170 protein-coding genes and 2 tRNA genes (1 of these 172 only partly in view) are annotated in these 172,962 nt (G+C 38.0%); 92 read left to right on the top strand and 80 right to left on the bottom strand.

The window, feature by feature from the left end:
* The 26 genes from LS67_RS02720 to LS67_RS02845 form a co-directional block, all read left to right on the top strand.
* A protein-coding gene (locus tag LS67_RS02720; RefSeq protein WP_034326045.1) for a carbonic anhydrase crosses the window boundary here: on the top strand, nt 1-331 show its 3' portion. Its footprint begins 314 nt before the window's first position; only the last 331 of its 645 coding nucleotides appear in the window; its start codon lies off the left edge, out of view; the stop codon is at nt 329-331.
* A gap of 11 nt (nt 332-342) precedes the next feature.
* Nucleotides 343-1,146 carry a 3-deoxy-8-phosphooctulonate synthase gene (kdsA, locus tag LS67_RS02725; RefSeq protein ID WP_034326043.1) on the top strand — a complete coding sequence of 268 codons (804 nt, stop codon included), beginning with the start codon at nt 343-345 and terminating at the stop codon, nt 1,144-1,146.
* Nucleotides 1,147-1,179: 33 nt separating this feature from the next.
* Nucleotides 1,180-1,650, top strand: coding sequence for a 6,7-dimethyl-8-ribityllumazine synthase (gene ribH / locus LS67_RS02730; protein WP_034326041.1), 471 nt, complete (start codon nt 1,180-1,182; stop codon nt 1,648-1,650).
* Nucleotide 1,651: 1 nt separating this feature from the next.
* On the top strand, nt 1,652-2,143 hold the full coding sequence (gene nusB, locus LS67_RS02735; RefSeq protein ID WP_034326039.1) for a transcription antitermination factor NusB: 492 nt from the start codon (nt 1,652-1,654) through the stop codon (nt 2,141-2,143).
* Between the two features lie 2 nt (nt 2,144-2,145).
* On the top strand, nt 2,146-2,844 hold the full coding sequence (gene pyrF, locus LS67_RS02740; RefSeq protein WP_034326037.1) for an orotidine-5'-phosphate decarboxylase: 699 nt from the start codon (nt 2,146-2,148) through the stop codon (nt 2,842-2,844).
* Between the two features lie 9 nt (nt 2,845-2,853).
* The gene (gene panC / locus LS67_RS02745) at nt 2,854-3,678 is read left to right on the top strand and encodes a pantoate--beta-alanine ligase (protein WP_034326035.1); all 825 of its coding nucleotides are present in this window, start codon (nt 2,854-2,856) and stop codon (nt 3,676-3,678) included.
* A 21-nt stretch (nt 3,679-3,699) separates the two neighbouring features.
* A complete protein-coding gene (locus LS67_RS02750; protein WP_034326033.1) occupies nt 3,700-4,941 on the top strand; it encodes an Opr family porin in 1,242 nt (413 codons plus the stop codon).
* 161 nt (nt 4,942-5,102) lie between these two features.
* Entirely contained in the window at nt 5,103-7,271 is a 2,169-nt protein-coding gene (feoB, locus tag LS67_RS02755; protein ID WP_034326032.1) for a ferrous iron transport protein B, read from the top strand.
* 610 nt (nt 7,272-7,881) lie between these two features.
* Nucleotides 7,882-9,405 (top strand): flagellin A, encoded by a 1,524-nt coding sequence (locus LS67_RS02760; protein ID WP_034326030.1) that lies wholly within the window; start codon nt 7,882-7,884, stop codon nt 9,403-9,405.
* Nucleotides 9,406-10,002: 597 nt separating this feature from the next.
* Nucleotides 10,003-10,080: transfer RNA gene (locus tag LS67_RS02765), tRNA-Pro, on the top strand.
* Nucleotides 10,081-10,304: 224 nt separating this feature from the next.
* Nucleotides 10,305-11,324: a flagellar basal body P-ring protein FlgI gene (locus LS67_RS02770; RefSeq protein WP_173644097.1), complete on the top strand. Its 1,020-nt coding sequence runs from the start codon at nt 10,305-10,307 to the stop codon at nt 11,322-11,324.
* A 135-nt stretch (nt 11,325-11,459) separates the two neighbouring features.
* Nucleotides 11,460-11,816, top strand: a complete 357-nt coding sequence (locus tag LS67_RS02775) for a rod-binding protein (RefSeq protein WP_034326028.1) — start codon at nt 11,460-11,462, stop codon at nt 11,814-11,816.
* Entirely contained in the window at nt 11,806-12,852 is a 1,047-nt protein-coding gene (locus tag LS67_RS02780) for a sensor histidine kinase (RefSeq protein WP_034326027.1), read from the top strand. Before LS67_RS02775 ends, LS67_RS02780 begins: the two co-directional genes overlap by 11 nt.
* Before the next feature lie 48 nt (nt 12,853-12,900).
* Complete coding sequence (aroA, locus tag LS67_RS02785) at nt 12,901-14,205, top strand: 3-phosphoshikimate 1-carboxyvinyltransferase (RefSeq protein WP_138109568.1); 1,305 nt, start codon at nt 12,901-12,903, stop codon at nt 14,203-14,205.
* Nucleotides 14,206-14,214: 9 nt separating this feature from the next.
* A complete protein-coding gene (locus LS67_RS02790) occupies nt 14,215-15,036 on the top strand; it encodes a 4-hydroxy-3-methylbut-2-enyl diphosphate reductase (RefSeq protein ID WP_034327692.1) in 822 nt (273 codons plus the stop codon).
* Nucleotides 15,037-15,130: 94 nt separating this feature from the next.
* Nucleotides 15,131-16,783 carry a 30S ribosomal protein S1 gene (locus LS67_RS02795; RefSeq protein ID WP_034327695.1) on the top strand — a complete coding sequence of 551 codons (1,653 nt, stop codon included), beginning with the start codon at nt 15,131-15,133 and terminating at the stop codon, nt 16,781-16,783.
* A gap of 13 nt (nt 16,784-16,796) precedes the next feature.
* Nucleotides 16,797-17,261 (top strand): hypothetical protein, encoded by a 465-nt coding sequence (locus LS67_RS02800; protein WP_034327698.1) that lies wholly within the window; start codon nt 16,797-16,799, stop codon nt 17,259-17,261.
* A 19-nt stretch (nt 17,262-17,280) separates the two neighbouring features.
* Nucleotides 17,281-18,861, top strand: coding sequence for a phosphoglycerate dehydrogenase (gene serA, locus LS67_RS02805; protein WP_034327700.1), 1,581 nt, complete (start codon nt 17,281-17,283; stop codon nt 18,859-18,861).
* Between the two features lie 28 nt (nt 18,862-18,889).
* Nucleotides 18,890-19,276 (top strand): putative Se/S carrier-like protein, encoded by a 387-nt coding sequence (locus tag LS67_RS02810; RefSeq protein WP_034342257.1) that lies wholly within the window; start codon nt 18,890-18,892, stop codon nt 19,274-19,276.
* A 19-nt stretch (nt 19,277-19,295) separates the two neighbouring features.
* Nucleotides 19,296-22,178 (top strand): excinuclease ABC subunit UvrA, encoded by a 2,883-nt coding sequence (uvrA, locus tag LS67_RS02815; protein WP_052099895.1) that lies wholly within the window; start codon nt 19,296-19,298, stop codon nt 22,176-22,178.
* Entirely contained in the window at nt 22,175-23,242 is a 1,068-nt protein-coding gene (locus LS67_RS02820; RefSeq protein ID WP_034327705.1) for a D-alanine--D-alanine ligase, read from the top strand. The genes uvrA and LS67_RS02820 overlap by 4 nt, the downstream gene beginning before the upstream one ends.
* A gap of 3 nt (nt 23,243-23,245) precedes the next feature.
* Nucleotides 23,246-24,037: an alpha/beta fold hydrolase gene (locus LS67_RS02825; RefSeq protein ID WP_034327707.1), complete on the top strand. Its 792-nt coding sequence runs from the start codon at nt 23,246-23,248 to the stop codon at nt 24,035-24,037.
* Complete coding sequence (locus LS67_RS02830; RefSeq protein ID WP_034327710.1) at nt 24,034-24,324, top strand: acylphosphatase; 291 nt, start codon at nt 24,034-24,036, stop codon at nt 24,322-24,324. The genes LS67_RS02825 and LS67_RS02830 overlap by 4 nt, the downstream gene beginning before the upstream one ends.
* A gap of 8 nt (nt 24,325-24,332) precedes the next feature.
* Nucleotides 24,333-25,811, top strand: coding sequence for a Mur ligase family protein (locus tag LS67_RS02835; RefSeq protein ID WP_034327712.1), 1,479 nt, complete (start codon nt 24,333-24,335; stop codon nt 25,809-25,811).
* Between the two features lie 24 nt (nt 25,812-25,835).
* The gene (locus tag LS67_RS02840) at nt 25,836-26,339 is read left to right on the top strand and encodes an HIT family protein (protein WP_034327714.1); all 504 of its coding nucleotides are present in this window, start codon (nt 25,836-25,838) and stop codon (nt 26,337-26,339) included.
* Nucleotides 26,336-27,208 (top strand): ankyrin repeat domain-containing protein, encoded by an 873-nt coding sequence (locus LS67_RS02845; RefSeq protein ID WP_034327715.1) that lies wholly within the window; start codon nt 26,336-26,338, stop codon nt 27,206-27,208. The genes LS67_RS02840 and LS67_RS02845 overlap by 4 nt, the downstream gene beginning before the upstream one ends.
* 57 nt (nt 27,209-27,265) lie before the next feature.
* Here the strand turns inward: LS67_RS02845 and LS67_RS02850 are convergent, their stop codons facing one another.
* Nucleotides 27,266-27,892, bottom strand: coding sequence for a LysE family translocator (locus LS67_RS02850; RefSeq protein WP_034327716.1), 627 nt, complete (start codon nt 27,890-27,892; stop codon nt 27,266-27,268).
* Between the two features lie 119 nt (nt 27,893-28,011).
* On the opposite strand from LS67_RS02850, the gene gyrA reads away from it, so the two are divergent.
* From gyrA to LS67_RS02865, 3 genes are all read left to right on the top strand, one after another.
* On the top strand, nt 28,012-30,480 hold the full coding sequence (gene gyrA, locus LS67_RS02855; RefSeq protein WP_034327718.1) for a DNA topoisomerase (ATP-hydrolyzing) subunit A: 2,469 nt from the start codon (nt 28,012-28,014) through the stop codon (nt 30,478-30,480).
* Between the two features lie 113 nt (nt 30,481-30,593).
* On the top strand, nt 30,594-31,070 hold the full coding sequence (locus tag LS67_RS02860) for a hypothetical protein (protein WP_034327719.1): 477 nt from the start codon (nt 30,594-30,596) through the stop codon (nt 31,068-31,070).
* Nucleotides 31,067-32,398, top strand: a complete 1,332-nt coding sequence (locus tag LS67_RS02865) for a sigma-54-dependent transcriptional regulator (protein WP_034327720.1) — start codon at nt 31,067-31,069, stop codon at nt 32,396-32,398. The genes LS67_RS02860 and LS67_RS02865 overlap by 4 nt, the downstream gene beginning before the upstream one ends.
* A gap of 106 nt (nt 32,399-32,504) precedes the next feature.
* On the opposite strand, the gene LS67_RS02870 is transcribed toward LS67_RS02865, so the two are convergent.
* Genes LS67_RS02870 through rpsT form a run of 3 tightly spaced genes read right to left on the bottom strand, consistent with a single transcriptional unit; the run spans nt 32,505 to nt 34,906 of the window.
* Complete coding sequence (locus LS67_RS02870; protein ID WP_138109570.1) at nt 32,505-33,530, bottom strand: glycosyltransferase family 10 domain-containing protein; 1,026 nt, start codon at nt 33,528-33,530, stop codon at nt 32,505-32,507.
* A complete protein-coding gene (gene prfA / locus LS67_RS02875; RefSeq protein WP_034328381.1) occupies nt 33,530-34,594 on the bottom strand; it encodes a peptide chain release factor 1 in 1,065 nt (354 codons plus the stop codon). The genes LS67_RS02870 and prfA overlap by 1 nt, the downstream gene beginning before the upstream one ends.
* Before the next feature lie 39 nt (nt 34,595-34,633).
* On the bottom strand, nt 34,634-34,906 hold the full coding sequence (rpsT, locus tag LS67_RS02880; RefSeq protein WP_034328380.1) for a 30S ribosomal protein S20: 273 nt from the start codon (nt 34,904-34,906) through the stop codon (nt 34,634-34,636).
* A gap of 86 nt (nt 34,907-34,992) precedes the next feature.
* Here rpsT and glmM point away from each other — a divergent pair, with 86 nt between their 5' ends.
* Together glmM and lspA are read left to right on the top strand one after the other, a co-directional pair.
* Complete coding sequence (glmM, locus tag LS67_RS02885) at nt 34,993-36,438, top strand: phosphoglucosamine mutase (protein ID WP_231944734.1); 1,446 nt, start codon at nt 34,993-34,995, stop codon at nt 36,436-36,438.
* A gap of 127 nt (nt 36,439-36,565) precedes the next feature.
* Nucleotides 36,566-37,045: a signal peptidase II gene (lspA, locus tag LS67_RS02890; protein WP_034328378.1), complete on the top strand. Its 480-nt coding sequence runs from the start codon at nt 36,566-36,568 to the stop codon at nt 37,043-37,045.
* A gap of 54 nt (nt 37,046-37,099) precedes the next feature.
* Here the strand turns inward: lspA and LS67_RS02895 are convergent.
* Nucleotides 37,100-37,175, bottom strand: a tRNA-Val gene (locus LS67_RS02895).
* A gap of 545 nt (nt 37,176-37,720) precedes the next feature.
* On the opposite strand from LS67_RS02895, the gene gltS reads away from it, so the two are divergent.
* Nucleotides 37,721-38,956, top strand: a complete 1,236-nt coding sequence (gene gltS / locus LS67_RS02900) for a sodium/glutamate symporter (protein WP_034343389.1) — start codon at nt 37,721-37,723, stop codon at nt 38,954-38,956.
* A gap of 12 nt (nt 38,957-38,968) precedes the next feature.
* Here the strand turns inward: gltS and LS67_RS09565 are convergent, their stop codons facing one another.
* Complete coding sequence (locus LS67_RS09565; RefSeq protein WP_161594470.1) at nt 38,969-39,118, bottom strand: hypothetical protein; 150 nt, start codon at nt 39,116-39,118, stop codon at nt 38,969-38,971.
* Between the two features lie 264 nt (nt 39,119-39,382).
* On the opposite strand from LS67_RS09565, the gene LS67_RS02905 reads away from it, so the two are divergent.
* Complete coding sequence (locus tag LS67_RS02905; protein ID WP_138109572.1) at nt 39,383-39,616, top strand: hypothetical protein; 234 nt, start codon at nt 39,383-39,385, stop codon at nt 39,614-39,616.
* A 9-nt stretch (nt 39,617-39,625) separates the two neighbouring features.
* On the opposite strand, the gene LS67_RS02910 is transcribed toward LS67_RS02905, so the two are convergent.
* The 6 genes from LS67_RS02910 to LS67_RS02935 all read right to left on the bottom strand — a co-directional run bounded on the left by LS67_RS02910 (nt 39,626) and on the right by LS67_RS02935 (nt 45,640).
* The gene (locus tag LS67_RS02910) at nt 39,626-41,563 is read right to left on the bottom strand and encodes a BbrUII/HgiDII family restriction enzyme (protein ID WP_052099889.1); all 1,938 of its coding nucleotides are present in this window, start codon (nt 41,561-41,563) and stop codon (nt 39,626-39,628) included.
* On the bottom strand, nt 41,541-42,620 hold the full coding sequence (locus tag LS67_RS02915) for a DNA cytosine methyltransferase (RefSeq protein ID WP_034327569.1): 1,080 nt from the start codon (nt 42,618-42,620) through the stop codon (nt 41,541-41,543). The genes LS67_RS02910 and LS67_RS02915 overlap by 23 nt, the downstream gene beginning before the upstream one ends.
* Before the next feature lie 149 nt (nt 42,621-42,769).
* On the bottom strand, nt 42,770-43,324 hold the full coding sequence (locus LS67_RS02920; RefSeq protein ID WP_034327567.1) for a hypothetical protein: 555 nt from the start codon (nt 43,322-43,324) through the stop codon (nt 42,770-42,772).
* A 56-nt stretch (nt 43,325-43,380) separates the two neighbouring features.
* Nucleotides 43,381-44,580, bottom strand: coding sequence for a DUF5710 domain-containing protein (locus LS67_RS02925; protein ID WP_034327566.1), 1,200 nt, complete (start codon nt 44,578-44,580; stop codon nt 43,381-43,383).
* A complete protein-coding gene (locus tag LS67_RS02930; RefSeq protein ID WP_034327564.1) occupies nt 44,580-45,431 on the bottom strand; it encodes a hypothetical protein in 852 nt (283 codons plus the stop codon). Before LS67_RS02930 ends, LS67_RS02925 begins: the two co-directional genes overlap by 1 nt.
* On the bottom strand, nt 45,428-45,640 hold the full coding sequence (locus LS67_RS02935; RefSeq protein ID WP_236096330.1) for a Ku70/Ku80 C-terminal arm domain-containing protein: 213 nt from the start codon (nt 45,638-45,640) through the stop codon (nt 45,428-45,430). Before LS67_RS02935 ends, LS67_RS02930 begins: the two co-directional genes overlap by 4 nt.
* A gap of 462 nt (nt 45,641-46,102) precedes the next feature.
* On the opposite strand from LS67_RS02935, the gene mobC reads away from it, so the two are divergent.
* Both mobC and mobP1 read left to right on the top strand, forming a co-directional pair.
* On the top strand, nt 46,103-46,642 hold the full coding sequence (gene mobC / locus LS67_RS02940; protein ID WP_034327561.1) for a plasmid mobilization relaxosome protein MobC: 540 nt from the start codon (nt 46,103-46,105) through the stop codon (nt 46,640-46,642).
* Nucleotides 46,639-48,240: a MobP1 family relaxase gene (gene mobP1, locus LS67_RS02945; protein ID WP_034327559.1), complete on the top strand. Its 1,602-nt coding sequence runs from the start codon at nt 46,639-46,641 to the stop codon at nt 48,238-48,240. The genes mobC and mobP1 overlap by 4 nt, the downstream gene beginning before the upstream one ends.
* Nucleotides 48,241-48,360: 120 nt before the next feature.
* Here the strand turns inward: mobP1 and LS67_RS02950 are convergent, their stop codons facing one another.
* The 25 genes from LS67_RS02950 to LS67_RS03060 all read right to left on the bottom strand — a co-directional run bounded on the left by LS67_RS02950 (nt 48,361) and on the right by LS67_RS03060 (nt 74,767).
* Complete coding sequence (locus LS67_RS02950; protein ID WP_034327557.1) at nt 48,361-48,960, bottom strand: ATPase; 600 nt, start codon at nt 48,958-48,960, stop codon at nt 48,361-48,363.
* On the bottom strand, nt 48,947-49,252 hold the full coding sequence (locus LS67_RS02955) for a hypothetical protein (protein ID WP_034327555.1): 306 nt from the start codon (nt 49,250-49,252) through the stop codon (nt 48,947-48,949). Before LS67_RS02955 ends, LS67_RS02950 begins: the two co-directional genes overlap by 14 nt.
* A 68-nt stretch (nt 49,253-49,320) precedes the next feature.
* Nucleotides 49,321-49,992, bottom strand: coding sequence for an AAA family ATPase (locus tag LS67_RS02960; RefSeq protein WP_034327553.1), 672 nt, complete (start codon nt 49,990-49,992; stop codon nt 49,321-49,323).
* Complete coding sequence (locus LS67_RS02965; RefSeq protein WP_023945957.1) at nt 49,989-50,315, bottom strand: hypothetical protein; 327 nt, start codon at nt 50,313-50,315, stop codon at nt 49,989-49,991. The genes LS67_RS02960 and LS67_RS02965 overlap by 4 nt, the downstream gene beginning before the upstream one ends.
* Before the next feature lie 157 nt (nt 50,316-50,472).
* Nucleotides 50,473-56,607, bottom strand: coding sequence for an SNF2-related protein (locus tag LS67_RS02970; protein WP_052057513.1), 6,135 nt, complete (start codon nt 56,605-56,607; stop codon nt 50,473-50,475).
* Between the two features lie 55 nt (nt 56,608-56,662).
* Nucleotides 56,663-58,666, bottom strand: a complete 2,004-nt coding sequence (locus LS67_RS02975; protein ID WP_034327551.1) for a DNA topoisomerase — start codon at nt 58,664-58,666, stop codon at nt 56,663-56,665.
* A gap of 60 nt (nt 58,667-58,726) precedes the next feature.
* Entirely contained in the window at nt 58,727-59,245 is a 519-nt protein-coding gene (locus tag LS67_RS02980) for a thermonuclease family protein (RefSeq protein WP_236096331.1), read from the bottom strand.
* Entirely contained in the window at nt 59,242-59,847 is a 606-nt protein-coding gene (locus LS67_RS02985) for a hypothetical protein (protein WP_034327752.1), read from the bottom strand. Before LS67_RS02985 ends, LS67_RS02980 begins: the two co-directional genes overlap by 4 nt.
* A 61-nt stretch (nt 59,848-59,908) precedes the next feature.
* Entirely contained in the window at nt 59,909-60,523 is a 615-nt protein-coding gene (locus LS67_RS09885; RefSeq protein ID WP_052057435.1) for a hypothetical protein, read from the bottom strand.
* 89 nt (nt 60,524-60,612) lie between these two features.
* Nucleotides 60,613-61,224, bottom strand: coding sequence for a hypothetical protein (locus LS67_RS02995; protein ID WP_034327750.1), 612 nt, complete (start codon nt 61,222-61,224; stop codon nt 60,613-60,615).
* An 81-nt stretch (nt 61,225-61,305) separates the two neighbouring features.
* Nucleotides 61,306-62,274: a hypothetical protein gene (locus LS67_RS03000; protein WP_034327749.1), complete on the bottom strand. Its 969-nt coding sequence runs from the start codon at nt 62,272-62,274 to the stop codon at nt 61,306-61,308.
* Nucleotides 62,264-62,791, bottom strand: a complete 528-nt coding sequence (locus LS67_RS03005) for a cag pathogenicity island Cag12 family protein (protein ID WP_161594471.1) — start codon at nt 62,789-62,791, stop codon at nt 62,264-62,266. The genes LS67_RS03000 and LS67_RS03005 overlap by 11 nt, the downstream gene beginning before the upstream one ends.
* Before the next feature lie 23 nt (nt 62,792-62,814).
* Nucleotides 62,815-63,102 carry a hypothetical protein gene (locus LS67_RS03010; RefSeq protein ID WP_034327747.1) on the bottom strand — a complete coding sequence of 96 codons (288 nt, stop codon included), beginning with the start codon at nt 63,100-63,102 and terminating at the stop codon, nt 62,815-62,817.
* On the bottom strand, nt 63,103-64,905 hold the full coding sequence (locus LS67_RS03015; RefSeq protein ID WP_034327746.1) for a type IV secretory system conjugative DNA transfer family protein: 1,803 nt from the start codon (nt 64,903-64,905) through the stop codon (nt 63,103-63,105).
* Entirely contained in the window at nt 64,895-65,056 is a 162-nt protein-coding gene (locus LS67_RS09570; RefSeq protein ID WP_156407289.1) for a hypothetical protein, read from the bottom strand. The genes LS67_RS03015 and LS67_RS09570 overlap by 11 nt, the downstream gene beginning before the upstream one ends.
* Before the next feature lie 34 nt (nt 65,057-65,090).
* Nucleotides 65,091-65,795: a hypothetical protein gene (locus LS67_RS03020; RefSeq protein ID WP_052099896.1), complete on the bottom strand. Its 705-nt coding sequence runs from the start codon at nt 65,793-65,795 to the stop codon at nt 65,091-65,093.
* Nucleotides 65,792-66,781, bottom strand: coding sequence for a P-type DNA transfer ATPase VirB11 (gene virB11 / locus LS67_RS03025; protein ID WP_034327743.1), 990 nt, complete (start codon nt 66,779-66,781; stop codon nt 65,792-65,794). Before virB11 ends, LS67_RS03020 begins: the two co-directional genes overlap by 4 nt.
* On the bottom strand, nt 66,778-68,118 hold the full coding sequence (locus LS67_RS03030; RefSeq protein ID WP_052057431.1) for a TrbI/VirB10 family protein: 1,341 nt from the start codon (nt 68,116-68,118) through the stop codon (nt 66,778-66,780). Before LS67_RS03030 ends, virB11 begins: the two co-directional genes overlap by 4 nt.
* Nucleotides 68,108-68,995 (bottom strand): TrbG/VirB9 family P-type conjugative transfer protein, encoded by an 888-nt coding sequence (locus tag LS67_RS03035; protein ID WP_034327741.1) that lies wholly within the window; start codon nt 68,993-68,995, stop codon nt 68,108-68,110. Before LS67_RS03035 ends, LS67_RS03030 begins: the two co-directional genes overlap by 11 nt.
* Nucleotides 68,992-69,756 carry a virB8 family protein gene (locus LS67_RS03040; RefSeq protein ID WP_138092073.1) on the bottom strand — a complete coding sequence of 255 codons (765 nt, stop codon included), beginning with the start codon at nt 69,754-69,756 and terminating at the stop codon, nt 68,992-68,994. The genes LS67_RS03035 and LS67_RS03040 overlap by 4 nt, the downstream gene beginning before the upstream one ends.
* Nucleotides 69,753-69,908 (bottom strand): hypothetical protein, encoded by a 156-nt coding sequence (locus LS67_RS09575; protein WP_156407288.1) that lies wholly within the window; start codon nt 69,906-69,908, stop codon nt 69,753-69,755. The genes LS67_RS03040 and LS67_RS09575 overlap by 4 nt, the downstream gene beginning before the upstream one ends.
* Nucleotides 69,909-69,910: 2 nt before the next feature.
* The gene (locus tag LS67_RS03045) at nt 69,911-70,981 is read right to left on the bottom strand and encodes a type IV secretion system protein (RefSeq protein ID WP_034327738.1); all 1,071 of its coding nucleotides are present in this window, start codon (nt 70,979-70,981) and stop codon (nt 69,911-69,913) included.
* Entirely contained in the window at nt 70,981-71,724 is a 744-nt protein-coding gene (locus tag LS67_RS03050; protein ID WP_034327736.1) for a type IV secretion system protein, read from the bottom strand. The genes LS67_RS03045 and LS67_RS03050 overlap by 1 nt, the downstream gene beginning before the upstream one ends.
* Nucleotides 71,717-74,479: a VirB4 family type IV secretion/conjugal transfer ATPase gene (locus LS67_RS03055; protein ID WP_034327735.1), complete on the bottom strand. Its 2,763-nt coding sequence runs from the start codon at nt 74,477-74,479 to the stop codon at nt 71,717-71,719. Before LS67_RS03055 ends, LS67_RS03050 begins: the two co-directional genes overlap by 8 nt.
* Nucleotides 74,480-74,494: 15 nt before the next feature.
* On the bottom strand, nt 74,495-74,767 hold the full coding sequence (locus tag LS67_RS03060) for a TrbC/VirB2 family protein (protein WP_034327733.1): 273 nt from the start codon (nt 74,765-74,767) through the stop codon (nt 74,495-74,497).
* Nucleotides 74,768-74,848: 81 nt separating this feature from the next.
* Between LS67_RS03060 and LS67_RS03065 the strand changes: the two genes are divergently transcribed.
* From LS67_RS03065 to LS67_RS03080, 4 genes are all read left to right on the top strand, one after another.
* Nucleotides 74,849-75,454, top strand: a complete 606-nt coding sequence (locus tag LS67_RS03065) for a recombinase family protein (protein WP_034327731.1) — start codon at nt 74,849-74,851, stop codon at nt 75,452-75,454.
* Nucleotides 75,455-75,548: 94 nt separating this feature from the next.
* Nucleotides 75,549-75,794, top strand: a complete 246-nt coding sequence (locus tag LS67_RS03070; protein ID WP_034327729.1) for a hypothetical protein — start codon at nt 75,549-75,551, stop codon at nt 75,792-75,794.
* Entirely contained in the window at nt 75,791-76,237 is a 447-nt protein-coding gene (locus LS67_RS03075) for an EexN family lipoprotein (protein ID WP_034327728.1), read from the top strand. The genes LS67_RS03070 and LS67_RS03075 overlap by 4 nt, the downstream gene beginning before the upstream one ends.
* 41 nt (nt 76,238-76,278) lie before the next feature.
* Nucleotides 76,279-76,755 (top strand): hypothetical protein, encoded by a 477-nt coding sequence (locus LS67_RS03080; protein ID WP_034327726.1) that lies wholly within the window; start codon nt 76,279-76,281, stop codon nt 76,753-76,755.
* Between the two features lie 93 nt (nt 76,756-76,848).
* Here LS67_RS03080 and LS67_RS03085 read toward each other — a convergent pair whose 3' ends face one another.
* The 5 genes from LS67_RS03085 to LS67_RS03105 form a co-directional block, all read right to left on the bottom strand.
* Nucleotides 76,849-77,298 carry a VapD gene (locus tag LS67_RS03085; RefSeq protein WP_052082129.1) on the bottom strand — a complete coding sequence of 150 codons (450 nt, stop codon included), beginning with the start codon at nt 77,296-77,298 and terminating at the stop codon, nt 76,849-76,851.
* On the bottom strand, nt 77,289-77,612 hold the full coding sequence (locus tag LS67_RS03090) for a hypothetical protein (RefSeq protein ID WP_138109574.1): 324 nt from the start codon (nt 77,610-77,612) through the stop codon (nt 77,289-77,291). Before LS67_RS03090 ends, LS67_RS03085 begins: the two co-directional genes overlap by 10 nt.
* 75 nt (nt 77,613-77,687) lie before the next feature.
* Nucleotides 77,688-78,038: a hypothetical protein gene (locus tag LS67_RS03095; protein WP_034367189.1), complete on the bottom strand. Its 351-nt coding sequence runs from the start codon at nt 78,036-78,038 to the stop codon at nt 77,688-77,690.
* Nucleotides 78,039-78,082: 44 nt separating this feature from the next.
* Nucleotides 78,083-79,399: an AAA family ATPase gene (locus LS67_RS03100; protein WP_052099861.1), complete on the bottom strand. Its 1,317-nt coding sequence runs from the start codon at nt 79,397-79,399 to the stop codon at nt 78,083-78,085.
* A 31-nt stretch (nt 79,400-79,430) separates the two neighbouring features.
* Complete coding sequence (locus LS67_RS03105; RefSeq protein ID WP_034327161.1) at nt 79,431-79,682, bottom strand: hypothetical protein; 252 nt, start codon at nt 79,680-79,682, stop codon at nt 79,431-79,433.
* A gap of 122 nt (nt 79,683-79,804) precedes the next feature.
* Here LS67_RS03105 and LS67_RS03110 point away from each other — a divergent pair, with 122 nt between their 5' ends.
* Nucleotides 79,805-80,485, top strand: a complete 681-nt coding sequence (locus LS67_RS03110) for a helix-turn-helix domain-containing protein (RefSeq protein ID WP_034327163.1) — start codon at nt 79,805-79,807, stop codon at nt 80,483-80,485.
* A 287-nt stretch (nt 80,486-80,772) separates the two neighbouring features.
* Here LS67_RS03110 and LS67_RS03115 read toward each other — a convergent pair whose 3' ends face one another.
* Together LS67_RS03115 and LS67_RS03120 are read right to left on the bottom strand one after the other, a co-directional pair.
* Complete coding sequence (locus LS67_RS03115; RefSeq protein WP_034327165.1) at nt 80,773-82,032, bottom strand: tyrosine-type recombinase/integrase; 1,260 nt, start codon at nt 82,030-82,032, stop codon at nt 80,773-80,775.
* A gap of 126 nt (nt 82,033-82,158) precedes the next feature.
* Complete coding sequence (locus LS67_RS03120) at nt 82,159-82,974, bottom strand: hypothetical protein (protein ID WP_034327167.1); 816 nt, start codon at nt 82,972-82,974, stop codon at nt 82,159-82,161.
* Nucleotides 82,975-83,350: 376 nt separating this feature from the next.
* Here LS67_RS03120 and LS67_RS09890 point away from each other — a divergent pair, with 376 nt between their 5' ends.
* Together LS67_RS09890 and LS67_RS09895 are read left to right on the top strand one after the other, a co-directional pair.
* Nucleotides 83,351-83,752, top strand: a complete 402-nt coding sequence (locus LS67_RS09890) for a class I SAM-dependent methyltransferase (protein WP_052099862.1) — start codon at nt 83,351-83,353, stop codon at nt 83,750-83,752.
* Nucleotides 83,753-83,824: 72 nt separating this feature from the next.
* Complete coding sequence (locus LS67_RS09895) at nt 83,825-84,097, top strand: hypothetical protein (protein ID WP_236096332.1); 273 nt, start codon at nt 83,825-83,827, stop codon at nt 84,095-84,097.
* A 65-nt stretch (nt 84,098-84,162) separates the two neighbouring features.
* Here LS67_RS09895 and LS67_RS03130 read toward each other — a convergent pair whose 3' ends face one another.
* Nucleotides 84,163-84,675, bottom strand: a complete 513-nt coding sequence (locus LS67_RS03130) for a DUF4149 domain-containing protein (RefSeq protein ID WP_034327171.1) — start codon at nt 84,673-84,675, stop codon at nt 84,163-84,165.
* 277 nt (nt 84,676-84,952) lie between these two features.
* Here LS67_RS03130 and LS67_RS03135 point away from each other — a divergent pair, with 277 nt between their 5' ends.
* The 12 genes from LS67_RS03135 (at nt 84,953) to hemC (ending at nt 96,664) form a co-directional block, all read left to right on the top strand.
* Nucleotides 84,953-86,137: an FtsW/RodA/SpoVE family cell cycle protein gene (locus LS67_RS03135; RefSeq protein ID WP_034327173.1), complete on the top strand. Its 1,185-nt coding sequence runs from the start codon at nt 84,953-84,955 to the stop codon at nt 86,135-86,137.
* 25 nt (nt 86,138-86,162) lie between these two features.
* Entirely contained in the window at nt 86,163-86,678 is a 516-nt protein-coding gene (locus tag LS67_RS03140) for an HdeD family acid-resistance protein (protein WP_034327175.1), read from the top strand.
* On the top strand, nt 86,671-87,372 hold the full coding sequence (locus LS67_RS03145; protein WP_034327176.1) for a uroporphyrinogen-III synthase: 702 nt from the start codon (nt 86,671-86,673) through the stop codon (nt 87,370-87,372). The genes LS67_RS03140 and LS67_RS03145 overlap by 8 nt, the downstream gene beginning before the upstream one ends.
* Before the next feature lie 65 nt (nt 87,373-87,437).
* Nucleotides 87,438-88,271 carry a peptidylprolyl isomerase gene (locus LS67_RS03150; RefSeq protein WP_034327178.1) on the top strand — a complete coding sequence of 278 codons (834 nt, stop codon included), beginning with the start codon at nt 87,438-87,440 and terminating at the stop codon, nt 88,269-88,271.
* 20 nt (nt 88,272-88,291) lie between these two features.
* Nucleotides 88,292-89,215, top strand: coding sequence for a class II fructose-bisphosphate aldolase (locus LS67_RS03155; RefSeq protein ID WP_034327180.1), 924 nt, complete (start codon nt 88,292-88,294; stop codon nt 89,213-89,215).
* A gap of 308 nt (nt 89,216-89,523) precedes the next feature.
* On the top strand, nt 89,524-90,837 hold the full coding sequence (gene hisD / locus LS67_RS03160) for a histidinol dehydrogenase (RefSeq protein WP_034327182.1): 1,314 nt from the start codon (nt 89,524-89,526) through the stop codon (nt 90,835-90,837).
* Nucleotides 90,838-90,847: 10 nt separating this feature from the next.
* Nucleotides 90,848-91,111 (top strand): DUF2018 family protein, encoded by a 264-nt coding sequence (locus LS67_RS03165; RefSeq protein WP_034327184.1) that lies wholly within the window; start codon nt 90,848-90,850, stop codon nt 91,109-91,111.
* A complete protein-coding gene (locus LS67_RS03170) occupies nt 91,104-91,592 on the top strand; it encodes a hypothetical protein (RefSeq protein WP_052082155.1) in 489 nt (162 codons plus the stop codon). Before LS67_RS03165 ends, LS67_RS03170 begins: the two co-directional genes overlap by 8 nt.
* Before the next feature lie 60 nt (nt 91,593-91,652).
* A complete protein-coding gene (locus LS67_RS03175; RefSeq protein ID WP_034327185.1) occupies nt 91,653-92,564 on the top strand; it encodes a polyprenyl synthetase family protein in 912 nt (303 codons plus the stop codon).
* Between the two features lie 9 nt (nt 92,565-92,573).
* Nucleotides 92,574-93,899 carry a glutamyl-tRNA reductase gene (gene hemA / locus LS67_RS03180; protein WP_052082156.1) on the top strand — a complete coding sequence of 442 codons (1,326 nt, stop codon included), beginning with the start codon at nt 92,574-92,576 and terminating at the stop codon, nt 93,897-93,899.
* 9 nt (nt 93,900-93,908) lie between these two features.
* The gene (locus LS67_RS03185; protein WP_034327186.1) at nt 93,909-95,675 is read left to right on the top strand and encodes a proline--tRNA ligase; all 1,767 of its coding nucleotides are present in this window, start codon (nt 93,909-93,911) and stop codon (nt 95,673-95,675) included.
* A 32-nt stretch (nt 95,676-95,707) separates the two neighbouring features.
* Nucleotides 95,708-96,664, top strand: a complete 957-nt coding sequence (gene hemC / locus LS67_RS03190) for a hydroxymethylbilane synthase (RefSeq protein WP_034327187.1) — start codon at nt 95,708-95,710, stop codon at nt 96,662-96,664.
* Nucleotides 96,665-96,766: 102 nt separating this feature from the next.
* Here the strand turns inward: hemC and LS67_RS03195 are convergent, their stop codons facing one another.
* Nucleotides 96,767-97,135, bottom strand: a complete 369-nt coding sequence (locus LS67_RS03195; RefSeq protein ID WP_034327188.1) for a c-type cytochrome — start codon at nt 97,133-97,135, stop codon at nt 96,767-96,769.
* 73 nt (nt 97,136-97,208) lie between these two features.
* On the opposite strand from LS67_RS03195, the gene folD reads away from it, so the two are divergent.
* The 13 genes from folD to LS67_RS03260 all read left to right on the top strand — a co-directional run bounded on the left by folD (nt 97,209) and on the right by LS67_RS03260 (nt 108,546).
* Nucleotides 97,209-98,063 carry a bifunctional methylenetetrahydrofolate dehydrogenase/methenyltetrahydrofolate cyclohydrolase FolD gene (gene folD, locus LS67_RS03200; RefSeq protein ID WP_034327189.1) on the top strand — a complete coding sequence of 285 codons (855 nt, stop codon included), beginning with the start codon at nt 97,209-97,211 and terminating at the stop codon, nt 98,061-98,063.
* Nucleotides 98,064-98,076: 13 nt separating this feature from the next.
* Complete coding sequence (lepB, locus tag LS67_RS03205; RefSeq protein ID WP_034327190.1) at nt 98,077-99,090, top strand: signal peptidase I; 1,014 nt, start codon at nt 98,077-98,079, stop codon at nt 99,088-99,090.
* Nucleotides 99,091-99,154: 64 nt separating this feature from the next.
* Nucleotides 99,155-99,595: a ribose 5-phosphate isomerase B gene (gene rpiB / locus LS67_RS03210; RefSeq protein WP_081951479.1), complete on the top strand. Its 441-nt coding sequence runs from the start codon at nt 99,155-99,157 to the stop codon at nt 99,593-99,595.
* A gap of 26 nt (nt 99,596-99,621) precedes the next feature.
* Entirely contained in the window at nt 99,622-99,972 is a 351-nt protein-coding gene (locus LS67_RS03215; RefSeq protein ID WP_034327191.1) for a membrane protein, read from the top strand.
* Between the two features lie 27 nt (nt 99,973-99,999).
* The gene (locus tag LS67_RS03220; protein WP_034327193.1) at nt 100,000-100,539 is read left to right on the top strand and encodes an adenine phosphoribosyltransferase; all 540 of its coding nucleotides are present in this window, start codon (nt 100,000-100,002) and stop codon (nt 100,537-100,539) included.
* On the top strand, nt 100,539-101,318 hold the full coding sequence (locus LS67_RS03225; RefSeq protein WP_052082157.1) for a DedA family protein: 780 nt from the start codon (nt 100,539-100,541) through the stop codon (nt 101,316-101,318). Before LS67_RS03220 ends, LS67_RS03225 begins: the two co-directional genes overlap by 1 nt.
* Before the next feature lie 12 nt (nt 101,319-101,330).
* On the top strand, nt 101,331-102,749 hold the full coding sequence (locus LS67_RS03230) for a leucyl aminopeptidase (protein ID WP_034327194.1): 1,419 nt from the start codon (nt 101,331-101,333) through the stop codon (nt 102,747-102,749).
* Nucleotides 102,750-103,850, top strand: coding sequence for a redox-regulated ATPase YchF (ychF, locus tag LS67_RS03235; protein WP_034327195.1), 1,101 nt, complete (start codon nt 102,750-102,752; stop codon nt 103,848-103,850).
* A 162-nt stretch (nt 103,851-104,012) separates the two neighbouring features.
* Complete coding sequence (locus LS67_RS03240) at nt 104,013-104,861, top strand: ankyrin repeat domain-containing protein (RefSeq protein WP_034325633.1); 849 nt, start codon at nt 104,013-104,015, stop codon at nt 104,859-104,861.
* The gene (locus LS67_RS03245; protein WP_034325635.1) at nt 104,861-105,310 is read left to right on the top strand and encodes a hypothetical protein; all 450 of its coding nucleotides are present in this window, start codon (nt 104,861-104,863) and stop codon (nt 105,308-105,310) included. Before LS67_RS03240 ends, LS67_RS03245 begins: the two co-directional genes overlap by 1 nt.
* Nucleotides 105,307-105,534: a hypothetical protein gene (locus LS67_RS03250; protein WP_034325637.1), complete on the top strand. Its 228-nt coding sequence runs from the start codon at nt 105,307-105,309 to the stop codon at nt 105,532-105,534. The genes LS67_RS03245 and LS67_RS03250 overlap by 4 nt, the downstream gene beginning before the upstream one ends.
* 277 nt (nt 105,535-105,811) lie before the next feature.
* Complete coding sequence (locus LS67_RS03255) at nt 105,812-107,383, top strand: PoNe immunity protein domain-containing protein (protein WP_034325639.1); 1,572 nt, start codon at nt 105,812-105,814, stop codon at nt 107,381-107,383.
* A 41-nt stretch (nt 107,384-107,424) separates the two neighbouring features.
* Complete coding sequence (locus tag LS67_RS03260; RefSeq protein WP_034325642.1) at nt 107,425-108,546, top strand: hypothetical protein; 1,122 nt, start codon at nt 107,425-107,427, stop codon at nt 108,544-108,546.
* A 369-nt stretch (nt 108,547-108,915) separates the two neighbouring features.
* Here LS67_RS03260 and LS67_RS03265 read toward each other — a convergent pair whose 3' ends face one another.
* The 3 genes from LS67_RS03265 to ccoG all read right to left on the bottom strand — a co-directional run bounded on the left by LS67_RS03265 (nt 108,916) and on the right by ccoG (nt 112,702).
* A complete protein-coding gene (locus LS67_RS03265; RefSeq protein ID WP_034325643.1) occupies nt 108,916-109,902 on the bottom strand; it encodes a hypothetical protein in 987 nt (328 codons plus the stop codon).
* A 45-nt stretch (nt 109,903-109,947) separates the two neighbouring features.
* Nucleotides 109,948-110,934 (bottom strand): glycosyltransferase, encoded by a 987-nt coding sequence (locus LS67_RS03270; protein ID WP_034325646.1) that lies wholly within the window; start codon nt 110,932-110,934, stop codon nt 109,948-109,950.
* 373 nt (nt 110,935-111,307) lie between these two features.
* Nucleotides 111,308-112,702 carry a cytochrome c oxidase accessory protein CcoG gene (ccoG, locus tag LS67_RS03275; RefSeq protein ID WP_034325649.1) on the bottom strand — a complete coding sequence of 465 codons (1,395 nt, stop codon included), beginning with the start codon at nt 112,700-112,702 and terminating at the stop codon, nt 111,308-111,310.
* A 204-nt stretch (nt 112,703-112,906) separates the two neighbouring features.
* Here ccoG and LS67_RS03280 point away from each other — a divergent pair, with 204 nt between their 5' ends.
* Both LS67_RS03280 and LS67_RS03285 read left to right on the top strand, forming a co-directional pair.
* Nucleotides 112,907-114,514: an ABC-F family ATP-binding cassette domain-containing protein gene (locus LS67_RS03280; protein ID WP_034325651.1), complete on the top strand. Its 1,608-nt coding sequence runs from the start codon at nt 112,907-112,909 to the stop codon at nt 114,512-114,514.
* Nucleotide 114,515: 1 nt separating this feature from the next.
* Nucleotides 114,516-115,628 carry a glycosyltransferase family 8 protein gene (locus LS67_RS03285; RefSeq protein ID WP_034325654.1) on the top strand — a complete coding sequence of 371 codons (1,113 nt, stop codon included), beginning with the start codon at nt 114,516-114,518 and terminating at the stop codon, nt 115,626-115,628.
* Nucleotides 115,629-115,634: 6 nt separating this feature from the next.
* Here LS67_RS03285 and LS67_RS03290 read toward each other — a convergent pair whose 3' ends face one another.
* Both LS67_RS03290 and LS67_RS03295 read right to left on the bottom strand, forming a co-directional pair.
* Nucleotides 115,635-116,990, bottom strand: a complete 1,356-nt coding sequence (locus tag LS67_RS03290; RefSeq protein WP_034325656.1) for an MATE family efflux transporter — start codon at nt 116,988-116,990, stop codon at nt 115,635-115,637.
* 83 nt (nt 116,991-117,073) lie between these two features.
* The gene (locus tag LS67_RS03295) at nt 117,074-117,415 is read right to left on the bottom strand and encodes a histidine triad nucleotide-binding protein (RefSeq protein WP_034325658.1); all 342 of its coding nucleotides are present in this window, start codon (nt 117,413-117,415) and stop codon (nt 117,074-117,076) included.
* A 193-nt stretch (nt 117,416-117,608) separates the two neighbouring features.
* On the opposite strand from LS67_RS03295, the gene pheS reads away from it, so the two are divergent.
* The 6 genes from pheS to LS67_RS03325 all read left to right on the top strand — a co-directional run bounded on the left by pheS (nt 117,609) and on the right by LS67_RS03325 (nt 126,514).
* The gene (gene pheS / locus LS67_RS03300) at nt 117,609-118,598 is read left to right on the top strand and encodes a phenylalanine--tRNA ligase subunit alpha (RefSeq protein ID WP_034325748.1); all 990 of its coding nucleotides are present in this window, start codon (nt 117,609-117,611) and stop codon (nt 118,596-118,598) included.
* Nucleotides 118,598-121,003: a phenylalanine--tRNA ligase subunit beta gene (gene pheT / locus LS67_RS03305; protein WP_034325660.1), complete on the top strand. Its 2,406-nt coding sequence runs from the start codon at nt 118,598-118,600 to the stop codon at nt 121,001-121,003. Before pheS ends, pheT begins: the two co-directional genes overlap by 1 nt.
* Nucleotides 121,004-121,027: 24 nt before the next feature.
* Complete coding sequence (gene tkt / locus LS67_RS03310; protein WP_034325662.1) at nt 121,028-122,971, top strand: transketolase; 1,944 nt, start codon at nt 121,028-121,030, stop codon at nt 122,969-122,971.
* 264 nt (nt 122,972-123,235) lie between these two features.
* Nucleotides 123,236-123,715 carry a hypothetical protein gene (locus LS67_RS03315; RefSeq protein WP_034325664.1) on the top strand — a complete coding sequence of 160 codons (480 nt, stop codon included), beginning with the start codon at nt 123,236-123,238 and terminating at the stop codon, nt 123,713-123,715.
* 36 nt (nt 123,716-123,751) lie between these two features.
* Nucleotides 123,752-124,192, top strand: coding sequence for a hypothetical protein (locus tag LS67_RS03320; RefSeq protein ID WP_034325666.1), 441 nt, complete (start codon nt 123,752-123,754; stop codon nt 124,190-124,192).
* Between the two features lie 42 nt (nt 124,193-124,234).
* A complete protein-coding gene (locus LS67_RS03325) occupies nt 124,235-126,514 on the top strand; it encodes a PD-(D/E)XK nuclease family protein (RefSeq protein ID WP_034325668.1) in 2,280 nt (759 codons plus the stop codon).
* A gap of 249 nt (nt 126,515-126,763) precedes the next feature.
* Here the strand turns inward: LS67_RS03325 and LS67_RS10105 are convergent, their stop codons facing one another.
* The 18 genes from LS67_RS10105 to LS67_RS03415 all read right to left on the bottom strand — a co-directional run bounded on the left by LS67_RS10105 (nt 126,764) and on the right by LS67_RS03415 (nt 141,669).
* A complete protein-coding gene (locus LS67_RS10105; RefSeq protein ID WP_268902981.1) occupies nt 126,764-126,886 on the bottom strand; it encodes a hypothetical protein in 123 nt (40 codons plus the stop codon).
* Nucleotides 126,887-127,162: 276 nt separating this feature from the next.
* A complete protein-coding gene (locus LS67_RS03330) occupies nt 127,163-127,909 on the bottom strand; it encodes a hypothetical protein (protein WP_236096333.1) in 747 nt (248 codons plus the stop codon).
* A gap of 95 nt (nt 127,910-128,004) precedes the next feature.
* Entirely contained in the window at nt 128,005-128,175 is a 171-nt protein-coding gene (locus LS67_RS03335; RefSeq protein ID WP_231944730.1) for a hypothetical protein, read from the bottom strand.
* A 26-nt stretch (nt 128,176-128,201) separates the two neighbouring features.
* Nucleotides 128,202-128,834, bottom strand: a complete 633-nt coding sequence (locus tag LS67_RS03340) for a hypothetical protein (protein WP_138109578.1) — start codon at nt 128,832-128,834, stop codon at nt 128,202-128,204.
* A 238-nt stretch (nt 128,835-129,072) separates the two neighbouring features.
* Complete coding sequence (locus LS67_RS03345) at nt 129,073-129,372, bottom strand: hypothetical protein (RefSeq protein ID WP_034325676.1); 300 nt, start codon at nt 129,370-129,372, stop codon at nt 129,073-129,075.
* Nucleotides 129,373-129,758: 386 nt separating this feature from the next.
* Nucleotides 129,759-130,133: a hypothetical protein gene (locus tag LS67_RS09780; protein WP_175576933.1), complete on the bottom strand. Its 375-nt coding sequence runs from the start codon at nt 130,131-130,133 to the stop codon at nt 129,759-129,761.
* Between the two features lie 25 nt (nt 130,134-130,158).
* Nucleotides 130,159-132,681 carry an RNA ligase gene (locus tag LS67_RS03360; protein ID WP_034325680.1) on the bottom strand — a complete coding sequence of 841 codons (2,523 nt, stop codon included), beginning with the start codon at nt 132,679-132,681 and terminating at the stop codon, nt 130,159-130,161.
* Nucleotides 132,682-132,706: 25 nt separating this feature from the next.
* Complete coding sequence (locus tag LS67_RS03365) at nt 132,707-132,901, bottom strand: DUF5408 family protein (protein ID WP_034325682.1); 195 nt, start codon at nt 132,899-132,901, stop codon at nt 132,707-132,709.
* Nucleotides 132,898-133,710: a metal ABC transporter permease gene (locus LS67_RS03370; protein ID WP_034325685.1), complete on the bottom strand. Its 813-nt coding sequence runs from the start codon at nt 133,708-133,710 to the stop codon at nt 132,898-132,900. Before LS67_RS03370 ends, LS67_RS03365 begins: the two co-directional genes overlap by 4 nt.
* Nucleotides 133,703-134,443 (bottom strand): metal ABC transporter ATP-binding protein, encoded by a 741-nt coding sequence (locus LS67_RS03375; RefSeq protein ID WP_052082206.1) that lies wholly within the window; start codon nt 134,441-134,443, stop codon nt 133,703-133,705. Before LS67_RS03375 ends, LS67_RS03370 begins: the two co-directional genes overlap by 8 nt.
* Nucleotides 134,440-135,336 carry a metal ABC transporter solute-binding protein, Zn/Mn family gene (locus LS67_RS03380; RefSeq protein ID WP_034325686.1) on the bottom strand — a complete coding sequence of 299 codons (897 nt, stop codon included), beginning with the start codon at nt 135,334-135,336 and terminating at the stop codon, nt 134,440-134,442. The genes LS67_RS03375 and LS67_RS03380 overlap by 4 nt, the downstream gene beginning before the upstream one ends.
* Nucleotides 135,333-136,697: an NlpC/P60 family N-terminal domain-containing protein gene (locus tag LS67_RS03385; RefSeq protein WP_034343716.1), complete on the bottom strand. Its 1,365-nt coding sequence runs from the start codon at nt 136,695-136,697 to the stop codon at nt 135,333-135,335. Before LS67_RS03385 ends, LS67_RS03380 begins: the two co-directional genes overlap by 4 nt.
* Complete coding sequence (locus LS67_RS03390; RefSeq protein WP_034325691.1) at nt 136,698-137,081, bottom strand: arsenate reductase family protein; 384 nt, start codon at nt 137,079-137,081, stop codon at nt 136,698-136,700.
* Between the two features lie 12 nt (nt 137,082-137,093).
* Complete coding sequence (locus tag LS67_RS03395) at nt 137,094-137,597, bottom strand: low molecular weight protein-tyrosine-phosphatase (RefSeq protein ID WP_034325693.1); 504 nt, start codon at nt 137,595-137,597, stop codon at nt 137,094-137,096.
* Nucleotides 137,594-138,871 (bottom strand): aminofutalosine deaminase family hydrolase, encoded by a 1,278-nt coding sequence (gene mqnF / locus LS67_RS03400; RefSeq protein ID WP_034325696.1) that lies wholly within the window; start codon nt 138,869-138,871, stop codon nt 137,594-137,596. The genes LS67_RS03395 and mqnF overlap by 4 nt, the downstream gene beginning before the upstream one ends.
* Entirely contained in the window at nt 138,871-139,695 is an 825-nt protein-coding gene (gene mscS / locus LS67_RS03405) for a small-conductance mechanosensitive channel MscS (protein WP_034325697.1), read from the bottom strand. The genes mqnF and mscS overlap by 1 nt, the downstream gene beginning before the upstream one ends.
* Nucleotides 139,695-140,939, bottom strand: a complete 1,245-nt coding sequence (locus LS67_RS03410; RefSeq protein ID WP_034325699.1) for a metal-dependent hydrolase — start codon at nt 140,937-140,939, stop codon at nt 139,695-139,697. The genes mscS and LS67_RS03410 overlap by 1 nt, the downstream gene beginning before the upstream one ends.
* A 19-nt stretch (nt 140,940-140,958) precedes the next feature.
* Nucleotides 140,959-141,669, bottom strand: coding sequence for a cytochrome c biogenesis CcdA family protein (locus LS67_RS03415; RefSeq protein ID WP_231944729.1), 711 nt, complete (start codon nt 141,667-141,669; stop codon nt 140,959-140,961).
* Nucleotides 141,670-141,826: 157 nt separating this feature from the next.
* Between LS67_RS03415 and LS67_RS03420 the strand changes: the two genes are divergently transcribed.
* The 3 genes from LS67_RS03420 to LS67_RS03430 all read left to right on the top strand — a co-directional run bounded on the left by LS67_RS03420 (nt 141,827) and on the right by LS67_RS03430 (nt 145,302).
* Nucleotides 141,827-143,383 carry a DEAD/DEAH box helicase gene (locus LS67_RS03420; protein WP_081953897.1) on the top strand — a complete coding sequence of 519 codons (1,557 nt, stop codon included), beginning with the start codon at nt 141,827-141,829 and terminating at the stop codon, nt 143,381-143,383.
* Complete coding sequence (locus LS67_RS03425; protein ID WP_231944728.1) at nt 143,313-143,981, top strand: hypothetical protein; 669 nt, start codon at nt 143,313-143,315, stop codon at nt 143,979-143,981. The genes LS67_RS03420 and LS67_RS03425 overlap by 71 nt, the downstream gene beginning before the upstream one ends.
* A 265-nt stretch (nt 143,982-144,246) precedes the next feature.
* The gene (locus tag LS67_RS03430) at nt 144,247-145,302 is read left to right on the top strand and encodes a radical SAM/SPASM domain-containing protein (protein WP_173644077.1); all 1,056 of its coding nucleotides are present in this window, start codon (nt 144,247-144,249) and stop codon (nt 145,300-145,302) included.
* Nucleotides 145,303-145,361: 59 nt separating this feature from the next.
* Here the strand turns inward: LS67_RS03430 and topA are convergent, their stop codons facing one another.
* Nucleotides 145,362-147,572, bottom strand: a complete 2,211-nt coding sequence (gene topA, locus LS67_RS03435; protein WP_034325702.1) for a type I DNA topoisomerase — start codon at nt 147,570-147,572, stop codon at nt 145,362-145,364.
* A 177-nt stretch (nt 147,573-147,749) separates the two neighbouring features.
* On the opposite strand from topA, the gene LS67_RS03440 reads away from it, so the two are divergent.
* Entirely contained in the window at nt 147,750-149,294 is a 1,545-nt protein-coding gene (locus tag LS67_RS03440) for a flagellin B (protein WP_034325704.1), read from the top strand.
* A 39-nt stretch (nt 149,295-149,333) separates the two neighbouring features.
* Nucleotides 149,334-151,235 carry a motility associated factor glycosyltransferase family protein gene (locus LS67_RS03445; RefSeq protein ID WP_034325706.1) on the top strand — a complete coding sequence of 634 codons (1,902 nt, stop codon included), beginning with the start codon at nt 149,334-149,336 and terminating at the stop codon, nt 151,233-151,235.
* 145 nt (nt 151,236-151,380) lie between these two features.
* Here the strand turns inward: LS67_RS03445 and LS67_RS03450 are convergent, their stop codons facing one another.
* The 4 genes from LS67_RS03450 to LS67_RS03465 are packed head-to-tail and all read right to left on the bottom strand — an operon-like array spanning nt 151,381 to nt 156,276.
* Nucleotides 151,381-152,598, bottom strand: a complete 1,218-nt coding sequence (locus LS67_RS03450; protein ID WP_034325708.1) for an ABC transporter permease — start codon at nt 152,596-152,598, stop codon at nt 151,381-151,383.
* The gene (locus LS67_RS03455) at nt 152,595-153,386 is read right to left on the bottom strand and encodes an ABC transporter ATP-binding protein (RefSeq protein WP_034325711.1); all 792 of its coding nucleotides are present in this window, start codon (nt 153,384-153,386) and stop codon (nt 152,595-152,597) included. The genes LS67_RS03450 and LS67_RS03455 overlap by 4 nt, the downstream gene beginning before the upstream one ends.
* An 8-nt stretch (nt 153,387-153,394) precedes the next feature.
* Complete coding sequence (locus tag LS67_RS03460) at nt 153,395-154,690, bottom strand: efflux RND transporter periplasmic adaptor subunit (protein WP_034325713.1); 1,296 nt, start codon at nt 154,688-154,690, stop codon at nt 153,395-153,397.
* On the bottom strand, nt 154,687-156,276 hold the full coding sequence (locus tag LS67_RS03465) for a TolC family protein (RefSeq protein ID WP_236096334.1): 1,590 nt from the start codon (nt 156,274-156,276) through the stop codon (nt 154,687-154,689). The genes LS67_RS03460 and LS67_RS03465 overlap by 4 nt, the downstream gene beginning before the upstream one ends.
* A gap of 167 nt (nt 156,277-156,443) precedes the next feature.
* Here LS67_RS03465 and LS67_RS03470 point away from each other — a divergent pair, with 167 nt between their 5' ends.
* The 4 genes from LS67_RS03470 to LS67_RS03485 are packed head-to-tail and all read left to right on the top strand — an operon-like array spanning nt 156,444 to nt 159,974.
* Nucleotides 156,444-157,877, top strand: coding sequence for a hypothetical protein (locus LS67_RS03470; RefSeq protein ID WP_236096335.1), 1,434 nt, complete (start codon nt 156,444-156,446; stop codon nt 157,875-157,877).
* Nucleotides 157,867-158,478, top strand: a complete 612-nt coding sequence (gene lpoB / locus LS67_RS03475; RefSeq protein WP_034325715.1) for a penicillin-binding protein activator LpoB — start codon at nt 157,867-157,869, stop codon at nt 158,476-158,478. Before LS67_RS03470 ends, lpoB begins: the two co-directional genes overlap by 11 nt.
* Nucleotides 158,479-158,500: 22 nt before the next feature.
* The gene (locus tag LS67_RS03480) at nt 158,501-159,076 is read left to right on the top strand and encodes an LPP20 family lipoprotein (RefSeq protein ID WP_034325717.1); all 576 of its coding nucleotides are present in this window, start codon (nt 158,501-158,503) and stop codon (nt 159,074-159,076) included.
* Nucleotides 159,077-159,089: 13 nt separating this feature from the next.
* On the top strand, nt 159,090-159,974 hold the full coding sequence (locus LS67_RS03485; RefSeq protein ID WP_052082207.1) for an LPP20 family lipoprotein: 885 nt from the start codon (nt 159,090-159,092) through the stop codon (nt 159,972-159,974).
* A 100-nt stretch (nt 159,975-160,074) separates the two neighbouring features.
* Here the strand turns inward: LS67_RS03485 and LS67_RS03490 are convergent, their stop codons facing one another.
* From LS67_RS03490 to mnmG, 3 genes are read right to left on the bottom strand one after another with little or no spacing between them, the layout of a single operon-like run.
* Nucleotides 160,075-161,250: a glutathionylspermidine synthase family protein gene (locus LS67_RS03490; RefSeq protein WP_034325720.1), complete on the bottom strand. Its 1,176-nt coding sequence runs from the start codon at nt 161,248-161,250 to the stop codon at nt 160,075-160,077.
* Between the two features lies 1 nt (nt 161,251).
* Nucleotides 161,252-161,857 (bottom strand): UPF0323 family lipoprotein, encoded by a 606-nt coding sequence (locus LS67_RS03495; RefSeq protein WP_034325722.1) that lies wholly within the window; start codon nt 161,855-161,857, stop codon nt 161,252-161,254.
* 27 nt (nt 161,858-161,884) lie between these two features.
* Nucleotides 161,885-163,783 (bottom strand): tRNA uridine-5-carboxymethylaminomethyl(34) synthesis enzyme MnmG, encoded by a 1,899-nt coding sequence (mnmG, locus tag LS67_RS03500; protein WP_034325724.1) that lies wholly within the window; start codon nt 163,781-163,783, stop codon nt 161,885-161,887.
* A gap of 126 nt (nt 163,784-163,909) precedes the next feature.
* Between mnmG and LS67_RS03505 the strand changes: the two genes are divergently transcribed.
* Nucleotides 163,910-164,572, top strand: a complete 663-nt coding sequence (locus LS67_RS03505; protein WP_034325726.1) for a Crp/Fnr family transcriptional regulator — start codon at nt 163,910-163,912, stop codon at nt 164,570-164,572.
* Between the two features lie 47 nt (nt 164,573-164,619).
* On the opposite strand, the gene LS67_RS03510 is transcribed toward LS67_RS03505, so the two are convergent.
* The 3 genes from LS67_RS03510 to LS67_RS03520 are packed head-to-tail and all read right to left on the bottom strand — an operon-like array spanning nt 164,620 to nt 166,539.
* On the bottom strand, nt 164,620-165,231 hold the full coding sequence (locus tag LS67_RS03510; protein WP_034325728.1) for an RDD family protein: 612 nt from the start codon (nt 165,229-165,231) through the stop codon (nt 164,620-164,622).
* A gap of 5 nt (nt 165,232-165,236) precedes the next feature.
* Nucleotides 165,237-165,851 carry an orotate phosphoribosyltransferase gene (pyrE, locus tag LS67_RS03515; RefSeq protein WP_034325729.1) on the bottom strand — a complete coding sequence of 205 codons (615 nt, stop codon included), beginning with the start codon at nt 165,849-165,851 and terminating at the stop codon, nt 165,237-165,239.
* Nucleotides 165,852-165,861: 10 nt separating this feature from the next.
* Nucleotides 165,862-166,539 (bottom strand): hypothetical protein, encoded by a 678-nt coding sequence (locus tag LS67_RS03520; RefSeq protein ID WP_034325732.1) that lies wholly within the window; start codon nt 166,537-166,539, stop codon nt 165,862-165,864.
* Between the two features lie 121 nt (nt 166,540-166,660).
* Here LS67_RS03520 and LS67_RS03525 point away from each other — a divergent pair, with 121 nt between their 5' ends.
* The 7 genes from LS67_RS03525 to LS67_RS03555 all read left to right on the top strand — a co-directional run bounded on the left by LS67_RS03525 (nt 166,661) and on the right by LS67_RS03555 (nt 172,651).
* Nucleotides 166,661-167,158, top strand: coding sequence for a DUF2147 domain-containing protein (locus LS67_RS03525; RefSeq protein WP_034325735.1), 498 nt, complete (start codon nt 166,661-166,663; stop codon nt 167,156-167,158).
* On the top strand, nt 167,159-169,264 hold the full coding sequence (locus tag LS67_RS03530) for an ATP-dependent helicase (protein ID WP_034325737.1): 2,106 nt from the start codon (nt 167,159-167,161) through the stop codon (nt 169,262-169,264). It begins immediately after the preceding gene.
* Between the two features lie 48 nt (nt 169,265-169,312).
* A complete protein-coding gene (gene flgA / locus LS67_RS03535; protein WP_138109580.1) occupies nt 169,313-170,242 on the top strand; it encodes a flagellar basal body P-ring formation chaperone FlgA in 930 nt (309 codons plus the stop codon).
* Nucleotides 170,243-170,265: 23 nt separating this feature from the next.
* Nucleotides 170,266-170,853, top strand: a complete 588-nt coding sequence (locus tag LS67_RS03540) for a UbiX family flavin prenyltransferase (RefSeq protein WP_034325740.1) — start codon at nt 170,266-170,268, stop codon at nt 170,851-170,853.
* Nucleotides 170,854-171,351: a pantetheine-phosphate adenylyltransferase gene (coaD, locus tag LS67_RS03545; protein ID WP_034325741.1), complete on the top strand. Its 498-nt coding sequence runs from the start codon at nt 170,854-170,856 to the stop codon at nt 171,349-171,351.
* Entirely contained in the window at nt 171,351-171,938 is a 588-nt protein-coding gene (gene tmk, locus LS67_RS03550) for a dTMP kinase (RefSeq protein WP_034325743.1), read from the top strand. Before coaD ends, tmk begins: the two co-directional genes overlap by 1 nt.
* A gap of 125 nt (nt 171,939-172,063) precedes the next feature.
* Nucleotides 172,064-172,651: a phosphoribosyltransferase gene (locus LS67_RS03555; RefSeq protein WP_034325745.1), complete on the top strand. Its 588-nt coding sequence runs from the start codon at nt 172,064-172,066 to the stop codon at nt 172,649-172,651.
* The last annotated feature ends 311 nt before the right edge of the window (nt 172,652-172,962 follow it).

Here is a 172,962-nt window from a genome sequence, read left to right on the forward strand (position 1 = left end):
TAGCGACTGCGGGGCGTGTTCGGCTATTTATGAAGATTCAACAAAGTTAGATAATGCGCCATATGTAAAAAAGTGGATAGAGCTTTTAGAGCCAGTAAAGCAAAAAGTCGATGCGTTAGCACCCAGCTCGAAAGCAAAGCGCACTTGGCTTATGGAGCAGATGAATGTCGAGCATCAGCTTGAAAATTTAATGACTTATCCATTTGTGGAGGAGCGATTTGATAGGGGGGAGCTTAATATTTATGGGTGGTATTATATTATTGAAACAGGAGAAATCTTTAACTATAATATGATAAAGCGTGAATTTAAATTGATTAATAAAATTAACTAAAAGGAGAAAAAATGATTTTAATGAGCGGACCTTGCGTGATTGAGGGATATGAGGCATTAAGTGCGGTAGCAGAGGCATTAAAGCCTTTGAATGAGAATCCAAATATTGATTTTTATTTCAAATCAAGTTTTGATAAGGCAAATCGCACGAGTTTAGAATCTTATCGCGGACCGGGCTTAGAAGAGGGTATGGAGATTCTAGGCGAGATTAAGAAAAAATTTGGCTACAAAATCATTACCGATATACACGAAAGCCACCAAGCCCAAGCTATCGCTAAAGTCGCTGATGTAGTGCAGATTCCGGCATTTTTATGCCGCCAAACAGACTTAATCGTAGCGGTGGCGAAGACTGATTGTATTGTGAATATCAAAAAAGGGCAGTTTATGAATCCCGCAGATATGCAACATAGCGTGTTAAAGGCGATTAAAACGCGTGGTGGTAGTGAAGCGAGTTATGAACAGGCGCAAAAATACCGCGTATGGCTCACAGAGCGTGGAAGCACTTTTGGCTATGGGAATCTTGTCGTAGATATGCGCTCACTTGTGATTATGCGTAAGTTTGCTCCTGTCGTCTTTGATGCGACTCATAGTGTGCAAATGCCCGGGGCAGCAGGGAGCAAAAGCGGAGGCGATAGCTCGTTTGTGCCTTATCTCGCTCGTGCAGCGGCGGCTGTGGGTGTAGATGGATTTTTTATGGAAACACATTTAAATCCTAAAGAAGCTCTAAGTGATGGACCAAATATGGTGCAGACTAATGCGCTTATCCCGCTTGTAGAACAGCTTTGCGCATTAGATTCATTCCTGCATACAAAATAGTGCGGGATTAAAAATAATATTTGGAGGGTTACAATGAATATCGTTGAGGGAAAATTACAGCTAGTGGGCGATGAGCGCATTGCGATTGTGAGTGCGCGTTTTAATCATTTGATTACCGATAGGTTGGTAGAGGGGGCGAAAGACTGCTTTTTGCGCCACGGCGGACGCGATGAGTTGCTTGATTTGGTGCTTGTGCCGGGCGCGTATGAGATTCCATTTGTATTACAAAAGATTCTCTCACAAGGCGAATATGATGGTGTGTGTTGCTTAGGTGCGGTGATTCGCGGGGCTACGCCACATTTTGATTATGTATCTGCGGAGGCGACTAAGGGTATTGCTAATGTTACGCTTAAATATGGTGCGCCGGTAACTTTTGGAGTGCTAACAACTGATAATATCGAACAAGCCATTGAGCGAGCCGGGACAAAGGCAGGAAATAAGGGCTTTGAATCTATGGCAGGGCTTATTGAGCTGATTAACCTTTATAGGAATATTGGGGCGTAATATGGCGACACGCACACAGGCGAGGGAAGCGGTTATTGGAATGCTTTACGCCTATGATGTAGGTAATGAAAATATCTTGCTTTTTGCGCGTGATATGTTTAGCGAAAAAAAAATTAAGAATAAGCAGCAGGATTTTGCTTACGCACTTTTGCAAGGGGTGCTAGATAATCTACAAAGCCTTGATGAAAGTATTACTTCGCATTTAAAAGAATGGGATTTTTCTCGTCTTGGTGGAATGGAGCGCGCTATGCTACGACTTGGTGCGTATGAGATACTCTATACCGATACTGATACGCCTGTGGTGATTAATGAAGCAGTGGAGCTATGCAAACTCTATGGTGGCGAAGACAATGCGCCGAGATTTATTAATGGTGTGCTAGATTCAATAGGCAAGGTAAGTAAAAAAAGTGCGAGAGAATCTATTACAAACAATCCTAAAGCGCAGGGCATTGGTTTAGAGACTTGTCTAGATTCTAAAAATGCGAAAGGATAATAATGAAGCTGTGTATTGCCCTTGATAATCCAAGCCTAGAGCAGAATCTTACCTTGCTTCATTCTCTGCAAACACTTAATCCCAAACATAAGCAAAATATATGGCTCAAAGTGGGCTTACGCAGCTTTATCCGCGATGGTATCGCCGGGCTAGAAATGATAAGAAAATATGGTAATTATAGAATCTTTTTAGATTTGAAGCTTTATGATATACCAAATACAATGCTTGATTCTATCAAAGAGTGCGCCCAATTAGATGTGGATATGCTCACTATCCATACAAGCTGTGGGGAAGGGGCAATGAGGGCTATTGCGGAGCTTAAAAATCAAGCCAAAATCCCTCTTATTGTTGGCGTTACCGCGCTTACAAGCTTTGAAGATTCTAGTTTTGCAGAGATTTATAATGCCTCGCTTTTCTCCCATACGCTTAAACTTGCGGATTTGGCGTATCGTTGTGGTATTGACGGCGTGGTATGCTCGGTGCAAGAGAGCCTCTATATCAAGCAACGCACTCAATCAAATTTTCTTACGATTACACCCGGTATCCGCCCATTTGGCGAGGGGGCAGACGACCAAAAACGCGTGGCAACACTTAAGGATGCAAAAGCAGCGCAAAGCGATTTTGCGGTCATTGGGCGTCCCATTTACAAAGCAGAGAATCCGCTGCAAGTGGTGGAAAATATCTTAAAGATTCTTCAATAAAGGGCATTGATGAAAGTGCTAAAAAGTAGGGCAGCTCTGCAAGAGTTTCGTGCTGGGCTTAATGGAAGTGTGGGCTTTGTGCCGACAATGGGGGCTTTGCATAAGGGGCATTTGAGCCTTATAGAATCTTCTATAAAAGAGAATAATTACACAATCGTTTCTATTTTTGTGAATCCTACGCAGTTTGGGGCAAATGAGGATTTTGGCAGCTATCCACGCACATTAGAGCAAGATATTGCTTTATGTGAAAAGGCGGGTGTGAGCGCGGTATTTGCCCCTCGTGTGGAGGAGATGTATTTTGATGATGAGGTGAGTCTTTCTCCGCCTAAAAATATGGGCTATATTTTAGAGGGATTTGACCGCCCTACGCATTTTGCTGGGGTGTTGCGAGTAGTTTTAAAGCTTTTTATGCTTACTCGCGCTCATTGTGCGTATTTTGGGCAAAAAGATGCACAACAAGTGTTGATTTTGCAAAAAATGGTGCGTGATTTATTTGTGCCTGTGGAGATTGTGCCTTGTCCTATAATGCGAGATAGCGATAGCTTGGCACTTAGCTCACGCAATATTTATCTAAGCCCAGAACAAAGGCAAAGCGCACTTTGTATCCCGCGCACGATTGAAGCTATAAAAAATGAGGTGGAAAAGGGGCAGACTGAAGCAAAGCATTTGCGCGCTTTGGCTTTGGAGGGTTTAAAGAGTGTGGATAGAATCTTTTATGCGGATTTTTTTGATAGGGAGTTAAAGCCTATTGAGAGGGTAGAAAAGGGTAAGAGTATTTTTCTTATTGCCGCTCAAGTTGGCACAACACGTCTCCTTGATAATCTATGGATATAAACGAGAATTTAAAGGGAGAAAATGAAAAAACTTGCTTTTATATTGTGTGCGTGTGCTATTGCTTGGGGCTATGATAGTATTGATGAAGCCTTAGAAAATGGCGTATCAAGCGGCGATGTAACGCTTTATGGCAACTATATCAATGGGCAAAAAAATCCTGCTAATGTGAAGAGCAAAAATGATTTGAGTGAGGCTGGTTATGTGGTAGGTTCTGTGGGATTAGCCTACCACTCGGCATTTTATAAATATTTGCGCTTGGCGGTGAGTTTTCGTGCTCTTGGTGTGTTGTATGAAGCTGATAGACATTCACAATGGAGCGCAGCACCGCTTTTGAACAATCCCAATCGCTATGGTGAGGGTGATGCTTCAAGGGATTTTTATATGAATGATCGCACAATGCTAGGACAGAGCTATTTGGAATATTTTGATGGCAATACGAGCATCAAGCTCGGGCGAGTATTTGTGGATTCAGAATGGGTGGATAGGCTCATAGATGGCGTGTGGCTACGTAATCGTTCCTTGCCAAATATGCTTATTGAGGCACTATGGGTAAAAAATAGCGGCTATGTGCAGTATAACAAAATGACAGGATTCTATGATGTAAATCCTCATAGTGCGTTGGGATTAACACAGCTTAGCCTCAAGTATCATATCGGTGAAAAATTTAGCATAAAAACCTATGGTATAGCAACCTCTGCGGTATTTTACGCCGCTGGTGTGAAAGCAAATGCCCGATATGAGAGCTCAAAATCTTATCTGGGGCTTAGCGGACATTTTGCGACAAGCTTCGAGCAGACTTATGGCAGACTCGGGGGAAATTCTGGCAATGGCTACAATACCGATGTAAAAATTTATGTGGGTGTCAAAGATATGGCAGAGGCGAGTGCGGGATATATTAGCACGGGAAGTAATATCGGCTGGGGTTCGCTCAACACGCTTGGCAATAGTATAAGCCCATTTTTTATGTGGGGTGGAAGGGCTTTGCTTGAAGGGGTAGATGCAAGTTTGTGGTATGGGAAAGTGATGTTTGCCATTGATAGAGTGAGTTTTGCAGTGGTGTATGGTAGCACGAAGTTTAGAGGGATTATCTACACGAGTATGCAAAATCCTTACGATAGAGTAAATGAAGTGAATCTTTTGGTGGATTTTGGCTTCACAGAGCATTTAAGCGGGATTCTTAATGTGCTTAATACGCACGGCGGGAAAGAGATTTACTATCCGCATAGCACAAATGTGAATCTTGGCGTGAAATTGGCGTTTTAGATAATAAAAATTGAGAGATTTCATAATCTGCAAGTTAAGGCTATTTTTTACTTGCGATAAAATCAATAGAGTTGTAGTATAAAATTAGAATCTAAGAATAAATATTAATTTTGTTGTTTTAAGATACCATAATAATTTATGGTGGGTATAGAGGTTATATAATGAAAACAATTACTATCGTATGTGTGGGGCAGCCAAATGTTGGCAAAACATCACTTATTAATAGAATCTGCGGTGTGCATTTAAAAGTGGGGAATTTTATCGGTGTAACGATTGAAAAGGCGGAGGCATCTATTACATACAAAGATTATATATTGCGTATTATCGACTTGCCCGGGACTTATTCTTTAAATGACTATTCTTTTGAAGAGCACGTAACGCGGCAGTTTTTGGAAAATGAAAAGTATGATGTGATTTTAAATGTAGTTGATTCTACACATTTAGAACGTTGCTTATTCCTTAGCACACAGCTTTTGGACTTACACACGCCTATGTGTCTAGCATTGAATATGAGTGATGAGGCAAAAAAAGAGGGAATCCACATTGACAGCGCACTTTTGGGCGAGATACTTGGCACGGAATGCGTGAGTGTGTCGGCATTTTATGGGGATAATATAGATGAGTTGTTAGATTCTATTATCAAAGTTGCAAATAGCGGTGAGAAGCGTAATAAGCGTGTGTATGCGGACTTTTTGGAGGAGGAAATAAACAATCTTGAAACTTTTTTGCAAGAGAAGCAATACAGCGAAGTAGCACAGATTCTACATTTAAATTATCGAGGGGTGCGCAGTATGCGTGATGTGGCTATAAGGCTTTTAAGGCAGGATAGCTTTATAAGTGAAATTCTCCACGACAAAGGATGCTGGAGTGAGCTGAGTGCATTTACTCAAAAATGTATTAATAGGCTATATCTGCAAAGTGATGAAAAAAATGTGCGGAGCGTGTTTCATAATGATATGTTGAGTTTTGCTAAGGGCGCGAGTATGGAAGCCACGCATTTAAATGCTCCCGCAAAGCCTTCACTTACGCAACGACTAGATAATATTTTACTCAATAAATATCTTGGAATCCCTATTTTTCTACTTTTGATGTGGCTTTTGTTTCAAATTACCTTTTATCTTGGAGAGTTTCCTAAAGTGTGGATTGAGGAGGGTATGGCGAGTTTTGGGGATTGGGTCGAGGAGACTTTGCCCTATGAGTTTTTAGCCTCCTTGCTTTCTGGTGGTATTATCGCCGGTGTGGGCGCGGTGCTAAGCTTTTTGCCACATATTTTAATCCTTTTTTTTGGTATCGTGCTTTTGGAGGGCAGCGGATATATGGCGCGTGTAGCATTTTTGCTCGATGGATTCTTTCATAAGTTTGGTTTGCACGGCAAAAGTTTTATTCCGCTTGTAACAGGCTTTGGCTGCTCTGTTCCGGCTTTTATGAGCACAAGAATGCTCAAAAATCATAATGATAGAATGCTTACACTCTTTATTATTAACTTTATGAGTTGTGGGGCGCGTTTGCCTGTCTATACGCTCTTTATCGGGGCATTTTTCGCGCCACAAATGGCGGGTAATGTCTTGTATGGAATCTATATCTTTGGCGCACTTGTTGGGCTATGTATGGCAAAGATTCTAAAACTTACCGCGTTTAAGGGCGATGATGAACCTTTTGTAATGGAAATGCCAAAGTATCGTCTGCCGAGCGCACAGCTCATTGCTTTTAGTATCTGGCATAAAGCGGTGGGTTATGTGAAAAAAGCGGGGACTTTTATACTGCTCGCTTCAGTGATTATTTGGGTGGGGACGCAATTCCCTAAAAATGCAGTTTTAGAGGAGCAAATGACGCAATCAGTGCAGTTTCTAAAACAGAGTGTGAATCCTACACAAGAAAATGATACATTGCAAGATGAAATTGATGAAATTTATCATAACTATCAAGCGGCTTTAGTGGAGCAGAGTTATCTGGGGCGCATAGGGCAGTTTATACAGCCTATATTTGCACCTATGGATTTTGATTGGAAACTTTCTGTTTCGCTTCTCAATGGGCTTTTGGCAAAGGAGACAATCATTTCAAGTATGGGTGTGCTCTACGCACTTGGTGATGATATAGATGAAAACAATGACTTAGCATTGCGTGATGTGCTTAACGAATATATCAGTTTGCCTAGCGCGATTGCATTTATTTTGTTTATTATGTTTTATAATCCTTGTTTTGCAGCAACTATCGTCTTTGGTAAAGAAGCAGGTGGAAAGCGATATATTATTTATCTGTTTCTTTTTACAAGTGCAGTTTCATATATTTTTGCTTTTGTGGGATATACACTAGCGCGTTTGTTGCTTTAAATATATCAGTTTAGAATCTACCTAAAGGCAAAGTGTGGTATTATTATTTTTATTACTTTCAATAGTTTTACTCTTATCTTTTTTTCATAAATCCACTTCAATAATGTCAATTTGTGCTCTTTTAAGCATAGTCTGCATTTTATTTATTGGCGAAAGAAGTATTATGCTTATCGTTTCTTGTGCCTTATTATTGTTTTGTCTTATAATCTTTATATTAATCAAAGAAGCAAGATATGATGTGCTTATATTTGCAGTTTTTTTATGTTTGTGGTTAGGGTTTATCTTTTTATTTTTTCATTTGTATATTAGGATAAATTTATTTGGGTAGATAAATGATAAGAATGTGAATCTATTCTAAATAATTTCATTATAAATCTCAAAAATCCCAACCCTACAAACGAGCCATACTCTAGCCCACATACCCTGTATTACCCCTATTTCCCCCCGCAAAATAGGCAAAAACTTCACAAAATCTCCGCAAAATCTCCCTGCACTCCCTTAAAAACTATCCAAAAAACTAAAAATTTATTAAAATTTCTATGTTCTTACCGATATGTATCTCAACCTAAAGGCAAGGACGCCTAAGGAAATTACAAATAAAGGAGTTGCTATGGCTTTCCAAGTCAATACAAACATTAACGCGCTCAATGCGCACGCACAATCTACCTTTACTCAATACAATCTCAAAAATTCAATGGAGAAATTGAGTTCAGGTCTCCGCATTAACAAGGCTGCAGACGATGCTTCAGGTATGACTATCGCCGATAGTTTGCGCTCTCAAGCAAGTGCGCTAGGACAAGCGATTAGAAATACAAACGATGGTATGGGGATTATCCAAATTGCGGATAAAGCGATGGACGAGCAAATCAAAATCCTTGATACAATCAAAACTAAAGCGGTTCAAGCAGCTCAAGATGGACAAAGCACACAATCTCGTTCGATGATTCAAATGGACATCAAGCGACTTATTGAAGGTCTTGATAATATTGGTAATACAACTACATACAATGGTATGGCGTTGCTCTCTGGTGCATTCTCTAATAAAGAATTCCAAGTGGGTGCGTATTCTAACCAATCTATTAAGGCATCTATTGGTGCGACTACATCTGACAAAATTGGACAAACTCGTATTGAGACAGGTGCTTTAGTTACTGCTTCTGGTGAAGTAACTGTAACCTTTAAAAATGTTGATGGTGTAAATGATGTTACTTTGGAGTCTGTGAAGATTTCGCATTCAGCAGGGACAGGACTTGGTGTTTTGACAGAAGTGATTAATAAAAACTCTGATAAAACAGGTATTCGCGCTCAAGCGAATGTTATTACAACTTCTGATACATCTATTGCAAGTGGAAGTATGGCGGGTATTATGCTTAATGGTGTCTCTATTGGGGATATTATTGGGATTCAAAAGAATGATAGCGATGGTCGTTTGGTGCAAGCTTTCAATGCAGCTACAATGCACACAGGTGTTGAAGCCTATACGGATAATCTTGGTCGTTTGAATCTAAGAAGTATGGATGGACGCGGTATTTCTTTGAAAATGAATGGTCCTGTCGGACAAGGACCTGTAGCGATTGCAAATGTAAATGGCGGACAAAGTCTTACTGGTAATGGTTCTAGTAACTATGGACGCCTCTCATTAGTGCGAACTGATGCAAGAGATGTTATTGTAAGTGGTGTGAATATTAGCTCAACAGGATATAATGATGAAACTAAAGTAGCTCAAACTACGGTAAACCTAAGAAACATAACAGGTGTGTTTAATACCGATGTGAAATCTGCTGCTGGTGCGAACTATAATGCAGTAATCGCAAGTGGTGGAGCTGACCTTGGTGCTGGTGTAACAACCCTACGCGGTGCAATGGTAACAATGGATATTGCTGAATCTGCTCAAAAAATGCTTGATAAGATTAGGGCAGACCTTGGTTCTGTTCAAGGACAAATGGTGAGCACAGTCAATAACATCACTATTACTCAAGTGAATGTTAAGGCAGCTGAATCTGGTATCCGCGAAGTGGATTTTGCCGCTGAAAGCTCTGAATTTAGTAAGCTCAATATCTTGGCTCAATCTGGTAGTTACGCGCTTTCTCAAGCAAATGCTATCCAACAAAACATCTTAAGATTGCTTAACTAAGGTTAGGCTTTCTTTTAAGGCTCGGTGCTTTCTCTTGAGCTCGGGCTTAGGGCTTTAAATCTTTTAAATAGCGCGATTAGGCTTCTAGCCTAGCGCGACACTTGGCTTTGGCTTTTAGTTCAAGGCTTGGTTTAACTCACCTCTTGGGAGCTTAGTTTTCCTTAGCTCTCTTTTTTTGGGGTGTGGTTAGGTTCTTTGTTTAGCTAGGTCATCTCAGGGACGAGGCATCTAGCGAATGCAGCAAGGAGTCGCGCTAACGTGCGTGTGAAGCTGCATTTTTTGACATTAAACGAGGTTTGCCATTCTTATAGCTCCTCCGCTCCTTCTCCTCCCTTATCTTGTGAGGGAGGCTGTTTCATCTATGTTAAAATTTCCTTAATAAAAATCTTTTGTAAAAATCAGCATAGAATCCAAATAAAGATAATTTATCTGTAATCAATGTATATCCTAGCATAATCTGCACTCTATCCCCACCTTTCTTTATTTATCTTTTTTAAAAGAGGGAAATAGAAGTAAATTTATAAAAAACAAAATATCTAAAATCTACAATTTTTTATTAACAAAATACGCTTATAATACAACCTTTACTTTTCAACGCGGAGTATAGCGCAGCCTGATTAGCGCGCACCCTTGGGGTGGGTGAGGTCGTGGGTTTGAATCCCGCTACTCCGACCATTGTATCTATTCTAAGACTTACAAAATCTTTTATTCTTTTTATATCATATGTAGCATTGTAGCTTGTAGTATTTTGAAAATGTGTAAATAGATGAGTTTATAAAGGAATGTGTTTTGCTTCCTTGCTTTAGAATCTAAAGCAAGGAAGCGATATGGGTCAAGTAAGTGCAGGTAGGAATGATGAAGCAATGTATAAGGGATTAGAATCCTTTGGTGCGCGACTAATGCTTGGTGTGTTGCTTAGCATAATATGCGCTCTATCTCTCTATGGGCAAAAAATCTCGCAAGTGGCACAAATTGTGGGGATTAGAGAAAATAGCTTAGTGGGCTATGGCTTAGTCATAGGTTTAAATGGAAGTGGTGATAAAAGTGGCTCAAAATTCACTATGCAAAGCGTAGCAAATATGCTAGAGAGTGTAAATGTCAAACTCTCCGCAAATGATATAAAATCAAAAAATGTCGCTGCGGTTATGGTAACTGCGAGCTTACCGCCTTTTGCAAGACAGGGCGATAAGCTTGATATTCTCGTCTCTTCTATTGGCGATGCGAAGTCTATCAGCGGTGGAACGCTCGTAATGACGCCTCTTACAGGGGTTGATGGTAATATTTATGCGTTAGCACAGGGCAATATCCTTATGGGCGAGAGCGGGAGCGCACTCTCTGGCACAATCATTGGCGGGGCGAGTGTGGAACGCGAAGTGGGCTACAATCTCTATAATCAGCAAAATGCGACTTTGAGCTTGAAAAAAACAGATTTACAAAATGCGATTAAGATTCAGCAAACGCTTAATGAGGTGTTTGGCGATGCGGTTGCGGTAGCGGTAGATGCGCGGACACTTAAGCTCAATAAGCCGGAAAATTTGAGTATGGTTGAATTTTTAGCATTAGTTGAGGAAGTCGAGGTAGATTACTCACATAAAGAACGTATAGTGATTGATGAAAAGTCTGGCACGATTGTAGCGGGTGTGGGCATCACAATCGACCCGGTGATTATCACGCACGGCGATATTACGATAAAAATCTCTAATGAAATGCCCGATGACCCCGAGGCAGTGAAGCTTGAGGACGGCACAATAATGAGCAAGGCACAAGGCACGATTAGTAGCACAGATGGCGCAAAACCCACGGTTTCAAGCGTAGTCAAGGCATTGCAGAGAATGGGTGCAACCCCGCGCAATGTGATTTCAATCCTCGAGAGTATGCGCAAATCGGGCGCATTGAGAGCGGAAATAGAAGTAATGTAAAAAAAGGAGTGCAAATGCGAGGGCTTAAAAAAATTACAGAATCTATCAAAGATGTAAAATTTGCAGTAGGCTTAATGCTTGATTCTATAATTATGCTAAAGATTCATAATCTTTATAGATTCTAAGGAGCGCAAAATGATGAATAGTATTAATAATGCAGCGGCAATCTCTGCGTATCAAAGGGCGCAAGATTCACAACTTTCACGCGTAGATGAGACAAAGGACGACAAGGCACTAAGGGAGCAAACCGACCAATTTGAATCTATCTTGCTTAAATTTATGCTTGAGAGCGCAATTAAAAATGACGATACACTTTATCCAAAACAGCCCGGGAGCGATATTTACCACTCTATGTATATTGATAACCTAAGCCAAGAGCTAAGCGGTAGTTTTGGGTATAGTGAGCTTTTGTTTAATTATCTAAAGGAGCAACAAAGCGCAGGTAGGGTGCATTTGGCACATAGAGGGACAAATAATCCTTATGGAAAATAATGTCATCAACCCAAGCCTTTTAGAGCATTTAAATAGTAGCGATAAAAGTGTTTTGCTCGAAACTCTCGCTACATTGATTCAAAGTACTTATGGCACAGAGCAGGAATTTAAAAAACTCCAAAGTGATTTTAATAGCCTAAAAGCCTTGTATGAATGGGTGCTTGAGCTTATCCCACAAGCAATTTGTGTAATGGAAACCAATGGAAATGTGTTTTATCGTAATGCAGAGGCGAGTAAAATCGCAGATATGTTTGAGAATGTGGCACATTTGGGCGAGGGCGAAAGTGAAGTAGCGTATAAGGAGCAGTTTTATCTCCTGCAAATTAGCGTGAAAAATGACAAAAAAGTGATGAGCGCGACAAATATTACAAACCAAAAGCGACAAGAAAGACTTGCGTCTATGGGACAAATCTCCGCGCATTTGGCACACGAGATTCGAAACCCCATAGGCTCGATTTCACTCCTTACTTCTACGCTTTTGAAACGCGCTGGAGTGCAGGTAAAACCGCTCGTGCTAGAGATAAAAAAGGCAATTTGGCGTGTGGAAAGGCTGATTAACACGACTTTGCTTTGGACAAAAGGTGTGAATGCAAATCGCACATTGCGTGATTTAGGTGAGTTTAAAAACGAGCTAATGCAGAGTGTGGGGCATTATACCTACTCTAAACCCATTGATTTTAACTTTAATCTTGAATCTAATGCACAAATTTTCGCTGATTTTGATTTGCTTAGTATCGTGCTGCAAAATTTCTTGTCAAATGCCATTGACGCGATTGAGGAGGGCGAGTGCAGTAATGGCGTGGTGAATGTGAGCTTTAGCGAGGACGAGGCATTTTGGTGCTTTGTCTTTAGCGATAATGGCGCGAGTATCACCGATAAGAATTTGCTTTTTGAGCCATTTAAGACGACAAAGCTAAAGGGCAATGGCTTGGGCTTGGCATTGTGTCAGCAAATCGTCAATGCGCACAATGGTAGTATTTCGCTCAATGAAAACACAGATGATAAAATCTTTTATATAAAAATTGCTAAAAGCTAAGAATCTTGCTGTTATAATGCGCGTTTAATTTGGCTTAAGGAAAGTAGAATGCGTATTACAAAGATTACAGCGACAAAGGGCTTTGAGCGCGAGTTTAGCGGGATTGCCACCGATAAATCTATTTCGCATCGTAGCGTGATTTTTGCGCTTTTGGCAAATGCCTCTTGTAGAGTGGAAAATTACCTTATGGGTGAGGATACTCTGCATACCCTGCATATTGCGCGTGAATTGGGGCTTGGCGTGGAGCAAAAAGAAAATGTTTTAATCCTCACGCCACCAAAGCAGATAAAAGAGCCTCACAAGGTGCTTGATTGTGGGAATGCGGGGACGGGAATGCGCCTTTTTTCAGGATTTTTGAGTGGGGTTAAGGGGCATTTTGTCCTAAGTGGCGATGAATACTTGAATGAACGCCCGATGAAACGCATTATTGAGCCATTAAATAGTATAGGAGCGCATATTATAGGGAGAGAGAACAATGCCTATGCGCCTTTAAGCATTACAGGCGGGGAGATAAAGAGCTTTAATTACACAAGCAAGATTGCCTCCGCACAAGTCAAAAGTGCAATGATATTAGCAGGGCTTCAGGCAGAGGGAACTTCGAGATTCTATGAGCCATTTTTAAGTCGCAATCATACAGAAAATATACTTCAGGGTATGGGCGTGGAAATGAGTACAAAAGAGCAAGAAAATGGTGCGTATGAAGTGGAATTTAAGGGGCAGGGGCGTAAAAAATTAGAATCCTTTGATTTGTGTGTGCCCGCAGACCCTTCGAGCGCATTTTATTTTGCGGTGGCAGCGTGTGTGCTACAATCAAAGGTTAAGCTTAAAAATGTGCTTTTAAATAAAACACGCATACAAGCTTTTAAGATTTTAGAAGCTATGGGTACGGAGGTAAAATACGAGCTTCACCACTCACTTTATGAGGAAGTAGGGGATATTGAGGTGTGTGGCAAGAGCCTTCGGGCTATCAATGTGGAGAGCGAGATAGCGTGGCTTATAGATGAGATTCCAGCCCTTAGTATTGCATTTGCAGTGGCGAGTGGCACTTCAAGGGTGGCTAATGCGAAAGAGTTGCGCGTAAAAGAAAGTGATAGAATCCACGCTACAATTACGAATCTACGCGCTATGGGGATAAAATGCGAGGAATTTGAAGACGGATTTAGTGTGTGTGGTGGCGAACTTAAGAGGGCGCGGGTAGATTCTTTTGGCGATCATCGTATTGCGATGAGCTTTGCCATAGCAATGCTTGTGTGCGGAGGTGAGATAAGCGATAGCGCGTGTATTGATGTGTCTTTTCCACAATTTCTTGATTATCTTTCCTCAATTACACATATAGAAAATATCAATGAGTAAGGATTTATGATGCAAGTAAAACTCGCTCAAAAATATGGCTTTTGCTTTGGCGTGAAGAGGGCAATTCAAATCGCCGAGGATAATCGTAATGCTATTACCTTTGGTCCGCTTATACATAATGCAAAAGAAATTGATAGATTAAAAAGGGATTTTGGTGTAACTTTGGGAGAGAATCTAGAGGAAGTGCAAGAGTGTGATAATGTAATCGTGCGCACACATGGCATTACTAAGGGGGATTTAGAGATTTTAAAAGAACGCGGTAATAATGTGATTGACGCGACTTGCCCCTTTGTAACAAAGCCCCAAAAAATTGTAAAGAAGATGTCCCAAGAGGGTTATCAAATCATTGTTTTTGGCGATAGGAATCACCCAGAAGTCAAAGGTGTGGCGAGTTATGGCGAGAATGTGGAGATTGTGGCAAGTGTTGATGAAATAGCGCAGTGCAAATTACAGAAAAAAGTAGCCCTTGTATCGCAAACAACCAAGCAGATAAAGCAGTTTGGTGAGATAGCAGCCTTTATTATCTCTCAAACAAATGAAGCGCGTGTGTTTAATACGATTTGTAATGCGACTTTTGAGAATCAAAGTGCGGTGCTTGAACTCAGCAAAGAAGTAGATATAATGATAATAGTGGGTGGCAAAAACTCTTCAAACACAAAGCAGTTGCTTAAAATTGCTCAAAATTATTGCGAAAATAGCTATTTGGTAGAGGATAAAAACGAGCTGCAAGAGCAGTGGTTTAAAGGTAAAAAGCTATGCGGCATTACCGCAGGGGCTTCTACACCGGATTGGATCATTGAGGGCGTGAGGGAGAAAATTGAGCAGTTTTAGGTGATTTTTTGAGCGTGCGGATATTCTTAAGGTATAGCAAGGTTTTGCTTTGGTAGAATCTGCAAGATTTTAATTTCCATAGCAAAGGGTTTTGATGTTAGTGAATTTGGACAACGATAATTCTTTTATCGATGAAGAGGATTTTGCTACTTTATATGCAGCGAGTGAAAAAGGGGCAGATGAAGGTGCGATACAGACGGGCGAGATTGTAGAGATAAATGATGAATACGCAATGGTAGCAATCCCACACGCAAAACGCGAGGCAAGGCTTAGAATTTCTGAAATTACTAAAAATGGTGAGTTGTTGTTTAAAAAAGGCGATAGGATTGAAGTATTTGTATCTCAATCAAGGCAGGGACCGAGTGCTTCATATATAAAAGCGCAGAAAATGAAGAGGATTGTTGAGAAAATAGCGGAACTCGCAGATGGTTATCAAGATAAGATCATCGAAGCAAAGATAATTGGTAAAAATAAGGGTGGTTTTGTGATGGAGTATGATGGCATAGATGTATTTATGCCACGCAGAGACTCTGCAATTCGCGAGGACGATAAGGCAAAAGGCAAAACATACAAGGTAGCCATTATTAAGGTTGATAAGGAGAGTAATTCAATCATTGTATCGCGCAAAAGATTTTTTGAGCTTGATGATGAAAAGCGCAAGGAATTATGTGAGAAGATTCTAAAGAATGATGAGGTGCAAAAGGGTGTGATTACTAAAATTGCACCCTTTGGAATCTTTGTCGATGTAGGTGGCGTGGAGGGGCTAGTGCATTACACGGAGCTTAGCCATAAAGGACCAATCAATCCCTCAAAGAATTTCAAAGAAGGTGATGAAGTAATGGTGAGGGTGCTTGGCTTTGATGATAAAAAAAGACGATTTACACTCTCTATGAAAGCACTCAATGGCGACCCGTGGGTAGAAATAGAAAAAGAGCTTGAAGTGGGATATGCTATTAAAGTAAGTGTAAGTAATATAGAGCCTTACGGGGTATTTGTGGATTTGGGGAATGATATTGAGGGCTTTTTGCATATTTCTGAAATCTCGTGGGATAAAAATATCAAGCATCCTTCAAGTTACTTGAGCGTAGGGCAGGAAATTGATGTAGAGATTATAGAGATTAATACAGAGACGAGAAAGTTGCGCGTATCGCTTAAAAAACTCCTTGATAAACCTTTTATTGCTTTTAGCAAAGCACATCAAGTTGGCGATGTGCTTAAGGGCAAGGTAGCGACTTTAACAGACTTTGGTGCGTTTATCAAGATTGGCGCAGTAGATGGGCTGTTACACAATGAGGACGCGTATTGGGATAAGAATCTAAAGTGTAAAGATGGATTGCAAGTGGGTGATGAAATAGAGGTGAAAATCATTAAGATTGATAAGGAGAATGAGCGAATTTCGCTTTCTCGTAAAGTCTTTTTAGAATCTCCAGCAAAAATATTTGGTAAAACACATAAAGCCGATGATGTGGTAAAAGGTGTGGTGATAGACATAAAAGACTTTGGTATCTTTGTGAAAATTGATGAAATGGAAGCACTCATTCGCAATGAAGAGATTTATCCGCTTAAAAAAGAGGAGATTAAGCTAGGAGATGAAATATCTTGCGCAATAGCTCACATTGATGAGGAAAATAACAAAGTGAGAGCTTCTATCAAAAGGCTAGAGAGACAAAAAGAAAAAGAAGCATTAAAGACTTTTAATTCTGATGAGAAAATGACTCTTGGCGATAAGCTGAAAAATCGCCTTTAGGAGAGTGTAGGGAGTGAAAAAGCTTGTATTCGTTGCGGTGCTTGTAGCTGTTATAGGTGCGGCTATTTATGGGGTTTTGTATCTTGATAAAATATCAGTAGCACCTGCTTTTGAAGCAAAGCCTATGGAGCTTCCTCAAGTGGGTGGCGAGATAGAGCACAAAGAGGAGAATTGGCTAGGCTTTGTCCCAGATAATGACGAGTTGCCTTATGCCTACCCGGCGACAGAACTTAGTATTCGTTTTGATTTTCTCGCACCTGATGCCAAGCGCACGATACCTTCGGCTATTAGCATTGATGACCTTGATGAGTATAAGTTTGCTTGTGTGAAGCAGGTTTTAGCGCAAAATAATATAGAATCTGCCTATTACAAATCAGGCAATGTGCTTAAACTTATGGTGTTTGTAAGTGATGAAGCAATGTATGAGAAGCTCTTAGCAGATTTGAAATACTATCGTCTGCAATTTAGCGTGCAATAAACTGCAAAAAGGAGTGAATATGAAATATAAAGTCATCGTATGCGACCATATCCATCAAAGAGGGCTTGATTTACTTAGCACACAGAGTGATGTTGAGATGGAGAATCTTGCCTCTATACCAAAAGATGAACTACTTAGCAAAATTTCAAGTGCTGATGTGGTAATTACGCGTAGCTCGACTGATGTGGGTGAGAAATTTTTAGAATCTTCGGGGCAAATACGTGCGGTGGTGCGTGCAGGTGTGGGCGTAGATAATGTCGATATTGAGGGTTGCTCTCGCAAGGGTATTGTAGTAATGAATGTGCCTACTGCAAATACTATCGCCGCAGTGGAGCTCACAATGGCTCATCTTATCAACGCCGTGCGTAATTTTCCCGGTGCAAATACACAGCTTAAAAATGAGCGCAAATGGAAACGTGAAGATTGGTATGGGATTGAGCTTAAAGGCAAGAAACTAGGCATTATTGGTTTTGGCAATATTGGCTCACGCGTGGGACTGCGTGCGAAAGCCTTTGAAATGGAGGTTTTGGCTTATGACCCTTATATTTTGCCTTCAAAAGCCACCGATGTGGGTATTACCTACACAACAAACTTTGATGATATTCTCTCCTGCGATATTATTACGATTCATACACCAAAAAATGCAGAAACAAAAGATATGATAAAGGCGGCTCAAATCGCAAAAATGAAAGACGGCGTGATACTCATTAACTGCGCGCGGGGTGGTTTGTATAACGAAAAAGACCTTTATGATGCGCTAAAGAGTGGCAAGATTAAATGGGCTGGGCTTGATGTATTTGGTAAAGAACCAGCTATTGATAATCCTTTGCTTGATTTGCCAAATGTTTATGTAACGCCACATATTGGAGCAAATACATTAGAATCTCAAGAGCAGATTGCTATTCAAGCTGCGGAGGCAGCTATTGAGGCGGCACGAGGCTCAAGCTATCCAAATGCACTCAATCTCCCCATAAAAGAATCCGAACTCCCAAGTATGGTAAAACCTTATCTTGAGCTTATGCAAAAGCTAGGATTCTTAGCAGCACAGGCAAATAAGGGTGTGATCACTTCGATTCACGTAGAAGCACAGGGTGAGATTAGCTCCTATGCGGATTCATTGCAGACTTTTGCGCTTGTTGGTGCGCTCAAGGCGAGTTTAGGCGACAAGATTAATTATGTCAATGCGCCTTTTATGGCAAAAGAGCGCGGTATTGATGTGAAAGTTCAAAAGAAGCAAGCAAGTGATACTTACAAAAATCACATTTCTATTAGCCTAAGCACACAAAATGAGAATCTTTCATTAAGTGGCACGGTGTTTGAAGATAAGCACTTGCGCTTGACTTCGATTAATAATTTTCAATTTGATATTGAGCCAAAGGGTAATATTATTTTCTTTAGAAATACCGATGTGCCCGGTGTGATTGGTTCCGTGGGAAGTATTTTAGGAGACAATCAAGTTAATATTGCCGATTTCCGCCTTGCTCGTCAAAATAAAGAGGCTATGGCAGTGATACTTGTAGATTCACAAGTTTCTAGCGAGGTGCTAAAGCAGCTTGAGCAAATCCCCGCAGCTATTAATGTCAAAATGCTTAATATTTAAATAGAATCTTAAGTAGAGTGAAAGCTCCGTGCTAGATTCTATGCCTTTTCAGACTTACATCATCTTTGAGAATTCTTCTAGTGCATTCGCCACACAGAGAATTCTAAGCTCCCCTCTATTTGCTGATTTTGATTTTAGCTTACAGCTTGTCCCCACACCAAAGGAATATAGCAATAACTGCACCTTGTCTATTTTGCTTGAGTGGGGCAGGGATTGTGAATCTTATCACAATGTAGATTCTAAAAATATGCAAAATGATAGCATTCAAAACGTCAAGATTCAAAATTGCGAAATTGATAAAAGCAACATTGCAGGGGATAATATCAAAAATAAAAATTTTCAAGGAGATTTTATAAAATCTATTAGCTCACTATTAGCACAAAAGCATATTAAGCACGATATAATACACCTTTAATTCACTTTAAGGATAGATATTGAAGGATTATAATCATATTCATATTAGCGGTGCGCGTGAGAATAATCTAAAAAACATCAATCTTAGTATTCCTAAAAATCAGCTCGTTGTTTTTACAGGTTTGTCGGGTTCGGGTAAATCCACTCTTGCCTTTGACACACTCTATGCAGAGGGGCAACGCCGATATATAGAATCTCTCTCAAGTTATGCTCGGCAGTTTTTAGATAAAGTCGGTAAGCCTGATGTGGATAAAATCGAGGGACTCACTCCCGCAATTGCTATTGACCAAAAGACAACAAGTAAGAATCCACGTTCAACGGTTGGCACGATTACAGAAATTTATGATTATTTGCGTCTGCTTTACGCGCGTGTGGGTATTCAGCATTGCCATATATGTGGCGAGAAAATTTCCCAAATGAGTGCGACAGATATTATCGAGCAGATTCTCAATCTCCCCGATGGCGCAAAGATGATATTCCTTGCGCCTATTGTCAAGGAAAAAAAGGGGAGTTTTAATGACAAAATAGAATCCTTGCGCCAAAAGGGCTATGTGCGAGCGATGATTGATGGCGTAATGGTGCGACTTGATGAAGAGATTGAACTTGCTAAAAATAAAAAGCATAGCATTAAAATTGTGATTGATAGGGTAGTGAATATAGCGGAAAACCACACGCGTATCGCGCAAGGAGTAGAAAAAGCACTTAAGGAATCTTATGGCGAAATTGAAGTAGAGATTATTCATAATGACGAAAAAAAGTTTTTGCATTATTCCGAACATTTCGCGTGTTTTAAGTGTAAGGTGAGTTTTGAGGAGCTAGAGCCGCTTGGATTCTCATTTAACTCACCAAAGGGTGCGTGTGAGGATTGTTTGGGGCTTGGGGCGAAGTATGCCATTGATTTGAAAAAAATCCTTGATAAATCCCAACCGCTAAATAAGGGCGGTATCAAAATTATCTTTGGATTTAATCGCAATTATTACGCGGAGCTTTTTTATGCGTTTTGTCGTAGCGCAAAGATTGACCCAAATCTTAGCTTTGAGGAGTTAAGTAAATCACAGCAGAGCAGTCTGCTCTATGGTAATGAGCAAGAAGTAGAGATTCAATGGAGGTCAAGTAAGCTAAAACGTCCTTGGAAAGGTATTTTGCAAATTGCTTATGATATGCTAAAAGATGATAAGGATTTGGGGGATTATACGACTGAAAAGGTATGTCCTACTTGTAATGGACACCGCTTGAAGCTAGAATCTTTAAGTGTTAAGGTTGCTGGGCTTGGCATAGGGGAAGTTATTGATATGCCCATACAGCAGGTTTATGAATTTTTTAATGATACGAGTGCGTTTTCCTATTTTAACGAGCAAAATCGCTTTATTGCCGAGCCAATTTTGAAAGAAATCCGCGAGAGATTATTTTTTCTCTATGATGTGGGGCTTGGCTATCTCACTTTGGGGCGTGATGCGAGGAGCATTAGCGGGGGAGAATCTCAACGCATACGCATTGCTAGTCAAATTGGTAGTGGGCTTACAGGGGTAATGTATGTGCTTGATGAGCCAAGCATAGGGCTTCACGAGCGTGATACTTTGCGCCTCATTAAGACATTGCGTAGTTTGCAGGAAAAGGGTAATAGCGTGATTATTGTTGAGCACGATAAGGAGACGATTCTAAACGCGGATTATATCGTGGATATTGGACCAGAGGCAGGATTGCGCGGCGGGGAAGTCGTGTTTAGCGGAAATATAGCGGAGCTTTTGGATACAAACACATTCACTGCGGAGTATGTGAAAGGTACGAAAATTATTTTCTATCCGCATAAGCGCAAAATATCGCAGTGGCTTAAAATTTCTAATGTAAATATTCATAATATTACTCATCTTAGTGTGTCTATCCCGCTTTCTCAATTTGTATGTGTAACGGGCGTGAGTGGTAGCGGTAAAAGCTCACTTATTTTGCAGACTTTGCTACCCGTAGCCCAAGAGCTTCTTAATAATGCACGAAAGGTGCAAAAATGCGATGGCGTGGAGATTGCAGGGCTAGAGCATTTGGATAAGGTAATTTATTTAGACCAAAGTCCTATCGGGCGCACTCCTCGTAGTAATCCCGCGACTTATACGGGAGTTATGGACGATATACGCACACTTTTTGCAGATTCTAAAGAATCTAAGGTGCGAGGCTATGGCGTGGGACGCTTTAGCTTTAATGTCAAGGGCGGACGATGTGAAAAATGTCAAGGCGAAGGAGAGATAAAGATTGAAATGCACTTTTTGCCTGACATAATGGTGAAATGCGATGCGTGTAAGGGCGCGAAATATAATCCCCAAACGCTTGAAATTACCTACAAGGGTAAGAATATAGCTGATGTGCTGGGTATGAGCGTGGATTATGCATTGGAGTTTTTTGCAAAAGTGCCAAAAATCGCTCAAAAACTGCGAACACTCCAAGATGTAGGGTTAGGCTATATCAATTTAGGGCAAAATGCCCTCACACTTAGCGGGGGCGAAGCACAGAGGATTAAGCTCGCTAAGGAATTAAGTCGCAAGGATACAGGTAAGACACTCTATGTGCTTGATGAGCCTACCACTGGGCTACATTTTGCTGATGTGGATAGACTGATAAAAGTGCTTCATCATTTGGTGGATTTAGGCAATTCTGTGATTGTTATTGAACATAATTTGGATATGATTAAGAATGCTGATTATATTATCGATATGGGACCCGAGGGTGGGGCTGGTGGCGGAAAAGTTGTTGATTGTGGCTCGGTGGCGCATATAAGTAGTAATTACACTAAGAGCGGAAGTTATACGGGCAAATATCTTGCAAAAGATTTAGAACGTGATGAAATGCTTAAAAACAAGCAAGATTTAGCCAAAAATCCTGCGCGAAATCATAAGACAAGGGAGAAAAAATGAAATATGATGTGCTATTTGGTGGCGTGAGTTTTGAACACGAGATTAGCATTGTGAGTGCGATTGCCATAAAAAAGATTCTAGGTGAGAAAATAGAATCCTTTATTTTTCTTGATAGTGAGCATAGATTCTATCTTATTCCTGCAGATTCTATGAAGTCAAAATTTTTTAGCTCTGGCGCGTATAAGAAATGTATAGAATTATTCGTAGGGCAGGGAGGATTCTATAAAAAGAGCTTTTTTGGATTAAATGCTATCACGCCTCATATTGTGCTCAATCTTATTCACGGCGCAGATGGTGAGGACGGAAGCATAAGCGCATTGCTTGATTTTTATAAAATTGCATTTATCGGTCCTCGCACAGAATCTAGCGTGATGAGTTTCAATAAGGCTCTCACAAAGCTTTTTGCGCGTGAAAGGGGTGTAAAGGTTTTAGAATACGCACTCTTAACGCGTGAAGATTCTAAAAATGTGGAGGATAAATTAAGCAATCTTAAGTATCCATTGATTCTAAAACCCGCACGACTTGGTAGCTCTATTGGCGTGAGTGTGGTAAATGAACCAAAGGAAATAGAATATGCTATGGATTTGGCTTTTGAATATGATGATATGATTTTGGCAGAGCATTTCACAAGTGGCATTAAAGAATATAATCTCGCAGGGTGCAAGGTGAAAAGTGGTGCAGGGAGCGAGTTTGCATACTCTATCATCGAGGAGCCAAGCAAAAAAGAATTGCTTGATTTTGAGCATAAATATTTGGATTTCTCGCGCACATCGCAGGTGCTAAAGGCAGATATTAGCCCAGAGCTTGAAGCTAAGATAAAAGAGAGTTTTACTGCATTGTATGAAAATGCTTTTGAGGGGGCATTAATACGATGTGATTTTTTTGTGATTGATAATGAGGTGTATTTGAATGAAATTAACCCCATTCCTGGTTCTATGGCGAATTATTTGTTTGAGGATTTTGTCTCTATGGTAGATAGTCTAGCATATAGTTTGCCAAAAAAGCATAATATCAATGTGAGTTATAAATACATTGAGCAGATTCATCACGCAAAAGGAAAATAAGTAATGGCACAAAGGCGCATAGAATATCAAGGGGAGTATTTTGAGATAAGCTACCAAAGGCGAGAAGTGCTAGATGTTGCATCTCGTGTAGAATCTACGCCCGATATGGAATTAAGCGCAGATTCTAAAAGCACCAATTCCGCTCCTATTATGCTTTTTTTGCACGGCTGGGGGAGCAATAAAGAAGTAATGAAAGTCGCCTTTGAAAATTATTTTAAAGATTTCTTGCATATTTATGTTGATATGCCCGGTTTTGGCAATAGCCCTAATACAAAGGTGCTTCATACGCAGGATTACGCGCAGATTATGCAAAAATTCCTTTATGATATAAGTGGCACGAAGACGCAAGATTCTATTATCGTAGGACATAGCTTTGGTGGGAAAGTCGCCATATTGTGTGAGCCGCGTGAGATTATTTTGCTTTCATCTGCTGGGATTTTAGTATCTAAATCTTTAGCTGTTCGTGCTAAGATTATGCTTGCAAAGATTATGGGTAAATGTGGGCTTTCGTCATTTGGTAAAATATTTCGCTCAAATGATGTGAAAAAGATGAGTGAGGTAATGTATCAAACTTTTAAGAATGTCGTTGATGAAGATTTTTCATCGCAGTTTGCAACTTACAAAGGAAAGGCGAGTATTTTTTGGGGTAAAGATGATAAGGCTACGCCACTTGTTTGTGGAGAAAGGATGACGAGATTGATTCAAAAAAGTCGTTTTTTTGCATTGGAAGGAGACCACTACTTTTTTTTAAAGCAGGGTAAAATGATAGAAAATTTATACAGGAGTGCGAAATGAAAGATTGTAAAGAATTTGTTATTTTAGGCAAGGTGCAAGGCGTGGGTTTTCGTAAATTTATCAAATCAAGGGTAAATAATATAAATGTGGAGGAAGAACGCATAGTGGGACATATACGCAATATGGAGGACGGCAGCGTGCGTGTAGTGGCACAGGGAGATTTGCAGGCTTTGGGTAAGCTCGAGGATATTTTGTGGGTAGGCACGATAAAAAGTGTTGTGAAAAATGTTAAGGTTACGTCTCTTGCAGAAGATGAAAACCTTATTGGCTTTGAGATTTTAAAGTAGGGATAAAAATGGATATGTTAGTTATTGATATGATAGCGCAGTGGGTGTTTGTAGTAACTCTAGCACTCTATCTAGCGACAAATTTGCAGTGGTACAATTACAGCTTTAAACGAGCGATTTTTAGACATCACAAGTTTATGTGGCATATTTATTACTGCCTTGTGCCTTTTACTTTATATTTTGGGACGTTTTTTCTTACTCGACCGCTTGGCGATTATTTACTTGTCGCATTGAGTATGGTATATGCCATAGCCATTATTGTGTGGTATTTGAGACTTGATAAAAAGCTTAATTTCACAAAAAGAATTGTTCGATATTTTGTTATTTTGTTTATCTTTATGACTTTTAATAAAAGTCTATGTTACTTTCTAGGCATAGAGAGTAGATTGCTTGATTTAATGCCGCTAGGCTTTGCAGTGATTATCTCTCGTATGTATGAAAAAGTCTTGCTTGATAGATTTGTAACTCTTGCCAATAGCAAATTAAAACTTATGTCTAATCTAAAAATTATTTGTGTAACAGGTAGCTATGGCAAAACAAGTATTAAGAACTTTATAGAGCAGATTCTAAAGGAGAAATATCGCGCGTATGCTACACCTCGCAGTGTGAATACATACACAGGTATAGTTGCGGATATTAATCACAATATTGACTATACGACCGAAATCTATATCGCTGAAGCCGGAGCGCGAGAGAAGGGAGATATATCGCAAATTGCGCATTTTTTGAATCCTCATTATGCGGTGATAGGAGAGATAGGTGAGCAACATATTGAGTATTTCAAGCATATTGATAATATCGTGGCGACAAAATTTGAGTTACTCGAGAGTGAGAGGCTAAAAAAGGCTTTTGTATTTAAGGATAATCCTAAGCCAAAAGAAATAGCACCGGGTGTGGCAAAGAAGATTCAGTATTTTCCTGAAGAAGTGCGTAATATCCAAGCAACGCTTGAAGGCACGAGTTTTGAGCTATTTATAAAAGGCGAGTGGTATAAATTTGAAACAATGGTTTTAGGATACTTTAATGTCACAAATCTTAGTGTTGCCATTTATATGGGCGCAGAATTTGGCGTGAGGATAGAGGATATACAAAGGGCTGTAAGGAGAATAGAGCCTGTGCCTCATCGTTTGAATAAAATTGAGACGAATCAGAAAATGATACTTGATGATAGTTTTAATGGGAATCTTAAAGGAATGAAAGAGGCTATTCGCCTCTCATCTCTCTATAATGGTAGGAAAATTATCGTAACACCGGGCATTGTAGAAAGCACAGAAGAGGCAAATATAGAGCTTGCAAAAGCTATTGATGAGGTGTTTGATATTGCGATTATTACCGGAGAGCTTAATGCAAAAATTCTACAAACTCATATTCACAAGGCTCAAAGAATCATTTTGAAGTCCAAAACACAGCTCGAAGATATGCTTAAATCTTGCTCAAAGCCCGGTGATTTGGTGCTTTTTAGTAATGACGCGCCGAATTATATCTAAACAGGATTCAGAAGGGATAAGATAGTGGATAGAATCTATGCACCTTGGCGGAGCAAATACTTTGGTTCGAGTGAGGAGGGCTGTATATTTTGCACTATTGCAGATAATCCGCAAGATGATGAAAAAAACCACGTGATTTACCGCGATGAATTGGTATTTGGCGTTATGAATCTTTATCCTTATACACCCGGACATTTTATGCTTTTGCCTCTTAAGCATTGTGATTCGCCCGAAAAGTTGCCTTTAGAGACTTGGCTACACTTGCATATGCTTTCACATAAGGCAGTTGCACTTTTGTATGAGTATGGCGCACAGGGTGTGAATGTGGGCTTAAATATCAAAAAAGCTGGTGGTGCGGGGATACCCGAGCATTTGCATATGCACTTTGTGCCTCGCTATATGGGTGATACGAACTTTATGACGAGCATAGCAGAGGCTCGCACTTTTGGTATGGATTTTGATAGTATTTATATAAAAATAAAATTGCTAAGCGAGAAATATTTTACACAACGAGGAGATATGAAATGAGCGCAAAAAACATATTTTTTTCACGACTATTTGTGATAATGTGTGCGTGTGGGGGATTATCTGTATTAAGCTATGGGGCGAATGATAGATACAATCATCTGCTTTTTAGCAATAACTACACTGAAGTGCGAAAGGGCATTAATCTTGGCGCTGATATTGAAGCACGTTTGCGCGGCTCTACACCGTTATATGATGCGGCACGCAAGGGGAATATGGAGATTTTATATCTCTTAATTGAGCGCGGGGCTGATGTGAATGCGATTTGCCACGGCGAAACCCCTTTGCTCAAGGTGGCTGCACTCAATAATTATAAATTTGCTAAAGCCCTCATTGCTAAGGGTGCGGAGGTCAATGTAGCTGACGAGCATTTGGGCAATACACCCTTGCATTATGCGGTAATGAAAAAAAATACAGAGATGATAAGGCTACTTTTGTCAAATGGTGCAGATATGTATGCGCAAAATCATCGAGGTGATACTCCAGCACGTTATATTCTCGCTTCACGCTCACTTCCTGCGGTGAGTATCAAAAATAGTGATGTTACATTAAATGCTTCATCATTCAATCTTGGCGAGGGCAGTGCGAATATTAGCGTATCTAATCAAAGCTCTAAGGTGATAAATGTGCGCTATGTGGCACTATATATCAATGGAGAATTAATAAATGAAGCAGAGGTCAATAAGAGAATCCCACCAAATAGTAGCGCAGTGGTAACGAGCCTTAGAATCCCAAGTAATACCTATGAGAATATAAGGCTTAAAAAATCTGGCACGACAAATATTAAATATGGTTTTGCACTTGAGTATGAAATGGAGGGCAAAAATAAGAATCTTTATAAAAAAACAGATACAGAATTGAAGTTGTGGTGAGGATTCTAAGAACATTCTGTTTTGTTAGAATCTAAGTCTTAAAAATAAGCTTTAGAATTAAAAAGCGGCTTTGGTAATTTCCACGCATAATTCGCCAAATTCAAAATATAAAAGCCACGCAAAGCATACAAAGAGCACACCGCAGATTCTATCAATAATAACAAAGGCGCGGGTGTTGATATGGCTCCGTGCTACACTAGCGCATATGATTATACACACAAAGGCGGCAAAGAGTGAGCACCATAGTGCAATAAATCCTAGCTCCATACCCTCATCAATAAAGGGTGTAACCAAAAATACAAAGAATAAAATAGCCTTGGGGTTTGAGAGATTAATGATAAGTCCCTGTATATAGCCCTCTTTGCGCTCCTCTTGCGATATGCTTAAATCATAGTTTTGTGCTTTCATTGTAAGTATTATGAATCCTAGGTAGAGCAAATAGCTTCCGCCTATAATACTAAGAATAAGCTGTGCAATAGGGGTATTGAGCCAATGACTAAGCCCCGCGTAAATGAGTGTAAGATATAGACACCAGCCACTTGCGATACCTAATAGCACTTTGAATCCTTGCCCCACACCAAAGCGCAAAGTAGTCTTTAATGTAAGGAGTATATCAGGTCCGGGAGTAATCGCGCCAAAAAATCCCATTAGGCATAAAAGTATGATTTTTTCATTAATGTCCATTTAAAATTCCCGCTTGTGTAATGTGGGTAAAATTATATACTATTTTACGCAAGAAGTAAGCCTATTTTTAAGCAATATAGGCTAGAATACGCGTTTTATAAAACAAAAGGGAGCTAAAAGTGGAGAGTCTATTGGAAGAGAAAAGTATAGATATACAACTTGATGAATCAATCAAAGGCAGTTATCTTGATTATTCTATGAGTGTGATTGTAGGTAGGGCGTTACCTGATGCAAAAGATGGGCTAAAGCCGGTGCATAGGAGGATTCTCTACGCGATGAACGAGCTAAGCCTTTCACCTAGACGCCCTTACAAAAAAAGTGCTAGAATCGTGGGCGATGTGATTGGTAAATACCACCCGCACGGTGATACAGCAGTATATGATGCGCTTGTGCGTATGGCGCAGGATTTTTCTATGCGACTTGAACTTGTCGATGGGCAGGGAAATTTTGGTAGCATTGATGGCGATGGCGCAGCGGCTATGCGTTATACCGAAGCGCGTATGACAAGTGCAAGTGAGGAAATGCTCCGTGATATTGAAAAAGACACCGTGGAATTTGTGCCAAATTATGACAACACGCTTGAGGAACCTGATGTTTTGCCGACACGATTTCCAAATTTGCTTGTAAATGGTTCAAGCGGGATTGCTGTGGGTATGGCGACTTCTATCCCACCACATCGTATTGATGAGATTATAGATGCGCTTATTTATGTGATTGATAACAATACAAGTGATGTGGAGGATATACTCCCACTCGTGCAGGGACCTGATTTTCCAACAGGTGGGATTATTTATGGCAAAGCCGGAATCTTAGAGGCGTATCGCACCGGACGGGGTAGAATCCGTGTGCGCGCTAAAGTGCATATTGAAAAAACAAAGACAAAAGACATTATTGTCATTGATGAAGTGCCTTATCAAGTCAATAAGGCAAAACTTGTAGAGCAAATTAGTGAGCTGGCAAAAGAGAAAATTATTGAAGGCATTTCAGAAGTGCGCGATGAAAGTGATAGAGAGGGGATTCGCGTGGTAGTGGAGCTTAAACGCGATGCGATGAGCGAGATTGTGCTTAATCATCTTTTTAAATCCACGACAATGGAAAGCACCTTTGGGATTATCCTCCTTGCTATTAATAATAAAGAGCCAAAGATTTTTAATCTCCTTGAACTTTTGCAGATTTTTATCGCTCATCGCAAGACGATTATTATCCGCCGTACGATTTTTGAGCTTGAGAAAGCAAAGGCGAGAGCACATATTTTAGAGGGTTTAATCATTGCACTTGATAATATTGATGAGGTGATTAAAACGATTCGTGCCTCCGCAGATTCTGAATCTGCAAAAAATGCGCTTGTTGCAAAATTTAAACTAAGCGAACTTCAAGCAAAAGCAATCCTTGAAATGCGTTTGCAACGACTAACAGGTTTAGAGCGAGATAAAATCAATGCTGAATATGCTGAATTACAAGAGCAAATCGCTTATTTAGAATCCATTCTCAAAAGTGAAGAAAAGCTTAAAAACATTGTAAAAGAAGAGCTTTTAGAAATCAAGGATAAGTTTAGCACCAAGAGGCGCACACAAATTGAAGAAAATTATGATGCCATTGATGTGGAGGATTTAATTTCTAATGAAAAGGTAGTCGTTACAATGAGCCATAGGGGCTATGTTAAGCGTGTATTACTTAAAACTTATGAAAAGCAAAATCGTGGCGGTAAGGGCAAGATTAGTGGAAATACGCACGATGATGATTTTATAGAATCTTTCTTTGTGGCAAATACGCACGATACGATTATGTTTGTAACAAACAAAGGGCAGCTCTATTGGCTCAAGGTGTATAAGATTCCAGAAGCGGGGCGCACAGCCATTGGTAAGGCAGTTGTGAATCTTATCAATCTCCAGCCTGATGAAAAGATTATGGCGACTATTACCACGACAGATTTTAATGATGATAAATCGCTTGTATTCTTTACAAAAAATGGTATTGTCAAGCGCACAAATCTAAAAGAGTATGGTAATATTCGTAGCGTGGGCGTAAGGGCGATTAATCTTGATGAGAAAGATGAGCTTGTAACAGCGCATATTGTGGATTTGAACGTCAAGGAATTGTTTATCGCAACTCATCAAGGTATGTGTATCCGTTTTAGCGTGAATGAATTACGCGAGATTGGGAGGGTTAGTCGTGGGGTAAGTGGCATTAAGTTTAAAGCAAATAAAGATTATGTCATTGCCGCTACGACCATCACAAGCGATACAGATAAGCTCTTAACCGTGAGTGAGCAGGGGATTGGCAAACAAACACTTGCCGGTGAGTATCGTCTGCAGTCTCGTGCTGGTAAGGGTGTAATCGTTCAAAAGCTTACTTCAAAGACAGGGAATCTTGTCAGCGTGGTAAATATTAACGATGAAAATATGGATTTAATGGTGCTTACAAGCTCGGGCAAGATGATACGCGTGGATACAGAGGCGATTCGCGAGGCAGGGCGCAATACAAGCGGTGTGAAAATCGTCAATGTAGGCAAGGATAAAGTCGCATATGCGAATGTCTGTCCTAAAGAGCCTAAAGAAGATGATTTGAACGAATCTAATCCTGAGTGAGGGCGGTATCTGTGGTAGATTCTAAAATCTTGAAAGCATAAAATGCGAAGTGGCAAAGTTATAGTGGGGCGGTTTGGGCTTAAAGTATAGATAAAGAGGTGGAGGCTAGGTTAATGTGTGCTCGGTTCTGTATCATTTTGCTTTTATGTTTTAGCACACTCAAGGGCGTGAGTAGCCTTGATGAATTGCCCTACGAAGAGCGATTTGAAAATGCAGAGGTAGAACTCCTCATCTCATATAAGGTTGTGAGTAAGGACAATCTAGCCCAGAGAGAATCTTATCGTGTATCACACGTGATGAACTATCAAGCACACAAGGGCTATATAGTTACACAAGAGTGTGAAATAGACGCGAGTAGGTATCCCATAATGGACGATATGGCTTACTTTATCACCTCTATTATCAAGCAGGAAAAGGAGCAGGTGCTTGAATGTTTGCTGCAACATAAAGTTTATGTGCGCGAGGATACGAGTGGGAGGGATAATGCCCTACAATCGCGTGTGAGGCTTGAAATCGCCCCAACGAGGGTAAAGGCAAAGCTTGTCAATAAAAGCATTATGATGTATATCCTAGCAAAGGAGCAGGTATGAAGATAGCCATTGTAGAAGATGATATTAATTATCGTAAGTCCCTAGAAACCGCATTTGAGGACTATGCAGAGTATGAAGTGGTAAGCTTTAAGAATCCAAAGGACGCGCTTAAAAAGCTCGATGAGAGTTTTGAGCTTATCATCACTGATATTAATATGCCTCAAATGGACGGCTTGAGCTTTTTGCAGGAGCTGAATGGACGATATGAAGCGATTGTCATCACAGGGAATGCTTCCGTGCAAAATGCGATAAAGTCCATTCGTTTGGGTGTGAAAGACTTTCTCATCAAAGGTTTTGAGATAGAAGAGCTCATAGAGGCAATAAAGCGCACACACAAGGCGGCACAAATCGTGCATAAGACACAAAAAACACCACCAAAAAGCACAGATGATAAGGAGTTTATCGCCTCATCGCCAAAGCTTGAAGAGGTTAAAGCCCTAGCTCTAAAGGTTGCTAAGACTGATGCGAATGTATTGCTTCTGGGACAAAGTGGTGTGGGTAAAGATGTGTTTGCTAACTTCATACATCGCAATTCTGCTCGTGCTAATGCGCCTTTTGTTGCGCTTAATATGGCGGCAATACCAGAGCATTTATTAGAATCCGAACTCTTTGGCTATGAAAAAGGAGCCTTTACAGACGCTACAAATCCAAAGCCCGGTATTTTAGAATCTGCAAGTGGTGGCAGCGTGTTTTTGGATGAGATTGGTGAAATGCCCCTTGCACTTCAGGCAAAGCTTTTGCGTGTATTGCAGGAAAAAACGCTTACACGGCTTGGTAGCTCAAAGCCCATTAAGATTGATGTGCGCTTTATCTCTGCAACAAATGCTGATATACAGGCAAAGATAGGCAAAAATGAATTTAGAGAGGATTTGTTTTTTAGGCTACAAACCATTCCTCTGCCTATCCCACCGCTTAAAGAGCGTAAGGAGGAGATTCTGCCTATTAGTGAGTGGAAGCTAGAATCTGTGTGTGCGCAATATAATTTTCCGCAAAAGTCTTTTTCTAAGGAGGCGAAAGAGGCACTTTTAAACTATGAATGGTATGGTAATGTGCGCGAACTTTTATCTGTCGTGGAGAGGGCGGGGATTTTGAGCGATAGCAATGAAATCAGCGTGAAGGACTTGTCTTTAGAATCTCGCACAAAAGCCTTTAGCGGCACAAATCTAAAGAGCGCAAACGCAGAGCAGGGCAGTATAGCTGCACTTGAAAAGGAGCTCATCACACAGATTCTTAAAGAATGTGCGAATGATTTACAAAGGGCAAGCGATATGCTGGGAATGAGCGTAGAGCTTTTGCGTCATAAGATTGCGAGATATGATATTAAGTAGTTTTGAAAATTTACCTTGCTTGTGGAACATATAAAATTGCAGTAGGCTAGTGGGATTTCTAAAAATGGTAAAGAATGAGAGGCTTTAAAAACTTTTAGAATCTAGCTTATTTGAATAATTTTTTTATCCTACGAATGGGATTTTTGATGATATTCACACAGGTGTTGGTGAGACTCCTTATTCTTTGATATTTCTTATATCGTTTTTCAATATTACATCGCCATTGTCCAAATCCTCTACGATAAGCCTTTTCAAGTGGCTGATTAAAAATATGAAGCAAAAAAGATTCTAATTTTTTATCAAATATTGCCTCGTGATTTGAATCTAAAAATGTTTCTTCTCGCAATATCGCTAGATACGCATCATTATGTGTATCTAAAAATTCAATATAGGCTATGGCTTCTTCAAAACTCGCAAAATCATTGAGCCGCACAAAAGATTTGGGATTTACCCCCCCCCCCCCGCTAGAATCTAAAGGCAAACTTACGCTTTCATCGCCCCAATAAAGAGGAATCGTTCCTGCGGCAAATGCTTCTATGAGCTTTTCTGTCGTGTAGCCATTGGCGCTTGAATTTTCAAAAGCAATATTAAATTTTCCTTCACTTAAAAATGCGAGTTTATCTGCCACAGGTGCGCCGATATTATTTTTATATTTGCCACCACTATCTATGTGCTTATATTGCATAAGCTTATCAAAAAACTGACTTCTTATAGAATCTGCTTTGCCATTACTGACAACAAAGGTGCAAAATCTTTTCTTATTTTCAAGGGTTTGGGGTGTAATATGAAGATGTTTATTTCGCGCTTTTTCCATCGCTTCTTTGTAATGGAGATAGAGCGGATAGCGCAAGTATCTGTCCTCAAATTGCATATAATCAAAACCAATAGCATAATCACAAAAATTAAAATCAGCCCTCACATTCTCGCCTGTGCTAAAAATACGAATACAATCATAATTGATATGCTCATTACCCATAACAGAATAAAACACATAATCCGGATTATGCGGTGTAATCTCAATATCATAATGCTTGGAAAGTATAGCGGGGATCTTACCTTTAACCGCTCCATCGCAAAAATAGATTCTTTTCTTTGTCTTAGAATCTTGTGGTGTTTGAAGGTTTTGCGCCATTATTCAATACTTCCCATAGCTTGACTTTGTGCGTGAGCGATGAGGGGATTAATACATTCATCAAGTAGCCCACCAAGCATAATCTCCTCAAGGCTATAAAGCGTTAAACCTATGCGGTGGTCTGTGAGGCGATTTTGCGGGTAATTATATGTGCGGATTCTCTCGCTTCTATCCCCGCTGCCTACTTGAGACTTTCTAGCTTCTTTATTTTGGGCGTTTTGCGCTTCAAGCTCGGCTTCATAAAGCCTTGCTTTGAGGATTTTCATTGCTTTATCTTTATTTTTATGCTGTGATTTTTCATCTTGCATTGACACACTAATGCCTGTGGGAATATGCGTGATACGCACCGCAGAATCTGTGGTATTCACACTCTGTCCGCCGTGTCCGCCACTGCGAAAAACATCAATCTTTAAATCACTCGGGTTGATATTGACTTCTACATCATCGACTTCTGGCATAATCGCCACGGTGATAGCTGAAGTGTGAATCCGCCCTTGAGATTCTGTCTTTGGTACTCTTTGCACTCTGTGAGTACCACCCTCGTATTTGAGCTTAGAATACGCGCCATTGCCTTTGACAAGGGCGATGACTTCCTTGTAGCCACCGACATTATTTTCGCTTGAGCTGATAATTTCAACTTTCCATTTTTGTAAATCTGCATAGCGACAATACGCTTTAAATAAATCCCCCACGAAGATTCCCGCTTCATCTCCGCCTGTGCCTGCGCGAATTTCAAGGTAGATATTTTTGCTATCATTTGGGTCTTTGGGGATAAGCAGGAGTTTAATCTCTTCTTCTAATGTGGCTTTAGCAGATTCTAAATCTTTAAGCTCCTCTTTTGCTAACTCACCAAGTTCTTTATCTTCTAGCAAAGCCTTGTTTTGCGTGATATTTTCAAGCGTAGCAAAATACAGCTTTGCTTTTTGTGTGATTGGCTCAATGTCATTTTGCTCTTTGCTTAGTTGAGTTAATTGTTTAATATTTGCAAGGGTAGATTCTAAAGTGAGAAGCTGTGAAATCTCACCATAACGCGCCACAATGGGCTTAAGCTTATCTACAAGCATACAAGTTACTTTTTAGAATCTATACGAAGAACGCGCTATTTACGCAGATTGAACGAGTTTTTTCACGCTTGCATTGAGGCGAGAGACTTTGCGTGAAGCAGTATTTTTCTTTAAGATTCCCTTACTTACATATTTGTGAAGCTCTTTATTGGCAACTTTAAGTGCTTCTTGCGCTTTAGCTACATCTTTGGCTGCTACTGCTTCTCTTAGGTTGCGTACGATATTTTTAATACGCGTCTTGTAGTAGCGATTGCGTTCCGTTCTTGTTTTGGTCTGTCGGATTCTCTTTTCTGCAGATTTGTGATTTGCCATAGTGTATTAGTCCTTTTTTTAAAAAATTAGGGCAAGATTCTGCCAAAAGTTTGATTAAATGCAGTTTAAAAGTTTAAGGAGTGATAATGAAAGGAGCGAATATGGCAAAAGTGCCTCAAAAAAACAAAGATGAGATAAGCAAAAAAACAGGTGTAAAAGCCGCAGATTCTCAAACAAGCTCTAAAAAAGAGGCAAAACTATTTGGCACTGATGGTGTCCGAGGACGTGCGGGGGAAGTGATTACTCCCTCAAGTGTGATAGCTTTAGGAACAAGTGCGGGGATACACTTTCGCCAACATTCATTGACAAATAAGATTCTCGTAGGCAAGGATACACGTCGTAGCGGTTATATGATAGAAAACGCTCTTGTTTCTGCTCTCACTTCTGTGGGCTATGATGTGATACAAATTGGTCCTATGCCTACTCCCGCCGTTGCTTTTTTGACAGAGGATATGCGATGCGATGCGGGAATTATGATAAGCGCAAGCCATAATCCCTATGATGATAATGGTATAAAATTCTTTAATCATTATGGTTATAAACTTGCTCAAGAAGAAGAAGAAAGTATAGAATCTTATTATTACAATCCCACCTCACTCCAAAGCGCACTCAAAAGTGGGCTAGAAATCGGTAGTTCAAAGCGTATTGATGATGTGGTGGGACGTTATATTGTGCATATTAAAAATTCTTTTCCAAAGAATCTAACTTTACGAGGATTGCGTATAGTGTGTGATTGTGCTAATGGTGCGGCATATCGTGTTGCTCCTATTGTGTTGAGTGAATTAGGAGCTGATGTGATAGCTATTAATGATGAGCCTAATGGATACAATATCAACAAGCAGTGCGGAGCTATGCACCCTGAAACCTTAGCGCAGGAGGTGCGCACATATCGCGCAGATGTGGGCTTTGCGCTTGATGGCGATGCGGATAGGCTTGTAGTGGTGGATAATGAGGGGCACATTATCAATGGCGATAAGCTCATTGGTGCGCTTGCACTCTATCAAAAACAAATTGGTGCGCTCAAAAATAACGCCATTGTTACCACATTGATGAGTAATCTCGCGCTTGAGGAGTTTCTAAAATCTCACAATATCACGCTTTATCGTTGCAATGTAGGCGATAAATATGTGTGGGATATGATGAAAGAGCGCGATTTAAATTTTGGTGGGGAGAGTAGCGGACATATTATTTTTAGTGATTATGCTAAAACAGGCGATGGCTTAGTGAGTGCGTTGCAAGTCTTGGCTTTACTGCTTCAAAGCAAAAAAAATTCGCACGAGGCACTTAATCCTTTTGAACTCTACCCAAGTGAGCTAGTCAATCTCAAAGTCGCGCACAAAAAGCCACTTGAAAGTATCGCAGGACTAAAAGAAAAGCTAGATTCTATTACGCAATCGGGTAATCGCCACCTTGTGCGCTACTCTGGCACAGAAAATAAGCTTAGAATTTTGGTAGAGGGCAAGGATTCTAAACTCGTGAGTGAGCAGGTAGAAATACTCACAGAGTTTTTTCAAAAGCAATTAAATGTATAGAATCTTATGTATTTAAAGCATACTTTGGGTGCAGAGTTTGATATGGATTTTAAATATTCAAGTGAAGTGTAGAATCTGCTTTGAATGCGCCACAAGTAGAAAATTATAAAAATTAAAAGTAGGATATATGAAATATTCGTCTCTAAAATACATTGACAAAAAGCAAATTGCGGTGTTCGTGGCGCTTTTTGTCTTAAGCATTGTGCTTGATCAGTGGGTAAAGCTTATTATGCTTGGGGGTTTTGAATGGGAGAGTGAGGCACTTACTATTGGCGGTAGGGCTCTTGTGTATAATAAAGGCGTGGCGTTTTCAATGTTTAGTTTTTTAGAGGAATATTTGAAATATATACAAATCGTGTTTTTATGCGCGGTGCTGATTTTTGCACTTATGAGTGATTTTTTTATCAAATATTATGCCGCGCTTGGAATCTTGCTAGGTTCGGGACTTTCAAATGTTTTTGATCGCTTTATCCACGGCGGCGTGGTGGATTATGTGTATTGGCATTATTGGTTTGATTTTGCAATTTTTAATCTCGCTGATGTGTTGATTGACTGCAGTGTGGTAATTATTATTTTACAAATGCTTAAGGGAGAAAAATCTAACTAAATCCTTATAGAATCTGTGCGTGAAGTGTTTAAAAACGGAGCATATTCTAAAAAATGGTGATCACGACTGGACTTGAACCAGCGACCACTACCATGTCAAGGTAGTGCTCTACCAACTGAGCTACGCGATCATTTTCAAGCAGATAAGGCACAAGCGACATAATAAAACCATCGCATTATTATTGGAATCTTGTGGAGATGTGGATTGTATCTTAAAAATATTTAATTTTTCTTAAAGTTTTTATAGCTTAATATACACTGCGAAATTGTGTAAGGAGAGAGTATGTTTAGGGTTTGTAAAATAGCGTGTATCTATGTTATGTTTGTTATGGTAACCCCCCCCCTTAACGCATATACAGAAATACCACAAAATCAAAGCGAGGTAGCCCAAGATTCTATCACACAAGAGGGTGGCAGGGGTCTGCTAAAAGCGATGCAAGAAACATTAGAGACACCCCAAGAGTGTGCTTGGCATAAGCCTGAAGATATGAAGCCTATTTCATCGTGGGCAAATAGCTATGTAACCAAAAATGAAACAAGCTTATATGCCACTACTTTAGAATCTTGTGCCACTAGCACATTGCCCTCTAGTAGCAAAATCACCGCTCTAGCAGGTAATGGCGAGTTTTTATACATAGAGGCAAAAGATTCAAATGGTGCGAGTGTATTGGGCTATATCAAGGCTGATAGTGCAACGCTTAGCACATTTTCTTTTGATTTTTATTTCACGCTTGTGTGTATGGTATTTGTGTTGCTCCTTGGGCGATACATCATTGCTAAAGTCAGGTTTTTGCGCGATTATAATATCCCTGAACCTGTTGTAGGAGGGATTGTTGTTGCCTTGTTTATTCTCGTTTTTTACCAAACATTTGCTATTGAGTTAAAATTTGACTCCTCACTCAAAGATCCATTAATGCTAGCATTTTTCTCTTCCATAGGGTTAAGTGCGGATTTTGCCTCGCTCAAAAAGGGCGGTAAAATGCTTGTGATTTTTCTCGTCCTTGTAACCGGGCTTTTGTTCTTGCAGAATCTCATCGGTATTGGTGTGAGCTATGGTATGGGTGTAGATCCATTGCTTGGAATGCTCGGCGGTAGCATTACAATGAGCGGTGGGCACGGCACAGGTGCAGCGTGGGCGGATATTTTCAAAGCCGAGCCTTATAATTTTGCGGCAGCTACCGAAGTGGCTATGGCGTGTGCGACCTTTGGGCTTGTTATGGGTGGGCTTATCGGCGGACCTACAGCACGATACTTGATAAATAAGCACAATATTAAGATTCCGGGTAAGGAGCATAATAATGATGACCCCCACGGCTTTGAGACGCCTCAAAAGGAGCGGCTCATCACGCCCATTAGTTTTATTGAATCTCTTGCGCTCATTGCGTTGTGTCTGCTTGTAGGGACTTTATCGAGCGAGTATAGCAAGAGTGTGTTTCCTATGTTTAATCTCCCAACATTTGTGCATTGTCTCTTTGTGGGCGTGATTTTACGCAATGCCTTAAGTGCGCTTAATATTCATCAAGTCTTTGACAGGGAAGTTTCTGTGCTTGGCAATGTCTCCCTCTCACTTTTCCTTGCCTTTGCGATGATGACGCTTAATCTTTGGCAACTCGTGGCACTTGCACTCCCTATGATTGTCATTCTAAGCGCACAAGCAGTGTGTATGGTGGCTTTTGCCGTGTTTGTTACCTTTAGATTCTGTGGCAAAGACTATGATGCGGCGGTGCTTGCTGCGGGGCATTGTGGATTTGGGCTTGGCGCGACCCCCACGGCTATGGTAAATATGCAAACGGTTACTTCACATTATGGACCAAGCCATATGGCATTTATTGTCGTGCCGCTTGTTGGGGCATTTTTTATTGATTTGATTAACGCAGTGGTGATACAAAGTATATTGCAGTTATTTATATAAAATAGCTAAAAGCTATTTTTCTTTAATCACCACAACCGCACCATTGAAAGATATGAATTTGTAGTCTTTGATATTATGTTGTTCTAGGGTGATGCGAGTATTTGCAAAATTTGTATCTTCTCTATCTGCGGTAAAATATATAAGGTCGCATTCTTGTTGCACGAGTGGTTTTTCTATTGCTTCAAATTGTGGAAGATAACGTTTGCAGGCTATCCAGCGCCAGGGAGGGATTCTGATAAAATCATCAAATAAGCCTATTTATAGTGTTTTATAAGACTTTAATTGTAAGAAGTTCCCTTAAAAGTTCCCAAATGACAAAAGTTTTTAATTCAGCAAGATAAAAGCTTAAAATTACATTAAATATATAATTTAAGATAAAATAACATTAGTTATTTTATCTTAAAAATCCTAATCGGTCAAGTAATTTTGCGTGAAGTCAAAATTACCAACATATTTTGTGTGGCAGATACCACACAAACAAGACACTGCTTTGATAAATGCCCCGCATTTCTAAAAGCAGGGGAAAAACTCCAAAATAAGAAGTTACTAGGGCAAAGCAGGGTGATTATCAATACCAAATTCTTTTTTGGTGTTTTATCACCATTTTTAAAAAAGCGTAGCTTTTATCAAATATGGCAGAGAGCTGGTCTTACAAAGTAAATGTACAAATCATTGTTCATCCATTTTATCAATTTCTTTAAGTATTTTTAAAATTCTCCCATTATCTTGGTCTCTATCCATATACTCCTTATATGCATTATATGACTGCTCAATAAGCTTGTCGTAGGTCAATACTCTAATATTCATTTCCTTTAAAGCTTTTTGTTCTCGTGTTTTATTAGTAGTATCATTCCAGCTGCTCGGTAATTTTCCACATATAAAAATACATTCAATTTCTTCGTGTTCCTCATTCAATTGTTTTAATTGATGTCTAAGCGCATTTTCATATTTTGATAATTGCTCTATTATTTGTGGTGTAGTTGTTATGACATCGGCTTTTTTGAGTTCAATAATAAGGTGTTTTTTGGCTGTTTGCCTATAATGAATATCTATTCTACCTTGTTTTATTTTATCTGATTCTTTTTCGGATACAAGCTGAATTACCTCTTCCATTTGGGCATTTTCTGTTCCTCTCTCCCAAGAAGGGTCAAGCAGCCATAAGTTATCAAATATATGTTCTTGCAGAACCCTTTCTTTTTCATTGTTTTTTGCTTTTTCTTTTAAAGATTGTATTATTTTTAATCTCTCACTAGTAATTGTGTAATAAGCACTTGCCTCAATATCCTTATAACCATTAAAAATCTCTAAAAATGCCTCCAGATTCTCGTCATTGACTTTATCTAGCGAATCTAAAGCGTGTCGCATTTTCATATTTTCAAACGCTAATACCCCGTGCTTTATGAGTGTTATTTTTTCTCCTTTATCACTTACAATTTGGTTGATTTTTCCAAATAATTTGTCTGCTCGTTTTTGTAAATCTTTATCCAAACTATCATACCATTTTTTAATAGGCTCGTATTTTCGTGCATCTTCTGTTCCTTCTTTTTCTTTAAACTTTTGCCTTTTATTGCTTATAGCTTGAAGTTGCTTTTTTAAAAAATCTTTTAAAGCAATATATCGTGGATCATCTTCTTTGAGTTTTTGTCTATTGGAAGTTGCTATATCCTCAAGACCATCTTCATCTAAAAAATCGGCATTGATTTCTCCTATTAAAAATTTTGTATATAATCCACCAATTCTAAATTCTGATAATATATCTTCTTGAGCAAGTTTTCCCCTCACAAGAATAGAAATTTTATTTAAATTTTCATTTTGGTCTTGCAACAATCCAGATTCTTTAGCATTGCCTATCCAACCACTAATTTGATAATTATTTACGTGTTCATCAAGTTTCTCAGATTCTATATTTTCATTACATAATTCTAAAAATTTCTTACTATCTTCTCCAAAATACCAAATATAGTCCAATTTTTTAAAGTAATTTCTTTCCTCTATTCCAATTTCTTTATCATCTACAATGACTTTAAAATCACATTCGCCGCCTATAATTGAAAAACGTCTTGCTAAATTCATTCTGATATTAGAGCGTTGAATACGTTCTCTCTTTAGTTCTTCTAAAATGATAATAGTTCCGTGATTATCTATTTGCTTTGGCAGTTTATTATTTTCTAATGGAATTGGCTCATAATCTTGCTCTTCATTAGCCGCCATTCTAATATCTTCAGCATTCATAACAAGAGCATTAATTGTCTCTTCACCCTCCTTCTTGCTGATAATAGTAATTTTGTTGGCAATTGAAAATAAGGACAGCTTTCCTATACCTTTTCTTCCCATTACTTTTCTACCTTTTGGCGTTTGAGTAAAACCATTATCCCTCTTCTTATAACCAACACAGAGGAATTTTTGATTAATATCTTCTTCATTCATACCAAAACCATTATCAATGATTTCCACCTTATTTGTTCCATCAATATTCATTCTCACTTCTGTTGCATCTGCATCCCAAGAATTTGCTACAATTTCTGATAAAACAGCGGATAAATTGCTGTATAGATTAATTCCCAAGTGTTCAATTACATTTAAACTAATTTTCATTTTGTATGGCATAAAAATCTCCTAGATGCTCTTTAATACTCAACCCTATCACTTCTCCAAGTTTTGGTGGAACAGCATTTCCAATGTGCCTTGATATTGTTCCCATTTTCGGAGGCTCGTTCTTGTTTTCAATGAAATCATAGTCTATCGGAAAAGTTTGTAGCAAGCTAGCCTCTCTTAAGCTAATAGCTCTGTCTTGTTCGGGGTGTCCGAATCTTCCATTACCAATCCCTGTGCAAAAAGTTGTCATTGTAGGAGCAGGTTCATCCCATTTCATTCTACCATATACACTGCCATAGCTTTTCCCTATTGGCTTTTTATGACACTTTAAAACTAAAGATTCGTCCCAATCTTTCCAGCTCCCACCATTCTTTGGTGTTGCTTTAATTCTTTGAATGTTTATAGATGTTAGTGCGCGCGAAATATGCAATTTATCAAGTTTGGATTGCTCTCCAGATTTAATTTTTGGTAGATTTCCTATGGTGTCCCTAACGCTTGCATAGTTATCCTTATTATGGGTTTTATCAATAATCTTAATTTCTTTTAACTTTGATGCAAGCAATACCAATCGCTTTCTATTTTGAGGAATCCCATAATCAGGACAAAACACTATGCTATAACTAATGTAGTAATTGTTTTTCTTTAGCTCCTCTATAAAATTATCAAAGATTGGGTATTTCATCAGATTGGGCACATTTTCCACACTAATGATTTCTGGTTGAACCTCCATTGCAATTCTTAAAAATTCGTTCAACAATGTCCATTTTTCATCATCTTTATTATTTATTTTTCGTTTAGATTGTTGTGTATATTGCGAAAATGTTTGGCAGGGAGCACATCCTACAAGTATCCTAATAGATGACTTTGAAGTATTAAAGTAGTTTGTGATTTCACTAGCAAAAGTATTTTTTATGTTTTTATTAATAAAATCTGCTTGAATATTGGTTTCATAAGCATATTTACAAGAAGAATCTACATCATATCCAGCAAGTATATTAAAGCCAGCTTTTTTAAGTCCAAAACTTAAACCACCAACACCGCAAAATAAATCAATGACATTTGCTTTCATAACTTTTAATCCCTAATTTCATAACTCTAATAGAAATCAAATTATACACAATTTTTAATTTTATCTAGCTATTATATAGTATAGATAGACCGCAAAATCCTTTCACAAGAGTAAGAATTAAGGGGGATACCCCTTAATCTATGCTTATTTTACTTCAAAATACTTTCAAGCTCCTTGATAAGTGTTAGAATTGCAGACATATCTTTCGGCTCTTTTACTTCCATTCCAACCTTAAGCTTTTTGCTATTAAGAATCTCTTTGTATCTTTCTTTTGCGATTAGATTAATAGCGTCAAGGATTTCTTTATCTAGAGTGCTGGTTTCTTTGAATACTTCTTTTAGATTCTGATTGTTTTCCTTAATCTCCTCTTGTAACGCTACATAGGCATTAATCGTATCTTTATTGACATCTTTGCCTGATAAAGCTTGTCTGTATGAGTCCATTAAGGCGTATTCCTCCTCTTTCTTGTTGGTTTTATCAAAGAATATTTCATCTATTAATGCCAACAGCAAAGGCATTTTTACCTTGTTTGGCTGGATTTCTCCTTGTTTATTTCTTATATCACATATACTAGCTATTTCCTCTCTCAATGTATCTTCTCTATTTATTTTGAGTATATCAAGTCCAGCTCTGTGATTATAAAGATTTTCAAGCTTTGATAGAAGCTCTTTTGCCTCCTGCTTTTGTTCTTGTGTTAAATTCATCTTAATTCTCCTTGATTGTGATTTTTTCTTATCGCATTCTGCATTACTGCTTTAAATTAGAATCTTACAGCTTCATTTCCCACCTCCTTATCTTGAGATTTGTATTGCATTTGCGTTACTGCTAGTTGTGATTTAACATCTGCTCTTGCCACTGCTACACCCTTAAGACGCATTAAGTCGTTAAAATCACTAATATTTTTATCCGCCATACTTGGCTTAATAACATTGATTTGAGGATACTTTTCTTTACACTTTAATGCGGCATTAAGTCCTGTATTGACTTCATTTTTTAAATCATTATCCGCGCAGATAGTAATTTGTTTATGGGGGTATTTTTCAAGTAGTGCCTCGCATACATTTATTAAATTTCCAGAATCTACTGCCATTATGCTTGGCTTATCAAGCAGAATTTCTATACTCTTAGCAGTTGCAAAGCCCTCGCAGATATAAAACTGCTCGTGCAAATCTAATGGTTCAGAGCTGTAAAAGCACCCTTTTTTCCTTGCTGAGTATTCCTCGCCATTTTCTCTTTCTTTTTGAGTTTTGATTACACCGATAATCTTATTGCCATTAGCAGCAATTCGTTGCACACTCCACATCTTACCATCACTATCACTCAAAGGAATAAGTAAATTACCAAATCTATCCACCCTTAAATTTTGAACTTCAATGCCCTTTGCCTTCAAGTAGGGGTGATTGACTTGCGCTATCTGTGCATTATCGTATTCATCTTTTAATCGTGCAGCTGTTTTTTCGTTAAGTCTTAACTGCTCTTCCTTTCTTTGAGCTGCTCTTAATTCATTTGTTTTTTTAATGGCTTCAATTTCTGCATTACTTAGAGATTTAACTTGAACTTCTTGTTCTAACTTAAATTTCCAATTAACTCTTTCTCCTGTTTTAAAATTCTCAATATATCCAGCAGGGTATCCATTAGTATAACCTACATATGCACCACTTTTTTCGCTTCCTCTATCGCCCTCTACTTTTGCTCGCTTGATTTTGCCATCCATTACAGGTAATCCGTCAATAAGGAATCCACACTCACGCAAGGCATTATTAAATTGCTCCAAAGCTTCGTTCATATCAATTTCATTTTTTTGTGGATATTGCCATTTGCTAAATTTTTCTAAATTCACACCATTTGGCACAAACCACTTTTTAGATTCGCTATCCCATTTTGCACCCAGCTTTTTAGCTTCTTCTCTATCTTTATATGGCACATAAATATAATATTTGTGTGTAGCAACTCGTGGCATTATAGATTCTTTCCCAAAGATGGATTTTGATTGCTTCGCTCCTTTGTCTTATCTTTACTTTTTTTTTGATTTTTTATTGCGATTTCGCTTTTCTTTTTGATTTCATTAATCTTTGTTTGTGAGACTTCATTTTTAGATTCATTATTGAGAGTATTTGGCTTATCTTTTGTCGCATTGCTGTTATTCATAATTTGTTTTGCTTCATCAAGTTGTATGTTGAGCTTTTGAGCCATAAGCTGCACAAATTTTTCATCACCCATTTCTTTGTTTTGTGAATGCTTACCTTGATTCTCTTTGATTGCTCCTTGAAATCCTGCTAAGAATCCAGCTAATTCAGGACTAGATAGCCCTTGTGCCAAAGACGCCATTTTGTCTATCGTGTCCCAACCTCTATCGTCTAGCTCATCTAAGCTTAGTGTCGGTGGCATTTTTAAAGCAGAGCAAAATTTATCTAGTCTAGTATCGGTATGCTCCTTTTCTTTTTGTGCTACTTTGGATTCTAAATCCACTCCAAAATTTTCGCGCAAATGGTTTATACCTTTTTCAAAATGTCCCATACCCAATGGCACAGACATATATTCTTCCACTCTCTTGCCATTTAATCCATAGGCAATGCTAAATTCTATATTCGGTATATCTATATTGCCATTACTTTTTATATTTTCTTTGCGTGCAACATCAAGTGCGACTAAATGAGAAAGCACACTATCAATTTCATCTTTATTATTGTTTTGTCCATAAGTATCTTTATGTTCATTCACTAAGCTAAGTGTTTTATTGGTCTCATTAGATTCAAAGCTGATTTCAAAAAAATCATCGTCTGTCTTTTTTAAATTATTGAAAATGCTCATTCTTTATCCTTTATATTAGATTTTGTATTTTTTGGTGTAGTTTCATTAAATATTGCTACCAACTTTTGAAAAGATTCGTTGATTTTTGGAGAAGACTTGATAATGTTATTAAGCTCTTCATTGTTTTGTGCCTCATCAAAAATGCTAAGTGAAAGATTTTTATACAAAGTATTGAGCTTTGCATTTTCTTTTGCAATTGCTTTTTTCATAGCAGCCGCATACTGTTCCCTCAAAGATTTAATATATGGCGTTTCCATTTTAAGTTACCTTTCCTTTAGTGTTATATAGAAATAATATCAATTTATAACATAAATTTAAAAATATATAGATATAAGATATCAAAAATACTTGACTATTTGATATTTATATGAAATAATGCGTTTTTAAGAATATGCAGGATAGGAAAAAAGGTGCAAAATGTAATACATTTCACAACCTTTTTTCCGCAAATTTAACAATTTGTCCTGCTCTGCGAGGCTCTTAAGTTTCAATTTCGCCTTGCGAGAATTGAAAAAAGTCCTAGCAAATTTATGCAAGGATTCTATTAGAAAGTCACCCAATCTCTTTTGGAGTAATCCAAGATGGGCGAGAAGTTTTGTTGCTGAACGCTTTTGGCGTTTATCAACAAAAAATTAGACACACCAAAGGAAAAAAATCAAAGGAAGTAAGCAATGGCAGATAAAAACACAATGATGTCCTTTAGGCTTTCAGCACAAAATGCAGATACGCTTACCAACCTTGCCAAAGAATTGCATATCTCCAAATCAAGTATAGTCAATGATTTACTTGATAATCATTTACAAAATACAAAACACCAAAAGAAGCTCAAGTTTATCTTAGATGATAATGTTAATTCATATAAAACAATTAAAGTTACACTTACCAAGAATCAGTATGATACACTCAAATCCACTGCGCGAAATTCTATTGCTAACTCCGTGCCAAAGTTTATAAAATTCCATACACTTAATATGATTTATAATTCCAAAATCCTTGACAATAAAGAGATTGAAGCACTTGCACTTACTCGAAGCGAACTTAATAAAATTGGTGTCAATATCAATCAAATTGCGCGAGTGTTAAACACACAAAGTGAAGCAAACATAGCTTCTAATCTGCTTACAACATTAGAGCACTTAGATGGCAAACTTACACAAATGTCTAGTGAGATTAAAGCACTATGTCATAATTCACAAGGAATTTTACAATGAGTGTTGCTCCAAAAAGATTTAGCGATGATGAACTGTGGAAAGCAAAGAAAATAAAAAATGTGCGAATTGAGCACGCCAAAATTAATCAAATCAATCTCGCAAGAAAAAAATCAAAACCACTTGTCTCTTTCAAGCAAATTGCCCAAAGCAATCCAGCAAAAGCTAAGCTTTTAAAGCGTGAAAAATTATCAAATAATGGCTATGAAGTGATATTTAAAATCACTTCAAGTGCAAAAAACACTAAGCAGTTATCCGCACATCTTAATTATATTTCAAGGCACGGAATTTTAGAATTATTAGATTCTGATTTAAACTTATATACTGACAATTCTCAATTGACAGACTGCCTTGAAAATTATCAAAATGGCTATGTTATCCCAAATGAAAATGAAAATAAAACAGAGCGGAGAGAAACTTACAATATGGTTTTTTCAATGCGTGATTATGATGACTGCGATGAGAGTTCGATTAGAAATGCTGCATTTGAAACGATAAAAAATCTCTATCCAAACACACATTTTACACTTGCCTTTCACAATGATACAGATAATCCTCACTGCCATATTTGTTTAAAGGCTACCAACAACGATGGTTCGCGCATTGATATTAAAAAGGCAGATTGCTTGAAAATTCGTAAGAGCTTTGCCGACAATCTTAACAAGCGTGGAATCTATGCTCTCGCCACAAGCAGAAGAGATAAGGTTCGCGGAAGACAAATCGCAAACAATAATCTAGAATATGTAGAACCAAAAACCTTGCACGAACATAATGCCAAACCACATTATTATAGAGTGCTAGATTTTGGTGAAGCACCATACAATAATGATATTCTCAATAAACCTAGCTATTTTATTAGCTATTACACACGCAAAGGCAATGCAACCATTTGGGGAGAGAATCTGCGGCAGATTGTAGAGGATTCTAAATTACAAAAAGGAGAATATGTGCGCATTGCAAAAATAGGCTATGAGTTGCGTCCTTATGAGTTTGAGAAAAAAATTAAAGGCAGACTTTATACTATTAGCACAGCAACAAAGGTTGCTAAGTGGGATATATCTGTAATGAATCGCGCAGAAAAAAGCTTCATAAAGCTCCCTAAGGTTAAAGTAGTAACGACTATGAAGCTAAAAGAAAGCAATATAAAAAGCACAGATTCTACAAACATCACAAAGAATGCACCAAAACGTTATACTAAGCAAGAGTGGGCAAATTATTACTCCAAAAAAGCAAATTTAACACAAAGGATAGAAAATGCAAAACCTAAATCAAGAAAATATACAAGAGAACAATGGGCAAAATACAATGCAGAACGAAAGCTTGGAGGAAAAGGAGGTATCATTAAACCAAATGCCACTTTATACAAGTCCAACGCTCCTTCTCTTAGAAATCCACCCAAATCCTATGCCGATATGTGCGGAATGTCCAAGGGCAATGTGGCATATAAGCAAAGTAGCAGACCAAACAATGATAAGGTGCTTTTGCCAAGCAATGCACAGCATAACCTACGAAGCAATACAAAGCAAGAATCCAAAGGGCGAAATGATAATAGAGAATTGCGATGGACAATTGGCGGCGATACAGGAATTGCTAGAGAGTGAATCTGATAATAGATAGGTTATAGCTTATGTAAAAAATAATTAAAATTTTTTACAAGTATTTTAAATTAAAATATTGTAAATATAAGATTAAACTTGAAGTCTGTTTTTATAAACAAACATTTATTGCTTAAAATTCTTGTCTTTGTTATCTTTTTCTGAATGTATTGAATCTAGCCACTTAGCTTGTTCAAACAAGCACACTCTGCCACAAATAATCTCTCCAATCTTTTTTAACTTGTGTGAATTATCATATAAAAATACTTCATCACAAAATGGTAGAATCTGCTTTAAATTATTAAGTGAAGCGGTATAACGCCTCTCAATGAGGGTTTCATCAATATTATGCCCGCCTTTTGCCACACGCATTTTTACTCGTTCTTTAGCAATCTCTATACTATCTACCCCAACATAATAAAGACAGATTTTAAAGTCTTGCTCCTTTAATCGCTCAAAAAGTCGCACTATTCCTTTACCACAAAGCGTAGTTTCTTGGTTGAAAGATTCATTGTTTTCAATATGGCTCTTTTGTAATTTTAGAGCTATTCTCGCAGCTCTATTTTGGTCTTTACTGCTGCGCCAATCCCCAAAGCTGCTCACAATTTCGTCCATATTAATTCTCTGCCCAAGTCGCACCCCTTTTTCAACCTCGTTCCAATAAAGTGTGCTTTTCCCAGCACCATTAACACCAGCAAAGATAAAGGCTGTTTTATTTTGATTCATCTTTATCCTCCTTGTTTTCAAACCCCTTACTATCCAGCCACGCATTGAGTGCTTGAGTGAAAATATATGTTTGTGTCTCTATTCTTTTGGCATTTTCACTATTTTGGTAGCGTTTTAGACGCTCTATGAGCTCTATGGGTAGCAAAACGCTAAAAACTTTATTGTCTTTATTTTTAGATTCTTTTGTTTTTACTGCACCCTTTATTTCAGCCCTACCGCCATTCTCAAATTCGTTTTCGCTCACACCTTTACTTTGTAGAGGCTGTGTTGTTTGTTTTTTAAATCCACCCATTTTTAATTCCTTAATCAAAATATTTAAAACATTTTACAATAATTTTATTTACAATATTTTATAAGTATTTATAATGTTTTTCCAAATGCCACGATTTCCTCGCATAAAGCTTGAAATTCGTTCTCTGCCTTATCATCGTTAAACTCATCTAGACTTTTACCATCTATTACAGCCTTCTTATATGCTCTGCGCTCATAAATCAATGATTTTAGAATGGCTACTTCCTCCAAGCTCTTATCTTTAATAGCAGATTCTACAAATTCCCTTAACTCATCTAACTCTTTATGCAAAAATGGATTTGGACTAATTTTGTTAAAGAGGATAAGACAATGAAGCTTTGGATTATTCTCTTTTGCCAAGTTAAACACTTCTAGCATTCTATCTAGCACCACTACATCATATTGTGATGGGATTGTGGGGATAATAAGCAAATTTGCCCTATTCATAGCTATTCGCATCTCTTTACTATCAGCTCCTCCCGTATCAATAATTACACAATCGTTTTTGCTTTCTTGCAAAGTGATTTCATCTTTTAGTGAGCTGCCCAATTTACTTATATTTGAAAATAACGGCTTTAATTCACTATCACTTCTATTATTGCTAAAAACTTCACTGCTCCGCTGTGGGTCTGCGTCAATAAGTGTTACTTTATCACCTTGTTTGGCTAGATAGCACGCTAGATTTACTGCCATTGTAGTTTTGCCACTACCACCCTTTTCATTTGCTATGGCAATGATCATTCCTGCTCCTTTGCTTTAATATTTTTTACACACTCTTTAATGAGCATTTCCATATCAATGTTTTCACAACCAGCATTGAGCCTACTGCCAATTTCTCTTAAAATATCTCTTTGCAACACTTCCTCAAATCTCTCACTTAATTTTTCTCTATCAAGCCCAGAGAATCCTTCCCACTCTTCATCATTTATATATACAGCTATGCTGTTTATCACACCATTGTCTGTATAAACTTCAAGGTTAATTCGCTTAATATGATATATACTAAACAAATCATTTGTATATTTGCTCTCCAACACGACAAAGTCATTTTTTTGCTTATTCATTTTTTATCCTTTATTTTACAAGTATTTATAATTTTATAAAATAAAAGTAAATGAAAATAAATTATTTAAATTTAAATATAAATAATTATAATTTAATATTTTTAAATATATATAAAGAATTTAAAAAAATTTAATATAAAATATATTACTTTTTAATTTATTTTTCTACTTGTATTTTTCTGGCAGTTTCATTTGCAGCTTTAATTTCAAATGATTTGGGCGCAAAAGTGCTTACATAGCCTTTCTGTTGGCTCATTTTTTGGATTTCTTTTATTATTTGGTTGTTATCTCTGCGTAAAGCGTCTAAATATGTGGCGTTTGGATATTCATTGTGCTTGATTTGCTTACTTAAATATTCTATAACTTCTGTATTTTTTAGCAATTTTACTTCTTGGCTTTGTATGTGTTCGTAGATATTGGAGAAAAAATTATTAATTCTCGCCCACAATCCATTAAACTTAATCACACTTCTAAAATCGTTCTCTAGTATGTTGCTTGTGTTGATTCTATATGATAGATTATCAGGCTCAATATAATTGTTTTTAGAATCCGCAATGTAAAAGCTAAAGCCTTTCATATCATTGCTAAACGAGCCACCAATGGTAAGTCCGCGATATTTAAAAAATATGCTCTCACCAGCCCCACTATTGAAAAGATTGTCAAAATTATCCCAAAAGGCTTTTTCTAAGGCGACTTGCTGCGGATTTTGCTTTGTTTGCGTATTGCTAGATTCTACTTTTTTAGAATCTGATATAATCTCATACGCTTTAAACTCGCCATTTTCAAAGCATTCACATTTAAAATGTTCTCCTTTGGGGTTTTCATTCAAAATATCTTTAATGTTTATTAGATTGCTTAACTCCTTTTTAAATAGTGGTCTAGCTTCTTTATTTTTGTGTAGTGTCTCTTCATTATCAAATAACTCTTTCTTAAATGCTGCTTCTTTGGCATTTTCTTTTCTTAACTCGTTTGCTATTTGAATCTGCAAAAGCATAAGTGGATTACCCACAGCCTCAGCTTTCATTTCACCAGCACTAGCACTACCCATAGAGATTTCATCTATTTCTCGCACACTTTTATCTGCATTTCTAAACTGCTCTATACCTTTAGCTTTAGATTCTATAGTTTGCCACATACGCGCGTCATAAGTCTTTTGAGTGGCATATCTTATCTCTTCAATGGCAAAATTATCACCATATTTTGTGTGTAGTAAATTGCCTTGTCTTATGAATCGTCCATTGCTTTGCTCTAAATCACTAGGTCGCCAAGGGCAGTCTAAGTGATGAATAGCTACACCTCTTTGTTGCACATTTGTCCCAGCTCCCATTTTAGAGCGAGAGCCTATAAGAACGCGAATTTCTCCACGATTTACTTTATCAAATAAGGCTTGTTTTTGTAGTGGTGTTTTAGCATCGTGAATAAAAGCAATCTCCCTTTGTGGTATCCCTTTTTTTACAAGCTTTTTAAGCACATCACTATATACATCAAACTTTGCGTTAGAGGCAATTATCTCATCATTACTTTTCTCACTTGATTCTATACCTTCACTAATTTCTGCCGAATCCATTATCTCATTAAGGTTTTTTGCTTCTTGCAATTCCGCTTTAGCAATAGATTCTATCTCACTTTGGCTCATCTCTCTATTGCAAGCAATTTTTTGGCTATGTATCTTTGGTGTGCTTAAGTCGCAAAAGACCAATTGTGTTCCCTTATCTTCCCTCCAATTTTCCCACCGTTTAAATACTTCCTCTGCTAATAGGTTACTTTTAGATTCTGCATAATCCTCGGCTTCTGGGTCAATAAGCCGATAATCCAGTCCCGCTTTTCTTGCATCTGTGGTGCAAGCCAAGACATTGTTGTTTCTAGGGTCGTCTCTAAAGTTTTCCATTCTCCATATGATAGAGCCCCTATTCCATTCACCATTATCACCCTGAATGCCAATGTATTGTGCTATCTCTTTGCTTCGTGGAGCGATAATGTTTGTAGGCTTACCATTTGCAAGAGGCGGCACAAAGTGAGGATTAAGCTTTAGAATATCAGCATTAGTAACAATGTGCGTATTTGCGCGATACATATCACTTAGCTCACTGATGTTATTAAATTTGCTAAAGCGTGTAACGAGTTTATAATTAATGCCGCTAGAATCTAGCTCAAAATCATTCACACTTTCGCCAAAGCAAGAAGCCCAAGAATCAAAAGATTCTATGCCTTTTTCTTGTAATAATTGCGGCTGCAAATATCGCTGCATAGTGTATAGTTCAGTTACAGAGTTACTAATAGGTGTGCCTGTTAGAAACATTACTCGTTTATCATTTGCGTGCAAGTATTTTGTTAGCACATAAAGGTTTTGTGCTTTTTGGCTAGGTTCTCTTGCTCCAAGCCCTAGCACATTTTTCATTTTAGTATTTACTCCTAGATTTTTAAACTCGTGCGCCTCATCAATGACTATGCTATCTACACCCAACTCACTAAAATCAATAGAGTTTGTTTTGGATTCTCTATTTTTATGTAGCTGATTTTCTAGCTTTGTGAGCATTTTATCTATGCGTTGAATATCCCGCCTATTTTCTTTTTCATCTAGCTCACCTCTAAAAGATTCTAATTCTGCTTTAGCTCCACTCACATATTCTTCATAAAAGTCATTGGGCATAGGGATTTTTTCTAATTGTGAATGTGCCATAATTACACAATCCCAATTATTAGAGGCAATTTTTGCATAAAATTCCTCTCGTTTATTCGGGCTTAAATCCTCCCTTGTCGCGACTAGAATGTTTGCATTAGGATATGCATCATAGAAGTCTTTATTCCATTGTTCTGTGATGTGATTTGGCACAATTACCAATGGTTTATTGATTAGTCCCATACGCTTTTGTTCCATAAGGGCGCAGATTGTGCTAAGTGTTTTCCCAGCTCCTACTTGATGATCTAGCAATATAGATTTATTTTGTATTGCTGCCCAAATAGCGTCTTTTTGGTGTGGATAGAGATTCTTGGCAGAGCTGAAGCCGGGCAAAGTCAAATGTGAGCCATCGTATTTTCTTGTGATATGTGTATTGAAAGTATCATTATATATGCGCTCTAAATGCTCACGCCTGTCTATATCTTTAAAAATCCACTCTTTAAACGCATATTTTAGATTGTCAATTTTTTCATTGACAATCGCGGTAGCTTCGTGGTCTGTTTCTCGTTCAGGCTCACCTTTATCATTGAATCTTGTTGTGCTTGGTTTTGTTAGAATTAAGGCAGTGTTAGCAAAAGCATATTCTAGTAATGTGCTAGGTTTTACGCTATGCCTATCGCTAGAATAGCCATATTTATGCTTTGCTTCTGTGCTTACCCTATAATCATCGCACCATACTTGCCAACCCAAGTGCTTTTTTGATTCAATGCTTATGTAGTCTTGTTCCAAGCCAAATTGCTCTGCTATGAACTCTTCATAATACTTTGCTGGTATCCAAGAAGTTCCTATATTTACAGCAATATCAGCAGCCTTTATATCTTTTGGTAAAATCTTCTGTAATGCCTCTAGGTTTACTCTTAAGCTCTCATCGCCATCATTGACTAGATTCTCTACTTCTTTGTGTTTTGCTTTGACATTACCACTTAGGTATAAATCTGCACTTAAAAATTGTGATTTGTTTAAATGATTTACAAAAATTAATTTTTGTTCTAATAGATCATTAAAAATTGCTTCTTTATCTATCTGGGGCAGGGCAGATTCTATCCATTCATTATTGATTTTGCCATAAATGCTAAGACTTGCCATAAGGGCTTCTTTTGGTGTTTCTACTTTGTGTTCTTTGGTAGGGCGTATTGTGCGTGTATTAAAAATATCTGCCTTGATGGCACTAGGCTTTCTTGCTTCCACTCCATTTTTCTTTGCTGCTTCTCTGCCTATGCCCTTATCGTATTGCTTTTCAAGGGCAGTAATTTTGTTTGATTCTATATCTATCCCACGATAAAGCGTTGCGTTGCGTGGATTACTCAAATAGCCAAAATCTTTGGCAAATTTATCATACACACGATTAAGCTCGGCTCTTTTAAGCACTAGCTCCCTATCATCGTCAGCTATATCGCTTTGTTCTAGCCTTACCAACTCATTAAAAGTATCTCTTATGGAGATAAAGCCTTTAATCTTTTCCGCCTCTTTGTCTGTATAGCTTCTATGCGGAGATTTAAGCCGACCTTTTGTATCTGCTACTTGATATACACTACCATCTACTACACATAAACTATCTTTCTTTAAACCGCCTATGTAATTTTTTAGCTCCTCATATTGTGGTGCATTTTGGTTGAGATAGCTACTTTTGTATTTAAATATTGGCTCGTGGTAGTGATAAATATCTCTTGGTAGAGTAGATATTATTTTTTCAATTTCTCTTGGCAAGTCTTTACCGCTATCTTTTACAGCTAATTTTTCGCCAAACTTTGTGCTAACAAATGATAATTCTCCCAAGATATGATTTTTGTGATTCCAAAAATACTCATTTATTTTAGAATTGCTATTATCCACAGCCTTACTATTTATCCACGCTTGATTAATAGACTTATCTACACCTTTCTTGAAGAATACAATATCACTTGTTACACTTGCATTTGTATCTTTGAACACATTATTTGGTAGGCGGATTGCCCCTATGAATGTCGCCTCTTTAGCGATTTTTGCGCGAATAGTTTCATTTGATTTGTCTAGGAAGCCATTGCTTACAACAAATGCGGCTATGCCATCGTCTTTTAGATTCTTTATGGCATTAAGCATAAAGAAATCACAGACCTTACCCTCACCATTTTCGTTACCTGTGTCTTTGTCTCCATAAGGTGGATTACCGATAAATGCATCAAAATTGCGGTTAAAATCCACCCTTTCAAATGCTTTATTTTCCAAATTCGCTTGTGGATAAAGTAGTTTTGCTATATTGAAAGTTATGCTGTCTAATTCTGTGCCGTGCATTTTATAATTTGCGTCTGGCATATAGCCTATAAATCTACCATTGCCACAGCTTGGTTCGTATATATGCTTTGTATTAGAATCGTTATTTAATCCAAAATGATTAAGGCTACTATAAATGCTATCAATGATAAATCTAGGTGTGTAGTATGCATCAGTGCAGCTTCGTTCTAGCCTATCTAATTCCTTTTTATCACTTACAACATTTGCAAGTATTTCATATTCTTTTGCATAATCACCATCTTTGCCATTTATAATCTTAGCCATACCGCCAAAACCGCTAAATTTACTTAGAATTTCCTTTTGTTCTTCATTTGGCATTTCACCTTTAAATTGCAATTCCCTAAGTGTAGATATGGCGGCAATATTGGCTTCAAATCTATCTCTAAAGCCCTTAATAGATACATCACTTGCTAATTTATAGTTTTCGCCTATTGGTATATATGTTTCATCACCTATTATGCTGGGTGTTTCACCGATTTTTCTAGCAGTTGCAAAATGTGGTATTATTTGCGCGGTGGATTTATCGCTGCTTGAAGTTTGATTTTCTAGTAAATCTCCTCCGCTAGATTCTGTTTGTGTTCGCCCACTAGAATGTCCCATATATTGTTGTGGTGTGGATTTAGCTTGAATTGCTGCTCCTGCCACGCTAGGCAATATTGATTGGGACTTATCCCCATTGTCTCCAACGCTTGATATGGAGTCAATTCCGCTATGTTTGGTAGCAAAGAGGCTTTCATAAACGCCTCTATTTCTACTTCCAGCTGTTTCTCCACTAAATAAGTCAATCTGTCGTAATCTGCTATTTGTATTGCTTTTGGATAGAGATGTTTTGCCCACCTCGTTAGAATAACCATTATCCACCGATGATGGTATCCTTTCTGTATGGCGGAGTCTAGATTTTCCTCCGCTAGTGGATTGAGGTATTGTCCCACTATTTGCCATTCGCTCTCTATTATCGTCCATATCTTGCGATTGAAATAAAACTCCATTGGCGGATTGGCTAGAATCTGTGGCAACTTCCTTTCTAGTTTGCTTACTTCTATCTCCCATATTTCCTCGTGTATGCTCATTTCGCCGTATCCATCGTATCCCTCCGCTTTCACTTTGGCTAGGAATGCTTCCTGTTGCGCTTGACTTGCTTGATAGTTCCCTCTGCGAATCCCTAAGAGTTCCGCTAATCGCTCCTTGTCTTTGAAATAACTCTCTATTTGCTCTTTGGTCTCTATATCTATTGTTTGGGTTGAGGACATCATTTTGAAGCTCTCCTTTCTCATCATAGTAGTCAAATACACTAAAAAGCGAAAGCTCGTATCCGCTATTTTGTGTTTTTGATTTTGCCATTATAACTCCTTTAAAGTAAATACAATAAAATAAAATTAAATATAAGTAAAAACTTTTATTTACTTATTACATTCAAGACTGGTTTTCCATTTTTCTCTATTGCTGTAAATTTACACCCATTATTGAACTCACTACACCCATAAAATGCACTCTTGACACTTTTGATTCTGCGCAAATGCCCCTTTTTACATTTTGGGCACATTATTACCCCAGCAATTTTTATATCTAAATTTGCTTTTTTGATATTCTCAATTTCAGCTTTTACGGAATCTAACACATCATTCAAAAAGCTCTCTTTACTCATCTCTCCTTTTTCAATGCTTTTTTGATATTCGAACCACAAGGCAGTCATATCAGGATTAGAGAGCATAGGACTAACACTCTTTATTAAATCACGTCCAAGTTGTGTGGCTTTAATGCTTTGCTTTTTGTCTTTACTGCAAGTGATGAATCCTTGTGTAATAAGCTTATCTATCATCTCGCTTCTTGTAGCTGGTGTGCCTATGCCGCCACTTTCACCTTTTTTGTCTTTATCTTTTTCAATGAGTAGCTTTTTAATATTTTCATTTTTTACATATTTTGCTACTTGATTTAAATCTTTAAGAAGCGTAGTCATTGTATATTGTGGTAAAGGTTTTGTTTGGAGTGTTTTAACCTCACTAGATTTTAAAGTGGCAGTGTTGCTTTTGATATTTTCTAAATCTAGTTCCTTTTCATTGTCATCATCATTTTCTTCATTAAATATGCTCCTAAATCCACTTTTGGTAGTTTTGGCTGCACTTGCACTAAATTTTATACCCTCACATTCTAGCTCTACGCTGTAAGCGATATATTCCCTTGCTTCATAAAACTGCATAGCAAAGCGTTTGGTGATAAGTGTATAGATATTTTTCTCTGTTTGGCTTAACTTATCAAACTCAAACCTGCTATTAAGTGGAATTATCCCATAGTGAGCAGAGAGATTTTTATCATTAAACGCTTTGCTTTTGATAGTTAGATTTGCCTTACTTAGAAAGTCTTGTTCGCCTATATTTGACTTCACTGCTTCTAAAATCCCTTTGCTTTGTTCATAAATCTTTTCTGGCAAATATTGGCAATCGCTTCTGTTATAGCTTATTGCTTTATATTTTTCTCTTAGTGTTTGTGTAAAGCTAAGTGTATCTTTAGGAGAGTAGCCATAAAGCTTTGCTGCTTCTGTTTGCAGAATTAAAAGATTATAGGGTAGGGGAGGATATTCTTTTTTTGGTGTTTTTGTAAGCTTTAAAGTAAATTGTTTAGATTCTATATGTGTTTTTATCTTTTCAACCTCTGCTTTATCTAAAATCTTTTGTTCTGTTTTTAGATTTGCTTTAATAAGCGTTGAATCTACTTCAAATTCTCCATTTAGACTATAATAATCTATACTCTTAAAGTTCTCATTTTGCAAGTCTCTATCTACAATAAGGCTAAGAATAGGCGTCATCACTCGTCCAACTCTTAGCGTATTGTCTCCACCCTTAGCACGATAAGCACAGGTATAAGCTCTTGTTAGATTTATTCCTACTATCCAATCTGCAATACTTCTTGCAAATCCTCTATCACTCATTGTTTTAAATTCGCTATTTGGTCGTGCTTTTCTTATCTCATCACGCACTGCTTCAGGTGTAATATCATTTATCAACACTCGTTTTACAGGCTTAGTGTTTTTGGCATAATCCAAAATCTCGTCTATGAGAATCTGTCCTTCATCATCACTATCCCCGCAGTGCATAATTTCATTTATTTCTTTTTTATGGATAAGCTTACTTATTTCCTTGAGTTGTTTTTCACTCTGTTCCAATGGCTTATACTCATACTTTGCAATATTAAATGGCAAATCGTTTATATCCCACTTTTTCCATTCTGCTTTATAATCCTCTGGTTTATAAAGTTCAAGCAAATGCCCAAAACTCCAAGTAATATAATCATTACCTTTTATATAGTATCCTACACCCTTATTAGAATAGTTTTTTAATTCGCCATTTAATGCTGCTGCTATTGCCTTTGCCAAATCAGGTTTTTCTGCTATAAAAAGTCTCATTTTATCTCCTTTTATGTGTTGTTTTAGTTTTTATTGCTCCGAATGTGCAGTGTAAATCTTCTACTGCTGCTTCCTAAACACACTCGGTTTTATAGGATTAGAATCTTTCCATAAGCCTTTATGAGCTAATTTTGCCTTTATTTCTAAATGAGTGTAAGCATTAGAATATTCTTTATAAGCCCAAGCAAAACCATTTTCTACTAAGTTTGCATTGACATCAATATCATTGCAAAAGACTATGGCTACAATTCTGTTGTATTTATCTTTATCTTTGATTTTAAGTGTGGCATTACTTCCTATGGGGCAAAGAGTTAAAAGATGAGATGTAGCCTCTTTGCCATAGCTTTGGTTAGATTCTGGTGCATCAATGCCATAAAGCCTTACTTTAAACTTCTCTCCATTATGAAGTATTGTTAGAGTATCGCCATCATAAACCTTAATAATACTTCCTTGCACTTCTTTACTTGGCATAAGATAGGCAAGATTAAAATTGCTAAATTGGCTAATAATTACGCCAAGAATAATCAAGCAAAATGTTAAAATGTGTTTTTTCTTAATTTTGCTCTTTATAAATTTCATCGTTCCACTCCTTTATCTTTATTATTATCTTTTTTAAAGCCTTTTTGTGCAACTGCATCTATTTTTTGCTGCATTCTTTTAAGTGCAGATTCTGAAACTTTTGTGAGATTGGTTTTGTTTTCTAAAGAAGTTGCACTTTGTGGTATAATGTCGGTAGCAGTCGATGAAATGTTGTTATCAACCAGTCGCTCGTCAAGACTTTGGGCTTGAGTGTAGGAAGTGGGCGTCCCTACCATCGGCTGTTTATACACCACCTCTTTTTTATCAAGTTGTTTTAGCTTTTTAACATTCTTTTCATTAGCGTGAAAAATCTTAACAATATTTTCATCTTGTCTTACGCCAACTTCACCCATTTTTTTATCATTAAGCTTTTTTCCTGCTATGTAGTCCTTTTCACTCATTGGAGAGGGATTTTTAATGATGATTTCAGGCTCACTTACTACTTTTTCTATCACTTCTTTTACTTCATCTTTGTTTTTAAACATTTCAGGGTGTCGTTTATAAAGAAGTGTTAAATCAGCAATGGCTTGTTCTTCTCCCAATAAATCTACGAGAGATTTACAAAGATGAAAAATCGCTAATTCTCTTTCTTTTTCACTCATCGCCTTGCTCCTTTATTTTTAATTTTTCTTATGAGTGGTGAAATGAGAATCTTTTCCCTCATTAACGCTCCATATCATTTTCTTTTTTACCTTCTTTCCTAAATCCTTTTTGTGCAAATGCTTCTATCTTTTGTTGCATCTTGGCAAGGGTAGAATCTGATACATTGAGTGTAGAGCTATTTATGTCTTTGTTGTTTTGATAGTATTGTGTTACTTTAGGATTCTTAAATTCCATTTGTTTGTTAAAGTTTCTATCAGAATAAAAAGATATAATTTGTTCATTAGATGGGTGGAAGGTGGTAGATGTGTGCCCCTGCCCATCTATCCTATCTACAATAGTCCTAAATCTTATACCCTCTTTATTCTCCCATTCATAAATCTTTGCTCCTTTTTCATCAATGAAAGGCTCACTAAAGTTTTTTAAATATTCTCTTAGGGAATGTCCTATGTCTAAAAGTTCTTGTAGTTTTATTTCGCCCTTGCTATTCTCTTTCAAATGTAACTTGATATGTTCCGCACCTCTGCCCTTATCTCTTCTTTCAAGATGAAATCCTTTCACATACATCGCAATATATTCAATCACAGCATCTTCAATAGCTTCAATATCTTTGAGAATAGGCGTAGCTTTTTTGTCATTAAAGGTTACATTGTAAATTCCACGATGTTCTTTATCCATTACCTGTCCATTGTATAGTCTTTTTTGTTTTCTTTCGCAAGTATTTTTATGTTTGGTGTAAGGAAGCAAATGCTTCCTTATGCATAGAGTTATCTCTCATTATCTTTGGTTGGCTGTGATTTGTCCTGCGTAGCAGCTTTAGCAGCATCTTGTTCTTGTTTTGTTGTTACATTAACACCATCTCTGCTTATCACAGCATATGCGCCTTCACCTTTTTCTATGAGAGCTTGTTTAAGATTCTCATCATTGACATTTATTCTTACGGCAAGATTTGTATGCTCAAAGCCATTTTTATCTTGCCAAGTATTTGTAGTTAATGAGTTTGCAAAATTTTTACCCATTTCACTTTGCTCATTTAACATATAAAAGCTTTTGCCATCTTTTTCTACCTTATTAAAGTAGATTAGGTCGCTACCATCTTTGACTTCGCTATTGAATGGCTTGAGACTTACATTGCCATTTTTTTGAATATTGACAAAATAACTTTGCCATTTCGGCTCTTCTCCATCCATACTTTGTTTAAAGCTGACACTAAGCTTTTCAACTCCTATATTTTTAGCTTCAACTGCTTCACTTAAAATATTTATCGCCGCGGTTTTAGCCGACATTATTTTCTTTTCATCAGCCTTATTTACATAATCCATTTGTGAATCACTATTAAGCACCACTTTTTGATTTGAATCTAATCTTGCTATTGCCATTTTTTACTCCTTATAATATGGATTTTTTTTGTATGCCGCCACTTGTTCCATTTCTATTTTGCTTTATTGGGTGCTATGTTTTCATTTTCCACCTCCTAAATTGATTATATGCTCCTTACCATTGCTATTTATCGTTGCACTTTTAGGGACTAAAAGCATAATGTTGTTATTGCTATTTTTAAGGATTTTTACGCTATTAAGTTTCTCGCTTAAGGTGTTAAATTTAGATTCAATCTCTTTGTATTCCTTATATTTGCCAAATGCTAAGAGAGTGAAAGCTCCACACAATATCCCTATAAATACCGCTACGCATATAAATGCCAAAACAAACTTCTTTACATTACCTATATGATTTAGGAGAGAATCTAACTGCTCTTTTTGCATATTTATTTGCTTTTTGAATTCCTCATCTTGAACATTTGCTTGTGATTGTAAGCTTTTGACTTGAGATTCTAAAAACTTATTCATATTTTCACTATGCTTTTGATAGAATCCCTCTTCAACCGCGTTAATTGCGCTTAAATTTGCAGATATTTGTTTTTTGGCATTTTCATCTACGCTTTTTATCAATGACTTTAGGTCTATAAAAAACTGCTTTAAATCAGCTCTTACATCAACACTTTGTCCCACACTATCACTAATGTCTTTTAATGTCTCATCTAGCTTTATAGAATTAAGTTTTTCTACAAAATATTCAAGAGAATCGTTGATAAGTTTTAACTTATTGATAAAATTTAATTCTTTTTGGCTAAGAGAGTTATCAAAGAAATTATCTATTCTTTCAAACTCATTGTTGAGCATATCGCTTTGTATTGCAAAGTCGCTTATAATGCCTAATACCTCGTTAGATTCCATAAATTCACTTTTACTTTTTAGCGAATCTATTTTGCTATTTAAGCCACTTAGCAGTGCTTTAGCATTAGCGATACCATCTATAAAGTGGTAAGCTCTGCCTCCAATCAAATCATTGAGTGCCTCTCTATGTGGATTTGTGGCAGCAGATTCTATAAAATCGCTAGATTCGCCGACTTCACTTGCTTCAGTATTCATTTATGGATTCTCTGCTGCTTTGTGAATTTATGGGATAGTTTGGCTCTTCTATGGGATTAATGATTAATGGATTTACTTCTTTATCATCATCAAGCATAGCCTTAGAGCTAAAAAACATTATTTTGACTCTGTCTCTTAAACCTCTAGCCAAATCAATAGGTTGCACATCTACATATGCAGTTACACCATTTGCTTTAAAATAATTGCGATATTGCAGGGCTAGATTCTTTTCACCCAAAATAATGATTTTATCAGCATTGTGTGCAAGTAAAAAGACTTTTACCATTTGATTATTTTCAAACAAATAATCACCCTTTGCTTGTGCTTCCACTTCATACGCCCAATTGCTTTCTTTCAGCTTTTTATCCTTTGGGACAAAGCTGTATCGTTCTTCTAAAAGCGCATTGTTAATGCTTTGAGATGTCGCTCCCCACTCTATCCTTACAGGCTTTTTGCTACAGCCACTAATTGCTACCATTGCCACTATTGCAGCACCGCAAATCAAACTCTTTTTCATTTTTGCTCCTTGACCAATATGTCTCATCGCTCTACTCCTTTATCTTTGCTTTGGTGTGTTGAATCATCTTGATGAAACCCTTTTTGTGCAAATGCTTCTATCTTTTGCTTCATCTTGGCAAGGGTAGAATTTATGGATGATTGCTCTAGCTCTGCCCCATATTTTTGCTCCGCAGGTATAAAACCTGTTGCTTCTAATTCTTTGATTTCTGTGTGTTCCTCTTTGATCTTCTCAAACAATGAATCTCGTTCTTTAGAATCCAATGATCTAAAAAATGTTAAAAATTCATCAACTTTTGCATTATTTTCCATTTATTGCTCCTTTTGAATTGGTATTTTAATGTTGCACTCTCCTTGTAGGATTGCATTCTCTAGTTCATCACGGCTAGGAATGCCCTTAATATCTTTTAGCGATTCACTCACCGCCTTAAACTTATCCATAAAGTAGCGATCGCTGTAATAAAACGCCTTGTTAGCTAGAATTGGCTTACCACTATCAATTGTAATTAGTTCCTTGCTAAAATCCATTTCCCTTAGTTCTTGTGGGAGCATTAAAGCCCTATGTGTTTCACTAATACTTCTGCTACCACCACCGCTTCCGCCGTGATTATGGCTTCTACTTGTTTGTTTAACTGTTTTATTGCCTAGAATCTTACTAATAGCTTCCGCGTCTTCTTGCTCTCTTGGTGCATAGAAAATTTGACACGCGTGATTTGTTAAGAGTGTTTTTGCTCCCTCCTTGCCATAACCATCTGGAACAGGTGTTTCTAGTTGGGATAGTGATTGATAAATGGTAAGTAGTCGTAAGTTGTATCCAGCAATAAAGCTAACACCTTTTTGTAACACAGGGATTCTGCCCGGTGCAGTAAATTCGTCCATAAGCAAAAGTGTTGCATATTTCAAATTTTTGTTTTGCTGTGGCAATTCTTTGGTGTTTAAGAGAATGAGCTGGGACCAAAAAATATTAAGTATAAATTGTGCATTTGCTAATTGGTCAGGTGTAATGCCTATATAAATAGTCATTTTTTTCTTACGCAATTCTCTTAAGTCAAAATCACTTGTAGCTGTTGATAGTCTTAATGTATCACTTTCAAATGAGCTAATTGGCGCATTAAAACTTGCCATTATGCTTGATTTTGTATTATCACTATCCACATTAAAATATGTGCTAAGGCGGCGATTTGTCGCTTCACTAATAATATCTAGCTCTTTTAAGAATCTATAAGTCTCCTCAAAACCCTTGACTTCATTATCACCCACTTTAAATTCAAAACCTTTGCTTAGTTGCAAAAGTCCATAGAAATTAAACTCTGCCTTTAGTCCATACAATGTTAAAAATGCTCTACCATCTTCACTTAATGCTAAATCTTTATAGAGATAACAAAGTCCTATAAAGAGATTCTGTGCTTGCTGACTCCAAAAGGCATCTTTACCATCACTTGGATAGATAATATTTGCTAAATCCATAAGCTGCGAATCACAATGCTCTGTATCTAGCATATCAATATAAGTAAAAGGATTGTAGCGATGAGTGCGAGATGAAAATGGATTAAACAAAAATACTTCATTATCCAGCTTTTCTGCACGATAACGACTCGTATAATCAAAGCACTCTTGCTTAATATCCTGCACCACAGCAGATTCTGCCCACTCTAAAAGATTAGGAATGACAATCCCTACACCTTTTCCGCTTCGTGTAGGCGCACCAAGCGCGACAAACTGCGCTCCGCCAAATTTCAAAAACTTATCACCATACTTACCAATAATAATGCCGCGCTTAACATTATTGTTTTTATCGCCAAAAAGCCCAGCTTTACGAATCTCATTGATATTAGCAAATCTTGCTTCACCGTGCAAACTCTCTTTTTGTTGTATAAAGACAATTGCCGACACTAACATAAGCACACTTAAAACAATTGCTATTATAAGTGATAGCCACGCATTTGGATAGCCTTTATCTATGGCTTCATAAATAAAATTTAAATGCCATACTTGAATCAGTTTTGCTATAGGAACTTTATTGATGATAAGCACTATAAAGCCACTAAAAATCCAACTTATAGCCAAAAGTGGAATGCTTAAAAAGGCAGCTTTTGCTAGATTATTATCTTTCATAATCTTTTGCCTTTGGCTTCTCTTGCTCCATTTTACGCAAAGAGTTCTTTAAAATGGTAATTCTTGCTTGCATTTGCTCTACAAACTCATCTAATTTATCTTCCATATCTAAGATTTGCTCTTTCAAATCTCTTGCTTGTTCTTCACTCATTTTGTCTCCTTTTGTATGATTAAGTTTGCACATTTCATCTATCTTTTCCTTTGTCGATAGATTGTTGCTTAGCTTTTGTGTTGCTGCTAAAGCCTTTTTGTGCAACTGCATCTATTTTTTGCTGCATTCTTTTAAGTGCAGATTCTGAAACTTTTGTGAGATTGGTTTTATTTTGTGCTATACTTTCATTGGCAGAGTTGTGAAAATTGAGGTCGTTAATCTGTCGGTGGGGCTGACCTCGCTCACCCCTCTCTGTCCTTGAATGAGCTGTTAATAATCTATGTCCTTTTCCATAATCTCTTTCTCCATAATTTATAATACTCTCATCATTGGCTTTAACCCTCCAATTGTAGCCCTGATATTCCGCATTAAACTCCGCTCCCACATTCCTAGCTACCTTAGGAAAAGAAAGCATTTCTTCTGTGGTTACCATTCCTCTTAGGGCTGGATTATCAAGATGTTTGTGTATTTCTTTTTCCATAAACTCCCTATCAACCACTACATCACCTACATTACCTTTAACAATTGTGCTAGACTTTTCATTCTCTAGCACTTTATACATCTTGCTACTTTCTTTTTTGGATTCTCTCTCCCAAGCAATTTCTTTTAATGTTTGTATAGCTTTTTCACATTGTTTAATATTTTCTTCAGTCTTTGCTATATTTTGCTTTGTTTCTTTGACATAATTTTCAAGCTCTAGTATTTTGTTTTGTAAATCTTGTTTTTCTTTATCACTCATCGCATAGCCTCTTTGAAATAAATTTCACTAATCCTACGCTTTCCATTGTGTGCATAAATATGGACAATTACATCTATGAGGTCTTGTAGCATTGCCATAATCTGTTCGTAAGGTATTTTTTGTCCTTGAGGATTTTGCAATATCATCATTGCAAGGCGTTTAAAGCAATCTGCGCTATTCCCAGCGTGGCAGCTTGTAAGACTTCCTCCGTGTCCAGAGCTTAAAACATTGATAAAATCATAGGTTTCAGCTCCACGAAGCTCTGCTAATAAAATGCGGTCAGGCTTCATACGCAAACAGCTTTTAAGAAGTGTTGCTGAATTTAAGAAATCATCACTCTTTGCTTCACTTGGATAAAAAAGTTGCACAAAGTTTTTATGTGTAAAAAATACAATTTCCTCCACATCTTCAATGGTTATGAGCCTTGAATCTAGCGGAATAAAATCTATGAGACTTTTCATAAAGGTGGTTTTACCGCTACCTGTTTCGCCACAGATAATTACATTTTTGCCATAGGCGACAGCACTGCTTATAAATCTCTCATACTCACCTTTTTCATATAAGCTTAGCAGCTCACTATCTTTTTGGCTTAAAGTATGGCTAATTGGCTTTATCTCACTAAAGAGTCCCTGTTTAGAAAAATCACTCATTACAAATCTTGTGCGGCTAGGTTTTCTAATAGTGATTGAAATATGGTCTTTTTTACTTGCGGGAGGCAATACGATTTGCACCCTTTCGCCACTTACCAATACACAGCTTAGAATAGGTCTTGCCTTGTCTATTTGGTCTTCTTTGTAGCTTGCAGCTGCTTGAGCAAATGCTTCGGCATTTTCATAGGTTATATGTGTAGATTCGCACTGCCATTCGCCACTTGTATTTTGAAACCAAATAAGATCATCTCCGTTGTAGCAAATCTCATTGATTGAATCTTCTTTTAAATACTTGCCAAATAAATTATCAGCATATTTTTGCAAACTTACACTCATTTTTTGCTCCTTAGGCGCAGCTGATACACCTTACTAAAATCTATATCTTTATTGACATACACTCCGACTAAGTCGCCGTGATTACGATAAATAGTAGGTTTTATGTTTATAGTTTGGCGCAGAGCTGTATTTGCCAATTGATTTGCTTGCATAGGGCTATACATTTGAGCATTTGGCGCAATTTGGGCATTCACATATTGCCCAAGTGATTTAATTGTGCCATCAATAACACTTAGTAGAATGGCAGCACCAAATCTTGTTGCATAATGGTTATCCCTATTACCCTCAATACCTGCTCCACCTAGAGCATCTACTCCACCGCTATCCACAGGAATAACAATATTATTTGGTGTTCTTATCTCACTCCATATCACATAAAGCCTTGAGCTACCATCTGTTACATCTGCATTTGTGTAACTGCCGCTTATTTGGCTGCCTTTTTCTATTAAAAGTGTTTGTCCATTTGCTGAATAAATATCACTTGCTACTATGCAGCCTATACTCCCTTTTAATTCACTTACAATTTTAGTTTGCAAACTACAAGGGATATAAGTGTTTTTAGGTAAGAGCAATGATTGATTAAATGGACTATAAAATGCACTTGTAGGTTGATAAACTTCACCTTTAAAGTCGGTATTTTGTCTATATGAAGTATCACTGCCAAAATCCATACCACTTAAACCAGCAGCAGCTTGTGCTTCAGCATTTGCACTCATTAGCGCGTTATAATCTATATTTTTGGTTTGGTCTAGCATATTATTTAATGCTTGAAGTGTCTTTTGCTCCATTTCTGCTGGGTTTAGCTTATCTTGTTTCTTTTGTTGTTCGTTAGATTCTTTTGCTGCTTCGCCACCGCGTGGGCTTATTACTCCAGCACTAGAACCTTTTATAATTCGTGGCTTCATAAAACCATCTTTTGTAAGCCACCAAGGTTGTTCTTCCTTTGGGGATTGATTGCCAAAATTTTCATTAAAAGTTAGCTGTGGCTCAAATGTTTGATTGTTTTTTACACTATCAACCAAGTCATTGCTATTTTGTTCTAAACCCAAATCATTTAATAACCCTTTACCACTAGATTCAACCTCCATAAAGCCATTGTCCTGCCCAAATTCAGCTTCGTTACCTAAGTCATTATTGTTTGCATTAAGCATATTGAGGGCATTTTTGTTGTTTTCATCTTTTTCTTTATCACCCGAATCACTACCAAAACTCAAGCTTAGTAATATCAACAACAAGATAAATAACGCACCGCCTACTATTGCTACTACGCCTATTATACGCTTACTTCCACCCTCACTTTCTAAGAGAACATTGCTATTTGCCTCTCTATTTTCCATTTAAAAGCTCCCTTTTTACTTCGGTTTCATTACTTGTCTCTGGTGCTTTTGGTAATGGATTTAACGCATAGCCTTTGTTTAAAATGCCGACTAATTTATCACCGCTTCTAAGCAGAATCTTTTTATGGATAGAATGAATAACAAGAACTGAAAATTTGCCCTCTTTTTTAATGTGCTGATTCACTATTTGCTCCTCTCTATCGTAAGCAAATGCACTTGGGAACACCTTTGTATTGTCAAATCCAAGATAAGTGAATACACCATCATCATATGCAAAGTCAGGGGCGATGTTATCAGCACCATTATTTACTCTCATATAATAATCCCAATTACGAGGCACTGCCGTGCGATTAAGGCTTTTTTGCAGTTTGTCAATTTCTATGGCTCTATCAAGCCTCTTTTGAGCATTTTGTATTGCTTTATCTTCCATTTGAGGATAGGTAAAAGTCATTTTATAAACTTTATTCTTGGCGTTTAAAACTAAATCAAACACATAAAAATTAGCATTTGTCGTTACAATTAAGTTGGTCTTCCAAGTCTGCGGTATAGGGTCTATCACCATTTCTTTTTCAGCTCCATTAAACATAGGGTCTGGATTATGCACAAATTTAGTTGTTACTGCTTTTGGCTTGATAAAGAGTAGATTTTCTCTATCCACAATCTCCCAACCCTCACTAAATCCAGCTGCAATATTGATTACTCGCTCATTTGGAGCAAACTCTATCACGCTTACATAGCCATTTGCTGCCGTGATAGTTAGCACATCTTGTGCGTTAAACACTGCATAGGCTATCTTTGAATCAAAGCTACTCTTAGTAGGCACACTTGCTCCAAAACCAACCGCAATAAATACGCAAATTAATACTATCTGTTTCATCGTTTTATGTCCTCATCTATTCTGTAAGTTAAAACTTTAAAGCCAAGTGGATTGATATGTCGCAAGTTTTCTCTAAATGCTAGGTTTTGATACTCATAGCTAAGAGTAATAATGCGATATTGATTGATGATGCTTCTATTACTTAGATTCTTAATTGCTAGATTTGTTCTAATCGTGGCAGTTTTTACCCCAGCAGATTCTGTAAGAACAATTGATAGGACATCAACGCTAATTTGTATGTTGTTTTTAAAAACTTTATCTCGCGCGTCTTCACCTTTATAAATATCTTTATAATCTGCTGCTACTCTATCACTGCTTAAAGTAAGAACAAGTTCATAATCTCTATTTAACATATCATAGAAATAACCCTCTCTTGCACGAACATAGCTATTTATAAAATGTTTATCTAGGGCTTCATTATTACTTATTTGCTGAACATCTAAAATGCTTATAATATCCACCGCTCCTGTAGTGTCATTCACGCGAACAAGATATGGCTCGGTAGTTTTTAATGGTGTTAGAAGCATTACTGCTATGATTGCTAATACAGATAAAACACCACAAAAAACAGCAAATAAATAAGCTCTCTTGTTACTTTGTTCTATCATATAGCGCAAACTAGATTCAAAATCTAAAGCTTCCTTATAGTTACCCTGAATATCATATTCATATGAATGATTAAATTCATTAGAATCTGCATTATCAAACTCTTTGTGTTTAGTATTCAATAGGGCTTTGAGTTTTTCTATGATTTGCTTCATTTAACTTCCTTTAGCTCTTTGGTATTAATAGGGACAAATTTATGTTTATCACTAAAGATTTCATCATAAGGATTTGCCTCTTTATTGCTACACGCCATAAATAAAAATGCTATGAAACTTGCTGCCAAGATTGATTTTAGATTTATATTCATTTTTAACCTCTCATTTTTGATAATAGAGCTTTACCTGCACTTGCAGCCATTTTTGCTCCAGTGGCTGCTACTCCAATCCCTCCAACCATACCACTAGTAGCAAGATTGCCTGCTACTCCTGCTAAACCACCCTTTTCCATAGCTGAACCTACACTTTTCCCAGTTAATCCACCTATTCCACCAATAGCTGCTTTATTTATACCTCTTGTTGCTCCACCTACTACTGCCCCAGCTACTTGTGAAGCCCCAACACCACTCATAGCAGAATCTAGACTGACTTGTGCGAGATTTTGCGCAAGAGATTTAATGACTTTAATGATTTGCACTAGCACAAAGCACATAAGCGTTACTTCCAATGTTTGCAAAAGAATATTTTTTAAATCAAATTCCTTTAACGCCTCAAGGCTAAAAACTTGTTCCAAAACCGATTGACAAAATGACATAAACATAAACAAGAATAAGAGTGTAAAAGTATTTGAAAGCAGGAGCTGACACCATTGTGTGAAAACTTGCTTTGTTTGATTCCACATTAGGCAAAAAAGTGCTAGGGGTAAAACTATAATAAGGAATGTATTGCTTACACTGCACGCGATAATAGAGAAAAATAACTCAAAACAAATCGCAACAAAACATATCCCTACGATGACTATCATAAATGCTGCCATAATAGTTTTTCCAGCACTCATTCCGCTTTCTTTCCACAGACTTGCCATATATTTTAATACAGCATCTACAAGCCCATCAAGTTGCTGATAAAAGCCTATGCCACCACCAGCCCATTCATAAATCCCTTTAACCGCTTCAATAGAATAGTTAAGCCAAACTCCAGCTCCCATAGCAAAGGATAAAATAAATGCTTTTCGTCCTAAATCCCATACAAGCTCTCTTATAGGGTCTTGACTTTTTCCTGCTAATACCATATAACCTTTATACATAATACTTAGCGTTATAATTGCACTAACTATAAGTTGAAGCTGTTGCATTTTGTTATTAAGGCTCATTTGTTGCAGGTTTGAGAGTAGGTTTTCAATGGTATAACCTATGCCTGTGAACATTTGTGAAGAATCTGCCATTATTTTAATCCTACATTTCTATACTTTTCTGCTACTGAATATGTTGTATTAAGACTCTTTAGAAAAAGTTCATCTTCTTGCTCTTGCACTATGCGCTCATTATTTCTATATTCAAGTGAATCTAACTCATTAAGTGCTTTTGCTTTTTCCATTTCTGCCTGTGTAGCACGAATAGCCAAAGCTGCATTTTCTCTATCTTTTTGGCTGCTTGCTCTATCAAATTCTTTGATTTGTTTATCTAATTGTTTTTGCAATCTGCGAATAATATTTCCATAGTCGCTATGCTGTTTTATCCCTGCAGCATAATTGATTCTATCTCTTAGGCAAATATTGAGTGCGCCGTCTTTAAGCCCACTACACTTATCGTAAAGATTATAGGTGTCTGTGTATTTTTTATATTTATCGTTAAAAAAACCCTGTGGGTCGCTTAGCACTTCTTTGTTGAATTGCTCCATATCCTCTTTGGCTTTATAAATATCATTTATATCTTTGCTGATATTATTTATATCCCCTAGTAAATCATCAAGCCCCAGCGTTTCATTAGTAAATTCAGTAGCGTGTTTATCAAACTCTTGAATCTGACGCACTGAATCACTCACTTGCTTTGCATAACTTGCTATTTGTTGTATTGCAGTTATGGTATTTTGCACCAAATTGGTTGGGTCAATTACAGGAATGGCATTTGCATTTATACTTAACCCTATCCACAGAGCCACTGCTCCCACTAACTTCTTGTTACGCATTTCTATATACCTCCTTTAATGCGATTATTTTTGCCTCAAGGCTTTTTTCTTTATCATCAAATATATTTTCAATCGTATCTATATAAGAAGCACCTGTGCTAAGAATCATTAGATTCTCCTTGCCCAGAGTGCTTAAATCAAGAGTAGCAATGACACTCTCATCTTGTCTCTTAATTAAAAATTGTCTTTTTACAGGCTGAAAATCTCTAATGATTTGATATTCATCTTCACTAAGATTTAGTCCATTTATATAATCATCTGCCTTTGCTAAAGGATTTGGCAAGAAAATCTTTGTGGCACTTTGTTCTATTAAAGTTTTTGCAATAGGAAGTTTTAAGAAGTCCTCTACACTTTGTGTAGCAAGGCGTAAGAAACCATTTTGTTTTCTTATAGTTTTAAACTTGTTTTTTACCTCCTCTGCAACCACTTCATTTTCTAGCCATTTCCACGCTTCGTCTATGTCAATAACAAGCCTACGCCCATCTGCTAAACTCATAACGCGCCACAAAATAAAATAGCTTAGAATCCCATTGATATCTTTATCATCTAAAAACTCTGTCCCATCAATGCCATAAATACTTATTTCATCACTAAACTCTAAAATGTCATTTTCATTATCAAACACCCAACCAAATTGCTTACCTTTTTTAAATGCCATTAACCTTGCTTTAAGAGAGTTATCATCATTAATATCTTCTGTTAGATTCTCCAATAAAAGCGAAATGGGGTATTTGCGCTCATCTTTTTTAAATTCCCTCATAATAAATTCCACTGCATCACTTAGCTTTTTCTCTTCTTTAGCATTCAAAAACTCTCCCTTGCGCGTAACTAGCATTGTTACTAAGCCTTTTAATGTTCTTAGATTTTCTTGTGTGGCTTCCACCTTAAAGGGATTAAATCCTGTAGGTTTCCCATTTTCTATTTTTATATATTTACCACCAGCACAAAGAATATTCCCCAAAGCTCCGTAGTCTTTGTCTAAATAAACACTTGTAAATTTACGCTTATCTAGTGGGGTAGATTCAGGAAAAGTGCTCGGGTCTTTGTATTTTTGCATTTGATTAAAAGTGAAGTTCATAAACACCGTCTTTCCACCACCGCTTTGCCCTAAAATCAATGAATTTGCCAAAAACAACTCTCCAAAATCATCTTTATTATTATTGCTTTGATGAAAATTAAGATAATAAGGACTTTTATTTGGTGTTTTAAGCATACATACTGCCTCGCCCCAGCAGTTCTTATCTCTTTTGCCACTGCTAAAATTATGTAAAGCAATAAGGCTTGAATAATTTGCAGTGCTGATTTTGTGGATTCTTGGGCGAAAAGCGAAATTACAAGGCATTTGAGAGAAGTAACTTGCTGGTAATGCAATTTCTGCAATGCTTGTTAAAATCCCTATTTCATTTAAGAGTGTAATAGTTTGGTTTGTGTTGTCTTTACATTCTTTTAAACTATCTCCAAAAACAATAATAACAAAATGATAATTGCCAAAACCAATTTCTCCACTTGCCAAATCATCTAAAGCTTGTTCTATTTGTGCGGTTTGGGATATAGAATCATCTTCTACACTTTTTAGTTGATTTGCCTGTGTTTTAAGAGCAGATTTTGCCTCTATTTGCGAAAGTGGAATATAACTTTGAGTTATAGTAAATTCACAATTTAAATACATTAATGCGTCTAAAATCCCTGCATAAGTAGTATTTGAATAATCTTTGACTTCAATAGCTCTACAAAATTTGTAAGTATCATCATTGTAATTTATTTGTGCGCTCTTATGTTCAAAATAAATATTATTTAATCCACCGCTTAGATATTCATATAATGGCATATCCAAAATGCGAGTGGGTGTAAATCTACCACCTATTAAATAGTTATAAAACTCAAGCTGCTTAGAAAACTTAATACCATTTTTCTCATATTCTCCTAAAAGAGCAACACCAAACTGCTTGATATTACTTTCAAATCTTGCTTTGTATTCTTTGAATATATAAAGAAAACTTGTAAGTTGCTTTTGTTTGTCTTTTACACTTGCTTTTTTAAATACCCCTTTATCCAAACGCCCAAGAGGTGAGTAGATAATAGTAATAAAAAGACTATTTTTTAAAAGTGTCTTATCTTTAAAAGACTGCTTATATTTCTCATCAACATCTTTTAAATAAGGATTGTCAAATGCAGAATCTAGGCTATCATTGATTCTATGGCGGACATTATGAAAATAAAAGCTAACAGGCTCATTACTGAATGCGCGAAAGCACATATTAAGAGATTCATTGATAAAAGAAAGATTTATATCACTTTCAGCCTCAAAACAAATACCATCAATTCGGTAAGTGCTTAAAAGCAAGTAATCCTTTGTCATTACCACACTTGGTGCAATAATGCTTGAATAAGGAATTAGCTTTTCAAAATTTGGCTCATTATTAAGGGCTATTATATTAAGTTTTGGCACTTCTGCTCTTGCCATTTGCTTTTTGGTGTAACTTGTTGCAGAGTATGTTTTAACGCTATGAAATTTTTTGCTAAATGGATTTGTTAGAAACATTGCCTTTAGCATAAAAAGTCGAAAAATATAAGGATCTTTCTTTGCCATTGCTTTTTCTATAAAAAATAAAGGAATAGCAAGAAATAATAAGGCAAAGCTCTGTGTCCAAAAAGTTATTAAAAGTAATAACCCAAATGTTGCCAAAAGAGGCAACATAGGAACGCCAAATAATAATGCAGGACGAGTTAATCCTTTAAATAGCGGTTGCACCATTCCTCACCCTTAAAATTAGCTAATTAAAAGTCCAGCAATACCACTTGCAGCACCGATTAGAATCCCACCAAGCAATGGTGGAGCTACTTCGCGTAAAGTCTGCCCTTGAAACATAATCTTAAATCCAGCCCACATAATTGCAATAGTTAAAACAACTACACCCACAGCATATAAAGCATTACTAATGCTAGTCATAAGAGTATTTACCTTATTTAATCCGCCTGCACCAAATGTAAAGCTAGGCAACAATAAAATAGCTATAATCACGCTATTAAACAACTTAATCATATTTACTCCTTATGGAATTAAAATTGAACGATTTTTATTCCTTTGATATAATTAAAATTTAGTTTAAAAATGGGGGAAAATATGAATTTGGCATATATTAGGATTAGCACAAATAAGCAGGATACGCAAACACAGAAGTTACAAATTCAAGAATACTGCAGAATAAATGACATACATATTGATAAATTCATAGAGATAGAGCAAAGCAGTAAAAAGAGTCAAGAAATCCGCAAAATAGGAGAATTAAAAACAAAATTAAATCGTGGTGATTTGCTCATTGTAGTAGAACTTTCAAGGCTTGGAAGAAGTATGTTAGAAGTGATGAACTTAGTGCTAGAGTTAAGCAATAATGGTGTGCAAATGATTTTTCTTAGGCAACCTGAACTTAGCACATTTAATAGTGCTTATGCTAAATTGCTCCTTGCTATCTATGCCTATATTGATGAGACAGAGCGAGAATTTATAAGTCAAAGAACAAAGGCAGGGCTTGAAAAAGCAATGGCTAATGGCAAAAAGTTAGGGCGTCCAAAGGGTAGCTTCAGTAGCGAATACGATAAGGATATAGACAAGATTAAGATTCTGCTAAATAGAGGAGAATCTAAGCGTCAAGTATGGCAAAAGCTAGGTTATACCCATAAAACACTTAAAAGTTTTACAAATTTTTTAAAGAGTAGAAAAATTATCTAATTTTTGCTACAATAATCGTTCAATTTTAATTCCATATTGTAATAGCATTTGTATTATTTGGTTACAACTCTTTATTTTTTGATAAGGAACAACAATGAAAAAAGCTTTAGTATTTAGTGTAGTGATAGCAACAATGTTAGCATCTAGTGGCTGTGCGGAATATGTAAAATTCACAGAAAAAATGATTTTAGGTGATGAAACAGATTATTCAAAATGCGAGTATCTTGAGCAAAAGGCTAATGATTCTACCTTGAGTATGCCACAAAGAGAGCAGGCATTGTTAGATTTAGATAAATGCCGCAAAGAGCAAAAAAATAAGCAAAATAAGGAGAAAAAATGAAAAAGATAGTAGTATTTAGCGTAGTGGTGGTAGCGACACTTACGCTTAGTGGTTGTGGAGATTCTGTAAAAAGTGTAGAGGAATATTCTAAGTTAGAAAAGGCAGAGTTAGGTAAAATGCTTAAAGAGTGTGAAAATAAATTTGAAAAGATTTTTGATTCACCAGAAGCTTGGGAAGGAAAAGGAGAAGCTGCTGAACTAGAGGGGATAAGTCAAAAAATATACAAATCTCGTGGTGGTGAAGAGAAGCATCCTAGCAAGGATTATTTTGGATTTGTAGGGTATGGGCTAGTAACTGATGATGAGCTTAAGAAATTTGGCAATAGTAGATATGCCGAGCTTGTAGAGTGTGGGAGAATACAAATTGCCGAAAAGGGCGGTATGGAAGTCATCAATAAGCCTAGAAAATCTATAGCAGAAAAGTATAGAAATGTAGGCAAGTAGCCATAAATTTTGAATAGGTTAGTTAAAGGGACACATGTAGTATGGACATAAATGAGGTAACACAAGGAGAATATCTTTCCAAGAAGTATAAACTTTCTTGGGTTGCATATGTTGAGATGATACTTGCACATATTATTTTTATAGCTATAGTTGTGTTTTGCTCTAGTTTTTTTTCACACCAAACAATTATACTTTCCTGTTTTTTTGTTTTTGAGGCTATTTTTATTTTTTTAGTTGTATTGTCAATGAAAGCAAAATATGTTTTTATAGATGAGAGGGGAGTTTGGTATCACAGAGGAATTCTTCCTTGGACTAAAGGGGTTAATGGAATTTTATGGCACGATTGTGGTGGCTCTTCTTATAAACAAGGTTTTTTTGCTTATATTTTCAACACTTACACTATTTATATCACCCATAAATATACAGAATCTATGCAGATTGCAGTTCATCATATCTACAATGGTAAGGAGTTTTGCGGGGTTGTTTCAGACTATTTGCATAAACTACACAATAATTGAGGTTTATAATTTTACAAGCAATATACGCTCAATATAAATATAGAATAATCATACTTGATTACGCTTTAATTATTATTTGTAAATGATATAAAATTAGCGGTCAATATCCCTATCTTTCTTTTTAGGACGCATTTCTTTTAGCTTACCTGATTTATCAATCTCATTAATTTTTTGCTTCATTCTTTTTATAGCTAAGTTTTGTTTGTTTTCCAAACTTAAATCTTGCGTGAATCTATCTTTAAGTTGTTGTGTATAATCAATCATTACGGGTTGGTCATAACCTCTTATGCTTTTAACACATTGAGGAAGCCAATTCAGCTCTTTAGCCATTGTTTGTATCAGAATACCAAGCTCATCATCACTAAATTTTGTTATAGAATCATACACCGAGCCTTGCATATGGATAAAGTCATATTTGCCTAAGAAATTGCTTATATCACTGTAAGCATTATGCCAATCACCCTTAGTATAATGCTCCTGCAAAGCTTTGGTATCAAGGTCAAAGGTTATGGATTTAAGCTTTTTATCCTCAATCAAGCCCACACTCCCTGATTATATTTTTTAGCATTGGCAATAATATCGCTTGAATAATCTTTGCCATATTGGTCATCAAGCCACTCCCAACTTTTGACATTTTTAGTAAACCATTCACATTGCAACAAACAATTAAAGTTGAAAATCCCCAAATGTGCCTGAGCATTCTTTTCCCCTCTAAACTCATAGTGATTCTTAGAGACTTTTGTTAGCCCAGCTCTTTTTGTGGCAAACTCCTCTATCTTTGCATACATCATATCAAGGTCATATATGTTCTCTCTTAAGATTTTCTCCTCGTCAAGTTCAAATCGTGTGCCTAGCATATTTATCCTTTTTTTATAAATTATATCTTAACAATGCAATCAAATCAAAGGCTATGGATTTAAGCTTTTTCTCACTCACGCCCAAACACCTATTTTTTCCTTTTTAAGCAATGCAATCATATCCCCCACATAGTTTTCATTATTGCTATCCCCTAGCCATTCCCAGCTTTTGACATTTGTAGTGAACCAATCACATTTTGATAAGCAATTAAACACTAAAATCCCCAAATGTGCTTGAGCATTCTTTTCCCCTCTAAACTCATAGTGATTCTTAGAGACTTTTGTTAGCCCAGCTCTTTTTGTGGCAAACTCCTCTATCTTTGCATACATCATATCAAGGTCATATATGTTCTCTCTTAAGATTTTCTCCTCGTCAAGTTCAAATCGTGTGCCAAATATTGCCTTTTGTGTCGCAGGTGCTGTCATAAGTTCTCCTCATAATTTCAAAATATATGGGCAATTATAGCAAATTAACCCACCATTATTTCACTATTCATACTTTTATTGGAATCTAGCAGTGGCAAATATATTTTAGTAATACCATAACCACTTTTTCTATATGTCTTTTCTGCCCTATAAAACACTCCATCATACTTATCAAGTAGCTTCCATAATGAATTTTTGCCCACGATTTCTAAGTTGTTTGCCGCCTTTTTGCAAACTAGCTCTGCTAAATCTTTTTGTGCAATTCCATTTTTAGATTCCGTGATGACTGCTTTAATGAGATTGAGCGTATTTTCTATTTTAGTTTCGATTTTATTTGATGTTTTAGATTCTATGGCAGTATTAAGTGGAGTGTAGATTTTTCGCACACCACCACCTTTTGGCGTGAAAGTATGGATTTTAAAGAGTTTGTTTTCAAATTCAGCAAGTAAATTCCATAATGAATTTTTACCTACAATCTCATAGTAATTTGCATTTGCAATCTTTACTATTTGTCTCGCTAAATCACTTTGAATAATGCCATTTGGATTAGCATTAATAACTTCTTGAGCAAGTTCAAGTGTTATTTGCTGCTTTTGACTTAGTCCTATCCTAATATCATCACGAAAAAATATCGTATGTGTCTTATTATCTATAATTGCTCTTTGTGCTTTTGTATCTAACCTATATTTTTGTGGCTCTAAATCTAGGCTAAGAGTTTTGGAGTTACTATTTTGAATAAAGGATTTTGATACATACCACGCTTCATCTACGCTATCTATAAAGGCTGTTGCACCTTTATACATCTTATTATTCTCCTCACCATATTGTTTTGGTTGATGGTGCAAGAAAATAATAGTCGCTCCTTTGCTTCTAAGTTTTTGCAATCTTTGCAGATAGCGAGTTACCTTGATGTCATCTTTAATATCAAAATTAATAAAGTTGCGAATGCTATCTATGATAAGCACGACATTTTCTAGGTTGTATTCTTTGAGTTTATTAAAGATACTAAAATATTTATGAGGATTTACAAAGTAATACTCCAGCTTTGCACCGCTAGATTCTACAATCTCATTTAACCCGCGCGCAGTTAATGCAGCTTCACTATTATCGCCATCTAGGTAAATGACTTTTGATACATTTGGCTTTTTAGCTAAAAAATAGGCTAATTCAAGTGATAAAAGTGATTTGCCCACTCCTACAGAGGCATAAACCATATTTAAACTGCCGCGCATTAAAAAGTTATCTATTAACCATTTTGACCTTTCTGTTGCCTGAGCCATATATTCCTTATTAGCCAACTTGGCACAATTGCTAAATATTCCATTTACCAGAGGTAAATTTTCTACTTTTTCTGTTTTCATTGTATCTCCTTATATTTCCCTTTTCTTGCCTTCATTCTACAACATTAGTTTGATTTGTTTCCCTTTCTTGCAATTTAGAAAACCAATCCATAATTGCCTCGCGCTGATAGCAAACCTTGTTTCCTACCTTGAAGAATGGTATTGCGTAGTCTCCATCGTTTTTCTTGCTTTTACGTGTTCTTAGTTTGGATTGTGTAGCCACGCTGATACCAAATTCTATCTCAAATTGTTTTGGGCTTAGCACAGCTGGGTTGTTAGGCTCTCTCCTCGTTCTTACCAACATATTATCTCCTTTTTATATCTGCTATTAAGATATTAAATGATATTATTTTAACTATACCTAAAGAAAATTAACAAATTAATTTGTTAAGATATAATTATGTTAAAAATACGCAAGAGGAAATTATGGAAACAAAGCAGACAGAACAAATCAATAAAGCTGAAAAGTTGCGTAATCTACGCTTATTTTTTGGAATCTCACAAAAAGAGTTTGGTAAAAAGCTTGGTTATACAAGAGAAACACTAAATGCCTATGAGCGAAAAGTCAATCCTGTGCCACCTATCTTAATTGAAAAGATTAATAAAACTATGGGGATAGGGCGAGAATATTTTGAAACTGATATGACCCTACAAGAAGCAGTAGAGAAATATCATATAAAACCTAGCGATATTGATATGCTAGGTGATTTTGGTGAGACAAACTGCTTTGTCTATGATGGCATTGAAAATTATGCTAAAAATACTTCCATAGAAAAAAATAATCTAAAATTACATTTTTTTGAGCTACTTTTTAGGCTAAACTACAAGTCTAGCTATCATTTCATAAGACTAAATAATACCACCAATGAGCCATTTGCAAGTAATGGAGATATTTTAATTGTGCTAAAAGATACAGCGGCTGTCAATGGAGACTTTGTTATTGTTTGTTTCAAGCGAAGCTATATCATTTTTCAATATTTTATATCTGGGCTTGATGAAGTGTTATTAAAAGGTAACAATGGCATAGAAATTAAATTAAGTGGTAATGACATTGATAAAGTAGAGATTCTAGGGATAATAAAACAAAAGATTGTTGTGTCAATGTAAAAAGTGCTAAAATCCCCTCAAAAGCAGGATTTATAGCAAAAAAAAGAATAGATAAACATTATTTCCACAAAAAATTAATATCACAATTTAATACTTTTATATGCTTAAAACATCAATAAATAGGCACTTTTAGGCTTTAAAATTATTACTACCTTACACACATATATATAAAAAGTGTAGATTTTTACACCCTATAAATACTGCTATATAGGTAATTTTGCACCTTTTGTTTTTTATAAATTGTGTCATAAATACGCGTAAAATAGGGCAGGGCAATTAAAATGTGCTTAGAGCTTAAAATCACACAAAGCATTCAAATAATCCCCATACCATTGCATTAGAATCCTCTGCTGTTGCAGTGTGCTTTTTTCTCGCTCATATGCATATTTAATACTATTTGTCTCTTTATGTGCCAAACAAACCTCAATCACTTCATCACTAATACCCATTTGTAATAATTCAGCTTTATGTAAAGTGCATATAGTTCTAAATGTGGCTCTAAATCCGTGAGTAGTAACCTTGCCTTGCCATTTGCCTTTATTTAGTCGTCTTAAAGCCTTGCTTAGTGTGTCTCTATGAATATGTCCCTCTTTGCTAAGAGTAGGGAATACAAATGAGCTATTAAGCATACCAAAGTCTGCTTTTTGTAGCTCTAGGATTCTTAAGGCATAAGAGCTAAGAGCAATAGTAAAAGGCTCTCGCATTTTCATTTCTTTGGCAGGTATGCTCCACACTTTAGTTTCTAAATCTATGTGTTGCCATTTGCTACCTGCAGTATTTGCTGGGCGATTTACACATAGAATCTGCAAATATAATGCCCTCTTAATTTGTTTTTCTATATGTGCTGCACTTAAATCTTGCAAAAACTCACGCAAATCATTCTCTTTAGTCAATGCTGCAAGGCGTGGGTCAATATCATTGTCTATGTAATACCTCTTAATGCTTGGAAATTCTTTTTCTAGCCCTAGTGTTGGGTCATACTCTATATAGCGGTCTTTTAGTGCAGGGGCTAGGATATTTCGCAAGGCAGTCTTTGCTCTTTTAATTGTCTCTAGTCTAGGTAAGCGTGGATTGTTAGAATCAAATATCGTATTAAAGACTGATAGAATATTTGAATACTTAATCTCTCTTGCGTCCAAATGTCCAAAATGAGGCAATAAATGCCTATTACATAAATTTTCTACAACTCTAATTGTTCTTTGAGTTTGTCCTTTTTTACGCTTTTGTGCGATGAAATCCTTGTAAAGATTCTTAAAGAGATACTTGTCTGTATCTAACTCACCACCACTTTCAATAATTCTAAGCTTTTCTGTTGCTTCCTTTCTTGCTTCTGCTACACTATAAATACCTTGCCTAAATCGTTTGAGTGGGATATTTTTTTCCTTATTACCATTTCTCAAACGCAGTGCAAAGGTTTTTGTGCCACTTGGATACACAAACAAGATGAGCTCACTAGGATTGCCTACAACTACACGATATTTCTTTTCTTTTGGTTGTAATGCTCTTATATCCTTATCAAAAAGGATTGTTTTGGCTATGCGGCTCATTACTTACCTCTCTTAAATAAAACTTTTGAGATAGTATAAACAAGTTCCCTTAAAAGTTCCCAAATAAAAAGAAATCAACTGATATTAAACCATATTCAAATGAAAAAATAAAAGCTAAAAATAGTGCTATTTGTGTAGTTTTTGAAAACAAAAAGAAATGAAAGGAAAGTAATCGTGGCGGACAGGTAGGAGGCATTGTGTAGAATCAAAATGTTTAGCTATATATTCGCTTCCTGCGCGTAAATCTTCTTTATGATAATTTGCGTTAATAAAAAAACTATGTGCTGTGAGTGTCAATGCAATGGCTAAGACAATGGGTTTTAAATAGCGTAAAAATGCTTGTGAATAAAGCAAAACATTTGCAATAAAGAAATAAATAAGAATGCAAATCTCTATAAAAAATCGTTTGTCCATTGTTTGCGAGAGATTAAAAAATATAAGACTTATGATAATGAACTCTAAACCTACAATGTACAAAAATGGTGTATATTGCCTATAAGGAGCAAAACCACTATATCTAAAGGCAAAAAGTAGGCTACAAGCAATGAGAATCCAAGTAAATTTGCCAAAACAAGACAAAATAGTGCTAAAAAGTAGCCACCACAGGCTACTTTCAAATACCCACGCTGCATCCATACGATACAAAAAACCACCATATAAATGATGAATACTTATCCATATGATTCCAGCAAGTCCCATTAGTCCAAAGCATATAAAAAGCGGTCTAAAAAATTTGTGAGTAAAAATACTTTGTATAAGGAAAACTATACCCACACAAAATACAAAAACATAGGCATAATAATGCGTGAGGACTAATGCTACTCCACAGAGCAAAATACCTAAGAAATACCAACTATTAATGCGTGAGTTTAATCTATCGTGCATTGATTCAAAGATAAGATATAACAAAGTGCAAAAAATACTTGTAAGTGAGAGTAGCATAGCGTAATTGCGGCATTCTTGTGCGTAGTATATAGTTTGCGGAGACAAGGAGAACAAGATAGTATAAAGGAGGGCAAGGGATTTGTAATGATGTTTGTAGAGAATGATATAGCTTGTGATTACACCAAAAAGTATCCAAATCGTGCTAAAAAACGTAATACAAAATCAGAAGTGCCAAAAATATGTGCGTAGATTTTGAGACAGAGATTATAAAGAAATGGGTGATTATCGTTTAAAATAATATGCCAAAAAGACTGAAAATCCCAATTTTGTAGGGGAATATTATTTAATTGCCCCCCCGCATAATATCTCTTCTTTAGAATCTGATCATTTAGATATTGCTCCCTCACACCATTTCCCAACGCAAGGTATGGATATGCTGTATTTGGCTGAAAATAAGCATTTTTGGCATATTGCAAGGCGAGAGTTTATTTATCAAAGTGTAAGCTGCATACTTGCCAATGTTTATCCAAACGATAGTGGCAAACACGCAAAGATTCTAGATGTGGGCGCAGGTACAGGGAGTGTTACAAGGCATTTTCTCTCTCAAGGATTTCATAATATTGCTTTGGGGGAGATTCACCCACAAGGTTTAGAATATGCCAAAACTTATGGCATAAAGGATTTGTATTGTATGGATTTGCTTGATGTGCCTTTTAAAGATGAGTTTGATTGTATTTTTGCTTTTGATGTGCTAGAGCATATTGATGATGATAAAAATGCACTTTTAAATATGAAGAGTATGTTGAAAAATAATGAAAAAGCCTACTTGCCTTAAGTGTGCCAGCGCATAAATGGCTGTGGAATGCACACGATGTGAGTGTGCATCATAAGCGGCGGTATATCAAAAGTGAGCTCAAGGCTTATATGTGAATGTGGCTTAAGTATAGAATCTGCGCAATATTTTTTTATCGCACTTACTCCACTTTTATTAGCTCGTGCTATTTTAAACCCAGCTTCAAAAGCACAAAACACAGATTCTAAAGAGTTACGTGATGTGCCACCGCCTAGATTAATAAATAGTGCATTGCTTGGTATGTGTCGCTTAGAAAACAAACTTATACTATTTTTGCCAAATTGCTTTGGTGGCTCATTGCTTGTGATTGCAAGAAACAAGCAATAATATTATGCCTTGAAGCTTATAGATTCTTAAAGTGTAAGAATCTATAACTTAATGTAATTCTAACATCAAGGTTGTGCGTTTGCGTGTTGTGGGCGAGTGCCGATGATGCCTCTCCATAGCGCAGAGGCACTAAGCGTAATAAGGAGAATCTTAAACACAAGCTCACTTTGCTTATGCATAGAATCAAATGCTTTAGTATCAATCGTGTTTAAGGCTTGAGCCTCCATAATATAAGGCGTGTAGTAAAGCGTGAATAGAAAGATGAGTATGACATTTACCCCGCCGAGTAGTAGCCATATTTTTCTGTGCTTGGCGTGGCTAAAATACCGCGTGAAGTAGCTACTTGTCAATTCATAGATGATAATCACAGCCGCAAGAAAATTGAATAAATAATTACATTTGATAAAAATTAGCCCCATAATCAAGCCGCTATCACTTCTAGTCAAATCTGGCACAAAATCAGCGGCTCGAAAGATAGTAGCAGCAGAAAATCCAGCACAAATAATGCACCCAACGCCTATACTAAGTAGAAAAATGTAGATTGCATCAAGTGTTTGAAAAACTTTATAGATTTTCATAGGAAGTCCTTTTGTTTTGATTTTTGTTTATTGTATTTAAGAATTATAAACTTTTACTTAAGATTCTTATAACAAAATTCTTTATTTTCTTGTAAGTATTTTTGAAATAAACAGCCACCGAGCAAAGAATGTCTTGCTTGATGTTTGGGCGATTAAAGAGGAGTTTTTGCTCACAATGGCTTAAATTTACATTTTCTCAATGTTTTGGTAATATCGCATTGCTAGTTTTTCTTCACATAATACAATGAAAGATTTATCATAAAACAAAGTGAGTGCTATGGCGGATTCTAAGCTTTTTTATGCTGTTATATTGCTTCTAAGTATTGGTGTGGTAATGTCCTATTCCTTAGGGGTATATATCACAAGTTTTTATGGTTACTCGCAAATTCACTTTTTTACGCGTCAGCTTATCGCTGCTTGTCTTGGCATTATGCTAATGTGGCTACTTTCTCGTATAGATATAAACACTTATTTTAGACGCATTGGTTTAGCGATTTTTATCATCTCTATCATTCTTATGGTGGGTATGCACTTCTTGCCACAAGGGCTTGTAAGCTCTGCCGGTGGGGCGAAACGCTGGATTAGGCTATCTTTTATTTCTCTCGCACCCTCCGAGCTTTTCAAAATTGGTTTTGTGTATTTTTTGGCGTGGAGTTTTTCGCGTAAGTTTGTCAGCAATGTGCATTTATCAATGAAAGATGAGATTAGAATCTTTATTCCCTATCTCGTGCTTTTCATCGTGGCGGTGGTGCTTATTGCGGTGTTGCAGAATGATTTGGGGCAGGTGGTGCTTTTGGCTTTGACACTTGGTGTTATGCTTTTATTTGCTGGGGGGAGTTTGCGGCTGCTTGGTGTGATATTTTTAGGCACAATTGGCACGGCATTTCTTGCTATTATCACGAGCCCGCATAGAATCTTGCGTGTAAAGTCGTGGTGGGCGAGCGCACAAGATTCAGTTCTAGCTCTCTTGCCACAGGGCTGGGCGGAAAACCTCCGCATAGGTGGCTTACCCGAACCTTATCAAATCTATCACGCTACAAATGCTATTTCAAGCGGTGGATTCTTCGGTTCTGGACTTGGTGAGGGCTATATCAAGCTTGGATTTTTAAGTGATGTGCATACGGATATTGTATTAGCTGGGATTACCGAGGAGCTTGGATTTGTGGGGCTCTTTGGCATAGTGTTACTTTTTGCTTATATACTTCTTAGGCTTTTTCGCATTGCAAATCGCACCTCGCACAAAATGTACTATCTTTTTTGTGTTGGCGTGGCACTTTTGCTTGGTTTTTCACTCATTATCAATGCCTTTGGTATCTCGGGTATCACGCCTGTAAAGGGCATTGCAGTGCCATTTTTGAGTTATGGTGGGAGTTCACTTATCGCAAATTGTATTGCCATTGGCTTAGTTTTAGCAATTTCAAAAAATACGCAAGCAGATTCTAAAAATATAGAATCTGCATAAAATTTATAAATTTAAAGGAGTAGAAATGCACTTTAATCGTGTGTTGTGGATAGCTTTTAGTATTTCCCTTATTGCGCTGGGTGCGGTGTGTATTGTGAATCCTCTTGATACAATGGCATTTCTTACCTATTTCGTGGGATTTATTATGTTTTTGAGTGGTTTGGGCGAGATTATTTATTTTATGCAAATGCGCTATGCGATGATATTAGTCGATGGTATCCTCTCGTGCGTGTTTGGCTTGGTGTTGCTTTTTGGCGGAGAAGACATCGCGCAAAACTTTATACCGCTTTTTATCGCTCTGTGGCTTATTCTCAAAGGGATTTTGTGGTTTATCCACGCCTACAAGCTCTCTCGTATGGTAGAAAAAAGCGTGAAAGTTGGCATTACAATGACAGGCTTATTCTATGTGCTACTAGGAGTCTTATTTGTGCTTTTCCCCGAAATTTTGGCAACGCTCATTAGTCTTATACTTGGCATTGCGTTGATTTTTAGCGGTGTGGTGGGCTTGTATTTTTGGAATCTTTTCAAAAAGTATGAATGAAACCTATGGGGTGGTGCTGGCGGGCACGAGAAAGATTGAGGGGGTAAGGTCCCTCATTACAAATAAAATTGTTTTTGCGCCACTCACACATACACTAGAAGGCATTGACGCGCTTATTTTCACTTCTGCGTATGCGATAAAATCACTTATAGAATCCGCCTCGCAAAATCTCCCAAATACCCTCCATTTTAGCCCTATTCTCGCACATTGGAAAGAAATACCGAGCTTTGTGATAAGTCCGGCGAGTGCGAAAATTTTATACGAGCAGGGAGCTAAAGTGGAGTTTGTAGGCAAAAGTGCGCACGGCAAGACATTCGCACAAGAGATTATCCCGCTATTGCAAGGGCGTAGGGCACTCTATCTCCGCGCCAAAGAGATTGTATCTGGGTTAGATTCTATCCTCAAAAATGCTGGAATCTGTATTGAAGAGGCGATTATGTATGAAAATATCCCGCAAAAACTTCCATTAGAGTTAAAGCCAAAGCCTAAGAGTGTGATTATCTTTAGCGCACCGAGCGCGTATGATAGCTTTGTGGCAAATTTTGGTTGGGAGGATTTATATATTGCCATAGCGATAGGGCAGAGCACCTTTGCGCGTTTTGATAAGCACATCACTGCGTATGTAAGCCCAAGTGCAAATTTTGAATCCTGCATTGCATTTGCTAAAGACATTGCTAGGGAGCGCAACTTTTAGCACACTTACATTTTATTTAGCTTTAAGTGCTACAATCGCGCACATTTTAAATTTTGGAGCAAAAAATGAAAATACAACTTAAACTATGTGTAGGAATTCTCTGTATGTGTGCGCCTTTTATATATGCAAAGACTTATGCGATGGTCGATGGCAAAGCAATTACCGATAAGGATATGGAGATTTTAAAACAGACCATTCCTAATTTTAATTATTCCAAATTGAGCGACCAAGAAAAGGAAGCGTTGATTAATGAGCTTGTCAATCGTCAGCTTATTCTAAAAGCTGCAAAGCAGGAAAAGCTCGATACTTCTAAGGAATACACAGAGATTATAAACAATGTCAAAGATAATCTTTTAATTGATTTATGGACAAAAAAACAAGCTGATAGCATACAAGTGGCAAATGTGAGCGATGCGCAAATACGCAAGATTTATCAAGAAAATGAGGGGCTTTTCATCAATCAAGAGGGTAAGGCACGACATATTCTTGTAAAAAGTGAAGTTGAAGCGAAAGCAATAATCAAGGAGCTTGATAAAGCAGCAAAAAACAAAGTGGAGGCACGATTTATTGAGCTTGCAAATGAAAAATCTATTGATCCGGCTTCAAAGCAACAAAAAAATGGTGGCGATTTGGGCGTATTCCAACGCTCGATGATGCACCCTGATTTTTCAAGAGCCGCCTTTGATTTGAAGCCCGGCACTTATAGCAAAGAGCCTGTGGCTACACCTTTTGGCTATCATATCATCTATCTTGAGCGTAAGAGCGAGCCAAAGATTATCCCTTATAATGAGGCAAAAAAGATGATTGAAAATGATCTTAAAATGCAAAGTGTGCAAGGCGGTATGATACAGAAGATTCAAGCATTGCGACAAAAGGCAAAAATCGAAATTACAAAGTAGATTCTAATAAGGAGGGAGATATGCTCGTAAGCGGTAGTGAAATATTACTTAAGGCGCATAAAGAAGGTTATGGCGTTGGGGCGTTCAATTTTGTGAATTTTGAAATGCTTAATTCTATTTTTATGGCAGCGAATGAGGCTAAATCACCTATCATCGTTCAAGCGAGTGAGGGGGCGATAAAGTATATGGGGATTGATATGGCGGTGGGAATGGTGAATATTCTAGCCAATCGTTATCCGCATATTCCTGTGGCACTTAATCTCGACCACGGCACAAGTTTTGAATCTTGTAAAAAGGCTGTTGATGCGGGATTTACCTCTGTGATGATTGATGCTTCACATCATCCCTTTGAAGAAAATCTTGCAACGACAAAGCAAGTCGTAGAATACGCGCATTCTAAGGGCGTGAGCGTGGAAGCGGAGCTAGGTAGGCTTATGGGGATTGAGGATAATATTTCTGTGAGCGAAAAGGACGCGGTGCTGATTAATCCCGATGAGGCTGAGGAGTTTGTAAAGGCTACAAAGGTGGATTATCTCGCTCCGGCTATTGGCACGAGCCACGGCGCATTTAAGTTTAAGGGTGAGCCAAAGCTTGATTTTGCGCGTTTGCAGGAAGTGAAAAGACGCACAAATATCCCCCTCGTATTGCACGGCGCGAGTTCTATTCCTGAATATGTGAGAGAGGCATTTTTAGCCACGGGTGGTGATTTGAAAGGAAGCAAGGGTGTGCCTTTTGACTTCCTCAAAGAAGCCATTAGAGGTGGTATTAACAAAATCAATATTGACACAGATTTGCGTATCGCCTTTATCGCAGAGGTGCGAAGGGTTGCAAATACCGATAATACGCAGTTTGATTTGCGTAAATTTTTTGCTCCTGCTATGGAATCTATCACAAAGGTTATGGTAGAGCGAATGGGCATACTTGGTAGTGCGGGGAAAATATAAACCAAGCTGCTAAGCTAGGATAGTTGAGAATCTACATTTCTATAATGCTACCAAGCAAGAGCGTAGATTCTAAAGATCATCAAAAACTTTCATTTTAGAATCTGCTTTTGCAAAAACTTCTATCATTCGTGGATATACCGCCTTACCACCGATGATGTTATCAAAGTTATTTAAGTTATATTTGATTGTATATGGAAAATATCACAAGGCGCGTGAGATTCTAATAAAAACTCACGCGCCTTGTGATGAGTTTGTTTAGAGTAGCTGTATATAATCTTTAATTTACTTTTTTAATTATGGGGAAAATGATGAAAGTCCTTGATACACGCTCGCCTACATTTGAAACTGACTTTGAGGTACTCCTTGCTCGTGGCAAAATGGATATGAAAGAGGTCTCTAAGGTCGTGCAGGGTTTGCTTGATGATATAGTCCAAAATGGTTTAGAGGCACTCAAATCCCACATTGCACGTTTTGATATGTGGGAAGCGCGAGATTTTAAAGATATTTGCATTCCACCGCAAGAGTGCAAACAAGCCTATGATAATCTCTCGCTTGAGCTTAAATCCGCCCTACACCTTGCCTATGATAGAATCTACGCTTTTCACCAAAAGCAAAAGGCAAAAAGCTGGATTGATTGTGAGGAGAGTGGAAGCATACTTGGCTCAAAGCTCACGCCAATGGATCGCGCGGGTCTATATATCCCCGGTGGCAAGGCAGCTTATCCTAGCTCACTTTTAATGAATGCTATTCCTGCGATTGTGGCGGGGGTAAGGGAGATTGTTGTTTGCACTCCAGCACCACATAATGAGCCTAATCCCCTCTTACTTGCGGCTTTGCATTTATGCGGGATTACCGAGGTGTATAAAATCGGCGGTGCAAGTGCCATAGGGCTTATGGCGTATGGTTGTGAGGGGATTAAAAAAGTCGATGTAGTTACCGGTCCGGGCAATATTTATGTGGCTTGTGCAAAAAAGCTTGTATTTGGCGATGTCAATATCGATATGATAGCCGGTCCAAGCGAGATAGGTATCATCGCGGATTCTAGTGCAAATCCGCGTTATGTCGCCTATGACTTGCTTTCACAAGCTGAACACGATGAAATGGCGAGTTCTATTCTTATAAGCGATAGTGCTTCGCTTATAGAATCTGTGCAAAAGCACATAAATGAGATTCTGCCAACGATACCGCGTGTGAAAATCGCACAGGCGAGTATAGACAACCGCGCTGTAATGATACAAACACGCAATTTAGGAGAGAGTATAGAGATAGCAAATGCCCTTGCGCCCGAACATTTGGAGATTCTCACAAATGCACCTTTTGAATCTTTGCCATATATCAAACACGCGGGGGCAATTTTCCTAGGGGAATATTCGAGTGAGCCCATCGGGGATTATCTCGCAGGTCCTAATCATACATTGCCAACAGGTGGCAGTGCGCGGTTTTTCTCACCCCTTGGTGTGGAGCATTTTATGAAAAAGAGTTCTATTATTTCATTTTCATCAAATGCACTTAAAGAGGTGGGTGAATCTTGCGCACTTTTAGCCCAGTGTGAATCGCTTAACGCACACGCTCAAGCGGTTTTGGTGCGCCTAGATGATATAAGAAAAATCAATACAAAATAAAGGTTTAAATATGGATATATTTTTTGAGGGCACACCATTAGATAAATGGAAAGAGATTATTTTGAATGCTTCTCCCACATTGGTAGGCTTAGAGCTTGAAGCTTTGCTCGAGCGTGTGGCAGTGTATGAGGCACTTTTGGAGGCGCAAAATATCGATATAGAATCTGCTTTCAAGCAGTATTATTTTGACGAGGCGAACAAAGAGATTTTAAGTGCTGCAAAAAATAATCTTGCAATAGATTCTATGGCAAAAATATTGGGTAATTATGAATAACAAAAAGATAAGTTTCTTACATTTGCGTTACTTTATTCTTTTTATGCCTTTCTTGCTTTTTAGTGTATTGCAGGCTTCGGTACCACTTTGGGCGTGGGAGCGTGAGCTAGAGCTAGAAAAGGAGCAAACCTATCAGGCTACATTTCAAGTGGGTGATGTGCAAAAAGAGTTGCTCTTTCGCTGGACGCTTTATAAAAATTATGGACTCGTGCTTCATATTCGTTATGATAAATTTAATCATCAGGTGGTGCTTTATACTGATTATCAGCGCAATTCTTATAAAATACTCCTTGGTAACTCCACAGAAAAAAGAGCCGCTCCGCATTTGGTGATGTTTTTTAAAGAATTTATCAATAAAGAGGAAAAGGCATATTTGAAACTTTATATCGAGGGGCAGGGCGTGAGTGTGCTTGATGAGCGCATTTCGCCGAGTAAGAAAAAGGCACAAGATTCAGAATCTACCGAGCAAGATGCGGGGTAACTAGAATCTGTAAGGTGTTGCTTTTGTATGAAACAAAATTAAAAACAACAAGGAGGTATTGTGAATATAGAAATCGCGTGTGAGCGCATTAAGGCATATATTCATACCTATGTCAAAGAGTGCGGGAATGACGAAGTCAATGCGATGTATAGCCATTTGAGTCAGGGCAAAATGCTTCGCAGTAAGCTCCTGCTTAGCATTAGCGATGTCAATGAGGACGCGTTGAGGGTGTGCGCGCTTATTGAGATGATTCAAAGTGCCTCACTTTTGCACGATGATGTGATTGATGATGCACAAACAAGGCGGGGCAATCCCTCAATTAACGCGACTTTTGGCAATAAAAACGCTATTATGCTCGGCGATGTGCTGTATTCTAAGGCGTTTAATGAGTTAAGTATTTTAAATGTAGAATTAGCTCAAAGCGTATCCTCTGCGGTTGTGCGCTTGTCTGTGGGCGAGATTGAAGATGTGCGATTGTCTGCGAGATTTCATACCGATAGAGAATCTTATATTCGTATGTGCGCGGATAAAACCGCTGCACTTATTGTCGCTGCGGCGGAGTGTGGAGCGATTTTAAAGGGACTTAATAAACATATTTATAGAATCTATGGAGAAAATCTCGGCATAGCTTTTCAAATTATTGATGATGTGCTTGATATTACCCAAAATTCTAAAATGCTTGGAAAACCCTCGATGAGCGATTTTAAAGAGGGTAAAACGACTTTGCCCTATATGGATTTATACGAGTGTTTGAATGATGAGGAAAAGGAGATTTTAGTCTCATATTGTGGTGTAAATCTAAGCAGTGAGCAAGAAATGTGGATAAAAATCAAAATGCAAGAGCATAATGTGATAGATAAAAGCCTAGCTCAAGCGAGATTCTATGCGAATAAGGCGACTGAAGCCATTGCCATTGAGGGTAATGAAAGACTTAATGAAATCATTTCACAAATGCTTAATCGCACATTCTAGGAGGCTACTATGCAGGAAAAAATGCAAATGCAGTATATGGTTGTGAGTTTTTCGCATAAAAAAGTAGATATAGCAATGCGCGAAAAATTAAGTGTGAAAGAAGAAAAAATTGTGCCATTTTTGCACGAGATTAATGCGTGTGATGCGATTAGAGAGAGTGTTTTGCTTTGCACCTGCAACCGCGTGGAGCTTTATGTGAGTATGCACGATAGAAAAAGTGCGCGTGAGCATATTTTTGAATGTTTTGCAAAATCAAGCACTCTGCCTGTGGAACAAGTGAGGGAAATTGCACTTTTGCGCCTCAATGAATATGCTATTTATCATATTTTTGGTGTGGCTTCAAGCCTTGATAGTCTCGTTGTTGGTGAGACACAAATTACCGGACAGCTTAAAAGTGCGTATAAACTTGCCTTTGATAACGCTCTGTGTGCGAAAGATATGACGCGTTTAATGCACTTTGCATTTAAATGTGCAGCGAGTGTGCGAAAGGAAACAGATATTTCGGCTAATAGCGTCTCAATCGCCTCTACTGCTGTGTTTATGGCGCATAAAAAATTGTGTGAAGATTTACAATATATAGAATCTTTACCGGTTTTGGTGATTGGCAGTGGGGAAATGGGACGCTTAGTCTGTAAGCATTTGTTGAATATGAAAGCAAAGATTACGCTTGTTTCACGCACATTATACAATGCAAAAGCCTTGAGTGGGGAGCTTGGAGCAGATAAGATTCATATAGAATCTTATGAAAATCTCCCGCAACTTGTGAATGCCTTTCCTTTGCTTTTTAGCGCGACAAGTGCGCAGGGCTATATTATTACAAAAGATATGATAGTGTCAAACAAGGAAAGGCGGTATTTCTTCGACTTAGCCCTGCCGCGTGATATAGAATCTTTGAATGATGAAAATGTGTCGGTATTTTGTGTAGATGATTTGCAAGAGGTGGTGCAGGAGCATAAAAATGCGCGAGAGGAAAGCGCGAAAGAGGCACATAAAATCGTGGAGAGATTCACATCAAACTTTTTTACTTGGTTGCAGACTTTGAGCGTTGAGCCTGTGATTAAGCATATACGCTTTTTAGCGAAGCAGTCCGCGCTTAAAGAGCTTGATAGGGCGGTAAAGAAAGGGTTTTTGCCCGAAGAGTATCGCGATAATGTAGAGAAAATTTTACATAACGCGTTTAATACATTTCTTCATCAGCCGACAATGCGCTTACGACAGGCGAGTGAGAGTCACCACGGCGACCCTGTGATAGAGGTAATGAAGAGTATGTTTGATATTAATGATGAAATCATTATGCTTAATGGCTACAAATGTGAGAAAGACACTACTTTTTAAAGGAAAGCTATGAAATTTTCACAACTTTTTGTCAATACGCTTAAGGAATCGCCAAAAGATGCGGTGCTAAAGAGCCACCAATACCTTGTGCGTGGGGGATTTATACAGCAGATTGGTAGCGGGATTTATAATTTCTTGCCGCTTGGGAAAAAACTACTTGATAAGGTGCGATTTATTGTCAAAGAGGAAATGGATAAAAGTGGTGCGCAAGAGATTTTAATGGGTTTTGTAACTCCCGCGGAGCTATGGAGAGAATCTGGGCGATATGAGAAGTATGGGCGAGAGCTTTTGCGCTTTGTGGATAGGAAAGATAATGAGTTTGTGCTAGGACCTACGCACGAGGAAGTGATTACACATATTGCGCGAAGTGGCGTGAAAAGCTATAAACAGCTACCTATTCATCTCTATCAGATTCACACAAAATTCCGTGATGAATTGCGCCCGAGATTTGGGCTTATGCGTGGGCGAGAATTTATAATGAAAGACGGATACAGCTTCCATAGCTCTTATGAGGATTTAGATAGAGAGTTTGATACGATGGAGGAGACTTATAAAAGAATATTGCAGAGAATGGGCGTGGATTTTAAAATCGTAGAGGCGGATTCTGGTGCAATTGGCGGGAGTGGCAGTAAGGAATTTATGGTTTTAGCACCTTGTGGCGAGGATACGATAGTCGTATGTCAAAATTGTGATTATGGCGCAAATATTGAGGCAAGTAAAAGGGCGCAACGCACCTCACCACGCGCAGAGGAAGTGCAGTATGATAGCAATCCACCAAAGGCAGAGTTTGCGCGATTTCACACACCAGATACAAAGACAATAGAATCTGTGAGTGTGTTTTTTAAAGTTGATAGATTCTATATAATGAAGGCTATTGTAAAAAAGGCACTTAAAGCCGATGGAAGTGCGGATTTAGCCTTTTTCTTTGTACGTGGCGATGATGAAGCCGAGGAAGTAAAAATGCTAAATGCAATTAATAAACGCGCAAATGTGTATCTTGAGCTAGTCGATGTGAGCGTGGAGGAGATAGAAAAGGCGGGACTTAGTGCGGGATTCATCGGCGCGTATGGTTTGCGCCACATTACCCAAGCGGAGCATATTTATTTTGATGAGAGCTTAAGAGATGCAGAACATCTTATTTGCGGGGCGAATGAAAAGGATTATCACTTTGTGGGTGTGGATTTAAGCACTTTTGCGGATTTAGAATACGCGGATTTGGCAAGTACAAAAGAGGGGGATTTATGTCCTAAATGTGGGGGCAGACTGCATTATACCAAAGGCATAGAGGTGGGACATATCTTTAAGCTCGGTGATAAATATTCTCGTGCGATGAATGCGCAATATTTGGACGAAAATGGCAAGGCACAGCCCTTTATTATGGGCTGCTATGGCTTTGGAATCTCGCGTATTTTACCAGCGATTTTGGAGCAAAAAAGCGATGAGTTAGGCTGTGTGTGGAGCAAGGAAGTGAATATTTTTGAAGTGGTAATTATCATCTCAAATATTAAAGATAGCGCACAGAGTGAATACGCAAGGCAGATATATGAAAAGCTAAAACAAGAGGGTATTGATGTGTTACTTGATGAGCGCGATGAGCGATTTGGCGCAAAGATGAAAGATTTTGAGCTGTTAGGATTTAATCACGCGCTTATTGTTGGCAAGGGTTTAAATGAGGGTAAAATCGAGTTTATTAAGCGCGAAGGTTTAGAAAGACAAGAAATGCCGAGTGCGGATAAAGATGTGCTGGTGGCGCAGATTTTAGAATCTATAAAGTGAGCTAGAAATAATCACTAATAAAGGGGTTAAAAATGGCAGATTCGCAAAAAGAGCTTGTGATAGGCTCACGCGGGAGTGTGTTGGCATTGTGGCAGGCGGAATACATTAAGTCTCGCCTAAAAGATGAATGTGGCTTAGAATCTCGCATACAGATTGTTAAAACGCGCGGTGATAAAATCCTTGATGTGCCACTTGCAAAAATCGGTGGCAAGGGGCTTTTTACAAAAGAATTGGAGGAAATGCTCTTAAGCGGTGAGATTGATTTAGCTGTGCATAGCCTGAAAGATGTGCCTGTGGAGTTTGTTTCTGGGCTTGGTTTAGTTGCAATTACAGAACGTGAAGACCCGAGTGATTGCTTTGTGAGTGTAAAATATCCCAATTTAGAGAGTTTGCCACAGGGTGCTAAGGTAGGCACGACTTCGTTGCGCCGCTCTATGCAGATTCAAAAAATGCGCGGGGATTTGGATACATTAAGTGTGCGCGGTAATGTGCAAACGCGGCTAGAAAAGCTCCATAATGGCACATTTGACGCGATTATACTCGCTCAAGCTGGACTTAATCGCTTAGAGATTAGCACAAAAGATGCGCCCTACATCGTGCCGCTGGAGTTTATGATACCCGCAATGGGACAAGGTGCGCTAGGGATAGAAATGCGCGAAGATTCTCCATATGTTTCTCATATTGCAAAGCTCTCTCACGCCCAAAGTGCGCTTTGCGTGAGTGCGGAGAGGGCATTTGTGCGCACACTAGAGGGCGGCTGTCAAGTGCCAATAGGTGTGTATGCGCGATATATCGGTAATGTGCTTTCGCTTCAAGCTATCGTGGGGCTTCCTAATGGGAGTGAGGTGATTACAGATTCTCTTTTTGACACAATGAGACTTGATAATATAAGTGCGAGTGAGAATCTAGGTGTAAATCTCGCTAAAAGTTTCATTGAAAAGGGTGCGAGAGAGCTTCTAGCAAGGGCTGAAAAAATGGCGTTTGCGTGAGGCAATAAAGAGAATCTAAAGTATTGCGCTTTCGTGCATAAAATTAAAATTGCGCTACTTGTAGATTCTAAGTAAGTTTTGCAATCTATTTAAACACCGACTTTACGGGCGGTAGAGATACATATAAATAGCAGTAATTTCCTCATCGGTAAGGTAATAAATTGGCATTACGCCTTTTTGTGTGTTGAGGGCTTTGGTAAATGCACTAAATTCGATGTTGTTAATGCGTGGGGCGTGGAGGGATTTTTCTACGCCTTTATGCTTATAATGCGCGATAATAGCACCCTCGCCCTTATCGCCGTGGCATTTATTGCACGCTATGCCTCGTGGGTTTTCATAGAGATTCTTGCCATATTCACTACTAGTATATTCTTTCTTGCTGTGATTCTCACTTATAGAATCTAGCTCTATATCTTCGTCATTCGCGCACAATGCACCTAAAATTACAAGCAAAATTAGCTTTTTATTCATAAATCCTCGCTTCAATCAAATTTCTTTAAAATCTTGTATTATAATAGCAAAACGACAATCACAAAGGCTTAAAATGACATTGCTAGATGGCAAATCTTTGAGTGCAGAGATAGAAAAAGCATTAACCGAGGATATTAAGGCACTCGCACAAAATGGTGTAACTGCTGGGTTAGCAGTAATTTTGGTGGGGAATGATCCGGCAAGTTGTGCCTATGTGCAGATGAAAGCAAAGGCTTGCAAGCGCGTGGGAATCTACTCTGTAACACACGAAATGCCTCCAAGCATCACAGAGGACGAGTTACTCTCTGTGATTGAGATTCTTAACAATAATCCAAATATTGATGGAATCCTTGTCCAACTCCCGCTTCCTCAACATATCCAAACTTCTAAGATTCTCGAGGCGATTAATCCTAAAAAAGATGTTGATGGGTTTAATCCCTTTAATGTTGGGCGGTTGTCCGCGGGGCTTGATGGCTTTGTCCCCGCTACGCCGCTAGGGGTGATGAATCTGCTTAAAGCCTATGATATAGAGCTAAGCGGTAAAGATGTAGTAATTGTGGGTATGAGCAATATCGTGGGTAAGCCGCTTGCAAGCCTTATGCTTAACGCAGGAGCGAGTGTGAGCTGTTGTCATATTCTTACGCGTGATGTCAAGGCTTATACGCGCAATGCGGATATTGTATGCGTGGGCGTGGGAAAGGTGGGCTTGATTAGCGCGGATATGGTAAAAGAGGGCGCGATTGTGATTGATATAGGGATTAATCGCTTAGAATCCGGCGCACTTGTTGGCGATGTGGATTTCGCAAATGTCGCACCAAAGACAAGCTATATCACTCCTGTGCCCGGTGGTGTGGGACCTATGACAATTGCTACACTTTTGCAAAACACTTACAAAGCAGCACGATACAGACTAAAGCTACAACAATAAACGAAGGATAAAGATGAAGAATTTTTTTAGCAAATTATGGGCTTTTACTTCAAGCTGGACGGGGACTATTATCATCGTGCTCGTGCTGATATTTTTCATTATGCAAGCCTTTGTGATTCCTACGCGCTCTATGGTAAGCACACTTTTTGAGGGTGATTTTTTATTTGTGAAAAAATTTAGCTATGGGATTCCTATACCGCGCATTCCTTGGCTTGAAATTAATGTTTTGCCTGACTTCAAGGGTAATGGGCATTTGTTCGAGGGTGAGCGTCCAAAAAGAGGCGATGTTGTAGTGTTTATCCCACCGCACATAGAAAAAACTTACTTTGTCAAACGCACTTTCGCGGTTGGTGGAGATGAAGTGATATTTGATGAGAGTGGTTTATACTTACACCCATTTGAGGGCGATGAATATGTGAGGGAGCATTACTCTGGGCATATTGTCGTAGAAAAATTAGGCAAACTTTTTGTGAAAAATCCCTATATGGGGCGACATCCGGGCATTCACTATGATAGCGTGTTTTATAAAACACCATTTAGCGAGTATTTTTACAGCGATGAAAATGGCAAACTTTACCAAAAAGTGTGTAAGGAGGGAATGACTGGCGCGAATATCGGCGATATGGAGGAGGGCTGCGATTTGTGGAGTAGGGTTTATAACGATGAGCCTTTGGAATCTTTTATTGAGGATAAAAATATCGCCTATACCACGATGAAAAGCGGTAGGAAACCCATTGCGATGATGCGGCTTGATAATGATATGTATTACATAAAGGTGGCTGATGATGAGTTTTTTATGATAGGAGATAATCGCAATAATAGCTTAGATTCACGCTTTTGGGGGAGTGTGCCTTATAAAAACATCATCGGGCAGCCGTGGTTTATATACTTTAGTATCAATAAGGCAAATAGCCAAGAATCGGGGGCTGATGAGGATAAGAGCAGACGTTATACAATTCGTTGGGAAAGAATGTTTAAGAGTGTGGAGGGTTTAGAAGAGATGATGAGGGAAGCAATGCCAAAATAACAAGAAGCGATGGTTTTAAGGCATTGCGCTAAAGATTCTAAAAAATAATAGAAAAGGAAAAATAATGAGTAAGATAACCTACTTTATCGGCACAGACCACGCGGGATACAAACTAAAGGCTTTTGTAATAGCCTTTTTACAAGAGAGGGGATTTAAAGTTGTTGATCTTGCGCCACAGAGTGAAAATAGGGTGGATTACCCAGATTTTGCGCAAAAGGTGTGTGAGGCGATAGATTTAGAATCTTCTCGTGGGATTCTTATCTGTGGAAGTGGAATTGGAATGAGCATTGCTGCTAATCGCTACAAACATATCCGCGCTGCACTTTGCACCGATGCGTATATGGCAAAAATGGCGCGTGCGCACAATAATGCAAATGTGCTATGTATGGGGGAGCGCATTAGTGGTGTGGGAGAGGTGGAGTCAATCCTCGAGGCGTTTATTAGCACGGAGTTTGAGGGTGGCAGGCATCTTATGCGCGTGGAAAAACTAGGTATTCTAAGATAGTTTTAGAATCTGAAAGAGAGGGAACAATGCACGCAATAGGAACTTCAATTACGCAATGGTTTTTTTTAACGGGATTTATTTTATTTGTGTTATATATGATTGTGCGGACTTTTTTTTATCGCTCTGTGGCACAAAAAGAGGAACGCACCTCCGCTTCTATGAAACTTACACTTAATGAGGCGGAGATTCTTATACGCAAACATCAACTACAACTTCAAAGAGCACTTGGAAATATAGATATTTTGACACAAGAAATGAATGCTCTAAAAAATGAAGTGAAAGTGCTTAAGGCGCGTAACTCTCAATATAGAATTGAGACGGATAAATACAAGGCGCGTATCAAGGAGCTAGAGCAAAAAATCGAGGCACTACTCTAGGCTTAGAATCTAAATAAAGGAGAAAGAATGAATAATCAGCACATAGCAGATTCTATACGCGCGATATATGATTACCCAAAGCCGGGCATTATATTCCGTGATATTACCACGCTTATAGGGGATAGAAAAACCTTTAGTGAAGTGATAGAGATTTTTAAAATGCGCTACGAGGGACAAAAAATTGATTTTGTAGCCGGGATTGAGGCGCGCGGCTTTATCTTTGGAGCGGCACTTAGCTATGCTATGGGCGTGGGTTTTGTTCCTATACGCAAAAAAGGCAAGTTACCATATACAACAGTGAGTGAAAAATACAGCCTTGAATATGGCTTTGATGAAGTTGAGATGCATATAGATGCCTTTAGAAATGCAGAGAATGCAAGGGTGGTGCTTGTCGATGATTTAATTGCCACAGGCGGAACAGCAGAAGCAAGTGTAAGGCTCATAAAATCTATGGGTGCAACCTGTGTGGAGGCAGCATTTGTGATAAATCTTAAGGGTTTAGAGGGCGAGAAAAAGCTAATGCCTTATACAAAAGTCTTTAGTATCGTAGAATATGAGGGCAAGTAATGAATCTCATACAGAAGGCAATTATATACGCAAAGAATGAACCAAAGCGTATTTTGGTGTGGGGCTTGGTGATTGCTATTGCCATCGCACTTTTTGTGCTATATAAACGCTCTGGATTCTCACTTGAAGAGTTTATTACACATTTATGGAATCAATATGTAGAAGATTGGGGTTATGTTATTTTGTTTTTTTGGGGCATTTTAGAGGGAGAGTTGGGGCTCATTTTTGCTGGACTTGCTACACACGATGGCAAAATGAATCTCATTATAGCAATTTTGGTCGCTGGGCTTGGTGGATTTGTAGGCGATCAAATTTATTTTTATATCGGGAGATTCAATCGCAAAAAGATTCAAGAGGAATTTACTTCTCAACGGAGAAAATTTGCTCTTGCGCATTTATTGCTTAAAAAGTATGGTTGGTCTATTATTTTTATTCAACGTTATATGTATGGTATGCGGACTATTATCCCTATGAGTATTGGCACTACGCGTTATAGTGCGCTTAAGTTTGCTATCATTAATCTTTTTTCAGCGTGGGTTTGGGCGGCGATTACTATTGTGCTAACCTATATTTTTGGCGAAGAAATTTTTATCGTGCTTGATTGGTTTAAAGATCACCCATATCTACTTATACCTCTTGCTATTACGATTGGCGGGGGTGTGATGTGGTATTTTCATTCACAAACCAAAAAAGTTGATACAAAAATCGAAAAGATTCAAAAAGGGCTTGAAAAAAAGGCAAATCGGGATAGCGAGGTTACCCAACGTAAATTACACTAAAGGAGCAAGAAAATGAAAATTCGCATTGTAAAATCACAAACTACAAATGCAAAAGGCGCACAGGCGGTGCTTTTGACAAAAAGTGCCTTTGCAAAATCCTCTTATGCAAAACTCTGTAAGAGCTTTGGTTTTGAGGGAGAGGGTAAGTTTTTTATACAAGATTTAAAAACGCTTGTGTTCTGTATAGAATCTATTGAGACAGATTCTATACGAGAAGCTGGGGCAGGTATCGTAAAGTATTTTAAGAATCTCCCATATGAGAGTGTGAGTGTTAGTATAGAGGGAAAACTCAAAGATGACAAGGCTTATACACTTTTTGTGGGTGCATTGTGTGGGGAATATGAATGTGTGAGTTACAAGAGCAAAAAGAGTGCGCCAAAGCTAAAGGAATTAAATCTGCTTGATGTAAAGGGTGAAATAAAAGACGCACAGATTCTAAAAAAGGCGCAAATCATCGCTACAAGTGTGAATGAAACGCGCGAATTGGTAAATACAATCCCACAAGTAGCAACACCTAAATACCTTGCTAAATATGCTAAAGAATTGAGCAAAGAAGTAGGGAATCTTGAATGTAAGATATTAGATGAAGAAGACTTGAAAAAGGAAAAAATGGGTGCATTTTTAGCTGTCAATGCTGCTTCAGTAAATCCTCCGCGTCTCATACATTTGAGTTATAAACCTAAAGGTGCGACAAAACGCATTGTGCTTGTAGGCAAAGGGCTTACTTATGATTGTGGCGGACTTTCGCTTAAACCTGCGGACTATATGGTAACGATGAAAGCTGATAAAAGCGGTGGGTGCGCTGTTATGGGGATTATCAAAGCCATAGCGCAGCTTGGGGCTAATATTGAGATTCACGCGATTGTAGGTGCAGCGGAAAATATGATAGGTGGCAATGCGTATAAACCCGATGATGTCCTTTATTCGCGTGAGGGTAAAACTATTGAGGTAAGGAATACTGATGCAGAGGGGCGTTTGGTGCTTGTTGATTGTTTGAGTTACGCGCAAGATTTAAAGCCAGATATTCTTATTGATTTTGCCACGCTCACAGGGGCGTGTGTGGTAGCTTTGGGCGAATATACAAGCGGCATTATGGGGCATAATGACAAGCTTAAGGCGCAATTTGAAAAATATGCGTTAGAGAGTGGTGAGCTTATGGCGACACTTCCTTTTAACCGCCATATCAAAAAACTTATAGAATCTAAGATTGCCGATGTATGCAATATTTCATCATCACGTTATGGTGGGGCAATAAGTGCGGGATTGTTTTTGAGTGAATTTATTAGAGAAGAGTTTAAGCAAAAATGGCTTCATATTGATATTGCAGGACCTGCGTATGTCGAGAAAGAATGGGATATTAATCCAAGTGGCGCGAGTGGTGCAGGTGTGAGAGCAGGGATAGAATTTATTTTAGCACAAGGAAAAGCATAAATGGGATTATCAATCGGTATTGTAGGTTTGCCAAATGTCGGTAAATCCACGACTTTTAATGCTCTCACAAAAGCGCAAAATGCGGAGGCAGCAAATTATCCTTTTTGCACGATTGAGCCAAATAAGGCAGTTGTGAGTGTGCCTGATGTAAGATTGCAAGAGTTGGCTAAAATTGTCAATCCTCAAAAGATTCAGCACTCTGTCGTGGAGTTTGTGGATATTGCCGGACTTGTGCGAGGTGCGAGTAAAGGTGAGGGATTAGGCAATCAATTTTTAGCAAATATTAAAGAATGTAATATGATTTTGCATATCGTGCGGTGTTTTGAGGATTCTAATATCACGCATATTGAGGGGCGCATTGACCCGATTGATGATATTGAAATTATTGAGTTAGAACTGCTTTTTGCCGATATGGCAAGTTTGAATAAACGCATTGAGAAACTCCAAAAAGAGAGCAAATCTCAAAAAGGCGTAAATACTCAACTTACTCTCTGTCAAGAGCTTTTAGCGCATTTAGAATCTAATAAGCCCGTGCGAAGCTTTGCTAAACGTGAAAGTGAGGAATTTATCGCACTCAATAAGGATTTAAGATTTTTAACCAATAAAGAAGTGATTTATGGGGCAAATGTCAATGAAGAGGGCTTAGAATCTGATAATGAGTTTGTGAAAAAAGTGCGCGAATACGCACTCCAAAATGATGGCATAGCAATTAAGCTGTGTGCAAAGATTGAAGAAGAAATGGTAGGTATGAGCGATGAGGAGCGAGGGGAATTTTTAGCGAGCCTTGGAGCGAGTGAGAGTGGATTAACGCAGATTATTAGAGAGGGATTTGCGCGACTTGGGCTTATGAGCTATTTTACCGCAGGGGTTAAAGAGGTGCGAGCTTGGACGATTACAAAAGGAGATAGTGCACCAAAAGCTGCAAGTGTAATACATAAAGACTTTGAAAAAGGTTTTATTCGTGCAGAATGTATTAGCTATGCGGACTTTATCAAATATGGTGGCGAGGCAAAAGCAAAAGAAGCTGGGGCTATGCGTATTGAAGGTAAAGAATATATCGTGCAAGATGGTGATGTAATGCACTTTAGATTCAATGTCTAACCTTGCATTTACAAAAAAAAAAAAAACGATACAATACGCAGATGAAAGATGCTTCATACAGAGAGGGGATATAATGCAAAACACACAAGATAAATTCATACCTACAAAACGCTGTATTGTATTAATTAAGGTTTGGTGAAATTGACTTTAAAAGGAGACACAATGAAAACACTAGAGGAACTCAAAGCTATCTTTAGAGAAAGTGGGGACGACATAAGAGATAAGTTTTGGGAGCTTATCAAATCAAACAATCTTGAAGCAGTGAAAGAGTTTTTAAAGGATTATCCAATTCCTGAAATCTTTTTTGAAAAATGGTTTAACATCGGATGGCGAAAGGTCAAACTTGAACCCTTTTTCCCTTCTCCCTTTGTGCTAGCTTATGCAGGGCTTGCGTATGATAAAGACAAAAGTTTTGCAATGATAGAGTATTTTGAAAGCTTAGGATTAAAAGCTGATGACCAGTCTGAACATTGGAATGCCTTAAGTAGTTATATTGTCTGGGGAGGAAAAAATCCAAAAGTCATTGAATACTTTTTAGGTAAAGGAGCTACATTTGAAACATATTGTGAATATGGAAACACTCCTGTACATTATTTTGCATTTAGTCAGCCCAAAGCACTAGAAGTTGCTCTTAAAGCCGGGGCTAATATAGAAATGAAATCTATCAAAACGGACGATGAGCTTAGAGTAGGTTGGAATAATATCGACTCTACACCCCTATATGCAGCCGTAACAGATGAAAGGGGTGCATCTTGCACCGAAATATTATTAAAATATGGAGCGGAGGTAAATGCCGTGCATTATCACTTAAAAAAAGATGGCACTTGGTTTGCAGTTCTCTCTATATTAGATGTAGCCTATGGCGGTAAAAAGAAAAAGCTTGTAAAAGAAGCAGGTGCGAAGACTTGGAAGCAATTAGTCAAAGAATATAACATTGATACAAGCCTAGAACTATCCGAGCAATACAGAATCTACAATGAACTTTTGGAGAAAAAGAAAAAGGCTAAGTGATGGATTTAAAAGAAAGCTATTTTGCTAAAAGTTTTGAGGAATTTCAAAAAGATTTTTATATTTGTATGGAGGATAAAGAGAAACTAAAAAAAGAAATATTTGCAATCTTTAGAGCGCAATATTATAAATGGAAAAATGATGAAAGTCTTGATGAAACGAATATCATTTTTAACGACAACCTAAATTATCTTTTACAATATGATGCACAAGAATTGCAAGGAGAATGCAAAGAAGCTTGGTTAAAAGACTTAGATGAAAACGCCGATGAGATTTACGAAAGTTTGTATGTAGAGAGCGACGATAGGGATTATGATTTTTGCGAACTGCTTGAGTTTTATGGTGAGGATTATGACGAAGCAGAATCAGATGATGAGGACTATGAAAGCTGGAGAGAATCGCAAAACGACTTTGAATACGCGCTTATGGATAAATTAAAGGGATTTGAATGACAAAAACACTAAGTGCTAACCAACTCCATTTTTATTTTTTTTCTATACAATCTTTTAGTGATGAAAAATATCTTAATGCTTGGAGTTTAAAAGGCAGTCGTCTAAATGCCAAAGAATGGTTAGAATTTCAAATAGCAAATCAAGGAAAGTTTTACAATGAGCATTTAAAAAACACTTTAGATTCTATGCAAGAGCTTATTTTACATATTCCTGCCATTCTTTAAAAAACTCATCTTCTGCAGTGCGCTTAATCTCACGATTAGAAAACCATTCAAAAAACCATAAATTAAATAAAGATAATATTTTAATACAAAATTGAAGGCTACTAAAGTGGATTTAGATTCCAGAAGTAAAACATAAAAAAGGAAATAAAGACACTAATTTAAAGCTCTGAATTTTTATTTATCGTTATGCGTGATATATCAAATCAAAAAGCAAAAGCCTTGATATTATCTGCATATTCAATTCATAGTTGCAGAATATTTAACCAAAGGAGACACAATGAAAACACTAGAGGATCTCAAGGCGATGAGTCAAGAACAAAAAGAAAAATTAGAATCTAAGTTGTTTAGTGTGGTGAGAAACAATAATTTGGATAGCGTGAGTGAGTTTTTCAAGGTTTATCCTGTGAAAGAAACTTTCTATGAAAAGTGCTTCGAGTATAATGAATCTTTCCTCGATCCTGTGGAACTTTTAGCTTGTGCGGGAAATAGCTCTAGTAAAAATTTTGCAATGCTTGAACTCCTTGAAAAGTGCGGACTAAGGGCAGATTATGAATATCGTGGTGATAATGCGCTTCTTGCGTATATTGACCTTGAGGGAAAAAAGAGAGAATCTGTGATTGAATACTTTTTAAACAAGGGCGCGAGGTGGGAAGTCTATGGCAGGAATGGCGAGACAAAATTGCATTTTTGGGCAGAGATGAATGAGGCACCTAATCTTGAATTTGCCCTCAAATATGGTGCGAATCCAAATGTGAAAAATATCCCGCCAACTCTAAGCGATGGCTGGGATTTGGGTGGTAAAAATATCGGAGCTACGCCTTTGATGTATGCTGGAAATTCTACATTCGCCCGTGAAGCACCAATGGGAGCTAGCATACGGCTGTTACTCAAGTATGGGGCGGAGGTCAATGCGGTGGGCTATATGGAAAAAAGCCACAAAGTTGAAAGGAATGGCAAAAGGATACGTGAGGGTAGAGGTGAGTATAGTGAGCCCCAATCTGTGCTGGATTATTGTAATGTGGTGCAGAATGAGGAACTTTTAAAAGCAGCAGGTGCGCGGAGCTGGGAACAGCTTATCAAGGAATATAATATCGATACGACTCTTACTGTGCCTGAGCAGGTGAGAATCTACTATGAGCGTTTGGAGGATAAGAGCTATCAAAAAACGCCCATAGAGATTGACGATGAAAAGCCAAAAACGCCAAAAACACTAAGAGATATTCACAAAGATGAGGAATATTTTGATAGGTATATTAGGGCGGAAGAGAAGTTTTTGAAAAAATACAATGAGAGCCATAATATTTACAGCGAAAACTTTTGCATAGCAACGGCAATGTATTCTAGGGGTGATGATATAGAATCTATAAAGCAAGTCTTTGTAAAAAGTCTCAATGAATGGAAAAATAATTTTGATATAAGTGATTACACTACAAATACTGAAAAACTTGCTGTGATGATTCTGTGCGATATGAATACTTCTTGGGTATTAGAGCAGCTTAATGTGAGCGAGAGGGAAAAGGAGGACACATATTATGATGATTGGTTGCTTCATTTTCTAGCGAGTAAGGGAGCGGAAAAGGACTTTTCAAAAATGGCGCAAAGTCTCAAAAAATACGATACACTTAAGCTTTTTATTGAAACCAAAGAGAGCGATTATTTTAAAACCTATCTTAAGCAATGGTATAGCAAAAGCAGAGGTGATGCTTCGTGGGGAGATCATAAATATCCTGACGAGAGATTAGTTTATAGTGGATATTGGAATTATGAAGGAGCAGCTGTTTTAAAAATCTTAGGTGTAGATAAAGAAGAATTTAAAGGCTATAAATATTTCCCGTATGATTTGATATAGGTTTGTATAAATATGTTATGTTTTGGGTACAAGGAGAGGGAATGCGATATATTATAAGTTTGGTTATATCTGTGGCATTAGTGTGTGCAAGTGATTTCACTCTGCCGCAATTTAAAGAAGCGTTTATAAAAAATGCTTTTTTGCAAACAAGTAAGGCAGATTTGGGTGGTGTGCTTCAATGCGAGATGAGCACAAATGATAAGAAAATAAAGACAAATCATAATGCAAAAGCTGAATCTAAAGCTCTTTCTTTGATTGTGGATTCTATCCAAAAATCTCGCAAAATGCCTCTAAGGGACAACGCGGAGAATATCCCCCATATCAAAGAACTTGCGACATTGGCAAAAGATTCTACACTTGCTAAAGTCTATCTTATGCAATTAGCGATAATGGACACTCGCTCACCTTGCATTACTTGCTTACGCGTGGCAGAGGAACAAATAGGCTTTATTTTAACTTTTATGCCTGAAAAAATAAATGATAAAGAGGTAAGGCATTTTATAGATTTTACACATTCACAACCAAGCAAAGAGCTTTTAGGGCGGCTTGTGAGTCTAGATTCTTATGCTTTAAGTGGTGAAAAATTGCTGTGTGAGGGATTAAGTAAGCAAGATTCTCTCTTGCTTGTGAGTGCTTATGCGCATTTTGCACTCTCTGGGCTAAATACTCGCGCGCTCAATGCTCTTATGCAGTCAGCACTTTGGGGCAATACAGACGCGGCAACTCTCATACTCTTTTTACTTGATAATGGTATTTATCTGCCTCTTAATAAAATAGCGGCACAAATGCTTGAAATTGCCATTACAAATGGGGATTATCAAAATGCGCTTAAAAATAATCCTATGATTACAAAAAGCCTTGCAGTTACTGAGGGCAATGCTTTAAGTAATATTTTTGAAAGTATCGCTCATTGGCGTTATGTGGCTTATGGCTTTATTTTATCAGCAACTGATAGTAGATATGCAAGACTTGATGATGAAGATAAAAAAGGTATAGCACTCATTTGGTTTAATCTAATAAGTGCAGGTGCGCTTGCAAGGCAAAGCATTTATGATATGGGAGATTCTAAACAGCAACAGACTTATAAGGATATTTTAGAATCTAAAATGCAGCTTAAAGGCATTAATACGTATCCATTTGTGAAAACTTATCATCAAAGATAAACAAATCAAAAAAGCCACGAGCTGTTGATTAGTGGATATATTAAGCTTTTGAATTAGATAAGGCTTTGTTTGCAAGTTTATGGGTGCGTATGTCTTATATTATTAGGTTTCTTTTGTTTTTTATATATCTTTCTTTATAAATAATTGCTTTATCGTGGATATTGGAATTTTGGGGGTGTGGCAGTGCTAAATTTAGGTGAGCTATAAAAATACCTCCTATATGATTTAATGCAATTTGTAAAATATTTTGTATAAATGATATTGTAGGTAAAAATTGAGAGATGTCAAAATACACGATAAATGATTAGGTCTTTCCCTGCGACTTGGGCTAATAGAGAGTAAAACTTTCGCGCCTTTATGTTAGTGTCTTTATGGAATCTGCCATATACGTGTAGCCTTGCGTAAGATTCTCTTATAGAGTGGCAATGTGTTAAATACAATATGAAAATTTGCTTTATCAAGCTTACTATTTTGTTCTATGCTTTTTGGGTGAGTGAGAGGGAAGCATAGCTCATAAGAGGGCATAGAGACAAATTTAGAATCTCCTGTGGTATGTGCGGCATCGACACGATTAAAACCGATGTTTAAAATCATATTATTTTTGGGATATATACACAAGCCATTGTGCTTCCAAATATTATAAGTCCAAGGATAATCCCAAGTGTCTATTTTGCCTTGTGCGTAGGTTTTGAATATCTTATACCAGTAGTATTTTTCTTTTGTGGAGCAAAAATTATGGAGCGTTTTTATTTCACTTTCGTTAAATTCGAGCTGATATTTGCTCCACGCTCTTGCCCAAGAAGCCCAACCCCAAATGTGATTATATTTTGAAAAGTAATAGTCTTCTTGTAAGCGTGCTTTGGGGGAGAGCGTTTCTGTTGAAGTATTTTGGGCAAAGTCTAGCGCACTCCAACCACTTATCATAAAGATATTTTGTTGCATTTTATATTTTTCTAATAATTCATCACAGAATCGAAAAAAGCTTATATTTGGCAAACAATCATCTTCCAAAATAATGCCCTGTTCTTCATTTTCAAAAAACCAAGAAATCGCAGAGCTTACAGCTTTTTTACAACCAAGATTAGAATCTAAAAAGCGTGTTTTGACTTCACAAGGAAAATCAAAATGAGCTATGCTATCTATGAGAAAGGTTCTTACAGAATGCACCTGCTCTTTTTCACTGATACCATTGGGACATATTTTATTGTCCCTTGCGCCGTCATTTGCAAGATAGATTTTGCTTGGGCGGACAGATTCTATAATGTGTAGCACTCGCTTAAGTGTATCAAGGCGATTAAAGCTTAGCAATAAAATAGGATTAGTACAAGTGTAGGGTGTATCTAGCTTTTGATACATTATGCCACCTCTGCATAATAGGGAGGCGTATCAATAGTTAGAATATTATCTACTGCCCCCCCCCCCGCTTAAATAGCTTACTTTTTGGCTAAGAGAATGTGCGATTCTGCAGAGTTTTCTATAAACTCGCAATGGAAGAGGTTTTTTAAGCGAAAGTTCAAATGCTTTAATGCGCTCTAAGGCAAGTGGAGATTCTATAATTTCTTGTGGGAAAGTAATTGGAAATTTCATATTGGTATGTGAGACATTAAATACCTCTCCTTCTTTACCGCAATGCACGCCACTTCCATCAAAACCAATTTGCTTGACATACGAGGTGCTAGGGCATAGATTAAGAGTATTATGTTTGTAGCCAATGAGGTAATTAAAAATCGCCCAAGTTTTAATTTTGCCTTGAGCATTTGCAAGAAGATGGTCGTAATAACGCGCCACTCCATCAATATTGATATAATCAATATCACTCTGTGAGAAATTTTCTAACGCCCAAGTGATGTCGCGCTTATAATATTGCCATCTACTCGCCCAAGTTGCCCAGCCCCAACAATGAGGCAAACGCCAAAAATAGCAATCTCCCAAGCCACTTGTGTCTATGGGATAACTCCACGCTGTAATACTCCATACTTTTTCTTCATTTTCATATCTTTGTAATGCTGTATTCATATAGTCTAAAAATACAGGTGATACAATAATGTCATCTTCTAGGATAATAGCTCTTTGATATTGATTGATAACATAAGTTATGCCATCAATAATCGAATCTGCTAGTCCTAAATTATGTTCGCGCTCAATAAAGGTAATGCTTTTAAAAAGAGGCTTTTGTGTATTGTTTGTAATAAAATCTTGAATATAGTTTTTTGTTTGTGCGTGGGATTGTAAAATATCTTGTGAAGCATTTGGCTTTGGTGCATCTTGATAGATATATAAATCACTTTTTAGCGCAAGTTGGTTTGCGCTTAATGCTTGGATAGTTTGAGCCGTATGTTTGGGACGATTGTAGGTAAAAAGGACAATGGGTGCATAAGTTTCTAGCATTTTGTCTCCCTAGGGACAAAATACATAAACCAAATAGGGATTAAATCGATAAAGAAAGAATAAAATGCAATAAAATGAATTTGGGTAGGGTGTTTGAGGGTGGCTAAACCAAAAAATCTTAGCTTATCCCCCCCCCCACTGCACCTATCTAGCAAGTCTAAACTAAGAGGCATTTTGTAAAATATAATTTTGCTGTGAAGTGTCATTTTGTATCCATACAATAAAAATGTCGTATTGTAATGAAGTGAAACTAATATATAGCTTATATGTGGTGGATTGGGCTATTTGTATTTAGCTTGAAATAAATTAAAAGATAGGAATTGTATGTATTAATGCTAGGAAACTATCCCAGCATTAATATTTGAATCTAACTCTAATCTTTAAGCTTACTATGATTTGGATAGACAAAGTTTGTCTTGCGCTCTACAAAGATTCTATCTTTATCATCAACCGCAAAGGCGCGGATAATAATATCATAATGATCTTCTGGGAGCACTTCTTCTGTGCGTATGGTTACGACTTTTTTCAATTTTTCACCAGCTTTTACAGCGAAAGACTCTTTTGGTTTTAGAATCTTGAGATGTTTTGCTATATCGCCACCTTTCACATCAAGGATTTCGAAATACATTTGATGTTCTTGCGTATCTGTATTGTTAAACACCATAGTGTAGTGATTATCTACAACACGATGAGTGCGCACCTCATAGAGTTCGGCACTGCGCGCAATATCAAGAAGCATAGTCTCCTTTGTCGTGCCAACAAAAAATAACAACGCTAACACAACAGCCAAAACAACAATGTAGCCAATCGTCCTAAAGCGCAAAAATTTCACTTTGCCATCATTATCAATCGAAGCAGAGGATTTCCACATAATAAGCGAAGGTCTATTAAACTTACTCATCACATCAGCACACGCATCAGCGCATTCAAGGCAGTTGATACATTCAAGCTGCATACCCTTTCTAATATCAATATGTGTAGGACACACACGCACACAGGCGTTGCAGTTGGTGCATTCATTATTTGGGTCTTGCTTTTTAGGCGCAAGTTCAAATTTCATTCCCTTTGCGTCATATACCGCCCCACCGCGTTTATGATTATAGACAACCATAACCGTATCATCATCAAAAAGCACACTTTGCACGCGGCAATAAGGACACATATAAATACAGAAATTTTCTTGTATAAAAGTAATATCAAGGATAAAAAATAGTCCAAATCCCAGCCAGAATCCAAGCAAAATACGATGATTGAGCGGGTCGCTCATATATGCAAAGAAATCACTTGGCGGCGTAAAGAAAAACATAAGACTTGCAGAAGCCATAAGACAAAGCACAGTAATAATTAAAAACGCACATACCGCCTTAATTTTCGCACCAAAAGTGCTTAAATCCATCTTTTCTTGCTTATTACTAACTCTTTTACGCAAACCAAAGACTTTTGTCTGTAATAAATCCCTATAAATAACGCGGAAAATCGTCTGCGGACAAGCCCAGCCGCACCAGATTCTACCTGCAAGGGTAGTCATAAAGAAGATTCCCACAAACATAAGAATAAGCAAAAATGGCATAAGATAAAATTCTTGCACATCAAAGATTTGCCCGAGTAAGTGGAGTTGCTTATGATCAAAAGAAAGCAAAAAGATTTGATTGCCATTAATCTTTATGAAAGGAAAGACAAGCAAACAGAAAGTTGCAATAGCATACACGATGTAGCGTTTATTGCGATAATGCGACACAGATTCTGTATGATTAAGCGCGGTATCCATACTTTTCTCCTTAAATGCACTTAATGCAAGTTTGTTGTTTGAAGTGTAAGTGTGGATTTTCTAACTTTTTACCTTAATTTTTAATTAATAGCCATTGTTATTCCTCATATGTCAAAAGATAGAATTACATATTTTTAGCCTCATCAAATATTCCTCACATTTTTATGCTAGAATCGCGCTTTATTTTTTTACAAGGATTGCAAAATGTTGCAAACGATTAATCTCACAATGCGCTATCCCACAAAAAAGCTTTTTGAAAATGTGAATCTAAGCCTTGATGCCCATAAGCGATATGGGCTTATTGGCGCAAATGGCGCGGGAAAATCTACATTTCTTAAAATCCTAAGTGGAGAATATGAAGCAAGTAGCGGCGAGATAGTCATAGCAAAGGGTTTAAAAATGGGCGTTTTGGGGCAGGATCAATATGCTTTTGAAGAGCTAAGCCTCAAAGATGCCGTGCTGATTGGCAATAAGCGACTTTATGATGCGATAAAGCGCAAGGAATATCTCTATGAAAATGGCGATTTGAGCGATGATAAGGTAAATGAGGAGCTTGGAGAGCTTGAGATGATATGCGCCGAAGAAGACCCGATGTATGAATGCGAAGTGGTAATTGAAAAGATTTTAGAGGATTTGGGCTTTGAAGCCAGTGCGCATAATGAGTTGATGAAAACACTTACCGGCGGGGATAAGTTTAAGATTCTATTAGCACAGGTGCTTTTTCCAAAACCAGATATTTTACTCCTTGATGAGCCGACAAACAACCTTGACTTGCACTCTATCGCGTGGCTTGAAGAAAATCTCAAACGTCACGAGGGCACACTTGTAGTCATCAGCCACGATAGGCACTTTTTAAATAGCGTTTGCACCCATATTTTAGATATGGATTTTGGCTCGGTGCGCGAGTTTAGCGGGAATTACGATGATTGGTATATCGCAAGCACCCTTATTGCCAAACAACAAGAAGCTGAACGCAATAAAAAACTCAAAGAAAAAGAGGAATTAGAATCTTTCATTGCACGATTCTCTGCGAATGCAAGTAAGGCTCGTCAAGCTACCAGCCGACAAAAACAGCTTGAAAAACTTGATATTCAAAGCCTTGCAGTCAGCTCTAGGCGAGACCCTAGCATTGTGTTTAAGCCTCACCGCCCTATTGGCAACGAAGCTCTAGAGTGCGAAAATATTTCAAAAAGCTATGGGGATTTATGTGTGCTAAAAAATGTGAATCTTAAGATTTTGCCCGGGGATAAAATCGCTATTATCGGGGCAAATGGTGTGGGTAAAAGCACATTGTGTAAGATTCTTGTAGAGGAGCTTAAGCCCGATAGTGGAAGTGTCAAATGGGGTGCTACGACACAAAGAGGCTATTTCCCGCAAAATGTAAGCGAGGAGATAAAGGGCGAGGAGAGCCTGTATGAGTGGCTTAGAAGCTTTGATAAGAAAAAAGAAAGCGGTGAGATACGCAATGCGCTTGGGCGAATGCTCTTTAGTGGTGAGGAGCAAGAGAAGTCCATAAATGCTCTAAGTGGAGGCGAAAAGCATAGAATGGTGCTAAGTAAGCTTATGCTTGAAGGTGGAAATTTCTTGGTGCTTGATGAGCCGACAAACCATTTAGATTTAGAATCCATTATCGCACTTGGCGAGGCACTCTATAAATATAGCGGCAATGTGATTTGTGTAAGCCACGATAGGGAGCTAATAGACGCGTATGCGAATAGAATCATTGAAATTATTGCGGATTCTGATAATAAAGGAGCTAAGATTATTGACTTCCGCGGGAGTTATGAGGAATATTTAGAAAAAGGAAAATAAAATGTTTCATATTGTTTTTAATGCTGACGAAAATTATATAAAATATCTTAGTGTGCTTCTTGTAAATATTATTCAAAATACTGATAAAACAAAAATTTTTAGAGATTATATAGGGGGGGGGGTATTAACTCAAAAGCTACAAGAAAAAGATGAGGAAGAGGGCTATATCTTTCATATCCTAAGCGATACACTCTCCCAAGAGTGCCAAGATAAGCTTCAAGCCTTACAAGAGCAACTCTCTTTGATTTATCCTTGTGAGATTCGCATACATATTGTTGATGATAGTATTTTTGCTCATTTTCCAAAATGGGGATTTGAAAAACAAAAAAATTATATTGCCTATTATAGAATTTTATTGTCTCGTTTTGTTCCAGAGGAGATAGAAAGGTGTTTGTATATAGATGTCAATGCTCTCATATTATGCGATATAAGAGAGATTTTTGCAATGGATTTAGGGGAATATATCGCTGCTGCCGTGAATAGTCCGCTCCCAAAAGGTGCGAATGCTCGTATTGAACCATTTATTTTGCAGTCTGTAAGCAAGAATGGTGAAGGTTTTGATATGAGAAAGAATTTGTCTTGCTATTTTTGCTCGGGTTTTATGCTTTTTAATATGTCTCTTTACCGAGCAAATCATATAGAAACCCAATGCTTTGAGTTCTTACAACATTATATTCCTCAATGTCCCGACCAAGATGCACTCAATGTTGCACTGAATGAAAAGATATTGATATTGCCTGAAGAGTATGGGTTTCTTTTGGGGCACATTTATAATAAAGGGTTTGAAGCTTATACACAAATTCTTCCTAATGCTAAAATTGTGCATTATAATAATTATGCAAAGCCTTGGCGCACTCCAGCTCAAAATATTCAATCTCATAGCAAGTTTGTTCTTTTTTATCCTTATTATCAGCGATGGTGGGATATTGCCTCACAAACTCCTATTTTTAATAAGGAGCTTAAGAGGATTAAAATAATGCATTATAATCCCCTTGCTTTTTGTGTGGCTTTGATTGTTTTTGTTTTTAAACCTGTAGAAAAAAACTTTATAAGACCATTTGTGCGAAAGATAAGAGTTAAGATAAATCCAAAAAAATATGCTTTAAAAAAATGATAAGGCTTAGATTCTCGCAATATATCGCTTCCATATGCCCTTATGGAAAATATACCCAAAGATAAAAGCGCGTAAGAATGTTTCGACACAGATGATCGCAAAGATATACACAGCGTCAAATCCATAGCACACACATAGCCACATCGGTAAGATTCTGCATAGCCAAATACTCCCTGTATTTACCCAAAGCGAAAGCTTTGCAGCTCCCGCCCCGCGCATTGCACCATCAAGCACAAAAATCCAAATGAGTGGCACTTGGGATACACCCACTGCGACAAGGTAGGCAAAAGAATAATCAATCACCGCAGGTTCGGTAGTAAAAATAGCGGTGAGTTCTTTGCCTAGTAGGCATAAGCTTATGCCGAGTATCCCCATAATAATTGAGGAGATAAGTAAAGTTGTGCGCACAAAGGATTCGGCTAAATCTATGCGTTTAGCCCCTAACATTTGCCCCATTAATGCCATTGCAGCGACTTGGAATCCAAAGCCGGGCATAAAGATAAAGCTCTCTACGCGTGAGCCAACTTGGAATCCGGTGATGACTTCTAAGCCATAATCTGTCATAAATTTCGTAATTAACACGAGTGAAAAAATCGTCAATACCCGCTCCACGCCTGATGGTATGCCTATGCGTAAGCCAAGAGCGAGTGCACGCCACTCAACAAGGGAGGCAAATTTGAGATATTTATGCGCCCCGCACAAAATCCCAAAGAGTATAAGTCCCTCGAAATATGATGTAATCACATTTGCCACTCCCGCCCCGGCGATACCAAGAGGCGGGATACCAAGCGAATTTACACCAAAAATTAGTATATAATTGAGGGCGATATTTAAAAGGGTGCTTAGAATCTTAATAAAAAACACGCTTTTTGTATCGCCTGTGGCTGCGAGTGCGGAGATGAAAATCGTCTTTGCAAAAAGCGCAGGAATGCTATAAAAAATAAAACTAAGATAGAGCATACCAAGTGCTTTTGCCTCGCTTCCTACATCCATCCAGTCAAAATATATCTCATTGAGTGCAGAGGTAAGAATAAAAATAGGAATGGCACATACAATCGCCCCAACACTCATCGTACTTAAGATTCTATTCATTTTTGTGAAGTTTCGTTCGCCAAAGGCACGGGAGATTTGTGCGTTTGTGCCGACATAAAAAATCGTGGTAATGGCAAATAAAAACATCCAGTAGTTCATACCAAGCCCGAGTGCTACGATATTGTGCTTTGTGATTTCCGCATCTGCCGAGATATGAGCGATAAAATACATTCCCACAGCGACATTTGCAATATCAAGGAATGAATTACCCCCAGAGGGCAGGGCTATGCGAAAAATCTTGCGGATTCTGTGATTAAAAGTATAAACCATTGCCTTACTTTGTAATGTTATTTTGAGTGCTTACAGCACATTGCGTAAGTTGGCGTTTTTATGTGTTGGTATTTATCAGTGCGCTATTTTACGATAATGCTTGAAAGCTTTTTGCCACCTAAAATATGCAAATGCAAATGCGGGACTTCCTGCCCACCATCTGCACCGATATTTGTGATGATTCTATATCCGCTCTTGTCTATACCTACGAGCTTTGCGACCTCTTGCGCAAATTCACACAGCTCGCCCAAAAGCTCTCTAGAAGCGAGGGAAAAATCTTTTACGCATATCTTTGGTATTGCAAGAATATGCACCGGTGCTTGAGGAGCAATATCATAAAATGCAAGGAATTTATCATTTTCTGCCACTTTTTTGCAGGGAATCTCCCCCGCAACAATTCTTTCAAAAATCGTTTTTTCTGCCATTACTTACTCCTTTGTGGTTTTATAGAATCTAAAGCGATTTGCAAAATATGGATTCTATACTTTGAATTCTTAAAAGTGAAAATTTAATTTGAAGCTTTCATTATAGCAATAAAGGACAATAAAAACTTTAAATGTGCTACAATACCGATTTTATTTTACTTTAGAAAATGAAGGATAGGCATTGAAAGCGCAAGTGCAGGAAATTTTAAAGCGATTGGAGCAGGTAGAGAATCTGCAGGATTTGGAGGCATTGCGGGTAGAAATGATTGGCAAAAAAGGCTTTTTGACACAACAATTTGCCACGCTTAAAGCACTGCAAGGTGAGGCAAAAAAGGCTTTCGCCACAGAATTAAACACCTATAAAGAATCTTTTGAAAATCTTTTGAGCGATAAAAAAAGCACACTACTTGCAAAACAAATGCAGGCAGATTTGGCTAAAGATTCAGTTGATGCGAGTTTGTTTAGCTCACTGCGTCATACAAGCAAAGGACATCCAATCTACCAGACAATGGATAAAATCATTGATTTTTTTGTTAATATGAATTTTTCACTGCAAACCGGTCCGCTCATAGAAGATGATTTTCATAACTTCGAGGCTTTGAATCTCCCCGCATATCACCCAGCACGCGATATGCAAGATACATTTTATTTTAAAGATTCTATGCTTTTGCGCACACATACTTCGCCAGTGCAAATCCGCACAATGCAAGAGGGCTCACTCCCCATTCGTATGATAGCTCCGGGTAGCGTGTTTAGGCGAGATTATGACTTGACGCATTCGCCGATGTTTCATCAGGTTGAGGGACTTGTCGTAGATTCAAAAGACAAGGTGAATTTCTCGCATTTGAAATATATTTTAGAGGATTTTTTACATTTTATGTTTGGCAATGTAGATATTCGCTTTCGCTCGAGCTTCTTTCCTTTTACAGAGCCAAGTGCCGAAGTGGATATTAGCTGTGTGTTTTGCAAGGGCGAGGGCTGCCGTGTGTGTTCGCATACAGGGTGGCTTGAGGTGCTAGGCTGTGGCATTGTGAATCAAAAAGTTTTTGATTTTGTGGGATATAAAGATGTGAGTGGATATGCCTTTGGGCTTGGTGTAGAGCGGTTTGCTATGCTGATTTGTCGAGTGAATGATTTGCGTAGCTTTTTTGAGAGTGATTTACGCGTATTGGAGCAGTTCTAATGATTTTTACGAGACATTTGTTATCACAATTTATTGATATTTCGCGAATTTCCACCGAAGAGATTTGCACGCGTTTAAGCAGTATTGGGTTAGAAGTAGAATCTGTGCATTCTATAAAAATTCCCCAAAAAGTCGTTGTTGGCAAGGTGCGGACTACAAGCCCGCACCCAGATGCGGATAAGCTCAATGTATGTGTTGTGAGTGTGGGCAGTGAGGAATTACAAATCGTGTGCGGTGCACCAAATGTCAAAGCAGGGCAGTATGTGGCAGTGGCATTAGAAGGCGCGGTAATCCCCTACACCAAAAGCGGTGAGCTTACAATCAAAAAAACGACTTTGCGCGGTGTGGAGAGCTGTGGAATGCTTTGCTCGAGCACAGAGCTAGGGCTACCGAAAATCAATGATGGCATTATGGTGCTAGATTCTACTGCTGGGCGATTGGAGCTTGGTGCTGAAGTAGCGCAGTTAGAGCTTTTTAACGATGATGTGGTGGAGGTAGCTACCACACCAAATCGTGGTGATTGTTTAAGTGTGCTTGGTATAGCAAGGGAGTTGGCTACCTGCTACAATCTACGTTTAAAAAACCAAAGTGATATGGATAATGTCGTTACATTGGGACTTGGACGGGTATTGCAGATTCTCACTGATGAAAAAATTGACGCGCATTTACTTTATCGTGTGGTTGAGATGAAACAAGCCTATTTATCGCTTGATATGGCTTTAGCCCTTGCGCACAATGGAACTTTGCTTGATGATATTGTGTGTAATTTCTTAGAATACGGCACTTATATGAGCGGTGTTATTCTTAATGCTTATAAGCTGCAAGACTGCGAAAGTAAGGATATTATTTTGGATAATGGCTTAGCTGCACAACTTTGCATAAAAAAAGATGAAAATGGCTTAGAAGCGGTATTTGCAAATGAAAAACTCTCAGTAATTGGTGTAAGTTATGGTGAGCGGCACTTTGGCACAAGGTCGGAGATTCTTATTATTGAGGCAAGTTATGTTAATTCTGCCGCCATTTCTAAGGCTCTTTATGAGCGCAAAATTAAAGGCAATAGTGCGCTTACCTATCGCAGCACGAGGGGGAGCAATCCGGATTTGGAGCAAGGCATTGACTTTTTGTGTAAAAAAATGGTGTCAGTATGTGATGCACTCGTGTATTCTGGCTCACATTCTATCTCGCAAAATACTGATGAAATCATAATTAAGACGACCTTTGGTGCAATTAATAATATCATAGGCATACATTTGGAAAAAGAAGAGATTGCTACAATCTTAAAGCATTTATCCTTTAACCTCGAAGCCACAGGCGATGAAAATTTCTTTATGATTGGCGTTCCTCCATATCGCCACGATATACATAGTATCCAAGATGTTGCGGAGGAGGTGTTGCGAATCTATGGCATAGATAAGGTTAAGCCTATGCCTCTATTATGTTTGCAGCATCACAATACCTCTAAAGCGTATTTTGCGTATAAAAATAAGCGCAAATTAGCTCATACATTCATTGCTAATGCTTTCAATGAATGTATTCACTATATTTTCGCCTCCTCGCAGTCCTTGGAAAAACTCGGCTTTGTGCAAATTGATGAGAATCTTGCCCTGCTCAATCCCATCACACAAGAGCTAGATACATTGCGCACGAGCCTTATTCCTGCGCTTTTAGATTCTATAAAACGCAATGAAAACCTCGGCTTTAAAAGCATTTCGCTTTTTGAAATAGGAAGTGTCTATACAGCCAAACGAGAGGAAAAAACCAAACTCGCCTTTGTTGCAAGTGGCTTTATTAATGATGAGTGCTATCCGCATAGTAAAGCGGCAAGCTGGGATTTCTTTTCTTTTGCATTAATGTGCCAAAGGTGTGTGGGAGAGATAAGCCTCAAAAATATACGCGATGAGGAAAATTCACAAACCCTTCTAGCGCAGTTTGGATTGAGAGATGATAGAATCTTGCACCCTTATCAAAGTGCGTTCGTGTATTATCAGGGTAAGCCTGTGGGGATTATCGCAAAGATTCATCAGCAAGTTGCTTTGGACTTGGATATAAACAACGAAACTTTTATATGCGAGATTGAATTAGATTTAGATGATACAGCTTTGGCGCAAGCAAAAGAGTTTTCAAAGTATCAAAAATCTACGCGTGATTTGACAATCTTAATTGACAAGCAGATTCCATTTCATCGTGTGCGCGAGGCAATTACAGAGGCAAAAATTGATTTCGTGCAAAATATTTATCCGCTTGATGTGTATGGTGATGAGAGTTTGGGAGAGCAAATGGCACTTAGCATTCGCTTGGTGCTGCAATCTTATGAGGGCACATTGCAAGAGATTCAACTCAATAATGCCACACAGGCTACATTGGAGATTTTGCAAAAAAGCTTTAATGCGTCTTTGCGCGTTTAGATCCTATAACTTGAAAGGAAAAATATGCAACCACACATTACGCAAGAGGATATTCCCCTTTTACAAAAAATGTCTCACACACTTGGTTTTCTGTGCGCCGATATGGTGCAAAAGGCAAATAGCGGACACCCCGGTGCGCCTATGGGGCTTGCAGATGTGGCTAGCACCCTTAACTTTCATTTGAATCTCGCCCCCACAAACCCCACTTGGCTTAATCGCGACAGATTAGTTTTTAGCGGAGGACACGCGAGTGCGCTTGTGTATGCGCTTTTGCATTTATGGGGCTTTGATGTGAGTATGGAGGATTTGCAATCTTTTAGAAAAATTCACTCTAAAACGCCCGGACACCCAGAATATGGACATACTCAAGGTGTGGAGATTACCACAGGACCGCTAGGACAGGGTATAGCAAATGCAGTGGGTATGGCTATGGCAAGTAAATACGCGCAGAATCTCTTTGGCAAGGAGATTATCTCGCATTTTGTGTATTGCTTATGTGGAGATGGCGACTTGCAGGAGGGTATTAGTTATGAAGCGTCTTCTCTTGCTGGACATCATCAATTATCGAATCTTATCCTTATCTATGATAGTAATGAAATTACGATTGAGGGTAAGACAAATATCGCTATGAGCGAAGATGTAGCGCAACGTTTCACTTCTCAAGGTTTTGAAGTATTGCAGTGCGATGGGCATAATTTTTTGGAGATTCATAACGCGCTTGTGAGTGCTAAAAGCTCCTCTAAGCCGAGTATCATCATCGCGCGGACAAAGATTGCAAAAAATGCTTTAAATCTTGAAGGTAGCCATAAAGCGCACGGCGCACCTTTGGGAGAGGAGATTATAGCTCAAGCAAAGGCGAAGCTTGGGTTAGATTCTAAAGCTTTTTGTGTGCCTGATGAAGTGCTATTTGCTTTTAGAATGATGAAAGAGCGCGGTGAACTTAGTGTGGCGCAGTGGCAAAAGCAGTATGAGAATCTCCCATCAATTACAAAAGAGCGTCTTGATAGTATGGTGGCTAAGGATTATTCGCGCATTAGCTATCCGCATTTTGAGCTAGGCGAGTCTATGGCAACGAGGGTAAGTAATGGCAAGATTCTCAATGCTATTTCACAGGCTATGGAGGGCTTTATCGGTGGGAGTGCGGATTTAGCCCCTTCAAATAACACACACTTAGAGAATGAGGGTGATTTTCCACAAGGTAAGAATTGGCATTTTGGTATTAGAGAACACGCAATGGGTGCAATAAGTAATGGCGTGGCAAACTATGGTCTCTTTATGCCATTTTGCGCAACATTCTTTGTTTTTAGCGACTATATGAGTGCGAGCGTGCGCGTGGCGAGTTTGATGAAAGCACAAGTATATTATATTTGGACGCACGATAGCATAGGCGTGGGGGAAGATGGCGCGACACATCAGCCTATTGAGCAGTTGAGCCATTTTAGGGCAATGCCAAATCTCCTTGTATTCCGCCCAGCAGATGCGAATGAAAATATCGCGTGTTGGCAGGTGGGATTGGATTCTAAACTGCCTTGTGCCTTTGTGCTTACTCGTCAAAATCTCCCTGTAATCGTGCCTTGCGATGAGAGATTGAAGAGTAATGTTTCAAAAGGTGGATATGTGCTAAAAGCACAGGAGAATGCGGATATTACGCTTATAGCGAGTGGTAGTGAGGTGAGTCTTGCACTCAAAAGTATTGAATCTTTGCTAAAGGTTGGCATTAAAGCGCAGGTAGTGAGTGTGCCTTGCTTTGATTTGCTTTTGCAGCAGTCTAAGGCATATAGAGAAAGTTTGTGTAAGGGCAAGGTGCTTGCTATTGAGGCGGCGAGGGGGCTAGAATGGTATGCCTTTGCCGATGAAGTGATAAGTATGCAAAGCTTTGGTGCTTCGGGCAAGGGAGATATACTTTTTGAATCCTTTGGATTTAATGTGGAAAATGTTGTAAAGGTGGCACAGGAACTCCTAAAATAATTGAGTGGAATTTGGGATTAGCTTATTAGCTTTCAAGATATTTTTGAAAGCTAATAAAATCAATTACAAGTACTTTAACATATCTTTAAAATATTGTAGAGGTAAGCAATATATTCTAAGAACGATAAGGGGGAGTTATCGGTAGGATAGTTTCGTGCGCCAAAGCCACTAGCCTATACTTATATATTTTGTCTCCTCTCATAAAAAAGACAAAACAAGAGTTTTTTGCGATGAATGTTTTTAAGAAATATGAAAGGATAAAAAATGAAACACATATTCCTACACTCGCTCTTTTTGCTCACATTATTAAATGCGAATAATCTTTTAAATGACTTCAGCAAATATCCTGCGCAAATATATCAAGGAAAACATAAAATCTCGCAAGACTACAAGTGTGCAAATACAGAATGTAGAGATATAAATGGTAAGTTAGTGGATTTAAAGATTAATTTTGCAGGTAAATATTCAATAATACCTCATAGTTGTGGCACTGGATGCAGATTTTATTCTTTATTGGATAAACAGACCGGAAATGATGACTATATGATTCTAAGTAGATTTAACACAACACCTGATACAAATAATAAAGATAGTATTGATATTTTATTAAGTCAAAAGGATAGCAATCTTTTAATTGCGCAGTATGAATACCATAATGGCACTTGTAAGCAAGAGAAATTTATCTTTGATGGCAAAAAATTAAAATCTATAACAAAAGTTTTAGAATCTTGCAATGAGCAATGAAGATTTTGTTGAATTTTTATGATAAAGGATAAAATAGTGAAAATATTAAGTTTAATATTGCTATGTTGTATTTTATTAAATGCAAATAAAATCTCATCACAAATACAAAAAGAGATTCAAAACGACTTAATGACTATATCCACAGATGCAAAAAACAATCAATGCAGTATCTCTATTGATAATAAAATAATTTATCAAAGAACTTGCGAATTTGAATATAATCCAAGCTTGATTTTTTATGCAAGACTTCAAAATTGGAATGATGTTTGGGTGTTCCAAGATAATCCTATGGGAAATGCTTGTGATGGCGGTATTTTAAGAATCTTTGAGCGAAAAAATGGAGAAAAGGACATCTCATATCGTGGTGAACTTGATTTTTGCGGTGGCGCAAATCCTAGCTTTGAGCTAAAAGGAAATACCCTTAAAATTATTGATGAAAATAGCGGTAAATCGCATTATTTTCAAAAAGGTCAGTGAGATTTTAGAATCTAACTCAAAACCCAAAAAAGCGGAGGTTGAATGAATACGCTCAAGGTTTATAGCTCCAATCGCTCTTTAATGCAGCATTTAGATGAGGGTGTCTTGCTCTCTCCGCATATGATGATGAATGATTTTTTTACCCAAATTCTTATCATTAAGGGGTATAGGGCATTGCCTAAACAAATGCGTTTGCCTCTAGCTATGGAGATTCTAAAGAGTTGTGCGAGTGAGCTAAAAAGGGTAAATTTTATCTTTGAGGAGAGTTTTCTCGCCTTTTTAGAATCTTCGCAGTTTTTATTTGGCTTTTTTGATGAGATTTCTCAAGCGCAGGTGCAGATGAGCGAGATTCCATTGCTCGATACTTATGGGGACTATGAGGATCATCTCTATGTGCTTGAATGGGTGCAAAAACGCTATGTGGAACGTTTGGAGGAACTAAAATATTATGATGGACTAATCTTAGCACCAAACGCGCAAATAAGCATTAATGAAGCCTTTGTTCGTAGTTTTGAATCTATTGATATATACATTGAGGGCACTATGACAAAAGCCCACCTGCATTTACTCGCCCAAATCTCCCACTTAAGCTCGATAAGGGTGCATTTCTCCCTTGATGAATATAATGTGAATCTGCCATTTTTGCCAAAACATATTTTAGAGCAATGTGAGCCATTTTATCGATATAGCTTTGATTTTCACACAGGCAACTTACTTGATTCTAAGCCCCAAGCCATAAACGCACGAGTGAGTGCATATAGCTTTAATCTGCGTATATCGCAGGTTGCGCTTGTGTTTTATATGATAGAGCAGTGGCTCAAAGAGGGCGTAAAAGAGGAGGATATTGCCGTGATTGTGCCAAATGAAGATTTCACACGCTATCTCGCGCTTTTTGATAAAGCGCATAATCTTAATTTTGCTATGGGAAAGGACATAGGCAGTGCAGAGGCGTATAAAAAGCTTGAAAGTATGAGAGAAGCTTATAAAGATGAGCGTGTAGATGTGTCATATAATCGCGTGAGTGAGGAGATACAAGCCACCCTTAGTGTCTATGATGATAGAGCGAGTCAAAGGGTGCGGGAGTATGTTGGGGAGCTGCTTTTTATGTGGGAACATATTGGCATTAATAAATGTAATTTTGTAGAGATTATTGAGCTTTTGCTTAAGGAGCTAGAGGGGTGTAGTATTGATGATATATCGGGCGGAAAAATTCGCGTAATGGGTGTATTAGAATCTCGTGGTTTTGCGTGTGAGAGGGCTATTATCGTAGATTTTAATGACGATGTGATACCTAGTATTAGTCAAAACGACTTGTTTTTGAACTCTGCGCTACGCAAAAAGCTTGATATGCCTACGATAAAAGATAAGGAGCAGCTGCAAAAGCATTATTATTGTGCGATTTTTAGCGCAGCAAGTGAAGTCGTGGTATCGTATGTAGAGAATGATGATAAACATAAGAGCCTTTTGCTCGATGAGTTAGGTGCGTATCTCAAAAGCCCAATACAAAGCTATAATGGTGATATGTATTTTGCACTTTTGGAGCAGGGGAGGAAGCTAGAGTATGTTGAAGATAAATTAAGCGGTGTGCTACCGCGTGAGCTAAGCCCAAGTAAGCTTAAGATTCTGCTTGAATGCCCAAGACGATATTTTTATCAATACAAGGAATATTTAAGCGATGTGGGGCAAGATAGCGCGATTTTTGGAAATATTTTACATCAATGTTTAGAATCTGTGTATAGTCCATATGTGGGTAAAAGGCAGATTTTAGATGTGCAAAAGTTAAGTCAAAGCGCAATGTCGCAGTTGCAAAATTGTATGGATTTTAATGATATAGGCGCGGTGGATAGGGCAAATATTGGGCTTCTTATGCTTGAGCTTGATGAGTTTTTGCATACATATGAGGGAGGAGGGGAGGTTGAGATTCTATGCCTTGAAAAGTCTATGTTAGCGCAATATGGGGATTTTGTGTTTTCTGTGCGCCCGGATAGAATCCAAAAAAATGATGAGTGTATAGAAATCATCGACTACAAATATCGCTCACATTTCAAGGTAGAAAAAAGCGCGGAGAAAACAAGCGATTTTGCACTGCTGCTGTATAAACAAGCCTTTTTGCAAAACTATCCACAATATGCCTCTTTACCTATAAAACTGCTGTATTGGGATATAAAAGAATGCAAAAAAATAGAGGAGGAGAGCATAGCGGAGAAAGAAAGTGTGCTTTTAGAGAGACTACATTCTTTTAAAGGTGAAATTATGTTTGATAAGGCAGTAAAGCATTCTACTTGCAATTACTGCCCTTTCACGCAATTATGTGATAGATAGATTCTTGAATCTGTCTAAGCATTTGTTGGGAGTTATAGGGTTTGTTGTATTGTAATTTTGGCATTATACTCATTACTTATTTATTCCATATTTTTGTAAAAGCTCTCGTATCTTTTCATAATTTGCTATTACTTTTAGCTTCTTTGAGCTTTTGGGTGGCTAACGCCTTATAATTTATCACTAGATTTGATTCTTCTAAATCTTCCAAAATAAGTTTATTATTAAGCAAAAATTCTACAACTAAAGGATTTAATCTTCTTGCAAGATATTGTCCAAATAACTTCCTTGTGCTTCTTGATTGCTTATAATTTCATCTTTTCCAAGATAACTTAACATCTGCTTCAAACCAACCATATCACAAGCTCGTATCATATCCTTAAAAGCTCCATCTGTCTCTATAGTATAGTATTGATTAATTTGTGCATTATCTCCCCATTTATATGTTCCCCAAGTTTCTTGCCATTGCTGAAAAATAAAAGATTTCTCATTAGTATTACAAAAAGTATTAGCATAGGCATTAATGCCATTGTATATATAATAATTTTTTTCATTTTAATATCCTTTTGCCATAATATAATCTTTATATTGTTCTAGCATTATAAAAGCTCCCCTGATTGAAAGTTTTTGTATTTGAATCTTTAGTCTGCACTAGAATCCTTGTAATCTTCTAATTGAACAAGTTGGCGCAAAAGAGACAAAAGGCGCCCAAGATTTTCGTCCCTCCCAAATTAATACATCAATACCCTCTTTATTTTTTCTAACTTCTATAATCTTTTCTTCTAAACTTGAGTCCCCTAATCCCTCAACAATAATTCTTTTTTCTTCATCAAATAATATAATTTCATTGCCAGCTATTGCATAACCCATTATAAGCATAGGATAAAAAACTTTGTAGGACCAATCATAACCCAATGATACAGAAAGAAAATTGTTAGGATTATTATATACTAAATTTCCTGTCTTAAAATCATAAATTTGTCCTTGATTTTTGTTATTTACTATAAGATATTTATTATCTAAAGAAAAATAAACCTCTGTGCATTTTTTATCTTTGTAATGCTCAAATTCATATAGGTTGTTGTTTAAATCAAATATATGCAGCTTTCCTCTATCACAGATTCCTAAATATTGCTTATCGTAAGAAATATTAAACGCTGCAGCTTCATTATCATTATATACTTGTATGATAGTGTTATTGGTTTTATTCTTTATTATGGTTTTTTCTTTATTTTTAGTAATTTCGTATTGATTTATTTGGATATTTCTTCCATTTTTAAAATATTGTTTCTTGTAATCTATTAAGCCTTTATTGCTTAGAATCTCCTCTTCATTTTTGACCGATTCTTTTATTATCTTGCTACATTGTATGATATCAAAACCTGATAGTTCTTGCATTTTTGCTCTGCTTGTCTCAAAGCTTGTATATATGGACTTTGTGCAGGAGGTAAGCATTACGCACAAGAGTATAAGATAAAGAATCTTTAATACTCTCATTCACACTCTCCTAATTCGTAAGGTATAGGCAAGAATACCATAGCACCAAAATTATAATTAAGATATTCTGTTAAAGTATAATCCTTAAGGCTTTTCCCATCAATCTTTTCTACTTTTCTGTCTATTTCGCCCCAAGTTACTACTTTCTTGTGTAACGGCAGTATCATTTTTTATGTTTAAATCTATATCTTTTTCATTGCTTTGTGTTTTGGGATAATTTCCAACACGCAAGGATAAAAGCACCCAAAGCTAAAATTTCAAAGACCATACTGATTAAAGCGCTTTGCTTGAGCACCATAATATTATTCTTTAGCCCAAAATAAAACATTTGTAGAAGTGCTAAACTTTGCAAAATCGCTGAAACAAAGCAAAGTATTTTAAACATTTTATGCCTGCTGTTTTTTGTGCATTCTCTTATGAAAAAGGCATACACCACAACCATACAAACAAGCATAACCAAAGGACCATACTCAAAAAATGCAGCATTTTTAAACATAGACATGGCACTAAAAATAAAATTACTTATAAAATACAAAAAAATCAAAGCATAATTAAAAAGCAGATATAAAAAACCAAGAAACAAAATCCTATTATTTTGCAACTTCTTTGCAAAAAAGTTCAATGCCACTATCATTAAAGCAGCATAGATAAGATAGGAAATATTCACAACAATAGGCGTAAGGTGTGTATCATAAACAACAGAATCATACAAAAAGAGATAATGCGTATAATAAAGAGGATAGCCATAAACAAAAACATACACAATAAAGGCAAAAAATAGCATTATTTTGACCTTTTCAAAGCCTTTGGTATTTTCTATCTGCATTGATACTCCTTTTAACGCATTCATAGAAAGATTTCTCTTAATTATACAATATTTTTTCAAAACAAAATAGAGAGAATCTATGTGAGATGTTTCGCTTTTCCTCAACATGACACACACAAAAAAGTGGGGCGCAACACGACAAGGGCAATTGTCATGTCTTAGCCTAAGGCTAAGAATCTCATTTGGAATCTCACACATACTCCCCCATACACGCCAGCAAGGTAGCTAGAGAGATGTGTTAGCACATTGTCCCATTTTCCCATTTGGCTTTGTGTGAATCCCAGCAGATTCTCATACCACGAGGTATTTTGCCATTTTCATAGTATTGTTTCTTATAATCTATCAAGTCCTTATTACTCAAAATTTGTTCAGCATTTTTATACGGTTCTTGTTTTATCTTGCTACATTGTCCAAAGCTAAACCCTGATAGCATCTCCATTTTTGCTTTGCTTGTCTCAAAGCTTGTATATATAGGCTTTGTGCAGGAGGTAAGCATTACGCACAAAGGTATAAGATAAAATAGCATTAATGTTCTCATTCACACTCTCCTAACTCATAAGATATCAGTCTTATCAAGACAGCAATCAGGTGAATTTATCATTTTGTTATAATTATAAGATGAAAGATGAGGATAAACTTCTATCCAAATAGCGAAAAAGAACATTCCTATGAATATAGAAATAAAGCATATACCAGCTATATAAGCGTCTGCTAAATATTTCTCTTTTGTTTTGATAAAAATAATCCACAACAAAACACATTGTAAAATAAGTCCGATTAAATGTATTATAAAAGGTATCGAATCGTTTGTAATCCCAAATTTATCTTGTAATAAAAAGATAATGGTAAAATTTGCAAGTGCTATGACAAAAGGTATGAGTAGTGTTATAAAAATAATCCCGAGTATTTTAAGTTTTCTTTTCATTATATGATTTTCCCATATCTTAAGGGTTTATATGATTGATTATATATTGATAATAACTTGAATAAAAATTGTCTTCCATAAGTGCAAATTTTCTCCCCGTTTTCAAAAGCTTCTAGGCTGATTTTCACCTCTTTTGTATTTTCCCACTGCACCTTGAGAGTTTTATAACCATAGATTTCACTTTCCTCATCATCAAGTGTTTGTGTGATATTTTCCATAGTCTTAATACTTTGTGGAAGATAATAGCCCTCTGAAAAACTATTTTTCATTTGCCTATAAGCTTGCGTGATATTTGTATCTGTAAAAGTCTTTTCTTCTTCTATTTGTGCGAATAGACTATGACAACAAAATAGAATAATGAATATGTAACGCATTGTCTCCCCTTTTTTATAGGATTGATTAAAATCCAGCCAAAGAGCGTAAAAAAGCCTCTCTTAAGTCAATAAGAGAACTAGATTCCAAACTTTCAAAACCATTGTGTTCTATGTATTGACATAGCCATTGTATAAATGCTCCCTCAAGCTCATAATACGCGCTATCTCCTTGCCATTTTTTACCCTTACTTTTAGGCAAAGCACGAGTGCGTGCGCATTGTTCAACGATTTCACGCAAGGCTTTCCACGCACGATAATATGCACCTTTATACTTAAACATAAAACCCGCACTATCTTCAAGCACATACCCTTCAATAAAGCCATTCTTCCGCTTACCTTGTGCAAATAAAGAATTAGATTCTAATGCACTTTCACAATAGAGAAACTCACTCACTTCTTCCCAGCAATGAAGTGTGGCTTTATGCGTTTTGCATACAAAGCCAAATTTCTCTCCAAGCGCACAAAGTTCTGTAAAAGGGACTTTTGCATAATCAGGTGTGTTATAAATCGCATCAAGTAAAATAACCTGTGGCTTTTCATAGGCGATAATATGTGGGTCATCTTGTGGGTGTATCACTTCAAATACAAGGCTAAGATTGCGCGTTTTAAGCTCTTCATAAAGTTCAGATTCAACTTCTTGTATAGAATCTTGTGCAGTTTTGCGCAGAGATTCTGCAATAAGGTTACGCATTATATGTGCATAAGGGCTTGTAGGGTCGGATTTTGATGTAATGAAAAGTTTGGATTCTAACTTTAGAGAATCATTTGCATTTTTAGCACTTACAATGCCTAAAAAGCCATTTTCTTTGACAAACACATTCAGTGGATAGGTCAATTTTTCCTTTAAAGCTTCATCACAAGTTTCTTCTCGCTCTTTGTAATTAAAAAATTTATCATAACTTCTTGCGCAAATGCGAAAATTATATGTATCAATAAATAAACCTCTAGCCTTGCAAGTAAGGCTATTCCATTGCTTAGAGAAAAATGCTTCTTTGGTGAAGTTAAAGCTTGAAAGCTCTCCAAACTCTCGCTCTTTGATGAGCACACTTGCACGAAGTTTTTGTAAAAGCGCAAAGATTGAGCGCGATTGGTGCAATGCGTTTAATTCTTGCGAGCCGTGTTTATTTTGCATATAGATTTGCGTAAAATTATCTGTATGCCTTATGACGCCCATAAGCGGACTTTGTGCCATAAGCTTAGAGTTTTGAGCTTTTGTAGCATAGCGATAAGGTAAAGGCGTTTTTGTCAATACCGCTATGCGTAATGCCCCGCCAAATTCCACACCACCTTCAAGTGCAAAATTTCGCTCATATACGCGCATAGGGTGCTTTTCTCTATTTCTATGTCCAAAAACTTGATAGGTATTACTAGCTGTGCTAAGAGCGAAGCTTTTTGCGCATTCTTGCATATCCTCATATCCACCGCTGCCATAAATAAGCTGTTTTGTAGCGACAAGCAAGAGATTATTTGGCAAAGTAGGAAGTCCTCCGTGCGTGCATAAGATGATTTTTTCATCAAAGGTATAATAAGCGCATTGACGCAGTTTAGAATAGAGCCTATGCGTGTCTTTTGAGCTTATACCTCCTTGTTCTAAATTTTTGAGCGTAAATGTGCTAAACTCATTTGCACCTAGCTCCTCTTTTCCCCACTTATATAACCAACGCTCGTGATTGCCCTCAAGTAGGCACACATTTGGTAAATCCATAATGCCTAGTAAAAATCGCACGACTTGAGCATTTTGCACACCTCTATCAATATAATCGCCCAAGAAAATATAATATGCTTTTGGATTGAGAAATCGAGCGCATATTTGGGGAGCAAATTGCGACTGCTCCAAGATATGCAGCGCATCTTGAAGTGAGTATGGCGAAGAATGAGTATAGATAAGATAGTTTAAAAATGTCTCAAAGCAGCCGTGAATATCGCCTATATGGTGGATTTGAGTATAGGTATTGAGATTAATAGGATTAAAATGCAGCATACTTTGGCAAGTTTTATCTTGTAGCGGCGCAATTTCATCAGCTTTAAGAACAAGATAACGAGAGGGCAGGGTTAGAGAATCTTGCAGAGTTTTATACATAGATTCCAAAATATCTACGGGCACAGATTTATAACCTCTGTAAGCATTGCGCTGCAAAGCCACTTCTAGGGGAATATGGCTAAAATCTACGACTATTAGGCGATAGCGGTAAGCATTTGCGAGGGTTTCATAAGCGCGCAAGGCTTTTATACTCGTATGAGTTGCATCAATAATTGTAAAATCCCCTTGTTTAAGACGCATTTCAAGGAGAGTAAAAAGCAATTTCCACACTTGCTTATCATTTTGTTGGTTAATCCCTATCAATGCAAGAGAATCAAGCGTCTGCGATTTTGCAAACTCTGTGGATTCTAAATCAATGGCATTTTTGCTTTTGGGTAAAAGGACAGGCGAACTTGCCATAAGGCGCAGAGAATCAGCACTTAGGGTATATTCACTTAAACCCATATTTGCAATCCAAGTGCTTTTTCCACTTGCGGGGATTCCTCGCATAAGAACTAGAATGCGCATTTTGCTCCTTATACACAAACAATATTTAAGGTATTTGTCTTTGTATGCCTACTTTTTCTTGTAGCACTTTGATTTCCTTGCTCATTGCTGCTGTGGCACTGATTTGGTTAATCAGTATATAGATATTAATAAGGCTTAAAAGCAAAGTAATAAATACACAGAACAAAGCGATTTTTACAGCTCTTTTTGCAATTTTTTGTGATTCTTCTTCTGTTTTCATAAAATCCTCCTTGTGAATTTGTGAATAATGATAGCAAAAAACATTGCGAGCGAGAGTAATACAACTATACACGCTCCTACGCTGATATTATACCAATAAGCTACAAAAAACCCTAACCACATAAAGATTAGTGAAATAAGCCACGAGAGCCACATCATCGCCCGTAGTGAGTGAGTGAAAAGATTTGCGATGTAGGCAGGGATTGAAAGGATAGCAAGCACCAAAATTAGTCCTGCAACATTCATTGAAATCACAACCCCAATAGCAATACATACAAAAATAAGAGTTGTCCAAAGATTGATATTCATACCCTTAAGCGCACAAAATTCACTATCATAAAATAAGTTTAAAATCTTGTAGTAATAGAGTGAAACAAATATGATGATAAAAATATCAAAAATCGCCATAGCTATGATTTCATCAAAGCCCACAGCGAGTATCGAGCCAAAGAGATAGCTTGAAATATCATTACTATACCCGGGCGTTAAATCAATAAGAATCACACCTATTGCCATACCAAAAGCCCAACTTGCGCCTACATACGCATCAAGTCGTTGTCTTTGGTATAAAAATGCATAAGATAAAAATAATGCCATAATCACGCCAAAAAGCATTGCTCCAAGCATTGTGCTAAATCCACAAAAAAGTGCTAATCCCACACCACCAAATGCGCTATGTGCCACACCTCCAGCGACAAAGACATTTTTGTTTGCCACAATCATTGAGCCGATTATTCCACTGCAAATACTTACTAAAAAGGACACAAGAAGTGCCAACCACACGAAATTATACGAGAATAAATCAGCCATTTACACCTTCTTTGTTTCGTGCTTGAGTCGTTTTAGCAAAGAAATTAAGAATATCCACCTCGCAAATATGCTCATTCAAGTCAAAATCGAGCTTTGGAATCTGATGAATGAGTGTATATCTATTGATATACAGCACTTCTTTTGCATAGCCTAGTGTAATGGATAAATCGTGGCTTACAACGATGATACTTAGCTTATTGTTTAGCTCTAATAAAAGCTTATAAATTTCATCTTGCGCTTTGACATCGACATTTGCGGTTGGCTCATCAAGGATTAAGAGTTTAGGCTTATTCACAAGGGCGCGAGCGATAAAGACTTTTTGACGCTCACCACCAGAAAGTGCATAGATAGGTTTTTTGGCAAGATGAGTGATACTAAGTAATTCCATCAAATATGCTATTTCCTCAATTTGCTTAGAGCTAGGTCTGTTAAAAATATGATTGAGTAATCCCATTTGAATGACATCTTCCACGCATATAGGAAAGTCTATGTTTGTATTTGTAATTTGAGGCACATAGCCAATCTTTGCCACATTCATATCTTGTGCAAAAGTAATGCTGCCACTTTTTGGCTTTAAAAGCCCAAGTATAAGCTTGATGAAAGTCGTCTTTCCTCCACCATTTGGTCCAATAACCGCCCAAAAATTATTTTCTTTTACACAAAAGGAGACATTTTCTAACACATTATGCTTTGTGTAGGCAAAGGACACATCTTTGATTTCTACAAGTTTCATAGCTCGTCCTTGAAATATGCCTGCACGCAGGATTTACTTTGTGTAGATGAAAGAGAAAATGCCACCTGACAAGCAATTTCTTGCAGGGATAAAAGCCAATCTTGACGCAACACATCAAGCTCGATAATGTTTAAATCAAGCTCATTTGCAAAACTTTTTGCACGTGATTTTGCAAATTCGGGCTGAATAAAAATAGACGCAATTTTTTGTTTTTTTGCCTCTTGTATGAGTGCGCTTAAATCCCTACCTTTAAGCTCTTTGCCCTCATTTTCAAGGCTTAATTCTTTTATGTGAAATTCCTCGCTCCAATACTTAAGTGCTGGGTGATAAATAATAAAGCTTTTTTGTGCTGTATCGAGGCTAAAAATATGTGCAGTGCGCTTTTGTATGGAGTGGAGTTTAGATTCTAAAAGCTTAGCATTTTGCATAAAAAATGTCGTTTGTTCCTTGTTGATTTTGCTTAAAGTTTGTGCGATAATTTGAGTATGTAAAATCGAAGCTTTGAGAGAGAGCCAAATATGCGGATTATGTGTGTGTTTATGCGCTGTGTGTTGAGATTCTGTATTTTTAGAATCCACAAATGGATCCGCTAGATTATAATAAATAAGCGAGGGATTAGTATTTTTAAATCGCTTAAGCCAAGCAGATTCAAAAGGCATTCCAACACCAAAAAAAATATGAGAATCTTCAATATGTCTCATTTGTGCAATACTTGGCTCATATATTTCGGGCGATTTGCCCGCAGGCACAAGCACCTCTACTTTAACATATTCGCCCCCAATGCGTTCAATCATTTCTTTTTGTGGTAGCACACTCACAAGCACTTTAATAGGCGAGATTTCTTTAGCAAACATACTCATAATACACAAGCATAGAGTTATGATAATTTTCATTTATGCCCTTTGATTTGTGCTGCAAGCTGCGAAAGGTCAGACATAGCTTGGATTCTATCAATGAGTAAGGGAGATTTTGCAAAAAATCCATTATGCTCATCTCCTGCATACAAAGAAGTAATGACAACTCCACCAAGCATATTTTCATAGTGCTTACCCGTAGTTACACTCCACGCACTATGTGCGACAATGGCTTTGCCTTGATATTCTCCAATATAGAGCATAATATGTCCTTGTAGCCAAAGAATACTTTGAAAAGGTGTAGCATTGGCTATAATAAAGGCTTCTTTCTCCTTGCGATTAAGTTTGCTTAAATCAATTTGATTTTTACCATAATAGACTTGAGCCTTAGAATTTCGCGGGAGATGTAAGCCAAATTGGGCGAAAATATCGCGAATAAAGGCTGAACAATCACGACTTTCTAAGAATCCGCCCCAGCCATATTTTTGTCCCATCATTGCATTAATTGTTGAGGCGATAGCCTGAGAATCTAATTTCTGTGGGAAAGATTGGATTTTGTCATTTGCAATATAGATATGCTCTCTTTGAGCTTTGCCATTTGGCAAACGCACATAGATTGCAATGCCAACGCTTTGTTTAAGCTGTGCGCCATACACAGGAAAAATTTGTCCAATACGCGCTTGTGAGGTAAAGTGTTTATGAGAATCAAATAAAGGAATCTTATCAATAGTAGGGCTTACATAGTGTGCGTAGCCTTGTATTTCTTTTACCTGCTCTTGAGTGAGTGTAGCAAGATGTTGAGATTCTATCCAGCCATAAACAAAACTAGATTGAATATGCACCCAAGATTTATCTTTGCTCATATGTGTGATAAGCACAGGTGTGCCTGCGAAAATAAGGGAATTTTGCCATCTATCAAATGGATAGCCATTTGGCTTATTAAATAGGGGTTTGTTTGTAGGCACTGCACGCACTGAAGTTGTAGTGGTAATAATGGCATTTTGATTTTGGTTTGGATAAGAGTTAAGATTCATAGAATCTATAAGTTCTTTTGCTTCTTGCGAGCTTATTTCTTGGAGATTTTCACCATAGTTTTTTATTTTGCCTTTGCCTGTGGCGATATTTTGGAGTGAGGGGAGAATCCAAAACACTTCATTTTTCTTTGGATTTGGCTTTTGCTGCCAAGGGGAAAAATATTTTTGCAAATAATCTTTTTTAAAGGACAAAAGAGTCTTATCATCGTGTTTAGATTTTATCTCTTTATTTGTGGGAAGATAAAAAAGTGCGTCTTGAGGAAAGCTTTGTAAATCTTTGACTTGAGCACTTGGGATAATTTTGTCTGCACAAGCATTCAAACCCAAAGCAAAAAAAATAGCAAATATGATTTGGCAGAATTTCATTTACAGCTTCCTCTGCTGAAAAATATGAATAAGATTTAAGATAGCGCTCTCATCATAGCCAATAATGAGATTTTCATCACTTGTAATAATGGGGCGTTTAAGCAGCATTGGCGTGGCAAAAAGCGTATCAACTTGTATTTGAAGTGTAGAATCTAAGATTGTGTCAGTAATTTTTCCATCTTTTTTGAGATTTTTATAAGTTGTGCCTTTGGTATTAAGCACGATTTTTATGCTTTTTTGCTTAATCCATAGGGCGAGTTGTTCTTTGGTGGGTGTGTGGGTTTTTAAATCTATAAAAGTAAAGGGAATTGAATGTTTTTCAAGGAGTGTTATTGCTTTTTTGACACTTCCGCAAGTTTTGATGCCATAGAGTGAGATTGCCATAATTTATCCTTTCTATTCTTTTGTAGAGGGAGTATTATGAGGAGATTCTATCATAGGATAATGTATAGAGAGTAGATTATACACGCAAAGATATATCATTTGATATATACGCTCAAAACCCTCCATATCCTTATAAGTATAAGGGTCAGGAATATCCGCTCCTTTTAATCCAAATTCGCCAAGCTTTTTGACTTTTGCCTTATCAAAACCAAGTGCAAGCAAATCAGCATAATTGCTCTTATCAAGGGCGATAATCAAATCAAATTTTTCATCAGCATACGCACTTACGCGTCTCCCGCGTAAATCATCAATGCTAAATCCGTGTTCTTTAGCTATATAACGTGAGCCAGCACAGGGTTGCTCATCAATATGCCACCCGCTTGTCCCTGCAGAATCTATTTCTATATTAAGGTTATGTTGCTGTGCTATGTGTCGCGCTATACCTTGAGCTAAGGGTGAACGGCAAATATTGCCCAAACACACAAAAAGTATGCTCTGAATTGTAGAATCTTTCATAATACTGCCTTTGCATTGATAAAAAGATGAGTAGGTTTTGTAGCGTGGAGAATAAAATGTAGGGGCGATTGATTGGGGTGAGATTGATGAGTTTGAAATAAAGGTTGGCTAAATTCAAAAATGGCAAAATCTACATTTTTACCCTCGCTTAATGTGCCATTATTTAGCCCCAAAGTCTTTGCTCCATAGAGTGTGGCACTTAAAATCAATGATTTTGCAAGGGCAAGTATATCCTCTTGCGGATATGCATAAAGACTTGTGCGTAATTCATCAAGGAGATTGACATTATTATTCGAGCTTTTGCCATCTGTGCCAAGTGCAAGAGGGATTTTTTTATTTCGTAGAAGGGAGCGTGTGAAGAAAGCATTGTTTAAAAGGCGATTACTACGAGGGCAGGTAATGATAGAAGCTTGCAGAGATTCTATCATTTTTGCCTCTTCTTCCTTTATATAGAGGCAGTGTGTAAGTGAGAGTGGAGTGTCTCTAAGGGGGGAGAGCATATCTAAAAAACTTTGGGGTGAGTAAAAGCTTTGAGGATTCTCAATTTTAAAGAATCTTTGAAAAAATGTTTTAAAATATCCGCTATTTTGGGTAAGCCATTCTCGCTCGTGTGCGGATTCTAAAAAATGTGCTGAAAGGGGCAGTTTATCTTTGGTGGCTATGTCTATGAGTTTTTGTGCCATTATCGGGTGAAGTGAATAGGGTGAATGCAAGGCTATTGCTGGTATGAAAGTAGGGCTATGGAGAGATTTTGCACGTTCAAGACGCTCTAATATGTGAGCATAGAGAAAATCAATAGCACTTGGATTACTTCCTATGGCTTCATTAAAATACACTACACGTAAGGGACTTGAAGCAAGTGCGTTCATATCATTGCCATAGCTGCTTATCGCCCCTACACTTCCTACACCTGCATTTATTTGCTCATTTATGCCTTGTGTAAGCATAGATTCAAAATACGCATCTTCAATATTTAAGACTTCATCGCGCGAATCCATTAAGCTGTCAAGCCAAGTGCCAAAATCTCCATAACAAAATTGTGCTAAATGCGCACCAAATTCAAAATGTATATGAGCATTAATGAGTGCAGGAAGAAGAATGCCTTGAGAAAAAAAATGTGTTTTTGCATTAGGAAATTGTGAGCATAATGTATCGTATTCGCCTACAGCTAATATTTTATCCACATTTTCTTCAAAAGCAATCGCGCCATTATGCATAATAGAAAAATGTTTATCACATATAAATGCTTCTCTTGCCCCCCAAATATGCAACATTAGTTAGCCTTAGGAGCTTGTGCAATATTTATATCAAGTTTATTGTAAGGAATCTCAATGCCATTTTTATCAAGGTTTGTTTTGATAGATTCTAAAACTTTGCTTTGTGTATTTAGCACGCCATATTCAAGTTTCACCCAGAAACGAAGTGTAAAATTTAAAGAGCTTGCGCCAAGCTCAGTTAAGCCAATGAAATATTGCTGCTGCAAATCAACTTCAGGGGTGGATTGGAGCACTTCAATAATGATATTTTTTACAGATTCTATATCGCTTTCATACCCTACGCCAATGATAAGCTCAATGCGGCGTTGGTCGTTATAGGTAGTATTAATAATATTTGCAGTTGCCATATTGCTATTAGGAATAATGGCAAATTTTCCATCACTTAAGCGGAGATTGGTTGTAAAAAGATTGATAGCTTCAACATTACCAATCAAGCCACTCACTTCAATTAAATCTCCTTTTTTAAATGGGCGCAGAATAATAAGCACAATGCCGCTTGCAACTGATGAGAGAGAATCTTTAAGTCCCAGCGCAATCGCTACCCCTGCAGTGCCTAGCACAGCGATGATAGAGTTTGTTTGCACACCGATAGTGCCAAGTGCTGCGATAATCATCACAACAAGCAAAAGGACAAAAATCACTTGCCCAATGAATCGCGCAAGTATTTCATCTTGTTTTGCAATAGCTTTACGGATTTTGTTTGCTACAAAACGCGAGAGATAATAACCAATAATGAGGATAAGCGCAGCTTTTAAAAATCCAATGCTAAGCTGTTGTATTTGAGGAATAAAGTCTATGAAATAATGTTTGAGTTCTTGCATTATAGCTCCTTTGTATGAGGTGAGTAGAGTGTTTCGTTGCTTAAAAATGCTTCAATTTTACCATAAAGATTATGTTGATGATAAGGTGAAAACATATCATTTACTTTGTAGTGCGTATGGGGATTAAATACAAATAATTGAGCAATTTTGCCCTCTTGTAAAGCACCTTTATTTAGGTTTAGAATCTGCGCAGGCGTGTAACTTGTAAGTTGTGAAATAAGCGGAAGCGGAATATTATAAGCCTTGTGCAAATATGTATAGAGCAAAGAAAAATATATCTCAAGCGCATCTACGCCAAAACTTGCTAATTCAAAAACTTGGTCTTTTTTAGAGTTAAAATCCGCACATTGAAGACTTGTGAGCGTATTAATATGTCCATTTTGTAGCATTTCAATAAGTTTGTCTTGAGCATTTTTATCTACAAGTGGTGGGTTGAGCTTGGCTGCAGTATTGTAGTTTTCGCATAAAATTTCATTAAGGATTAAATGGTGTATTGAAGTTTGTGTGAAAAAATCAGCCTGTATGGGCGATAGATTCTCTTTAAAAGTTCGCAGTATGTCAAAGCTACGCGGATATACAAGTGTATCAAAAATAATTTTTATTGGCATATTTCTAAACATTTCAGCAATTTTAGCAACCTCTTTAGTTTGGCTGTATGCAGGTATAGAAGGAAGTCCAAGCGAAGCACTCAAAATTCCTTCATTCATTACGCCATCAGCCACAGACGAATCTTGACAAAAGCATATCAGTGGAATATCAAGCATTTGAGCGTATTGTGCAGTTTTCATCAAAATATGAGCATCTGTATCACTTCGTGCAAAGATTGCACATCCACCGCTATTATGCAAAGTGCTAATATCGCTTAATCTCCCCTCATTATTGAGTGGATTAATTGAGGGGAGTAGGTGAATAGGAGATTGTGTATTAAGGCTTTTAATAAGCTCAATAGAGCCATTTTCACTACAAGATGGAGTTGTGTGTGGGTAGAGCAAAATGCTTCCCACCCCTCCTTTAAGAGCTTTTTTTGCAAGCGAGAGGAGATTCTTGCGTGAGAGAGAAAGGCTTTTTGGCGCAACATTAAGGTCAATCATTGCAGGAAAGAGAAGCTTACCTTCTGCATCAAGTATTTTTTCATTAGGAAGTGGAGTAAGCGAACCAATCGCTGTGATGATTCCGTTTTCTGTGCGTAAATCACCCTCTCTTACGCCTTGATAATCACAAAGTGTTGCATTTTTGAAAAGCATTGTTTCCTCCTTAGAAACTCTATGGTATTAAAAAGTTGGTTTTTTGCATTATGATGAGTAGCCCGATGAAAACGAGCAACAAGCCTGAAATCACCTCCACGATGCGTAAAAATGGAGTGAGTTTTTTAAGAATCCTAAGTGCGCTTTGCACGAAGATTGCCACGAGTAAAAAGGCTAATCCTAATCCAGAACAATAACACAGCATAAGCCAAAGTGCGTGAGTTGGATTCAAAAGTGAGAGAGTAAGAATTGAGGTAAGAATAGGACCTACGCAAGGACTCCAGCCGATACTAAAGCCTATGCCAAGCACAAATGGCGCAAAAAAGCCAAAACGCGTATGATTGAGCTGAATATTTGCACTTTTATATAAGAGAGCAAATCGAAAGGGGAATAAAAAGTGGATTCCAAAAAGAATAATAATACCTCCAGCAATATAGCGCACAAATGGGTGAGAGAAAAACGTGCTAAGTGTGCTTGAGGTAAAAAGTGCGAGTGCAATAAAAACAAGTGAGAATCCAGCGATAAAAAGCAATGCAGTGTAAATAATGCGCCATTTATGAAATTTGCCTCTATCCTCTAAATACTTGATTTCCACGCCAGAGATATATGAGATGTATGGGGGGAGGAGGGGCAGAATGCAAGGGCTTAAAAATGTAAGAATACCAGCGATAAAGCTCGCCCCAAAAGGCATAGATTCATAAAATGATATGAGCGCGTCATCAAAAATCACTGCTATCCTTTGCTTGAGTAGAGAGGCATTATATCTAAGCCACGATAATATTTTCACAAAATACACAAAAAAGCATAATTTTGTTATATAATTTGAACCTTTTATTTTTATCGCAATATGTGAAATACGGGAAAAGGATAGCATTGTTATGGATAAGATGAATAAAAATAACGCACAAGATTCTAAAAATTTGCAAGATTTAAACGTGCAAGAGACGGAGCAAAAAGACGAAAAGAGTTTTGAATCTTTCAAGCTAAAAGACTTTGTGTTAAAGGGCATCAAAGAGGCAGGATTCACTACGCCTAGTCCGGTGCAAGAGCAAAGCATACCAATTGTTTTGCGGGGTAAGGATTTAGTAGCACAGGCACAAACAGGCACGGGTAAGACGGCGGCGTTTGCTATTCCTATTTTGAATGCGCTAAGTCATAGTAAAGATGTTGAAGCACTTATTATCACGCCCACGAGGGAGCTTGCTATGCAAATTAGTGAGGAGATTCTAAAGCTTGGGCGATTTGGGCGGATTAAAACCATTTGTATGTATGGCGGACAAAGTATCAAGCGACAATGTGAGTTACTCGAAAAAAAACCCAAAGTGATGATAGCTACACCCGGAAGACTGCTAGACCATCTCAAAAATGGCAGAATCCCCAACTTTATGCCTAAGATTGTCGTGCTTGATGAAAGTGATGAAATGCTTGATATGGGTTTCTTGGAGGATATTGAGGAGATTTTGACATTCTTACCAAATACGCGCCAGACTTTGCTTTTTTCAGCAACTATGCCAGAGCCGATTAAGGCACTCGCTATGCGGATTTTAGATGAACCGGCTTTTGTGAAAATTACACCAACAGATATTACAAATAAGGATATTGAGCAACAATACTATATTATTAATGAGTATGAGCGCGATGATGCGATTGTGCGCTTAATGGACACACAAAATCCTACAAAGAGTATTATTTTCACGCGTATGAAAAAGGAGGCAGATGCGCTCTCGCAAAGACTTACAAGTCGTGGGTTCAAAGTCGCTACATTACACGGAGATATGGAGCAGTGGGAGAGACGCGAGAGTATGAAAGCTTTTAAAGAAAAGCGCATTGAAATTCTTGTCGCTACCGATGTAGCTTCGCGTGGGTTGGATATTAGCGATGTAAGCCACGTGTTTAACTACCATATTCCCTTAAATCCCGAAAGCTATGTGCATCGTATCGGGCGAACCGGGCGCGCAGGAAAGAAAGGCGTGGCTATCACCCTTGCTACACCGCTTGAATACAAGGATTTGAGTAAGATCAAACAAATCACAAAAGCAGAGCTGACATTGTGTGAAATTGAGCAAGAATATAGTGATGATGCGTTTTCACAAGAGCTTTCACAGATAAAAATTAGCGATAAATCATTGATGATTTATGAAAAGCTCAAGGATAAAATAGACACGACACAGCTTTGTTTGAAGCTTATTTCTCTGCATTTGGAGAAAAATACCAATGCAAAAATAGGATTTAGTAAAGAGCAGGTTGCAGGGTTGCAGCTGCAAAATGAATCACATTCACATAAAAAATCAAAACCCAATAATAAAAGAGCGCAAAATGCAAAAGGACAAAGGCAAAAAACACACAATAACAAGGACAATAAGGGCGGTAAAGGTGGAGGCAAAAAGCAACGATACGATGATATTGATAGAAGCCAACCCTATACAAGCAGTATTTGGGGATAAAGTGCGAGTATTTAAGAGACTTACGCCACTTATGATGGGTTTTTGCCTTTATGCACAAGGACTTGACTTCTCCACCGCGCCAATTTTGAGTGATAATAGCACCTTTGGGGCAGTGAGTATTGGTGGGGTACAAACCACGATTACACACCAAAGCGGGGAAATGCAGAATTTTAAAGACTATAAGGATACACGCAATGCGGTTATTTTTGGGCTAAAGCGTGGTTTTATGTTTTTAGATTCAAAAACGCTTTTGCTGAATGCGTGGATTGACGGACGAGCCGGGCAGGAAAAGAAAAATGGACTTTATGCGTTTTCTTTGGGGGCACAAGTGGGGTATAGATTTTTTAATGGGCGTATGATAGGACTGATTGGCGGTGGCTTTGAGATGAGTAATCTCGCTACCCCCGAGCCCAAGGAGCAGTATAATATCTATGGTGGCGTAGCTCGAGCAGAGCTATTTTTTGACATAGCAAAAGGCTATGGGCTAAGTGTAGGCTATACGCAGGGCTTTAATTATCGCAGCAAAAAGCTTATTAACGAGCGTTTTGATACTTCAAGCATTATGATAAGTATAAGCTATTATGATTTTAGTATATAGTTATTCTTAAGACACTTTTAAAGCAATGCTTTGCGATTAATTTTATCGTGGCAAGGATATACCTTGCCACTGAAATAACTCTAAAATTAAGATTCTAAAAACAAATTTTACACAGCAGATTCTGGAATCCGCTGTGTAAAACCTTACTTTAGCTTTCTTAAAACTTTTAAAATCCATTCTGCAACATTTGTAATTTGTTTTTTTGTAAATTGGCAATTTTTGAAAAGCTTATTTCCAAAAGCTATCTTTTTCTTAAGGAAATCCAATGCCTATAAACATTGCCAAAAGAGCGATAAAGTTTGCTTACAAGCATAGTCCAATGTTTCTCAAAACAACAACGCGCAAACTTACCAATGTTGATGGATTCTATACGCAAAAATTCCAAAATCACATCAATTCTATCATCAATCTTAGCACACCAATCACAGACAAGGCTTTGCAAAAGCAGATTCTCAAACATTACTTACAGATTGTAGAAATTGAAATTGCAAGTTTTTGTAATCGCACTTGCTGGTTTTGTCCAAATTCGCACATTGATAGGAAAAGCGCAAGCATTCAACTGCCCGAACAAACATTTCTTAAAATCATTGAGAATCTTGCTGAAATTGATTATGATAAATCCCTTAATTTTCATAGATTTAACGAGCCATTAGCCAATCGTGAGCTGATACTTAAGCGCGTAACACAAGCACGAAAACTTTTGCCAAAGGCGAAATTTACGATTTTCACAAATGGTGACTATGCGCAAAGAGAGTATTTTGAAGCATTACAAGATGCGGGAGTAAATAATATATTGATGTCATATTATTATGGCAAAAATCAAAGCTTTGATAAGCAAAAAGTGATTATCCCAGCAATGAAAAAAATGTCTCATAAACTTGGGTTACCTTATGAAGTCATAAATGACACTATGCAAGAATATCGTGTGCGTTTTTGTTTATCAAATCTCAACATTGAATATCGCACTTGGAATCCACAAATAATAGGAAAATCACGGGGAGGGAGTGTGGAGCTATTGAAGCAAAAAAGGATTATAGATTCTGGCTGTTTTCATACGGCAATGAGATTTTATGTGGATTATAATGGTTTGGTAATGCCTTGTTGTAATACACGAAGTGATGAGCCACTTCATAAAGATTTTATACTTGGAGATTGCAATACGCAGGATTTATTTGAAATATTTTTTGCTCAAAAATCTAGCATTTTACGCAGAGAATTATTCTCTAATGATTATTGCGCACATTCTTTTTATGCAGATTCTATTTCCAAAATCTGCTCTGACTGCACTGATAGGGAAAGGGAATCATTTTTTAATCTCTAAAACTTTTTCCGCTTTAAATCTCTACTTTGATAAGAAAATAGAGCGAGATAATTTTGGGCTTATATTTCCACACGGGTTTTGCATTTAAGGCACTCACGCACTTGTTTTTTGCGGTATTCACGCTCACACATCGCCCCACCACAAGCCTCGCATTTTTGCGCGATAGGTTGAAATTTTGATATAAAGGTGCATTTAGGATAATTCTTACAGCCAAAAAACGCTCCTCTGCGGCTAAATCGCTGCACGATTTCCCCTCCGCATTCCGGACAAGCCACGCCCTCTACGCTTTTTGGAGCAGCTTTATTTTGCAGCGACTTTGTGTTTTTGCATTTTGGATAGCCACTACACGCGATAAATTCGCCATTTCTGCCGTGCTTTTTCACCATTGGTTTGCCACATTTTTCGCACACGCCAAAATCTTCAGGGCTTGAATCCGCGTCATTTTCCGCTGATTCTTGAGGTTTAATGTATTTGCATTTTGGATAGCCACTACACGCGACAAACATACCATATCGGCTTTGCCTTTGCACAAGCTCCTTGCCACATTGCGGACACATTTCGCCTGTGGGGAGTGCGACTTTTTGGGAGGCAATATCTTTTTTGCCAGATTCTATTTTTTTCATAAATGGCTCATAAAAATCCCAAAGCATAACCTCCCAATCAATCTTTTTTTGGGCTATATCATCAAGCTTATCTTCAAGTCCCGCGCTAAAATGTGAATCTACAATCTCATTAAAATGCGCCTCAAGCATACTTGTTACCTTAAAGGCACTCTCTTGTGGCACGAGCTGCTTTTTCTCTACATTGACATATTCTCGCGCTACGAGCAGGGCGATTGTAGGTGCATAGGTGCTAGGACGCCCAATGCCTAAAGATTCCATACTTTTAATAATACTCGCCTCGCTGTATCGTGCTGGGGCTTCGGTGGATTTCTTTGTTGAAGTGAGTTTTTTTAACACAACATCTTCGCCCTCCGTGCAAGGCGGCAAAAGCTTATCTTTATCATCGCTACCTAGAATCTTATAAAACCCATCGAAGACAAGTCGCCGCCCACTTGCTTTAAACTCTATTTTCTTTTTACCTTTTGCCGCAAAGATAATGCTTTGAGTTTCAAACTCCGCATCTTGGCTTTGAGAGGCAAGGAAGCGATTGTAAATAAGCGTATAAAGCTTAATCTCATCGGGCTTCAAGAAGCCTTTGGCAAGTTCTGGTGTGAAGTCAAGATTGGTCGGGCGTATGGCTTCGTGCGCCTCTTGTGCAGATTTTGACTTAGTCGTGTAGTTTTTAGGTTTAGGAGGCAGATATGCTTTACCATATTTTTGGGTAATGAGCTTTCGCGCAGCCTCTTGAGCCTCTTTAGCAATATTAAGGCTATCTGTCCGCATATATGTGATAATCCCCATAGTCCCAAAGCTTGTATTCACGCCCTCATAGAGCCTTTGAGCGATACTCATCGTGCGGCTTGGCGAGTAGCCGAGCAAACTTGAAGCACTTTGCTGCAGTGTGGAAGTCATAAATGGCGGGGGCGTGGGGGATTTTTTGGCTTTTTTGCTAATTTCTTGGATATAGAATTGCTCACTTTGAATCTGTGTAAGCATTTCTTCTACTTTCTTAGAATCTTGCAAAGAGAGCTTTTCTAGCTTTTTCTCATAAGTGATAAGTTCGGATTCTATACCATTGCACTCCGCGCTTACCACATAATAAATCGTAGGCTTAAAGGCTTGAATCTCACGCTCTCTATCAACAAGAATCTTCAATGCCGCGCTCTGCACGCGCCCAGCTGATAGTCCCCGCTGAATCTTAGACGCCATAAGTTGTGAGAGCTTAAAGCCTACGATTCTATCAAGCAATCGCCGCGCTTGTTGCGCATTGACTTTATCCATATCAATGACGCGAGGATTCTCTAAAGAATGGGTAATGGCATTTTTTGTAATCTCGTGAAATACGATTCGTGGAAACTCATCATAAGGGCGATTGAGGGCTTGAGTGATGTGATAGCCTATCGCCTCTCCCTCTCTATCCTCATCGGTTGCGATATATGTAGTCTTTGCCTTTTTACTTGCATTCTGAATCTTCTCTACAATCTCTTTATGGTCTTTGTCTATATTGTATTGAGGCTGGAAGTGCTGCTCTTCAACTACTATGCCAAAGCTATGCTTTGGTAAGTCGCGTATATGCCCCTTAGAGGCTATCACTTCATATTTGTTTCCTAAAAAATTTTTGATTGTTTTTGCTTTTGCTGGTGATTCTACGATGATTAAATCTTTCATATTTACCCTTTTTAACCGCTTCTCTTTGTTTTTAAAAGTTTAGCACAGATTCTAAATATATCATTCATATTTTGCGCCATTTTTGCGGGTATTTAAATAAGTAAGTGCGTGTATAAAAAATGGAATATCTTTTGCTTTATCGGCACAAACGAAATAAAGTTTAGCAAAGGATGCAAAATGAGTTTTAGGATAAACACAAACATCTCCGCCCTTACTGCCCACACCATTGGTGTGCAAAACAATAGAAGCCTCCATAATTCGCTTGAAAAGTTAAGCTCGGGCTTACGACTGAATAAAGCTGCCGATGATGCCTCTGGTATGGCAATTGCTGATAGTTTGAGAAGCCAAAGCGAAGGTTTGGGACAGGCTGTGAGAAATGCCAATGACGCTATTGGTATTATACAAGTTGCCGATAAAGCAATGGACGAGCAGCTTAAAATCTTAGATACGATTAAGACAAAGGCAATTCAAGCAGCGCAAGACGGGCAAAGCACCGAGACAAGAAAGGCTTTGCAGAGTGATATTATCCGCCTTTTAGAAGAACTTGATAATATTGCTAATACCACAAGCTACAACGGACAACAAATGCTTTCTGGTGCATTTTCTAATAAAGAATTTCAAATCGGTGCGTATTCAAATACCACGGTGAAAGCTTCTATTGGTCCTACAAGCTCGGATAAAATCGGGCACGTGCGTATGGAAAGCGGCTCATTTGCTGGTGAGGGTATGCTTGCTTCTGGCGCGGCTTCAAACCTTACAGAGGTGATGTTGAAGTTTCGTCAAGTCGATGGAAAGCACGATTATGACACTGAAACCGTTAAAATTTCTACATCTGCGGGAACAGGTATTGGTGTCCTAACCGAAGTAATTAATAAATACTCCGATACACTTGGGGTGCGTGCGGCGTGGCAAGTTATGGCGACAGGCGATGTGCCGGTGCTTTCTGGAACGGTGAGGGGCTTGGTGATAAATGGCGTAACTATTGGGAATGTCAATGATGTGCGCAAAAACGATTCCGATGGACGCTTGCTTAATGCGATTAATACCATTAAAGAACGCACAGGGGTTGAAGCCTACACTGATATTACAGGGCGTATGAATGTAAGAAGTTTAGATGGACGCGCTATTTCTATCCAAACAGAGGGTGATAGTGGCAAAGTGTTTGGTGGCGGAAACTTTGCGGGGATTTCAGGGACTGAACACGCTATTATTGGGCGTTTAACGCTTATTCGCACAGACGCAAGAGATATTATTGTGAGTGGTGTGAATTTTAGCCACATTGGTTTCCACTCTTCACAAGGTATTGCTGAATATACTGCAAATCTCCGCTATGTTCGTGGCGAAATGGATGCTAATATAGCCTCTGCTTGTGGAGCTAACCCAAATGTCGCTCAAGCCAATCTTCACTTTGATGGTATTGGTGCTGGGGTTACAAGCCTTAGAGGTGCTATGGTGGTTATGGATATGGCAGAATCTGCACGGATTCAGCTTGACAAACTTCGTGCAGACCTTGGTTCGGCACAAATGCAGCTTGTCGCTACAATCAACAATGTCTCCGTTACACAAGTTAATGTCAAAGCTGCTGAATCTCAAATCCGCGATGTGGATTTCGCCGCAGAATCAGCGACATTCTCTAAGCATAATGTTTTGGCACAAAGCGGTAGCTTTGCAATGGCACAAGCAAATGCCGTGCAACAAAATGTGCTTAGACTACTTCAATAAGCAAAGTGCTTAAGTCTAGTTGCATAAAGTTTGTAGAGTATGCAAGATTTTTTCTCTCTCAATCTCTCTGCATTGGCGGTGCGTTCGCCCGCTCTTGCATTAAAGCTTAATAAATTTAAGCCAAATATGCACTATGAAGTCTTTGTCGGTAATGATCCTTTGAATATCAACATTATCGATAAACGCAGTAATACCCCGCTTTTTACACAGAATCCGCTTGATGAGATAAATGATAAAATTCGTGCTTTTAGTGGCTATTCTCACTACCCCTATTTGTATTTTTTTGGGCTAGGCAATGGTGTGTTTTATAAGATTCTCTTGCAGAATGAGCTTTTAAAACGTGTCGTGGTGCTCGAGCCAGAGCTTGAAATACTCTTTATCGCCCTGCATTTTATGGACTTTAGTAAGGAGATTTTAGAGAAACGTATTGTGTTTTTGATGGTTGGAGAATGCGATTTTGCGCATATTGATGCGCTCTTTGCTACAAATCGTGATGCTAAAATCTATTCAAAGCTCTATGATTTACATCTTTTTAATGCCTACTATAATGCATATAGTGAGCTTTATATCAGCATAAATACACTTTTTATCCGCGCGATAGAACACAGCGTTGTGAGCGTGGGTAATGATAGCAAGGATTCTATTATTGGTATATCTCATCACGTGCAGAATCTCCCAGATGTAGTAAAATCCCCAACTTTGCTTGAGCTACTCTCACATCTTAAGGGTAGGGATACCGCTATCATTGTAGCCACCGGTCCTAGCCTGAGTAAGCAGATTCCACTCCTTAAGCAGATTCAAGACTATGCAACGATTTTTTGCATTGATGCCTCCTTTCCAATCCTCGCAAAAGAGGGCATTAAACCCGATCTTGTGTTTTCGCTTGAACGCGTGGATTTGACGGCGAAATTCTATGAGGATACGCCAAAGGAGGCGCATAAAGATGTAATTTTTGCGATTACCTCTATCGTGCATAAACGTTTAAAAGATGCGCTTAAAGGCGATGTAGTGCAGTATTCCCTGCGCCCATTTGGCTATACAAATTATTTTAAAATCCCAGAATATGGCTACATAGGTATTGGTATGAGTGCGGCAAATATGGCGTATGAACTTATCGTGCATTCAAGATTCAAACGTTGCATTATCATCGGGCAGGATTTAGCTTTTGGCGAGGACGGCACTTCTCACGCAAAAAATGCAGTATATGGTGCGAATGAGATTAGCCCAGAAAAAATGGAGGAAAAAGGACAAAAAATCTTGGTAGAGAAATATGGCGGGGGTGGAATGGTAGAATCTACTAAGGTATGGAAGTTATTTTTAAGTTTTTATGAGCGTGATATTGCCAATACGCCTTATCCTATCGAGGTTATTAATTCCACAGAGGGTGGAGCGCGGATACACGGCACAAAGGAGATTCCGTTCAAAGAAGCGATTAAGCTTATCGATACAACGCACAAAAAAAAGCCTATTCAGCTTAAATATCCTACTGCTCAAGAATCTCAAGCGAATTTAGAAAAGGTGCGGCAAAAGGCACAAGAGTGGATTGATTTGGGATTGAAAGATAAGGCATTTGTCGAGGAAGTCTTTTTAGAAGTCGCTGCACTCACGGAGAGGCTAGAGCTACTCAACACGGAAGGTAGGTTAGAGGAGCTTAAAGAAGAAGAGCTACAAGAATGTATTGATAGAATCCAAAAAGTGAAAGATTTGTTTAGTGAGACGAGATTTAGAGAATGTTTTATGGACGCGATACAATCATATATATTTCATCAAGAAATGGATATAGCGCGTTTGCTTGTGAAGCCGACAAACACCCACGAGGCGAAACTTATCAAGCAAACAGAGCTAATCTATGCGCATAAATACTGGCTATTTTCATTAGCGGGTGGTATGGATGTGGTGATTGAAGTTGTAAAAAAAGCATTAGAAACGTGGGAAGAATAGGGTGCGAAAGGGGTTTAGATTTAATAAGGCGTTGAAACTCCTATAAAATGCTTTATGTTGAATGGATTTTAAAAGATAATCCTTTGAAAATTTCTCATTGCGTTTAAATTCTAAAGCACAATGTTTATCTTAGAAACTTATATCTTTACTCGTGTCGCAGGGCATCAATGGGATTAAGTCTTGAGGCGCGTTTAGCGGGGATATACCCAAACAAAACCCCAATAAATGCCGAAAACACAAAAGCGATAATTGCGGTTGGCACATCAAAAATAAATGGAATCTCCATAGAATGACTTAAGCCAAGTGAGGCAAAAAAAGCCCATATAATACCAATAATCCCACCGAGCGAACTAAGGGTGATGGATTCAATCAAAAATTGTAGCAGCACTTCGCTTTGGAGAGCACCAATCGCCATACGCGTGCCAATCTCCCTCGTGCGCTCGGTTACTGAAACAAGCATAATATTCATAATACCAATGCCCCCCACAATCAAGCTTACCCCGGCAATCATACCTAAAAATGCAGTGAGTCTTTTGGTAGATGAAGTGAGAATCTCGCTAATTTGCTTTGTATCCATAACCTCAAATGAGTCTCGCTCACCGTCGCGGACATTGCGCACCTCACGCAAAGAATTTGTGAGCGCGGGTAGTATCTCGCTAGAATCTACACTGTCTTTTGTGCGTAGCATAAGGCGATTGATATAAAATAATGTATTATTCCCCGATACAGAACGCAAAAAGGTTTTAAGCGGTAATAAAATCATATCATCTTGGTCGTTTCCCATACCGCCTTGCCCTTTAGATTCTAAAACACCTATACATTCACATACAATGCTATTTATGCGGATTCTCTTGCCGAGGGGATTCTCTTGTATAAAAAGATTTTTACGCACAGATTCACCAATGAGACAGACATTGCTCCCCACGCGGTACTCATTGTCTTCAAAGATTCTCCCCTCACTACTTTCCCATTGTGTTACCTCAAAAAACGCCGCATTTATGCCCTGCACTTGCGTGGAGGTATTTTGTGCTTGATATTGTAGCGTTACAGAACTTTGCGCAATAGGGGCTAATGCCTGTATATATTCTTGCGTGAGCGAGTAGAGATTTTGTGCCTCTTGTAGGCTAAAATTACGGCGGAGATTTGTACCACTTGGATTCATTGCGCGTGCGGGAAAGACAAGCAGGAGATTGCTACCGAGTGAGGAGATTCTATCTCCTATCATCTTTGTTGTGCCATTTCCTAGGCTAATCATCACAATGACCGCACCCACGCCGATAATGATACCAAGCATTGTTAAAAACGCACGCAAAAAATTGCGTCTAATCTGCCTTAGTGCGAGTATGAAAGCATTGAGTATCATTGTATTTCTCCTGCTGTGCTTAGAGTATTTTTAGAATCTTCGCCCTCTTTGTCATATGTGCTGTTATTATTTTGATTATTTTCACTTTGGCTTATATGTGCTATGGGGCTCTCATCATTAATTAATCGTCCGTCCAAGCAGTGCAATTCTCTGTTTGCGTATTGCGCCATATCTGGTTCGTGTGTTACCATTAGAATTGTAATACCAAGATTTTGATTTAAATCCTGTAAAATCTCCATAATTTCCACGCTTCGCTTTGTGTCAAGATTTCCCGTTGGCTCATCAGCAAGAAGAAAAAGTGGCTCTGAAGCAATTGCTCGTGCAATTGCTACGCGTTGCTGCTGTCCTCCGCTTAGCTTTGCGCTCGTGTGTGTAGCCCATTGTTTTAACCCCACTTTCTCAAGTGCGTTGAGTGCTATCGCTTCACGTTCTGCCTTTTTGATGCCTCGATACATTAGTGGTAGCTCGACATTTTCAAGTGCGGTGGTTCTTGCAAGGAGGTTGAATCCTTGAAAAATAAAGCCAATGTAGTTTCGACGCAAGAGGGCGCGTTGATTTTGAGTAAGTTTAAACACATCAATATCACAAAACAAATATTCTCCGCTCGTGCCCACATCAAGTGTGCCGAGTATATTTGCAAGACTTGATTTACCCGAGCCACTCGGTCCCATTAGTGCGACAAACTCACCCTTATTAATACGCAAATCTATGCCTTTTAGTGCCTCAAATGCACCCTCGCCCTTACCATAAGTCTTATGCACATTTTTTAAAATGATAAAATCTTCCATTAATACGCCTATTTTGTTTTGATGCCTGTAATAATTTGCGTATTTTCATCAATCCCGTTTAGAATCTGCGCGTATGTGCCATCTGTGATACCCACTCTTACATTCACAGATTCAGGATTGCCATTTTTTAGAATCCACAATGTGCTACTTTTGCCTTGAGATTTTTGCTTAGGATCTACTTGTGGCTTTTGTGGGCGTGGGCGCGTGGGCGCGGCTGCAAACATAGGATTTGAACTACTTGTATTTTTTTTCATTCCAGCCCTTTGCAGTGATTTATTTAAATCAAAATACAAAGCAGAACTTGGCACGAGGAGCGCATTTTGCGCCTGTGCGATGATAATATCAGCAGTCGCACTCATATCTGGGCGCAAAAGCAAGGATTTATTATCCACTTCGATTTTTGCACGGTAGGTGATGATATTTGAGCTACTGCTCGCGCTTGATGATGAGCTACTACCATCGCCCGAGCCAAAATTCACGCGATTGACTTTAGCGTGAAAATTTCTATCTGGATACGCATCAACGGTAAAAACAACTTCTTGCCCCTCTTTTACCTTGCCAATATCCGCTTCGGAAATACTCGCATAGAGTTGCATTTCCTCTAGATTCTCTGCTACTTTAAAAAGCGTAGGTGCTTGAAAACTTGCCGCCACACTTTGCCCGACTTCAACGCTACGCATAAGCACAATGCCATCAACGGGCGAAACAATTTCGGAATTTTTCAAATCAATTTTCGCGCTTTGAATGCTTGTCTCTATCTCGGCAATAGAAGCGCGCTTTATCTCCACATCAGAACGTGCGGAGGTGTAGCTTGTTTTTGCATTTTGTAGTTCAAGCCTTGAGGGAGATGAGCCATTTGTCGCTTCATACAGCTCCTTTAGTCTATCGTAATTCCATTTTTTATCTACCAAGGTTTGTTCGCTTGCCTTGAGTTGTGCTCGTGCAGAATAAAGTTGTGCTTCAAATTTAGCAATTTGCTGATTAATTGTCTCTGGGTTTATCCGCGCTAATACCTGTCCCACCTTGACTTCATCGTTTTCATCAACAAGCACTTCAAGCACGAGTCCGGAAATAACACTGCCGATTTCTACTTCATTTACAGGAGAAAGCGATCCAGAGGCTGAAATGCTGGATTTTATATCGCCACGAATAGGCTTAATCATATCATATTCTACTTTAGGACCTATCATTCTCCACACGATGAATGCCCCGATACAGATTGCTACTATGATGAGAGTAATAATCCATACTTTTAATGGAATCTTCTTGCGAGTTTTTGGCTGCAATGCTTGGTAAAGATTCATTGTTTATGTCCTTGTGTAGAGTTTTGATTTTGTTTTGTTTTATCCTGCAAAGCAAGATTCCCACCCAAAGCCTTAAAAAGCGTGATGAGTGAGAGAATCTCATTTGTCTTAGCGTTGTGAAGCTGATTTTTGAGATTGAAATATGTATTTTCAAGCCCTAGAAAATCATTTTTATCAAGTAGCCCACGCGCATTTTTCGCGCTATTGCCTTTGTAGGCTTCTAGTCCTAGCTTATACATATTATATGTGTTTTGGGTTTGTTTGCTTCTAGATTGCATATCAAAAAACGCATTTTCTATCTCGCCTAGCGCGGTGTTTATGTTGTTTTGCAGGGTTAAAAATGCTTCATTACTTAATTCTTTTTGAATAAGATAATTTTGCTTCAAAGAAGTGCGATTGAGTAGCGGTGCGGTAATTGAATTGGCTATTTGAAAGACGATAGAACCAATAGAATTGGCATTAGTGCTATAAAGAATATCACCTATTGAGCCATTTAAAGAAATGGTAGGCAAACGCGCTGCTTTAGCATTTGTTTGTTTGTAGAGTTGTGCGTGTAGGGCATAGATACTCGCCTGAATATCCGGGCGCAAAAGTAAAATATCACTTGGCATTTTATCCACATAGAAACTCGCAATGCGCGGGAATTGATACTCGCTAAGAAAATTTATTTCTTGTTTGAGATTTTCGGCATTAATGTTAAGAAGCACGAGTAGGGCATTTTTGTTTTGCTCAAATGTGTAGGAGAGGTTTTCGAGGTTATTTCTCTGCGTGGTTGTGTTTGCCACAAATCCTTGATAAGTATTCATATCAATCAGTCCGAGATTGTATTTTTGTTTGTTTATAGATTCTATTTGTTCTAAATTTTCTAGTGTCGCTTTTGCGATTTGTAAGGAATGTGCATTCTCTCGCAATGTGAAATAGAGGGTTGCTACTTGCGCTATGAGGGAGATTTGCACGGAGGAAAGATTACTCTGTGCTTGCAAATAGGCTTTTTTGCTTGATTGACGCAAGGCATTGAGTTTGCCAAATAAATCAACCTCCCAACTCATACTTATATTTGCGTTGATAGAATTTGCTCCTGGACGCACAATCGTGCTTTGAGAAAGTGTGCGATTATCTATATAACTTGAGTTTAATCCTACATTTATGGTGGGAAACATATTAGCGGTGTTGATTTTCATTTGAGATTGTGCTTGTTTAATGCGTGAAGCCATTATCAGCACATCTGTGTTGTTTTTAAGCGCGATGTGGAGCAGATTATGTAAATGTTTATCATCAATGAGGGTGCTAAATTCTTTAAGACTAAAGGGTTCTGTGGATTGTGTAGAATCTTTTGAATCTTGCGTATTTTTTGCATTTTGCCAATCTTTAGAATCTTGTGTGCCACTATGAGATTGTGTATTTTTAGAATCCTCTATATTTTTTATAGAAAAAGTCTCGCTAAAGGGCTTGGCATTTTCAAATGATTGCGGGATATGTGTTTGCTTCACATCATATTCAAGGCTTGAAATATCTGTGCTACAACCCATAAATATGCTATATGCGAAAAAAATTAATACAATATTAAACTTAAAATGTAGTTTCACCTTTATCCTTAATAAGATTTAAAATTATAAGTATAATATGCGGAAAATGTGAATTTAATGTGAATTTCAAGGCAACTTAAACACAAATATATTAACATTTGATGCTATCTAAATATTTTTTAAGTGAGATAATAGTGGGATTGGCTATGGGATATAGGAAATACATATTGATAACATTTACATTACTGGCGATTGTTTTTATGAGTGCGTGTTCCCATCATAGCTCTTTACAAACTTTTAATAACCATTATTATGGTGGAGATTCTAAAAAGGCTTATACTTACGCAAAATCGCAGGCGAGCAAGGATGGCGATGTGCTATGGAATTTACAGGCGGGAATGAGTGGATTTGTCCTAGCCGAAAATGATACGAGTGCCTTGCTCGAGCAGGGTGAGAGGCTCTTTAGCAAATATGAGGGTGAGGGGCTAATGGGCGGTATGTTTGGCAATGTGGGTGCAGTGCTTGTGAATGAAAATGTTAAAACTTATCGTGGCAATATTTATGAAGGCGTGATGTTTAACTATTATAAGGCACTTAATGCTATGCGTATGGGAGATTATGCACTTGCTCGAGTGGAATTTAATCGGGCAAATGATAGACAAAGACGCGCGAAAGAGTATTTTAGGAAAGATATTCAAAAGGCTATGGCAGAAAGCAATAAGGAACAGCGCGAAAATCAGCAACTGAAGCAAATCGATAAGGATAGAACGAGCAGAAGCACGGATTCTATTTTGGAATCTCAATATAGTAATTTGTCTCATTTTGTGATTTATGATGGATTTATAAATCCTGCTGTAAGCTATGTATCAGCCCTCTTTTTTATGAGCGAGGGGGATTATCCAAAGGCGATTGATTTGTATAAAGAATCTTATGGTATCACGCGCTCACAGGTAATTAATCAAGACTTAAAGGTTGTGAATGCTCGTCAAGCAGGAGATAATTCCACTTACACTTGGTTTATTATAGAGGACGGGCGAAGTGCCTCACTCGAAGATGTATCAATTGATCTACCCGCATATATTGTGAGCTCTAGGGTGTTGCACGCGGGTGTTTCTATACCGCAGATAAAAAGAGGACAGGCAAGTGCTAATACTTACAAAGCTATAACTCATAGTGAAAACCTTGAGTTTAAAGCGTTTGAAGTGGGCAATTTGGAAGGTGTGCTTACGAATGAATTTAGCCAAAAGCTCCCCTTTATACTCACACGCGCAATTACTTCTTCTATCGTCAAGGCAAGCACTCAAGCAGCCTTAAGTAATCTAGGAGGGGAGCAGTTAGGAATGACAGGTGCGCTCATTGGTTCTTTGGTTGGGGCGATGTATTCAGTCGCTACAAATAGTGCGGATATACGCATTTCTACCGCATTGCCACATCGCATTCTAGCTCTACAGATTCCAAACAAGACACTAGATTTCACGCTCAAGGCAGATGAAAATACACTCTACGAAGTGCAATTTTCTTGCACAAAAAGCGAGCAAAAACATAAAAAAATAAAGAAACTTATTACTTTGTGCGAAAAATATGATAATATTATCTATTTGCGTTTGAAGGATAAGAATCCAAGCTATCAAATTTTGAAAGGGGAAGTGAATGAAGAATAGCAAATTAGCAATATGTGGAGCGGCACTAAGCACACTTCTAATAGCTGGTTGTAGCGGGGGACCGGAGTATGTGGATACTTCAAAATCCCAGTCTTATGCGAGTATGGGCTTGGACTACCACGATATTGAAAAAGCAGCAAGTGATAGTGTGCAGTCTCTATTGAGTAGTGCTCAGGTGAGAAGCATTACAAGTGGTGGGAAGCCCAAAGTGCTTATGATTTCTGGTGTGGTTAATGATACAATGCAGACTATTGATACAGACCAGCTTAGTCGTAAGATTACAAGAGATATGAGAAAGGGCGGTAAATTTGTCCTCACACTCGCACAGGGTGCAAAGACTGAAAAGGGTATAACTATGGCGAGAAAGGCGCGTGATAATGATGAATTTGACCAACGCACAACAATAGAAAAAGGCACTCTCAAATCTGCCGAAATGTCGCTTTCTGGCAAGATTGTGCAAAAAAATACGAGAGTTCGCTCCAAAGAGCGCGTGGATTACTTTTTCTTACTTACACTTACCAATCTCAAAGATGGAACCGTTATATGGGACGATGAAGTAAATATCATCAAAGTCGGTTCGAAATCTTCTGTGAGTTGGTAGATTCTAAAACAAAGGAGACAAAATGAATACAAAGGTAAAATTATTAGCAGGAAGTGTTGTAGCAGCCTTTCTTTTAATCGGTTGTGGTGGTGATGATGCACTGGGTGTTGGCGGAAAGAGTATCGACAAAAAAACTCTTAAAGCTCTTAGCATTCAGGGTGCACCAAATTGGGTGCTTAATGGCGGACAAGGTGATATGAGTGCCATAGGAGACGCGGAGATTGTCGGCGGAGATATAGGTTTTGCGCGTAATGAAGCTTTAGCCCTAGCTAGAGATGAGATTGCGAGACAAGTAGAAGTCAAGGTGGAAGGTTTGATTTCAGTAGCAAAAGCTTCGTCTAAAAGTGATTTTGGCGATGCGAGTATGAAAAGTGCTGCTTCACAAATTACAGAGCAAAGCGTTTCTAATATTTTAAGTGGCACGAAGCAAACGGATACTTGGATAAATAAAGATGCTACTCGCATTTTTGTCCTTGCAAAGCTTAGCCCTGATAATAAGGCGAAGCTGGAAGCTAATGTCAAAAAGCAAATTAACCAAAACAAACTTTTACCAAGCAATATTAAGCAAGAAGCTTTAAGAAACTTCAACTCATTTTAATGAGTAGTGATATATGCGCTTTATTATTCCAATATTATGCATTGTTTTCTTAATGGGCTGTGGTGGCGGTGCAAAACCGCCCTCGTGGTATGGAAAAGATACACAGGATAGTGCGTATCTTATAGGTTTTGGTAGTGCATCAAAGCTTGAGAGTGCTAAGGCTAGGGCTTTAAATGATATAAGCTCACAGCTAAGTGTGCAGGTAAGTTCTCAGTTTAAAACACAAACACAGAGGCAAGATTCTAATATCACACACAAGGCGAGTAGTGATATACAGCTAGATGTGGCGGCTATGGAGCTAAGTGATGTGCAATATACAAAGAGTGAGTTTGAAAATGGACAGCATTATGTGCAGGCAAAAATTTTGAAAAGTGCGCTTATATCGCAGTTTCAAAATAAGTTTAACAATACTTATAACACGCTCAATGTAGTAAGTCTTAGCAAATGCAAGATACTTTCTGCTAAGGATAAGTTGCGCTTAGAGAATGCTTTGAATGAACTTTGGCTCTATAGTCAGTTATTGCAGACTTTAGAAAAGCAAACTCGCTCTTTGGATAATCTCGAATCTCTTTTAAGCGCGAATATGCCACTCCCTGCTGCAAAGCTTGTCATAAGAAGCAATGTAGATAGTGCAAGAATCTACAATGACTTGGCAAAGGAGCTTGGGGAATTTTACACGATTCAAAATGATGCAGCACATACACTTTATGCGGAGGTGCGTGCAATTCAAAGTGCTAAGGGTGTAAAAATTGATGTACTTTTTAGTATTTTAGATTGTCGTAATAATCCCATTTTTAACACAAATGTGAGCGAGGAAACGAATAAGGGCTTTGAGTTTGCAACCAAGCGCGTGAGTGTCCAGCTATATAAGAAAATGCAAGAGTGGATAGAAAATTAATTATATTCTCTTTTGCAGAGTGTAAAAATCTACTAGCAAGTTTTGAATCTTGCTAGTTGCATATCGTAGATTTTATCTTTTTGTAGCGAAAACTTTATCGTTATCTTGTGACATAATGGCTTACAAATTTTGAAAAATTATCAATAATCGCTCCACCTTTTCTAAATCCCAATCCACAAGATTCATAGGCAAAAAATACATTAGGCTGATAATATGCGCCATTGTGCGTGTTTAGCTCATAGTGAGCTTGGTAGAGCGATTTGTGATTGCCATATATGCCTGACTTAGATTCCAGAATCTTGCCATTTGTGTCTAAAATCTCTACATTTGCACCCTCGCGCCCAAAGGCAGGTTTGCGCACTTGTTTCATCTGTGGCAATGGCTCAAAGCTCGCAGGAAGCAAAAGCGGGTGATTAGGAAATAAATCCCATAGAATCTTCAGCATTCTTTTACTTTGAAAAAGCAATGTGTAGGCGGGATTAAGAAAAATGCTATTGCGATTTTCCATCATTTCACTTATGAGTGCTGCGAGTTCAGGCTCATCAATGGCGATATTTTCCCACGGAATGAGCTTGAAAAGAAATTCATAATTTACACCATTATGGCTTAAGCCCTCTGTGGGGGAGAAATGCACTTCATCAATGGGCGCAAAGTCGCAGACAAAGCCAGATTCTCTAGCAACATATTCTAAAAAGCGCGTGGTAGTAATATCCTCATAAGATTCTGTTATACAAGAAAATAGAATCTTCCAGCCCTCATATAGCTCCTCAAAGCGTGAAGTGTCCTCTTCAAGCGTAATGAGACGTTTAAAATTTTCACTCAAAGCATTATGGATATTATTAAACTGCGCAATCTCATCAAGTCCATTATATTTAAGTAATGCCCATTGCATTAGCGCACTTTCATAGAGCATTGTTGGCGTGTCGGCATTAAACTCTAAAAGTTTAATCTGCTTACCATCAAGCCCGCCAGCTAAGTCAAACCGCCCATATAAATGCCAATGTATATCTTCTTCCCAGCTTTGTTTTATCGCACCAATAAGACTTGGTGGAATGTCTAGCTCAAAGAATAAGTCGTTTTTTATCACATACTCTCCAGCTTCTATAAACATATCATAAAGCTCATTTCCTGCCTCATAGTAAGCCTCTGCCTCTGTGTCGCTGATATGAATAAGCTCATCGCTTAGATACGAGGTGTCATCGGCATCTGTATGCCAAGTGAGCCCCATAGATTCTAAAGCATTTTTATCGGGCAGTGAAAGTGTGCTAATTTTCATATCAGCCTCCCATCGTGCTGTTTTTGCTTGTGCTTGTTGATGTATTACCACCAAAGAATCCGCTTTTACCGCCACTTGCTTTGCTTGTGCTTGTTCCGGTTTTGTTGTTATTAAAGCTATTTTTGCTTCGTTCATAGGCTTGTGGGGATTTGTAGTTGCGCTGTTGATTAGCTTGATAATTTGGATTATTAAAAAGTTTATTACCGATATAGCTCCCTAGAATCGCCCCTGCCGCACTTGCTAGAATCGCCCCGCCAAGCCCTAAGCCACCGCCATTTGGATTTGTGAGGCTACTTTGCCCATTATCAATAGCAACTTCCTCTTGTTTAATGAGTTCATCAATCTCCGCTTGAGAGAGCATTCTCTCCTCACCATTAATGCCTTTAAGCATTACGCGCGTTTGCTCACTAGGGTATTCCTCAAGCACCTTATAAGTGCCATCTATTTGCTCCTCAATGATGACAAACGCACCATTTTTTTGGCTATTTTGCAAAGTGCTGTTTAAATCATTTGAGTTACCCTCATCACAGGCATTGAGGCTAAAAACTGCCATAACGCCTAGCCCACCAACCATTGCGTAGTTTTTAATTGTGTGGATATGTTTCATACGCGCTCCTTTTTTTGCAAAATTGTATCAAATTTTTGCCATTTTTTTATGATGCAGGTGGATATATAGATGTAGCACATCAATACTTGCTGGTGTAATCCCGCTAATCTCACTTGCTTCAAAAAGGCTTTTTGGCGTGAATTTTTTTAGCTTTTCAATCACTTCAAGGCTAAGCCCGGGAATCTTATCAAACACAAAATCGCGTGGAATCTCCACTTGAAGCATTTGCTGCATTTGTCCTATTTGCGCCTTTTGTTTCTGTATATAATCAAAATATTTAGATTCTATAAAAATCTGCATAAGGGCAGATTCACTCATTGAATCCACATTTTCTACACCGCAGTTTGTAAGTAAAGTGCGTAATGTTTGTGAATCTAAACCCTCACGCCCAATGATATGAATGAGAAGCGTTTTGTCGCTAATTGGCGCGAGATTGAGTGAGGAGAGCAGAGCGAGATTATCTGCACTGGGTGTGAGGGAATGGGTGCTTAGGTAATCCAAAGTGCGCGAGATATGCCCTCTATCTGCTTGTATGTTTTGGTAACGCGCCTCATCAATAAGTCCAAACTGATATGCGTAATTGCCTAGTCGCAAATACGCGTTATCCTCACGAAGCAGGAGGCGATACTCCGCACGAGAGGTAAAGACGCGATAAGGCTCTTTTGTGCCTTTAGTAACTAAATCATCTATCATCACGCCGATATAAGCTTCATTGCGCGAGAGACAAAAGGATTGGTTTTTAAGCGAAAGCGCGGCATTAATTCCTGCCACAATACCTTGTGCGGCAGCTTCTTCGTAGCCTGTTGTGCCATTTATTTGCCCAGCTAAAAAAAGATTCGCGCATTTTTTTGTCTCTAAGGTATGATAAAGCTCGGTAGGCTCAATATAATCATACTCTATTGCATAGCCATAGCGCGTAATATGTGCATTTTCTAGCCCTTGAATGCTATGAATCATCTCCTCTTGCACATCAATAGGAAGTGAAGTAGAAAGCCCATTGATATAATACTCCACTGCTTCTTTAGTCTGTGGCTCGAGAAAAAGCTGGTGGCGACTTTTATCGGCAAAGCGATTGACTTTATCCTCAATGCTAGGGCAATAGCGAGGACCTACACCCTCAATCTGCCCTGTAAAAAGTGGCGCACGATAGAAATTTTCCCTAATGATTTTGTGCGTGGTTTCGTTTGTGTAGGTTACATAGCAGGGCAGTTGTGTGGGAGCAAAGTGGCTTGTTTTGTAGCTAAAATGCGGGGGATTGCTATCACCATTATGCTCTTCTAAATGGCTAAAATCAATGCTTCGCCCATCAATTCTCGCGCAAGTGCCGGTTTTTAATCGCCCAAGCTTTAGCCCAATTTCTTGCAGTGAGGCGCTCAAATTCTGTGGGCTTAACTCGCCAAATCGCCCATTATGGAGCTTCGTCTCGCCAATATGCACAAGCCCGCGCAAAAATGTGCCGGTGGTAAGAATGATTTTTTTCGCATAGTAGGTTTTTTTGATATTTGTGATAATGCCTTTAGCCACGCACCGCCCTTGTGAATCTCGCTCGTAGATGAGAGATTCTGCGCTCTCTTGCGAAATGGTAAGATTAGGGGTGCTAAGAGCTATGCGCTTTGCGATAATGCTATATCTATCCATATCAATTTGCGCTCTCGTGCCACGCACAGCAGGACCTTTGGAGGAGTTTAAGATTCTAAACTGAATTCCGCATTCATCGGTAATTTCTCCCATAACGCCACCAAGCGCATCTATTTCTTTGACTAAATGCCCCTTGCCTAGCCCACCCACAGCGGGATTGCAACTTGCAAGGGCGAGATTCTGCACCAAAAGTGTGATAAGGTGGGTTTTTGCGCCCATTTTTGCACTAGCGATACTTGCCTCTAATCCCGCGTGTCCGCCGCCAATCACCAATACATCATATTCCATATATCTGTGCTCCTACTCATTTTTATCGATAAAGTGTGGAATTTCTAAAGAAAAAGCGCATTTTATTATTATTTGGTTACTTTTGCTACTATAAGTGTCAATATAGACGATTGGGAGGCATTTGTCGTGAAAAGAAAGGCTTTGTCTTTGATTGGCGTTTTTGCGCATTTAAGCGAGAAAAGTATAGAATCTTTAGAGGCGATTAGCAAATTGCATTATCTTAAAAGAAATGGTGTTTTGCATTATGAGGGTGAGCGTATAGAGCACGCGTGTTTTTTGGCGCGTGGCAAGGTCGAGTTATATAAAATGAATAAAAATGACAATGAAATGTTTTTATGCTATGTGGATAGCGAATCTGCAGGGACGAGAATGATAAATGCCTTTGGTGCGTTTGTGCCATATGTGGCAGCGGCGAATGTGCGTGCTCTAGAATCAAGTGAAATTGTAATGCTTGAGCTTACCAAGCTCCATCAGCTTGTGTTGAGTGATATTGAGATAAGTAACGCGCTAATGAGTGAATTTATGGATAAACTCATTGTGTTTAAAAATTTTGTTAATTTCAAGGAAATGAACGATAGCACCTCACGTGTAGCGTATTTTTTACGCCATAGGCTTAGTTATTTTAACCAAAATCAACGGCAAATGATTGCGCGTGAGCTGAATATCCAAACCGAATCTTTAAGTAGAATCTTACAAAAAATGTTTCAGCAAGATGTAGTTGCAAAAAATGAACATAATGAGATTTATATCAAAGATAGTGCGCTTTTTGCGAAGCTTTATGGCGAGTAAAAATGAGTTTGCGCGTTTTGTTGGCGTTTGGGTGAAAAATATTTACCTCATTTTACGCTTATTACTTGCGTATTGCAAAGCACATCGTGCAGACATCGCCCATCTTTGCGAAAAAGTCCTAGTAAGATTCCAAAAAGAAAGCTCGTGCCAAATACCCATAGCCCATAGCGCACAAAGGAACGCACAAAGCCCACTTTTTCTCCTTTAGATTCTGTATTTGCATTTTGTGTGGATTCTAATGTATTTATAGATTGAGTTTTATTTTGTGAATCTAAACTCTGTGAATCTTGTGAGTTATAGCGCACGAGCTTGAGGCGCATATAGCGATAGCCCGGCGTTTGTGCGCTGAATGCAAAAAAAAGTGAGAGGATTACACCATAGCTTATCCCGCAGACAAAAATAACATTTTGATTATGCGTGAAAGCGTCCTTGCCGTCCAAAAACACATAGGTTGTGAGATATAAAATTGGCATATTTATCATAAACATATCGGTAATAAATGCCTTTATACGCTCACTTGCAAACATTAGGAGAAGTTGATTTTTGAGTGAAAAATTATTGAATCTTACCCATTGGGATTTATGCGTTTTAGAATTTTGTGCTTGTTTATTTGGCTTATTGGCTGACTTGAGTTTGCGCCAACGCGTAGGAGCTGCCATAGGTGTTAGTTCCCACGACTACCGGGCTTAGTTGCCTTTTGTTCGCCACTTGCGCATAGAGGGCAGGAGTGTGGCTCATACATATTAAACACAAAATCTTCAAGCGCAAAAAGCGGTATATGCTCGGGCAATCGAGCCTCTTTCTTGCGCTCTAAGCTTGAACCTACGCGCTTACAGAATCCACGATTAGCTAATCCTGCATAAGCTACCACTTCCGCACCTTCAAACTCTACGCACTGCGCAGATTCTAAAGCTGAACCACCGGTAGTAATAATATCCTCACAGATAAGAATCTTCTCGCCTTGAGAGACTTCAAAGCCTCTGCGGAGTTGCATTTGCCCTTCTACGCGCTCGGTAAAAATAAATCTCACGCCTAAGGCTCTTGCGAGTTCATACCCGGCTAGAAGCCCACCAATCGCTGGGGAGCAAACACAATCTACCTTGATTTTAGAATCTTTAACCTGTGTAGCTAAGGCGGTGGCTAAGCGCTCTGCGACTATTGGATTTTCAAGCACGCGCGCAGATTGTAGGTAATGGTCAGAGTGATTGCCACTACTTAACAAGAAATGCCCCTTAAGTAGCGCGTTTGCGTTTATGTAGCATTGTTTCACATCAAGCATAGAATCTCCTTTAAAATTTGTATGTATATTTGAGATAGTTTGCAGTCGCGCCGCGCTCTTTCTCATAATCAAGTAAATCATAGCCTATAAATAGCTCGTGATGTCTGCCATACACAAGGATTGGACCAAAGGCAAAAGTGGGGTAGAACCATATTTTGCGCTCTTGTGTGAATATTGGCATAGTGGCATTATCTGTGCGTGAAAGATAGCTTGAGCCAAATGAGGCAACACGCACACGAAACCCTACATAGCGCGAAGCGTAGATTCTATATTCTGCGGATATACCACCGCGGTAGATTTGCATACGATTTGGCTTTGTCGGGTTAAATTCTAAGTCCTCAAATGCACCATAATTTGTGCGGTCGAAGAATCCAAAAATACGCAGTGAGTGTCTAGATTTAAAAATAAAATCATATCCAGCTTCAACACCTAGCATACTGCTTGTGCCGAGTGAGGGAGTATAGATAGCACCTAAGCTCACAGCCGCGTATAAGCCCTCACGCACATCTTTGATTTTTTTTATCTTTATACCATAAATATCATAGAGCAGTTGCTGACGCGTTTGTGAGACATCTCCAAGCACTTCTTCTGGTGTTTTATCGTGCTCAAAGTCTTGCACCGGCACACTTTGAGCCCCATACACGATACTCGATAGTGCAAGTAACCCTAGCAATATTTTCTTACTCATACCACCCCTTTAGTTTCATATTATTTTAGTATATTTTGCTATACTTGCAAGAAATAAGGCACAATTTTGGTAATTATAAAAGCTAATCTCGTGCCACATTTTAGATTTTAAGGAGACAATAATGCGTATTTTAGGTTTAGTGTTTATATACTTATGTGTAGGTTTTGGAGCAGAGTTAGAGGGATATTATATGACCCATAAAGGCGAAAAGGGGCAGCAATCTATCGTGGAATTTTTCAAAAAGGGTGAAAAATATTACGCTTATGGCTTTGCCAATGTTGATGGGAGTGCACCTAAAAAAGATGCCAATAATCCAGACCCTGCCCTAAGAGAACGTGTTGATAAGGGAAGTGTGTTTGTCTATAATCTCGTGCGTGATGGCAAAAGCGATGTTTTTAAAGACGGCAAGGTGTATAATTTTGATGCGGGGAAAATTTATTACGCAAAGGTTACGCTTAAGGGCAATGTTTTAGAGCTACGCGGAAGTCTCGATAAAACTGGCTATATGGGCGAGACAAAAATATGGAAGAGGCTAAGTGATGAGGAAGTAAAACCCTATCTCTCGCAAAAGCCGGATTTTTCCGTAGTAGAGGCTAGTCTCAAGGATATTAAGCCTTAAATGTCAGCTACATCTACTTCTATAAAACTTCAAAAAGCCCTAGATTCGCTCAATCTCGCCCAAAGGGAGGCGGCTAAATACGCTGATGGTGCAATGCTTATTCTTGCAGGGGCTGGGAGCGGTAAGACAAAGACAATTACCACGCGCCTTGCCTTTCTCATTGATGAAGTGGGGATTCCCGCAGAAAACACCCTCACGCTTACTTTTACAAATAAAGCCGCAGCAGAGATGAGGGATAGGGCATTAGCACTTTTGGAGCATAACTTTAATGTACCACCGCTTCTTTGCACTTTTCACAAATTTGGGTTGATTTTCTTGCGTTTTTTTATCCACACTTTGGGGCGAGAGGCGAATTTTGTCGTGCTTGATAGCGATGATAAACGCGTAATTTTAAAGACTTTGTGTGATAAAAAGCTTCAACCTGCGCAATGCGATTATTATATTTCAAATATGAAAAATGCTGCTCTCTCACCTTTGGAAGCCTTTAGCTACGCGCATACTGATGAGACAAAGCAGATGAATAGAATCTACGCGGAATACGAGCGGTATTTAGAGAGTAAGAATCTGCTTGATTTTGACGATTTGCTCTATCTCACTTATAAGATTCTCTCGCAAGATTCAAACATAGCACAAAAAATGAGCGAACAATACCAATACATTATGGTTGATGAATACCAAGATACAAATGAAATTCAAGATAAGATTCTAAAACTGCTTTGTGTGGCGCATAATAATCTTTGTGTAGTGGGCGATGACGACCAAAGCATTTATGGGTGGCGTGGGGCTGATGTGCGCAATATCCTTAATTTTCAAAAGGCATTTGATGAAGTCAAGGTAGTAAGGCTTGAGGAGAATTATCGCAGTAGTGAGCAAATTCTAAATGCCGCAAACGCGCTTATTGCGCATAATCAAAATCGCTTAGGAAAACATCTCAAAAGCACAAAGGGCACGGGTGCAGATATAAGGCTTATAGAAAACGATAATGAAAGCGCGGAGGCGACATTTCTAGCTAAGGATATTGCAAAATTACTCGCAGAGGGTGTGAATCCTAGCGATATTGCGATTTTATTTCGCGTAAATGCGCTTTCAAGGAGCATTGAAGAGGGCTTTAATCGTGCGAGGATTCCATACAAACTCATCGGTGCGATGAGATTTTATGAGCGTGCGGAGATTAAGGATATATTGAGCTATTTACGCCTCATTGTGAATCCACACGATGATTATTCATTTTTACGCATTATCAATCGCCCAAAAAGAGGCGTTGGCAAGGTAGGACAAGAGAGTTTAGAGAAACTAGCCTTAAGTAAAAATCTCTCCTGCTTTGCTACGCTTGAAACTTATCCAGACCAATCCACACAAGCACTCGGTAAAAAAGCATATGAAAGTGTAATGGAGCTTGTCTCGCATATCAAATGTTGGCAGAATTTGAATGATTTGAGTGATCTTATAGAATCTATGCAAGAGCGGATTATTTTTACATTTAGTAAGCTTGATGAAGTCGATAGACAGGGCAATATTGAGGAATTTTATGGTATGTTTGGCGACTATGTTATACATAATCCAACCAACACCCTTGTGGATTTTCTCAATGATTTAGCTTTGGCAAGTCCTACCGATGAAGTCATAGGCGAGGCGGTGAGCTGTATGAGTGTGCATATGGCAAAAGGTTTAGAGTTTAAGTATTTATATGTGATTGGCTTAGAGGAGGGTTTTTTTCCTTTGAGTGGTGGCTATGATGAGCTACAAGAGGAGCGGCGACTAGGCTATGTGGCAATTACTCGTGCGAAAGATTTTCTCATCCTCTCTTTTGCAAAAAGCAGATTCTATAAAGGTAAGAGGGAGTGGCTGAAGCCCTCACGCTTTTTACAAGAAAGCGGTGTGGTAACAAGTAGCGCAAGGGATAGTATCGCAGTAGGTTCTTTACGCGCGATAGAGGGCAGTGCGGATTCTACACAGGAGTTTAGCAGGGGAATGCAGGTGCGACACAAGCTTTTTGGCATAGGTGTGATAGAATCTGTGAGCGGTAAGGGCGCACAATGCAAGTTAAAAATCAATTTTGCGGGATTGGTGCGCGAGATTATGGCGTCATTTGTGCAAGTTGTGTAGCAAGATTCTAAAATGTGTATTTTGCAAATACCAAAAAAGGTGGGGTTTATGAAAAAATTTCTTTTTACCGCGATATTTAGCGCGTTTGGTATTTTTTGTGCGGCTCTTTATGCGGACGATGTGTATATACCGGATTCTAAACTGCATTTGGCTAAGAACTATAAGGTGCATAATAGCGATATTTACTCCACTGATATGTTTCCGCGTATAGACAAGAGATTTAAAATCGCCACGCTCCCTGCGGATAAATTCAGCCTCAAACTTAAAAGTGTAGATATTAAGCTCATTTTTATGCGCTATGGCTATGAGATTGTGAGCTTTGAAAGCGAATGGGTGGAATTTACTTTTGTAAGCGATATGCGTGAGAATGAAGCACTTGATTTTATAAAAAAGATGTATATTGAGTATTATGGTGAGAGGCTAAAGATAGAGAATCTGCTCGTGCGCCCTCTCTTAAATATGCCAAAGGATTATGAAGTAGTGGGCTATGAACTGCCAGAAGTAATGCTTAAAAAACATAGTGGCACTTTGAATCTTAAATATCGCACCCCACCTAGCACACAGATAAAAAAACTTACCTTTTTGTATCGTATTGATGGGAATTTACAGGTGCTACAAAGCACAAAAAATATTTCTGTAAATGAAGTGCTTGATAGACATAATACGCGTATAGATAATATTGCCTTTACGCGCGTGGGTGCAGACTATATTGGTATAAATGACTTGAATAAGAGTAGTGCAAAAAGCTTTATCCGCGCAAATACATCAATTACACGCGATAAGATTAAGCCAAAAGTGATTGTTAAAAAAGGCGAGAAAATCCGCGCTCTAGCACGGGAAAATGGCATAAGTATGGAGGTAGTGCTAGAGGCTCGGCAGAATGGTGCGTATGATGAAGTCATAAATGCGCAAAATCCCACGAGCGGAAAAATATTGCGTGTAAGAGTGATTGATGAGGGTAGGGGCGAGATTATATGAGATATTGTAAATAGGAAGCAAGTATGAAACAAGAAAAGCTCGTAGTTGCCATAGGTGGAGCAAGTGGGGTGCATTTAGGCTTGAGACTGATTGAAAATATCCCAGATTCTATTGAACTCTATGTCGTGGTGAGTGAGGGGGCAAAAAATGTCGCTAAAAATGAGTTAGGCATTGATATATTAACCTCTCTTAATGATATTAAGCGCAAAGATTTTAGAATCCTTAGTGAAAATGATATGGAGAGTGGTATTGCCTCCGGGAGCTTTGGCGTATCGGCTATGGCGATAGTGCCTACAAGTATGAATCTCCTCGCAAAAATCGCAAATGGTATCTGCGATGAGCTGATTTCACGCTCTGCAAGTGTGATGCTTAAAGAGCGGCGCACCTTACTTCTAGCTCCGCGTGAAATGCCTCTAAGCCCCATTGCGTTAAGGCAAATGGGCGAATTATCCGCACTTGGCGTGATTATTGCTCCGCCGATTGTGGGATATTATGCTAAGGTGCAGGATTTAGAATCTATGGAGCGATTTTTTGTTGGTAAGTGGCTTGATAGTCTAAAGATTCCAAACACACTTTATGCGCGTTGGAAATATCACACAGAGGAGGAATAGATGAGAAAACTCGCCATTTATCCGGGCACTTTTGACCCTGTAACTAATGGGCATTTGGATATTATTAAACGTTCGGTTGAGATTTTTGATAATGTGATTGTGGCAGTGGCGCACTCATCGGCTAAGAATCCGCTCTTTTCGCTTGATGAGCGCATAGAGATTCTAAAAACAAGTGTGTGTAATCTCCCAAATGTGCGCGTTGAGGGATTTTCTAACCTCCTTGCAGATTTTGCGAAAGAAAAGGGTGCGAGAATGATTATACGCGGATTGCGTGCGGTGAGTGATTTTGAGTATGAGCTACAAATGGGCTATGCCAATGCTTCGCTTAATAGTGTGCTAGAGACGATTTATTTTATGCCGACATTGCAAAATGCGTTTATTAGCTCCTCTGTCGTGCGCACGATTATGTTGCATAATGGTGCATTCGAACACCTTGTGCCAAGCAGTGTGGCGGATTTAATCCTTACATTTTACAATAAGCACAAGGAGCAAAAATAATGTATGTCGCAATTGAGGGCGTGGATACCTGTGGCAAAAGCACACAGATTGAGCTACTGAGAAAGTATTATCCTCGTGCGATTTTTACCAAAGAGCCCGGCGGGAGTGTGTTGGGCAAATCTGTGCGTGATTTGGTGCTTTTTGCACCCCAAAGGGAGAGTTTTACGCTTGATAGCTATGCGGAGTTTTTTTTATTTTTAGCTGACAGGGCACAGCATTACACAGAGGTGTTGCTTCCGCATAAGGATAAGCTTGTAATTTCTGACAGAAGCGTGATTTCAAGCATTGCGTATGCGAGAAATATAGATATGGCGCAAAGTATCATCTTTAATGAAGTTGCGCTAAGGGGGCATTTCCCGCATCTTGTGGTGCTTTTATGGCTTGAGGAGGCGCAGCTAAAAGCGCGGTTAGCCCAAAAGACACACGATAGTATTGAGGGGAGAGGCATTGAGTTTATGCTTGAAATACAAAATCGCCTTTTAGAATCCACAAAGCGCGTGGGGCTTAAGCATATTGTGATAAATGCGGCTAAGAGCAGAGAGGAGATTTATGAGGAGATTATAAGGGTGATTGATGATAATATGTGAGTATAGAAAACAAAGTGAGAGGAAATGTTACTTTATGGATTCTCATTTTATGAATCTTATCGCTTAAAAACAAAAATTTGCAAATATAAATTTATGGCTTTTAGATTGTAAAGAAAGGTGAGCTGATGAAATGCCTAGTGTGCGAGAGGTTTTCACTACAAGCGGTATGTAAGGCTTGTATCGCAGCTATCCCGCTCACGCCTCGTTATAGAATCTTGGCGGATTCTATAAAGGCATATAGCTTTTATCGTTATGAAGATGTGATGCTATTGATGCAAAGCAAATATTCTTTGATTGGTTCGCGCATACTTCCATTACTCGCTAAAAAGGCGGCTCTCTATTTTTTCACCCACAATATGGAGGTTTTAGAATCTATGCAAGGTGTGCAGATACTGGGCTTAGATGATTATCCCTATGGGGCATATTCCCATAATGGTGTGATGATGAGGGTGTTTGTCAAGGAGAGCAGGGGGTGTTTTAAGGCGCATTATGGTGTGTTTAAAGCACAAAATAATGTGAAATATGCGGGTGAAAGTTTAGCATTTAGGCAGAAAAACCCTAAGAGATTTGTGCTACAAAAGCCACTTAAAGATTCTCATATTATTTTATTTGATGATATTATTACCACAGGCACGAGTCTTAATGAAGCGATAAATGTGCTAAAACCCAATTATAAAATCGTTTTTTGCCTAACGCTTTGTGATGCGAGGTAGTTTCAAGGATTCTGCTTTCTAATATTTCTTGAATAATAAACTTCTCTAAAGTTGCAAGTTTTTAAACTCATTATGTAAAATCTAAATCTTTATTGTTTTTACTCGTTTTCAAGGATTGCCTAAGCTAGATCCTAAATCCTTATTAAAAGCCATTTCTATGGAGTAGATTATTCTAAATATAAGGATAAAGCTTTTATAAAGTATTTTGTTTATATATAAAAACAAAGTCAAAGTGAAGTAAGGTAAGGAAAAAAAGGTAGGTAAAGCAAAGATAAGTAAGTATCACAAAGACATTAAAGCAAATAAGTAAA

This window comes from Helicobacter sp. MIT 03-1616 (assembly GCF_000765685.2).
GTDB lineage: Bacteria > Campylobacterota > Campylobacteria > Campylobacterales > Helicobacteraceae > Helicobacter_C > Helicobacter_C typhlonius.

Coding starts and splice junctions, on each gene's coding strand:
- kdsA (WP_034326043.1), top strand. CDS start 343: ATGATTTTAATGAGCGGACCTTGCGTGATTGAGGGATATGAGGCATTA.
- ribH (WP_034326041.1), top strand. CDS start 1,180: ATGAATATCGTTGAGGGAAAATTACAGCTAGTGGGCGATGAGCGCATT.
- nusB (WP_034326039.1), top strand. CDS start 1,652: ATGGCGACACGCACACAGGCGAGGGAAGCGGTTATTGGAATGCTTTAC.
- pyrF (WP_034326037.1), top strand. CDS start 2,146: ATGAAGCTGTGTATTGCCCTTGATAATCCAAGCCTAGAGCAGAATCTT.
- panC (WP_034326035.1), top strand. CDS start 2,854: ATGAAAGTGCTAAAAAGTAGGGCAGCTCTGCAAGAGTTTCGTGCTGGG.
- LS67_RS02750 (WP_034326033.1), top strand. CDS start 3,700: ATGAAAAAACTTGCTTTTATATTGTGTGCGTGTGCTATTGCTTGGGGC.
- feoB (WP_034326032.1), top strand. CDS start 5,103: ATGAAAACAATTACTATCGTATGTGTGGGGCAGCCAAATGTTGGCAAA.
- LS67_RS02760 (WP_034326030.1), top strand. CDS start 7,882: ATGGCTTTCCAAGTCAATACAAACATTAACGCGCTCAATGCGCACGCA.
- LS67_RS02770 (WP_173644097.1), top strand. CDS start 10,305: ATGCTTGGTGTGTTGCTTAGCATAATATGCGCTCTATCTCTCTATGGG.
- LS67_RS02775 (WP_034326028.1), top strand. CDS start 11,460: ATGATGAATAGTATTAATAATGCAGCGGCAATCTCTGCGTATCAAAGG.
- LS67_RS02780 (WP_034326027.1), top strand. CDS start 11,806: ATGGAAAATAATGTCATCAACCCAAGCCTTTTAGAGCATTTAAATAGT.
- aroA (WP_138109568.1), top strand. CDS start 12,901: ATGCGTATTACAAAGATTACAGCGACAAAGGGCTTTGAGCGCGAGTTT.
- LS67_RS02790 (WP_034327692.1), top strand. CDS start 14,215: ATGCAAGTAAAACTCGCTCAAAAATATGGCTTTTGCTTTGGCGTGAAG.
- LS67_RS02795 (WP_034327695.1), top strand. CDS start 15,131: ATGTTAGTGAATTTGGACAACGATAATTCTTTTATCGATGAAGAGGAT.
- serA (WP_034327700.1), top strand. CDS start 17,281: ATGAAATATAAAGTCATCGTATGCGACCATATCCATCAAAGAGGGCTT.
- LS67_RS02820 (WP_034327705.1), top strand. CDS start 22,175: ATGAAATATGATGTGCTATTTGGTGGCGTGAGTTTTGAACACGAGATT.
- LS67_RS02825 (WP_034327707.1), top strand. CDS start 23,246: ATGGCACAAAGGCGCATAGAATATCAAGGGGAGTATTTTGAGATAAGC.
- LS67_RS02830 (WP_034327710.1), top strand. CDS start 24,034: ATGAAAGATTGTAAAGAATTTGTTATTTTAGGCAAGGTGCAAGGCGTG.
- LS67_RS02835 (WP_034327712.1), top strand. CDS start 24,333: ATGGATATGTTAGTTATTGATATGATAGCGCAGTGGGTGTTTGTAGTA.
- LS67_RS02845 (WP_034327715.1), top strand. CDS start 26,336: ATGAGCGCAAAAAACATATTTTTTTCACGACTATTTGTGATAATGTGT.
- LS67_RS02850 (WP_034327716.1), bottom strand. CDS start 27,892: ATGGACATTAATGAAAAAATCATACTTTTATGCCTAATGGGATTTTTT.
- LS67_RS02860 (WP_034327719.1), top strand. CDS start 30,594: ATGTGTGCTCGGTTCTGTATCATTTTGCTTTTATGTTTTAGCACACTC.
- LS67_RS02865 (WP_034327720.1), top strand. CDS start 31,067: ATGAAGATAGCCATTGTAGAAGATGATATTAATTATCGTAAGTCCCTA.
- LS67_RS02870 (WP_138109570.1), bottom strand. CDS start 33,530: ATGGCGCAAAACCTTCAAACACCACAAGATTCTAAGACAAAGAAAAGA.
- prfA (WP_034328381.1), bottom strand. CDS start 34,594: ATGCTTGTAGATAAGCTTAAGCCCATTGTGGCGCGTTATGGTGAGATT.
- rpsT (WP_034328380.1), bottom strand. CDS start 34,906: ATGGCAAATCACAAATCTGCAGAAAAGAGAATCCGACAGACCAAAACA.
- glmM (WP_231944734.1), top strand. CDS start 34,993: ATGAAAGGAGCGAATATGGCAAAAGTGCCTCAAAAAAACAAAGATGAG.
- lspA (WP_034328378.1), top strand. CDS start 36,566: ATGAAATATTCGTCTCTAAAATACATTGACAAAAAGCAAATTGCGGTG.
- LS67_RS02910 (WP_052099889.1), bottom strand. CDS start 41,563: ATGCCATACAAAATGAAAATTAGTTTAAATGTAATTGAACACTTGGGA.
- LS67_RS02915 (WP_034327569.1), bottom strand. CDS start 42,620: ATGAAAGCAAATGTCATTGATTTATTTTGCGGTGTTGGTGGTTTAAGT.
- LS67_RS02920 (WP_034327567.1), bottom strand. CDS start 43,324: ATGAATTTAACACAAGAACAAAAGCAGGAGGCAAAAGAGCTTCTATCA.
- LS67_RS02925 (WP_034327566.1), bottom strand. CDS start 44,580: ATGCCACGAGTTGCTACACACAAATATTATATTTATGTGCCATATAAA.
- LS67_RS02930 (WP_034327564.1), bottom strand. CDS start 45,431: ATGAGCATTTTCAATAATTTAAAAAAGACAGACGATGATTTTTTTGAA.
- LS67_RS02935 (WP_236096330.1), bottom strand. CDS start 45,640: ATGAAAAAAGCAATTGCAAAAGAAAATGCAAAGCTCAATACTTTGTAT.
- mobC (WP_034327561.1), top strand. CDS start 46,103: ATGGCAGATAAAAACACAATGATGTCCTTTAGGCTTTCAGCACAAAAT.
- mobP1 (WP_034327559.1), top strand. CDS start 46,639: ATGAGTGTTGCTCCAAAAAGATTTAGCGATGATGAACTGTGGAAAGCA.
- LS67_RS02950 (WP_034327557.1), bottom strand. CDS start 48,960: ATGAATCAAAATAAAACAGCCTTTATCTTTGCTGGTGTTAATGGTGCT.
- LS67_RS02955 (WP_034327555.1), bottom strand. CDS start 49,252: ATGGGTGGATTTAAAAAACAAACAACACAGCCTCTACAAAGTAAAGGT.
- LS67_RS02960 (WP_034327553.1), bottom strand. CDS start 49,992: ATGATCATTGCCATAGCAAATGAAAAGGGTGGTAGTGGCAAAACTACA.
- LS67_RS02965 (WP_023945957.1), bottom strand. CDS start 50,315: ATGAATAAGCAAAAAAATGACTTTGTCGTGTTGGAGAGCAAATATACA.
- LS67_RS02970 (WP_052057513.1), bottom strand. CDS start 56,607: ATGGCAAAATCAAAAACACAAAATAGCGGATACGAGCTTTCGCTTTTT.
- LS67_RS02975 (WP_034327551.1), bottom strand. CDS start 58,666: ATGAGACTTTTTATAGCAGAAAAACCTGATTTGGCAAAGGCAATAGCA.
- LS67_RS02980 (WP_236096331.1), bottom strand. CDS start 59,245: ATGAAATTTATAAAGAGCAAAATTAAGAAAAAACACATTTTAACATTT.
- LS67_RS02985 (WP_034327752.1), bottom strand. CDS start 59,847: ATGAGTGAAAAAGAAAGAGAATTAGCGATTTTTCATCTTTGTAAATCT.
- LS67_RS09885 (WP_052057435.1), bottom strand. CDS start 60,523: ATGGATAAAGAACATCGTGGAATTTACAATGTAACCTTTAATGACAAA.
- LS67_RS02995 (WP_034327750.1), bottom strand. CDS start 61,224: ATGGCAATAGCAAGATTAGATTCAAATCAAAAAGTGGTGCTTAATAGT.
- LS67_RS03000 (WP_034327749.1), bottom strand. CDS start 62,274: ATGAATACTGAAGCAAGTGAAGTCGGCGAATCTAGCGATTTTATAGAA.
- LS67_RS03005 (WP_161594471.1), bottom strand. CDS start 62,791: ATGAAAAAGAGTTTGATTTGCGGTGCTGCAATAGTGGCAATGGTAGCA.
- LS67_RS03010 (WP_034327747.1), bottom strand. CDS start 63,102: ATGGAAAATAATGCAAAAGTTGATGAATTTTTAACATTTTTTAGATCA.
- LS67_RS03015 (WP_034327746.1), bottom strand. CDS start 64,905: ATGAAAGATAATAATCTAGCAAAAGCTGCCTTTTTAAGCATTCCACTT.
- LS67_RS09570 (WP_156407289.1), bottom strand. CDS start 65,056: ATGAGTGAAGAACAAGCAAGAGATTTGAAAGAGCAAATCTTAGATATG.
- LS67_RS03020 (WP_052099896.1), bottom strand. CDS start 65,795: ATGAGTGATAAAGAAAAACAAGATTTACAAAACAAAATACTAGAGCTT.
- virB11 (WP_034327743.1), bottom strand. CDS start 66,781: ATGAGTGTAAGTTTGCAAAAATATGCTGATAATTTATTTGGCAAGTAT.
- LS67_RS03030 (WP_052057431.1), bottom strand. CDS start 68,118: ATGGAAAATAGAGAGGCAAATAGCAATGTTCTCTTAGAAAGTGAGGGT.
- LS67_RS03035 (WP_034327741.1), bottom strand. CDS start 68,995: ATGAAACAGATAGTATTAATTTGCGTATTTATTGCGGTTGGTTTTGGA.
- LS67_RS03040 (WP_138092073.1), bottom strand. CDS start 69,756: ATGAAGCAAATCATAGAAAAACTCAAAGCCCTATTGAATACTAAACAC.
- LS67_RS09575 (WP_156407288.1), bottom strand. CDS start 69,908: ATGAATATAAATCTAAAATCAATCTTGGCAGCAAGTTTCATAGCATTT.
- LS67_RS03045 (WP_034327738.1), bottom strand. CDS start 70,981: ATGGCAGATTCTTCACAAATGTTCACAGGCATAGGTTATACCATTGAA.
- LS67_RS03050 (WP_034327736.1), bottom strand. CDS start 71,724: ATGCGTAACAAGAAGTTAGTGGGAGCAGTGGCTCTGTGGATAGGGTTA.
- LS67_RS03055 (WP_034327735.1), bottom strand. CDS start 74,479: ATGGTGCAACCGCTATTTAAAGGATTAACTCGTCCTGCATTATTATTT.
- LS67_RS03060 (WP_034327733.1), bottom strand. CDS start 74,767: ATGATTAAGTTGTTTAATAGCGTGATTATAGCTATTTTATTGTTGCCT.
- LS67_RS03065 (WP_034327731.1), top strand. CDS start 74,849: ATGAATTTGGCATATATTAGGATTAGCACAAATAAGCAGGATACGCAA.
- LS67_RS03070 (WP_034327729.1), top strand. CDS start 75,549: ATGAAAAAAGCTTTAGTATTTAGTGTAGTGATAGCAACAATGTTAGCA.
- LS67_RS03075 (WP_034327728.1), top strand. CDS start 75,791: ATGAAAAAGATAGTAGTATTTAGCGTAGTGGTGGTAGCGACACTTACG.
- LS67_RS03080 (WP_034327726.1), top strand. CDS start 76,279: ATGGACATAAATGAGGTAACACAAGGAGAATATCTTTCCAAGAAGTAT.
- LS67_RS03090 (WP_138109574.1), bottom strand. CDS start 77,612: ATGCTAGGCACACGATTTGAACTTGACGAGGAGAAAATCTTAAGAGAG.
- LS67_RS03095 (WP_034367189.1), bottom strand. CDS start 78,038: ATGACAGCACCTGCGACACAAAAGGCAATATTTGGCACACGATTTGAA.
- LS67_RS03100 (WP_052099861.1), bottom strand. CDS start 79,399: ATGAAAACAGAAAAAGTAGAAAATTTACCTCTGGTAAATGGAATATTT.
- LS67_RS03105 (WP_034327161.1), bottom strand. CDS start 79,682: ATGTTGGTAAGAACGAGGAGAGAGCCTAACAACCCAGCTGTGCTAAGC.
- LS67_RS03110 (WP_034327163.1), top strand. CDS start 79,805: ATGGAAACAAAGCAGACAGAACAAATCAATAAAGCTGAAAAGTTGCGT.
- LS67_RS03115 (WP_034327165.1), bottom strand. CDS start 82,032: ATGAGCCGCATAGCCAAAACAATCCTTTTTGATAAGGATATAAGAGCA.
- LS67_RS03120 (WP_034327167.1), bottom strand. CDS start 82,974: ATGCTACTCTCACTTACAAGTATTTTTTGCACTTTGTTATATCTTATC.
- LS67_RS09890 (WP_052099862.1), top strand. CDS start 83,351: ATGCTGTATTTGGCTGAAAATAAGCATTTTTGGCATATTGCAAGGCGA.
- LS67_RS03130 (WP_034327171.1), bottom strand. CDS start 84,675: ATGAAAATCTATAAAGTTTTTCAAACACTTGATGCAATCTACATTTTT.
- LS67_RS03135 (WP_034327173.1), top strand. CDS start 84,953: ATGGCGGATTCTAAGCTTTTTTATGCTGTTATATTGCTTCTAAGTATT.
- LS67_RS03140 (WP_034327175.1), top strand. CDS start 86,163: ATGCACTTTAATCGTGTGTTGTGGATAGCTTTTAGTATTTCCCTTATT.
- LS67_RS03145 (WP_034327176.1), top strand. CDS start 86,671: ATGAATGAAACCTATGGGGTGGTGCTGGCGGGCACGAGAAAGATTGAG.
- LS67_RS03150 (WP_034327178.1), top strand. CDS start 87,438: ATGAAAATACAACTTAAACTATGTGTAGGAATTCTCTGTATGTGTGCG.
- LS67_RS03155 (WP_034327180.1), top strand. CDS start 88,292: ATGCTCGTAAGCGGTAGTGAAATATTACTTAAGGCGCATAAAGAAGGT.
- hisD (WP_034327182.1), top strand. CDS start 89,524: ATGAAAGTCCTTGATACACGCTCGCCTACATTTGAAACTGACTTTGAG.
- LS67_RS03165 (WP_034327184.1), top strand. CDS start 90,848: ATGGATATATTTTTTGAGGGCACACCATTAGATAAATGGAAAGAGATT.
- LS67_RS03170 (WP_052082155.1), top strand. CDS start 91,104: ATGAATAACAAAAAGATAAGTTTCTTACATTTGCGTTACTTTATTCTT.
- hemA (WP_052082156.1), top strand. CDS start 92,574: ATGCAGGAAAAAATGCAAATGCAGTATATGGTTGTGAGTTTTTCGCAT.
- LS67_RS03185 (WP_034327186.1), top strand. CDS start 93,909: ATGAAATTTTCACAACTTTTTGTCAATACGCTTAAGGAATCGCCAAAA.
- hemC (WP_034327187.1), top strand. CDS start 95,708: ATGGCAGATTCGCAAAAAGAGCTTGTGATAGGCTCACGCGGGAGTGTG.
- LS67_RS03195 (WP_034327188.1), bottom strand. CDS start 97,135: ATGAATAAAAAGCTAATTTTGCTTGTAATTTTAGGTGCATTGTGCGCG.
- folD (WP_034327189.1), top strand. CDS start 97,209: ATGACATTGCTAGATGGCAAATCTTTGAGTGCAGAGATAGAAAAAGCA.
- lepB (WP_034327190.1), top strand. CDS start 98,077: ATGAAGAATTTTTTTAGCAAATTATGGGCTTTTACTTCAAGCTGGACG.
- rpiB (WP_081951479.1), top strand. CDS start 99,155: ATGAGTAAGATAACCTACTTTATCGGCACAGACCACGCGGGATACAAA.
- LS67_RS03215 (WP_034327191.1), top strand. CDS start 99,622: ATGCACGCAATAGGAACTTCAATTACGCAATGGTTTTTTTTAACGGGA.
- LS67_RS03220 (WP_034327193.1), top strand. CDS start 100,000: ATGAATAATCAGCACATAGCAGATTCTATACGCGCGATATATGATTAC.
- LS67_RS03225 (WP_052082157.1), top strand. CDS start 100,539: ATGAATCTCATACAGAAGGCAATTATATACGCAAAGAATGAACCAAAG.
- LS67_RS03230 (WP_034327194.1), top strand. CDS start 101,331: ATGAAAATTCGCATTGTAAAATCACAAACTACAAATGCAAAAGGCGCA.
- ychF (WP_034327195.1), top strand. CDS start 102,750: ATGGGATTATCAATCGGTATTGTAGGTTTGCCAAATGTCGGTAAATCC.
- LS67_RS03240 (WP_034325633.1), top strand. CDS start 104,013: ATGAAAACACTAGAGGAACTCAAAGCTATCTTTAGAGAAAGTGGGGAC.
- LS67_RS03245 (WP_034325635.1), top strand. CDS start 104,861: ATGGATTTAAAAGAAAGCTATTTTGCTAAAAGTTTTGAGGAATTTCAA.
- LS67_RS03250 (WP_034325637.1), top strand. CDS start 105,307: ATGACAAAAACACTAAGTGCTAACCAACTCCATTTTTATTTTTTTTCT.
- LS67_RS03255 (WP_034325639.1), top strand. CDS start 105,812: ATGAAAACACTAGAGGATCTCAAGGCGATGAGTCAAGAACAAAAAGAA.
- LS67_RS03260 (WP_034325642.1), top strand. CDS start 107,425: ATGCGATATATTATAAGTTTGGTTATATCTGTGGCATTAGTGTGTGCA.
- LS67_RS03265 (WP_034325643.1), bottom strand. CDS start 109,902: ATGTATCAAAAGCTAGATACACCCTACACTTGTACTAATCCTATTTTA.
- LS67_RS03270 (WP_034325646.1), bottom strand. CDS start 110,934: ATGCTAGAAACTTATGCACCCATTGTCCTTTTTACCTACAATCGTCCC.
- ccoG (WP_034325649.1), bottom strand. CDS start 112,702: ATGGATACCGCGCTTAATCATACAGAATCTGTGTCGCATTATCGCAAT.
- LS67_RS03280 (WP_034325651.1), top strand. CDS start 112,907: ATGTTGCAAACGATTAATCTCACAATGCGCTATCCCACAAAAAAGCTT.
- LS67_RS03285 (WP_034325654.1), top strand. CDS start 114,516: ATGTTTCATATTGTTTTTAATGCTGACGAAAATTATATAAAATATCTT.
- LS67_RS03290 (WP_034325656.1), bottom strand. CDS start 116,990: ATGGTTTATACTTTTAATCACAGAATCCGCAAGATTTTTCGCATAGCC.
- LS67_RS03295 (WP_034325658.1), bottom strand. CDS start 117,415: ATGGCAGAAAAAACGATTTTTGAAAGAATTGTTGCGGGGGAGATTCCC.
- pheT (WP_034325660.1), top strand. CDS start 118,598: ATGATTTTTACGAGACATTTGTTATCACAATTTATTGATATTTCGCGA.
- tkt (WP_034325662.1), top strand. CDS start 121,028: ATGCAACCACACATTACGCAAGAGGATATTCCCCTTTTACAAAAAATG.
- LS67_RS03315 (WP_034325664.1), top strand. CDS start 123,236: ATGAAACACATATTCCTACACTCGCTCTTTTTGCTCACATTATTAAAT.
- LS67_RS03325 (WP_034325668.1), top strand. CDS start 124,235: ATGAATACGCTCAAGGTTTATAGCTCCAATCGCTCTTTAATGCAGCAT.
- LS67_RS10105 (WP_268902981.1), bottom strand. CDS start 126,886: ATGATACGAGCTTGTGATATGGTTGGTTTGAAGCAGATGTTAAGTTAT.
- LS67_RS03330 (WP_236096333.1), bottom strand. CDS start 127,909: ATGCAAGAACTATCAGGTTTTGATATCATACAATGTAGCAAGATAATA.
- LS67_RS03335 (WP_231944730.1), bottom strand. CDS start 128,175: ATGATACTGCCGTTACACAAGAAAGTAGTAACTTGGGGCGAAATAGAC.
- LS67_RS03340 (WP_138109578.1), bottom strand. CDS start 128,834: ATGCAGATAGAAAATACCAAAGGCTTTGAAAAGGTCAAAATAATGCTA.
- LS67_RS03345 (WP_034325676.1), bottom strand. CDS start 129,372: ATGAGAACATTAATGCTATTTTATCTTATACCTTTGTGCGTAATGCTT.
- LS67_RS09780 (WP_175576933.1), bottom strand. CDS start 130,133: ATGCGTTACATATTCATTATTCTATTTTGTTGTCATAGTCTATTCGCA.
- LS67_RS03360 (WP_034325680.1), bottom strand. CDS start 132,681: ATGCGCATTCTAGTTCTTATGCGAGGAATCCCCGCAAGTGGAAAAAGC.
- LS67_RS03365 (WP_034325682.1), bottom strand. CDS start 132,901: ATGAAAACAGAAGAAGAATCACAAAAAATTGCAAAAAGAGCTGTAAAA.
- LS67_RS03370 (WP_034325685.1), bottom strand. CDS start 133,710: ATGGCTGATTTATTCTCGTATAATTTCGTGTGGTTGGCACTTCTTGTG.
- LS67_RS03375 (WP_052082206.1), bottom strand. CDS start 134,443: ATGAAACTTGTAGAAATCAAAGATGTGTCCTTTGCCTACACAAAGCAT.
- LS67_RS03380 (WP_034325686.1), bottom strand. CDS start 135,336: ATGAAAATTATCATAACTCTATGCTTGTGTATTATGAGTATGTTTGCT.
- LS67_RS03385 (WP_034343716.1), bottom strand. CDS start 136,697: ATGAAATTCTGCCAAATCATATTTGCTATTTTTTTTGCTTTGGGTTTG.
- LS67_RS03390 (WP_034325691.1), bottom strand. CDS start 137,081: ATGGCAATCTCACTCTATGGCATCAAAACTTGCGGAAGTGTCAAAAAA.
- LS67_RS03395 (WP_034325693.1), bottom strand. CDS start 137,597: ATGAAAGATTCTACAATTCAGAGCATACTTTTTGTGTGTTTGGGCAAT.
- mqnF (WP_034325696.1), bottom strand. CDS start 138,871: ATGTTGCATATTTGGGGGGCAAGAGAAGCATTTATATGTGATAAACAT.
- mscS (WP_034325697.1), bottom strand. CDS start 139,695: ATGCAAGAACTCAAACATTATTTCATAGACTTTATTCCTCAAATACAA.
- LS67_RS03410 (WP_034325699.1), bottom strand. CDS start 140,939: ATGCTTTTCAAAAATGCAACACTTTGTGATTATCAAGGCGTAAGAGAG.
- LS67_RS03420 (WP_081953897.1), top strand. CDS start 141,827: ATGAATAAAAATAACGCACAAGATTCTAAAAATTTGCAAGATTTAAAC.
- LS67_RS03430 (WP_173644077.1), top strand. CDS start 144,247: ATGCCTATAAACATTGCCAAAAGAGCGATAAAGTTTGCTTACAAGCAT.
- topA (WP_034325702.1), bottom strand. CDS start 147,572: ATGAAAGATTTAATCATCGTAGAATCACCAGCAAAAGCAAAAACAATC.
- LS67_RS03440 (WP_034325704.1), top strand. CDS start 147,750: ATGAGTTTTAGGATAAACACAAACATCTCCGCCCTTACTGCCCACACC.
- LS67_RS03445 (WP_034325706.1), top strand. CDS start 149,334: ATGCAAGATTTTTTCTCTCTCAATCTCTCTGCATTGGCGGTGCGTTCG.
- LS67_RS03450 (WP_034325708.1), bottom strand. CDS start 152,598: ATGATACTCAATGCTTTCATACTCGCACTAAGGCAGATTAGACGCAAT.
- LS67_RS03455 (WP_034325711.1), bottom strand. CDS start 153,386: ATGGAAGATTTTATCATTTTAAAAAATGTGCATAAGACTTATGGTAAG.
- LS67_RS03460 (WP_034325713.1), bottom strand. CDS start 154,690: ATGAATCTTTACCAAGCATTGCAGCCAAAAACTCGCAAGAAGATTCCA.
- lpoB (WP_034325715.1), top strand. CDS start 157,867: ATGAAGAATAGCAAATTAGCAATATGTGGAGCGGCACTAAGCACACTT.
- LS67_RS03480 (WP_034325717.1), top strand. CDS start 158,501: ATGAATACAAAGGTAAAATTATTAGCAGGAAGTGTTGTAGCAGCCTTT.
- LS67_RS03485 (WP_052082207.1), top strand. CDS start 159,090: ATGCGCTTTATTATTCCAATATTATGCATTGTTTTCTTAATGGGCTGT.
- LS67_RS03490 (WP_034325720.1), bottom strand. CDS start 161,250: ATGAAAATTAGCACACTTTCACTGCCCGATAAAAATGCTTTAGAATCT.
- LS67_RS03495 (WP_034325722.1), bottom strand. CDS start 161,857: ATGAAACATATCCACACAATTAAAAACTACGCAATGGTTGGTGGGCTA.
- mnmG (WP_034325724.1), bottom strand. CDS start 163,783: ATGGAATATGATGTATTGGTGATTGGCGGCGGACACGCGGGATTAGAG.
- LS67_RS03510 (WP_034325728.1), bottom strand. CDS start 165,231: ATGGCAGCTCCTACGCGTTGGCGCAAACTCAAGTCAGCCAATAAGCCA.
- pyrE (WP_034325729.1), bottom strand. CDS start 165,851: ATGCTTGATGTGAAACAATGCTACATAAACGCAAACGCGCTACTTAAG.
- LS67_RS03520 (WP_034325732.1), bottom strand. CDS start 166,539: ATGAGTAAGAAAATATTGCTAGGGTTACTTGCACTATCGAGTATCGTG.
- LS67_RS03525 (WP_034325735.1), top strand. CDS start 166,661: ATGCGTATTTTAGGTTTAGTGTTTATATACTTATGTGTAGGTTTTGGA.
- LS67_RS03530 (WP_034325737.1), top strand. CDS start 167,159: ATGTCAGCTACATCTACTTCTATAAAACTTCAAAAAGCCCTAGATTCG.
- flgA (WP_138109580.1), top strand. CDS start 169,313: ATGAAAAAATTTCTTTTTACCGCGATATTTAGCGCGTTTGGTATTTTT.
- LS67_RS03540 (WP_034325740.1), top strand. CDS start 170,266: ATGAAACAAGAAAAGCTCGTAGTTGCCATAGGTGGAGCAAGTGGGGTG.
- coaD (WP_034325741.1), top strand. CDS start 170,854: ATGAGAAAACTCGCCATTTATCCGGGCACTTTTGACCCTGTAACTAAT.
- tmk (WP_034325743.1), top strand. CDS start 171,351: ATGTATGTCGCAATTGAGGGCGTGGATACCTGTGGCAAAAGCACACAG.
- LS67_RS03555 (WP_034325745.1), top strand. CDS start 172,064: ATGAAATGCCTAGTGTGCGAGAGGTTTTCACTACAAGCGGTATGTAAG.